Raw genomic sequence first — 225,728 nt, 5'->3', positions numbered from 1 at the left:
TGGACCGTGGACCTGTTCGGGGTGGCCGGCTGGCCGAGGACCCGGTACGCCGCGATGGTCGTGGGGCTCACCGCGCTGGCCGCCGCCGGGTACGCCCGGCTCAGCCGGCTGACCGTGCCGTGGTTCGCGGCGCTGCTGGCCGGGCAGCCGGTGCTGCCGATGCTCGCGATCGAGGCCCGGCCGTCGGCGGCCGGTTGGGCCGTGGTGTTCACCGGGGTGGCGCTGGGTGACCTCGCGGTGGTGGTCGCCCTGCGGAACCGGGGCGGGGTGGCCGGTGCGGGGCCGGCGGATCCCGCCCGGCCGATCGGGGGAGCGGCGGCCGGCGGGGGACCGGTCGCCGCGCCGGGGGTGTCCGCGGCGGTGGTCGCCGGGCGGGTGCTCGGCTGGGTCGGCCACGGGGTCGCGCTGGCGATCGCGGCCGGGTACGCGCTGGTGCCGCTGGCCCGGGGACGGGCGGCCGGTACGCCCCTGCTGGCCGGCGGCCCGCTGGTGCTGGTGGCGCTGGCGCTGCTGTGCGGCGCGCTGCTGGCCGGGGGCCGGACACATCGGATGGTCGCCGCCGGGTTGCTGGTGCCGGTGCTCGCCACCGCGCTGCTCCGGCCGGTCGCCGTGCTGCGTCCCGGGCTGCTGCTGGTGTCGGCCGGGTTGGTGGTGGCCGTCCTGGCCGGGGCGGTCCGGGCGCTGCCGGAGCGGCTGCGTACCGGGCCCCGGGTCGGGGCGCTGGTGGTCGCCGGGGGACTGGCCCAGTTCGTCACGGTGACCGTCGCCGTCCTCGCCGGCGCCGCGGTCGTCCGGTCGGTGCCGCCCTGGCAGGGCGCCCCGGCCGGCCCGACGCTGCACTGGGGCTGGCAACTGCCGGTCGCGGTGCTGCTGACCACCGGGGCGGTGGCGCTGCTGCTGCCCCGGCCCGCCTGGCCGGTCGTCGCCGTGGCGGGCGGCGCGCTGGCCGTCCTGGCCGCCCCGGCGATCGCGCCCACCGGATGGCCGGTGGTGGTGGCGGCGGATCTGCTGTCGGCGTCGGCGCTGCTGCTGGCCGCGGTGGTCCGACCGCATCGGCGGTACCCGGCGGTGCTGGCCCCGGCCGTCGCCGGGGCCGCCCTGCTCGGCCACGCGTTGCTGGTGGGGCTGGCCGATCCGGCCGGTGCGGGGGCGGCACTCGCCGTCGCGGCGGTCGTCGGTCTCGCCGTGGCGGCCCAGGGCCGGCGGGGCGTTGGCGTCCAGCCGGTCGTCGCCGGGGTGGCGTTGGTGGCGGCGCTGCTGGCCGTACCGGCCGGTGCGGCGGTCGGGCTGATCGCCGCCGGGTCGCCGCCGTGGTGGCAGGCCCGGGCCGCGTTCGCCGCCGCCGGGCTGCTGGCGGCCGGGTCGCTCGCCGTCCGTCGATACTGGCCGGACCTGCACGGGTACGCCTCGACCGGGCTCGCTGTCGCCCTCGCGCTGGTCGGCATCGGGCCGCTGGTCGTACCGGGCGCGGAGCCGGTGGCGCTCTACGCCGCGCTTGCCGCGCTGCTGGCGGTCCTGGCCGGCGGGAGAGTGCGGCCGGGCGTCGCGCTGCGGTGGGTCGCTGCCGGGCTGGTGGTGGTCGCCGTGTTCACCGCCGCGCCGGTCTCCCTCCGGGTGCTGGCCGGCCTGCCCGTCCGGCCCTGGTCCGGGATCCCCCCGGTCGAGCGGGTGCCGGGTGCCCTCCCCACCGGGTCGGCGCTGTTGGTGCTGGCAGTGGCCGCGACCGCGTACGCCGTGATGGCGCGCGGCGGGCGGGGGATGCTGCCTGTGCTGGCCGCGCTGCCGTTCGCCGCGGTCGCGCTGCCGGTGCTGCTGGTGGCGGCCGGCGCGCCCTGGCCGCTGGTGCCGGCCGCCGCCTTCGGCGCCGGGGTGGCCGCGCTGCTGGCCGCCGCGGTCGCCGCGTCGCGTTCGCCGCTGACGCCCGTCGCGGCGGCGGTGGGGCTGGTGCTGGCGGGACCGGGGCTGGGCGGCCTGGTCGCCACCCGGGCCGGGACGCTCGCCGGCCTGGGCGCGCTGGTGGTGGCCGGGGCGGTCGTCGGGGCGGCCGGGCGGGAATCCGGCACCCGGCTCGTCGGCTGGCTGGTGACGGTGCTGACGGCGGCCAGCTTCGCGGTGACCGCGTCGCTGGCCGGCGGGCTGCCGCTGCGGACCGCGGCCTTCGCGGTGTTGGCGGTGGGGGCGCTCGTCCTGTTCGCGGCGCCCGTGCTGGCCGCCCGCGAGCCTGCGGTCGGCGTGGCGATGGAGGCGGCGGCCCAGGCCGTGGCCCTGGTGGCGCTGCTGCTGACCGATGGCGCGCTGCGGCACGCGGCGGCGGTCTCCGTCCTTTGGGGTGCGGCCGTGGCGCTGCGGGTGCTGCGGCGGGGTGAGTCGACGTCCCGGCGGTGGGTCTTCGCCGGCATCGCGGGCGGCAGCGAACTGCTCGGCGCGTGGCTGCTGCTGGCCGCCGGCGGGGTGGTGCTGCTGGAGGCGTACACGGTGCCGGCGGCCGGCCTCGCCCTCGCCGCGGGCCTGGTCGCGCTGCGTACCCGGCCGGGCCTGAACAGCTGGCTGGCGTTCGGGCCGGGGCTCGGCGCGGCGCTGCTGCCCAGCCTGGTGTCGGTGCTGGTGGCACCGGACCCGCAGCCGTGGCGGCGGCTGGCGCTCGGCGTCGCCGCGCTCGTCGCGGTGCTTGTCGGCGCGGTCCGGCGCTGGCAGGCGCCGGTCCTGCTCGGCGCGGCCGCGCTGGTTCCGCTCGCGCTGCACGAGCTGGTCCGCGGCTGGGACCTGCTGCCCCGGTGGATCTTCCTCGCCCTCGGCGGACTGGCGCTGATCGGGCTGGCCGCCACCTACGAGCGGCGCCGGCGGGACCTGGCCCGACTGCGGGCCGCGGTCGGCCGGATGGGTTGACGCCGCGCCGCTGCGCCCCGTGCGGTGGCCGCTCTCTGGGCCCCCCCGCTGCTCAGGGACGTGGCGGACCGAGCCCCCGGGAGAGCGCACCGGTAGGGTCGTCGCATGGCAGACGTGCTCACCGCGGAGGCGGTGCGAGACGAGCTGGGCGGGCTGGCGGACTGGTCGGGCGATCCGGCCGGGATCAGCCGTACCGTCGAGCTGGGCAGCTTCCCGGACGCCATCGCGGTGGTCGACCGGGTCGCCGCGGCGGCCGAGGAACTCGACCACCATCCCGACATCGACATCCGGTGGCGGACCTTGACCTTCCGCTGCGTCACCCATTCGGCCGGTGGGGTCACCCACCGTGACCTGGAGCTGGCTCGGCGGATCGATGACATCGTCCGGAGCGCCCGATGAGATTCGAGATCAGCAAGGTGCTGGACGCGATCGAGGGCCGGGTCTGCACCGACCCCTCGCTGGCCCGGGCCGTCGTGGACCTGGCCGAGGTGATTCGTTGGCAGGATCTCGACGGCGGCCGCCCGGGCAGCCTCCTCCGGCTCGGCATGGTGATCGACGCCCTGTCGCGGCAGTTGGAGGAGGACAGCGTTCCGGTCTACGCGATCGTGCACCGGGCCCTGCTCTCCGACGCCGACCTGACCTCCAACGAGCGGATGGTGGTCCGCCGCTGGGCCGACGACGGCCTGGTGGAGGTGCTCGACAACCCCGGGGACCGGATGCTGGAGGTCGCGGACCTGCTCGGGCTGCCGGTGCTCAGCCGGGTCCGCTTCGACGGGCTGGGCGGCCGCTACCCGTGGCTCGGGCAGGCCGGCCGCGTCCTCGCCCCGGTGCCCGGCGCCGGTGGCCCGGTCTTCATCGCACATGTCGGCGGCGGGCAGAGCCCGACCATTGGTACGCGGTCACCGGTCGGCGCGAAGCTGCTCGCCCGGCAGTGGCGCTGCCCCGAACCGGGCTGCGCGCTCTTCGGCGGCGGTGGGGGCGGTGGGGCCTTCGCCGACCTGGCCCGGGCGGACCGAGCCCCGGCCGGGCAGCCGCCACCCAGTCTCCGGGGCGGCGTGCCGGTCTGTCCCCGGCACGGCACCCGGCTCGGCGACACCGGGCCGCGGCCGCGTACCGAGGTGCTGGCGGTGCGGATCGGCGGGCTGGTCCGGCGCCGGTTCGTGCTCACCGAGACCCAGCCGGTGCCGGTCGGACGGGCGCCGGAGCAGTCCGAGGGGATCATGCTCGGTCAGTGGCTCAACGACGAGGCCCGGCGCTGGATCAGCCGCAGCCACGTCCAGTTCGAGCTGCGGGTGGGCGAGGTCGTGGTGACCGACACGAGCACCAACGGCTCGGGCATCCGCCCCAGCGGCTCGATGGCGGAGCCGGACCGGGTCCCGCTCGCCCCGAAGCAGTCCCGGGTGCTGAGCGAGGGCGACATCGTCGAGCTCTACCCCGGGGTGCAGATCGGTCGCGCCGACGAACTCCCCAGCGGCGCCCCCTTCACCCCCACCTCGGTGATGGCCGAGGCCCCCACCATGACCATGCGCCTCCCCCGGCCCTGACGGCTCCCGGACGCCCGCCACGCGGCGGGGACGGCGAAGGGCGCCGGGACCGCGGGTCCCGGCGCCCTTCGGCCGTACGCAGAGATCAGCCGGCCAGCACGGCGGCGAGCTGGGCCAGGAGGTGGTCGATCTCCTCCTCGGTGATCACCAGCGGCGGGGCCAGCCGGATGGTCGAGCCGTGGGTGTCCTTGGCCAGGATCCCGTGCTCCATGAGCCGCTCGCAGGCCTGCCGGCCGGTCATCAGCGCCGGGTCGATGTCCAGGCCGGCCCAGAGGCCGCGGCCCCGGACGGCGACCAGGCCCTTGCCGACCAGCGACTGGAGGCCGCCGTGCAGCCGCTCGCCCAGTTCGGCCGAGCGCTGCTGGAACTCGCCGGTGGCCAGCAGCCGGACCACCTCGGTGGCCACCGCGCAGGCCAGCGGGTTGCCGCCGAAGGTGGAGCCGTGCTGGCCGGGCTTGAGCACGCCCAGCACGTCGGCGTCCGCGGCGACCGCGGAGACCGGCACGATGCCGCCGCCGAGCGCCTTGCCCAGCAGGTACATGTCCGGCGTGACGCCCGCCAGGTCGCAGGCGAAGGTCGCGCCGGTCCGGCCCAGGCCGGACTGGATCTCGTCGGCGATGAAGAGCACGTTGCGCTCGGTGCAGACCCGGCGGACGCCCGGCAGGTAGCCCTCCGGCGGCACCACGACGCCCTGCTCGCCCTGGATCGGCTCGAGCAGCACGGCGACCGTGTTCTCGTCGATCGCCGCGGTCAGCGCGTCCAGGTCACCGTAGGGGACCACGGTGAAGCCCGGAGTGTACGGCCCGAAGTCGGCGCGGGCGTCCTCGTCGGTGGAGAAGCTGACGATGGTGGTCGTCCGGCCGTGGAAGTTGCCCTCCGCCACCACGATGTTCGCCTGGCCGGGGGTCACGCCCTTGACCTGGTAGCCCCACTTGCGGGCCACCTTGATGCCGGTCTCGACCGCCTCGGCGCCGGTGTTCATCGGCAGGACCAGGTCTTTGCCGCAGAGCTTGGCGAGCTCGCGGCAGAAGTCGGCGAACTGGTCGTGGATGAACGCCCGGCTGGTCAGGGTGAGCCGGTCGAGCTGCGCGTGCGCCGCCTCGATCAGCTTCGGGTGCCGGTGGCCGAAGTTCAGCGCCGAGTAGCCGGCCAGGCAGTCCAGGTAGCGGCGGCCGTCCACGTCGGTCAGCCAGCAGCCCTCGGCGGAGGAGATCACCACGGGCAGCGGGTGGTAGTTGTGCGCCGTCCAGCGTTCAGCGTCCCGGACCGCCCCCGGCGTCCGCAGCATGTCGTCGACGATCACTTGCCTGCCTTTCCCTGACGGAGTCGCAACGTGCAGCACTTCGGTCCCCCGCCGGCCTTGCGCAGCTCGGACAGGTCGATCCCGATGGTCTCGTAGCCCCGGTCGCGCAGCTTGGCGGCCAGGTCGGTGGCCTGGGCGGGCAGCACCACGTGCTTGCCGTCGCTGACCGCGTTCAGCCCCAGCACCTCGGCGTCGGCCATGGTGGCGTGGATCGCATCCGGGAAGAGCCGGCGCAGCACCGCGCGGCTGCCGGGCGAGAACGCCTCCGGCAGGTACGCCACGGTCCGCTCGTCGAGCACGGTGAGCGCGGTGTCCAGGTGGTAGAAGCGCGGGTCCACGAGCTGCATGGTGATCACCGGGTAGCCGAAGACCTCCTGCAGCTGCGCGTGCGAGGCGTGCGCGGTGCGGAAGCCGGTGCCGGCCAGCAGGAAGTCACCGACCAGCAGGACGTCGCCCTCGCCCTCGTTGATGTGCTTCGGGTCGTACATCTCGAAGCCGGCGGCCTCGAACCAGGCGCGGTAGGCGGGGGCCTCGTCGGCGCGCTGCGGGTCGCGGAACTGCACCGCCATCGCCTTGCCGTCGATCACCGTGCCGCCGTTCGCGGCGAAGACCATGTCCGGCAGGCCGGGGACCGGGTCGATCAGCTCGACCTCGTGGCCGAGGTCGACGTACGTCTGGCGGAGCTGCTCCCACTGCCGGATCGCCAGGTCGGCGTCGACCGGCGCGGTCGGGTCCATCCACGGGTTGATCGCGTAGTCCACGGCGAAGTACGTCGGCCGGCACATCAGAAAGCGCTGGCTGCTGGCGTCCATCGTCATTGTCCTGCTCCCAGGGGTCGGGCGCGCCCGGCCACGGTCGGCCCACGGGCTGGCGCCGTTGTCCAACGGTATGCGGCGCGGGCCGACGACATCCACCGCCAGAAGTTGCGTCCGGCGTCGGATCGTTGCGTCTGATGCCGAACCTGCGGCGGATCGTTGCATTCCCGGCGGTCCGCGTGGTCGCGGCGTGGTGGGTGACCATGATCGCGCGGGCGGCCGGGTGCGGCGGGCAAGCAGGTGCGGTGGGCAGCCTTTGGAGCTGATGTCGTGACCGAATCAGGCGGGGGAAACCCCTTCGGGGGCGGCGAATCGCCGCCCCCGAAAGAGGATGTGCCCGGCTGGTGAACCACCAGAGCTGATCGGGCGTGCCGGCGCACCGCCGGCGGGCCGGACAGTGCCCGTCAGAGCAGGTTCGCAAACTGTGAGTCGAGCCACTCCCGGAACCGGCCCACCCAGTCCCCGTCGGTGGTCGGCCAGCCGAACTGCCCGGTGAGGGCGACCACGCCCAGCACCACGGCGCCGAGGCCGAGCAGGATGCCGAGCAGCGCGTCGGTCTTGCCGGCCACGTGCCGGCGGCGGGTGGCGATCAGGCCGAGCACGGCGAGGACCGCGCCGACCGCGCCGAGCCCGATGCCGTACCCGGCGAGGGTGCCGGTCAGCACGAAGAGCGCACCCGCGACGGAGGCGATCAGGCCGAGGGTGGCGAGCAGGCTGGCCCGCGGCCTCGGACCGACGGCCATCGGCTCGACCCGCCGGTCGACGTCGGCGCGCTCCCGGTCGACCGGCACCGGCTCCTCCACCGTGCCGTCCGTATTCAGGTCGACGGTCCGCTCCCGACTGGGATCCGGGTCGACCGTCCCGGTGCGCGGGCTGTCCGCGGCCCAGGGCCGGCCGGTGGCGGCGTACGCCGTCCCGGCCCCGTCGGCGGCCCGGCGCTCCGCGTGCCCTGCGCGGTCGCCGTCGGTCGCGGTGCTCTGGTACGTCGTCGGGTCCTCGTCGCGGCCGGTGACCACGGGCCGCCCGGCCGGGCGCTCGACGGGGCCCATCGTGGCGGTCCCGTCGCGCCCGTCGACGCGTCCGTCGCCGTTCACGTCCTGGGTCGGCACCGGTTGGCTTCGGCGCGACAGCGAAGGAATCTTCACTTCAACACACCTCCTTGTCGATGCGTGGAGGCCTCGGGAAGCGGCACTGGCAGCCACGCGGTAACACCCGGGAGGTACCCAGCCGAGGCGCCGCCGACACCCGACGGGCCCGCCGACGCCGGCCCGTCCCGTCGATGTCCGCCGGGCTCGGCGTCGTCGGTGGACCGTCCCCGGTCCGGCTACCGTTGCTGCCGTGCCAGAGGGACACACCATTCATCGCCTGGCGGCCCGGCACGCCGAGCTGTTCGTCGGCGACAAGGTGGACGCCGCCAGCCCGCAGGGCCGCTTCGCCGAGGGCGCCGCCCGGCTCACCGGCACCGTCCTGGACGGCACCGAGGCGTACGGCAAGCATCTGCTGCACCACTTCGCCGGTGAGCTCACCCTGCACGTGCACCTCGGGCTCTACGGGAAGTTCGCCGACGGGCCCGGCGAACCGCCGCCGCCGGTCGGCCAGGTGCGGCTGCGGCTGACCAGCGACCGTCACTGGCTCGACCTGCGCGGCCCCACCGCCTGTGAGCTGCTCACCCCGCCCGAGGTGGCGGCGCTGTGCGACCGGCTCGGCCCGGACCCGCTGCGCGCCGACGCCGACCCGGATCGGGCGTACGCCCGGATCTCCCGCAGCCCGACGCCGCTGGCGGCGCTGCTGCTGGACCAGTCCGTGGTGGCCGGTACGGGGTTGATCTTCGTGACCGAGGCGCTGTTCCGGGCCGGGCTGCCGCCGACCCTGCCGGGTCGGGAGCTGACCGCGGCCGCCTGGCGGGAGCTCTGGGCCGACCTGGTCGCGCTGATGACCCTCGCGGTCGAGCGGGGCCGGATCGACACCGTCCGCGACGCTCACCTGCCGGAGGCGATGGGCCGCGCGGCCCGCGTCGACCGGCACGGCGGCGAGGTGTACGTCTACCGCCGCCCCGGTGCGCCCTGCCATGTCTGCGGCGTCGAGGTCAGCCGCGGCGAGCTGGCCGGCCGCAACCTCTACTGGTGCCCCACCTGCCAGGCCGGCTGACCCACGCCGGCGCTCACTCCCCGCCGAGCAGCCAGCGGACCACCTCGACCTGGTTGGTGAAGACCTGGCACCACTGCTGCTCCCGGCTGAACGGACCGTCCGGCGCTGCATCCCGCGGCACCCGCACCGGCTGATTTCGGCGCACTTCGGGTGCGTTTCTTGTCGCCCGAGTGACAACAACTGCACCCGAAGCCGACAGGGCGCTCACCGACCGGCGCCGGTGAGGGCGTCGACGGCCTTGCGGGCGGCGATCAGGACCGGGTCCCAGACCGGCGCGTACGGCGGGGCGTAGCCGAGGTCCAGGGCGGTCATGTCGTCCACCGTCATGCCGTTCCAGAGCGCCACGGCCAGGGAGTCGATCCGCTTGGCCGCCTCGGACCAGCCGACGATCTGCGCCCCGAGCAGCCGGCCGCTGGGCCGCTCGGCGATCAGCTTCACCGTCATCGGCCGGGCGCCGGGGTAGTAGCCGGCCCGGTTGGTCGACTCAGCCACCACCGCGATGAACTCGAACCCGGCCGCGGTGGCGTCCCGCTCCCGCAGGCCGGTGCGGCCCACCTCCAGGTCGCAGACCTTGGTCACCGCCGTGCCGATCACGCCGGGGAAGGTGGCGTACCCGCCGCCGATGTTGATGCCGGCCACCCGGCCCTGCTTGTTGGCGTGGGTGCCGAGCGGCACGTGCACCGGCATCCCGCTGACCCGGTTCAGGGTCTCCACGCAGTCCCCGGCCGCCCACACCCCGGGCACCCCGGGCACCCGCATCCGGCGGTCCGTCCGGATCCCGCCGGTCGGCCCGATCGGCAGGCCGGCCGCCTCGGCGAGCGCGGTGTTGGGGCGTACGCCGAGGCCGAGCACCACGACGTCGGCCGGCAGCGGGCCCTCCGTCGTGACCACCGCGGAGATCCGGCCGTCGCGCTCCTCCAGGCCGGTCACCGACAGGCCGGTACGGATCTGGATGCCGATGCCGCGCATCGCGTCGGCAACCAGCTCGCCCATGTCCGGATCCACGGTGGACATCGGCTGGTCGGCCTGCTCGACCAGGTTGACCGAGAGCCCGCGCTGGATCAGCGACTCGGCCATCTCGACACCGATGTAGCCGCCGCCGATCACCACCGCCCGGCGGGGGCGCGGCTCGCTCTCCAGCCAGTCCAGCAGCGCCGCCCCGTCGTCGAGGGTCTGCATGCCGAAGACCCCGGCGATCCCGGTCCGCGCCCACGGCGGCTTCACCGGGACCGCGCCGGCCGCGTACACCAGCGTGTCGAAGCCCTCGCGGACCTCGCCGCCGCCGTCGAGATCCCGCGCGACCACCTCGCGCCGTTCCAGGTCGATGCCGGTCACCTCGTGCCGGACCCGGACGTCGACGTCGAACGACTCGCGGAAGGTGGCCGGGTCCCGGGCGATGAGCTGGTCCCGCTCGGGCACCAGACCGCTGACCCAGTACGGGATGCCGCAGGCCGAGAAGGAGGTGGAGTGGCCCCGCTCGAACGCCACAATCGCCAGGTCGTCCCGACCGCGGCGGCGTCGGGCCTGGGACGCCGCCGACATGCCGGCGGCGTCCCCGCCGACGACGATCAGCCGTTCCGCCACGCCGCCCATCCTGTCACGTGGAGATCGACCGCGGGGCCGCCGCGCGAACGCCACCGGTCAGCCACGGGTCTGTCGGGCCACGTCCGCCACCACGTCCACGATCCGACCGGTACGGGCGAAGACGGCCCGCTGCCGGGCGGCGCCGCTGCCGTGCCGGCGCAGCCCGCCCAGCAGATCGGTCACCTGGTCGAGGTCGCCGTGCTTCTCCAGCTCCGGCCGGACCCGGTCGACCAGTTGCTCCAGCAGCTCCCACGCCGGCCGGAGTTCCCCGTCGGTCAGGTCCACGCCCTCGCCCTCCAGTCCGTCGTGGGCGGCCCGCCAGTGCGCGGCGACGAGCAGGTGGTGGTCGGTCCGGATGGCCGGCCGACCCGCCGCGATGTCGGTCATCGCGGTCGCCACGAGGGCCCGGACCAGGGCGACGACCAGCACGGCGTCGTCCACCGACGGGCAGACGTCACCGATCCGGATCTCCACCGTCGGATACCTTGCCGACAGTCGGGCGTACCAGTAGAGCATCCCCTCGTCGAGCATCACGCCGCTGGCGATCAGCTGCCGGATCAGCCGCTCGTAGTGCTCGTGCGACGCCAGGAACGGGGTGGGTGCCACCGACGGCCAGCGTTCCCACTCCACCGACCGCCAGCTCGCGTAGCCGGTGTCCGCACCCTTGGCGAACGGCGAGTTGGCGGTCACCGCCTGCAGGGTGGGCAGCCAGGGACGGACGTGGTTGAGCACCTGCACCCCGGTCTCCGGGTCGGGGACGCCGACGTGCACGTGCATGCCGTTGTTACCCGGGCCGGGCACCAGCAGCCGGAACCGCTCGACCATCCGGTCGAAGCGGGGCTGGTCGACCACCGGCGGGACCGGGCCGTCCACCGGGCCGGTGCCGATGGCGAGCACCCGTACGCCGGCCCGCTCGGCGGCGTCGGCCAGCGCGGCGCGCAGCACCCCCAGCGAGTGGCGGATCGAGGAGAGCTCCAGCCCGGGCGGGCTGCCGATCTCGATCTGGCTGGTCTGGAACTCCCGTTCCACCTGGCCGCGCAACTCCGCCGGCACCTGCTCCATGACCAGGTCGACGGCCGGCACGGCGGCGCCGGTGTGCGGGTCGACGAGCAGGAACTCCTCCTCGACGCCGACGGTGCGCAGATCGGTGCCGCCGTCGGCGCCGTCCGGGGCACCGCTGCCGGCGCCGTTCTGGCCGGCGCTCCGGTCCCGCTCCGCCACTGACCCGCTTATCGCCCACCACCGTCGCTCGTACCGCCCGCGGTGCCGTGCCGCGTCGCCGACCGCCCACTACCCACCGTGTCGCTGCGCGGAAACGCCACCACGGCGTGTCGCCGGCGCGGCGGGCCGCCGCTCCGGTACCCGCTCTTTCAGCGAAAGAGTTGGCATCGACTTCAGCGAAAGAGTTGGCGTCGACGCGGAATGACGCCTCTTTCCGCGAAACTGCGCGCTGCCGTTCGGGTACCTGCTGGCCGGCATCGTGCTGGCGGCCTGGATGGGGGGTCTTCCGGCGGTCGGCGGGTGGGTGGCCTGGCTACGATTGGCCGGTTGACGCCTGCGGCGTTGCCGCTGGCAGCGAGGGAGGCCGCGTGACCCCGACCACCGTGTCGCGGACGGTGCGGGACGCCCGGCGGGCTGGCCGGGACTGGCGACGCCAGGTGCCCCGGGCCTTCGCCACCCTGCTCTGGGTGATCGCCGTGGTCTGCGCGCTGGCCGCGCTGAGCAGCGCGGTCCGCTCCGAATTCCAGCCGGTCCGGACCGCGATCGACACGCTGCTGCTGCCGGCGCCGGCAAACCTGGCGTACGCGGTCTTCATCGGCACCCTCGCCTCGGCGGTGCTGCGCCGCAAGCGGCTCGCGTACTGGGTGCTGGTCGCCTATTTCAGTCTCATCCTGGCCGTCGGCGTGCTCGCCGGGGTCCTGCTGCTGGTGATCGGCGCGAACCGGCTCAACGACGACGCCGGCCGGCGGCTGTTCAGCACCCTGGACACGGTCGGGGTGTGGGTTGGCATCGCCTTCGCCGCGGGGGCGCTGGCCCTGCTGATCGCCGCTCGGCGGGAGTTCTACGCCCGGGTCCGCAGCGGCAGCACGTGGCGGGCGCTGGGCGTGTTCTTCGGGCTGGCGGCGGTCTCGGTCGGGCTCGGCTACCTGCTGCTCCTCGTCGAGCCGGGCAGCCTGCGTACCTGGCCGGACCGGCTCGGCTACGCCGTCGAGAAGGTGTTCGGTGGCGCCATCACGCTGGACCTGACGCGGCAGGGCCAGGCGCCGGGTTGGGTCAACCTGCTGCTCGGCGGCTTCGGCGCGATCGCCTTCGTGGCCGGCCTGTTCACCCTGCTTCGCTCGCAGCGGGCCGCCGCGGTGCTGCACCCGGACGAGGAGGAGCGGATCCGGGAGCTGCTGGCGCGGCACGGTGGGCGGGACTCGCTCGGCTACTTCGCCACCCGCCGCGACAAGGCCGCGATCTTCTCGGCCAGCGGAAAGGCGGCGATCACCTATCGGGTGGTCAACGGGGTCAGCCTGGCCAGCGGGGATCCGATCGGTGACCCCGAGGCGTGGGGGCCGGCCATCGAGGCATGGCTCGGCCAGGCCCGCGAGTACGCCTGGACCCCGGCGGTGATGGGCGCCAGCGAGGCCGCGGCACGCGCGTATCACCGGCACGGGCTCAAGGTGCTGCACCTGGGCGACGAGGCGATCCTGCTGACCCGCGAGTTCGATCTGGACGGCCGGGACATGCGCCCGGTCCGCCAGGCGGTGCACCGGGTGGAGCGGGCTGGGTACACCGCCCGGGTGCGCCGGCACGCGGAGATTTCGCCGGCGGAGCTGTCCCGGCTGGCCGAGCTGGCCACCGCCTGGCGGGACACCGACCACGAGCGGGGCTTCTCGATGGCGCTGGGCCGCCTCGGCGATCCGGTCGACGGCGACTGCGTGCTGGTCGACGCCCGGGACGGCGCCGGTCGGGTGCGGGCGCTTCTCTCGCTGAGCCCCTGGGGCGCGGACGGGCTGTCGCTGGACCTGATGCGCCGGGACCGGACCGCCGACAACGGCGTCATGGAGTTCATGGTCGCCACCCTGCTGGGGGCCGGGCCCCGGCTCGGCGTCGAGCGGGTGTCGCTGAACTTCGCGGTGTTCCGGTCGGTCTTCGAGCAGGGTGCCCGGATCGGTGCCGGCCCGATCATCCGGCTCTGGCGGCACACCCTGCTCTTCTTCTCCCGCTGGTGGCAGCTGGAGTCGCTCTACCTCTCCAACGCCAAGTACCAGCCGCACTGGACCCCGCGTTACCTCTGCTTCGCGGAGCGCCGGGAGCTGGCCCGGGTCGGGATCGCGGCGGCGGTCGCCGAGGGCTTCGTCGCCCTGCCCGGCGGCCGGCCCACCCCGCTACGCGGCGTGCCGCCGGCCGGTGGCGGGGTCGGCTTCGTGCCGCCGGCCGCCGCGGCGGTCCGGGCCGTGCCGCCGGAGCCGGCCGGGGTGCACCGGACGGAGCAGAACCGGGTACGCCTGGCGAAGCTGGACCGGCTGCGCGCCGAGGGAGTCGACCCGTACCCGGTCGGCTATCCGCGTACCGAGAGCTGTGCCGCGGTGCGCGAACGGCACGCCGGGCTGGCGCCGGACACCGGGACCGGAGAGACCGTCTCGGTGGCCGGGCGCGTGCTGCTGGTCCGCGACCACGGCGGCGTCTGCTTCGCCACCGTCCGGGACGGCAGCGGAGACCTGCAACTCATGCTGGAGCACGACCTGGCCCGCTGGCGGGCCACCGTCGACATCGGCGACCACGTCGGCGCGACCGGCGAGGTGTACGCGACCCGGCACGGCGAGGTGTCGGTGCAGGTGGCCGACTGGCGGCTGACCGCCAAGTGCCTGCGCCCGCTGCCGGACAAGCACCACGGGCTGGCCGACCCGGAGGCCCGGGTCCGGCAGCGCTACCTCGACCTGGCCATCAGCACCGAGGCGCGCGAGCTGCTGCGGGCCCGCGGCGCCGCCCTGCACAGCCTGCGGCAGTCCCTGGTCGCCCGCGGTTTCCTCGAGGTGGAGACGCCGATCCTGCAACGGGTGCACGGCGGGGCGAACGCCCGCCCGTTCGTCACCCACAGCAACGAGTACGACCTGCGGCTGCACCTGCGCATCGCGCCCGAGCTCTACCTCAAGCGGCTGGCCGTGGGCGGGGTGGAGCGGGTGTACGAGCTGGGCCGGGCGTTCCGCAACGAGGGCGTCGACCACAGCCACAACCCGGAGTTCACCATGCTGGAGGCGTACCAGGCGTACGCGGACTACCACGACATGCGGGAGTTGGCCCGGGAACTCATCGTCGCGGCGGCCGTGGCGGTGCACGGCGCACCGGTGACCCGCTGGCCGGGCACCGGCGAAATCGTGGACATCGGCGGCGAGTGGCCGGTGCGGACGGTCAACGAGGCGATCTCCGCCGCGCTGGGCGAGGAGGTCACCGCCGACACCGAGGTGGCGACGCTGCGCAAGCTCTGCGACGCCGCCGGGGTGCCGTACGACCCGCATTGGGAGCGCGGCGCGGTGCTGTTGGAGCTCTACGAACGGCTGGTCGAGGCGCGGACCGACGGGCCGACGTTCTACCTGGACTTTCCCACCGACGTGTCGCCGCTGACCCGGCCGCACCGGGCCGACCCGCGGCTGGCCGAGCGGTGGGATCTGGTGGCGTTCGGGATGGAGCTGGGCACGGCGTACTCGGAGCTGGTCGACCCGACCGAGCAGCGGCGGCGGCTCACCGAGCAGTCGCTGAAGGCGGCCGGCGGCGACCCGGAGGCGATGGAGCTGGACGAGGAGTTCCTCACCGCGCTGGAGTACGCCATGCCGCCCACCGGCGGTCTGGGCCTCGGCGTGGACCGGCTGGTGATGCTGCTGACCGGCCGGTCGATCCGGGAGACGCTGCCCTTCCCGCTGGTCCGCGAGTCCTCGTGAGTCGGCTGGGGGCGGCCCGGGCACTGCCGGCGGTGGCGCTCGGGCTGGCCGCCGTCCTCTACGCGTCGTGGCTGCTCGGGCCGCTGCTCAACCCGTCGCTCGGCCTCCTCGACGGGTACGCCAGCGAGCTGGCCGCCCGGGACCAGCCGTACCACCTGGTCTTCCGCCTGGCCGACCTGGTCACCGGGGTGCTCGCCGCGGCGACCGGGGTGGCGCTGGCCCGGCGCGCCCGGGGCTGGTTACGGCGGGCCTGGTGGGGGCTGATCGCGTTCGGCGTGATGACCGGCCTGGACGGCACGGTGACCTCGCTGGACTGCGCCACCACGACCGACGTTCGCTGCGGGCGGCTGGAGGAGCTGGGCGAGCTGTCGCTGCGCCACGCGGCGCACAAGTTCACCTCGTCGCTCGCGATCGCCGGCGTCGTGCTCTCGCTGCTCGCCCTGCTGGCGGCCCTGCGTGGCGCGCGGTTCCGGTGGGGGCTGCTGGTGGCCGCGGTGCTCCTGGTCGGCACGGCCGGCACGATGGCCGAGGCGGTCCGTCCCGACGCGCTGCTCGGCGCCTGGCAGCGGGTCCAGCTGCTCGGCGTCTCCGGCTGGCTGCTCCTCGCCGCCGCCGTCGCCCGCCCGCCGCGATCCGGGACGGACCCGCCACCGGGTGCCGGCGTGACGACGGCCGCCGGGCGTGACACCGGGTCCTAGGCTGGCGCCGTGCCGGGGTTGTTGATGGCGGGGACGTGGGCGTACGCGCTCATCCAGCTCACCGTGGCGGCCGACCGCCCGGTCGAGCTGCTCGCCGGCGCGGCGGTCGCCGCCGCGTTGCTCCTCGCCACCCTGCTCCCGCTCGGGTCGCGGGCGACCCCCGGCGCGCCGGCAGCCGTGCCCCGTTCTTGTTGATCGGCGCCGCTGAGACGGAAGCCGGGCTCCCTCCTGATCGGCCCGGGCACAGGAGGGAGCCCGGCGGCGACCGTCGCGGTCAGCGGCCGGCGCTCACCGACTCCCGGTCGCGCCGCGCGCGGCGCCGGCGTACCTTCTTGGTCGCCCAGCTCACGATCATGATCCCGAAGACCAGGAAGATCGTGTAGTTGAACCAGCTGCTGTACCTGTCGACCTGCTGCCAGCGGCAACCCAGGGCGAAGCCGAGCCCGACGATCAGTGCGTTCCAGACTCCACTGCCGATCGTGGTGAGCAGCAGGAACTCGCCCAGCGGCATCCGGTTCGCGCCGGCCGGGACGGAGACCAGGCTGCGGACCACCGGCACCACGCGGCCGATCAGCACGGCCCACCTGCCGTGCCGCTCGAACCAGCGGTCCGCCTTCTCCAGGTCGTCCCGGTCCACCAGGGGGATGTGGTCCAGCCACCGCTTCAGCCGCTCCTCACCGAGCGCGGCGCCGAGCCAGTAGAGCACCAGCGCGCCGAGCAGGGAGCCGGCCGTGGCGGCGAGGACGATCAGCACCACGTGGAACCGGCCCTCGGCGGAGAGGTATCCGGCCATCGCCAGCACGATCTCGCTCGGGATGGGCGGGATGATGCTCTCCAGGGCGACCAGCAGGGCCACCCCGAGCGCGCCCATCGAGTCGATGACGCCGGCCACCCACCCGGTCAGCCCGCTGAACTGGTTCGGGTCGACGTTCTGGGCGAGAGCCATGGGGGTCCTTCCGCGAGCTGCCGGGGATCGGAGAGTGGTACCCGAGCGCTCCCGGGTCACACCTGCCGGTGGCCCGCCCCACTGATCACCGGATCACCCCGTCGGGTTCAAATCCGCCTCGTCCGGCCCGGGTTTGCCGAAATGGCGGATCGGAGAAGTAAACCGGGCATGGGTGACAGGTGGTACCAGGAGGCGGTCGTCTACTGCCTCGACATCGACACGTACGCGGACTCGGACGGCGACGGGGTGGGCGACATCCGCGGCCTGATCGGCCGGCTCGACTATCTCGCCCGGCTCGGCGTGACCTGCCTCTGGCTGCACCCGATCCACCCGTCCCCGGGCAGGGACGACGGCTATGACGCCACCGACTTCTACAACGTGAACCCCCGCCTGGGCACCCTTGGCGACTTCGCGGAGCTGTTGCACCAGGCCAAGAACCGGGGCATCCGGGTGATCATGGACCTGGTGGTCAACCACACCTCCGACGAGCACCCGTGGTTCCAGTCCGCCCGCTCGTCGCCCGACTCGCCGTACCGGGACTGCTACGTCTGGTCCGATGAGGAGCCGCCGGACCGCCACCAGGGCATGGTCTTTCCCGGCGAGCAGAACGAGACCTGGAGTTACGACCGGACCGCCAAGGCCTGGTACTACCACCGGTTCTACGACTTCCAGCCCGACCTCAACATGGCGAACCCGAAGGTCCGCGAAGAGGTCAAGAAGATCATGTCGTTCTGGCTCCAGCTCGGCGTCTCCGGCTTCCGGATGGACGCGGTGCCGTTCATCATCGAGCTGACCGAGCCGGGCAACTCGAACTCCCCGAAGGACATGGAGTTCCTCACCGAGCTGCGGCAGCACGTCCAGTGGCGCAAGGGGGACGCCATCCTGCTGGCCGAGGCGAACGTCGAGCCGGACCAGCTCCCGGTCTACTTCGGCGACAGCGGCGGGTCGGCGAACCGGATCCACATGCTCTTCGACTTCATGCTCAACGGGCGGCTGATGCTGGCCCTGGCGAGGCAGGACCCGGAACCGGTGATCGAGGCACTGCGGGACACCCCGGCACTGCCGCCGGGCGGGCAGTGGGCCACCTTCCTGCGCAACCACGACGAGATCGACCTGTCCCGGTTGACCGCCGAGCAGCGCAACCAGGTGTACGAGCAGTTCGGCCCCGACGAGGACATGCGCCTCTACGGGCGGGGCATCCGCCGCCGGCTCGCCTCCATGCTCGGCAACGACCGGCGGCGCATCGAGCTGGCGTACGCGCTGCAGTTCTCGCTGCGCGGCACGCCGGTGCTGCGGTACGGCGAGGAGATCGGCATGGGCGAAGACCTGTCGCTGCCCGGCCGGGAGGCGATCCGTACCCCGATGCAGTGGTCGTACAAGCCGAACGCCGGCTTCTCCACAGCGGACCCGGAGAAGCTGGTCCGCCCGGTGATCGACCGGGGTGAGTTCAGCTACGAGACGGTCAACGTGACCGCCCAGCGCCGCGACCCGAGGTCGCTGCTGGCCTGGTTCGAGCGGATGATCCGAACGCTGCGGGAGGCTCCGGAGGTCGGCTCCGGCTCGACCACCCACATCGACGTGCCGATGCCGCCCGGGGTGCTCGCGCACCGCGCCGACGGCCCGACCGGGACGATGGTCTTCCTGCACAACCTGGGGAACGAGGACGCCGAGGTCGACCTGAGCATGCTCCAGCCGGAGGCGGACCTGCCGATCGACGTCCTCTCCGACCGGGGCTACGGCGAGGTGGGCAAGCTGGACAGCCTGAAGCTGGCCGGCTACGGCTACCGCTGGATCCGCCTCTGCCGGGGGCAGGCCGTCTGACGCCGTACATCTGGTGGCGTTAAGCTCCTTCGATCGAGCCACAAGTTACCGGGAGGTAATCATGTCGGAGGAGCCCCGCGTCGCCATCGTGACCGGAGCCGCGCGCGGCATCGGCGCGGCCACCGCCCGCCGGCTGGCCGCCGACGGCATGGCCGTCGCCGTCGTCGACATCGAGGAGTCGGCCAGCAAGGAGACTGTGGACGCGATCGTCGCGGCGGGCGGCCGGGCACTCGGGGTCGGCGCCGACGTCTCCGACCGGGCCCAGGTGGAGGCGGCCGTCGAGCGGGTCGCCGCCGAGCTGGGCGCACCGACCGTGCTGGTCAACAACGCCGGCGTGCTCCGGGACAATCTGTTGTTCAAGATGACCGACGCGGACTGGGACACGGTGATGGGAGTGCACCTGCGCGGCGCGTTCCTGTTCAGCCAGGCCGCCCAGAAGCACATGGTCGAGCGGAAGTGGGGCCGGATCGTCAACCTCTCCAGCACCTCGGCGCTGGGCAACCGGGGCCAGGCGAACTACTCGGCCGCCAAGGCGGGGCTACAGGGCTTCACCAAGACCCTCGCCATCGAGCTGGGCCCGTTCGGGGTGACCGTCAACGCGGTCGCGCCGGGCTTCATCGTCACCGACATGACCGCGGCCACCGCCGCCCGGATGAAGGTCGACTTCGAGGCGCTGCAGCAGCATGCGGCCGCCGAGATCCCGGTCCGCCGGACCGGCCGGCCGGAGGACGTCGCGCACACCATCTCGTTCCTGGTCAGCGAGGGCGCGTCCTTCGTCTCCGGCCAGATCGTCTACGTCGCCGGCGGCCCCAAGGACTGACCGCTCGCCGCGTCCCGCCCGACACCGCGCGGGCGGGACGCGTCAGGGCGTGTCGTTGCGGGTGCGCCAGAGCCAGAACAGGCCGAGCACCGGAAGCACCAGCGGGATGTAGCCGTACCCGCTGCCGAACTCGGACCAGACCGTCTCGTCGGGGAAGAGCGCCTTGTCGGCCAGGCTGAGGATGCCGACCGTGACCACCCCGATCAGCTCCACCGAGCAGCAGACCAGGGCCACCCGCCGCCCGGCGTGACCGGCCCGGGCCAGCCCGACCGCCGCCACGATGTAGATCAGCGCCGCCACCGCGGAGAGCAGGTACGCCACCGGCGCCTCGGCGAACTTGGTGGCGATCTGCAGCCCGGCCCGCGAGGTCGCCGCGATCGCGAAGAGGATGTAGACCGCGATCAGCAGCCGTCCCGGGCCCCTGTTGGTGGCGCGTTCGGGCGCCCGCGTCTCAACCACCGAGGACCTCCCAGGTCTGCTGGAGCCGGACCACCACGACCGGCGTCACCAGGCACACCGCGCAGACGATCGCCGATCCCCACCGGGTCGGCTCCATCCGGGCCAGCACCCAGGCCAGCGGCGGCAGACAGACCAGTGTCACCAGGTAGCCGAAGAAGGCGCCGGGCTCGCCCGGCCGTTCGCCGCCACCGAGCGCGACCAGCGCCGCCACGGCCAGCGCGAGCAGCCCGACCTCCAGCACGGCCAGGCCGACGAACTGGATGCGGTCCGGCGGCCGGTGCCGCACCGCCGCCACGAGCGCCCACACCGCGAGTACGAGCGACAGCACGATCGATGCCGTCGCGAGGATCCCGTCCACCGGCGAGCCGGCTGAGGCTGCGCTGGTCATCGACGGCATCCGGTCGGAGTCTCGGTCACCGGCACAGCCTACTAACCGACGTAGTACTCACTGGCGCCCCGGTGGCCGCGCCGGCGTGGCCATGCGCGACCGGTCGGGTCGGGCGGCGGTGGCGGAGGGCTGGTCGGCCGCGTCGGCTGCACCGGGCGGGCGGGGAGACTAGCGTGGATCACGGCCACGGGTCGCCGTGGCGAAACGACGACAGCGGGAGTACCTCGTGCTGCGGTTCGGCTTGTTCGGCACCGGTCACTGGGCGGCGGAGACGCACGCGGCGGCCATCGACGCGCACCCGCGGGCCGAGCTGGCCGGGGTGTGGGGGCGCAGCCCGGAGAAGGTGGCCGAGCTGGCCGCCCGGCACGGGGTCCCAGCCTTCGACGACGTCGACGCGTTGATCGGCGCCTGCGACGCGATCGCGGTCGCGCTGCCGCCGGACATCCAGGCGGACATCGCCGTCCGGGCCGCCATGGCCGGCCGGCACCTGCTGCTGGACAAGCCGCTGGCGCTGAGCCTCGCCGACGCCGACCGGGTGGTCGCCGCCGCCGAGCGGTCCGGCGTCGCCTCGATCGTCTTCTTCACCGGCCGTTTCGAGTCGAACGTCGCGAGCCTTCTCGCCGCCACCGCCGCAGCCGGCGGATGGCACACCGCCAAGGCCGTGCGGTTCGCGTCGATCTTCCAACCCGGCAGCCCATACGGGGACTCGCCCTGGCGCCGCAAGCACGGCGCCCTCTGGGACATCGGCCCGCACGCTCTGTCGATCATCCTGCCGGTGCTCGGCCGGGTGACCCGGGTGGCCGCGATGGACGGCCCGCGCGGCCTCGTCCACCTGCTGCTGACCCACGACGGGGGTGCGACCAGCAGTGTCTCGCTCACCCTGGACGCGCCGCCCGAGGCCATGGCCCGCGAGTTCGTCTTCTACGGGGAGAACGGCATCGAGAGCGTGCCGCCCGGCGACGGCAGTGCGATCACCTCGTTCGGCGCCGCCATCGACCAGCTGCTGGAGGAGGTCGACGCCGGTACCCGGGACCACCGGTGCGACGTCCGCTTCGGCCGGGAGGTGGTCGCCGTGCTCGAGGCCGCCGAGACCGCCCGCGCCGAGGGCCGCACCGTCGACCTCTGAGCCCGCGGTCGGTGGAGCCGGCTGACCGTGCTGACCTGGCCGGAGTACGCCTGGCGGTTCGCCGGCCGGGTGCCCCGGACCGCGTTCCGCCCGGCGCCCCGGGTGGCCGCCGCCCTGCGCGCCACCCGCCTCACCGCCGGCACCCTCGCCGGCGAGGTCTGGCCCGAGCAGTGGGTCACCCTCTTCCGCCTCCTGCGGTGAGCAGGAGACCGCGTCCGGGTGCGGCGGCGACCGATGGCAGGAGGTGGCCGCACTGCTGATCAGGCGAGGCTGCTCAACGCCTCGCTCAGCTCGGCCGGGGAGTGGAACTCCTCCGCCGGCAGCGCCTTCAGCATCTGCAAAACGTCGGTGCTGACCCCGTTCTCCTGGCCCCAGCGGACCAGATCCTCCCGCGAGACCGGGTAGTCGAGCCCGGCCAGGTACTCCTGCAACTCCACACCGGTGATGGTCATGCCGGTCGGCTACCCGCTCAGCCGGCCCGCACACCCCGGTTTGCCCGCGCGGGTCCCGGGTAGCCGCGGGCATGCTGGCTCAGCGGCTCGGTGCGCCGAGCGACTTCGACCCGTTGCTGGAGCGCGTCCGGGACGCCCGGATCGTGATGATCGGCGAGGCGACGCACGGCAGCTACGACTACTACCGCCTGCGCGAGCAGCTCACCCGGCGGCTCATCGCCGAGCAGGGCTTCTCCTTCGTCGCGGTGGAGGGGGACTGGCCGGACTGCGATCGGGTGCACCGTTCGGTGACCGACGCCCCGGGCGGCCTTCCCGACCCCCAGACCGCGCTGGAACGCTTCGAACGCTGGCCCACCTGGATGTGGGCGAACGCCGAGGTGTCGCGCTTCTGCCGGTGGCTGCGCGCCTGGAACCTGGAGCGGCCCGAGGACCGCCGCGCCGGCTTCCACGGGCTGGACGTCTACAGCCTCTGGGAGTCGATGCAGGCGATCTTCGACTACCTGGGGGAGGAGGACCCGGCCTCGCTGGAGGCGGCGCAGGAGGCGTACCGCTGTTTCGAGCCGTACGGCAAGCGGGTCGAGGAGTACGCGATGGCCAGCCGGTTCGTCTCCGCCCGGTGCGAGGAGGAGGTGGTGCGCCTGTTGACGCGTACCCGGGAACAGGCCGCCGCCGACGGTCCGGACCGCTTCTCGGCCTGGCAGAACGCGGAGGTGGTGGCCGGCGCGGAGCGGTACTACCGGACGATGGTCCGGGGCGGCCCGGAGTCGTGGAACGTCCGGGACACCCACATGGCGGACACCCTGGACCGGCTGCTGGACTTCTACGGCCCGGACGCCCGCGGGATCGTCTGGGCGCACAACACGCACGTGGGGGACGCCGGGGCCACCGACATGGCCCGCGAGGGGATGATCAACATCGGCCAGCTGGGCCGGGAACGGCACGGCCGGGACGCGGTGGTGCTGGTCGGCTTCGGCAGCTACCGGGGGACGGTGATCGCCGCGCCGCGCTGGGGCTCGCCGGCCGAGGCGATGGTGGTGCCGCCGGGCCGGCCGGGCTCGGTGGAGCGGCGGCTGCACGAGCTGATGCCGGAGCGGGCCGTGCTGGTGTTCGGGGGGCCGGACGAGCCGGAGTGGGTCACCGAGACGTGCGACCACCGGGCGATCGGGGTGGTCTACGACCCGAGCTTCGAGTCCTGGGGCAACTACGTGCCGACCAGGCTGGGCGAGCGCTACGACGCCTTCATCTGGTGCGACGAGGCCACCGCCCTGCACCCCCTACCCGCCCTCACCACGCCCGGCGAGATGGAGACCTACCCGGCCGGCGTGTAACCGGCCGGGCAGGTCTGTCACGCGTTGGCGGGGGCCTTCTCGGCGAGGTGGGTGCGAAGGCCTTCGCCCTCGACGTCGACATTGGGCAGGACTCTGTCGAGCCAGCGAGGGAGCCACCAGGCGGCGGTGTTGAGCAGCGACATCACCGCCGGGACGATGGTCATCCGGACCACGAAGGCGTCGATGGCGACCCCGACGGCGAGGGCGAAGCCCATCGACTTGATCACCGGGTCGTCCAGGAAGACGAAGCCGCTGAAGACCGAGATCATGATCAGTGCGGCGGCGGTGACCACGCGGGCGCCGTGGCCCATGCCGTTGATGGTCGCCTGCCGGGCGGTGTCGCCGTGCACGAAGTCCTCCCGCATCCGCGAGACCAGGAAGACCTCGTAGTCCATCGCCAGGCCGAAGAGGATGCCGATGAGCAGGATCGGCAGGAAGCTGATCAGCGGACCCGGGGTGTCCAGCCCGACCAGGTCGGCCAGGTGCCCCTGCTGGAACACCGCGACGGTGATGCCGAAGGTGGCCGCCACGGTCAGCAGGAAGCCCAGCGCCGCCTTGACCGGCACCAGGATCGAGCGGAAGACGAGCATCAGCAGCAGGATCGACAGCCCGACGACCAGCAGCAGGTAGACCGGGAGCGCGTCGGAGAGCTTCTCCGACACGTCGATGCCGATCGCGGTCACGCCGGTGAGCAGCACGTCCGCACCGTTGATCCCGGCGACCTGGCTTCGGATGTCGTGCACCAGCGTCTCGGTGGCCGCGTCGGTCGGGCCGGTCTTCGGGATGACGCCGAGCAGGGCGGTGCGCCCGGTCGGGTCGGTCTGCGGCGGGGCCACCGCAAGGACGTTGTCGGTCCGCTGGATCAGCGCGGTGACCTGCGGGACGGCGGCCTGGGTAGCCTGCGGCGTGTCGGCGGTGACGACCACCGCGAGGCGGCCGGTGAAGCCGGGGCCGAAACCCTCGCGGATCAGGTCGTTGCTGACCCGGGCCGGGGTGCCCTCCGGCGCGGTGCCGGCGTCGGGCAGCGCGAGCCGCATGTCCTGGGCGGGAAGCGCGAGCAGCCCGAGGCCGAGCAGCCCGACCAGGATCACCGGCACCCGGAGCCGGGTCACCCAATGCGCCCAGCGGAAACCGAAGCCGGAGCGGTCCTCCGAGCCGGCGGTCTCGACCGGCTCGCGCCGGCGCAGCCTGCGCGGGAGCACTTTCCGGCCGGCGAAGCCGAGCAGGGCCGGCGCGAGGGTGATGGCGACCAGCACGGCGACGGTCACCGTGCCCGCGGCGGCCAGACCCATCACGGTCAGGAACGGGATGTCCACCACCGCCAGGCCGGCGAGGGCGATCACCACGGTGGCGCCGGCGAAGACCACGGCGGAGCCGGCCGTGCCGACCGCCCGGCCGACCGCCTCCTCCGGCGACAGCCCGGCGAGCAGGTTCTGTCGGTGCCGGGAGGTGATGAAGAGCGAGTAGTCGATGCCGACGGCCAGGCCGAGCATCAGGGCCAGGATCGGCGCGCTGCTGGTCAGCTCCACCGCGCCGCTGAGCGCGTACAGGCCGGCCATGCCGACGCCGACGCCGATCAGCGCGTTCAGCATGGTCATCCCGGCCGCGACCAGCGAGCCGAAGGTGACGATCAGGACGATCGCGGCGACCAGCACGCCGAGCGCCTCGGTGGAGCCGACCTCCGGCTCCGCGTTGAGCACCTCGCCGCCGGGGGCGATCTGCCAGCCCTGCGCCTCGGCCTGCGCGCCGACCTTCTCGTACGCGGCGCGCTGGTCGTCGGTCACCTCGTCGGCGCGTCCGGCGAACTGCACCTGGATCAGGGCGTACCGGCCGTTCGGGGAGAGGGCCTTGACCTGGTACGGGTCGACCGCCCCGACCACGCCGGGCAGGGTGGCCGCCTGCTGGGTCACCTGCCCGACCAACGCCTGCCCCTGCGGGGTGCGGAGTTGGCCGTCCCGCGGTGCCTTGACGGCGATCGTGCCGGTGGCTCCGCTGGCCGCCGGGAACCGCTCGGCGAGCAGGTCGAGCGCGCGCTGCGACTCGGTGCCGGGCATGGTGAAGTTGCTCGCCGTCGGACCCTTCAGGGTCGCCGCGGCGAAGCCGAGCCCGACGAGTACGACGAGCCAGATGGCGACGACGAGTCGCCGGCGGCGCAACGAGGCCCGGCCGAGCCGGTACAGCAGGGTCGCCATGAGGTTCCTGTCCTCTCCGCTGGTGGGAGTCAGTCGGTCGGTTCGAGGGCCCGGCGGGCGACGGCGAGCAGCGCGGGCCGCAGTTCCTCGTCGGGGACGTCGGCGAACTCCGCGCAGGCCTCGGCGATCCCGGCGAGGACGACCAGCGCGGCGATCCGCGCGGCGGGACGGTCGGAGTGGCCGGCGAACGCGGCGATCAGCCGCTCGGAGATCTGCTGGATGTGCGCGAAGGCGGGCTGCTGGAGCAGGTCGGCGAACTCGCCGCGAAGCAGCGCGATCTCCCGCCGGAAGCGGACCGCGAGGTCGACGAAGCCCTCGGCCGCGACCCGCTGGGCGTCCGGGCCGGTGTGCCCGGCCATTCGCTCGTCGAGCGCCTGGAACACCGCGATGGCCGGGGCCATCAACTCGGCGAGCAGGGTCTCCTTGTTGGCGAAGTGGTAGAGCACCGCGGCCTTGGAACAGCCCACCTCGCGGGCGATGTCCTGCAACGAGGTGCCCTTGTAGCCGGTGACGGCGAACCGCCGCGCCGCCGCGGCGAGGATCTCGCCGTGGGTCTCCGGTACCGCTCGTGCCATGCCCACCAGCATGCCTGACCGATCGGTCAGCACCTGACCGATCGGTCAAACGGATTGCGTGGCTTTCGCCACAGCCACGCTCACTCGGCCGGGGCGCCGTGCTCCCGGTCGTACGCGGCCCGAGCGTCGGTGATCGCCGTCCGGTGCCGTTCCGCCCAGGCGGTGAGCGCGACCAGCGACTCGTAGAGCTCCAGCGCCATCGGGGTGGCGGTGTACTCGACCTTGGGCGGCACGGTCGGGTAGACCCGCCGGTGCAGCAGGCCGTCGCGCTCCAGATTGCGCAGGGTCAGGGTGAGCATCCGCCGGCTGATCCCCTCGACCTGCCGTTCCAACTCGGTGAAGCGGACCGGGCCCTGGGAGGCGGCCACCAGGATGCCGATGCTCCACTTGCCGCCCACCCGGTCGAGCGCCTCGCGGACGGTGCACGCGCGGGCCTGCCCGGCCGCGACGGACACACAGCTGTTCCCCTGGGACATGAAAGTGCCTCCTTCCGCTCCGCCTCATGGTCACAGACGATGGCCTCAGTTACAAACCGTGCACCAAGGAGGCATTCGATGACGGGGACCAACCGCTGGCCGGCTCTGCTGGTGCTCTGCGCGGGCAGCCTGATGATCATTCTGGACGGCAGCATCGTCGCGGTGGCGCTGCCGGCGGTCCAGCGCGACCTCGGCTTCTCCGCCGCCGGCCTGGCCTGGGTGGTGAACGCGTACCTGGTCGCCTTCGGCGGCCTGCTCCTGCTGGCCGGTCGGCTCGGCGACCTGCTCGGCCGGCGGCGGGTCTTCCTCGCCGGGGTCGCCCTGTTCACCCTGGCCTCGCTGCTCTGCGCGGTGGCGGCCGGGCCGGCCACGCTGGTCGTGGCCCGCTTCGCCCAGGGCGTCGGCGGGGCGCTCGCCACCGCGGTCAGCCTCGGCATGATCGTCCGGCTCTTCCCCGAGCCGGCCGAACGGGCCCGGGCGATCGCCGTGTTCAGCTTCACCGGGGCGGCGGGCGCCTCGACCGGCCTGCTGGTCGGGGGAGTGCTCACCGACCTGGCCGGCTGGCGGGCGATCTTCCTGATCAACCTGCCGATCGGGGCGGTGATCGTGACCGCCGCCGTACGCCGGATCGCGCCGGACCCCGGCGTCGGCCTGCGGGCCGGTCTGGACCTGCCCGGCGCGGTGCTGGTCACCGCCGGTCTGATGGCCGCCGTGGTGGCCATCGTCGGCACCGGGGAGCACGGCTGGACCTCGGTCCGCACCCTCGGCGCGGCCGGGCTCGCCGTGCTGCTGCTCGCCGGCTTCGCGGCCCGGCAGCGCGCCGCCGCCACGCCGCTGCTGCCGCCCCGGGTACTTCGGGCGCCCGGCCTGGTCGCCGCCAACACCGTGCAGTTGCTCATGGTGGCCGCCTACTTCGGCTTCCAGTTCCTGCTCGCGCTGCACCTGCAGCTCGTCCTCGGCATGGACCCGGCGACCACCGGTTTCGCCTTCCTGCCCACCCCGCTGGTGATCGCGGCCGTGTCGCTCGGGCTGGTCGGGCGGCTGGTCGCCCGGTTCGGCGCCCGGGCCGTGCTGCTCAGCGGGCTGGCGCTCGCCGTGGCCGGTTTCCTGCTGCTGGCCCGGATGCCGGTCGACGCCGGCTACTCCACCGACCTGCTGCCGGCCATGCTGGTCTTCGGCGTCGCAGGTGGGCTGACCCTGCCCGCGGTGACCACCCTCGCCATGGCCGGCGCGCGGCCCGCCGACGCCGGGCTCGCCTCCGGGCTGGCGAACACCACCCAGCAGGTCGGCGGGGCGCTCGGGCTGGCCGCGCTCGCCACCCTGGCCGCCAGCCGCACCGACGCGCTGCGTGCCGCCGGCGCCGACCAGGTCGCCGCCCTCGCCGCCGGCTACCGGATCGCGTTCACGGTGGCCGCCGCGCTGGTCACCGCCGCCCTGCTGGTCGCCGCGGCGACGCTGCGCAGCCGGCCCGTTCGCCAGCCCGCGCCGGTCGGAGCGGCGGAGACCGCACGCGCCCGCTGACCCGTGCCGGCCGCCGGGCCGGAGACGGCCCGCGCCCGCTGACTCCGGGGGAATCCGTGCTGCCGCCCGGCACGGGCCGACGGCGCTCGTGGGTGCCACGCCGACGGGGACGGCGCTCGGGCGGGCGAGCGCGTCCGTCGGGCTTTCAAAGGCCCGCCGCACCCGGGCACGTGCCGCCGGGCGAGGACGCCGTCAGGGCCGGCGGCCGGCGGTACCCAGCACCCGGGCCAGGATGTCCAGGGCGACCGGGTACGTGTGCGACGGCGGCCGGCCGTACCCGACCACCAGGCCCGGCGGGTGCTCTCCCGGCCCGTGCCAGTGGCCGCCCAGCCCGCCCAGGGCGAGCCCCCGCGCGGCCGCCGCCGCCAGGATCTCCGCCTCGGTCGGCCCGTCCGGCGGGAGGCGGACGGTGGCGTGCAGGCCGGCGGAGACGCCGCCCAGCGTGAACCGCCCGCCCCGGCCCGGGTCCAGCCGGTCGAGCAGCAGGTCCCGCCGCTGCCGGTAGCGGCGCCGGACGGTGCGGATCTGCCGGTCGTAGGCATGGGTGGTGATCAGGTCGGCCAGGGCGAGCTGCCCGATGGCCTCGGTGTGCAGGTCGAGGTGGCGCTTGGCCTCCACCACCGGCTCGACCAGCCGGGCGGGCAGCACCAGCCAGGCCAACCGCAGCGCCGGGCCGAGCGTCTTGGCGGCCGTGCCGACGTAGGCCACCTGCTCCGGCGCGGTGCCCTGGACCGCGCCCACCGGCTGGCGGTCGTACCGGAACTCGCCGTCGTAGTCGTCCTCCACGACCAGCCCGTCCGTCGCCCGGGCCCAGTCGGTCAGCGCGTGGCGGCGCGCCGGGTGCAGGGTCACCCCGGTCGGGAACTGGTGGGCCGGGGTCACCACCGCCGCCGCAACCTCGGCGAGCTGCCCGGCACCGAGCAGGTCGGCCCGGGCGCCCCGGTCGTCGACCGGCAACGGCAGCACGGCCCCGCCGTGGCGGCGGACCACCTCCCGGTGGAAGGCGAGCCCCGGGTCCTCCATCGCGATCCTCGGCGTGCCGGCGTCCCGGAGCACGGTGGTGAGCAGGACCAGCGCCTGGACGTACCCGGTGGTGACCACGATCCGCTCCGGGTCGGCCAGCACGCCTCGGGCCCGACCGAGGTAGCCGGCGAGCGCGGCGCGCAGCTCGGGCCGCCCGCGCGGGTCGCCGTAGTCGTAGGCGCCGGCCGGTGCGGCGGCGAGCGCCCGCCGGGTGGCCCGCAGCCAGGCGGTGACCGGGAAGGCGCCGACGTCGGGGCTACCCGCCCGGAGGTCGTACCGGAGCGGGGTGGCGGCGGGCGGCGACGCGGCGGGCGGCGGGGCGGCCCGGCGCAGCGGGCTGACCTCGGTGCCGGCCCCGATCCGGGCCACCAGCCAGCCCTCGGCGACCAGTTGGTCGTAGGCGGCACTGACCGTGCCCCGGGAGAGGCCCAGCTCGGCGGCGAGCGTGCGGGTGGCGGGCAGCCGGGTCGACGGCGGCAGCCGGCCGTCCCGGATCGCGTCCCGCAGGGCCCGTTCCAGCCCGGCCCGCCGGCCACCGCTCGCGTCCAGCTCCAGGTGCAGGTCGACGCCGAAATCGGCCCAGTCCATCGGCACGGAATTGGAGCTTAGGGTGGGTCATCGACATCGGCAGAATCGGTCCATGACCGAACTGACCCTCGCCGACCGGGCCGCCGCGCTGCGGGCGCTGCACCGGCCCGGTGACCCGCTGATCCTGCCCAACGCCTGGGACGCCGGGTCCGCCCGGTCCGTCGCCACCGCCGGCTTCCCGGCCGTCGCCACCAGCAGCGGCGCCGTCGCCGAGGCGCTCGGCCACGCCGACGGCGAGGCCACGCCGGTGGGCGAGATGTTCGACGCGGTCACCCGGATCGCCGCCGCCGTCGCGGTCCCGGTCACCGCCGACCTGGAACGCGGGTACGGGCTGCGCCCGGCCGAACTGGTCGAGCGGCTGCTGGCCACCGGGGCGGTCGGCTGCAACATCGAGGACTCCGACCCGCGTACCGGTGAGCTGGTGGACGTCGAGGAGCAGGTCGACCTGCTCGCCGGGATCCGGGCCGCGGCCCGCGGCGCCGACCTGGTGCTCAACGCCCGGGTGGACGTCTTCCTGCGCGCCGCCGGCCCGCCCGAGGAGCGCCTCGCCGAGGCGGTACGCCGGGCGCGGCGCTACCTGGCGGCCGGCGCGGACTGCGTGTACCCGATCATGCTGGCCGACCCGGCGGCGATCCGCGCCCTGGTCACCGAGGTGGACGCCCCGGTCAACGTGCTGGCCCGCCCCGGCGCGCCGGGCCTGGCCGAGCTGGCCGGGCTCGGGGTGGCCCGGATCAGCTTCGGCTCGGGGCTGTACGCGGCCGCCCGGGCCCGTACCGTCGAGATGCTCGCCGCGATCCGGTCGGGTGACGAGGCGTTCGGAGAGGGGGCACGGTGACCTACCCACCGCCGCGCTATTCCGGGCAGCGGGGCGAGCCGACCGCCACCTACCGGCCGGCCGACCACCCACCGGAGCTGGTCTATCCCACCGGCGGTACGGCGCACTACCTGGCGACCGGCGCGTCGACCAACGGGCAGTTCGGGCTCTACCGGTGGGAGATGGGGCCCCAACCGAGCGGCCCGGAGCCGCACTTCCACCGGTCCATCTCGGAGTCGTTCTTCATCCTGGCCGGAACGGTGCGCATCTACGACGGCCGGCGGTGGATCGACACGGTGCCCGGCGACTTCGTGCACGTCCCGGAGGGCGGCGTCCACGCGTTCCGCAACGAGTCCGGCGAGCCGGCCTCGATGCTGCTGCACTTCGCCCCCGGGGCGCCGCGGGAGGGATACTTCGAGGGCCTGCTCGACCTGGCCGGGAAGGGCGAGGAGGAGCGGACCGAGTTCTTCCTGCGGCACGACACGTTCTGGGTCTGACCGCCTCGCGGCCGACGTGTCGGGTTGCCCCGGTCGCGGCCTGCCGGGAAGGTGAGCGGATGGGTAGCGCTGAGGAGACCCGGGACGGGGTGTCGCTGACCAACCTCGACCAACCGCTCTTCGACGGAGCCGGGGCGACCAAGCGGGACCTGGTCGACTACCTCGACGCCGTCCGCGAGCGGATCCTGCCGCAGCTGCGGGACCGGCCGCTCTCGGTGATCCGGGTGCTGCGCGGTCAAGACCCGTTCATGCAGAAGAACCTGCCGAGGTACACCCCCGAGTGGGTGCGCCGCACGTCGGTCTGGGCCGAGGCGTCGCACCGCCAGATCTCGTACGCGCTCTGCAACGACCGCCGGACCCTGCTCTGGTTCGCCAACCAGCGGGCGGTGGAGTACCACCCCACCTTGAGCACCGTCGACCGCCCGCAGCACCCGACTCACCTGGTGCTCGACCTGGATCCGCCGGAGGGCGACTCGTTCCGGATGGCCGTCCGGGCCGCGCTGCTGGTCCGGCAGGCGCTCGCCGACGTCGGGCTGACCGGGGCGGTGAAGACCAGCGGCGCGAAGGGGGTGCACGTGGTGGTGCCGGTCGACGCGGCGGCCACCGCCGAGGAGATGGCGGCCGCCACCCGGGCGCTGGCCGCCCGGGCGGAACGGCTCGACCCGGCGCTCGCCACCACCGCGTTCATCCGGGAGGACCGGGGCGGCCGGGTCTTCGTCGACTCCACCCGCGCGTACGGGGCGACCGTGGTGGCCGTGTACAGCCCGCGGGTGCGGCCGGGCACGCCGGTGTCGTACCCGGTGGGCTGGGACGACCTGGCGGCGGTGACGCCGGCCGACTTCACCGTGCGCAGCGTCCCGGCACTGGTCGCCGACCGGGACCCGTGGGTGGAGCTGCTGCCGGCGCCGCAGCACCTGCCGGCGGACCTGGTCGCCGAGGGGCGGACCATTCCCGTGGCCCGGGTGCAGGCCATGCACGAGGGCAAGCGCCGGGCCAGGGCGCGCCGCGAGGCGGGCTGACGGGGGCCCGTCGTGCGGCGGGGCCTTCTGTGCGCCGGGCTCGCGCCGACGGGGCCCCGGCGGCCCGGCTGGGGATGGGAAAAAGCCCGGGCCAGTGGCCCGGGCTCTCGGTCACCCGAGCCGTCACCACACCCACGCTCTCCCGCCGGAACAGGCACAACCCGAGCACGATCATTGCGGTGACCGCCCCGGTCAGCACCCGCCGCCGACCATCGGCATGCCCGGCCTCAGCCTGCGCCCGCCCGATCAGCTCCGGACCCACAAGCACCGGCCACAACCGGCCGGTCACCCGCTCATCCAGCACACCCAGCCCGGCCGGGCCGGCGATCACCGCCGCCCGCAACTCCTCCCGCTGATCAGCAGGCTGTTGCACCACGCTGGCAGACACCATGGCAGAATCCGCCACCGAAGCTCCTGGTTGGAACATGTTGATCTAGTCAATCCATGTCCTATCAGGAGCTTCCTCGCATCCCGCGCCCGACCCCCATCCCAGCCGAAAACGGAACCATTGATCACCAAACGGCCTTGAGTTTAGGTCATTGCCGCCTGGGTAGATCGACGGAGCGCTGAGTCGTAATCGCCGCATCGCAGTTCAACCAACACGAACAGGAGGGTAAATGTCCGAGTCCTATCCACTCGCCACTGAACCCGAAGGCGTCGTCGCGTCGCTGGTTGAGCGATTTAACTCCGGCAAGGTCAGCGCAATGATGGCCCAGTTCGAGCCGGGGGTCGTGTTCGTCGCGAGAGACGGGCGACCCGTCACTGATCCCACTGAGATCGCTGCCGAACTCGAGCGCGATATCAGTCTCGGTCTGCCGCTGGAGGCCAAGGCGCGCCATGTGTTCGTTGCCGGCGATATCGCCCAGATCGTAGTAGACTGGTCAATTGATGGCACAGGTCCCGACGGCGAGCACGTACACGTCGAAGGCTCGGCAAGTGATGTCGTGCGCCGCGGCGCGGATGGACGCTGGCGGTACCTGATCGACAATGCTCTTGGGACGGCGGTGCGACTGCGACAGCCCGCCTGACACGTGTGCGCCACGGCAGCTCCCGGCGATGGACCCACTCTTCAGCGTGGCGGCGACGGTCACCGCCACGTGGTGAGACTGCGCGTATCACGGAAGGTTAGGTTTCCACGCTCAAGCCTTCCGCATGTCTGACCACGAGCTTCGGTGACCGATTCTGCCATGGCGTCGGCTCGTGGGGGCGCAACAGCCCGCACGAGCCGGAGGTGCTGCGTGCGGCGGTGATCGCTGGTCCTGCCGGGTTCGGTGTGCTCGACGAGCAGGTGACCGGCCGATTGTGGTCGGTGGTGGCCGATTCGGAGGTGATCGGGCGGGCGCTGGCTGCGGCGGGGTATGCCGATGCGCGGCGGCGGGTGCTGACTGCAGCGGTCACGACCCTGATCGTGCTCGGGTTGTGCCTGTTGCGGCGGGTGACCGCGACGTTGTCCCGCCCGGATCCCGCGGACATGCGTCGAGGGCGCGGACCACGCTCGATTGAGTAAAGCGGAACACCCGTGACGTGGCTAGCCTCAGTCGCGCGGAAGTGCTGTGGCCGGTGCTGGACGGCCTCACCGTGCGACTCAACGGCGTGCGGGCCGCGCCGAGCGTCATCAGTCGCCGCCGGAAGATATTCAATACGGCGATCGAATACGCGGTAGAGAAGCGGTTGCTTCCGGCAAATCCGCTACCGCAGTTGAAGTGGAAGCCACCGAAAACCGTTACGACGATCGACAGGCGGTCGGTGGCTAACCCGGTGCAGGTGCGGCTCTGCTGGAAGGGGTGCGAGAGCAGGGGCGTATCGGTCCGCGCATGGTCGCTTTCTATGCCTGCCTGTACTACGCGGCTCTGCGCCCGGAGGAAGCCGTACGTGTCGCTAAGCCGAATCTGCACCTGCCGGAAAGGGGTGGGGGGAATTCACCCTTGACGGAGCGGACCCGCACGCGGGCCGCGAATGGACCGACAGCGGGAAGAACCGGGACAGTCGCCAACTCAAGCAGCGGGCACGGGGGGAGACGCGGACGGTTCCGTGTCCGCCCGAACTAACGGCGATCATCAACGCTCACGTCGAGCTGTTCGGCTACGGGCCGAATGACCGCCTGTTCGTGGCGGAGCGCAACAAGGAGGAGCTTCCCAAGGGGACGATCAACCGCGTGTGGCGGTGGGCACGATCGGCGACGTTCACGGCCGAGGTGCAAGCCTCGCCCGCTACGGGCTGCTGACGGCCGGATACAGCCGGACACATGATAAAGGCCCCTGACCGGGTTTTGCCTGGTCAGGGGCCTTCTCGTGCTGGTCAACTCTGGTGCCCCCGGCAGGATTCGAACCTGCGCCCCCGCCTCCGGAGGGCGGTGCTCTATCCCCTGAGCTACGGGGGCTCAGCGACCCGAGAAGAGTAGCAAACCCGGCTCCGGATCGCCCAATCGGTATCCCGCGCGCCACCCACCCGCCCCGCCACCGTTGATCATGAGGCTGGCGGCAGCGCTAGAGATCACCATCGCCGCCAACTCCATGATCAACGGGAAACGCGTCCCGGTCAGGCGGCGGCCACGGGGCGGCCGCAGCTGGGGAGCGGGTGCAGGACGATGCGCCGGGGCAGCCGGCGCGGCCACTCGTTGCGGGGCCAGGAGCCGTCGACGATCAGGTGCACGGTCCGCTCCTCGGCGCCACTGAGCCGCAGCAGGAAGTCGCGGGGCAGCGGCGGGTCGACCGCGTGTGTGGTGATCATGAAGCGCACCCGGCCACGGGACGACACCGCGGAGACCACGTCCGCCGCCGGCATGGTGCCGCGGAGGCGGATCCGGCCGATCCAGTAGACGTCCGCGAGGTGCTCCTGGGCGGCCCGGGTGATGGCCGGGTACTCGCTGCGTACCCAGCGCTCCACCGCGCCGACACACAGCCCGCAGGCCCGCTCCCGGGGCTCCCGCGGACCCAACCCCCAGGCCCGCAGGTACGCCCCGACCGTGCCGGCGTCCATCGTGAGGTCGAACCGGCGCTGGACGAGGGTGGTCAGGCTCTGTCGCGTCCAGAGCTCCTCGTCCAGGCCGAACTCGTCGGGGTGGACGCCCCGCAGCACGTCGATCAGTTCGAGTTCCTGTTCGCGGCTGAGCGTTCCCGACTCGCCCTGCCGCTGTCCGCGACGGACGGCTGCCACCGCCCCGTCACCGCCGATGGTGTGGCGCCGGCACCAGCTGGTGACCGAACGCCGCGCGTCTCTGAGTGCAACCCCCACGTCCTGCGCAACGAGCCCGAATCGCAACTGGTCACGATATGTGTGGAGAAAACTCACCAAGCAAAGCAATGGGTCGGACAGCCTGATACGGTCTAAAGTCTCATACCGGACAAAGAGGAGTCCGGATGCCGAGCGGCCCGCGTCGTGACGACGCGGGCCGCTCGGTCGGAGTGGAACGGGGGATCAGCCGCCCAGGCGCTTGAGCGCGTTCTGCAGGTTGGTCAGGTCCGTCTGCTGGGTGTTCTTCATGGTCTGTGCGACCTTCAGCACGTCGTCGTCGTGCCCCTGGTCGAGGATCCCCTGGATCATGTGGATCCCGCCGAGGTGGTGCCTGATCATCATCTGCAGGAAGAGCACGTCGAACTCGTGCCCCCTGGCCGCCCGCAGCTTGTCCATCTCCCCCGGGGTGGCCATGCCCGGCATCAGCCCGTTCTTCACCGCGCCGGCGCCGTCCGGCATCCAGGCCATCGGCGGCTGGTCGCCGGTGGGGTCCAGCCCCCAGGAGCGGAGCCAGGTCTGCATCGTGCCGATCTCGCCCTGCTGGCCGGTGGCGATGTCGCCACCGATCTGGCGTACCTCCGGGTCCTCGCCCTGCTGGAAGGCCATCAGCCCCATCTCCACCGCCTGGGCGTGGTGGGTGGTCATGTCCCGGGCGAAGCCCGCCTCGGCCGAGGTGTCACCCGGACGGGTGAGCGTCGGGGTCAGCAGGCCGCCCGCGTACCCGAGGAGGAGACCGACCACGACGGCGGCGGCCAGCGCGAGGACGCCGAACCGGCGCGCGGACCCCCGGCCACCGTCATCGGTGACCGGGGTCTCGTCCGGCGCGCTGTCCGTCATGGCGGGAGCAGTCATCGGGCGCCCTCTTACTGGGTGGGCATCTGGTTGCCGAGCTCACGCGGCGTGGTGCCGGTCGCCGTGATGCCCTGGCCGCAGTTGGCGTTCGGACCCTCGACGGAGGCGTTGACCCGCAGCGTCTTGATGAACTCGTCGATCCGGCTGTCGTCGGCGTTGTCGACCTTGAGCTGGTAGCCCCACGCCTGCAGCGAGATCGGCTTGTCCAGCCCGTCGAACGGGCTGAGCATCAGCTTCTCCTTGCCCTCGACCTTGCTCTTGAGCTTCGCCACCTGGTCCGCGGGCAGGTCCGGCCGGTAGGTGATCCAGACCGCGCCGTGCTCCAGGCTGTGCACCGCGTGCTCGCTGGCGATCGGCGCGTCGTAGACGTCGCCCATGCAGTTCTGCCAGGCCGGGTTGTGCGGGCCGGCGACCGGGGGGAGGACCGAGTACTTGATCGGGCCCTGCTGGTGCTGACCGCCCTGGACGAGCGACTTGTCCTTCTCCCGGTAGTTGACGATGCCGTCGATGCCGTTAGCCCGCTCCTCCCACGGCTTCGAGCCCTGGAAGGCGGCGTACGCGCCGTACCCGATGATCGCCGCGGCGAGCAGGCCGACGGCGACGAAGAGCGCGATGGGACCCCAGGACCGGCCCTGGCTCACCTTCACCGGCGCCACCGGCTTGCGTCCCTTGCCGCCCGAGGTCGGCCGCGGGGTGCCCTTGCCGGTGCCGGCCTTGGCGCCGGATGGCTTGCCGGCAGCGGCGGGGCGGCCGGCGGCGGGCTTCTTGCCGGTGCTGACCACGGTCGGACGGCGCTCCGGGCCGCCCGGGGTGCTGATGCTCATCGTGCCTCGTCAGGTCGCTCGGTCAGGGGATCTGGCGGGCCGGTCACATGCTGGGTCGCCGCCGCGGGGACCGAGTCTACCCCCGATAACATGGTTCGGTGACTCCCGCAGAACTCGCCGAGGCCGTCCTCGCCGCCGCCCACGCCGTCTTCGCCGAACGGGGGCTGGACCGCTCCGCGCTGCCCGCGCAGACCGCCGTCGAGCGACCCCGCAACCCCGAGCACGGGGACTACGCCTCGACGCTGGCGCTGCAGCTGAGCAAGAAGGTGGGCGTGCCCCCGCGGGAGCTGGCCGCGGCGCTGGCCGAGCAGCTCGGCCGGGCGGCGGGGGTCAAGTCGGTGGAGATCGCCGGCCCCGGCTTCCTGAACATCCGGCTCGACGCGGCCGCCGCCGGCCAGCTCGCCAAGGTGATCGTCGAGGCCGGCGCGGAGTACGGCCGCAGCGACCGACTCGCCGGCCAGAAGATCAACCTGGAGTTCGTCTCGGCCAACCCGACCGGCCCGGTGCACATCGGCGGGGTCCGCTGGGCGGCCGTCGGCGACGCGCTCAGCCGGCTGCTCCGCGCCACCGGCGCCGACGTCGGCACGGAGTACTACTTCAACGACGCCGGCTCGCAGATCGACCGGTTCGCCCGCTCGCTGCTCGCCGTCGCCAAGGGCGAGCCGACCCCGGAGGACGGCTACGGCGGCGCGTACCTCGCGGAGATCGCCACCGAGGTCCGCAACCGTCGGCCGGACGTATTGCAGCTGGACGACGCCGCCGCCCAGGAGGTGTTCCGGGTCGAGGGCGTCGCGCTGATGTTCGACGAGATCAGGTCGTCGCTGCACGAGTTCGGCGTCGAGTTCGACACCTACTTCAACGAGAAGGATCTGCACGACCGGGGCGAGCTGGATCTCGCCCTCAACCGGCTGCGGGAGCAGGGGCACGTCTTCGAGGCCGAGGGCGCGACCTGGCTGCGCACCACCGAGTTCGGCGACGACAAGGACCGGGTGCTGCGCAAGTCCAACGGCGAGTGGACCTACTTCGCCGCCGACTGCGCGTACTACCTCGACAAGCGCGAGCGCGGCTTCGAGCATGTGGTGATCATGCTGGGCGCGGACCACCACGGCTACATCGGCCGGATGAAGGCGATGGCCGCGTGCTTCGGTGACGACCCGGAGCGCAACCTGGAGATCCTGATCGGCCAGCTGGTCAACCTGGTCCGCGACGGCGCGCCGGTGCGGATGAGCAAGCGAGCCGGCACGGTGGTCACCCTGGAGGACCTGGTCGAGGCGATCGGGGTGGACGCCGCCCGCTACGCGCTGGCCCGCTACTCGGCCGACTCGCCGATCGACATCGACGTCGAGCTGTGGACCCGGGCCAAGAACGACAACCCGGTCTACTACGTGCAGTACGTCGGCGCGCGGACCGCCGGCGTCTCGCGGCAGGCCGCCGAGGTGGGGCTGACCCGGGGCGCGCCGGAGGACTTCCGCCCGGAGCTGCTCGCCCACGAGAAGGAGCACGAGCTGCTCAAGGCGCTCGCCGGGTTCCCGGCCGTGGTGGCCACCGCCGCCGAGCTGCGCCAGCCGCACCGGCTCGCGCACTACCTGGAACGGGACGTGGCGCCGGCGTTCCACCGGTTCTACGACCAGTGCCGGGTGACCCCGCAGGGTGACGAGGAGATCAACGACACCCACCGCGCCCGGCTCTGGCTGAACGACGCCACCCGCGTGGTCATCGCCAACGGCCTGCACCTGCTCGGCGTCTCCGCCCCAGAGAGGATGTAACCAGTCATGCGCGCGCACGAGGCCGGTGCCCTGCACGGCGACATCGGCAACCGGGGGCCGGCCTGGCTGCGTACCCCGGTCGACGTCAACTCCCTGGTGCCGGCGCTCTGGCCGCGCAACGTGGCCCGGGCCGCCGACGGCGCGCTCGCCGTCGCGGGCCTCAGCGTCCGCGACATCGCCGCCGAATTCGGCACCCCGGTATACGTCCTCGACGAGGACGACCTGCGGTCGCGCTGCCGGGAGTTCCGGGCGGCCTTCGCGGACACCGACGTCTACTACGCCGGCAAGGCGTTCCTCTGCCGCGCGGTGGTCCGGATGATCGCCGAGGAGGGGCTCTTCCTCGACGTCTGCACCGGCGGGGAGCTGGCCGTCGCGCTCTCGGCCGGGATGCCGCCGGAGCGGATCGGCTTCCACGGCAACAACAAGTCCGAGGCCGAGCTGGCCCGGGCGGTGGACGCCGGGGTGGGGCGGATCATCGTCGACTCGTTCGCCGAGATCGACCGGCTCACCGCGCTGGCCCGGGAGCGGGGCGTACGCCCCAGGGTGCTGGTCCGGGTCACCGTCGGCGTCGAGGCGCACACCCACGAGTTCATCGCCACCGCGCACGAGGACCAGAAGTTCGGCTTCTCGCTCGCGGGCGGGGCGGCTGCCGCGGCAGCCTTCAAGATCCTGGACGAGGGCGTGCTGGAGCTGCGCGGGCTGCACTCGCACATCGGCTCGCAGATCTTCGACGCCAGCGGCTTCGAGGTCTCCGCCCGGCGGGTGCTCGGCCTGCAGGCGCAGATCCGCGACGCGCGCGGGGTGGAGCTGCCCGAGCTGGACCTGGGCGGCGGCTTCGGCATCGCGTACACCACCCAGGACGATCCCGCTCCGCCTCAGGAGCTGGCCAAGCGGCTGCGCAAGATCGTCGAGGGGGAGTGCGACGCCGAGCGGCTGGCCGTGCCGCAGCTCTCCATCGAGCCGGGCCGGGCCATCGTCGGCCCCGCTGTCTTCACGCTGTACGAGGTCGGCACGGTCAAGCTCGTGCCGGTAGGCGCCGGTGGCGGTGGAGCGGACGGACATCGTGCTTACGTCAGCGTCGACGGCGGGATGAGCGACAACATCCGGACGGCGCTCTACGGCGCGTCGTACTCGGCGACCGTGGCGAACCGGCGTTCGTCCGCGGAGCCGCTGCTCGCCCGCGTGGTGGGAAAGCACTGTGAGTCCGGGGACATCGTGGTGAACGATGAATTCCTGCCCGCCGACGTGCAGCCCGGAGATCTTGTCGCGGTGCCCGGCACCGGCGCTTACTGCCGGAGCATGGCCAGCAACTACAACCACGTGCCCCGGCCCCCGGTGGTCGCGGTGCGCGACGGCCGCGCGCGTCTGATCGTCCGGCGGGAGACGGAAGAAGACCTGCTCGCATTGGATGTCGGATGACCTCACCTGTCCGCTTGGCGCTGCTCGGCTGCGGCACGGTCGGCAGCGACGTGGTGCGGCTGCTGCACGAGCAGTCGGCCGACCTCGCCGCCCGCATCGGCGCCCCGTTGGAGATCGCCGGGATCGCGGTCCGCCGGCTCGGCCGGGACCGCGGCGACCTGCCGGTCGACCCCGCCATCTTCACCACCGACCCGCTCGGGCTGATCAAGCGGGACGACGTCGACATCGTGGTGGAGGTCGTCGGCGGCATCGAGCCGGCCCGTGGTTGGCTCATCGAGGCGCTGCGGGCCGGCAAGAGCGTGGTCACCGCCAACAAGGCGCTGCTCGCCGAGGACGGCGCGGCGCTGCACGACGCGGCCGCCGAGGGCGGTGCCGACCTCTACTACGAGGCCTCCGTGGCGGGGGCGATCCCGCTGCTGCGGCCGCTGCGCGAGTCGCTGCACGGGGACCGGATCAACCGGGTCACCGGCATTGTCAACGGCACCACCAACTTCATCCTCTCCGCGATGGACGCCACCGGCGCCGGCTTTGCCGAGGCCCTGGAGGAGGCGACCGAGCTGGGGTACGCGGAGGCGGACCCGACGGCCGACGTGGAGGGCTTCGACGCGGCGGCGAAGGCGGCCATCCTCGCCTCGCTGGCGTTCCACACCCGGGTCCGCGCGGCCGACGTGCATCGCGAGGGCATCACCGACGTGACCGCCGCCGACGTGGCCAGCGCCAAGGCGATGGGCTGCACGATCAAGCTGCTCTGCATCGCGGCTCGGGGCACCGACGCGGCCGGCCGGGAGACCGTCAGCGTCCGGGTGCACCCCGCGATGATTCCGCTGACCCACCCGCTGGCCGGCGTCGGGGACGCGTTCAACGCGGTCTTCGTCGAGGCGGAGGCGGCCGGGCAGCTGATGTTCTACGGCCGAGGCGCCGGCGGCGCGCCGACCGCCAGCGCGGTCCTCGGCGACGTCGTGGCGGTGGCCCGCAACCGGCTCGCCGGCGTGCACGCGGCCAGCGAGTCGGCGTACGCGGACCTGTCGGTGCGGCCGATGGGGGAGGCGCTGACCCGCTACCACATCAGCCTCGACGTGGCCGACCGGCCGGGTGTGCTGGCCGCGGTGGCCAGCGTCTTCGCCCGGCACGACGTGTCCATCGCGACCGTGCGGCAGGGCCCGGCGGGCGGCGGATCGGCCGGCCGGGGCGAGGACGCCGACCTGGTCATCGTCACCCACGTCGCGCCGGACGCTTCGCTCGCGGCCACGGTGCGCGAACTGCGCGGGCTGGACATCGTCCGCTCGGTGGCGAGCGTGCTGCGGGTCGAGGGTGGCCTGTAGGCCAGTCGGGGTTCGCGTCTCGCCTGGTGGTTAAGGGCAGGTGCGCCGTGGACCGGTCGGGAGGGTTGGGCCAGTCTGGAGGTGCCCCCGGCTCGGCGGGGCGGTAGCGGCGAAGGAGGGCGACATGTGGCGGGGTCTGATCGAGACGTACCGCGACCGGCTGCCGGTCACCGACGCCACCCCGGTCGTCACCCTGCACGAGGGGAACACCCCGCTGCTGCCGGCGCCGGTGCTCTCCGCACGGGTGGGCGCCGACGTCCACCTGAAGGTCGAGGGGGCCAACCCGACCGGGTCGTTCAAGGACCGCGGCATGACGGTCGCCGTCTCCAAGGCGGTCGAGGCCGGTGACAAGGCGATCATCTGCGCCTCCACCGGCAACACCAGCGCCTCCGCCGCGGCGTACGCGGCGCGCGCCGGGATCACCTGCGCGGTGCTGGTGCCGCAGGGCAAGATCGCCCTGGGCAAGCTGGCCCAGGCGCTGGTGCACGGCGCGAAGCTGCTCCAGGTCCAGGGCAACTTCGACGACTGCCTGGCGCTGGCCGGCAAGCTCGCCCAGGACTACCCGGTGGCCCTGGTCAACTCGGTGAACGTCGATCGGCTGCACGGCCAGAAGACCGCCGCCTTCGAGATCGTCGAGGCGCTGGGCGACGCGCCGGACATCCACTGCCTGCCGGTCGGCAACGCCGGCAACATCTCCGCCTACTGGATGGGTTACTCCGAGGACGTACTGGCCGGCAACGCCACCCGCGCCCCGAAGATGTACGGCTTCCAGGCGGCCGGCGCCGCGCCGATCGTCACCGGCCAGGTGGTGCCGGAGCCGTCCACCATCGCCACCGCCATCCGGATCGGCAACCCGGCGAGCTGGACCAGGGCGATCGACGCCCGGGACGCCTCGGAGGGCCTGATCGCCGCGGTCACCGACCGGGAGATCCTGACGGCGTACCGGCTGCTGGCGCGGGAGGTCGGGGTCTTCGTCGAGCTGGGCAGCGCGGCCAGCGTGGCCGGCCTGCTCCAGCAGGCGGCGGCCGGCCGGGTCCCGGCCGGGTCCACAGTGGTCTGCACGGTCACCGGCCACGGCCTGAAGGACCCGGAGTGGGCGATCTCCACCGCCCCCGCCCCGGTGACCATCGCCAACGACGCCCTGGCCGCAGCGCGCTCCCTGGATCTCGTCTGAGCCGCCCGCACCGACGGTCGGGGCGGGCGGGGCAGCGGGGGGTTGACGGCGGCGGGGAAGATCGGGTCGGGCAGACTTCTCCCTACCTCGCAGACCTCCCCCGGAAGTGAGCCACGCCGATGTCGCTGCTCGCCAGATTCAGCCTCGCCAACCGGGGGCTGGTCGCCCTCATCGCGCTGGTGACCACGGCGTTCGGGGCGTACGCCGTGCCGTCGCTGAAGCAGCAGCTCCTGCCGTCGCTGGAGTACCCGGCCGCGTTCATCGTGGCGGCCTACCCGGGCGCCGCGCCGGAGATCGTCGAGTCCCAGGTCACCGAGCCGATCGAGAACAGCCTCCAGGGCATTCCGGGGCTGGAGAAGGTCACCTCCACCTCCCGCGAGGGCTCCACCACCGTTCTGGTCCAGTACAAGTTCGGCACCGACCTCGGCGACGTGGTCAACAAGATGCAGACCGCGCTGAACCGGATCGAGGCGCAGCTGCCGCAGGGGGTGGACCCGCAGGTCCTCGCCGGCAGCACCGACGACCTGCCCGCCGTGGTGGTCGCGGCGACCGGCGGCGCGGACGAGCGCGCCCTGGCCGAGAAGCTGCGGCAGACCGTCGTACCCGAGCTGGAGGGGCTGGAGGGGGTCCGCACGGTCGCGGTGACCGGCGCCCGCGACCAGGTCGTGGTGATCACCCCTGACCCGGCGAAGCTGGCCGCGGCCCGGCTCGCGCCCACCGCCATCGGGCAGGCGCTGCAGACCAACGGCGTCGCGGTGCCGGCCGGCGCGGTGGCCGACGGGAGCCGCTCGCTCCCGGTCCAGGTGGGCACCCCGATCCGGAATGTGGACGAGCTGCGCGGCATCGTCGTCTCCACCGCCCCCGCCGCCCCGGTCCGCCTCGGCGACGTCGCCCGGGTCGAGCAGCAGCTCGCCCCGGCCACCGCGATCACCCGGACCAACGGCCGGCCCAGCCTGGGCATCGCGGTCACCGCGAGCCCGGACGGCAACGCGGTGGAGATCTCGCACGAGATCCGGGACCGGCTGGACGAGCTGAAGGCCGCCTCCGGCGCCGAGCTGACCGTCGTCTTCGACCAGGCCCCGTTCGTCGAGAAGTCCATCGAGAGCCTCACCACCGAGGGTCTGCTCGGCCTGCTGATGGCGGTCGTGGTGATCCTGGTCTTCCTGCTCTCGATTCGCTCCACCGCGGTGACCGCGGTCTCCATCCCGCTGTCGGTGCTGGTCGCGCTGATCGCGCTCTGGGTCGGAGACTACTCGCTCAACCTGCTCACCCTCGGCGCGCTGACCATCGCCGTCGGCCGGGTGGTCGACGACTCCATCGTGGTGCTGGAGAACATCAAGCGACACCTGGAGTACGGCGAGCGGAAGCGGGACGCGATCCTCGGCGCGGTCCGTGAGGTGGCCGGCGCGGTGACCGCCTCGACCCTGACCACGGTCGCCGTCTTCGCGCCGATCGCGCTGGTCGGGGGCTTCGTCGGGCAGCTCTTCGCGCCCTTCGCGATCACCGTCACGGTCGCCCTGCTCGCCTCGCTGCTGGTCTCGCTGACCGTCATCCCGGTGCTCGCGTACTGGTTCCTCCGGCCCCGCCGGGCCGGCGGCGCCCACCAGGCCGCGAGCCGGCGGAGCGCGGAGGAGCGGGAGCTGCGCAGCCCGTTGCAGCGGGCGTACCTGCCGGCGATCGGGTTCGCCACCCGCTCCCGGAAGACCCGCTGGGCCACCGTCGGGCTGGGCCTGCTGGTGCTGCTCGGCACCTTCGGTCTCTCCCGCCAGCTGGAGACCAACTTCCTGGACGACTCCGGCCAGGACACGCTGAACATCACCCAGCAGCTGCCGGCGGGCACCGGCCTGGCCGGCACCGACGAGGCGGCCCGCAAGGTCGAGGAGGTGCTGGGGCGGACCGAGGGCGTGCGGACCTACCAGGTGACGGCGGGCGGCAACGACCGGCCCTGGGAGGGCGGCGGCGGCAACAACACCGCCACGTTCTCGGTCGCCCTCGACGGCGACACCGACGCGGCCGCGATGAAGCGCAAGCTGCGCCCGGAACTGGATGCGCTCGGGCCCGACGCGGGCGAGATCAGCTTCGGTGCGGGGCAGAGCGCCTCCGCCAACCGACTCGAGGTGGTCGTGCAGGCCACCGACCCGGAGGTGCTGGCCCGGGCCGCCGAGGCCGCCCGCGGGGCGATGGAAGGTACGCCGGACGTCGAGGACGTCTCCACCAGCCTGGCCGAGCGGGTGCCCCGGATCGAGGTCAGCGTCGACCGGGTCGCCGCGGCCCGGGCCGGGCTGACCGAGGCGGCGGTCGGGCAGCTGGTCGCGCAGGCGTACCGGGGCGCGCCGCTGGGCCAGGTCGCCCTCGACGGGGCCCAGCAGGACGTGGTGCTGAGCACCGGCGCCCGGCCGCCGCTGACCGTGGCCGAGCTGCGCGCCCTGCCGGTGGGCCGGGTCAAGCTGGACGACATCGCCGACGTGCACCAGGTGGAGGGGCCGCAGCAGGTCACCCGGATCGACGGCGAGCGCAGCGTCTCCGTCACCGGTACGGCCACCGGCTCCAACCTCGGCGCCACCACCCAGGAGCTGCAGAAGCGGCTGGATGCCCTGGACGTGCCGGGGGCGACGTTCGCCGTGGGCGGCGTGAGCGCCGACCAGAAGGAGGCCTTCGGCGACCTGGGGCTGGCCGTGCTCGCCGCGATCGCGATCGTCTTCCTGATCATGGTGGGCACGTTCCGCAGCCTGACCCAGGCGCTGATCCTGCTGGTGTCCATCCCGTTCGCGGCGACCGGCGCGATCGGACTGCTGCTGGCCACCGGCACCCCGCTGGGCGTGCCGGCGCTGATCGGCGTGCTGATGCTGGTCGGCATCGTGGTGACGAACGCGATCGTGCTGCTCGATCTGATCAACCAGTACCGGGCGCGGGGGATGGGCGTGACCGAGGCGGTGGTCGAGGGCGGCCGGCGCCGGCTGCGGCCGATCCTGATGACCGCGGTCGCCACCATCTTCGCGCTGCTGCCGATGGCCTTCGGGTTGACCGGCGAGGGCGGCTTCATCTCGCAGCCGCTGGCGGTCGTGGTGATCGGTGGTCTGCTCAGCTCGACGCTGCTGACGCTGATCCTGGTGCCGACGCTCTACACGATGGTGGAGCGCACCAAGGAGTCGCTGCGGGAGCGTCGCGCCCGCCGGACCGGTCGGCCCGCCCGGGCGGCCGGGGAGCCCGCGATGGCCGGGTCGGCGGACGCACCGGGGGTCGCCGCCGCCTCGCTCGCGCCGGCGGACGCCGCTCCGGCGCCCCGGCCGGAGCCCTCCGCCGCGCTCGTCGACGGGACCGACCAGTTCGAGGTGCTGCGGCTGCCGAAGAGCCGCCGTTCGCCGCTGCCGCCGACGGAGTAATCGCGAACGGGGACTCCCGGGCGGATGACCTGTCGGGGCGTCCCGGCCGGCGATCCGGTGTGAGGTGCGCATCGGGTCGGTCTGCGTCGGATGGGCGACGGCGTCCTCGAGTGAGCTGATACACGCTTTATGCGTCGGATCGCTCCGGTGGGGCGACCGCGCGGAGCGGAGCGGGGCCATGGCGGACGGGGTGCGCCGGTGGGCAAGGCGGTCCGTGCTGCGCCACACCGCCCTCCTGGTCGGCGGCGCCGGCTCGGTCCAGGCTGCGTTCCCGCGGCTACACCTTGTGACCGTCTCCCGGCTGCTCGGGCACGTCACCGAGGTCGGACCCGCCGGGTAGGGTGCGGGCGTGTCACCCACCCTCTCGGTCCTCGTCCGCAACCGCGACTTCCGCAACCTCTTCCTGGCCGAGCTGGTGGTATTCGGGGCCGACTGGTTTGTCATGGTGCCGCTGCTCGTGCTCCTGCCGGAGCTGACCGGCAGCGGCGTGTGGGGCGCGCTCGTGCTGGCCGTGGACACCGGGGTCGTGGCGCTGCTGCTGCCGTACACCGGCACCATCGCGGACCGGTTCGACCGCAAGAAGATCATGGTGACGGCGAACCTGGCCGCCCTGGCCGGGGCCCTGCTGCTGCTCGGGGTACGCGGCGCCGGCACGGCGTGGCTGGCGATGGTGGCGATCGGCGTGATCGCGGTGGCGAAGGCGTTCTACTCGCCGGCCGCCCAGGCCGCCCTGCCCAACGTCCTCGACCCCGACGAGCTGGCCGCCGGCAACGCGGTCGCCGGCTCGGCGTGGGGGACGATGACCATCGTCGGCGCCTCGCTCGGCGGTCTGCTCGCCACGGCCTCCGGGCCGTACGCCAGCTTCTGGGTGGCGGCGGTCGGACTGGCGCTGGCCGCGGGCCTGGCCGCGCTGATCCGCCGGCCCCTGCAGGCCCCGCGCGACGGCGCGCGGCCGACGCAGCGCACGTGGGTGGCGATCCGCGAGGCGCTGGGCCACATCGGGCACCGGCCGCGGGTGCTGGCGCTGGTCACCGTCAAGTCCGCGGTTGGCCTGGGAAACGGCGTGCTGACGGTCTTCCCGCTGCTCGCCAGCGTGTACGGCGTCGGCGGCGTCGGCACCGGCCTGCTCTTCGCGGTCCGCGGCGCGGGCGCGCTGGTCGGGCCGATCCTGATGCGCCGGGTGCTGACCAACCGGTCCTGGCTGCTGCCGGGCCTCGCGCTGTCGATGTCCCTGTACGGGCTGGCGTACCTCGGCACCTCGGTGGCTGGCTGGTTCCCGCTGGTGCTGCTGCTGGTCTTCGTCGCGCACGCCGCCGGCGGCAGCAACTGGGTGATGTCGAACTTCGCCCTCCAGGGCGAAGTGCCGGACGGACTGCGCGGGCGGATCTTCGCCACCGACATGATGCTGGCGACGCTGGCGGTATCGGTGAGCCAGCTCGTGGTGGCCTCGGTGGTCGACGTCGTCGACGAGCGGGTGGTGCTGGCCGGCTGCGGCCTGGTCACCCTCGTCTACGCGGTCGGCTGGCGGTTCGCCACCCGGCGGCTCTCGCTGACCGACCCGGCCGTCGAGCTGGACCCGGCGCCCACCCGCTGAGCGGCGGCCCCTGCCCTCGGGCGCGGGTCGCGTCCCACGCTCCGGGCGCTTCGCCGGAGTGCCGGTCCGCCGCCCTAGCATGAGCCGGTGCCGTTGACTTTCGAAACGGGTCCGGTCCGGGTCCGGGTTCCCGCCACCAGCGCCAATCTGGGGCCGGGTTTCGACTCGCTCGGGCTCGCCCTTGGGCTGTACGACGACGTCGCCGCCGAGGTCACGTCGGACGGCGGCGTTCGGGTGACGGTGACCGGTCAGGGCGCCGGGGAGTTGCCCGAAGACGACCGGCACCTGGTGGCCCGGGCCATGCGCGCCACCTTCGACGCGCTCGGCGGCCAGCCCCCCGGGTTGGCGGTGGAGTGTGTCAACCGGATCCCGCAGGCTCGCGGCCTCGGTTCCTCGTCCGCGGCGATCGTGGCCGGGGTGCAGCTGGCCCGGGCCCTGGTGGTCGACGGCGTGCGGCGGCTCGACGAGGCTGCCGCGCTCCGCCTGGCCGCCGAGCTCGAGGGCCACCCGGACAATGTGGCCCCCTGCCTGCTCGGCGGCTTCACCGTCGCCTGGACGGACCCGTCCGGCGCCCGGGCGGTGTCGCTGGCCGTCGCCGACGGCGTCCGCCCCACGGTCTTCGTGCCCGAGGAGCGCGGCCTGACCGCCGCGGCTCGCGCCGCGCTGCCGGCCACGGTGCCGCACGCCGACGCCGCGCTGACCGCCGGCCGGGCGGCGCTGCTGGTGCACGCGCTGACCGCCGAGCCGAGGCTGCTGCTGCCGGCCACGGTCGACCGGCTGCATCAGGACTATCGCGCAGCGGGCATGCCGGCCACGGCGGCCCTGGTCAGCGCCCTACGTGTGGCGGATGTGGCGGCTGTGGTCAGTGGGGCGGGCCCGACGGTTCTGGCGCTGACCGAGCCGCCGGAGGGCTTCGACCCGGGAAGAGATTGGCAGCTCTGGCGGTTGTCCATAGACGTCAGCGGTGCCCGGGTGACCCGGGGTAGACTTGGACACGCCGAGCGGGACCCTGTTGCCGCAGGTCGTAAGAGTTGATTACGCTCTAGACTCAGCACAGCCGCGAAGCATGGAATCTCCTGCGGGTCGGCGCACCCCCGAAGCTCTCGGCGGTCAGCCCGTCACCCCTGCCAAGGCCCACGCCGCACCGCAGTTTCCACAGGTCGCCGCAGACGGCGAGACCTGCTCACCGAGGTTGGTGAGTCGGGAAACCGACCGGCTGCTGTGTCACAAACTCCCGCGACGCGTCAATGCGAGGCGGGTGCACCGAGGCCGCCCGGCCACCTGATTTTCGACTCCGGGCAGTCCCGGCCTATCGAGGGAAGGAATCCATTGAGCGACACCACCGACGTGACGTCGGATGTTTCCAACGTCGCTGGCGAAGCCACCACCGCCGCCCCCACGCGCCGTCGGCGCAGCGGTACCGGCCTGTCGGCGATGCTGCTGCCAGAGCTCCAGAGCCTGGCCGCGTCGCTCGGTATCTCCGGCACGGCTCGCATGCGCAAGGGCGAGCTGATCAGCGCGATCACCGAGCGGCAGGGCGGCGCCGCCGCCGGGACCCCTCGACCACGGGCCGAGGTCGCGGCCGCGGCCGCTCCGGCCCGGGAGGAGGTGCACGCCGAAGTGCGTGAGGAACGAGCCGACACCGAGCGGCGCGCCGAGCAGGCCCCGGCGGCACCGGCCGCCGAGGTGACCGAGGGCCGCACCCGGACCCGACGCGGCCGGGCCGCGACGGCCGAGGAGCGGCCGACCGAGGCGCGTACCGAGGAGGCCACCGCCGAGACCGGCGAGCGGGCCGAGCGCGGCGAGGGCCGCGGCGGTCGCGAGCGCGTCGAGCGGGGTGACCGCGGCGAGCGCGGCGAGCGTGCCGAGCGCGGCGAGCGTGCCGAGCGCGGCGAGCGTGCCGAGCGTGCCGAGCGCGGCGAGCGCGGCGAGCGTGCCGAGCGCGGCGAGCGTGCCGAGCGCGGCGAGCGTGCCGAGCGCGGCGACCGCGGCGACCGCAACGACCGTGGTCAGCGCGCCGAGCGGGACAACGACGGTGACGAGGACGGCGAGGGCGGCGGCCGGCGCGGCCGGCGCAGCCGGTTCCGGGACCGGCGACGCGGCCGGGGCGACCGGGCCGAGGGCGGCGAGGGCCGCGAGCCGCAGGTTGGCGAGGACGAGGTGCTCGTGCCGGTGGCCGGCATCATCGACGTACTCGACAACTACGCCTTCGTCCGGACCACCGGCTACCTGGCCGGCCCGAACGACGTCTACGTCTCGATGTCCCAGATCAAGAAGTACGGCCTGCGCCGCGGTGACGCCATCACCGGCGCCGTGCGGACCGCCCGGGAGGGCGAGCAGCGGCGCGACAAGTACAACCCGCTGGTCCGGCTGGACACCATCAATGGGATGGAGCCGGAGGAGGCGAAGCGTCGGCCGGAGTTCTACAAGCTCACTCCGCTGTACCCGCAGGAGCGGCTGCGGCTGGAGACCGAGCCGCACATCCTGACCACTCGGGTGATCGATCTGGTCATGCCGATCGGTAAGGGGCAGCGGGCGCTGATCGTCTCGCCGCCGAAGGCCGGTAAGACCATGGTGCTGCAGGCGATCGCGAACGCGATCACCCGTAACAACCCGGAGTGCCACCTGATGGTGGTGCTGGTGGACGAGCGGCCGGAAGAGGTCACCGACATGCAGCGGTCGGTGAAGGGCGAGGTCGTCGCGGCCACGTTCGACCGTCCGCCGCAGGACCACACGACGGTGGCGGAGCTGGCGATCGAGCGGGCGAAGCGGCTGGTCGAGCTGGGGCACGACGTGGTCGTGCTGCTCGACTCCGTGACCCGGCTCGGTCGGTCGTACAACCTGGCGGCGCCGGCCAGCGGCCGGATCATGTCGGGTGGTATCGACTCCACCGCGCTCTACCCGCCGAAGCGGTTCCTCGGCGCGGCCCGCAACATCGAGAACGGCGGCTCCCTGACCATCCTCGCCACCGCCCTGGTGGAGACCGGGTCCATGGCGGACACGGTCATCTTCGAGGAGTTCAAGGGCACCGGCAACGCGGAGCTGAAGCTGGACCGGAAGATCGCCGACAAGCGGGTCTTCCCTGCGATCGACATCAACCCGTCCGGCACGCGGAAGGAAGAGGTTCTGCTCGCGCCGGAGGAGCTGGCGATCGTCCACAAGCTCCGGAAGGTGCTGCACTCGCTGGACTCGCAGGCGGCGCTCGACCTCCTGCTGGACCGGCTCAAGCAGACCCGCACCAACATCGAGTTCCTGATGCAGATCGCGAAGTCGACGCCGGGGGAGTAATCCGGTAGCAGCGACGACGAAGGGCACGGCCGATCGGGCCGTGCCCTTCGTCGTCTTCCGAGCCCGCAGGCGCGTGAAGTTTTTCTTCGGTTCAGTAAAGAGATATTGAAACTTCTGTTCATCCTCGGGTTGACTGTCGTCCATGCGTACCCGCAGTCGATCCGCCCGCCTCGTCGGCGTCCTGCTGCTGACGCCGCTGCTGACCCTTACCGGACCGGCTCCGGCCGGCCTCGCGGCGCCCGCCGGGGACGCCGACACCGCCGCCGAGGACGCCCCCGTCGCCTCGTCATATCCCGCTTCGACGGTGACGCTGGCCGGAGAGGCCGGTGCCGCCGCCAGCACCGCGACCGGCGTCGAGCCGGCCGGCGGCCTGGAGACCGCCAAGACCATCCGTCCGGTCGCGCCCGGGCTCGACCTGACCTCCTTCGACCGGTACGACGCCAACGGCTGGCTGCGTGCCGACGCGCTCACCGCCGACCTCTCCGGCGGCGTCACCGTCGACTACGTCAACTCCGGAGAGGTGACCCGGGACGAGCCGCTGCGCGCCGCGGTGGACCGCTCGAGGGCGGTCGCCGCCGTCAACGGCGACTTCTTCGACATCAACAACTCGGGCGCGGCACAGGGGATCGGCATCCGCTCCGACGAGCTGATCCAGTCGCCGGTCGCCGGGCACACCAACGCCGCCGCGATCAGCGCCGAGGGGCTGGGCCGGATCATCCAGGCCGGCTTCGAGGGCAGCGCGGCGCTGCCCGCCGGTCCGGTCGCGCTGACCCAGTTCAACAACATGGTCCAGCCGGACGGCGTCGGCGTCTTCACCCCGCTCTGGGGGTCGTACCCTCGACAGCGGGCGGTGAGCGGCGCGGCCCGGGTGGTCGAGGTCGCGGTGACCGGCGGCCGGGTCTCGGCCGTGGCCACCGTTCCCGGCGACGGGCCGATCCCGGCCGGTACCACCGTCCTGCTCGGCCGGGAGGCCGGGGCGGACGCGCTCGCCGCGCTGCGCCCCGGCGACCCGGTCGACGTCGCCTGGCGGCCCAAGGCGTCCGACGGCGGCGGCCTGCGCGCGGCGGTCGGTGGCGGCAACGTGCTGGTCCGCGACGGCGTGGTGCAGAACATCGCCGACCAGAGCCTGGCACCACGAACGTCGGTCGGCTTCTCCGCCGACGGACGCCGCATGATCATGCTGACCGTGGACGGCCGGCAGGTGGACAGCCGCGGCGTCACCCAGACCGAGATGGGGCGGCTGATGGTCGAGCTCGGCGCGTACACCGCGCTGAACCTCGACGGCGGCGGCTCCTCCACCCTGCTGGCCCGGGAACCGGGCGCGGCGGCGGTGCAGGTGGAGAACAGCCCGTCCGACGGCAGCGAGCGGCCCGTGCCGAACGGGCTGGCCATCTACGCGCCCCAGGGGAGCGGCCGGCTGACCGGGTACTGGCTGGAGACCGCCAGCGACCCGACCGCCGCGCCCGGGGTCGCCCCGATCCGCGGCGGCCGGCCCGACCGCGTCTTCCCCGGGCTCACCCGGCGGCTCACCGCCGCCGGCTACGACGAGACGTACGGCCCGGCGGCCGGGGCGCCGCAGTGGCGGGGCAATCCGGCCGCGCAGGGGAAGGTGGACGATGCCGGCGTCTTCCGGGCCGGAGCGCCGGGCCACAGCACCGTCACCGCGTGGCGGGAGGAGGCCAGCGGCACACTCGATCTCACCGTGCTCGGGCCGCTGGACCGGCTCGACGCCACGGTGGACCGGGTCGGGCTGACCCGGCAGGGCGACACGGGTCTGGTCGGCGTGGTCGGCTACGACGCCGAGGGGAACACCGCGCCGATCGAGCCGGCCGACCTGACGCTGGAGTACGACGAGAAGCTGCTCGCCGTCACCCCGACCGCCGACGGCAACCTCTCCGTCAAGGCGCTGGGCGACGCGGGTTCCGCCCTGATCACCGTCGGAGTCGGAGACCACACCACCGTGCTCCCGGTAACCGTCGGTCTGACCGACGTCCCGGTCGCCACCTTCGACGACGCCGCGTCGTGGCGGTTCAGCCAGGCCCGGGCCAGCGGCTCGGTCGCCCCGGCCCCCGGCCACACCGGCACCGGCCTCAAGCTGTCGTACGACTTCAGCCAGTCCACCGGCACCCGGGCCGCGTACGCCGACCCGCCCGCCTGGATCAGCGTGCCCGGCCAGCCGCAGGCGTTCGGCATGTGGATATACGGCAACGGCAAGGGGGAGTGGCCCAGCCTGCACCTGCACGACGCCCAGGACACCCAGCAGGTGCTCCGCGGCCCGTACATCACCTGGACCGGCTGGAAGTACGTCGAGTTCGCCGTCCCGGCCGGGGTGCAGTACCCGGTGCGGATCCGCCGGTTCTACGTGGCGGAGACCAACCCCGCCGCGCAGTACACCAGCCAGATCGTCATCGACGACCTGGTGGCGAAGGTGCCCCCGGCGATCCAGGCGCCGGCCGAGGCGCCGCGCACCGACCGGGTGGTGCTCCGCGACGGCACCGTGGACGGCGCGCCCTGGCGGTTCGCGGTGCTCTCCGATGCCCAGTTCGTCGCGGCCGACCCGGACAGCGACCTGGTCGCCCAGGCCCGCCGTACGCTCCGCGAGGTCAAGGCCGCGAAGCCGGACTTCCTCGTCATCGACGGGGACTTTGTGGACACCGCGTACCCGGCCGACTTTGCGCTGGCAAAGCGGATCCTCGACGAGGAGCTGGGCGGCGAGTTGCCGTACTACTACGTCCCGGGCAACCACGAGATCATGGGCGCGCCGATCGGCAACTTCAAGGCCGTCTTCGGCGACACCTCCCGGGTCTTCGACCACAACGGCACCCGGTTCGTCACGCTGAACAGCTCCACCGGCTCGCTGCGCGGCGGCGGCTTCGACCAGGTGAAGCTGCTCCGGGAGGCGCTCGACTCCGCCGCCGCCGACCCGGCGATCGGCTCCGTGGTGGTGCTGCACCACCACCCGCCGCGCGACCCCACCCCGGCCAAGGCCAGCCAGCTCGGCGACCGCAAGGAGGCGGCGCTGCTGGAGCAGTGGCTGGCCGACTTCCAGCACCGTACGGGCAAGGGCGCGCTCTTCGTCGGCGGCCACGTCGGCACCTTCCACGCCGACCGGGTGGACGGAGTGCCGTACGTGATCAACGGCAACTCGGGCAAGAACCCGTCGACCCCGCCCCACCTCGGCGGCTTCACCGGCTGGACCGAGTTCGGGGTCGACCCGGTCACCCCGGAGGAGGCCGAGCGGGCCCGGCGCGACCGGCTCGCCGAGGGGCCGCGCTGGGTCGACGCCGAGTTCCACGCCCACGTCGACCGGCTCGCGCTGACCGGGGCGGCGAGCGTGGCGGTCGGCGATGCGGCGGCCGTCACCGCGACGCTGACCCAGCCCGGTGGCCGTACCGTGCCGGTGGCGGCCCCGGTCAGCGCCGACTGGTCCGGCTCGCCGAACCTCCACATCGGATCGGCGGACGGGGTGAAGCCGTGGCACGTGGCCCGCTTCGATCCGGCCACCGGGGAGCTGACCGCGCTCCGGCCCGGCGCGCAGGTGGTGCTCGCGGTGACCGTCAACGGCGTACGCGCCGAGGCCACGGTCGCCCTCACCCCGGCGGAGGCAGCGGTGGAGGTGCCCGCCGCCTGACACGGTCGGCCGCGGCGTCGCTGACCGGGCCCCGCGCGCGGGGCAGCTCAGAAGTCGCCCTCGGCCACCTGGAAGACGGTCAGGCCGAGCGACCGCCACATCCGGACCACCTGCATCCGGTCGTCGAAGACCCCCACCACCCGGTAGCGGTCCCGGATCTCCTGTTCGTAGATCTCCTGCTTGACCACCGAGTCCTTGCGGCGGTCGCCGACCGCCCGCATGTGCAGCGCCAGGTAGGGGACCTTCACGTGCCGGTCCAGCCAGGCCTCGGTGTCGGCCCGCGCCGAGGCGTCCCGGCCCGAGCAGAAGACCACCCCGTGCCCGGCCGCGTGCATCGCCCGCACCGCCGCGATCACCGCTTCGTTGGGCGCGTCCTCGCCGACCCGGGTCATGTCGTAGGGGCTGCGGGAGACGTTCAGCGCCACCGTGCCGTCGATGTCCACCAGCACGATCGCCGGCGGCTCGGGGTGGGGCGGGTGGACCGCGGCCGGCGTGCCCGTACGGGCCGTCGGCAGCGGCAGCGGTAACGGGCGGTTGGCCAGGTAGCGGTCGTGCAGCCGGCGGATCGCCGCCTCGCCGACCCGGTCGTGCTCCGGCCGTGCGGCGTCCCGGCGCAGGCACTCCTCCAGCGGCACGTCGGTGAAGTCGTGCACCTCGAACGCGGCGCCGTACCGCTCGGCCAGTTCCGCCCAGTCCCGCAGGGTCCGGGAGCGGAGGTTGGTGTCGTCCACGCAGACGCTCACCCGGGCCGCCAGCAGCGCCTCGACCTGGGCCCGCTGCGCCCGGGTGACCTGCCCCTCGGCCCACTGGGTGAAGAGCCGCTCGCCGTGCATCATCCGGCGCAGGTCGTCCCGATTGACCCGGACCACGCCGGGCTGGAGCCGGCGCGCGAACGTCGTCTTGCCGGAGGCCGGCAACCCCCGGGTCGCGATCAGGCGGAACATCCCCGCTCACCCCCGTTCGTCCCGGTCCCGGTCCTCCGGCGGGCCGGGCCGCCGCGTCCCGGTCCCGCCGGTACGCGGTGACGAATGCCCGCGAGCCGGGCGGGAATGCGTACCGGGAGGTGAGCGTTGAGCCTGCCGAAACCGGTGTGTGGCCCGCTTGCCGGGTTGGCTCGCGCCCGTGGCACACTGGTCAATCGGCCAACGGTTCCGGTTCACGCCCGAACCCGTCGCGTTCGACGGGACGACCGACGGCGACCCGGCGACCACCCACGAAAGGACCGAGGCGACATGAGGCAGAACATCCACCCGGAGTACGTGACCACCGAGGTCACCTGCTCCTGCGGCAACACCTTCACGACCCGCAGCACCGCCAAGGGCGGCGCCATCCACGTCGAGACCTGCAGCGCCTGCCACCCGTTCTACACCGGTAAGCAGCGCGTCCTCGACACCGCCGGCCGGGTCGCGAAGTTCCAGCAGAAGTACGCCAAGGTTCAGTCCAAGAAGGCCAAGTAACTCTTCCGACGACGCCCGTGTCCGGCTCCGTGCCGGACGCGGGCGTTCGTCCGTTTCCACACGTTTCACCCGTTCTTGTCACTCGTCGTCGAAGGAGTATCCGCAGCATGAGCAGTGAGCGCCTGGCCGCCCTCCTCGACGAGTACGCCGAGCTGGAGAAGCGGCTGGCCGACCCGGCCATTCACGCCGACCAGGGCACCGCCCGGCGGGTCGGGCGTCGTTACGCCGAGCTGGTCCCGCTGCACAAGGCGGCCGCCGAGCTGGAGCAGGTCCGTGCCGACCTGGCCGCCGCCCGCGAGCTGGCCGCCGAGGATCCGGCGTTCGCCGCCGAGGCCGAGTCGATCGCGGCGTCCCTGCCGGCGCTCGAGGAGCGGCTGGCGGAGCTGCTGATCCCGCGAGACCCGCACGACGCCAAGGACGTGATCGTCGAGATCAAGGCCGGCGAGGGTGGCGAGGAGTCCGCACTCTTCGCCGCCGACCTGCTGCGCATGTACACCCGGTACGCCGAGCGGCACGGCTGGGTGACCGAGGTGATCGACGCCCAGGAGTCCGACCTGGGCGGGGTGAAGGACGTGTCGCTGGCGATCAAGACCAAGGGTGTGCCCGAGGGTGGCAACGGCGTCTGGTCCCGGCTCAAGTGGGAGGGCGGCGTGCACCGGGTGCAGCGCGTCCCGGTCACCGAGTCGCAGGGCCGGATCCACACCAGCGCGGCCGGCGTGCTGGTGCTGCCGGAGGCCGAGGACGTCGACGTGACCATCGACCCGAACGACCTGCGGATCGACGTGTTCCGCTCGTCCGGGCCGGGCGGCCAGTCGGTCAACACCACCGACTCCGCGGTCCGGATCACCCACGTGCCCACCGCGATCGTGGTCTCCTGCCAGAACGAGAAGTCCCAGCTCCAGAACCGGGAGCAGGCGATGCGGATTCTGCGCGCCCGGCTGCTCGCGGCGGCCCAGGAGCAGGCCGACGCGGCCGCCTCGGACGCCCGCAAGGCCCAGGTCCGCACGGTGGACCGCTCGGAGCGGATCCGCACCTACAACTTCCCGCAGAACCGGATCACCGATCACCGGATCGGCTACACCGCGTACAACCTCGACCTGGCCCTCGCCGGGGAGCTGGACGGCGTCCTGGACGCCCTGGCCGAGGCCGACCGCGCCGCCCGACTCGCCGGCGAGACCGAGCTCACCCGCCGCTGACCCCAGATCCGGTCAGCAGGCACGGAGGCGGGCCTTGGCGCGGAGCATCTCGCGGTCGGCCAGTTCGAAGGCGGCGCCGAGCGCCTCCCGCAGGCTCGCACCGGAGCCGCTCACCTCGGCGAAGCCGATGCTGACCCCGACCGGCGTGCCGGGCACCAGCGACTCCCAGTCCTCCGTTCGGACCGCCGCGTCGATCCGGCGGGCGACCTCGGCGGCCTCGGACATCCCGGCCCCGGGCAGCACCACCACGAACTCGTCCCCGCCGTAGCGGGCGACGAAGTCGCCGCGCCGCATCACCCGGTTGATCACGCCGGCGATCCGCTGGAGCACCAGGTCGCCGGAATGGTGGCCGTGCCGGGTGTTGACCGCCTTGAAGCCGTCCAGGTCGCAGACGCCGATCACCACCCGCTCGCCCCGGGCCACCACCGCCCCGATGTACCGCTCCAGCCGGCGCCGGTTGGGCAGCCCGGTCAGCGGGTCGGTGAGCGCCTCGCCCTCGTACCGCGCCGCCTCCCGGCGCATCTCCTCGTGATCGATCCGGGCGGCGATGCCGTCGATGTAGACGTCCCGCAACCGGTCGTTGCGCTGCGCGGCGAGCCGGAACGCGTGCCGGTCGGCCCGGTGCGCCCCGGCGTGGTCGCCGGCCCCGGCCAGGGCGATGCTGCGCAGCCGGGCCGGCTCGGCATCGCCGAGCGTCTCGGCGGAGACCCGGGCGCTCTCCAGCCGGGTCATCGCCTCGATCGGTCGGCCGTCGGCGATGGCCAGGCAGACCTGCCCGAGCTGACGCATGTCCCGGACCCGGGCGCTGTCCCCGCCCTGCCCGAGCAGCCGGACCGGGTCGGCATCCGTGCCGGACTCCACCAGGTCGCCGAGGGCGGCCCGGCGGGCGGCGGCATAGCCGTACGCGGCCCGGCTGCTCGGCCGGATGTTGCCGGCCCGCCCGGCGTGCAGGAAGCGGCTCAGGTCCCCGGAGACGTCCCGGAGCACCCGCAGGCAGCCGTCGCTGTCCCCGTTGTGGTCCAGCGCGACGGCGTTGCGCAGCCGGATGCCGGGCGCGGCGAAGGTCTCCTCCGGGATGTCGGCGGCCAACCCGACCTGGCGGGCGCGCTCGATCGCGCCGAGGGCGTGGCCGTGGAAGCTGAGGTAGGAGTAGGCCATGGCCAGGTCGTGCCAGCCCCAGGCGGTGTCCCGATCCGGGTCGTCGACCGCGGTCAGCCAGCGGGAGGCCTTGACCAGGTGGGTGACGCAGCGGTCCAGCGCGCCCTGGTGGTGCGCGGCCAGCGCGGCGAGCGCGTTGAGGTGCCCGTGCAGATAGGGCTCGGCCAGGTCGCGGACGGCCCGGGAGGCCTCCTCGATGGCCCGGGTGAACTCCGCCGTCCGACCGAGATTGATCAGCGCGGAGAGGCGCTGAACCAGGGCGTCGGCCCGGGCGCAGGGGTCGGTCGTGGTGCGGATGACCCGGTCCAGGACGACGCACGCCTCGGCCGAGCGGCTCGCCTCCTGCAGGCCCCTGGCATGCCTGAGGGTGTCAACCTGGTCCTCGACCCGGTCGAGCCAGCCCACTCGCGACCTCCCTGTGTGTGCGTCCGGCCGCACCCGCTCGTGATGTGACCCGCGACGCTTCATGATTATCTCGTGACCTCCCTGCCGCAACACCCGTCCGAAGGGACAGAACGGCCCCGCCCGTCGCTCGTGGTCGCCCGGGCGGCCTGGGCCCTCGCCGAGGCGGGGATCGAGGCCCCCCGGGCGGAGGCGGAGTTGCTCGCCGCGTATGTGCTGGACGTGCCGCGGGGCCGGCTGGCCCTGGCCGACGGGTTCACCGCCGCTCAGCTCGACCGCTTCCACACGCTGCTGGACCGGCGGATCGCCCGGGAGCCGCTGCAGCACCTCACCGGCACCGCCGGCTTCCGGCGCCTGGAGCTCTCGGTCGGCCCGGGCGTCTTCGTGCCCCGGCCGGAGACCGAGCTGCTCGCCGGCTGGGGCGTCGAGCAGGGGCGGCGGCGCAGCCACCCCCTGGTGGTCGACCTGTGCAGCGGCTCCGGCGCGATCGCCCTCTCGGTGGCCCAGGAGCTGCCGGGCGCCCGGGTGGTCGCGGTGGAGCGATCCCCGGCGGCGCTGGACTGGCTGCGCCGCAACGCCGCGGACCGGGCCGCGGCCGGGGACACCCCGATCGAGGTGGTGGCCGCCGACGTGACCGACCCGGAGCTGCTGGCGGAGCTGGTCGGCCGGGTCGACGTGCTGCTCTGCAATCCGCCGTACGTGCCGCGGTCGGTGGTGGTATCCCCGGACGTGGCCGGGCACGACCCGGACGAGGCGGTCTTCGGCGGGGTGGACGGGCTGGCGGTGATCCGGCCGGTGATCGCCCGGGCGGCGGAGCTGCTCCGCCCGGGCGGGCTGCTCGGCATCGAGCACGACGACACGCACGGCACGGCGGTGCCCGGGCTGCTCAGCGCGGACGGCCGGTTCGAGGCGGTCGAGGATCACCCGGACCTGACCGACCGGCCCCGGTTCGCCACCGCGTCCCACCGCGCGGACGGCCAGCGCCCCGCTGCCGGCACGGCGTGGCAGACTGGCTCCTCGTGATGCTCTACGACTGTCGGTCGCCCGCCGACCGGGACCGCGGCATCGCCGCTGCCATCGAGGCGGTCAAGAACGGGGAACTGGTCGTCCTGCCCACGGACACGGTCTACGGGATCGGCGCCGACGCCTTCACCCCGTACGCGGTGAAGGCGCTCGGGGACGCCAAGGGCGGCTCCCGGGCGGCGCCGCCGGTGCTGATCGGTTCCCGGCACACCCTTGACGGCCTGGTCTTCTCGTTGCCCCGCGCGGCGCGTGACCTGGTCGAGGCGTTCTGGCCGGGCGCGCTGACCATCGTGGTGGAGCACTCGCCCAGCCTCCAGTGGGACCTGGGCGACTCCAGCGGCACGGTGGCGGTGCGGATGCCGCTGCACCCGGTGGCGCTGGAGGTGCTGCGGGAGACCGGGCCGATGGCGGTGGCCTCGGCCAACAAGGTCGGCCAGCCGGCCGCGGTCACCGCCGAGGAGGCCCGGGACCAGCTCGGCTACTCGGTCCGCGCCTACCTGGAAGCCGGACCGGCCCCGGACCCGGTGCCGAGCACGATCGTCGACCTGACCGGCGAGGTGCCCCGGTTGCTACGCCAGGGGGCCGTCCCGCTGGAGAAACTGCGTGACGTGGTGCCGGACATCCTCGAGGCGCAGGGAGTCTGAGTGCCGCCGTTCACCGTCCTGCACGTCTGCATGGGCAACATCTGCCGGTCCCCGATGGCCGAGCGGCTGCTGGTGCTCGCCGTGCGGGAGCGGCTGGGCCGGCTGGGGGTCGACCCGATCCGCTCGGACGAACTGCTGCACAGCCACAGCGCCGGCACCGGCGGTTGGCACGCCGGCGAGGAGATGAACCCGCCGGCGGCCCGGCAGGTGGTGTCGCGCGGCGGGGACGTGGACGGCTTCGCCGCCCGCAAGCTCCGTTCCGATCTCATCGACGCCGCCGACCTGGTCCTCACCGCCACCGCCGACCAGCAGGAGTACGTGGTGGCGCTGCGCCCGGACGCGGCGGCCCGCACGTTCGTGCTGGGCGAGTTCGGCCGGCTGCTGGGCGCCGTGGACGCCGCCGCGCTGCCTCCGGTCGAGGCCACCCCGGACGCCGTGTACGCGCGCGGGGTGGCCCTGGTCGCCGCCGCCGACGCGGCCCGGCAGGGCGCCTCCCCGCTGCCCACCGACGACCTCGACGACCCGTGGGGCCGGGGCGACCAGTGCTTCAGCCGGGTCGCCGACGAGATCGAGGAGACCGTCCACCCGCTCGCCGCCGCGCTGCTGCCCTGAGCACCCTAGGCCCGCTCGCTGGGCTTTCTGTAGCTTTCATCCTTCCCCGCGAAATTCCTGCGCGTTTCGGCGAAGATGGCAGCAAAAGCGGCGATTCCGGTCATTCTGAACGGGTCCGACCATGGCCGGCTCCTGCGGGGAGAGCTGATGAACCGGGCCCATCTCGACAAGTTGCTCACCGTCCTGTTCGCCGGCGTGTTCGCCGGGCTCGTCCTGGCCGCGGCCGCGCTGCCGGCGGCCCTGGTATTCGGGCTCGGCTTCAAGACGCTCGCGCCCTACGCGCAGCTACCCGAAGCCCTGCGTGCGCCGCAGCCGACCCAGCGGTCCAACCTCTACGCCAACGACGGCCGCACCCTGATCACGTCGTTCTACGTGGAGGACCGGGTGGACGTGCCACTGAGCGCGGTGGCGCCAGTGATGCGGCAGGCCATCCTGGCCGCCGAGGACGTGCGGTTCTACGAGCACCACGGGGTGGACCTGCGTGGTGTCGCCCGGGCCCTCACGGCCAACGGGGGTGACGGCCGGAGCCGGCAGGGTGCCTCCACGCTGACCATGCAGTACGTCCGGAATGCGCTGGCCAGTGATCCCCGGCTGACCGAGGAGCAGCGGGCCCGGGCCACCGAGATCAGCGTCGGCCGCAAGATCCGGGAGATGCGCTACGCGCTGACCCTGGAGCGGGGGCTGGGCAAGGACCAGATCCTCACCCGCTACCTCAATATCGTGTACTTCGGTGCCGGGGCGTACGGGATCGCGGCGGCCAGCAAGCGCTACTTCTCCACCACGCCGGCCGACCTCACGCTGGCCCAGGCGGCGCTGCTCGCCGGGCTGGTCCGGTCGCCCGCCACCGACGACCCCATCAACGGGGACGCGGACGCGGCGCTGAGCCGCCGGGCGTACGTGCTGGACCGGATGGTGGAGACGGGCCAGGTCGCGGCCGCGGACGCCGCCCGGGCCAAGGCCGAGCAGCTCGAGCTGAGGCCCAGCGAGACGCCGAACGACTGCGCCGCGGTGCCGGAGGAGCACAACGACTGGGGCTTCTTCTGCGACTGGTTCACCCAGTGGTGGAACGCTCAGAAGGCCTTCGGTGCCTCGTCAGCCGAGCGGCAGCGGACGCTGCGCCGCGGCGGCTTCTCGATCGTCTCCTCGCTCGACCCCGACGTGCAGCGGAAGACCACCGAACAGGTGCTGCGGATCTACGACCTGGTCAACCGGCGGGCCGCGCCGACCGCCGTGGTCCAGCCCGGCACCGGCCGGGTGCTGGCGATGGCGGTGAACCGGTACTACGGCGTGGCGGGCAACCCGCCCGGGCAGAAGAACTACCCGAACACGGTCAACCAGCTCGTCGCCGGCGGCGGAGGCATCGTCGGCTACCAGGCCGGCTCGACGTTCAAGCTCTTCACGATGCTGGCCGCGCTGGAGTCGGGGCTGCCGCTGAACACCACCTTCAAAGCGCCGTCCCGGATCGTCACCCATTACCCCGCCGGCGGCGGTCCGGCCAGCTGCGGCGGTTACTGGTGCCCGGCCAACGCCAGCCCGGTGTGGATGGACGGCGAGAACACGATGTGGAGCGCCTTCGGCCGCTCGGTGAACACCTACTTCGCCTGGTTGATCGAGAAGGTCGGGGCGGACCGGGTGGTGGAGATGGCCGAGCGGCTCGGCATCGTGCTGCGGGCGCCGGAGGACGCCCGGCTGGCCCGGTACAGCGCGAGGAGCTGGGGAGCGTTCACCCTCGGCGTGGCCGCCACCACCCCACTGGACCTGGCCAACGCGTACGCCACCGTGGCGGCCGAGGGGTTGTGGTGCGCCCCGACGCCGGTCACCTCGATCACCGACAGCGCCGGTCGGAAGGTGACCGCCGGGCAGCCGGACTGCCGGCAGGTGCTGGACACGGACGTGGCCCGGGCGGCGGCGGACGCGGCCCGCTGCCCGGTCGGCGACCAGTCGATGTACCGGCGCTGTGACGGCGGCACCGCCGAGAAGCTCCAGCCCGGGCTGAGCCGGCCGGTGGCCGGCAAGACCGGCAGCTCGGAGCGGAACGAGACGGAGACGGTGGTCGCCTTCACTCCGCAGCTCTCGATCGCCACCATCGCCGCGAATCCGGACGATCCCCGGGACGCGGTCGGCGGCGGGGTGCAGGAGCGGCAGATCCCGGCGGTGGCCGAGGTGCTCGCCTTCGCCCTGCGCGGCCAGCCGGTGGTCGACTTCGTCCCGCCCAGCCAGACGATCACCTTCCAGGTCACCGGCCCGCGCGCCGGCAACTGACCGGCGTGCGCCGCCCGCCAAGGTGACCCGTGGCTCCGGTGCCGAGGCATCTCCGGGATTCCCGTCTGCCGACCCATAGACTCCTTCGCTGTGGAGAACGCGACGAGCACCTTCTGGGGGCCGGACTTCGAGCAGCTCAGCGCCACCGACCCGGAGATCGCCGGGGTGGTGCTCGGCGAGCTGGAGCGGCTGCGCGGTGGCCTGCAACTGATCGCCAGCGAGAACCTCACCTCACCGGCGGTGCTCGCCGCGCTCGGCTCGACGCTGACCAACAAATACGCCGAGGGCTACCCCGGCCGGCGCTACTACGGCGGCTGCGCCGAGGTGGACCGGGCCGAGGAGATCGGCATCGCCCGGGCGAAGGAGCTCTTCGGGGCCGAGCACGCCAATCTCCAGCCGCACTCCGGCGCCAGCGCCAACCTGGCCGCGTACGCCGCGCTGCTGCAGCCGGGGGACACGGTGCTGGCGATGGACCTGCCGCACGGCGGGCACCTCACCCACGGCAGCCGGGTGAACTTCTCCGGCAAGTGGTTCGCCACGGTCGGCTACACGGTCCGCCGGGACACGGAGCTGATCGACTACGACGAGGTACGCGACCTGGCGCTGGCCCACCGCCCAAAGATGATCATCTGCGGCGCCACCGCCTATCCGCGGCTGATCGACTTCGCCCGGTTCCGGGAGATCGCCGACGAGGTGGACGCCTACCTGATGGTCGACGCCGCGCACTTCATCGGGCTGGTCGCCGGGAAGGCCGTTCCCTCTCCGGTGCCGTACGCCGACGTCGTCTGCTTCACCACCCACAAGGTGCTGCGTGGCCCGCGCGGCGGCATGATCCTCTGCCGGGAGTCGCTGGCGTCCCGGATCGACAAGGCGGTCTTCCCGTTCACCCAGGGCGGCCCGCTGATGCACGCCGTCGCGGCCAAGGCGGTGGCGCTGCGCGAGGCCGCGCAGCCCGAGTTCCGCGCGTACGCCTCCCAGGTGGTCAGCAACGCGCAGGCGCTCGCGGTCGGGCTGGAAGCCGAGGGGATGCGCCCAGTCTCCGGCGGCACCGACACCCACCTCGCTCTGATCGACCTGCGGGAGGTCGGGGTGACCGGCGCGGACGCCGAGGCCCGCTGCGACGCCGCCGCCATCACGCTCAACAAGAACGCGATTCCGTACGACCCGCAGAAGCCGATGGTCGCCTCCGGCGTCCGGGTCGGCACCCCGAGCGTCACCACCCAGGGCATGCGCGAGGGGGAGATGCGTCGGGTGGCCGCCCTGATCGCCCGCGCGGTGCGGACGGATCCGGCCGCCCCCGGGGGCGCGGACAAGCTGACCCGGATCGCCGCCGACGTGGCCGAGCTGGTCGCCGACTTCCCGGCGTACCCCCGTGGCTGAGCCCGGGGCGCGCGCGGCGCAGGCGGCCGCGGACCGGGGCTGGCGGCTGCGGCACCTGCCGGTGCTGCTGATCGCCTCGGCGCTGATGGCCGCGGTGGCCGCGGTGGTCGGCGGGGTGACCGGGGGCGCTGACGCGGCGCTCGGGGCGGCGGCCGGGGTTGCGGTCACGGCGATCAGCTACACGCTCACCACGGTGGTGCTGGCCTGGGCCGACGCCCGCGACCCGCAGCTGGTGCTGCCGTTCGGCGTCGGCCTCTACGTCGCCAAGTTCACCCTGCTGATTGCGGTGATGATCGGGGTGGCGTCGACCGGCTGGCCGGGTCTGATCCCGTTCTGCCTGGGCATCGCCGCCGGCGTGGCGGTGTGGACCGGCGTGCACATCTGGTGGCTGACCACCGTCCACGCCCGACGGGCGCACCGCTGAGCTGTCCCACCACTTGGACGGCACGCCGACGTGTCGGCGATCGGTCATTTTCTCGCTGGCGGAAGGGGAGTAGCGTGCCTCCAGACGACTTCGCCCACCAGACGCCCACACAACGACGGTTGTGCGGGGGGTGAGGCACAGCCTCGTCTTCCCGGCTGATATCGTTCGCCTCGTCATGGCTGATGACCGAACCCCCCAATCCCATGGCGGCCCGGACGATGTTCCGCCCGGTGCCGGCCAGGGTTGGACCGCGCTCAGCTACCTGATCGCGGGCATGGGGGTGTGGGGCTTCATCGGTTGGCTGGTGGACCGGTGGCTCGAAACCGGCGGCGTCGCCACGGGGATCGGGATCGTGCTCGGCATGGCCGGGGGAGTCGTCCTGGTCATCCGCAAGCTCGGCACGCCTACTTAGGAAGGGACGCGGTGTTCGGACAGGCGAACGTCCTGGCACAGGGCGAGGCAGCATTCCCACCCAGCGTGGAGGACTTCTACCTGCCCAGTATCCTGCCCTGGGGTGCGGAGAACTCCTACTGGTTCACCAAGATCACCGCCATGGTCTGGATCGCCGTCGGCGTCCTGATCATCTTCTTCCTGGCGAGCTACCGGAACCCGCAGCTGGTGCCGACGAAGAAGCAGTGGTTCGCCGAGTCGATCTACGGCTTCGTGCGGAACAACATCGCGGTCGACATGATCGGGCACGCGGGTGTGCGGTTCGCGCCGTACTTCACCACGCTCTTCTGCTTTGTCCTGCTGACCAACCTCTTCGCCATCCTGCCGTTCTTCCAGGTCTCGCCGAACTCGCACATCGCGTTCCCGGCCTTCCTCGCCGTGATCAGCTACGTGCTGTTCAATTACATCGGCATCCGGCACCACGGTTTCGTGAAGTACTTCAAGGCCGCGCTGATCCCGCCGGCGCCCTGGTACATCCTGCCGCTGCTGATTCCGATCGAGGCGTTCTCGACCTTCATCATCCGGCCGTTCTCGCTCGCCGTCCGTCTCTTCGCGAACATGTTCGCCGGGCACATGCTGCTGCTGGTCTTCACGCTCGGTGGCTTCGCGATGCTGAGCGCCAATTCCCTGCTGGCGCCGGTCTCGGTGCTGTCCTGGGTGATGACCGTGGCGCTGACCCTCCTCGAGGCGCTGGTCATCGTCCTGCAGGCCTACGTCTTCACCGTGCTGAGCGCCAGCTACATCCAGGGCGCGCTCGCCGAAGAGCACTGATCCATCGCACCAACCGTTGTCGTCCCGCGTGATCGTCACGCGTGATAACCAGGAGGAACCACTAATGGAGCTTCTCGCCGCGGTAGAGGGCAGCACCGCCGCCATCGGCTACGGCCTCGCCGCCATCGGCCCGGGTATCGGCGTCGGCCTGGTCTTCGCCGCCTACATCCAGTCGACCGCCCGCCAGCCGGAGTCGTCCCGGATGACCCTGCCGTACGTCTGGATCGGCTTCGCCGTCATCGAGGCGCTCGCGCTGTTCGGCATCGCCTTCGGCTTCATCTGGGCCGGCTGACCCCCGCCCTACGACCGGGAGGTTTCCCATGTTCCTGCTCGCCGCAGAGGGCGGTGAGGCGGCCCACAACCCGATCCTGCCGATCTGGCAGGAGATCGTGGTCGGTGGCATCGCCTTCATCGTGCTCTGCTTCGTGCTGATGAAGTTCGTCTTCCCGCGCATGGAGCAGACGTTCCAGGCCCGGGTCGACGCGATCGAGGGCGGCATCAAGCGCGCCGAGGCCGCCCAGGCCGAGGCCAACCAGCTGCTCGAGCAGTACCGCGCGCAGCTCGCCGAGGCCCGCACCGACGCCGCCAAGATCCGGGACGACGCCCGCGCCGACGCCGAGGGCATCCGCCAGGACATCCTCGCCAAGGCGCGGGAGGAGTCCGACCGGATCATCGCGGCCGGCAAGGAGCAGCTCGCCGCCGAGCGGGCCACCATCGTGCGCGAGCTCCGCGCCGAGGTCGGCACCATCGCGGTGGACCTGGCCAGCAAGATCGTCGGTGAGTCGCTCGCCGACGAGGCGCGTCGCAAGGGCACCGTGGACCGGTTCCTGAGCGGTCTCGAGAGCGCGGGGGCCCGCTGATGCAGGCCGCCAGCCGGGAGTCGTACAAGGTCGCGGCCGAGCGCCTCGACGCGTACGTCCGCGGCGCGGAGCCGTCGGCGGTGGCCTCCACCGCCGACGACATCCTCTCCGTCGCCGATCTGCTGCGGCGCGAGCCGCGGCTGCGCCGGGCGCTCTCCGACCCGGCCCGCTCCGGCGAGGACCGGGTCGGTCTGCTGACCGGGATCCTCGGCGGCAACGTCGGCGCGGACGCGCTCGACCTGCTGGCCGCGCTGGTCTCCGGCCGGTGGTCGGCGCCGTCGGAGTTGCTCGACGGCACCGAGCGGCTGGGCGTGGAGGCGCTGCTGGCCAGCGCCGACAAGGCGGGCGAGCTGGGCGAGGTCGAGGACGAGCTGTTCCGCTTCGGGCAGGTCGTCGCCGGCCAGCCGGGGCTCTCCAACACGCTCTCCGATCCGATCGCCCCGGCCGAGCGGCGGGCCGGCCTGGCCCGCGAGCTGCTCGCCGGCAAGGCCCGCCCGGCCACCATCCGCCTCGTCGAGGTGGCGCTGCGCGGCTTCGGGGGACGCTCCTTCACCGGGGCGCTCACCCGGCTGGTCGAGCTGGCCGCCGACCGGCGGGACCGTCAGGTCGCGTACGTGACCGTGGCGGCCCCGTTGAGTGACGAGGAGGAGCGACGCCTGGGTGCCCGCCTCTCCGCGATGTACGGTCGAGAGGTTTCCGTCAAGCAGACGGTGGACCCCGAGGTGCTCGGCGGAGTGAGCGTGCGGGTCGGCTCCGACCTGTACGACGGCACCGTCCTGCGCCGCCTCAACGAGACCCGCAACGCACTCGCGAAGCGCTGACCGGCACCCGCTGGCACAGCCGCAAAGCGCCTGAATGACAGACGCCATTCGGACCGGTCGGTACTAGGTATCCCGGGCCCCTGATACTTAAGGAAGCAGAGGATGGCCGAGCTGACCATCTCGACGGAGGAGATCCGCGGCGCCCTGGAGCGCTACGTCTCCTCCTACACGGCCGACGTCTCCCGCGAGGAGGTCGGCACCGTCGCCGACGCCGGCGACGGCATCGCCCACGTCGAGGGTCTCCCCTCGACCATGACCAACGAGCTCCTGGAGTTCGAGGACGGCACGCTCGGCGTGGCCCTGAACCTCGACATCCGGGAGATCGGTGTCGTCGTCCTCGGCGACTACGGCGGCATCGAAGAGGGCCAGCGCGTCAAGCGCACGGGCCGCGTCCTCTCCGTGCCGGTCGGCGACGCCTTCCTCGGCCGCGTGGTCAACGCGCTCGGCCAGCCGATCGACGGCCTCGGCGACATCTCGAACGAGGGCTACCGCGAGCTGGAGCTGCAGGCCCCGAACGTGATGGCCCGGCAGTCCGTCTTCGAGCCGCTGCAGACCGGCATCAAGGCGATCGACGCGATGACCCCGATCGGCCGGGGCCAGCGCCAGCTGATCATCGGCGACCGGAAGACCGGTAAGACCACGATCGCCCTGGACGCCATCCTCAACCAGCGGGACAACTGGCGCTCCGGCGACCCGAAGAAGCAGGTCCGCTGCATCTACGTCGCCATCGGCCAGAAGGCCTCCACGATCGCCTCGATCAAGGGCCTCCTGGAGGAGCAGGGCGCGATGGAGTACACCACCATCGTCGCGTCCCCGGCCTCCGACCCGGCGGGCTTCAAGTACCTCGCCCCGTACACCGGCTCGGCCATCGGCCAGCACTGGATGTACGGCGGCAAGCACGTGCTGATCGTCTTCGACGACCTGAGCAAGCAGGCCGAGGCGTACCGGGCCGTGTCGCTGCTGCTGCGCCGCCCGCCGGGCCGCGAGGCGTACCCGGGTGACGTCTTCTACCTGCACTCCCGGCTGCTGGAGCGCTGCGCCAAGCTCTCGGACGAGATGGGCGGCGGCTCGATGACCGGTCTGCCGGTCATCGAGACGAAGGGCAACGACATCTCGGCCTTCATCCCGACCAACGTCATCTCGATCACCGACGGCCAGATCTTCCTCGAGACCGACCTGTTCAACCAGGGCGTCCGGCCGGCCATCAACGTCGGCACCTCGGTCTCCCGGGTCGGTGGTTCGGCTCAGGTGAAGCCGATGAAGAAGGTCGCCGGTTCGCTCCGGCTCAACCTGGCCCAGTACCGCGAGCTGGAGGCGTTCGCCGCCTTCGCCTCCGACCTGGACAAGGCCTCCCGGGCCCAGCTGGACCGCGGTGGCCGCCTGGTCGAGCTGCTCAAGCAGCCGAACTACTCGCCGTACCCGGTGCAGGAGCAGGTCGTCTCCGTCTGGGCCGGCACCGAGGGCAAGCTGGACGACATTCCGGTGGGCGAGGTCCGGCGCTTCGAGTCGGAGTTCCTCCAGTACCTGCGCCACAAGCACGAGGGTGTCCTGGCCGCCATCGCCGACGGCAAGTGGGACGACGAGATCATCGGCTCGCTCGACTCGGCGATCACCGAGTTCAAGCAGCTCTTCCTCGGCAAGGAGGAGGAGACCCGGATCAACGAGCCCGCCGCCAAGCCGCTGGAGGGCGAGGAGACCCGCGAGACGGTGACCCGGTTCCGCGAGGGCACGACCGACCGCCCGGCTGAGAGCTGACCGATGGCCGCCCAGGTACGCGTTCTTCGTCAACGGATCCGCTCGGCGAAGTCGATGAAGAAGATCACCAAGGCGATGGAGCTCGTGGCGACGAGCCGGATCGCCAAGGCCCAGGCCCGGGTGGAGGCGTCCCTGCCGTACGCCCAGGCCATCACCGGCGTGCTCACGGCGCTGGCGTCCAACTCGCGGATCGACCACCCGCTGCTCACCCCGCGCGAGCGGGTGCGGCGGGCGGGCGTCCTGCTGGTCACCAGCGACCGGGGCCTGGCCGGTGGCTACAGCTCGAACGCGATCAGGACGGCCGAGTCGCTGATCGCCCGGCTCCGCGCCGACGGCAAGGAGCCGGTGCTCTACGTCATCGGCCGCAAGGGCGTCACGTTCTACCGCTTCCGTAACCGGGACATCGCGGCGAGCTGGACGGGCTTCTCCGAGCAGCCGTCCTTCGCCGACGCCCGTGAGGTGGGCGAGACGCTGATCAAGGCGTTCTCGGCCGGTGCGGACGACGTGGAGGGCAAGGCCGGGGCGGACGGGGTGCTCGGCATCGACGAGCTGCACATCGTCTACACCGAGTTCAAGTCCCTGATGACCCAGACGCCGGTCGCGAGGATCATCGGCCCGATGGAGGTCGAGGACCGTCCGCGGGCCGAGGGTCTGCTCCCGGCGTACGAGTTCGAGCCGGAGGCGGAGGCGCTGCTCGACGCGCTGCTGCCGAAGTACATCAACACGCGGATCTACGCGGCGTTGATCGAGTCGGCGGCCAGCGAGTCGGCGGCCCGGCGGCGGGCCATGAAGGCCGCCACCGACAACGCCGAAGAGATGATCGAAAAGTACACGCGTGAGATGAACTCGGCCCGCCAGGCCAATATCACTCAGGAGATCAGCGAGATCGTCGGCGGCGCGAACGCGCTGGCCGCGTCGGGAAGTGAAGTGTGATGACTGCCCCAGTAGAGACCAAGACGGCCACGGGTCGCGTGGTCCGGGTCATCGGCCCGGTCGTCGACGCCGAGTTCCCGCGCGACGCCATGCCGGACCTGTTCAACGCCCTGCACGTGGACGTGACGCTCTCCGGCGGAACCAAGACGCTGACCCTGGAGGTCGCCCAGCACCTGGGTGACAACCTGGTCCGCGCCATCTCGATGCAGCCGACCGACGGCCTGGTCCGTGGCTCCGAGGTGCAGGACACCGGCTCGCCGATCAGCGTGCCGGTGGGCGACGCGGTCAAGGGCCACGTGTTCAACGCGATCGGCGAGGTCCTCAACCTCAAGGAAGGCGAGACGCTCAACCCGGACGACCACTGGCAGATCCACCGCAAGGCCCCGGCCTTCGCGGACCTGGAGCCGAAGACCGAGATGCTGGAGACCGGCATCAAGGTCATCGACCTGCTGGCCCCCTACGTCAAGGGCGGCAAGATCGGCCTGTTCGGCGGCGCCGGCGTGGGCAAGACGGTGCTCATCCAGGAGATGATCACCCGGGTCGCCCGTAACTTCGGTGGTACCTCGGTCTTCGCCGGCGTGGGCGAGCGCACCCGCGAGGGCAACGACCTCATCGCCGAGATGACCGAGTCCGGCGTCATCGACAAGACCGCGCTGGTCTACGGCCAGATGGACGAGCCGCCGGGCACCCGGCTGCGGGTCGCCCTCTCCGCGCTGACCATGGCGGAGTACTTCCGCGACGTGAAGAAGCAGGAGGTGCTGCTCTTCATCGACAACATCTTCCGCTTCACCCAGGCCGGTTCCGAGGTCTCCACCCTGCTCGGCCGGATGCCGAGCGCGGTGGGTTACCAGCCGACCCTGGCCGACGAGATGGGCGAGCTCCAGGAGCGGATCACCTCCGTCCGGGGCCAGGCCATCACCTCGATGCAGGCGATCTACGTGCCCGCCGACGACTACACCGACCCGGCGCCGGCCACCACGTTCGCCCACCTGGACGCGACCACCAACCTGGAGCGGTCGATCTCCGACAAGGGCATCTACCCGGCCGTGGACCCGCTGGCGTCCTCGTCCCGGATCCTCGCCCCCGAGTTCGTCGGCCAGGAGCACTTCCAGGTGGCCAGCGAGGTGAAGCGGATCCTGCAGCGCTACAAGGACCTGCAGGACATCATCGCCATCCTCGGCATCGAGGAGCTCTCCGAGGAGGACAAGGTCACGGTGGGCCGGGCCCGCCGGATCGAGCGCTTCCTGTCGCAGAACACCTACGCCGCCGAGCAGTTCACCGGCGTGCCGGGCTCGACGGTCCCGATCAAGGAGACCATCGAGGCGTTCAAGAAGATCAGCGAGGGCGAGTACGACCACTTCCCCGAGCAGGCCTTCTTCATGTGCGGCGGTCTGGAGGACCTGGAGCGCAAGGCCAAGGAGCTGATGGAGGGCTAGACCTCCGTCACACCCACGGAGGCCACCCCGGCGGATGCCGGGGTGGCCTCCGCCCATTCGGGGCCGGTCCTAGCAGATGTCCGGTTCTCCGGCAAGCGGTTCCGCAGAGCCCGGGGTACCGTTCGGGACACGACGCTCACGGCTGAGCGTGAATCTCTGCAACGAATCGGTCGCTCCCGCCCGTCTTCCTGTCATGGGCGCGACGAATGGAGATGCTCGTGGCTAAGGCCGGCACGGACGGCGGCAAGCGATCCTTCTGGCGCGGGGTCCCCCGGTGGGCCCGGGTCTGCACCGTCTTCGGTGTGGTCCTCATGGTGCTCAGCGGCGCCGTGCTGGTCGGCTACAAGGCGCTGCTGGCCCGCTACGAGGGCTCGGTCGGCCAGGGCGACCTCTTCGGTGATCAGGCGGCCGGCGCGCAGCAGCGCAAGAGCGACATCAAGGGGCCGCTCAACATCCTGCTGGTCGGCATCGACCCCCGCAACCCGAGGACGCCGCCGCTGGCCGACTCGATCATGATCCTGCACGTGCCGGCCGGGATGGACCGCGGCTACCTCTTCTCGCTCCCGCGCGACCTTCGGGTGGAGATCCCCGAGTTCCCGAAGGCGAACTACGCGGGCGGCACCGGCAGGCTGAACGCCGCGATGTCGTACGGCAGCCGGGTGCCCGGGCAGAACCCGGACGCCGCCCGCGGCTTCGAGCTGCTCGCCATGGCCGTGCAGCAGGTCACCGGGATCCAGCGCTTCGACGCCGGCGCGATCATCAACTTCACCGGCTTCAAGAAGATCGTCGACGCGATGGGCGGCGTCGACATGTACATCGAGCGGGACGTGAAGTCCGAGCACCTCAGGCCGGACGGCAGCCCCCGACAGCTCAAGCCGGGCGGCGGGGGCTACCTCGGCCCGCAGGCGCAGTACAGGAAGGGCCAGGCGCACCTCAACGGCTGGCAGGCGCTGGACTACGTCCGGCAGCGCTACCCGCACAACGGCGTGCCGGACGCCGACTACGGCCGGCAGCGGCACCAGCAGCAGTTCATCAAGGCGATGGTCGACCAGGCGTTCAGCGCCGACGTGGTGACCAACCCGGTCAAGCTGGACAGGGTGATCCGCGCCGGCGGCCAGTCGCTGATCTTCAACGGCCGGGGCAACAGCGTGGTCGACTTCGCGCTGGCCCTCAAGAACATCCGGTCGGAGTCGATCGAGACCATCAAGCTGCCCGCGGGTGGCATCGGCACCGGCTCGGCGTACAAGGGGGAGAAGCTGCTGCCGCCGGCGGAGGACTTCTTCGCCGCGCTGCGCAACGAGCAGGTGGACGCCTTCATGCTGGAGCACCCGGAATTCAAGCAGAAGAACACCTGACTTGACCGCCAGCGGGCCCCGTACCGAGCGGGGCCCGCTGGTGTGTACGCGGCTCGCCGCGACTCGTGGCGCAGCTCTCGCCACCCGCGTTGGGTGCCCTGCGGGAGCGCGACTAGACTTTCGGCAATCCGCCGCCGCAGCAAGGAGACAGCGTGGCACAGCAGCTTCACGTCGAGCTCGTAGCCGTCGAGGAGAAGGTGTGGTCCGGGGAGGCCGAGATGGTCGTGGCCCGGACGACCGAGGGTGAGCTGGGTGTGCTCCCGGGCCACGCGCCCCTGCTCGGCCAGCTGGCCGAGCCCAGCCAGGTGCGCATCAAGCAGGCCGGCGGCCAGCAGCTCGCCTACGACGTCGCGGGCGGCTTCCTGTCGGTGACCGGCGAGGGCGTCACCGTCCTCGCCGAGAGCGCCACCCCGGCCACCCCGGCGCGCTGAGCCGACCCGCCGATGGAGATCGTGGAGGGGATCGGAATCGGCGTAGCGGTGGTGCTCGCCTCGCTTCTGATCCTCTTCATCCGGCGGGCCCTGTTCACCCGCAGCGGAGGCATCATCCGGCTCAGCGTGCGGGTCTCCACGATCCTCGACGGCCGCGGCTGGTCGCCCGGCTTCGGCCGGTTCGTCGGCGACGAGCTCCGGTGGTACCGGATGTTCAGCTTCGCCCTGCGTCCCAAGCGGGTGCTCTCCCGTAAGGGGCTGGCCGTGGAGCGCCGGCGACTGCCCGAGGGGCAGGAGCGCTTCTCCATGCCGGCCGACTGGGTGATCCTCCGCTGCACGAGTCGCCACGCGCCGGTGGAGATCGCCATGGCACGGTCCACGGTCACCGGCTTCCTCTCCTGGCTCGAGGCCGCCCCACCCGGGGCGGCCTCGCCGCGTCTGGCCTCCCAGGACTGGCCCGCCGCCTGATCTCTGGTGCGCCAGCGGCGCCATTCGCGCCCGGCGCCCGCGCCACGCCGGTCAGTCGACGTCGGCGACCAGCTCGACCTCGTACCCCTGCCCATCGGTGAGGTAGGCGGCGTACGTCCCCGGACCGCCCGCGTGCGGGTGCCGGTCGGGGAAGAGCAGGGTCCATCCGTGGTCCGGCGCCGCCGCGACCAGCCGGTCCACCGCGGCCGGCGGGCCGGCGTGGAAGGCCAGGTGGTTGAGCCCCGGTGCGAGCCGGTCGTGCACCCGCCCGGAGAGCGCGGGGGACGCCTCCATCACCAGGTACGTCGGGCCGAGCCGCCAGGACCGGCCGGCCGGCCAGTCCTGGAACGGCGTCCAGCCCAGCTCGCCGAGGAGCCAGCCCCAGCTCTGCCGGGCCGCGTCGAGGTCCGGCACCCAAACCTCGACGTGGTGCAGCGCCCCGACGGTCAGCGCTTCCCGCCCGGGACCCATAGCACATCTCCGTCCGGATTTGCCGTTCTTGCCAGAATAAAGAGCAGATCGGAGAGCCGGTTGAGATACTTCGCTGGGAGGGGGCTGGTCCGATCGGGGTCGTGCGCGACCAGTGCCCACGCCGCACGCTCGGCGCGCCGGGCGATCGTCCGTGCCACGTGCAGCAGCGCCGCGCCAGCGGTGCCGCCGGGGAGGATGAAGGAGTCGAGCTTGCTCAGGCGCGCGTTGTACTCGTCGCACCAGCCCTCGAGGCGCTCCACGTACTCCTCGGTCACCCGCAGCGGCGGGTACGCCGGATCCGGCTCGACCGGGGTGGCAAGGTCCGCGCCGACGTCGAACATGTCGTTCTGGATCGACTCCAGCACCGCCCGCAGCTCGTCGTCGAGCTGCCCCATCGCGAGCGCGACGCCGATCGCCGCGTTGCACTCGTCGACATCCGCGTACGCCGCGATCCGTGGATCGGTCTTCGGCACCTGCTCGTTGTTGCTCAGCCTGGTCATGCCGGCGTCGCCGGCCTTGGTGTAGATGCGCGTGAGGTGGACGGCCATGACGCACAGCCTACGGATACCGGACCTGACCATCCCGGCGCGGCCGGGCCCGACCAGCTGGCCGGGCGGGGTTGGCCCGGGTGACGCCGGCGACCCGGCCGTCAACGACGTAGACGTCATCCGGGTGAACGGTGACGCGCGGCTGTCCGGCACGGTGCACGTGGTCGGTGCGAAGAACTCGGCCCTCAAGCTGATGGCCGCGGCGCTCCTCGCGCCCGGGCGCAGCGTCATCACCAACGTCCCCCGGATCACCGACATCGCCATCATGGGGGAGGTGCTACGCCGGCTCGGCTGCGGCGTGCAGTTCGCCGCCGACGACCCGGTCGACCCGATGGTGGCCCGGGGCGGGGTCGAGCGGTCCCGCTCGGTGGTCATCGACGTGCCCGAGCAGCCCGGCGCCGAGGCCGACTACGACCTGGTCCGCCGGCTGCGCGCGTCGATCTGCGTGCTCGGCCCGCTGCTGGCCCGCCGCGGTTACGTGCGGGTGGCCCACCCCGGCGGGGACGCGATCGGCTCCCGCGGCCTGGACATGCACATCGCGGGGCTGACCCGGATGGGCGCGGACATCTCCGGCGAGCACGGCTTCGTCATCGCCGCCGCGCCGGACGGGCTGCGCGGCGCGGACATCGTGCTGGACTTTCCCAGCGTCGGCGCCACGGAGAACCTGGTGATGGCGGCGGTGCTGGCCCGGGGCACCACGGCGATCGACAACGCCGCCCGCGAACCGGAGATCGTCGACATCTGCACCATGCTCAACCGGATGGGTGCCCGGATCGAGGGGGCCGGCACCTCGACCCTGCACATCGTCGGGGTGCCCGAGCTGCGTCCGGTGCGGCACGCCACCGTGGGAGACCGGATCGTCGCCGGGACCTGGGCGTTCGCCGCCGCGATGACCCGCGGCGACATCACCGTGACCGGCATCGACCCGGCCCTTCTTGAGGTGGCGCTCGACAAGCTGGTCTCGGCCGGCGGCCTGGTGGAGACCCGGGGCGACGCCTTCCGGGTACGGATGGACGACCGGCCGACCGCGGTGGACGTGGTCACCCTGCCCTACCCCGGCTTCGCCACCGACCTGCTGCCCATGGCGATCGGGCTGGCCGCTCTCAGCGACGGGGCGTCGCTGATCACCGAGAACATCTTCGACGGCCGGTTCATGTTCGCCAACGAGATGATGCGGCTGGGCGCGGACATCAAGACCGACGGCCACCACGCCGTGGTACGCGGCCGGGACCGGCTCTCCGGCGCCCCGGTACGCGCCACCGACATCCGGGCCGGCGCCGGGCTGATCATCGCCGGGCTCTGCGCCGACGGGGTCACCGAGGTCTCCCACGTGCACCACGTCGACCGCGGCTACCCGGACTTCGTCGCCGACCTGCGGGCGCTCGGTGTGGAGGTCGAGCGCGGCACCGTACCGGGGGAACCGGCCCTGGAGATCTGACCGGGACACGGCTTAGCCCTCGTTCAGGCTCGCCCACTAGGGTGCTGGCAGACACTCAATCAGGCGAGGGAGAAGCAGATGGCGGGTCGACTCGCGGTCGTCGGGGCCGGGCTGATGGGCTCGGGGATCGCCCAGGTGGCGGCGCAGGCGGGCTGGCAGGTGACGCTGCGGGACCTGGACGACGCGGCCACCGATCGTGGCCTGGCCAGCATCCGGAAGTCGCTGGAGAAGTTCGCGGCCAAGGGCGTCATCGACACCTCCGAGGTCGAGGCGTCGCTCGGCCGGATCACCCCGACCACCGACCTGGAGGCGGTCGCCGACGCGGACATCGTGGTCGAGGCGGTCTTCGAGCGGCTGGAGATCAAGCACGAGGTGTTCCGCGCGCTGGACAAGATCTGCAAGGCGGACGCCGTGCTGGCCACCAACACCTCGGCGATCCCGGTCACCCAGATCGCGGCGGTGACCGAGCGGCCGGAGGCGGTCGTCGGCACCCACTTCTTCTCTCCGGTGCCGATGATGAAGCTCTGCGAGCTGGTCCGCGGCTACAAGACCAGCGACGAGACCCTCGCGACCGCGAAGGCGTTCGCCGAGGGGATCGGCAAGACGGTCGTCGTGGTCAACCGGGACATCGCCGGCTTCGTCACCACCCGGCTGATCGCCGCGCTGGTCGTCGAGGCGGTCAAGCTGGTCGAGTCCGGCGTGGTGTCGGCGGAGGACCTGGACATCGCCTGCCGGCTCGGCTTCGGCCACGCCATGGGCCCGCTGGCCACCACCGATCTGACCGGCGTGGACGTACTGCTGCACGCCGCGAAGAACATCTACACCGACACCGCCGACGAGAAGTTCTTCCCGCCGGAGCTGCTCCAGCGCATGGTCACCGCCGGCGACCTGGGCCGCAAGACCGGCAAGGGCTTCTACACGTACTGACCGGGGGACGCGGCGGGTGCCGGGACGGCGCCCGCCCGAGCCTCAGCCGTCGCGCTTGGTGGTCCAGCGGAAGGTGCCCAGGCAGAGCACCAGGCCGATCACGCACCACAGGGCGAGCACCAGGGCGACCCGACCCAGCTCGAACGAGCCGCCCGGCTCCTGCGCGCCGAAGCTGTCCGGCAGGAAGACCGAGCGCAGCCCCTGGCACATCCACTTCAGCGGGAAGAGCGCCGCGATCTGCTGCATCCAGCCGGGCAGCTGGGTGAAGACGATGAACACGCCGGAGATGAACTGCAGCACCAGCGCCACCGGCGTGACCACCGCGGAGCCGCTCCGCGAGGTGCGGGCCAGCGAGGAGATGGCGATGCCGCAGAGCGTGCAGGCGGTCAGGCCCAGCACGAAGATCCACCCGAAGGTGAGCCACTTACCGACCGTGGTGGGCAGTGTCAGATCGAAGAAGACGGCCGAGACGGCGAGCAGCAGCACGGTCTCGGCGAGCCCGATCACCACCACCATGATCACCTTGCCGGCGAAGTAGACCCACTTCGGCATCGGCGTGCCGCGGTACCGCTTGAGCACCCCGCGGTCCCGCTCGATCGGGATCCAGATGCCGAGGTTCTGGAAGCTCACCGTCATCAGGCCGGTCGCGATCATGCCGGTGACGAAGTACTGGGTGAACCGGACCCCGTCCGTGAGCTCCCAGGTGAAGATCGACGCGAAAATCGCGATCATCACGACCGGGAAGAGCATGGTGAAGACCACGGACTCCCGGCTGCGCAGGAACTGCGTGATCTCCAACCGGCCCTGGCGCAGGGCGAGGGCGCCCGGCCCGACCCGCCGGGCCGGGGCGGCGGCGACCGGCGTGGCCGGCTTCGTCGTGGTGGTCATCAGTGTCCGATCATCCTCAGGTAGACGTCTTCCAGGGTCGGCCGGGTCACCGTGAGGCCGGGGACCTCGCCGCCGAAGCGCGCGGCCAGCTCCGCCACCAGCGCCGTCGGCGTCGCGCTCGCCGCGGTCTCCAGCGTCCCGTCCGGGGTACGCCAGGAGACCGTGGCCAAAGCCTCCTGCCGGTTGCCGAGCCGGCTCGGCGGGGCAACCTCGACGAGCCGGCCCCCGGCGATCACGCCGACCCGGTCGGCGAGCGCCTCCGCCTCGTCCAGGTAGTGCGTGGTGAGCACGATGGTGGTGCCGGCGGCGGCCAGGTCGCGGATCAGCTCCCAGAACTCGCGCCGCGCCTCCGGGTCGAAGCCGGTGGTCGGCTCGTCGAGGAAGAGCAGCTCGGGCCGGCCGATGATGCCCAGCGCCACGTCGAGCCGGCGCTTCTGCCCGCCGGAGAGGGTGTGGGTACGCGCGGCGGCCTTGTCGGCCAGCCCGACCCGCTCGATCACCTTGTCCGGGTCGTCGGCGTCCGGGTAGAAGCCGGCGAAGTGCCGGACCACCTCGGCGACGGTCAGCTCGTCGAACTCGCCGGTGCCCTGCAGCACGATGCCGAGCCGGGAGCGCCAGTCCGGGTCCGGGCGGGCCGGGTCGCTGCCCAGCACGGACACCTCGCCGGCGTCGCGCTGCCGGTAGCCTTCCAGGATCTCCACCGTGGTGGTCTTGCCCGCGCCGTTCGGGCCCAGCAGGGCGAACACCTCGCCCCGACGCACGTCGAGGTCCACGTCCGCCACCGCGACGTTGTCGCCGTACGCCTTGCGAAGTCCCCGCACGGAGATCGCGAGCTCGTCATCCATGACGTCAAGTGTGCGACTCGGCCGCCAGCTGCGACGGTCCGGGGTGTGGTGGTGTCGGCCATGTCGCGCCCCGCGTACCCGGTGGTCCGCTCTATGGACCTGTGTAATTTTCCACAGCCCGTTTTACTGAACGGTAACTTAGACTCCGGCCATGGATGAGAAGGCCCTCCCCGGCCGGTTGCCGGAGCGCGACCGGCCCTGGGTGATGCGCACCTACGCCGGGCACTCCTCGGCCGCCGCGACCAACGCGCTCTTCCGGCGCAACCTCGCGAAGGGGCAGACCGGCCTCTCGGTCGCCTTCGATCTGCCCACCCAGACCGGCTACGACCCGGACCACGAGCTGGCCGCCGGCGAGGTCGGCCGGGTCGGGGTGCCGGTGGCCCACCTCGGCGACATGCGGGCCCTCTTCGACGGCATCCCGCTCGCCGAGATGAACACCTCGATGACCATCAACGCGCCGGCGATGTGGCTGCTCGCCCTCTACGGCACGGTCGGCATGGAGCAGGGCGCCGAGCTGTCCCGGTGCGCCGGCACCACGCAGAACGACATCATCAAGGAGTACCTGTCCCGGGGGACGTACATCTTCCCGCCGGCGGCGTCGCTTCGGCTCACCGCCGACGTCATCGCGTACACGCTGCGGGAGATGCCGCGCTGGAACCCGGTGAACATCTGCTCGTACCACCTGCAGGAGGCCGGCGCGACGCCGGTGCAGGAGGTCGGCTTCGCGCTGGCCACCGCGGTCGCCGTGCTCGACGCGGTCCGCGACTCCGGCCAGGTGCCGGCCGAGCGGATGGGCGACGTGGTGCAACGGATCTCCTTCTTCGTCAACGCGGGGGTTCGCCTCGTCGAGGAGATCGCCAAGATGCGCGCCTTCGGCGCGCTCTGGGACGAGATCACCCGCGAGCGCTACGGCGTCTCCGACCCGAAGCAACGCCGCTTCCGGTACGGGGTGCAGGTCAACTCGCTCGGCCTGACCGAGGCTCAGCCGGAGAACAACGTCCAACGCATAGTGCTGGAGATGCTCGGCGTGACGCTCTCCCGGGACGCGCGGGCCCGGGCGGTGCAGCTCCCCGCCTGGAACGAGGCGCTCGGCCTGCCCCGCCCCTGGGACCAGCAGTGGTCGCTGCGGATGCAGCAGGTGCTCGCGTACGAGTCGGACCTGCTCGAATACCCCGACCTCTTCGAGGGCTCGCACGTGATGACCGCGCTGGTCGACGACATCGTCACCGGGGCCCGGGTCGAACTGGAGAAGGTGCTGGAGATGGGCGGTGTGGTGACCGCCGTGGAGACGGGCTACCTCAAGAGCGCCCTGGTCGCCTCGCTGGCCGAGCGGCGGCGCCGGATGGAGGCCGGCACCGACGTGGTGGTCGGCGTCAACCGGTTCACCGAGACCGAGCCGTCCCCGCTGACCGCGGCCGGCGCCGAGGCCGTCGAACAGGTCGACCCGGCGGTGGAGGCCGCCGCCGCGGCCTCCGTACGCGAATGGCGGGCCGGACGGGACGGCGCGGCGGTCGACGCGGCGCTGGCCCGGCTCCGGGCGGACGCCGCGACCACGACCAACCTGATGCCAGCGACGCTGGAGTGCGTTCGCGCCGGGGTGACCACCGGCGAGTGGGCCGGCGCGCTGCGCCAGGTCTTTGGCGAGTACCGGGCGCCGACCGGGCTGACCGGTGCGGCCGGCGGGGGCGGGGACGCCACCCTGACCGCGGTCCGCAAGCGGGTGGCCGCCACAGCGCGGGAGCTGGGCAGCGGCCGGCTGCGGCTGCTGGTCGGCAAGCCGGGCCTGGACGGGCACTCCAACGGCGCCGAGCAGATCGCGGTACGCGCCCGCGACGCCGGCTTCGAGGTGGTCTACCAGGGGATCCGGCTCACCGCCGGGCAGATCGTCGCCGCCGCCGTCGAGGAGGACGTCGACCTGGTCGGCCTCTCGGTGCTCTCCGGCTCGCACCTGGCGGCCGTGCCGGCGGTGCTGGAGGGGTTGCACGCCGCCGGCCGGGGTGACCTGCCGGTGGTGGTCGGCGGCATCATTCCGGCAGGCGACGCGGAGGCGCTGCGGGCCGCCGGGGTGGCCCGGGTCTTCACGCCGAAGGACTTCGCGCTGACCGGCATCATCGATGAACTGGTCACCGTCATCCGCGAGGCCAACGGCCTGTCGTGACGGGTAAGGGCCCGCCCGGCCTCCGGCGGGCCCTCCGGTCAGCGGCTCTGGTAGGTCATGCAGTCGGCCAGGTCGTTGTCCGGGCCGACGGTGATCGCCGGGGCGTGGCACTCCAGGTTGGAGTTGTGCTGGCAGTCGGACCGCTGGCAGGCGCCCACCTGCGCGATGAGCTGCTCGATCCCGCCGCGGACCGGCATCTGGACAAAGGTGTGGCAGTGGGCGTGGTCGGGGCTGCCGATCGTGATGGCGAAGGCGTGGCAGTCATTGGTGTGGTTGTAGGCGCAGGACACGACGGCGCATTCCTGAACCCGCGGCATCTCCATCGCAGCGGTCATCGGTGACCCTCCTTTGGCTCCTGGCCCGATTTTAGGCTTTTGACGGATTTGGTTTCCCGGGATCGCGGCGTCTCCCGGTGGTGCGCCGGCCTCGCGGGGTTTCTCCGCGGCCGCCTCGCCTGGTTTATCGGTGGCGGGCTACGTGATGCTCCCCGTCTGCGGGTGAACGCGACGTCCGGATGAATCGGCGTGCGGGCTCCGCTGCGGGGTTCGTGCGCCCAGTCCCGCCGAGAAGGCCCGCGCAGTCCGGGCGCGCGGTTTGCGCCCGGCGTCCGGTATGCGCCCGGTCGGCGCGGCTGCGGCGGTCAGGCCCGATGGCCTTCCGGTGTCCCGCGACGCGGCGGCATCGGGGTGGGCCAGGTGCCCGAAAGCCGCCGTTGCGGTGTCGCCTGTCCGGTCCCCGGGGTGTGACCGGCGGCATTGTGGGGTCGGAATCGTGGCCGGGGCGGGGTCGTTATACCTGGCGTACGACCGGAGAAGCGCCCCGCTCGGCGGGGCCGGATGGGCCCGGGCCGGAATGACGGTGGGCCGCCGGTCGTTACACATGGTCCCGGCGCCGCGAGGCACTCCCGCCCGGCGGCCGGGTCTTTCCCCCGAAGACTTTTTGAGCGCCCGTCCGTGGTGCGTGCGCATCTACCCGGCCCCCTATCGGGTGGGTGTGCCTGACCCCCGAATTGGAGCTTTGATCATGAACACGATGCTGCGTAAGAGCGTGCTCGGTATCGCTGGTCTGGCCTTCACCGGTGGCGTGTTCGCCGGCCCGGCCACCGCCCACGCCGCCGCCCCGGTGGACGCCAAGCCCGTCGCCGTCGTGCAGGCCGACAAGTCGGACACCGGCAAGCTGATCCCGCATGGTGTGCAGGGCACCCAGTCCCACATCAAGCTGAACAAGGAGCAGATCGGCAACGTCAAGGCGATCATCGCCGCGACGAAGAAGTCCGGCATGGACGAGCGGGCCGCCGTGGTCTCGATCGCGACCAGCCTGCAGGAGTCGAAGCTGGAGAACCTGGGTCACCTGGGGGACCGCAACGACCACGACTCGCTGGGCCTGTTCCAGCAGCGTCCGTCCTCGGGTTGGGGCACCCCGGAGCAGATCACCGACCCGCAGTACTCGACCATGGCGTTCCTCAAGGGCCTCAAGCAGGTCGACGGCTGGCACGACATGCCGCTGACCGAGGCCGCCCAGACGGTGCAGGTGTCGGCCTACCCGCACGCCTACGCCCAGTGGGAACAGCAGGCCGCCGACCTGGTCGCCCAGCACTGGAACAACTGACACAGAGCACCAAGCCGCTGGCCGGCACCCGAAACACGGGTGCCGGCCAGCGGCGTCTTCATCGCTCGGACAGGCCGTACCCGGTCAGACCCGGAAGCCGGCGGCGCGGGCGGCCTGGCGCTCGCGGCGGCGGTCCTTGCGGCGACGCAGGACCCAGAAGAGGAACGCGACCAGGCCGAGCAGGAACGCCAGCACCAGCACCGGCAGGATGATTGCCACCACGGACATTACGGCGCTGGTGGCGTCCTCGGCGGTGCTGGCCACCGGGGCGCCGAAGCCGGCGGTCGTCGCGTTGATGACCGGCCGGGCGGCGGACTTGAGCAGGTGTACGCCGAGCGCGATCAGCACGCCGATCACCACGGGCACCCACTGGTGCGAGGAGAAGAAGGCGTCGGGGTTGCTGACCGTGACGGTCTCGGAGCTGGAGCCGGCGCCGAAGGCCAGGCCGCCGGCGGTCGGCCGGACCACCGTCTGCACCACGTCGTTGACGTGGTCGACCACCGGGACCTTGTCGGCGACCACCTCGATGGCGAGCAGCACGGCGAGGATCAGGACCACCCAGCCGTTGCTGAGCCATTGCCAGCCGCTGGGCAGGTCGACCAGGTTGGTGTAGCGCGCCAGCAGACCCATGAGAAGCAGCGGGATGTAGGCGTTCAGGCCGGCCGAGGCGGCGAGACCGGAACCGGTGAGGACTTCGAGCACCATCTCAGCATCGCACCGGCACGCCAGTGGCGCTCGGTGGCGATGGCCGGGGGCTCCGCTACTCTCGGCGGGTGCGGTTGGTGATTGCGAAGTGCTCGGTGGACTACGTCGGACGGCTCTCGGCCCACCTGCCGCCGGCCACCCGGCTGCTGATGGTGAAGGCGGACGGCTCGGTGTCGATCCACGCGGACGACCGGGCGTACAAGCCGTTGAACTGGATGAGCCCGCCCTGTCGGCTGGAGGAGGCCCCGGGCGTCTGGCGGGTGGTCAACAAGGCCGGCGAGGAGCTGCGGATCACCCTGGAGGAGATCTTCCAGGACACCTCGTACGAGCTGGGCGTCGACCCGGGCCTGCGCAAGGACGGTGTCGAGGCGCACCTGCAGGAGCTGCTCGCCGCCAACCCGACCACCCTCGGCGAGGGATACACGCTCATCCGCCGCGAGTACATGACCGCGATCGGGCCGGTCGACCTGCTCTGCCGGGACGCCGAGCAGGGGACGGTCGCGGTGGAGGTGAAGCGGCGGGGCGAGATCGACGGGGTTGAGCAGCTCACCCGCTATCTCGAGCTGCTCAACCGGGACCCGTTGCTGGCTCCGGTCGCCGGCGTCTTCGCCGCGCAGGAGATCAAGCCGCAGGCCCGGGTGCTCGCCACGGATCGGGGCATCCGCTGCGTGGTGGTCGACTACGACAGGCTGCGCGGCATCGAGCGGGACGAGCTGACCCTCTTCTGAGCCGCCACCCGCTCAGCGGCGGCCGTACATCAGCTTGGCGGCCTTGACCAGGCGGGCGACGTCCGCGGGCGTCCGCTCGAAGGTCATCGACGGCAGCAGCGAGCGGGCTCGACGGCGGGTGATCGCCTTGGCCCGGCCGAACTCCCGCAGCCCGTCCTCGCCGTGGATCCGCCCGAAGCCCGAGTCGCCGACGCCGCCGAACGGCAGCGTGGACATCCCGGCGAAGGTCAGGGTGGAGTTCACCGAGGCCATCCCGGAGCGGAGCCGCCGCGCGATCGCCACCGCCCGCTTGCGGCCGAAGACCGAGCCGCCCAGGCCGTACGGCAGCGCGTTGGCCCGCTCCACCGCCTCGTCGACGTCCCGGACCCGGTTGACCGTCAGCGTCGGGCCGAAGGTCTCCTCCCGTACGGCGGCCGAGTCCTCGGGGACGTCCACCAGCACGGTCGGGTGCACGTACGGCGGCCGCACCGCGTCCGGGCCGCCGAGCACCGCGCGGCCGCCCCGCTCGACGGCATCGTCGATGTGCCGGCGGATCACGTCGAGCTGGGCCGGCATGGTGATCGGGCCGATGTCGGCGCCGTCCGGGCCCACGGTCAGCCGGCCGGCCCGGGCGACCACCTTGTCGACGAAGGCGTCGAAGACCTGGTCGACCGCGTAGACCCGCTCGATGCCGATGCAGGTCTGGCCCGCGTTGGTCAGCGCGCCCCAGACGCAGGCCTCGGCGGCGGCGTCCAGGTCGGCGTCCGCATCCACGATCATCGCGTCCTTGCCGCCCGCCTCCAGCAGCACCGGGGTGAGCGACTCGGCGCAGGCGGCCATCACCTTCTTCGCGGTGGCGGTGGAGCCGGTGAAGGCGAGCTTGCCCACCCCGGAACGGCACAGCGCCGCGCCCACATCGCCCAGGCCGTGCACGGCACTGAGGACCGGCTGCTCCGGCACCACCTCGGCGAACCGGTCGACCAGCCACTGCCCGACGGCCGGGGTGTACTCGCTCGGCTTGAACACCACGGCGTTGCCGGCCGCGAGGGCGTACGCGATGGAGCCGATCGGGGTGAAGACCGGGTAGTTCCACGGGCCGATCACACCGATCACGCCGTACGGCTGGTATTCCAGGTGGCCGGTGAACTCGGCGAGGATCAGCCGGGAGCGGACCCGCCGGGGCCCCAGCACCCGTCGGGCATTGCGGGCCGCCCAGTCGACGTGCTCGATCGCGGTGAGGATCTCGACGACGGCGTCGCCGACCGGCTTCCCGCCCTCGGTGTGCACCAGCTCGGCCAGCTCCTCGATCCGGCGGGCGAGCAGGCCGCGCCAGCGCAACAGCCGCTCCCGGCGACCGGTGAAGCCGAGCCCCGCCCACCACTCGCCGGCGGCGCGGGCCCGGGCGACCGCACGGTCGACGTCCGCGGCGGCCGCCACCGGAAACCGTCCCGCCTCGGCGCCCGTCGCGGGGCTCGTCGACACCAGTCGACCGTCCTCGATGACCGGGGCCCCCGGGACATGCACAGCCGTCATGGCGGAAGTCTAGACCCGAGGATTACTCGCCGGTAGTCGACGGACCTGACGGCGTTGAATCGGCACGCCCCCGAATCGGCGAACAGGAGTTGACCAGCCGGGGTCGTGGAGTTGACCACCCGGTGGTGGGCGCGGTTGCGGTGGCATGGCAGGCTGACGCCTCGGGGCGACGGTGGGTGGAGGCGACTGTCGATGGAGGATCATCCGGAACTGATGCCGCTTTTGACGGTGGCCGGTGGACCGATGCGGGGGTTCAGATTCCGGGTCGGTCGCGAGCCGCTGGTGATCGGCAGGGCGCCGACCGCTGACGTCGTGGTCGAGGATCCGCATCTGAGCCGCCGGCACGCCGCGGTACGGCGCACCGACGAGGGGGTGTCGTTGGTGGACCTCGGCTCGACCAACGGTACCTGGCTGAACGACCGCCGGATCACCGGTGCGGAGCAGCTCGCCGACGGTGACGTCATCCGCATCGGCCGCACCGAACTGCGGTTCTTCGATCCCGGCCTGGCCCAGACCGATCTCCTCGGGCTGCGCTTCGCCGCGCCGCGCCAGGACCACCACCGGCCCACCCTGCCGCTGCCCATCGGCACCCCGCAGCGGCAGCCGGTGGAGAATTGGGACGACGAGGTGGGGGATCCGCCCGTAGCCGCACACACCGCCGGCTGACCAGTCATGGCGGGCCGGCACATGGACGCCGGCCACCGCCGGGTGGCAGCATGCGGCGGGTGGAGAGCGTGCAGCACACCGTGTCGGCGAACGGCATCAACCAGGCGGTCCGGGTGGCCGGGCCGCCGGACGGCGCACCGGTGCTGCTGATCCACGGCAACGTCTCATCGTCCGCCTTCTGGGAGCCGTTGATCCGCCGACTGCCGGCGACGCTCCGGGTGGTCGCGCCGGACCTGCGCGGGTACGGCGACACGGAGACCGCCCCGGTGGACGGGACCCGCGGGCTGGCCGACTTCGCCGACGACGTGGCCGCCCTGCTCGACGCCCCGGGGCTCTTCGCCCCCGGCGCGCGACCGGTGGTGGTCGGGCACTCGCTCGGCGGCGGCGTGGTGATGCGGCTGCTGGTCGAGCACCCCGACCGGGTGGCGGCCGCGCTGTTGGAGGCGCCGGTCTCCCCGTACGGCTTCGGCGGCACCCGGGACCTCGACGGCACCCCGACCACACCGGACTTCGCCGGCACCGGGGGCGGCACGGCGAATCCCGACTTCGTGGCCCGGCTCGCCGCCGCCGACCGGGGCGCGGAGGCTCAGACCAGCCCCCGCAACGTGCTGCGGGCGACCTACGTGGCCGATCCCGCGTCGCTCGGCGCGGACGAGGACCTGCTCGTGGAGAGCCTGCTCTCCACCGTCACCGGGGACGACAACTACCCGGGCACCGCGGTCGCCTCGCCGCACTGGCCGGGGACCGCGCCGGGGGAGCGCGGCGTGCTCAACGCGCTCGCGCCGGCCTACTTCCGGATCGCCGACGAGCTGGTCGCCGTCGCGGTCAAGCCGCCGATCACCTGGGTACGCGGCGACGCCGACGTGATCGTCTCGGACACCTCCCTGTTCGACCTGGCGTACCTCGGGTCGCTCGGGGCGGTGCCGGGGTGGCCGGGTGCGGCGGAGTGCCCGCCGCAGCCGATGATCGGGCAGACCCGGACGGTGCTGGCGCGGTACGCGGCGGCCGGCGGGACGTACCGGGAGGTGGTACTGCCCGGCTGCGGGCACAGCCCGCACCTGGAGCGGCCGGCGCAGTTCCTCGCCGAGCTGCTTGCCCTGGTGGGTGCCCCGGCCGAGGTCTGACCGGTCCGGTCGGGCGGCCGGTCGAGGGTCGTGAAATATCCCACGGCGTCTCGACAACCGAACGTCACGTGGCAGACTCGCGCGCATAACCTTAGGGGCCGTTCAATCGCGCCGGCGGACCGTCCGCCGGGGCGGGCAGCGGCCGTGCGGAGCATTGGGGAGGCCGGTCGTGGCGCGCGAGTTCACCAGCGTGGGCGTAGTGGGTCTGGGCACCATGGGTGCCGGCATCGTCGAGGTCTTCGCGCGGAACGGCATCGACGTGGTGGCCGTGGAGATCTCGGAGGCCGCCCTGGAGCGCGGCCGGGCCACCCTCACCGGCTCGACGGACCGGGCGGTCGCCAGGGGCAAGCTCGCCGAGGCCGACCGGGACGCGCTGCTGTCCCGGGTGCACTTCGCGGTCGGGCTGGACGCGTTGCACTCGGTGGACCTGGTGGTGGAGGCCGTCCCCGAGCACCTCGACCTCAAGCAGCGGATCTTCGCCGAGCTGGACCGGGTCTGCAAGCCCGAGGCGATCCTGGCCACCAACACCTCGTCGCTGAGCGTCACCGAGATCTCGGTCGCCACCACCCGGCCCAACCAGGTCATCGGCATCCACTTCTTCAACCCGGCTCCGATCATGAAGCTGGTCGAGGTGGTCCGCACGGTCGTCACCTCCGCCGATGTCGTCGCCGACGTGGAGGCGCTCTGCAAGCGGCTCGGCAAGGTCGACGTCACCATCAACGACCGGGCCGGCTTCATCGCCAACGCCCTGCTCTTCGGCTATCTCAACCACGCCGTCGGCATGTTCGAGGCGCACTACGCCACCCGCGAGGACATCGACGCCGCGATGAAGCTCGGCTGCGGCCTGCCGATGGGGCCCCTCGCCCTGATGGACCTGATCGGTCTGGACACCGCGTACGAGATCCTGGACACCATGTACCGGCGCGGCGGCCGGGACCGCCGGCACGCCCCGGTGCCGCTGATCAAGCAGATGGTCACCGCCGGGCTGCTCGGCCGGAAGTCCGGCCGGGGCTTCTACACGTACGAGCGGCCGGGCTCCCCGGTGGTCGTACCGGACGAGCAGACGCCGGTGGCGACGGAGCTGACGCTGGCCGACGGCGCGCGCGCCATCTCGAAGGTCGGCGTGGTCGGCTCCGGGACGATGGCCACCGGCATCATCGAGATCTTCGCCAAGGCCGGCTACGAGGTCGTCTCGGTCACCCGGGGCGCGGAGAAGTCCGCGAAGGTCTGCGAGGCGGTCAAGACCTCGCTCAACAAGGGCGTGGTGCGGGGCAAGCTCAGCGAGGCCGACCGGGACGCCGCGCTGGGCCGGATCAGCTGGTCCGCCACCCTGGACCACCTCGCCGACGTCGACCTGGTGGTCGAGGCCGTGGTCGAGGAGCTGAGCGTCAAGAAGGCGCTCTTCGCCAGCCTCGACGAGATCTGCAAGCCGGACGTCGTGCTCGCCACCACCACCTCGTCGCTGCCGGTGATCGACGTGGCGATGGCCACCCAGCGCCCGGCCGACGTGGTTGGGCTGCACTTTTTCAACCCGGCGCCGATCATGCCGCTGGTCGAGATCGTGCAGACCATCCGCACCTCGGCGGAGGCCACCGCCACCGCCCGCGCGGTCTGCGCGGCGCTCGGCAAGACCGGTGTGGTCTGCGGCGACCGGTCCGGCTTCATCGTCAACGCGCTGCTGTTCCCGTACCTGAACGACGCGGTGAAGATGCTCGAGGCGAGCTACTCGACCGCCGACGACATCGATTACGCGATGAAGCTCGGCTGCGGCTACCCGATGGGCCCGTTCGACCTGCTCGACGTGGTCGGGCTGGACGTGTCGCTGGCTATCCAGCGGGAGCTCTACCTGGAGCTGCGCGAGCCCGGCTTCGCCCCGGCGCCGCTGCTGGAGCACCTGGTCACCGCCGGGTACCTGGGTCGCAAGACCGGCCGGGGCTTCCGGGACCACACCAACCGCTGACCCGGGTCAACACCCGACGCCGGCCAGGCGGTGCCGGGCCGGGCTGGTCCCGCCGCTGGCCCGTACGCTTGGTGACCGTGAGCCCCCGTCGCAACCGCCCCCGCAGAGACGAGACCGCCCGCCTGGACTCCGAGCGCGTCCGGCAGGGCGTCCCGTCGGTGCAGCAGTGGCGCGACGGCGACTGGCAGGTACGCGGGATCAGCGGTGGGGCGTCCGTCAAGACGTACCGCTGCCCGGGCTGCGACCAGGAGATCCGCCCCGGGGTGCCGCACGTGGTCGCCTGGCCCGCGGACGACCGGGGCGACCTCACCGACCGGCGGCACTGGCACAGCGGCTGCTGGCGCGCCCGGGACCGGCGCGGCCCGGTGATCCAGCGCGGCCGCAGCGCCCCCCGCCACGGCTGAGCGATCTGGATCACGCTGTTTGCGCCCGGACAAGCGGCAGGCGGCACTTCGCGCCAGACTTGAGCGGTGAGCACACCGATCCGCGCGTCGTCGATCCTGCCCGCTCGCCGGGAGGACATCGAGCTGCACACCGCCGACGGTCTGCGCCTGGTCGGCGAGCTGGCCCGGCCGCTGGACCGGGAGCCGGCGGGCACCCTGATCTGCCTGCACCCGCTGCCCACCCACGGCGGGATGATGGACAGCCACGTGTTCCGCAAGGCGGCCTGGCGGCTGCCCGCGCTGGCCGACCTGGCCGTGCTCCGGTTCAACACCCGGGGCGCCAGCAGCGTCCGCGGCACCAGCGAGGGCACGTTCGACGCCGCGGTCGGCGAGCGCTTCGACGTGGCCGCCGCCATCGAGTACGCGGAGTTCGCCGAGCTGCCGAACATCTGGCTGGTCGGCTGGTCGTTCGGCACGGACCTGGCGCTCAAGTACGGCTGCGACCCGGCGGTGGCCGGGGCGATCCTGCTCTCCCCGCCGCTGCGCTTCTCCACCCCCGACGACCTGACCCAGTGGGCCGAGAGCGGCAAGCCGGTCATCGCCCTCGTCCCGGAGTTCGACGACTACCTGCGCCCGGCGGAGGCCCGGGAACGGTTCGCGGCGGTGCCGCAGGCCGAGGTGGTCGGGGTCCCGGGAGCCAAGCACCTCTGGGTGGGCGACGCGGAGACCGTGCTCGACGAGATCGTTGGCCGGGTCAACCCGTCGGTGACCCTGCCCCTGCCGACCACCTGGGACGGCCCGATGGAGACCGGCGACGCCAGCGCGTACGCCGACCGGACCGTGGCCTCCTTCGCCGACACCCCGGTCCCGGGCCCGCGCCCGGGCCAGGCCGGCTGACCGGGCCGACGCTCAGCGGGACTCCTGCCGGGGGAGGACCACCTCGCGGAGGATCAGCTGGAGGGCGGCGACCGTCGGGATCGCGATCAACGCCCCGACGACGCCGATCAGCGACACCCCGAGCAGGGCGGCGAGCAGCGCGGCCACCTCGTTGACCTCGACCGACCGCCGCATGATCTTGGGATAGATCAGGTAGTTCTCCACCTGCTGGTAGACCAGGAAGAAGATCAGGCTGGCGATGCCGAGCGGCGGGTCGGTGGCGAAGCCGACCAGGGTCACGATCACCGCCCCCAGGGTGGCCCCGATCTGCGGGATCAGGTCGGTCACCGCGACCACCACGGCCAGCGCGAACGGGTACGGCAGCCCGACGACCAGGGCGAAGACGAAGGTGCTCGCCCCGGCCAGCACCGCGATCGTCAGCGCCCCCACCATGTACGCGCCGACCTTGGTCAGGATCTCGTCCCCGATCAGTTGCACCCGCTCCCGGCGCGACCGCGGCACCAGCGCGTAGCCGAGGGCCCGCAGCTTGTCGAAGTAGGCCAGGAAGTAGATCGTCAGCACCAGCACGGTGAGCGTCCGGAGGATCGTGCCGAAGATCAGCTGTGCGCCGCCCAGCACGCCACCGAGGGCCCGGCTGAGGTTCTCCGCGGTCACGGCCGAGCGGACCCGCTCGATGACGTCGTACCGTTCGACCAGGTCGTTGACGGTGGGATTGCGGCGCAGCGCCTCGACGTAGTTCGGCAGCTGTTCGACGAACTGCCCGGACTGGGTCACCACCGGCGGCACCAGCGCCAGCACGCCCGCGACGATCAGCAGCAGCACGGTCAGCGCGACCACGGCCACGGCCAGCCCGTGCGGCAGGCCCCAGCCGCGCAGCCGGACCACCGCCGGGTGGAGGCCGACGGCGAGGAAGAGCGCGATGACCACCAGCACGAGGATGCCGGCGGCGTTGCGCAGGCCCAGGAAGACGGCGTACGCCAGGAACACCCCGAGCGCCCCGGTGAAGCCGACCAGGAAGCTGCTGCGCCGCAGGGGCCGTCCGGGGATGCCGAACCGCCCGCTCGGCTCGCTCACCTCGAACTCGGTCGGCTCAGTTCGCTCGGCTCGCGCGGGTGTCCTTCCCGGGTCCGTCGTGGACGCTCCCGCCGCCTCGAAGCCGGTCGGATCCCCCACCCCGGATGCAGGCCCGGACGGGCGGGGGCCGGCCGGATCGTCCTCGGGGCGGAGCGCGGCCAGCGGGTCGTCGTCCTCCGGTCGGGCGCTGCCCGACGGCCCTTGCTGCGACACCGGACCTCCCCGCTGGCTGACGCGGCCAGAGAAGCATCGCCGGCCGGCTCCGAGCCCGGCCGGCGGCCGCTGCCGGCGCGGCCCCTGCCCGGAGGTTATCGCCCGGCGGGTGCCCGGGCCAGCCCGGTCAGTCGGATTCGACCTTGACGGCGCTCGGCTTGGCGCTGCGCTCGTCGGTGGTCGGCTTCGTGGGCCGCTTACCGCCCTCACCGGTGCTGGTGATCTTCGTTGGGGTGGCGCCCCGCCCGCCCTCGCCGGGCACCGCGGCCACGGTCGGCTCACCGTCCACCCCGGCGCTCGCGGCCTCGCCGTCCACCGTGGTCACCGGCTCCGCGACCGGACGGGCCTTCGCCTCACCGGCGTCGGCCGCGGGCGCGGAACCGGCCGGCTCCTTCGTACCGGCCAGTTTCTCCGCCCCGGACGGCTCCTTGCCGTTCGGGGATATCGGTGCCGTGCCCTTGGCGGACGCCGGCGCGGTGGCGGGCGTGGCGCCGCCGGAGTCCCTGCCTTTGCCGGCCGGGGTGTCGGCCAGCTTGCCCGGGTCCACCGGGGTCGCCGCGAGGCCGACCCGCCCCTCGACCCGCAGCCCCCCGCCGGCCGCCTGCATCTTGAGCTCACCCAACTGCCGCTGGAGCTCGTCGGACTCCTGCCGGGACTTCCAGGTCTCCTGCCGCAGGTCGGCCAGCTGCTGCTGGGCCTGCGCGATCTCCAGCATCACCTGGGCGAGTTGCTGCCGGCCGGCGGCCACCTCCTGCTGAGTGGCGGCGAGGTGCTGCTGCGTGGTGGCCAGGTGCTGCTGGGTGGTGGCCGCGTACTCCTCGAACTGGCGCCGGGAGGTGGCGACGTGCTCGTCGGCCTTGCGGCGCTTGTCGGCGGCCTCCGTCTCGGCCCAGCGGAGCATCTCGGCGGCCTCCGCCCCGGCCCGGCGGCGGACCTCGGCGGCGCCGTGCTCGACCTCGTCGCGCCGCGCCTTGTACGCCTGCTCCAGCTCAGTTTGACGGGTCTTGTGCGCCGTCTCCAGCTCGACCTGGCGAGTCTTGTGCTGCTTGTCCAGCGTGTCGCGGCGCTTGGCGTACTCCTGCTCGATGGCGGCGCGGCGCTTGGCCAGCTCCCGGGCGGCCGCCTCCCGCCGGGAGTTGACCTCCTTCTCCACCCCGGCGCGCCAGGCGCCCAGCTCCTGCTGGGTCTGCGCCCGGGCGTGCTGGACGTACGCCTCGGTCTCGCTCCGCATCCGCTGGACGTACGCCTCGACCTCGGCACGGTTGCGCTTGCCGGCGTCGGCTGCCTCGGTGGTCAGCCGGTTGGCCTCCTGCCGGGCCCGGTTACGGGTCGCCTTCGCGGCCTCCTCGGCGTCGTCGACGATCTGCTTGGCCTGCTGCAGCGCCTTGGCGTGGGTGGACCGGCTCGCCTCGGTGGCGGCCTCCGTGAGGCGCTTGGTCTCCTGCTGGGCGCGGGTGTGGATCTCCTTGGCCGCGTCGCGGAGCTGGGTTGCCTCCTGTCGTGCCTTCGCCAACGCCTCCCTGGCCGCCTCTCGCAGTCGGGTGGCTTCCTGCTGGGCGCGGGTGTGGATCTCCTTGGCGGTGTCCCGGAGCTGGGTGGCCTCCTGCTGCGCCCTGGCCAGCGCCTCCTGGGCGGTCTTGCGCAGCGTCGCGACCTCGTCCTTGGCGTCCTTACGGAGCTTGTCTGCCTCGTCCTTGGCGTCCTTACGGAGCTTGCCGACCTCCTCCTTGGCATCCCTGCGGAGCTTGCCGGCTTCCTCCTTGGCCGCCTTGAGCGCGGCGTCCGCCTCGGCCCGCCGGGCGACGATGTGCCGCTCCTCCTCGGCCCGCCGTGCGGCGAGGGCGATCTCGAAGTCCTTGATGGCCTGGGCGGACTGCTGGCGCGCCTCCTCGATGATGTGGTCGGCGGCCGCGCGTCGGGCCTCGATCTCCTCGTTGGCGGCGACCAGGATGTCCTCCGCCTGCTCCTCGGCGAGGGAGAGGATCTGCTCGACCCGGGGACCGAGGTGGCGGAACGAGGCCCGGTCCACCAGACCCACCTGCTTGCGCACCTGGGCCAGGTCGCGTTGCAGCACTTCGACCTGGCCGGCCAGCTTGTGGATCTGGGTGTACGCCTGCTCCCGCTCGCTCGTGAGCGTCGCGATCTCGTGCTCTGCACGAGCGACGTACCGGTCGACCTGTCGTTTCTCGTACCCCCGCAGAGCGGACTCGAAGCTGGGCTCCGTGGTCACGTCCCCACCGAGAGCAAACAGTTCCTCGCCGTGCGACATGCTCACATCCTCACACGCATCCGGCTCTCCTGGGGCGATACGGACGCCCCTGATGTGACCTAGTTCAGGTGTCGTAACGGGCGGAAAACGCAGGACGGCGCGGGGCGACACCGGTCACCCGGTGCCACCCCGCGCCGTGGATCATGCCCCGTTGCGGGTGGTGCTCAACTCGCCGGCTCGGCCGAGACCCGCTCGTCGGAACCGTCCGCCTTGGCCCCCGCGGGCTTGGCCGCCGCGGCCGGCACGCCCGGCACGATGCCGGCGAGACCGGAGAGCATCTGACCAAGCTGGGAGGTGACGGCGTCCTTCTGCCGGGTGAGGTCCTCGACCTCGCGGCGGGCCGCCTGGGTGGTCAGCTCCGCCTCCGTGCGGGCCTCGTTGAGCTGGCGCTGCGCCTCGGCCCTGGCCTCGCCCAGCGTCTTCTCGGCCAGCGCTCTGGCCTTCTCCACCGTCTCGTTGGCGGTGCGCTCGGACTCGATCCGGCGGGCCTCGGCCCGCTGCTCGATCTCCTTGGCCCGCTCCTGCGCGGCCCGGGCCCGCTGCTCGGCCTCGCTGACCAGCTTCTGGGTCTGCGCGACCTGGGCGGCGTGCCGCGCCGACTCCTCGCGCTCGGCCTTCTCCCGCCGCTCGGCGAGCTGGAGCTCGAGGGCCTGGAGGTCCTTCTCGCGCTTGTCCCGCGCGTCGGTGAGCAGCTTGGTCGCCTCGGCGCGCTTCTCCTCGGCCTCCCGCGCGGCCTTCGCCCGCTGCTGGGTGATCTCCCGCTCGGCGGTGGCCCGCAGGGTGGCGACCTCGCGCTCGACCGTGGACTTCAGCTCCGCCACCTCGTGCGCGGTGACCGTGCGCAGCTGCTTGGTCTCCCGCTCGGCGTCGGCGCGGAGCGTGTCCGCCTCGCGGCGGGCCTGCACCCGGACCTCGGCGGCCTCCCGCTCGGCGGCGGTGCGGACGGCGCCGGCCTCCCGCTCCGCGGTGGCCTTCATCGCGGCCGCCTCGGCGCGCGCCTTGTCGGTGATCTCGCGGGCCTCGAGGCGGGCGGCGGAGAGGATGCCCTCCGACTCGCGCTTGGCCTCGTTGCGGTGGTCGTTGGCCTGCTCCTCGGCCAGCCGCAGGATCTGCTCGACGCGGGTGCCGAGACCGGACAGGGTCGGCCGGCTGTTCTCCTCGAGCTGCTTGTTGATGTCGGTGAGCTTCTGCTCCAGGGCGCTCTGGCGCTGCTCGGCCTGGCGGAGCCGGCGCTGGGCGTCGTTCATCCGCTGCTCGGCCTCGGCGCGGGCCTGCTCGGACTGGGTCAGCGCGGCGGTCAGCCGGCCGATGAAGTCATCGACCTGACCGGTGTTGTATCCGCGCAGGCCAACGGTGAAATCGGGCTGCGAGTTCGCGTTATCGAAGAACGCAAGGGGGGAGGACTGCTGCTGGGGCATTGGGACATACTCGCAGACGCCCCAGGGTGCTTCGCAAGAGTGGTCGGCAGCTTTCGTGTCCTCTTTACATGGTCAACTTCAGCGCGCCGATGCGACCGGACCAAACGGCGATCTTGGCAGGTCCCGGGCGGGTCGGGCGGCACCCGAGGTGAGCGGAAAAGGGGCCGCGGGACGATGCCCGCGGCTCCTTTGTCGGCCACCCCGGTATCACTCGAATGATGGTCCGGTGTGGAAAAGGCAATCGCCGGTCGACGCAATGGTCATGCCGGCATCGCCCGGACGGCTCACTGGCCGCGGAACCGGTTGATCGCCGTTTCGTGCCGGGCCCGCAGCTCGCGGTTGCGGACGCCGAGACCCTCGCTCGGTGCGAGGCAGCGGACCCCGACCTTGCCCTGGTGCGCGTTGCGGTGCACCTCGTACGCGGCCTGGCCGGTCTGCTCCAGCGGATAGGTCTTCGACACGGTCGGATGGACCTGGCCGAGCGCCACGAGACGGTTGGCCTGCCAGGCCTCGTGGTAGTTGGCGAAGTGGCTGCCGACGATCCGCTTGAGGTGCATCCAGAGGTAGCGGTTGTCGTACTGGTGCTGGTAGCCGCTGGTGGAGGCGCAGGTGACGATCGTGCCGCCGCGCTTGGCCACGTAGACGCTGGCGCCGAAGGTCTCCCGGCCCGGGTGCTCGAAGACGATGTCCGGGTCCTCGCCGCCGGTGAGCTCGCGGATCCGCTCGCCGAAGCGCCGCCATTCGTCCGGGTCCTGGGTCTCCTCGTCACGCCAGAACTGGTACCCCTCGCCGGTGGCCTTCGACCGGTCGATGACCAGCTCGGCCCCCATCTTGCGGCAGAGCTCGGCCTTCTCGGGCGAGGAGACCACGCAGACCGGGATCGCGCCGCCGTTTAGCGCCATCTGGGTGGCGTAGCCGCCCAGGCCGCCGGAGGCGCCCCAGATCAGCACCACGTCGCCCTGCCTCATGTTGGCCCCGTGGTGCGACACCAGCTGCCGGTACGCGGTGGAGTTGACCAGGCCCGGGCTGGCCGCCTCCTCCCAGCTCAGGTGGCGCGGCTTGGGCATCAGCTGGTTGGCCTTGACCACGGCCAGCTCGGCCAGGCCCCCGAAGTTGGTCTCGAAGCCCCAGATCCGCTGCTGCGGGTCGAGCATGGTGTCGTCGTGGCCGGCGGCGTCCTCCAGCTCCACCGACAGGCAGTGCGCGACCACCTCGTCGCCGGCCTTCCACCGGGTCACGCCGGGGCCGGTCCGCAGGACCACCCCGGCCGCGTCCGACCCCACCACGTGGTACGGCAGGTCATGCCGACGGGTCAGCTCGGAGAGCCGGCCGTAGCGCTGGAGGAACTTGAAGGTCGGCAGCGGCTCGAAGATGCTGGTCCAGACCGTGTTGTAGTTGATCGCGCTGGCCATCACGGCGACCAGCGCCTCGCCCGGACCGAGCTCCGGGGTGGGCACCTCCTGCAGGTGCAGGGCCTTGCGGGGGTCCTTGTCCCGGGTGGCCATCCCGTCGAACATCCGGGTCTCGTCGGCGCGGACCACCACGCCCCGGTAGCTCTCCGGTACCGGCAGGCCGGCGAGGCCGGCGAGTTCCCGCTCCGGCTGCGCGGAGCCCTCCGCCGCCATGATCGCTTCGAGGATGTCCTGCACGGTGACCTCCCGTTCGTCCGCACCCGCGCACGGGGCCTGGGTGCTGCCATCGTCGGCGCCGGTGCGACCGACCGCCATGTCGGTAATCGCCACATCCGGCACCGGTCGCGCTCCTGTGAGGCCGGACGTTACTGAACGGTAGCTAGGGTCGGAAGTCCTGTGTGAAAAACCGCATCGGCCGATGCGTGGAGGTGTCCGGGGAGGCGGCGTACCGCGCAGCGGCACGCTCGTTCGGGCGTCGGCGGGGCCCCGCCCGGGGGCCCCGCCACCGGCTCAGTGCCCCGCGGCGGGCTCGACCAGCTCGACCAGGACGCCGCCGGCGTCCTTCGGGTGGACGAAGTTGATCCGGGAGTCGGCGGTGCCCCGCTTCGGGGCCTCGTAGAGCAGCCGGACGCCCCGCTCGCGCAGCGCCGCGCAGGCCGCGTCGATGTCCGTCACCGTGTACGCGACCTGCTGCAGGCCCGGGCCGCTACGGTCCAGGAACTTGGCGATCGTCGAGTCGGGCGACAGCGGGGCGAGCAGCTGGACGCAGCCGCCCTCGGTGGTCGGGCCGACGGACAGCATCGCCTCGCGTACGCCCTGCTCGGCGTTGGTCTCGATGTGCACGCAGCGCATCCCGAACGTGCGCTGGTAGAAGTCGATCGCGGCGTCCAGGTCGGCCACGGCGATCCCGACGTGGTCGATGCGGCGCAGCCCGATGTCTGTGACATAGTCCGCAGTGGGCTCGACGGGGGAGTTCTCTGCCATGGCGCTAGTCTGACCGAACAATCGTTAAGGCGTACAGGTCGGCACCCCCCCTCGGAGGCAGGCATGGCTTCGGTGATCGTCAGCGGCGCGCGGACCCCCATGGGTCGCCTGCTGGGCAACCTCAAGGACCTCCCGGCGACGAAGCTCGGCGGCGCGGCGATCAAGGCCGCCCTGGAGCGGGCGGGCGTCGCCCCCGAGCAGGTGCAGTACGTGATCATGGGCCAGGTGCTCCAGGCCGGGGCCGGGCAGATCCCGGCCCGTCAGGCGGCGGTCGAGGCCGGCATCCCGATGTCCGTGCCGGCGCTGACCATCAACAAGGTCTGCCTCTCCGGCCTGGACGCGATCGCCCTGGCCGACCAGCTCATCCGGGCCGGCGAGTTCGACATCGTGGTGGCCGGCGGCATGGAGTCGATGACCAACGCCCCGCACCTGCTGCTCGGGCAGCGCACCGGCTACAAGTACGGCGACGCCACGATCAAGGACCACATGGCGCTGGACGGGCTGACCGACCCCTGGGACTGCTGCTCGATGGGGGAGTCGACCGAGCGGCACGGTGTCAAGCACGGCATCACCCGCGAGGAGCAGGACGCCTTCGCCGCCGCCAGCCACCAGCGGGCCGCCGCGGCGCAGAAGAACGGCCACTTCGCCGACGAGATCACCCCGGTGATCATCCCGCAGCGCAAGGGCGACCCGCTGGTGATCAACGAGGACGAGGGCATCCGCCCGGACACCACCGTCGAGTCGCTGGCCAAGCTCCGCCCGGCGTTCACCAAGGATGGCACGATCACCGCCGGCAGCTCCTCGCCGATCTCCGACGGCGCCGCCGCGGTGGTCGTGATGAGCAAGGCCAAGGCCAAGGAGCTGGGACTGACCTGGCTGGCCGAGATCGGCGCGCACGGCAACGTCGCCGGGCCGGACAACTCCCTGCACTCGCAGCCGTCGAACGCCATCAACCACGCCCTCAAGAAGGCCGGCCTGAGCGTCTCCGACCTCGACCTGATCGAGATCAACGAGGCGTTCGCCGCGGTCGGCATCCAGTCCACCCGCGACCTGGGGATCAGCCCGGACAAGGTCAACGTCAACGGCGGCGCGATCGCGCTGGGCCACCCGATCGGCATGTCCGGCGCCCGGCTGGTGCTGGCCCTGGCGCTCGAGCTGAAGCGGCGGGGCGGCGGCACCGGCGCGGCCGCACTCTGCGGTGGCGGCGGCCAGGGCGACGCCCTGATCATCCACGTCCCCTCTGGCGGCGCCGAGCAGTGAGCGCGAGGAGTGAGTCGGGCTTGCGAGCCTCGCAGTCGCGAACGAAGGCGGCACAGTGAGCGACGCCGTCGACCACGCCCCGGCCGCGGCCACCAGCTCGGTGCGCCGCAGCAGGGACGTACCGATGCTGGTCGAGCGGGCCCGCGCGGGCGACCCCCGCGCGGTGGCCCGCCTGATCACCCTGGTCGAGTCCGGCGACGAGGTGCTGCCGCAGGTGGCGGCGGCGCTCGCGCCGTACGCCGGTCAGGCCCAGGTGGTGGGCCTGACCGGGTCCCCGGGCGTGGGCAAGTCGACCACCACCAACGAGCTGGTCCGGGCGCTGCGGGCGCGCGGGCACCGGGTCGGGGTGCTGGCCGTCGACCCGTCCAGCCCGTTCACCGGTGGGGCGATCCTGGGCGACCGGGTCCGGATGCAGGACCACGCGACCGACCCGGGCGTCTACATCCGCTCGATGTCCAGCCGGGGTCACCTCGGCGGCCTCTCCGCGGCGACGCCCCAGGCGGTGCGGGTGCTCGAGGGCGCCGGTTGCGACGTGGTGCTGGTGGAGACCGTGGGCGTCGGGCAGGCCGAGGTGGAGGTGGCCTCGCTGGCCGACACCACGCTGGTGCTGCTGGCCCCCGGCATGGGCGACGCGATCCAGGCGGTCAAGGCCGGCATTCTGGAGATCGCCGACATCTTCGTGGTCAACAAGGCCGACCGGGACGGTGCCGACGCCACCGTCCGCGACATCCAGGGCATGATCGCCCTGGGCGAGCGCGGGCCGGGGGAGTGGCGCCCCCAGGTGGTGCGGGCCATCGCCGCCCGCGGCGAGGGGATCGAGGACATCGCCGCCGCGATCGACAAGCACCGCGGCTGGCTGGAGCAGCACGGCGAGCTGCGCCGTCGCCGGGAGGCGCGGGCCGCCGCCGAGATCGAGGCGATCGCGCTCGGCGTCCTCCGCGCCCGGATCGGTTCGCTCCGCGACGGTACGGAGCTGCCGACACTCGCCGCCAAGGTGGCCGACGGTGCGATCGACCCGTACGCGGCCGCCGACGAGCTGCTGTCCCAGCTCGGCTCCTGACCCGTCCACTCCGGACCCCGGTCGACTAGTACGCTCGCACCGCCTCACGGACCCGTGGGGCGGTGCGACGTTTGGTGGGGAGAGCATGGGCGACGAGGCGACGCAGGAGCTGTCGGTGACGGCGGACGCGGTGGCGGGCGGCACGACGCACGTCTCCGACGAGGTGGTGGAGAAGATCGCGGTGGCCGCCGCCCGGTCCGTGCCCGGGGTGGCCGAGCTCGGTGGCGACGTGGCCCGGTTCTTCAACTCTGTGCTGGACAAGGTCGGGCTGGACCAGGTCGGCGACGCCCGGCGGGGCTGCTCGGCCCACGTCACCAACGGCGCGGCCGTGGTCAACCTGGTGCTGGTGATCGAGGGCGGCCGGCCGGTGCCCGAGGTGACCGACGCGGTCCGGGTCCGGGTGACCGAGGCGGTCGAGGCGTACGGGCTGCGGGTCGACGAGATCAACATCCGGGTCGACGACGTCGCCCTGGGGGGTCCGGCGGTGCCCTCGGCCTGAGCCAGGTTACCGGCCGGTACGAACATCCTTAGCGATCGTTCAGGCACCCGTTCTACACTCGGTCTTCAGTCGAGGACTCGAGGAGGAGCTCCGCGGATGAACGCCGACGAGATCGCCGCCGGACGGGCGCGCTGGCAGGCCCGCTACGACGCCGCGCGCAAGCGGGACGCGGACTTCACCACGCTCTCCGGCATGACCGTGGACCCGGTGTACGGCCCGCCGGAGGGCACCGCGTACCCGGGCTTCGAGCGGATCGGCTGGCCGGGCGAGTTCCCGTACACCCGGGGGCTCTACCCGACCGGCTACCGCGGGCGGACCTGGACCATCCGGCAGTTCGCCGGGTTCGGCAACGCCCAGCAGACCAACGAGCGCTACAAGATGATCCTGGGCGCCGGCGGCGGCGGGCTCTCCGTCGCGTTCGACATGCCCACGCTGATGGGTCGCGACTCCGACGACCCGCAGTCGCTCGGCGAGGTCGGCCACTGCGGTGTGGCCATCGACTCCGCGGCCGACATGGAGGTGCTCTTCGACGGCATCGACCTGGCCGGGGTGACCACCTCGATGACCATCTCCGGCCCGGCCGTCCCCGTCTTCTGCATGTACCTGATCGCTGCCGAGCGGCAGGGCGCCGACCTGTCCACCCTGGACGGGACCCTGCAGACGGACATCTTCAAGGAGTACATCGCCCAGAAGGAGTGGCTCTTCGACCCGGAGCCGCACCTGCGCCTGATCGGCGACCTGATGGAGTACTGCGCCCGGGAGATCCCGCGGTACAAGCCGCTCTCGGTCTCCGGCTACCACATCCGGGAGGCCGGCTCGACGGCCGCGCAGGAGCTGGCTTACACCCTGGCCGACGGGTTCGGCTACGTCGAACTGGGGCTGTCGCGCGGGCTGGACGTCAACGTCTTCGCCCCGGGCCTGAGCTTCTTCTTCGACTCCCACGTGGACTTCTTCGAGGAGATCGCCAAGTTCCGCGCCGCCCGCCGGATCTGGGCCCGCTGGCTGCGTGACGTCTACGGTGCCACCAGCGAGAAGGCGCTGTGGCTGAGGTTCCACACGCAGACCGCTGGCGTGTCGCTGACCGCCCAGCAGCCGGTCAACAACGTGGTGCGCACCGCCGTCGAGGCACTCGCCGCGGTGCTCGGCGGGACCAACTCGCTGCACACCAACGCCCTGGACGAGACCCTGGCCCTGCCCACCGACGAGTCCGCCGAGATCGCCCTGCGTACCCAGCAGGTGCTGATGGAGGAGACCGGGGTGACCAACGTGGCCGACCCGCTCGGCGGCTCCTGGTACGTCGAGGCGCTCACCGACAAGATCGAGGCCGAGGCGGAGGAGATCTTCGCCCGGATCAGGCAGCTTGGCGGCGACGGCCCGCACCAGATCGGCCCGATGACCTCAGGCATCCTGCGCGGCATCGAGGACGGCTGGTTCACCGGCCACATCGCCGAGGCGGCCTTCGCCTACCAGCAGGCGCTGGAGAAGCGCGAGAAGAAGATCGTCGGGGTCAACTGCCACACCGGCACGGTCGCCAAGGACCTGGAGATCCTGCGCATCTCGCACGAGGTGGAGCTGGAGCAGCGCCGGTTGCTCGCCGAGCGCAAGGCCGCCCGCGACGACGCGGCCGTGAAGGCCGCCATCGACCGGATGGTGGCGGCGAGCCGTACCGGCGAGAACATGATCCCCGCCATGCTGGACGCGGTCCGCGCCGAGGCCACCCTCGGCGAGATCTGCGATGCCCTCCGCACCGAATGGGGCACCTACCGCGAGCCCGCCCGCTTCTAACCCGCCGACCCCCCCGCGATCTTGCACTTTCGGTTGCCCCGAAGCACCACGAAAGGCGCAAAAGGTCAACCAGAAGTGCAAGATCGCGGGGGCGGGGGTGGGACGGGCGGGGAGTGGCGGTGGGAGTTGCGACTGTCGGGGTCGCGGTTGATCTGAGTTCAGCGGGACACGTGCGAGACTAGGTAACCATGAGCGACCCACGGATGACCTCGTCGATCTTCACCCGCGGCGCGGTTGACCTCAGTGCACTGCGCAGCACCGCACCCACCTCTCCCCCGGCCAAGGCCGGTCCCCCCGCCGGGGCGCCCGGCGGCGCGGTCGGCGGGGTCAGCGTCATCGACGTGACCGAGGCGACCTTCCAGTCCGAGGTCCTCGAACGCTCGCTGACCACCCCGGTGATCGTGGACTTCTGGGCCGAGTGGTGCGAGCCGTGCAAGCAGCTCTCCCCGGTGCTGGAGCGGCTGGCGGTGGAGGGTGGCGGCGCGTGGGTGCTCGCCAAGGTGGATGTGGACGCCAACCCGCGGATCGCCCAGATGTTCCGGGTGCAGGGCATCCCGATGGTCTACGCGATCGTGGGCGGGCAGCCGATCGACGCCTTCTCCGGGGTGGTGCCGGAGGCCCAGCTGCGCCAGTGGATCCAGGCCGTGCTGAAGGCCGGCGGCGTCACCGTGGCCGAGCCGGAGGACCCCCGCCTCGCCGAGGCCGACGACGCCCTGATGAGCGGCGACCTGGACGCGGCGGAGCGGGCCTACCGGAAGATTCTCGCGGAGTCCCCGGCGGATGCGGCGGCGGAGGCGGGTCTGGCCCAGGTCGGGCTGGCCCGCCGGGTGGCCGGGGCCGACCCGCAGGCGGCGGTCGCGGCCGCGGCGGCGAACCCCGACGACGTCGACGCCCAGCTGCTGGCCGCGGACATCGAGATGCTCAGCGGCATGGCCGAGCGGGCCTACAAGCGCCTGGTCGAGCTGGTTCGGCGCACCGCCGGTGACGACCGGGAGAAGGTACGCCAGCATCTCGTCGGCCTCTTCACCATCGCCGGCCCGGACGACCCCGCGGTCGCCTCGGCCCGCCGGGCCCTGGCCAGCGCCTTGTTCTAAGTCACTAGCACGCCAGCGCGGGCCGGCGTTCCGGCCGGCCCGCCCGAACACCGAGGACGGGAGCCCATGACGCGCCGAATCGCCGTCCTCGACGCGCCGACCAACCTGGGGCTGCGCCCGCCCACGTCCACCTCGGTTCCCGGCTGCGGCAAGGCGCCCGGCGCGCTCCGTGACCACGACCTGCTCGCCCGGCTGCGCGCCCGGGACGCCGGCTGCCTCACCCCGCCCCGGTACGACCCGGGCGACTGGCGCCCCGGCGACGGCGTCTGCCACGCCCGGGAGATCTCCGGCTACTCGGTGGCGCTGGCCGATCGGATCGGCGCGATCATCGACCGGGGCGAGTTCCCGCTGGTGCTCGGCGGGGACTGCTCGGTGCTGCTCGGCTCGGGGCTGGCCATGCACCGGCTCGGCGAGGCGGTCGGCGGCCGGATCGGGCTGGTCTTCGTCGACGGCCACTCCGACTTCCGACACCCCGGCAACGCCTCCTACGTGGGCGCGGCGGCGGGGGAGGACCTCGCTCTGGTCTCCGGCCGGGGGCAGGCCGACCTGGCCGCCATCGAGGGGCGGCGCCCCTACTTCCGCGACATCGACGTGGTGGTTCTCGGCATCCGCGCCCAGGACGAGTACCGCCTCGACCTCCAGGCTGCCGGGATCATCACCCGGCCGGTCCCGGCGTTGCGTGCCGAGGGCGCGGCCCGGAGCGCCCAGTGGGCGCACGAGCAGCTCGCGGACTGCGCCGGCTACTGGGTGCACATCGACGTGGACGTGCTCGACCCGGCGGTGATGCCGGCGGTGGATGCGCCGGACCCGGGCGGGATCGCCTTCGCCGAGCTGGAGATCCTGCTCGCCGGGCTGGTCGACACCCCGCACTGCCTCGGCGTCGAGCTGACCGTCTTCGACCCCGACTACGACCCGGACGGGCTGTACGCCGCCGAGATCGTCAACACCGTAGTGGCCGGGCTGGCCCCGGTCTCCGCGCCGGCCGCGGCGCCGCCCCGGCTGCTGCCGGCCGCGTCGGAGCCGCCGTCCCCGCGGCGGGGGAATGGGCGTCCGACCGAGCCGGGTCTCCTGGCCGCCCCGGCGCCGACCGTGACGCCGGCTCCCGCCATCGCGGTCGAACCGGCCGGTCCCGTCGGTCCCGGCCTGATCGGCTCGGGTCCGCTCGATTCGGGGCGGCAAGGAGTCGGCGGGCCGGAGGAGCCGATCGGGGGGTCCCGCTCGGCGGGCCCTCGCCTGCTGCGCACCCTTCCCTGGCCGGAGGAGGAGACGGCCGGCGGACCGGAGCCGGACGCCCCGCAGTCCAGCCCCGGGATCGCCTGATCCTGCACGGTCATGCGCGATCCTGCATCCAACGTCTCCCCAGCAGGCTGAGGCCACGACCGCCAGGATCGAGGGCGATCCTGGCGGAGGTCAGCGGGCGGCGAGAGCGCGGAGGAAGCGTTCGGCGATCGGGACGGCGCTGGCCGTGCTCGATCCGCCCTGCTCGACGAAGACCGCGAGCGCCACGTCGCCCTGCCAGCCGACGAACCAGGCGTGGGTGTGCGCCGGGTTGTTGTCGCACTCCGCGGTGCCGGTCTTGCCGTACACCGGCTGCCCGGGGACGTCGCGCAGCGCGCTGCCGGTGCCGGCGGTCACGACCTCGCGCATCATCGCCTTCAGCGCCTCGACCGACTCCTGCTTGAGCCCGGGGCCGGCCTTGGCGGGCTGCTGCGGGGCCGGGTCGAGCACCAGCTTCGGCTGCTCCCAGTGCCCCCGCGCCACGGCGGCGGTGGCGCCGGCCATGGCGAGCGGGCTCACCACGGTGGTGCCCTGGCCGATCGCTGCGGCGGCCTGCTCGGTGCCGGAGCCGCCGGTGGAGACCTTGCCGGTGAAGACGTCGGACCCGAGGTCCCAGGTGGCCTCCAGGCCGAGCGTACGACCGGTCGTGGCCAGCCCGTCCGGGCCGAGCTTCGGGGCCAGCGAGGCGAAGGCCGTGTTGCAGGACTTCGCGAAGTCGGTCCGGAACGGCACGGACCCGAGCACGAAGTTGTCGGAGTTCTTGAACGGCCGGCCATCCACGGTGAAGGTCTTCGGGCAGGCGACCGCGGCGTCCAGGCTGACCGCGCCGCGGTCCAGCAGGCCGAGTGCGCTCACCATCTTGAACGTCGAGCCGGGCGGCACCTGGGCGGTGAAGGCCAGGTTCTCCCCCGCCGGGCCGGGGCCGTTGGCGGCGGCGAGCACGGCGCCGTCGCTGATCCGGAGCGCCACCAGGGCGGAGCGGCGCTTCTCCCCGCGCAGCGCCGCGTCGGCGGCGTTCTGGGTGGCCACGTCGAGGGTGGTCTTCAGCGGCTGGCCGGCCTTCGGCTCGCTGCGGAACACCTCGGTGCCGGTCGGCTTCGTCGTGCCGTCCGGCTCCCGGTGTTCGGTGATGACGGTGAGGCCGGGGGCCCCGCGCAGCCGCTCGTCGTACCGGCCCTGGAGGCCACCGTGGCCGACCAGGTCGCCCTCGACGTACCGGTCCGGGTGTGCCTTCAGGTCGTCGGCCTGCGCGGGGTCGACCGAGCCGAGCAGCGCGCGGGCGAACTCCCGGGTGGGGGCCAGGTCGAGCTTGTCGGTGACGAACTTGGTGCCGGACAGGTCGTAGATTCGGGGCTTGATCTGCCGGTACGCCTCGTCGCGCAGCGTCACGACCTCGACGAACGCGCCCGGATCGGCGTCGGCGAGGCGCTTGGGCAGGTCCGACAGGTCGACCGGCGGGGTGAGCACCGGCCGGATCGCCTTGAACGCGGTGTCGAGTTGCCGGACCAGCGCCTTGACGTCGGCGACCTCGCTCGGCTGCACCCCGACCCGGACCACCGGGCGGGGCGCGACGATGGGGGCGCCGGCGGCGTCCAGCACCCCGGCCCGGGGCGCGGGGTCGCGGCGCAACGCGAGCTGGTCGCCCTTGCCCAGCTTCTCCTGCACGACCTGCGGTGCCCAGATCACCTGCCACTGGTCGTCACCGCCGCGCTTGAGCCGCACCGGCCGGTCGTACGCCCAGCGGGTCCGTCCCGGCAGCGTCCAGGCGACCTCGACCTGCACCGTCGCGGTGTCCGCGGTGATCTTCGCGTCGCCCTTGCGCTTCAGCGCCGGCGGGGTGGCGGCCAGCTCCCCGGAGAGCTCCCTGATCTCCTTCGCCACCTCGGCCGCCGGGATCCGGGCGCCGGTCGGGTCGACGAAGCCCACCGCCTGCAGGTTGCCTGAGCGCCAGCCGGTCAGGAAGGCGTCCACGCTGCGCTCCGGCCCGTCCTCGGCCGAGCACCCGACCAGCGCGCCGGCGGCCAGCACGGTGGCGGCCAGCGCCGCGAGGGCCGGCCGGGCGGGTGAGCGGCGGCGACGAACGGGGTACGACACGGGCATGCGGCTGTCCCTCCGGTGGAAAACTGCCCTGCACGCTAGTACGGCCCGGGCCTCCCCACCGGCCCGGAACGGCCCCGACGTGCGGAAAGAGGGCCTGCGGCGGTGTGATGAAAATCGCGTGTCGGGGTACTCCGGCACCAGCCAACCTCGTACCCGCAACGGGTGAAAGGACAGAGTCCCGATCCGGACGTCCGGCCGGTGGTCCGCCTGCAAAGGGGCAGAGTGGCAGGGCCTAGGCTGGGCGGGAGAGTGACCCACAACGCGGTGGGTCGAGGGGAGTGGCACCGATGGACCGGCGTCCGGCGATCAAACCGGGACCCGACCTGCGGCCGGCTGACACCGGCCGGGACGACAGCTTCGATTCGGCGACCGACGGGGATGGTTTCGGCCGCGTCGACACAGGAACGACCGGGATGACCGGTTCGAGCATCGACACGGTGTACGAGCTGGGTGTGCCCGCGCAGGCGCTGACCGAGGGCGAGGACACCGAACTCGACGAGCCGGTACCCAACGCCGAGCGCCTGGTGGCCCAGGCGGTCGCCCTGGCCGGGGACGACCACGACGCGGCGACCCTGGTCGGCCGCTTCTGGCGGTTCGCGCCGGACGAGGAGCTCATCGGCTTCACCCCGGAGGAGATGCTCGCCGCGGCCCGCGCGCACCGGGACCTCGCCCAGCAGCGTGTGCCCGGCGAGCTTAAGCTGCGCATCCACGAGCCGGACGCCGACCAGCACCACACCGTCGTCGAGATCGTCACCGACGACATGCCGTTCCTGGTCGACTCGGTGACCGCCCTGCTCAACACCCACCACCTCGACGTGCACCTGCTGGTCCATCCCCTGGTGGTGGTCCGCCGCGAGCCGCTGGGCCGGCTGACCGAGGTCGCCGCCGACGTCGAGCCGGACGACGCGATCGCCGGTGACCTGGTCGAGAGCTGGATGCGGATCGAGATCGACCCGGTCCGCGACCCTGCGGAGCGGGAGAAGCTCCGCCGGGAGCTGCAGCGGGTGCTCACCGACGTGCGCGAGGCCGTCGAGGACTGGCCGAAGATGCGCCAGCGGGCCCTGGCGCTCGCCGACGAGCTGGCCGCCGCGCGGACCTCGGACAACCGGCCGCCGGTGCCCGAGAAGGACATCACCGACTCGGTCGAGCTGCTGCGTTGGCTGGCCCACGACCACTTCACCTTCCTCGGCTACCGGGAGTACCGGCTGATCGACCGCCCGGAGGGCGGTCAGGCACTGGAGGCCGTGCTGGGGACCGGGCTGGGCATCCTCCGCTCGGACTCGCCGGAGGCCCGGGCGCTCTCCACGATGACGCCCGAGGCGCACGAGAAGGTGCGGGAGAAGCGGCTGCTGATCATCACCAAGGCCAACTCCCGGGCGACCGTGCACCGGTCGGCCTACCTCGACTACATCGGCTTCAAGATCTTCGACGATGCCGGCGAGGTGGTCGGGGAGCGGCGCTTCCTGGGCCTGTTCTCCACCGCCGCCTACCGGACCAGCGTCCGGGAGCTGCCGGTGGTCCGCCGCAAGGTGGCCGAGGTACTGGAGCGCTCCGGCCTGAGCCAGCGCAGCCACTCCGGGAAGGACCTGCTCCAGATCCTGGAGACCTACCCCCGCGACGAGCTGTTCCAGATCAAGACCGACGACCTCTACCACGCGGCGGTCGGCGTGCTGCGGATGGCGGGCCGCCGGCAGCTGCGGGTCTTCCTGCGCCGGGACGCGTACGGGCGGTTCATCTCCTGCCTGATCTACCTGCCCCGGGACCGGTTCACCACCCAGAACCGGTTGCGCATGCAGGACATCCTGCTCCGCGAGCTGAACGGGGTGGGGGTCGACTACACCACCCGGGTCACCGAATCGATGCTGGCCCGGGTGCACTTCATCGTCCGGACCGACCCGACCAACCCACCCGGCGACATCGACGCGGACCTGCTCGCCGAGGAGCTGGCCGACGCCACCCGGCTGTGGGACGACGACTACCGGCTGGTGCTCGAGCGCAAGCTCGGCGACGAGCAGGCCAAGCACCTGTTCAGCCGGTACGCCGACGCGTTCCCGGAGGGCTACAAGGACGGGCACACGCCGTACGAGGCGATGAAGGACCTCGCCAAGCTGGAGCTCCTGGAGGAGCCCGGCCAGCTCGAGATGCACCTGTTCCGCAAGCAGCTCGCGCCCCGGCCCGGTGAGCGTGGCGCGGACGTCGACGAGACGATGGACGTCCGGTTCAAGGTCTACCGGTACGGCGAACCGATGATGCTCTCCGCCGTGCTGCCGGTGCTGCACTCGCTCGGCGTCCGGGTGGTCGACGAGCACCCGTACGAGGTGGACCGGATCGACGGTCGGGTCTTCCTCTACGACTTCGGGCTGCGGCTGCCCGAGGCGCACCAGGAGCTGGCCGACGTGCGCCCGCACGTGGAGAACGCCTTCGCGGCGGCGTGGCGTGGCGAGGCCGAGGTCGACGGCTTCAACGAGCTGGTGCTGCGCGCCGGGCTCACCTGGCGGCAGGTGGTGGTGCTGCGGGCGTACGCGAAGTACCTGCGGCAGGCCGGGACCGTCTTCTCCCAGGACTACATGGAGCAGACCTTCATCGCGTACCCGAAGATCGCGGCGCTGCTGGTGGAGCTCTTCGAGGCGCGGTTCGCCCCCGGCACGATCAGCATGGACGAGCGCCGGCAACGCAGCGGCGAGCTGGTCACCGCGATCGGCGAGGCGCTGGACGACGTGGTCAGCCTCGACCAGGACCGGATCCTGCGGTCCTACCTGACGCTGATCCAGGCCACCCTGCGGACCAGCTTCTACCAGAAGCCGGTCGGCGGGCGGCCCAAGTCGTACGTGGCGTTCAAGCTGGACCCGCAGGCGGTCCCGGAGCTGCCGGCCCCCCGGCCGAGGTTCGAGATCTTCGTCTACTCGCCCCGGTTCGAGGGTGTGCACCTGCGGTTCGGGCCGGTGGCCCGGGGCGGGCTGCGCTGGTCCGACCGGCGGGAGGACTTCCGCACCGAGGTGCTCGGCCTGGTCAAGGCGCAGATGGTGAAGAACGCCGTGATCGTGCCGGTGGGCGCCAAGGGCGGCTTCGTGCTCAAGCAGAAGCCGGGCGACCGGGACGAAGCGGTGGTCTGCTACAAGGAGTTCGTCTCCGCGCTGCTGGACGTCACCGACAACATCGTCGCCGGTGAGATCGTCCCGCCCGAGGACGTGGTCCGGCACGACGCGGACGACCCGTACCTGGTGGTGGCGGCGGACAAGGGCACCGCCAGCTTCTCCGACATCGCCAACGAGATCTCCGCCGGGCACAACTTCTGGCTGGGCGACGCCTTCGCCTCCGGCGGCTCCGCCGGCTACGACCACAAGAAGATGGGCATCACCGCCCGGGGTGCCTGGGAGTCGGTCAAGCGGCACTTCCGGGAGCTGGGACACGACACCCAGACCCAGGACTTCACCGTGGTCGGCGTCGGCGACATGTCCGGCGACGTGTTCGGCAACGGGATGCTGCTCTCGGAGCACATCCGGCTGGTGGCCGCCTTCGACCACCGGCACATCTTCCTCGACCCGGAACCGGACGTCGCCACCTCGTACGCCGAGCGGAAGCGGCTGTTCGACCTGCCCCGGTCGTCCTGGGAGGACTACAACCGGGAGCTGATCTCGGCCGGCGGCGGGGTGTATCCGCGTACCGCCAAGTCGATCCCGATCAGTCCGCAGGTGCGGAAGGCGATCGGGCTGGGCGAGGACGTCGAGCAGCTCTCGCCGCAGGAGCTGATGAAGACGATCCTCACCGCGCCGGTCGATCTGTTCTGGAACGGCGGCATCGGCACCTACGTCAAGGCGTCCAGCCAGACCAACGCCGAGGTCGGGGACAAGTCCAACGACGCCATCCGGGTGGACGGCAAGAGCCTGCGCTGCCGGGTGGCCGGCGAGGGCGGCAACCTGGGCTGGACCCAGCTCGGCCGGATCGAGTACGCGCAGAACGGCGGCCGGATCTACACCGACTTCATCGACAACGCGGCCGGGGTGGACTGCTCCGACCACGAGGTGAACATCAAGATCCTGCTCAACACGGCCGTCGCCGACGGTGAGCTGGACATGCCGGAGCGGGACGAGCTGCTGGCCCAGATGACCGACGAGGTCGCCGAGCTGGTGCTGCGGGACAACTACGACCAGGCCCGGGCGATCAACAACGCCCAGGCGCAGGCCGCCTCGTTGCTCCCGGTGCACCGGCGCATGATCAACGAGTTGGAGCGGGCCGGCCAGCTCGACCGCGCGCTGGAGGCGCTCCCCTCGGACGAGGAGCTGGCGGTCCGGACCGAGACGGGGCTGACCGCGCCGGAGTTCGCGGTGCTGCTGGCGTACGTGAAGATCGTGCTGGAACGCGAGATCGTGGCCGAGGGGCTGGCCGACGAGGAGTGGACGACCGACGTCCTGGTCAACTACTTCCCGACGCCGCTGCGGGAGCGGTTCGCGGACCGGATGGGCCGGCACCGGCTGCGCCGGGACATCGTCACCACGGTGCTGGTGAACGAGGCGATCAACCGGGGCGGCATCTCGTTCGTCTTCCGCGTCATGGAGGAGACGGCCGCGTCGGCGGCGGACGTGCTGCGGGCGTACGTGGTGGTCCGCGAGGTGTTCGGGCTGCGCGAGCTCTGGGACGCCATCGAGGCGCTGGACGACAAGGTCTCGCCCGAGCTGCAGACCAGCGTCTACCTGGACACCCGGCGGCTGCTCGACCGGGCGGTGCGCTGGCTGGTCACGAACCGGCGGTCGCCGATCGACGTGCCGGCGGAGATCGCCCGGCTGCGGGACGGGATCGCCCGACTCCTGCCCGGCCTGGAGAACCTCTTCTACGGCAGCGAGCGGGAGGCGATCGCCGCCCACATCGACTCGATGACCGAGAAGGGGCTCCCGCGCGAACTGGCCGAGCGGGCCACCCGGCTGATGTACAGCTTCGGTCTGCTCGACGTGGTGGAGACCGCCCAGTCCACCGGCCGCGATGTGGGCGAGGTGGCCGCGGTCTACTTCGTCCTCTCCGACCGGTTCCGGGTGGACGCCCTGCTGTCGAAGATCTCCCTGCTGCCGCGGGAGGACCGCTGGCAGACGCTGGCCCGGATGGCGCTGCGCTACGACCTGTACGCCGCGCTGGCCGCGCTCACCACGGAGGTACTCGGCTCCACCCCGGAGAGCCTGCCGCCGCACGAGCGGGTGCAGGAGTGGGAGCAGTCGAACGCCACCTCGATCCACCGGGCGCAGCGGGCGATGGGGGAGTTCGACGAGTCCCGAGCCGACCTGGCCGCCCTGTCGGTGCTGCTGCGGCAGATCCGCACCCTGGTACGGACCTCGGCCGCGGCCTGATCCGGACGCGCGCCGGCGCGGTCCGGTCGGTCATCCGACCGCCGGACCGCGCCGCAGCGTCCGCGTCACGCCGTCATCGTGGCGAACGCGATGATGTTGTCCAGGTAGCTGCCGGCGCTCTGGTCGAACACCCCGCCGCAGGTGACTACCCGCAGGCTCGGCCTGTCGCTGGGTCCGTAGACCAGCTCCGTCGGGAACGACGTCTTCGGGTACGACGTCACCGACTCGACGATGAAGGTGGCCTTCGAGCCGTCCTCCCGGACCACCGAGATGGCGTCACCCGGCTTCAGCGAGCCGAGGTTGAAGAAGACGGCCGGTCCGACTTCGGCCGAGTCGACGTGGCCGACGATGACCGCGTTGCCGACCTCGCCGGGGCTCGCGCCCGGGGAGTACCAGCCGGCCCGCTGGGCCTGGTCCAGCGGGGGGACCTGGACCGTCCCGTCCGGGTGGGTGCCGAGCGTCATGATCTCGGCGTTCACCCCGATCCGGGGGATCGAGATGGTGGTCGGGGTCGACCGGGGCAGACCGGCGGGGGCGATGACCGGGTCCACGGTGTCGGTGGACGGCTGGTCGGCGGTCTCGGGCCCCGCGCCGGCCGGCCCGGCCTGGGCCGTCGGTTGCGGCGGGCGGGGCGGGGGCACGGTCCGTACCGACGCGCCGATCATGCCGGTGCCCACCATGGCGAGCAGGACGACGACGGCCGCGCCGGCGGCGCGCCACGGTCTCCCGCGGCGGCCGCCGGCCGGTGGCGCCGTCGGGTCAGACGAGGCCATCGGCCCGACGCCGACGCATCAGCACGATGCCACCCACGGCGGCCGCGCCGATCAGGCTCGCGCCGCCGGTGGCCAGGCCACTGTCGATGCTGGTGGTGGTCATGCCACCGTCACCGCCGTCGACCGAGCCGGTCGGGAGGACCGTCAGCTTGCCCTCGCCGCACGAGCCCTTGAGGTGATAGGTGCCCGGCTCGGTCCCCTTGGGGACCCAGGCCTCGCCGAGGGAGACGAAGTCGCGCTCGTGCTCCCAGCGGTCCTCGCCAGGGTCCTTGTCGCCCTTCCAGTCGCCGTCCCTGGACTCCTCGCCCTGGTCGTGCTCCTCGTGGCCCCTCCAGTCGCGGCCGTCGGACGCCTCCTTGCCGTGCTCCTCGTGGCCCTGTCCGTCCCCGTCGGCCTTCGCGTCGTCGGACATGCCGCCCCAGCCGCCCGTCGGGGGCTTCGGGTACTCCCCGTTGCCGTTGCCGTCGCGGCGGTGCTCGTCCTTGCCGTCCCAGTCCTCGTGGTCCCGGTCCTTGCCGGCCTTGTCGGTGTCGTTCCGGTCCTTGTGGTCCCGGTCCTTGTCCTTGTCGTCCCGAGCTGGCTCGAGCGCGGTCTTGCCGGTGACCTTCGACCAGACGAAGGGGTCGTCCTGCGGCTCGTCGCAGATCTCGACCAGCTTGACCTTGTCGCCCGCCTTCACGGCATGCGGCTTGGCGAGCACCTTGCCGTCGCGGTCCTCACCGTCGTGATGATCGTCGGCGGACGCAAATCCCGGCGCGAACACCAGCAGGGACGCGCCGCCGAGGGCGGCACCCGCAACGACCTTCCCGAGCGTCTTCATAGCCATGACGGCGTCACTCCATCCCCGGTTTGTCCTGACCTCGACCAAAGCCGAGCTACGGCTGACGTTAGACGGTTTCATGAGCTATCAGGGGAAAGACTCATGTTTCGGAGTTTTATGGCTATAGCGGAGATAGGAGAGCAAACGACCTATGCCGGTTTTAGGACAATTCGGCAGGGTGGGACGATGCCTGTGCCCGATTGCGCCGGGCCCCTGGTCCGACCGTCCACCGGTCGGGCCAGGGGCCCTCGTCGTCGGCGACCGCCTCGGTCGCGGTCGCGACCGTCAGGGGACGGTCCGCTCGATCGCCGCCCGGCCCAGCTCGGCCAGGTCCCGGCGGGCCCGCTCGAGGTTCTCCGGCGTCAGATCCTGACCCCGCGCCACCACCAGGTCCTCCGGGTCCCACGGCTGCTCCGCGCCGGTGCGGATGTTGGGCCGGCCGGCCCCGGTGCCGGTCCCGGTCGCCCCGGTCCCGGCCGCGTACGGGTCGCCGATCAGGTCCTCCGTCGGGCCGCCACGCGTTGCCCGCCCGCGGGGCTCGGTGAAGGACGGAGTGTCCCGGTCGGGGCCCCCGCCGGTCATCAGCTGCGGCACGGTGGTCTCGTCGTCCACCGCCGCGGCCACCTCGGGGCTCTCCTCCAGCGGCCGTTCGCCGCCACGGTCACGATCCGTCATGCTGCTGCCCTCCTGTCCCGATCGCTGATCCCCCTGACGTACCCCGCAGAGTCGGCGCCATTCCGACGGCCGGTCAGCGCTTCTCGTCGCGGCGAAGGGGCGGTGGGTGGGGCGGTTGAACCGCAGCCGGAGGTATTCCGGCACGCTGCGGACCCGTGAGCCGTAGTAGAAGGGCACAGCGAGCGCCCGGGTAGAGCGCCAGGATCGCGTGGTCCAACGCGTTCATGTCAGCCGCAGGCCGTCGCTCATCCCGTCACCCCCTCGGTCCGCGCTGGTAGTGCGTCCGCTCTACCCCTGATGCGGACCTTCATGCCTGGGCGTCCGATGGCGCGACCACGCCAGAGCCCCGGCCGGTGTCGGCCGGGGCTCCGACGGCACTGCTCAACGACCGATGACCCGGTCCAGGAAGTCCCGGTAGGCGCGGACGGCCACCCGAAGCTGCTCGGTGTCCGCGGCGCCGGACTCCTGCCAGCCGCCCAGCTTCGTCTTCTGGTCGCGCAGCGCGGCGGAGAGCGCCTCCATGGCCTCGTCGACCAGCGCCTGCGCCTCGCCGACCGCGGCCCGCGGGTCGTCCACGAAGCGGAGCTGAATGTCGCGCCAACGGTCCCGGAAGCCCTGCGCCGTCTCCGGCTCGAAGAGCGTGGCGGCCTCCGCCGCCACCGCCCCCGGGGTTGGCCGGGCTGCCCCGGCCAGGCCCGCGCCGGCAACCGCCGGGCTGGTGTCCGGGTCGACCATCGCCGGCTCGGCGCTGCCGTAGCCCCTCGCGCCGTCGGCCGGCGCGCTGGTGTCCCGGACGGCGGTGTGCTCGGCTTCCCACCGCTCGGCGCTGTGCAGCCGGTCCCCGGCCGTCGGGTCGGCCCGCTCGTCGTCGAACGCGTCGGTCCGGCCCGGCGCCCCGTCGCCCGGCCGGGCGGTGTCCTCGCCCCGCGGGTCGCGCTCGTCCTCTGCCCGGCCGCTGGCCATCGCGGAGGCGGCCACCGCGTCGCCGACCGTGGTCGCGCCGAAGACGGTCGGCAGCGGCGCGGGATATTCGAACTCGGGCCGGCCGGGCCGGTCGGGGTCGGCCGCCTCCGCTTCCGCGTCCCGGGCCTCCCCCAGATCGTACGGGCGCGTCTCGTCCAGGTCCGCGTCGTCCCGCCGGCCTTCGTCCCGCTGGTCGTCGGCGCGGTCGCGGACCACGACCGGGTCGTCGAAGGTGCCCCGGTCGTCCAGTGCATCCTCGGGTACGTCGGTCCGGTCGGCCCGGTCCTGTCCGGCCCCGTCGCCGTTGGCGCGGTCGCCGGGCGTTGGCACCCGCACCGGCGCGGACCGGATGGTCTCCGGGTGCTCGTTTGTGACCTGTTGCTCTTCCTGGCGCATGACGGCGGCCTCCTCAACGATTCGTAACGCCGTGCGGGTGGTCGGGGTGACGCTGCTCGGGCGGCTGGTGCCCGACCGGGTCCCCGCCGAGCAGGTCGGCGAAGAGGGCCCGGTAGTGGACGAGCGCCTGCCGGAGCTCCTCGGTGCTGGTCTCGCCGCGCTCGTTGCGCAGCCGGATGTCGTGGGCGTCCCGGTAGTGGGTCAGGGTGCGGGCGTGCTCGACGGAGAGGTGGGCGACCTGGTCGGAGAAGTCCCCGGTGGGGTACCCGCGCTCGGCGATCAGCCGGCTCACCAGCTCGTCGGCCTCGCCGACGGTCTCGGCGGGGGAGTCGACGAAGCGAACCTGAAGCTCCTCCCAGGCGGCGGCGTACCGGGCCCGGGACTCGGGGGTGAGCGGGTTGATCTCGAGGGCGGCGTGCCGGCGTTCCCGCTCCCGCAGCTCACGCTCGGCCGCGCTGCGGCTGTCCTGCTCGGCGACCACCCGGTCGTACTCCGGCCCGAAGCGCTGCTTGAGCGAGCGGCGGCGGCTCGCCACCACGGCGACCGCGACCAGCGCCGCGAGCACCAACACGACGATGACTGTGACGATTACCTGCGTGGGCGACATGGCTCCTCCTTCGCCCGCTGCTATTCCCTCCGCCCACTGATCAGCAATCCCGATCCGCGGGTCTTTCCTGGTCGATTCCACACCCGAAGCCCGGGCGGGCATCGCGCGACACACACACCTGGTCTGCCGGGAGTGCGGTCCGATCACCGACACCGTCCTCGGACCGGGACCGGCCGCGGGAGGACGTGGCGGCCAGCACCAACCAGGGCGGCCGCCAGATGCCGTACGGAGTGGACAACCGGGGCGCCAACCTGCACATCAACTTCGAGCCGTCCTCGGTGGTCGGTCTGCGGGAGGCGGACGACTCCTACCGGGAGTACCCCCGTTCGTGTCGGGCCGCCGGGTCGCCCGAGGGATTTGGCATCTCGGTCAACGCCCGGTCCACACCCGACACGAGCGCCCCGCGGTCCTTTCCGGCGGGACGCTCGCGTCCAACGGTGTCCACAGCGAGCATCCCGGACGGTAGTGATCGGCGAGACGGCCGGTAGTGCATCCGGCCGGGATTACGTATCCTGCCCAAGGTGCCGCGAGCCGGAGCCCGGCGCCGCGGCCGGGAAGCTGTCCGGCCGGTGCCGGCGTCACCCCTGCGACACCTTCCGGGCGAGGTTTGATGAACACCCGTGACTGGCCGATTCGCGCCAAGCTGACCGCGCTGGTCATCGGCCCGGTGACCGCGCTGCTGGCGCTCTGGATCTTCGCCACCACGCTCACCTTCGGTCCCGCGCTCGACCTGCTCGCCGCGCGGACCCTGCTCTACGACCTCGGCCGCCCCGGCCAGACGGTCGTCACCGAGCTGCAGCGGGAACGCCGCCTCTCGGTGATCCAGCTCGCCGGCGACACCGAGCTGCCGGCGCTGGCCGAGCAGCGGCTGCGGACCGACCGGGCGGTCGCCGAGCTGCGTCGCCGGGTCGGCGGGGATGACCTGCGCGACGCCGCCACCGACCTGCTCGACACCCGGCTCGACCAGCTGGTCACCGCGCTGGACGCGCTGCCCGCCGGCCGCGGCTTCATCGACCGGAGGCAGGTGGACCGGGCCGGGGCGCTCGGCCTCTACAGCGGGATGATCTCCTCGGCCTTCCAGGCCTTCTCCGCCATGGCCATGCTGCCCGACGAGGACCTCAACCGGGAGGCGCGCGCGCTCACCGCGCTCGGCCGGTCCCGCGAGCTGCTCGGCCAGACCGACGCGCTGCTCACCGGCGCGCTGACCGCCGGCCGGTTCGCCGAGGGCGAGCACGCCCAGCTCGTACAGACCATCAACAATCAGCGTTTCCTGGTCGAGTCCGCGGTGGCCGAACTGCCCGCCGCGGACCGCACCGCGTACCAGCAGCTGACCGAGGGAGAGTCCTTTGTGCGGCTGCGCGCCCTGCAGGAGACCCTGATCCGCGCCGACGGCCTGCCGCCCGGGCTCGACGTGCGTGCCTGGGAGACCAGCCAGGCCGACGTGCAGCAGAGCCTGCGGGACTTCGAGCTGAAGCAGGCCGACGGACTGGCCGAACGCTCGGTGCCGATGGCGGTCGGCATCCTGGTCCGACTCGCCGCCGCCGGGCTGTTCGGCCTGCTCGCCATCGTGGTCTGCGTCCTGGTGGCGCTGCGGGTCGGCCGTTCGCTGTCCGGGCGGTTGACCGGCGTCCGCACCGCCGCGCAGGAGATGGCCGAGCACCGGTTGCCCGACGTGGTCGCCCGGCTGCGCCGGGGCGAGGACGTCGACGTCGCCCGGGAGGCGCCCGAGCTGGACCACGGCGGCGACGAGATCGGCCAGGTGGGGCGGGCCTTCAACGAGGTACGGCGGACGGCGGTCCAGGCCGCGGTGGACGAGGTCGTCCTGCGCCGCGGCCTCAACGAGGTCTTCCTCAACATCGCCCGGCGCAGCCAGGGCCTGGTGCACCGGCAGTTGGCGCTGCTCGACCGGCTGGAGCGACGGACCGAGGACCCGGACGAGCTGGGCGGCCTCTTCCAGGTCGACCACCTGGCCACCCGGCTCCGGCGGCACGCCGAGGACCTGGTCATCCTCGCCGGTGCCGCGCCCGGTCGGGGCTGGCGGAACCCGGTCGCCGCGGTCGACGTGATCCGCGGCGCGATCTCCGAGGTGGAGTCGTACGACCGGGTCGACATCGGCGCCGTCCAGCCGGCCGGCGTGCTCGGCCGGGCCGTCGGCGACGTGATCCACCTGCTGGCCGAGCTGATCGAGAACGCCACCGTCTTCTCCGCGCCCGGCACCCGGGTCGAGGTGGCCGGGCAGGCCGTGCCGAACGGCTACGCGGTCGAGATCACCGACCGGGGGCTGGGCATGCCGCCGCAGGCCATCGAGGAGGCCAACGGCAAGCTGGCCCGGTCGCCGGAGTTCGACCCGGCCGACAGCGCCCGGCTCGGGCACTTCGTGGTGGCCCGGCTCGCCGCGCGGCACGGCGTACGGGTCCAGCTCCGGTCGGCCAACCCCGGTGGGATCACGGCGGTGGTGCTCATCCCCGCCGACCTGATCACGGACGAGCCGGCCGTCGGGGCGGCCCGCCCGGACGCCGGGGCGGCGTCGACAACGGACGACCGGCGGATGGCCAGGGTGACCCGGCTCGGCACGCTGCCCCGGCCGCGGACCACCCGACCCACCCGGGAGCGCCCCGAATCGGCCACCCCGCCGGCGCCGTTCGCCGCCGGCCGCGGCTCGTCCGTCGAGGCGGCCCCGGACGGCGACGGACTGCCCCGCCGGGTCCGTCGGCGCGGACCCGCGGCGCGTCCCCGGCCACCGGTCGCCGACGCTCCAGCGCACCGGCCGCCCGAGGAGGTGCGCCGGACGATGTCCGCGCTCCAGGCGGGGACCGCCCGCGGCCGCCGGGATGGTGCCGGGGCGGCGGCCACCCCGACCGCCCCCGCCGCCCCGGAGCCGGCCACCGAACCCACCCCGTCGGAGCCGGCGGTGACTCCCGAACCCCGGACCGGAACTGAGAGGGACGCCTAGTGGTGCACACGACGAGGCAGAACGCCGATCTCGACTGGTTGCTCGACGAGCTGGTTGAGCAGGTGCCGGCCGCGCGCCAGGCGGTGATGCTGTCGGCGGACGGGCTCCTGCTCGGGGCCTCCGCCGAGCTGAGCCGCAGCGACGCGGAGCACCTCTGCGCGCTGGCCTCCGGCTTCTCGAGCCTGGCCAAGGGGGCCACCCGACACCTCGCGGCCGGCCCGGTCCGGCAGACCGTGGTGGAGATGGAGTCCGCGTACCTCTTCGTCACCGCCGCCGGGCAGGGCGCCTGCCTGGCGGTGGTGAGCGACGCGGACGCGGACATCGGCCTGGTGGCGTACGAGATGGCGATGCTGGTGATCCGGGTCGGTGAGAACCTGACCGCCCCGGCCCGGACGGCGTCGGGTGCCGCCGATGCGGGCTGAGTCGCCCGGGCCGCAGCACGAGTGGCTGGACGCCGCCGCCGGCCCGGTCGTCCGTCCGTACACCCTCACCGGCGGTCGGGTCCGGCCCGCGGTCGAGGGCTTCGACGTGGTCGCGTTCGTGCTGGCCGAGCCGGCGGCCGACCCCACCGGCCAGCCCGGGCTGCAGCCGGAGCACCGGCGCCTGGTCGAGCTGGCCCGGCGGCCGGTCGCGGTCGCCGACCTCGCCGCGGATCTGGATCTCGCGGTCGGCGTGGTCCACGTGCTGCTCGGCGACCTCCTCGCCCGGCGGCTCGTCGCGGTGCACGAGCCACCGGCCGCCGCACATCTGCCCGCCGACAACATCCTCAAGGCGGTGGTCAGTGGACTCCGTGCGCTATGACCGGGAGGGGTCCGGTCACCGGATCCCGCTGGCCCTGAAGATCCTGATCGCCGGAGGGTTCGGGGCCGGCAAGACGACGCTGGTGGGCGCGTTGAGCGAGGTCCGGCCGCTGCAGACCGAGGAGGTCCTGACCGGGGCCGGGATCGGCACGGACGACCTTGCCGGCGTGGAGCAGAAGTCGACCACCACCGTGGCGATGGACTTCGGCCGGATCACCATCAACGAGGATCTTCAGGTCTACCTCTTCGGCACCCCCGGCCAGGACCGGTTCTGGTTCCTCTGGGACGAGCTGGCCTTCGGCGCCCTCGGCGCGGTGGTGCTCGCCGACACCCGCCGACTGGCCGACTGCTTCCCCTCGATCGACTACTTCGAGCAGCGCGGCATCCCGTTCGTGGTCGGGGTGAACTGCTTCGACGGGGCCCGCCGGTTCAGCCTGGAGTCGGTCCGCGACGCGCTCGACCTGGACCCGGACGTGCCGATGATGCTCTGCGACGTCCGGGAGCGGCAGTCCGGGAAGCTGCTGCTGATCTCGCTGGTCGAGCACGTCGCCCGGCAGCGGGGCCAGCCGGTGCCGGTCGCCTGATCCTCGGGTCGGCGGAGCAGGTGGGCGGCCGTCCGCCCGTCCGGCCGGTCTCCGAATTGGTCCCGGGAAACATGGCTAAGCCGCGGGCTTCCCGGGAAGCCTCTGGTTGGATCAACGGAGGAGTCGGCGGAAGGTGGGTCCGGTGACCGGTCAGGGCGCGATCGTCCACATCGGCGGCTACACGGCGGAGAGCGGCGGGCGGGCCGAAGGGATCGTCGTGGCCCGCCGGGATCCGGCGTCCGGGGAGCTGACCCCGCTGGGCACGGCGGCGGTGACCGCGTCGCCGTCGTTCCTGGTCCGGCATCCGGTGCTGCCGGTGCTGTACGCCGTCAACGAGCTGGCTGAGGGCGAGGTCACTGCGTTCCGGGTGGCCCCGGACGGTGACCTGAGCCCGCTCGGTGTCCGCCCGACCGGTGACGCCGAGCCCTGTCACCTGGCGGTCGCCCCGGACGGGCGGCACCTCTTCGTGGCGAACTACGGCGGGGGGAGCGTCGCGGTCTTTCCGCTCGACCCCGACGGCGTGCCGGGGGAGCGCAGCGACCTGGTCCGGCACGAGGGTCACGGCGCGGACCCGGAGCGCCAGGAGGCACCGCACTGCCACATGGTCTCGCCCGACCCGGACGGCGGGCCGCTCCTCGCCGTCGACCTGGGCACCGACTCGGTCTACCGGTACGACCTCGATGCCGCCTCCGGTCGGCTGGTGTCCCGGGCCCCGCGGCTGCGTACGCCGGCCGGGACCGGGCCCCGGCACCTGGCCCGCCACCCGGACGGACGACGCTGCTGGCTGGTCGGCGAGCTGGACGCCACCGTCACCGCGTACGACCTGACCGCCGACGGCGCGCTGCACCAGCGGGGCCGGGTGGATGCCAGCGAGCGGTCCGGGCACGTGCAGCCCGCCGAGATCGCCGTGGGGCCGGACGACCGGTTCCTCTACGTCGGGAACCGGGGCGTCGGCACGATCGCCGTCTTCTCGGTGGCGGACGGGTTGCCGGAGCTGGTGGCCGAAGTCGACACCGGCGGGGAGTGGCCCCGGCACTTCGCGCTGGCCGGGGAGCACCTCTACGTCGCCGACGAGCGCGCGGACATGATCAGGACGTTCCGGGTGGACCCGGCCACGGGGGTGCCGGAGGCGGTGGGGGAGCCGGTGCCGTCGGCCAGCCCGACCTGCGTCCGGCCGTAGCGGGGGCGACCCTGAGCGGTCGGCGCGCCACCGTCCGGAGTGGACCGGCAGCACGCCGGATCACTGACCGTTCACTCAGCGTTACGGTTTGGTGATCAACTGTTTCTCCTGCGTAACTTTCGTCCGAACGGTTGTGGCAGTAACCCCACGAGATACGCAAGATGGTCACCGTGTCTGGCCGCCATCGCATGCGTTCACGTCTCCGCGGGGCAGGTGCCGCCGCGGCGGTCATCGCGCTCGCCCTCGTCGTCGCCGGTTCCTGGTTCGGTTACCAGCAGCTGGCGGGGCCGTCCTGCTCTGGGCAGATCCAGCTGTCCCTGGCGGCCGCCCCGGAGATCGCCCCGGCGGTGAAGGCGGCGGCCGACCAGTGGGTCTCGGACGGGGCGGCGGTCGGCCCCACCTGCATCGCGGTGAACGTCGCCTCCGCCGAGTCGTCCGACGTGGCCGCCGCCGTGGCCAGCAAGCACGGCGCCACCCTGGCCGGCATCGGTCAGCCGAGCCGCACCGCGGTCACCCCGGACGTCTGGGTGCCGGACTCCTCCACCTGGCTGCTGCGGCTCAAGAACGGCGGGGCCACCGCGTTCGCCCCGGCGAACGGCGCCTCGATCGCCCGCAGCCCGGTGGTGGTCGCGGTCCCCGAGCCGGTTGCCTCCGCCAAGCTCGGCTGGCCGGAGAAAAAGCTGACCTGGACCGACCTGCTGCGGCAGGTGATCACCAGCAAGCCGCCGCTGCGCGCCGGCATCGTGGAGCCGACGCAGGACGCGGCCGGCCTCTCCGGGCTGCTCGCGCTGAGCGCCGCCGCCAGCTCCGTCGGCGGCACCGACCCCGTCAAGGCCCAGGAGGCGATGACCGGGGCGCTGCGGGCCCTGGCGACCAACCGTTCCTCGCTGCGCCAGGACCTGCTGGCGCGCTTCCCGCGTTCGAAGGACCCGACGGCCATCGCGAACGGGCTGGGCGCCGCCGCGCTCTCCGAAGAGGACGTGATGGCGTACAACGCGACCGAGCCGCCGGTCGAGCTGGCCGCGCTCTACCTCGACGGCGCCATGCCGCTGGACTACCCGTTCGCGGTGCTGCCGGGCATCGAGCCGGCAAAGGCCTCGGCCGCGAAGGTGCTCTTCGAGGTGCTCACCACCCCGGGCTTCCGCAATCGGCTGGCAGCGCAGTCACTGCGCGCGCCGGATGGCAACTGGGGTGCGGGGTTCAAGGCGCCGCAGGGCGCGCCGAGCCCGGCCGGCGGGGCGAGCGTGCCGCCGACCGGTCAGGGCGGCACGGCTGGGCTGGACCCGAGCGCGATAGAGAGGGCCACGACCACCTGGGCGGTCGCCACCCAGTCCGGTCGCATGCTCGCCGTCGTCGACGTCTCCGGCTCGATGAAGCAGCCGGTGCCGACCGCCCGCGGCGCCAGCCGCGAGCAGGTCACGGTGGCGGCCGCCACTCGGGGCCTGGACCTCTTCGACGACAGCTGGTCGATCGGGCTGTGGGTCTTCTCCACCAACCTGAGGGGCTCCCAGGACTGGAAGCCGGTGATCCCGATAGACCGCCTGTCGAACAACCGGAGTGAGCTGCGGCAGGGGCTCGGGTCGATCAAGCCGTCGGCCGGCAACACCGGCCTCTACGACACGGTGCTGGCGGCCTACAAGGAGGTCCAGAAGGGGTGGGAGGCGGACCGGGTCAACTCGGTGGTGCTCTTCACCGACGGCAAGAACGAGGACGACAACGGCATCTCCCGGGCCGAACTGCTCCAGCAGCTGAAGAAGCTCAAGGACCCGGAGCAACCGGTGCGGGTGATCATCATCGGTATCGGTCCCGACGTCAGCAAGACGGAGCTCGAAACGATCGCGAAGCAGGCCGATGGCGGTGCCTTCATCGCCACGGACCCGACCAAGATCGGTGAGATCTTCCTGCAGGCGATCGCGCTACGCCCGGCCGCGCCGCGCTGATTCGTCGCCGAGTGGCGAAGTGATCCGCCGTACCGGGCCGGTACGGCGGATCACTTCCCGCCGTCCATCGCGCAAGAAGATTGACGGCAATGCGTCCGAAGCAATCGGCGTCCATAATTACCGAGGCAAGATGTCGGAGTGCTCCGGCGCCGCCGGTGTTCAACCGAGGTCGGTCGCCGTCCGGGGCCGTCCTGAGCGAAGTGGAGACGGTCGGTGACCTCGGCTACCCTGTTGACCCCCGCCAGGGCGCCGCGACCGGGAGGCGACCCCCCCGGACCGGCGACGCGCGCCGACGAGCGGGCGTACGTCCGGCTTTTGGCGGTGCTGGACACCGCCGTCCTGGTGGTGGCCATCCTCGTCGGGTACGTCGCCCGCTTCGGTGACGACGAGCCGACCGGTTCGGAAATTCCGTACGTGGTGGTGGCCCCCGGCCTGCTGCTCACCTGGCTGATCTCGCTGAAGGCGCTGCGCTGCTACGACGACCGGGTGCTCGGTTACGGCGCCGACGAGTACCGGCGGGTCAGCCAGGCGAGCCTGCGGCTGGCCGGTGGCATCGCGATCGTCGGCTACATCGCCGACGTCGGCGTTTCCCGGGGCTTCCTGGCCATCTCGTTCGCGGTCGGCACGGTCGGGCTCGAGCTGGCCCGGTTCGCCGCTCGCAAGCGGCTGCACCATGCCCGGTCCCGGGGCGCCGGCTGGTCCCGCAAGGTGCTGGTGGTCGGCGACGCCGCGCACGTCCTGGAGTTGGTGCACACCCTGCGCCGGGAGCCGTACGCCGGCTACCACGTGGTCGGGGCCTGCATCCCCGACGCGCTGCTGGCCCCGGTGCCACAACGGCTGGGCGACGTCCCGGTGGTGGGCTCGTTCCGCGGCATCCCCGAGGCGGCCACCGCCATCGGCGCGGACACCGTGGCGGTCACCGCCTCCGGCGAGCTGACCGCCGCCCGGCTGCGCCGGCTCGGTTGGCAGCTCGAGGGGACCGGGGTGGACCTGGTGGTCGCCCCCGCGCTGACCGACGTCGCCGGTCCCCGCATCCACACCCGGCCGGTGGCCGGCCTGCCGTTGATCCACGTGGAGGCGCCCGAGTTCCGGGGGGCCCGGAAGCTGGTCAAGGGCCTGGTCGACCGCTCCGTCTCGTTCCTGGCGCTGGCCCTGCTGCTGCCGGTGCTGGTGGTGATCGCGCTCGCCATCAAGCTGGACAGCCGGGGACCGGTGCTGTTCCGTCAGGTCCGGGTCGGCCAGGGCGGCAAGGAGTTCGGCGTCTTCAAGTTCCGCACCATGGTGGTCAACGCCGACGCCCTGCTGGCGGAGCTGGCCGCGCGCAACGAGACCGACGGCCTGATGTTCAAGATGCGCGACGACCCTCGGGTCACCCGGATCGGCCGGTTGCTGCGCAGGTGGTCCCTGGACGAGCTGCCCCAGCTGGCCAACGTGCTCCTCGGCCAGATGAGCCTGGTCGGTCCCCGTCCGCCGATCCCCTCCGAGGTGGCCCGGTACGACGGCGACGTGGCCCGGCGCCTGCTGGTGAAGCCCGGCATGACGGGCCTCTGGCAGGTCAGCGGCCGGTCCGACCTGAGCTGGGAGGACGGCATCCGGCTGGACCTCTACTACGTGGAGAACTGGTCCCTCGCCGCCGACCTGACCATCCTCTGGAAGACCTTCGGCGCGGTGATCAACAGCCGCGGCGCGTACTGAGTCGATCGGCGCGGCCCGGTCCCGGCACGGGGGCGCGCCGGGGCCGGCGCGCCGGTCAGGGTTGCGGCCCCCGCCAGTCCAGGCAGACCGCCACCGCGTCGTCCACCAGGTCAGCGGCGACGAAGGCGCGCAGGTCGCCGATCAACGACCGGACCGCGTCCAGCGGTGCCATCGGCCCGGTACGGCGGAGGAAGCGGTCCAGCGCCGTCTCGCCGTACCGGACGTTCTGCCCGGTCGCGTCGATGACCCCGTCGCTGACCACGAAGAGCCGGTCCCCGCGCCGCAGATGGAAGTGCTGCTCCCGGTAGTCCGTCCCCTCGAACATGCCGAGCGGGAACTGCTTCTCCAGGACCTGCTCGCTGACCTCGCCGTCGCGCAGCAGCACCAGGCGCGGCGAGCCCGCGTCGACCACGGTCATCGCCCCGGAGGCCAGGTCCAACTCCAGCAGCAGGGCGGAGAGATGCTGCTCGCCCCGGTGCAGGGCGTAGATCGCCTGGTCGGCCAGGGCGGCCTGGTCGGCCAGGGCCAGCTCGGCCCGGCGGGCGTTGCGCAGCGCGTGGATGGCCAGCGAGGTGAGCATGGAGGCGGCCACCCCCTCGCCCGAGCCGTTGATCGTGGCGAGCCGCAGCCGGCGGCCGTCGTCGGACCAGTCGAAGCTGTCACCTCGCACTGCGTACGCCGGCTCGAGCTGCCCGGCCAGGCTGAACGACGGGCGGATCCGGCTGCGGCCGGGGAGCAGCTCCCACTGTATCTCCGCGGCGAGCGTCAGCCGGCGGTCGCGCCGGGCGATGATGTAGACGTCGGTGCTGGGGGTCACGGCGGCCAGCTCGTGGCCGAGCGCGGTGGCGATCGCGGCGAGCTCACCGACGGCGGCCGGGTCGTCCGGGACCGGCGACAGCCGCAGCACCCCGCGCCGCTCGCCGCGCATGCCGACCGGGAACCAGCCGGCCCCGTCGGCGACGATCGGCTCCTGATGGTCGAAGCACCGCCAGGCGGGGTGGCCGGGCTTGGTGATCGGGTCACCGTCGGTGAACGGAAGGAGCACCGCCAGCCGGTAGTCGACCTGGAACAGCTCGACCCCGGTGACCTGGTACGACCGCGCCAGCTCGGCGGCGAGGCGGTCGAGCAGGAGGTCCGCCGGGGCCTCGGTGAGGGTCCGGCGCGCCCGATCCTCCGGTCCGCTCATCTTTGCTCCTTTGCACAGGTCGGCGGCCGGGTGGGCGGGGTAGTCTCGGGCCCACCATGGCCGAGGAACACGGTCCGTACGGACCAGAAGCGAGTATGGCCGCCGCGTTGGACGAGGCGGCGGGCACCCTGCTGGCCGTCTGGGAGGCGGCCCGCGAGAGCACCACCAGCCGGCTCTCCGGCGCCCAGTTGCGTGCCGTCATGGTCGTCGAGCAGTACGACGGGATCAACCTCCGCCGGCTCGCCACGCTCATGGACATGCTGCTCTCCTCGGCCAGTCGGCTCTGCGACCGGCTGGTCGCCGCCGGAATGCTCGAGCGTGAGCCGGGTCGCTTCGACCGGCGAGAGATCTCCCTGCACCTGACGCCGGAGGCGAGCCGCCTCCTGGCCGAGCTGCGGGCCGACCGCCGGCGGCGACTGGCCCGGGTGCTCGCCGGGATGACCCCGGAGGGGCGCCAGGCGCTGCTGCGCGGGATGAGCGAGTTCGACGAGAGCGCCCGCCGCCGGGAGAGTCTGGAGGCCGGCTGGCCGGTGCTGCAGGCCTCGGCGGAGCGGCCGGAGGAGCCGGTGGCGGAGCGGCCCGAGGCCGCCTCGGCCGGGGATCCGCCCGTCGCGCAATCCGCCTGACGACCCTGACCGCCCGATCTCGGCACTCACCATCATCCGAAGCGGGTCAGCCAACCCACCGGCCGGTCGACGATCCGGCGGACCACCGACGCCGCCCCGCCCACGGCCGCGGACTGGGCGCCGAGCGCCGCCGGCCGCACCGTCACCGGTGACCAGGCCGCGGTGAGCACCCGGCGGGAGATCTCCGCGACGACCGGCGGCCGCAGCCAGGGCGCGAGCGGCGCGTATCCGCCGCCGAGCACCACGGTGTCCAGATCCAGCAGGTTCACCACCCCGGCGACGGCCACCCCGAGCGCGGTCCCGGCGTCGGCCAGCGCGGCGAGGGTGGCCGGGTCGCCGGCCCGGGCGAGGTCGGCCAGCCGGGTCGCGGCGGTGTCCGCGGGCAGCTCGGCGCCGGCCAGCCCGGCCGCGGCCAGGATCGCCTCCTGGCCCGCGTACCGCTCCAGGCAGCCCCGGCCCCCGCAGCGGCAGGGCCGTCCCTCGGGGTGCACCGGGACGTGGCCGATCTCCCCGCTCCAGCCCCGCACGCCGCGGAAGAGCACGCCGTCGAGCACGATCCCGGCGCCGATGCCGACCTCGCCGGAGATGTGCAGGAAGCTGGCCGCGCCGGGCGGCCCGGCGTGCAGCTCGCCGAGCGCGGCCAGGTTGGCCTCGTTGTCGACCACCAGCGGCGGCACCCCGTCGACCGGCTCGGCCAGCCGGTGTCCGGCGAGCAGTCCGGGAACATCCACGTCCCGCCAGCCGAGGTTGGGGGCGAGTCGCACCAGGCCGCCGTCGCCGACCAGGCCCGGCACCGCCAGCGTCGCGCCGGCCAGGGTCAACCCCTGGCGTACGGCGACCGCACGCGCGTCGGCGGCCAGCGCGGCGAGCCGGGCCAGCGTGTCGGCGGGGGAGACCGGGCGCAGGTCGACGCGGTGCACCACGTGGTGCCGGACCGTCCCGGCCAGGTCGACCACGCAGGCGCCCAGGTAGTCGACGTTGACCTCCAGGCCGAGCCCGGCCGGGCCGTGGTCGGCCAGCACCAGGCCTCGGGCGGGCCGGCCGGCTCCGGTACGTGGCGCGGGGTCGGCCTCGGTCACCAGCCGGCCGGCGATCAGGTCGTCGACGACGGCCGAGACGGTGGCCCGGGTCAGGCCGGTGTCGGTGGCGAGCTCCGCCCGGGAGGGCGGTCGCTCGGCGGCGGCGATCCGCCCGAGCACCACCGCGAGGTTGAGCTCGCGGAGACTGCCCTGCCGGACCGCTCCGGCGGTGCTTGCGCTGGTCACCTCTTGACACTGCCACACGTCGGTCATTTAATTCAACCACTGAACAAATTGCGGACGACACCACCGGAGGTCTGCCATGGCACCCCGTCCCACCCCCGCCGACAAGTTCTCCTTCGGTCTCTGGACGGTGGGTTGGCAGGCCCGTGACCCGTTCGGCGACGCCACCCGGCCCGAGCTGGACGCGGTCGAGGCGGTGCACCGGCTCGCCGAGCTCGGCGCGTACGGGATCACCTTCCACGACGACGACCTGGTCCCCTTCGGCGCGGACGCCGCCACCCGCGACGCCCGGCTGACCCGGTTCCGCAAGGCCCTCGACGAGACCGGCCTGGTCGTCCCGATGGTCACCACCAACCTCTTCACCCACCCGGTCTTCAAGGACGGCGGCTTCACCAGCAACGACCGCGACGTCCGCCGGTACGCGCTGCGCAAGGTGCTGCGCAACGTCGACCTCGCCGCCCAGCTCGGCGCCCGCACCTTCGTGATGTGGGGCGGCCGGGAGGGCGCCGAGTACGACCTGGCCAAGGACGTCCGCTCGGCGCTGGACCGCTACCGGGAGGCGGTCGACCTGCTCTGCCAGTACGTCGTCGACTCCGGGTACGACCTGCGCTTCGCGATCGAGCCGAAGCCGAACGAGCCGCGCGGCGACATCCTGCTGCCCACCGTCGGGCACGCGCTGGCCTTCATCTCCACCCTGGCCCACCCCGAGCTGGTCGGGCTCAACCCGGAGGTCGGGCACGAGCAGATGGCCGGGCTGAACTTCGCCCACGGCATCGCCCAGGCGCTCTGGCAGGGCAAGCTGTTCCACATCGACCTCAACGGCCAGCGCGGCATCAAGTACGACCAGGACCTGGTCTTCGGCCACGGCGACCTGCTCAACGCGTTCGCCCTGGTGGACCTCCTCGAGCACGGCGGGCCGGGCGGCGGGCGCGCGTACGACGGCCCCCGGCACTTCGACTACAAGCCCTCCCGCACGGAGGACATGACCGGGGTGTGGGCCTCGGCCGAGGCGAACATGCGCACGTACCTGCTGCTCAAGGAGCGGGCGGCGGCGTTCCGGGCCGACCCCGAGGTGGCCGAGGCGCTGGCCGCCAGCAAGGTCACCGACCTGGCCACGCCGACGCTGAACCCGGGGGAGAGCTACGCCGACCTGCTCGCCGACCGGTCCGCGTTCGAGGAGTTCGACCCGGACGCGGCCGGCGCGAAGGGCTTCGGCTTCGTCCGGCTCAACCAGCTCGCCGTCGAGCACCTGCTCGGCGCGCGCTGAGGCGGGCCGCCATGCCGCTCGTCGCGGGGGTCGACTCGTCCACCCAGTCCTGCAAGGTCGTGATCCGGGACGCGGAGACCGGCGCGCTGGTCCGGCAGGGCCGGGCCCCGCACCCGGACGGCACCGAGGTCGACCCGCAGGCCTGGTGGGACGCCCTGCTGGCGGCCGTCGACGCGGCCGGCGGGCTGGCCGACGTCGCGGCCGTCTCGGTCGCCGGCCAGCAGCACGGCATGGTCTGCCTGGACGAGGCGGGCCGGGTGGTCCGACCGGCGCTGCTGTGGAACGACACTCGCTCGGCCAGGGCCGCCCAGGACCTGATCGCGGAGGCGGGCGGCGGCGAGGCCGGCCGGCGGTTCTGGGCCGAGGCGGCGGGCAGCGTGCCGGTGGCCAGCTTCACCGCCACGAAGCTGCGCTGGCTGGCCCGGCACGAGCCGGCGAACGCCGACCGGGTGGCCGCGGTCTGCCTGCCGCACGACTGGCTGACCTGGCGGCTGGCCGGCGCGCCGGGGCTGGACGCGCTGCGAACGGACCGGGGCGACGCCAGCGGCACCGGCTACTGGTCGCCACGGACCGGCGAGTACCGCCTGGACCTGCTGGAACGGGCGTTCGGCCGGACGCCGCGGCTGCCCACCGTGCTCGGCCCCGCCGAGCCGGCGGGGCCGCTCGATCCCGGTGTGCTCGGTGGGGCCCTGGCGGAGGTCGGCTCCGGCGGCTCGTCGCCCGGCCTCCGGCACCGGCCGGGTGGCACGGCGTCGGCCCACGCGCAGTCCGGCGGGGTGCTGCTCGGCCCCGGGACCGGGGACAACGCCGCGGCCGCGCTGGGTGTCGGAGCCGGTCCCGGCGACGTGGTCGTCTCGATCGGGACCTCGGGGACGGTCTTCGCCGTGGCGGACGCGCCGGCCGCCGACGCGACGGGCATGGTCGCCGGGTTCGCCGACGCCACCGGCCGGTTCCTGCCGCTGGTCTGCACGCTCAACGCGGCCCGGGTCCTCGACGCCGCCGCGGCGATGCTCCGGGTCGGCCTCGACGAGCTGAGCGACCTGGCGCTGGCCGCCCCGCCCGGTGCGGACGGGCTGGTCATGGTGCCGTACCTGGAGGGGGAGCGGACCCCGGACCGGCCGGACGCCACCGGCGCCGTGCACGGGCTCACCCTGCGTACCGCCACCCCGGCCCATCTGGCCCGGGCCGCGGTCGAGGGGATGCTCTGCGCGCTCGCCGACGGTCTCGACGCGCTGATCGCGCAGGGCGCGACAGTCGACCGCGTGATCCTGGTCGGCGGCGGGGCCCGCTCGGCGGCGGTGCGGCGGATCGCCCCGCGGGTCTTCGGCCGGCCGGTGGTCGTGCCGCCGCCGGGGGAGTATGTCGCCGACGGCGCGGCCCGCCAGGCCGCGTGGGTCGCCCTGGGCGGCGCGGCGCCACCCGCGTGGACGGTGGCCGACACCGAGGAGTACGCGACCGAGCCCGTCCCCGCCATCCGGGAGCGGTACGCGCGGGCCCGCGACCACACCGTGGACCGGGTCGGCGCGGCGCGGGAGTGAACGGCGGAGCGGCCGCTCGGCCGGGTTCGTCATCCGGTCGTGATCTTCTCCTGGTTGGCTGCCGGGCATGACCAGCACCAGGATCTCCCGGCGCGGGAACGCGGCGCACCGGTTCTACAGCGTCGTGGTGTTCGTGGTGCTCGCCTCGCTGGACAACGTGGCGATCGGCCTGGTCCCGCCGCTGTACGGGCCGATCTCCGGGGCGCTGGGCGTGTCGCAGCGGCTGCTCGGCCTGGTCACCGCGGTGAGCTTCCTGGCCAGCGCGGTGGCGGCGGTGGCCTGGGCGTACGTGGGCGACCGGGCCGACCGCAAGCCGCTGCTCATGATCGGCACCCTGATCTGGGCGGCCGGCACCGGCGGCAGCGCGCTCGCCCAGCACTACCCGGCCTTCCTGGCCGCCCAACTGCTCGCCGCGATCGGGCTGGGGGCGGTCGGGTCGGTCGGCTTCTCCGTGGTCACCGACCTGATCTCCCCCCGCCGCCGAGGCCTGGTGATGAGCTTCTGGGGGCTGTCCCAGGGTGTCGGCACCCTCGCCGGCACGCTGACCGGCGGGATCCTCGGCAACACCGACTGGCGACGCCCGTTCGTGGTGCTCACCGTGGTCGGGCTGGTCGCCACGGTGGCCTACCTCTTCACGTACAACATCCGGCGCGGGCAGAGCGAGCCCGAGCTGGCCGGGGCGCTCGACGCCGGCGCCGAGTACGACTACCGGATCAGCCGAGCCGACCTGCCGCGGATCCTGGCCCGGCGGACCAACCGGTGGCTGATCCTTCAGGGCCTGACCGCGCAGGCGGCCTTCGGATCGCTGGTGTGGCTGCCGGTGCTCTTCGCCCAGCGGGCCGAGGCGCAGGGCTACTCGGCGGCGACCGCCGTGGTGGTGGGCAGCGTCTTCGCCACCCTGTTCCAGCTCGGCGGGGTGCTCTCCATCGTCGGCGGCCTGGTCGGGGACGCGCTGCAACGGCGTACGCTCCGGGGCCGGGCCCTGGTCGCGGCGGTGGGCATCCTCGCGGCCGTGCCGTTCTACCTGGTCCTGTTCTTCGTGCCGATCCGCATCGACGTCCCGGACGGCGGGAGCCGGTGGGCGGTGGTCCGCGCGGTGCTGGCCAGCGTGGTCACCGAGCCGACGGTCGGGCTGAGCCTGCTGACCGCCGTGGTCGCGCTGGCACTCACCTCGGCCAACTCGCCGAACTGGTTCGCGCTGATCGCGGACGTCAACCCGCCCGAGCACCGCGGCACCGTCTACAGCCTGGGCAACCTGGTCAACGGGGTCGGCCGGGCGGCCGGCAACGGCCTGGTCGGGGTGGCCTTCCACGGGCTGCGGGCGGCGTTCCCGCCGCCGCTGAACTACGCCGTCGGGCTGGCCGCCTTCCAGTTCTTCTTCATCCCCACCGGCGTCATGTACTGGCTCGCCGCCCGGACCTCCCCGGGCGACATCGAGGCCGTGCACGACCTCCTGCACGCCCGCGCCGACCGGCTGTAAGGAAAAGGGCCCCCGTCAACGCCTCGCGTTGTACAGGGGGCCCTCTCAACCCGTCAGGAGCGGAACCAGACCGTCACGTCGGTCGGGACCCGGCCATCCTCGTCGAGCGGGGTGCTCGCCGCCAGCAGCTCCGCGCCGGCCGGCACCGGCACCGGCACCTCGCCGAAGTTGGTCAGCACGGTGACGCCGCCGTTGGTGAAGGTGAGCACCTCGTCGCCGGAGGAGAGCCAGCGCAGCGTGCCCCGGCCCAGCCCGTGCTCGTGGCGCAGCCGCAGCGCGGTCCGGTACAGCTCGTACGTCGACCCGGGCACCCCGCGCTGCCGGTCCAGCGCGTACTCGGCCCAGAGCGGGGGCTGCGGCAGCCAGCTCGCGTCGGTCGGCCCGAAGCCGTACGACGGGGCGTCGGCCTCCCACGGGATCGGCACCCGGCAGCCGTCCCGGCCCCGCTCGGTGTGCCCGCTGCGCTCCCAGGTCGGGTCCTGCCGCGCCTCGTCCGGGAGCGTGGTGTGCTCCGGCAGCCCCAGCTCCTCGCCCTGGTAGAGGTAAGCGGATCCGGGCAGGGCGAGCATCAGCAGGGTGGCCGCCCGGGCCCGGCGCAGGCCGAGCGCGGCGTCCGGCTGCGGGTCGCCGATGCCGATGCCGTTCGGTCGGGGCGTGCCGATCGGCAGGCCGAGCCGGGAGGCGTGCCGCACGACGTCGTGGTTGGAGAGCACCCAGGTGGTGGGGGCGCCGACCGCGTCGGTGGACTCCAGCGAGCGGGTGATGACCGCGTACTGGGCCGGGGCGGTCCAGGCGGCGAGCAGGTACTCGAAGTTGAACGCCTGGTGCATCTCGTCGGGCCGGACGTAGCGGGCCAGCCGCTCGGCGGGCTCCACCCAGGCCTCGGCGACCAGGATCCGCTCGCCGTCGTACGAGTCGAGCAGCCGCCGCCACTCCCGGTAGATCTCGTGCACCCCGTCCTGGTCCCACATCGGGGGTCGGGGCTTGTCCACCTCAGGGCCGGAGAGGATCTCCTGCGGCTCCTGCCAGTCGGCCAGGTCGGCCTGCTTGATCAGCCCGTGCGCCACGTCGACCCGGAAGCCGTCCACGCCCCGGTCCAGCCAGAACCGGAGGATGTCCAGGAACTCGGCGCGGACCTCGGGGTTGCCCCAGTTCAGGTCGGGCTGGCCGGTGTCGAAGAGGTGCAGGTACCACTGCCCGTCGGGCACCCGGGTCCAGGCCGGGCCACCGAAGACGCTCTGCCAGTCGTTCGGCGGCTCGGCGCCCTGCGGTCCGCGCCCGTCGCGGAAGATGTACCGCTGCCGCTCCGGGCTGCCCGGCCCGGCGGCCTGCGCGTCCTGGAACCAGGGGTGGGCGGACGAGGTGTGGTTCGGGACCAGGTCGACGATGACGCGCAGCCCCCGCGCCTTCGCCTCGGCGATCATCTTGTCCGCGTCGGCGAGCTGGCCGAAGAGCGGGTCGACGTCCCGGTAGTCGGCCACGTCGTACCCGGCGTCGGCCTGCGGCGACGGATAGAACGGCGACAGCCAGACCGCGTCGACGCCCAGCTCGGCCAGGTGACCGAGACGGGCGGTGATGCCGGGGAGGTCGCCGATGCCGTCGCCGTCCGAGTCGGCGAAGGAGCGCGGGTAGACCTGGTAGATGACGGCCTCGGTCCACCACCCGGTGGCGGGGCCAGCGGACGGTTCCTGGTGCGTCGCGTTGATGTTCAGGGCCTTCTCCCGTGTGTCGAGCCGTGCGATGCGGTGATTGTGCCCAGGCTGCGGCAGATGATTCCGCTCAGGATGCCCGGAGTGGGGCGGTCGATTCGCGGACGACCAGCCGAGTGGGCGGGATCACCGGCGGTTCGGCAGGGTGGGTGCTGGCATCGGGTCCGGCGGCGCGGCGGTGAACCGGTGAGGTCACCGCCGCGCCGCCGGCTGCCGACTACTTCACCCCGCCGGCGGTGAGGCCCTCCACGATGCGGCGCTGGAACAGCAGCACCATGATCACGAGCGGGACGGTGACCACCACGCCGGCGGCCATCTGGGTGCCGAACGGCTGGTCGAACTGGTACTGCCCGGTGAACTGGGAGACGATCACGTTCGCCGTCTTCCGGTCGTTGTCGTTGACCACGCTGACCGCGATGATGAACTCGTTCCAGGCGGCGATGAAGGCGAGGATCGCCGTGGTGAACACGCCAGGGGCGGCGAGCGGCAGGATCACCCTGCGGAACGCCTGGGCCGGGGTGGCCCCGTCGATCTGCGCCGCCTCCTCCAGCTCGAACGGCATCTGGCGGAAGAACACGGTGAGGTTCCAGACCGCCAGCGGCAGCGCGAAGCTGAGGCTGGGGAGGACCATCGCCTGGTAGGTGTTGATCCAGTCGATGTTCACGAACAGCTGCAGCAGCGGCACCACGACCAGGATGCCGGGGAACATCGAGGTCGCCACGATCAGGCTGAGGATCAGCGTCTTGCCGCGGAACTCCAGCCGGGCCAGCGCGTATGCCGTGAAGGTGCCGATGATCAGCGTCAGCACTGTGGTGCAACCGGCCACGATGAGGCTGTTGATCAAAGCCCGGGTGAACCCGTTGGCCGGCGAGAAGGCCGCCTGGAGGTTGTCCAGCGACGGCGGGAAGGGCAGCGGATCGTTGGAGAACTGGTCCGCCGGCCGGCGCAGCGCCGAGACCACCATCCAGTAGAAGGGCGCCAGGCAGTACACCACAATCAGGGTGATGCCCAGGTAGTACCAGAAGCCAGGACCGCGACGCCGGGCGCGAGCCTTCGGCCGCCGCGGCCCGCCCCCCTCGGCCACGGTTTCGGCCAGTACCGCACCGCTCGTGGTGCTCATCGTCGACCTCCCGTCCCCCGGCCGAACAGGTCGGCGCCCAGAACTCGCACGAACACGAACGCGACGACCGCCACGTAGAGGAACAGCACCATGGCGTACGCCGCGGCGGTGCCGAATCTGAGGTTGTTCACCTCGTACCACGACAGCATCGACAGCGTCTCGACCGACTGCTTGTGCGGACCGATCAGCACGAACGGCAGGTCGAACATCCGCAGTACGTCGAGCATGCGGAAGAGCACGGCGACCACCAGGGCGGGACGCACCAGCGGCAGGGTGATCTTCCAGAAGGTCTTCCATGCGTCGGCGCCGTCGACCCGGGCCGCCTCGTACGTCTCCGCCGGGATGATCTGCAGCCCGGCGAGCACGAGCAGCCCGATGAACGGCGCGGTCTTCCAGGTGTCCGCGATGACCACGGCCACCCACGACTGGAAGCCCTCGGTGGTCCAGAGAATGTTGGCGTTGAGGAGCTGGTTGGCCACGCCGTCGGCCTGGAAGATCCACCGCCAGAGGAGGCCGGAGATGGCCGTGGGAATGGCCCACGGCACCAGGATGCTGGCCCGGACCAGTCCGCGGCCCCGGAAGGCCCGGTTCATCACCAGGGCCATGGCGACACCGATCAGCATCTCGATGATCACCGAGGCGATAGTGAAGGTGGTGGTGTTCCAGAACGAGTTCCAGAACAGCTTGCCGGTGTCACCGGAGAAGATGCCCGTGTAGTTGTCCAGCCCGAGGCGGCTGGTCCGCTCAATGACCCCGGTCTCCGGGTTGATTCCTTCGGAACTCACCTGGAGTGACAGCCGCAACGCGGAGACGATCGGGTAGCCGATGACGAGGCCGAGTACGAGAAGCGTGGGCGAGAGCAGCAGGGCGGCCAGCCGCCCCACGCCGGCGCGTCGCCCCGTCCCGGCCTGGCCCTGAGCGGGTCGACCAGTGGCTGGTGCGGTGATGGTGGTAGCCACTCGACCTCCTTACCGAAAGGGCCGCCGGGCCGGCATGCGCCGGCCCGGCGGGCTGATCACTTCTGGGCGATGAGCTGGTCGAGCTTGCTCTGCAGGTCGCTGAGCGCCTGCTCGCTGGTCTGCTTGCCGGTCAGAGCGGCGTACGCCGACTCCTGGATCGCCGCGGTGGCGTCGCCGTAGCGGACGATGGCCGGCCGGGGCTCAGCGTTCATGATCGACTGCTTGAGCGTCGGCAGGTACGGGAACTGCTTCTGCAGCGCCGGGTCGTCGTAGAGGTTGGTGTAGACCGGCGCGAGCGACGCGACCGTGAGGTTGGTCTTGGCGTTCTCCTGGTTGGTGAACCACTTGACGAAGTCCAGGGCGGTCGCCTTGTTCTTGCTGAACTTGCTGATCGAGAGGTTGTGGCCACCCAGGGTGGACTTGCCCGGACCGGTCAGGCCGGGCAGCGGGGCTACCGCGAACTTGCCGACCACCTTGCTCGACCCGTCGTTCTTGCTGGCGAGCGCGTACTGGTACGGCCACTGCCGGTGGAAGATGAGCTTGCCGTCCTGGAACGCCCGGCGGCCCTCCTCCTCCTTCCAGGTGATGGCCTCACGCGGCATCACGCCGGACTTGAAGCCGTCGACCAGGAAGTCGAGACCCTTCTTGGCCTCCGGGGTGTTGACGTTCGCCTTGCCGTCCTCCTTGACGACCTCGCCACCCGCGGAGTTCACGGCCTCGCTGAAGTTGACGGTCAGGCCCTCGTACTTCTCGTACTGCCCGCCGTAGCACCCCAGGCCCTTGCCCTGCGGGGTCGCCTGGATCTTCTGGCAGGCCTGCTTCATCTCGTCCCAGGTCTTGGGCGCCTCGGCGATGCCGGCGGCCTTGAGCAGGTCGGTGCGGTAGTAGAGCATGCCGCCGTCGGAGGCGTACGGCACGCCGTAGAGCTTCTTGAAGTACTTGTTCGTCTCGACCGCCGGCTGCAGCATCTGGTCGAGCGGGAACTGGTCCTCGGGAAGGGCCTCCACCCAGCCGTTCGCGGCGAACTCGGCGGTCCACACCACGTCGAGGAAGACCACGTCGTACGCGTCCGACTTGGTCTGCGCGTTCTGGATGAACTGCTGCCGCTGGGCGTCCGCGCTCTCCGGCAGCTCGATGAGCTTGACCTGCTCGTTCGGGTGGTCCGCGTTCCACTTGGCCAACTGCTGGGCGTACACCCCGGAGGTGTCCTTGCCCGACACGAACGAGATGGGGCCCCGACCCTCGAACTGGCTACCAGTCTTGGAGGATCCCCCGCTGCTGTCGTCGCCGCCGGAGCCGCAGGCACCCATGGTCGCTGTGACGACCATGGCCACCCCGAGGGCCGCCAGCCTGTTTCGTAGCCGCATTTCCACTACCTTCCGTTTTGGGTTGTACCAGCTGGCAGCAGACCACAGCGGCGCCGCCATGCTGACGGAATTGTCGTCCGTCCGAGATCACGCAGCAAGGAAAGATGCCCAACAGTGACGTCGAACGGCGGCGATCCCCGTCACAGGCAACGGATTCGGTGAATCTTCCCAGCTCGCGCGACGTTTCGGGAGCCGACGGGAGGGGCCCCGGGCGACCGCCGGCGGTGCGTACCGTGAGCCGGGTCTCGACCCCCGTCGGGGTCCGGGGGCCGGGATGAGGTGCTGGCAAGCGATGGAGTCCGGCTCCCGTCCCGCTGCCGCCCCGCTGATCAAGAAAGCCGCGAAGTCGGACGGTCGGGAGATCGCACGGACAAGCGTCGGACAGCACGGCGCCGGGGTCGTCGGGTCCGGGCTCTCCGGTCTGGGAGGACTGAGATACCGGCTCGACGACCCCGGCGGGTCAGGGATTCGGAATTGGCGTCAGGTGAAGATGCTGACGCCGCCCGGGCCGACCAGCAGCCCGACGATGATGAGGACGATGCCCCACAGGATCTGCCGGCGGAACAGCGCAAGGATGCCGGCGACCACCAGTACGACTGCAAGAATCCAGAGAATCAGCTCCATGCCCGCTGAGTACCCGCCCTCCCGATCCCGGAAACCTGGTCCTCAGCCGAGATGATCTCCCAGGTGGAAGATGCTGTACGCCTGCTTGATCACCGGGTGGGCGACGTTGCGGACCCGTACCCCGCCCGGGGTGGTGCCCCGTTCGGTGCCGTGGTGCGCGTGCCCGTGCAGGGCCAGCGCGGTCGGCGCCGAGTCGATCGCCTGGCCCAGCTGGTAACACCCGAGGAACGGGTAGATCTCCAGCGGCTCGCCGGCGAGCGTGTCCGGCACGGGGGAGTAGTGGGTGAGCGAGACCAGCAGGTCGCAGTCCAGCCCGCGCAGCGCCTTCCCCAACGCCTCCGCGCTCTCGTTGGTGGTCCGGACGAACGACTTCATCTCCGGCTCGCCGAAGTCGCTGGCGCACCGCCCGGCGAAGCCTCCGCCGAAACCCTTCACCCCGGCCACGCCGAGTCGCCCGCCGGCGCACTCCAGCACCGTCCCGGTCCCCTCCAGCACGGTGATCCCGACGTCCTCCAGCACCTTGACCACCTGCGGCACCTGGTCGCACTGGTGCTCGTGGTTGCCGAGCACGGTGATCACCGGCACCCCCAGGCCGCCGAACTCCCGCGCCACGCAGCGCGCCTCGGACTCGGTGCCGTGCCGGGTCAGGTCGCCGGCCAGCAGCAGCACGTCGGCACAGTCGGGCAGTTCCTCGAGGGCCGGCCGGAACCGGCCGACCACGTCCTCGTCCATGTGCACGTCGCCGACGGCGGCGATGCGGATCACGGTCAAACCTCCCTCACGGCAGCTCCTCGACCTGGCTGGGCGGCTGCGTTCGGATCACCCCGATGTCGCTGGTGACCGGCACGTCGGGAAAGCGCTCGGCCACCAGGCGCAGGATCTCCTCGCGCCGGTGTGGGCTCTCCACCTCGCCGTAGAGGACCAGGCCCCGCTCGCGGCGGACCACGGTGATGCCCTGTTCGGCGACGTCGGGGTCCTCGGCCAGCAGCCGCTGGATCTCCGCCTCGACGTACTCGTCGGGCGGTGCGGCGCCGCCGTGCTGCTCGGTCACGGTGTCTCCCTTCCTTCGGTGGCGCCGCTCTCCGGCAGCACGTCCAGCCGGTCGAGCAGCACGAGGAACGCCTCCGCGTAGGGCGAGTGCTGCGTCTCCTTCCGTACCCGTTCCCAGTCGATCTGTTCCCGCAGCGAGCGGGCCAGCGGCAGGGCGCGGGCGAAGTCGCAGTAGTGCTGGGAGAAGCTGAGCAGCTTGTGCACCATGAGCCGGGTGGCCGAGAGCACCGGCATGTGGATCGCGTCGACCGGCCGAACGATGGTGTCGGCGAAGGTCTCCTCGGTCACCGGGGTCTCGATCGGCCGGTGGATCAGGTCCACCATCCGCCCCTCGTCGTAGACCTTGACCAGCCAGTCCTCGGGCGGGCGATCGGCGGTGAAGCCGGCCTCGACCAGGGCCTCCAGCGCCGGTTCCACGTCCTGCTCCCGGATCAGGAAGTCCACGTCGTGGTCGCTGGAGTGGCCGCCGTGCGCGTAGACGGCGAAGCTGCCGCCGAGGGCGAACGGGATCTCGGACTGCTTGAGCACGGCGGCGACCTTCTTGAGGGTGTGCACCAGGGTCTCGTCCCCGCGCTCGGCCATCTGGGTCTCCCGTCGGTCGAAAGGTGGACAGGCGGTCGCAATGAATTTGCGTACCCGGCATTCCGGTCGGCCACACCTGGCGGTGTCGCGGGTGGGCGCCAACTGGGAGCGAAAGGGACAAATCGCCAGGCGGGGAGCGCCCGTCGGATAGCCTGTGCAGGGTGGCTGGATCACTGCGTACGCGGCGTGGCAGGGCGCGGTTGCGCGCGGTCGCCCTGATCGGCATCGATGGATCGGGCAAGACCACCCAGGCCCATCGGCTCGCCGAGGCGCTCACCGCGGCCGGCCGCCCGGCCACCTATCACCGCAACGCGGGCGGTCGGCGCTGGCTCGGCCGCCTCGCGCAGCGCCTGGGGCGACCGGACGCGCAGCGGCTCGTCGGGCGGAACGGGACGCTCGCGGTCGAGTCGGTGCTGCGCTGGCTCGCCATCGCCGCCGCGCTGCTGAGCTGCCTGATCACCGGGCGGACCGCGGTGATGGACCGCTACTCCGCCTGCCAGTACGCGAGCATCCGGGCGCACGGGGGCCAACGCTGGGAGCGGCTGGCCCGGGCCGGCTACCGGCTCTTCCCCAATCCGCAGGTCACCTTCCTGCTCACCGTCGACCCGGCCGAGGCGTACCGACGGATCGAGCGGCGGGGGACGGACCACGAGAGCATGCGCTGGCTCACCGCCGCCGACACCGCGTACCGGACGCTGCCCGAGTACCCGACCTTCGTGGTGATCGACGCGGGGGGCCCGCCGGACGAGGTGTCCCACCGGATCCGCGCCCACCTCACCGGGTGGCTGCCGGCCGACGAGGCCGACCCCCCGGCGTCGCGCGGGACCTCGCCCCGGGACACCGGTCCGCCGCGGATCGACGGGGCCTGGCCACGCTCGGGCGACCCGCTGCCCGCTCAGGCCCGCCCGTAGACCGGGATGCTGGCGCCGCTGGTCGGCGCCGAGTCCTCGGAGGCCAGGAAGCGGATCACCGCGGCGATCTCGGCCGGGGCGACCCAGCGTCGGTGGTCGGCGTCGGGCTGGGCGGCTCGGTTGGCCGGAGTGTCGATCACGCTGGGCAGCACCGTGTTGCACCGCACGCCGCGCTGCCGGTACTCCACCGCGACCGCGTTGGCGAAGGCGAGCACCGCCGCCTTGGCCGTGGCGTAGCCGGCCGCGCCGGGGAACGGCGCCACCGCGGCCCGCGCGGAGACGCAGACCACCGATCCGCCGCCGGCCGCCATCAGGTGCGGCAGGGCGGCCTGGGTGACCAGGTAGGTCGGGCGCAGGTTGATCCGGAGCATCCGGTCGAACTCCTCGACCGGCGTCTCGTGCACCAGCCCGCCGCTCGCGTACCCGCCGACGAGGTTGACCACCGCGCGCAGCGGCGCGGCCGGGTCGGCCGCGGCCACCTCGACCGCACGGGCGGCCCCGGCCGGTTCCAGCAGGTCCGCGGTGAGCCGGACCGGTCCGGAGCCCGCCGGCTGCGTCCCCGAGCCCTCCCGCTCCGGTACGACCACCCGCCAGCCCGCCTTGAGGAAGGCGGCGGTGACCGCCCCGCCCAGCCCGCCCGTGCCCCCGGTGACCAGCACACTGCGTTCCGCCATGGGCACACGCTAACGGCTCAGGCCCGCCCGCTGCGTCGGGGCCCGGACGCCGGGCGGTGCTCCGACCCGGCCGTCCGTCCATCCCGCCGGGCCGTCCGGCTGGCGCGGCGTGGACGACGGCCGCCCAGCCGGCCGGCCGGCACGGTGCACTCGACCGGAGCGGAGGAGGCGGCCCGGGCTGCGGTGATGCACCCTTGCCGGGGCGGCCGCGCGCGGAAGAGGGTACTTTTCCGGATACGGGCGGTCATGGTTGACGGTCACGCCGCATGAAAGTAAGTTTCATCCGTGGCGAAGAGTTCGAAGATTTCTGCGAGTCACGAGCCCGGTGGACTGATCGTCCACATCAGTGGCCTGCTCCCGTCGCTGTCACCGGCCGAGCAGCGGGTCGCCCGGCTGGTCGTCGCCGACCCGGCGGACGCCGCCCGGCGCACCATCACCGACCTCGCCACCGCCGCCGAGACCTCGGAGGCGACCGTCATCCGGTTCTGCCGGTCGGTCGGCATGGACGGCTACCCGCAGCTGCGGATCCGGCTCGCCGCCGAGGCGGCCCGTCGGATCGAGCCGCCGGACGCCCGGGTGGTCGGCGGCGACATCCCGCCCGGCGCCGACCTGGCCCAGATCATCGCGACCATCGCCTTCAACGACGCGCGGGCCGTCGAGGAGACGGCCGAGCAGCTTGACCCGGCCGTCTGCGAGCAGGTCGTCGAGGCGATCGCCGGGGCCGGCCGGATCGACGTCTACGGCGCCGGCGCCAGCGGCTTCGTCGCCTCCGACTTCCAGCAGAAGCTGCATCGCATCGGCCGGACCGCCTTCTACTTCCCGGACGTGCACACCGCGCTGACCTCGGCCGCTCTGCTCGGGCGGGGCGACGTCGCGGTCGGCATCTCGCACACCGGCACGACCTTGGACGTGATCGAGGTGCTCGAGCAGGCCCGCGCCCGCGGCGCCGCCACCGTGGCCCTGACCAACTTCCCCCGCTCCCCGATCACCGAGGTGGCTGACTTCGTGCTCACCACCGCCGCCCGGGAGACCACCTACCGCTCCGGTGCGATGGCCAGCCGGCTGGCCCAGCTCACCGTCGTCGACTGCCTCTTCGTCGGGGTGGCCGCGCGCAGCCGGGCCAAGGCCAAGAAGGCCCTGGAGGCGACCGCCGAGGCGGTCCAGTCGCACCGGGTGGGCTCCGGGCGGAGGCGGGGATGACCGCCGGCCGGGTGGAACGGGACGAGGCGGCTCCCGCGGTGCCGGTCCGACCCGCGGTGCGGGTCGGCTCGCCAACCGAGCGGCGCAACCCGCTCAGCCTGGACCTCGACCTGATGTCGACCCGGGAAATGCTCACCGTCATCAACGAGGCGGATCGGCGGGTGCCGGCCGCGGTGGCCGGCGTCCTCGACGAGATCGCGGAGACCGTCGACCTGGCGGCCGCGGCGCTGCGCGCCGGGCAGCGGGTGCACTACTTCGGCGCCGGCACCTCGGGTCGGCTCGGCGTCCTCGACGCCGCCGAGCTCGCCCCCACCTTCAACTCGCCCGGGCACTGGTTCTGCGCGCACCTGGCCGGCGGTCCCGAGGCCATGTGGCGCGCCGTGGAAGACGCCGAGGACGACGACCGGGCCGGTGCGGCCGAGGCCGCCGAGTGCGTACGCCCCGGCGACCTGGTCGTCGGGTTGGCCGCCAGCGGGCGCACCCCGTACGTCCTCGGGGCGCTCGCCGCGTCCCGGGCCCAGGGGGCCGCGACGGTGCTGCTCTGCGCGAATCCGGAGGCCGAGGCCGCGTCGTCGGTCGACGTCTTCATCGGGGTGGACACCGGACCCGAGGTCGTCACCGGGTCGACCCGGATGAAGGCGGGCACGGCGCAGAAGTTGGTGCTCAACACGTTCTCCACGGCCGTGATGGTGCGGCTCGGCCGGGTCTACTCCAATCTCATGATCGACATGGTGGCCACCAACGCCAAGCTGCGCGGCCGGATGATCTCGATCCTGATGGAGGCCACCGGCTGCGCGGAGGAGGTCTGCCGGCAGGCCCTGCACGAGGCCGACGGCGACCTCAAGACCGCCCTGGTCGCCCTGGTCTCCGGCGCCGAGGTCTCCGCCGCCCGGGCCGCCCTGGCCCGCGCTGCCGACCAGGTCCGCAGCGCGCTGGCCCTGCTCGCCTCCTGACCCCCGCGCCCCGTCGCTGGCCACCGGCGAGGCGCCCGCCCGGTCCCGCATCGCCCGGGCGCCACCCGCCGAGACGCACGTCACGCCCCGAACGGGACGTTCAGCGCGCTGCGGATTGTTCACCGAGGGGTGGGGTAATCCTCACCCGTGGCTGAACCGACCGGTCCACCGGCGCGTATCTCGCAGTGACCAGGATCGCAATGAGGCGGTGACGCGGATCGCTGCGTTCATGGATTTCGCAATGATGCGATTCCGTGGGCGGGCGATGATTCCGCTGATCCGCCGGCCCGTTTGTGGCGCCCGGAGGCGCCTCACCCGGCAGGGTCCTGACAGCAAACATGGACCGGGCTCTCAGCTACTACTCAGGCATTCGTGACACTTTCGACCCACGACATGGAATCCCCGACGCGTCTCATCTGTTGTGTAGGTGTCAGCACGGGTGGACACAGCGGAAGTTACGGGGGGGCTGATGGACGTGGGGATGGCAAGGAACCGGGCAACCGGCGCGAGCGAGGGGACCGTGGGAATCGTGGACAAGAACATTGGCATGCGAACCGACGAGGTTGCCGAGGAGCGCGACCTGGTCGGCGTCTACCTGCACGAGATCTCCCGGACGCCGCTGCTGGACGCCGCCAAGGAGGTCGACCTCTCCAAGGCGATCGAGGCCGGCCTCTACGCTGAGCACCTGCTCAGCGAGGACCGCGTCCCCGCAGGCGTCGAGCGGGAGGACCTGGAGCTGCTGGTCGCCGAGGGCGGGCGGGCGAAGGACCTCTTCATCCGCGCCAACCTGCGACTCGTCGTGTCGATCGCCCGACGCTACGTGCGCTCCGGCATGCCCATGCTGGATCTGATCCAGGAGGGCAACACCGGCCTGGTCCGGGCGGTCGAGAAGTTCGACTACGAGCGTGGCTACAAGTTCTCCACCTACGCCACCTGGTGGATCCGCCAGGCGATCAGCCGGGCGATCGCGCAGCAGGAGCGCACGGTGCGGCTGCCCGTGCACCTGGTGGAGGACGTCAACCGGATGCGCAACGTGGCCCGTCAGCTCACCCGTGAGCTGGGCAGCGACCCGGAGCCGGAGCAGATCGCGGCGGCCCTCGGCGTCACCGTCGAGCGGGTCAACGAGCTGGTCCGCTGGTCGCAGGACACCGTCTCGCTGGACACCCCGGTGGGCGACGACGGCGACACCAACCTGGGTGACCTGGTTGCCGACAGCGACGCTCCGTCGCCGGAGGACATCGTCCTCACCGGCCTGGAGCGGCAGCGGATCGAGGGCCTGCTCAACCACCTCGACGACCGCTCGGCCGGCATCATGCGGGCCCGGTACGGCCTGGAGGACGGCCGGGAGCACTCGCTGACCGAGGTCGCGTCGCGCTTCTCGCTCTCTCGGGAGCGGATCCGCCAGCTGGAGATCCAGGCCCTCGGCCGGCTCCGCGAGCTGGCCCGGGCCGAGGGGCTGCAGGCGGCCTGAGCCGGTAGTAATTAGCTAGACGAATGGCCGGCGTCCGATAGGGGGACGCCGGCCATTCGCTGTCTCGGGAGTCAGTCCGCGGCGTCAGCGGACCCGGCCGTAGCCGGCGATCGTCATGATGTCCATGTCCCGCTTGCTGACGTTGCGGCCCGCGCTCGGCGCGTCGATCACCTGACCGCTGCCGACGTACAGGGAGACGTGACCCAGACCCTCGTAGAAGACCAGGTCGCCGGGTTGCAGGGAGCTGCGGCTGATGCGTGCGGTGGCGTCCCACTGCATCGCCGCGTTGTGCGGCAGCGACTTTCCGGCCGCCCGCCACGACGCCAGGGTCAGCCCGGAGCAGTCGTACCCGTCGGGCCCGTCGGCCCCCCAGACGTATGGCTTGCCGATCGCCCCGTACGCGTACCGGACCGCCACCCCGGCGGAGCCGGAGATGGCCGGGGGGCTGCCGGCCGAGCTGGCGGTGCCCGGCGCCTCGGTGGCCCGTCCGTACGCCTGCCGGCGCAGCTCGTAGAGCCGGGCCAGATCCGCCTCGATCTTCTTCTTGCCGGCGGCGAGCTGCTTCGCCTGGGCGGCCTCCCGGGCCAGCGTCGCGTCCAGCCGGGTCTTCTCGTCGATCAGCTTCCGCTGGTCGGTGGTGAAGCTCGCGATGGTTGCCTGACGCTGCCGGGTCAGCTGGTCCAGCGTGCCCAGCCGGTCCACCAGCGAGTTGGACCCGCCCTGCTCGAGCAGGGCCTGGGCGGTCGGCAGGCCGCCGGTCTTGTACGCGGTGACGGCGAGCACGCCGACGTCGGCGCGGCTCCGCTCGGCCTGCGCCTGCAACGGGCCGATCCGGGCCTGCAACGCGGCCGCCGTGGCCTTGTTGGCCTTGATCTCCTCCTTGAGCTTGTTGTAGGACTCGACGATTCGCTCCAGCTCAGTCGAGGACTTCTCGATCTGCTTCGTCAGCTCGGCGGGGGTGGGCTCGGCCCGAGCCACCGACGCCGGGGCGATCAGCGCGGCCGAGAGGGCGGCGACCGCCAGCGAGCGCAGCAGGATTCGTAAGGACGACAAGAGCGGAAGGCTCCTCTCCCACGGTCGCCGGGGCCTATTGCTGCCGCGGCGACACCGGCCGGGGCCATCCGGGTGGATGGCGGTGGACCGGTCCGGCTCGCCCAACCTAACCCGTGGCGGAAGTCAACCGCAGTTGAAGTTGGGGCGAATGTTGGCAAAGCGCCGGGAAGTGCCACTGGGGACAGTGACGCTTCGTGACCGCCTCCCCCGCTGGCGGTGGCGGTCCGGGCGTGGCATGGGCGGATCGAGCGACTGGCCCGATTCGTCGTTCCCGGCGGATGTCGCCAGGCAACGCGACGCAAAATACCGACAAAGACTGATATGAATCTGTTTTGTCGGCGGGGAGCGGCCCGATATCCGCGCCTCAGCACCCGAAAAACGGCGGATCCGGCTGGCGCCACGGCAACACAATGAAGCGCGCAGCCGGGAATCCCGCCCGAGGGCATCGGCACAGCTCAGCGGCGGCGCAGGCAACCCGGCGCGCCGGCCTGGGAGGACGCCGTGCAGACCGATGGCTCCGCCACCCAACCGCCCCGGTCGCCGAAGGCGAGCGGGGCCACCCCGACCCTGCTCTACGCGCGGCCCGGCATCGTCGTCACCGCCGAGCGCTTCACCGTCGGCCGGAACAGCTGGGCGGTCGCGGAGCTGACCCAGCTCTGGACCACCCGGGGCCCGCACGACCGGCTCGCCCTCCGCGCGGTCGCCGTCACCGCCGCGATGATCGGCGGGGTCGGGGTGCTGCTCGGCTTCACCGGCGGACTGCAGCGGCTCACCGCCGGGGCGTACCTGACGCTGGGGGCGGTCGGCCTGCTGCCCCTGGTGTTCGCGCTGGTGGGAGACCGCTGGCGGCCGCCGGCGTACGAGTTGTGGGGGCGGTATCGGGGCGCCGAGGTGCTGCTCTTCAGCAGCGACGACGAGCGGCAGTTCGGCCAGGTCACCCGGGCCCTGCGGCGGGCGCGCGAGGGCGCCCGCTACGGCGGCTGGAAGGAACCGCTCGCCTCCGCTGACCCGTGGCGGCCGAAGCGCTGACGCCCGCCGGGCGGCCTGCCCGCGCCGGCTGGTCAGCCGGCGACCGGCTCCGGCGTACGGGGCTGCTCGGGGGCGAGCCAGCGGCTGACCCGGCGCTCGGCGTAGAACGACACGAACGGCACCGTACCGGCGAGCATCACGAGCAGCATCCGCTTCAGCGACCAGTCGGCCCGGCGGGACAGGTCGAAGGTGGCGGCCAGGTAGATCATGAAGAGCCAGCCGTGCGCGGTGCCGACGACCGCCACCACCGTCGAGTTGTCGAAGCCGTACTTCAGCGGCATGCCGATCAGGACCAGCACGGCCAGCGCCACGCCCACGATCCAGGCGATCACGCGGTACCGGGTAAGGGCTCCGCCCACCTTCGTCCGTCCTTCCGAACCGGCCTCAGCCGGGATAGTCACCGGGCCGGGCGCCCGGGTTGGCGTTCAACCATGACAGGTAGCGGTTGTACTCGGCGAGGTCGCCGTCCTCCGCCCCCGTGGCGGGCAGCGGGGTGCGGTTGACCCGCACCGGTCGGCGTACCCCCGGGGTGGCGGCGGCCGGCTCGGGGCCGGCGGCCGCAGACGGCGCCGCGCCGGGCCGGGGCTCCGGCGCGCCGCGCAGCGTGTGCCGCACCTCACGCCACCAGACGAAGACCACGAAGCCGGCGAAGACCGGCCACTCCACGGCGTACGCCCAGCTCAGCGAGTTTCCCGAGGCGGCTCGGCTGATCTGCCACCAGCCCAGGCCGAGGAATCCGACGACCAGCACGACCATGGCCACGTGGCGGGCGATCCACGCCGGTGTCCAGAGCCGCTTCATGCCTTAAGAGGGTACCGGGGCCGCCGGCCGTCTCCGACGCGGTGTCGTAGTCGACGCGCCGTCGCGGGGTTTGGTGACATGCGGCGTGGGCATTCGTCTAGACGCCAGCCCGAACGAGATGAGGGGGCGAGGATGACCGAATCAGTACGCCGGACCGGTGACGCCAGCCCGGAGCAGCGGTTGCCCGAGTGGGACGGCGAGCAGTTGCACGACGGCGTCGGTGTCGGCGAGGTCGACGGCGAGTTGCTCGGGGTGGATCCCGTCGAGTTGGCCGACGAGGACCTGATCCGGGAGATGCACAGCCTGCACCGCACCCGGCTGGACACCCTGCGGCACGCGACCGACTCCGCGCTCGCCCACCACCTGCGCCGCACAGCGGAGCTGGAGACGGAGTACCTCGCCCGGCACCCGGGGCGCGAGGTCGACCCGAGCCGGCTGCGGGGCGCCTGATGGCGGCGCACGCCGAGCGGGGGATGTCCGAGCCGCCCGAGGTGGTCTTCAACACGGCGATCGACCCGGACCGTGCGGCCGCGTGGCTGCCCGAGCCGCTACGGCAGGACGGCCACCGCCGCCCGGAGGTGATCAGCATCGAACAGATGCGGGCCACCTGGTACAGCGACTCCGCGCCCGGCTGGTCGGCGGAGATCCAGGTGGAGCCGGTCGACGCCGGCGGCGCCCGGGTCCGGCTCGACCTGGCCGGCGGGGACTCCGACGGGTTGGCCGATCAGACCCTGGCCAACCTGGCCCGCGAGGTGGCCGACAACCTGACCGCCGGCTGAGCCGGCTTCACGTGCCGTGACAAACCGAGGAGACCGGGTGACCGAGAGTGGCCTGAAGAAGAAGGCGGCGCGGCTGCGCCGGGCGTACGCGCCGCACGAGCACCGGCCGCTGGGCGGCTACCTGGCGGCGATGGGTACCTATACCACCGTGACCGCGGCCCTGGCCGGGCTGGTCAGGGCGACCGGGCGGCCGGTGCCGGAGCGACCCGCGACGGCCGACGTGGTGCTGCTCTCCATCGCGACCCACAAGGTGAGCCGGCTGCTGGCCAAGGACGCCATCACCAGCCCGCTGCGGGCCCCGTTCACCCGCTACGACCGCCCCATCGGAACGGGCGAGGTGATGGAGAAGGTCCGCGACTCCGGCAACCCGACCCGGCACGCCATCGGCGAGCTGTTGAGCTGCCCGTTCTGCCTGGCGGTCTGGGTGGCCACCGGCCTCACCGGCGGACTGGTGCTGGCACCCCGGCTGACCCGGCTGGTCGCCACCGCGCTGACCGCCGTGGCCGCCTCCGACTTCCTCCAGTTGGGGTACGCGGTCGCCCAGCGGGCGGCCCAGGGCGGCCAGCAGGGCAAGTGACCGCACGGTGAAAGGGCCGGCCTTCGCGCCGGCCCTTTCGCCGGATGACCGCCCGGCGCCCGCGCCGGCCGGCTCGGGGTTCGCCCGTCAGGTCGGGGTGGTGCCGTGGTTCTCGCCGGCCCAACCGCGTGGCGCCTCCGGCTCGCGGTTGTCCTCGTCCTCGCCGGTGATGATGTCGTCATCCACCGCCGTCTCCTGGTATTCGCCGGAGAAGTCGGGATCGGCGTTCGGGTCCGGACCTTTCGGCGGTTGGCCGAGCGCCTCGATGTGCTCGTGCTCCTCTTTGCGGTCGCTCACCTGGCTGTCCTCTCCTCTGCCCGCACTCAGGGCACCGAACGGCCCAGCAGGTCGGCCACCTCGTCGACCGCGTACTCGCCCTGCGGGATGGCGGCGATCCGGGAGAGCAGCTCCGCCGGGAGTTCCGCGGCGACGGCCCGGCGGTAGATGGCCGCCTGTGTCATCCGCTCCTGACCGTGGTAGATGTCGTCGAGCAGATCGTCGAGCCGCTGGATGTCCGGCTCGTCCGTCACGGGTGCGTCGTCGGTCACCTCGATCAGCTACCCGGGCCCGAAACGGTCAAACGTCCCCGGGCCGGCGGCGGGCGGCGTGACGGCGGTCACCGGGCGGGCCGGAACACCGGGGGCCCCCGCCTCGTTGTGCAGAGCGTCGGTGTGTCCAGTGTCCCCGGGCCTCACCTAAATTGCCTTCGCGGAATACCGTTCGGCTGGAGCCGCGTCGTGCCACTCGCCGAGAGGCGACCTGCACACCGACACCCAGCGCCGCCCCGGCTCTCTGCCGGGGCGGCGCTGTGCGTCTGGGGGTCACGCCGGGGTGGGGAGGGTGGCGCGGCGGGCCCGGACGGCCGCGGCCAGGTCCGTGAGGACCCCGGCGGTGGTGTCCCAGCCGATGCAGGCGTCGGTGATGGAACGGCCGTACTCCAGCTCGCGGGTGGGATCGAGGTCCTGCCGGCCGGGCTGGAGGAAGCTCTCCAGCATGATGCCGACGATCCCGCGCTCACCGGCGGCGAGCTGCCCGGCCACGTCGGCGGCGACCAGCGGCTGGCGCCGGTGGTCCTTGCCGCTGTTGGCGTGGCTGGCGTCGATCACCACCCGCTCCGGCAGCCCGGCCGCGCGGAGCAGGTCCAGCGCCCCCGCCACCGACTCGGCGTCGTAGTTCGGCCGGCCACCGCCACCGCGGAGCACCAGGTGGCCGTCGGCGTTGCCCCGGGTGTGCATGATCGCCGGGGTGCCCGAGAAGTCGATGCCGGGGAAGACGTGCGGCACGCCGGCCGCCCGCATCGCGTCCACCGCGGTGGAGATGCTGCCGTCGGGGCGGTTCTTCATGCCGATCGGCATGGACAGACCGGAGGCGAGCTGCCGGTGCACCTGGCTCTCCACCGTCCGCGCCCCGATCGCGCCCCAGGCGACGGTGTCGGCGATGTACTGCGGGGTGATCGGGTCCAGGAACTCGCAGCCGACCGGCAGGCCGAGGCGCAGCACGTCGAGCAGGAGCGCCCGGGCGGTCCGCAGGCCGGTGTTGACGTCGCCCGAGCCGTCCAGCCCCGGGTCGTTGATCAGGCCCTTCCAGCCCACCGTCGATCGCGGCTTCTCGAAGTAGACCCGCATCACCACCAGCAGGTCGTCGGCGAGCCGGTCGGCGACCTCGCGCAGCCGGCCCGCGTAATCCAGGGCGGCGGCCGGGTCGTGCACGGAGCACGGGCCGACCACGACCAGCAGGCGGTCGTCGGCGCGGTCCAGCACCCGGCCGACCGCGCGCCGACCGGCCAGCACGGCCTCGGCGAGCGTTGCGTCCAGGGGCAGGTGGTGGTGGAGCAGGGCCGGGGTGGTCAGCGGCACGACACGGTCAATCCGCTGATCACTGACCCGGTCGGTGTCCGGGGTCGTCACGGTGGGGTTCCTTCCGCCGACCGTGCCCCGGTGCCGGCGCCCGGGGACGAGCCGGCTGCTCGTACGCGAGAGGGCAGGGAACCATCCCTGCCCAGCCGGCTCGAAGAGGAGTGACGTCAGATCATGGTGAAGTCACCGGCTCCTCCAGCCGGCTGCCTAAACCATCGATACGACCGCGTCACGTCCGCCAGCCTACCCGACGGGACGGGGAAGGCTAACTCCGTTCCGCACTGCGGTACACGGGGTATGGGGGTCGGCATGAGTCACGAGCAGAGCGACCAGGAACGGGTGGAGTCGCGGGCCCACCTGCTGCCCGAGGAGGCGGCGGCGGGCAGCGAGAACGCGGGGGCCCAGGCCGACGCCATCCTCACCGAGTCGGACGTCCGGGAGGACTCAAACGTCGCCGAGGACACCACCCTGGAGCACCGGACGTCGGATCAGACGGTGACCCCGAGCGAGCCGCCGGACTGAGCGGACGCGCCGCGGGCCCGGCGGGGCGGGGGCGGACATGTTCCGCGTGTACCCCCGGCGCGGGCGGTCGATGCTCCCCGCTCGTCACCTTTCCGCCGGCGAGATCGGATAGCGTCGTGCCATGCCCGAGAGCGGTTACCCCTGGCCGATCGAGACGACCCGACTGGACAACGGCCTGCGCGTGGTGGTGAGCGAGGACCGCACCGCCCCCGCGGTCGCGGTGAACCTCTGGTACGACGTGGGTTCCCGACACGAGCCGGAGGGGCAGACGGGCTTCGCCCACCTCTTCGAGCACCTGATGTTCGAGGGCTCGGCGAACGTGGCCAAGACCGAGCACATGAAGCTCATCCAGGGCGCCGGCGGCTCGCTCAACGCCACCACGAATCCGGACCGGACGAACTACTTCGAGACCGTCCCGGCGGAGCACCTGGAGCTGGCGCTCTGGCTGGAGGCCGACCGGATGGGCGGCCTGGTGCCGGCGCTGACCCAGGAGACGCTGGACAACCAGCGCGACGTGGTCAAGAACGAGCGCCGCCAGCGCTACGAGAACGTCCCGTACGGCGACGCCTGGCTGCGGCTCCTCCCGCTGCTCTACCCGCCGCGCCACCCGTACCACCACGCCACGATCGGCTCGATGGCCGACCTGAACGCCGCCGCCCTGGAAACCTTCCAGACCTTCCACACCACCTACTACGCGCCGAACAACGCGGTGCTCACGGTGGTCGGGGACGCGGCCCCGGCCGAGGTCTTCGCGCTGGCCGACAAGTACTTCGGCGCCATCCCCGCCCGCGACGACATCCCGGCCGCGCCGCAGGGGCGGGTCGTCCCGGCGACCGGGCGGCCGGCGGTGGAGACCGTCACCGCCGACGTGCCTGCGCCGCGCGTGTACGTCGCGCACCGCACCCACCCGTTCGGCACGCCCGGGTACGACGTGACCACCGTCCTCGCCACCATCCTCGGCACCGGCCGGGGCAGCCGGCTCTACCAGCGCCTCGCCGACGGGGAACGGATCGCCCAGCCGGACCTGGTCGGGGCGTACGGAGTGGACCTGGCGCACGCACCGGCCCCGCTGATCGCCACCGCCACCGCCCGCCCCGGGGTGAGCGCCCAGCGGCTGACCGCCGGGGTCGCCGAGGTGGTCGACGAGCTGACCACCGTGCCGGTGACCGCCGCCGAGCTGGACCGGGCCAAGGCGCTGCTGAGCACCATGTGGTGGCGGCAGATGTCCACCGTGGACGGCCGGGCCGACATGCTCGGCCGGTACGCCACGCAGTTCGGCGATCCGGCGAAGGCCGCCGAGCGGCTGCCGGCCTGGCTCGCGGTCACCGCCGAGCAGATCGCCGAACAGGCCAACGAGCTGCTCGGCCCCGACGACCGGGTGACCCTGACCTACCTGCCCGAGGAGACCCTATGACGCTGATCGCCGAACGTCCCGGCCCGGGCGCCGCCCGCCCGTACCGGTTCCCGCCGGTGGTCCGCCGCGCCGTGGCCGGCGGCCAGGTCGTCGCCGCCCACCTGCCCGGACAGAACCTCGCCGTCGCGCTGCTGCTGCTCGACGCCGGCGCCGGCCGCGAGCCGGTCGGCAAGGAGGGGCTGGGCGGGGTGCTGGCGAAGGCCCTGGAGGAGGGGACCGCGCAGCGGGACGCGACCGCGTACGCGCTGGCGATCGAGGCGCTCGGCACCGAGCTGGTGACCGGGCTGGACTGGGACTCCTTCCAGGTCAGCGTGCAGGTGCCGGTGGAGCGGCTGAGCGCCGCCGTCGAGCTGCTCGCCGAGGCGGTCCGTACGCCCCGACTCGATCCGGCCGACGTGCGGCGGGTCCGCGACGACGAGGCGACCGCGCTGCGGATCGACTGGGCCAACCCGGGCCCCCGGGCGGACGCGGTGCTGCGCGCCGACCTGTTCGGCGTGGAGAACCGCTGGGGCCGGCCGCTGTACGGCGACCCCGACACGGTGGCCGGGCTGGACGTCGAAGACGTGACGGTCTTCCACTCCGAGTGGTTCATCCGCCCCGGCACGCTGATCGTCGTCGGCGACCTGGATCGGATCGACCTGGACGCGCTCGGCGCGACGGCGTTCGCCGGGACCGGCGGCGGGCCGGTCGAGAAGGGGGGACCGATCGAGGTTCCGCTGCACGGCCGGCGGCGGATCCTCCTGGTCGACCGGCCCGGCTCGGTGCAGTCCACGCTGCGGCTCGGGCACCCGTCCCCGCACCGCGCCCACCCGGACTACGTGCCGATGACGCTCGCCGGGACGGTGCTCGGCGGGGCGTTCACCTCCCGCCTCAACCACCTGCTCCGCGAGGTGCACGGCTACACGTACGGCGTCCGGGCCGACTTCGCCTCGTCCCGCCGGTTCGGCCGCTTCGCGGTCGGCTCCGGGGTGCAGAACGCGGTGACCGCGCCGGCACTGGTGGAGGCGACCGGCGAGATCTCCCGTACCCAGCTGACCGGGGTGACCGAGGACGAGTTGGCGGTGGCCCGGTCCTGGCGGGCCGGTCAGCTCTCGGTCGAGCTGCAGAGCCCCCGGGCCATCGCCTCCGCGCTGACCACTCTCGTCGTGCACGACCTGCCGGACGACTACCACGCCCGGCTGCGCGAGTCGCTGCTTTCCGCCGACGTGGAGCAGGTCTCCGCGGCGGCGGCGGCCCACCTGCACCCGGAGTCGCTGACCCTCGTGGTGGAGGGCGACGCGGCGGTGATCCGCGACGAACTGGTCGCCACCGGCCTCGGCGAGGTGGTCGACCACGCCCCCTGACGGCCGGCGAAGGTGTGATGCGGATCGCGCCGCCGGGCTGGCGGGGTCCGGGCGGTGGGAAAGCGTTCCCCGCCCGGCCGGTGACCTGGGTAGCCTCGCGGGCATGAGGATCGGCATTGTGGGGGCCACCGGCCAGGTCGGTGGCGTGATGCGGCGGGTGCTGGCGGAGCGCGACTTCCCGGCGGAGCAGGTGCGGCTGTTCGCCTCCGCGCGGTCGGCCGGGCGCGCGCTGCCCTGGCGGGACGGCGAGGTCACCGTCGAGGACGCGGCCACCGCGGACTACCGCGGGCTGGACATCGTGCTCTTCTCGGCGGGCAAGGGGACCGCGAAAGAGCTCGCCCCCCGGGTCGCCGAGGCCGGTGCGGTCGTCATCGACAACTCCTCGGCCTTCCGGATGGACCCCGAGGTGCCGCTGGTGGTCGCCGAGGTCAACCCGCACGCTCTGGCGAACCGCCCCAAGGGCATCATCGCCAACCCGAACTGCACCACCATGGCGGCCATGCCGGTGCTGCGCCCGCTGCATCAGGAGGCGGAGCTGGTCAGCCTGGTCGTCTCGACGTACCAGGCGGTCTCCGGCGCCGGGCTGGCCGGGGTGGCCGAGCTGGACGAGCAGGTCCGCAAGGTGGCCGAGCAGGCCAGCGGGCTCACCTTCGACGGCTCGGCCGTGGAGTTCCCGGCGCCGCGCTCCTTCGCCCGGCCGGTCGCCTTCAACGTGCTCCCGCTCGCCGGTTCGATCGTCGACGACGGCTCCTTTGAGACCGACGAGGAGCAGAAGCTGCGCAACGAGAGCCGCAAGATCCTGGAGATCCCGGGGCTGAAGGTCTCGGGCACCTGCGTCCGGGTGCCGGTCTTCACCGGCCACTCGCTCCAGATCAACGCGCGCTTCGCCGGCCCGATCACCCCGGCCCGCGCCCGCGAACTGCTCGACGAGGCGCCGGGCGTCGCGCTCTCCGACGTGCCGACTCCGCTGCAGGCCGCCGGCCAGGACCCGACGTACGTGGGGCGGATCCGGGCCGACGAGACCGTCGACCACGGCCTGGCCCTGTTCTGCTCCAACGACAACCTGCGCAAGGGCGCCGCGCTCAACGCCGTGCAGCTCGCCGAGCTGGTTGCCGCCGAGCGGCGCTGAGCCCGGCCGCGCTGCCCGTCGCCTGCCTCGGCGGTGGGATGGAATCCGCAACCACCACTCGACCGCGGAGGACGCCATGGCGGATGAGAAGACCGAGCAGGCCCTGACCGACCTGATCGCCGGCCGGTGGCTCGGTGTGCTGGCCACCATCAAGCGGGACGGCCGGCCGCAGCTGTCCAATGTGGTCTACTCCTTTGACCGGGAGCGGAGCCTGATCCGGGTGTCGGTCACCGACGGGCGGGCGAAGACGGCCAACCTGCGCCGCGATCCCCGCGCCAGCTTCCAGGTCAGCAGCAAGGACGGCTGGGCGTACGCGGTGGCGGAGGCGCGGGCCGAACTGACCCCGGTGGCCGAGCGGCCGGACGACGCGACCGTCGAGGAGTTGGTCGGGCTCTACCGTGCGGTGCAGGGTGAACACCCGGACTGGGACGACTTCCGGCGCGCCATGGTCGCCGAGCGGCGGCTGGTGCTGCGGTTGCACGTCGAGCGCGTCTACGGCATGGCCCCGCGCGGCTGACCTGGTCCGAGCCCATCGGTGGATGCGGTTGCCGAGGTCGGCGTACCGGTGGACGTCGGCGACCCGGGCGGCGTTACCCCTCGGGGCCGTGCGGGTAGACGGCCGGTGCCGACACCGAGAGGGGAGCACCATGACAACGGTCGGAGAGTTCATGACGACCCGGTTGGTGACGATGGACGGCAACGACACGCTCACCGCCGCAGCGCAGGAGATGCGCGACAGCGCCATCGGCGACGTGGTGGTGACCGACGGCGACAAGGTGGCCGGCATCGTCACGGACCGGGACATCACGGTCCGGGGCGTCGCCGAGGCCAAGGACCCGAAGTCCACCAAGCTCAACGAGATCACCAGCAAGCGGGTGGTCACCGTGAGCCAGTACGACGACGCGGTGGCTGCCGCCGACCTGATGCGGACGTACGCCGTACGCCGGTTGCCGGTGGTGGACGACGGCCGCCTGGTCGGGCTGGTCTCGCTCGGCGACCTCGCCGTTGAACGGGAACCCCAGTCGGTGCTCGCGGACATCAGTGCCGACGAACCGAACGTCTGACGTGTCCGCCGCGGTGACGCCGGCTCCCCGTGCGGGGCCGGCGTCGTTTCCGCTCAGGCTGTCTCGATCAGCACTCGCACCTCGGATCCGCCTCGCGCCGCGCGGACCAGGTCCGCCTCGGCGTCGATCTCGCGGCTGACCCGCTTGGGCAGGGTGGCGAACGGGGTGATCGTCAGGTCCAGCCGTAGCGCGTCGAGCCGATCCTCCGCCACCCAGGCCGATCGGCCGTCCACCCGGACCTCGGCCAGCCCGGCCGGCCAGACCCGGCGCAGCTCGCTGGCGGTGGTGCCGAGGAAGCCGGCCGCGTCGGCCGCCCCGGCCGGGCCGTGCAGCCGCAGGTAGGCCAGGATCAGCGCGTCGGTGCCGGTCGCTCGGCCAGCCCCAGCTTGGCCCCGTCCCGGATCTGCCCGGGGAGCCGGCGGGCGGCGTCGGCGTCGCTCAACGGCCAGAGGGCGGCGGCCAGCGCCGGCAACTCGGCGCGGCGGTGCAGGTGTGGCGCTCCACGGATGGACCAGACCAGCTCCAACCGGTCGTCGTCGAGCCCGGCAGCGGCCGGCACGCGGGCGGCCAGCGCCAGCCGGGCCGAACCGTAGGGCGTGTCCTGGACGCCCAGATCCAGCACGTCGAGGTCGGCGGGGCGCAGCCCGGGGCGGTCCAGCTGGTGCGCCGCGACCCGGTGGCCGAGCACCCGCTCCCGGGTGACCTCCGGTGCCCCCTGCGCCATCATCGCCTCCACCGCCGGTGCCGTCCCGCAGGCTATCGCCCGGGTACGACCCCGCGGGCGGGCGACTCACCCGATCCGGGCGAGGTTGACGTCGTACCCGATGGGGACCCCTTCTCGGACGTCGAATGCCACGCATCGCGGGAGGAGTGGACCGGATGGCGGAGCCGACCACGAAATTCTTCGAGGACCTGGACCGGCGGGGATTCGACCCCCGGTTGGAGAAGACCTCCGGAACCCTGCGCTTTGATCTGCACGAAGGGCCGCAGACGACCCACTGGCTGCTGCGGATCGACCGGGGCAAGCTCGAGGTGAGGCAGGAGGACCTGAGCGCCGACACGATCGTGGGGACCGCGCCGAGGCTCTTCGACGAGCTGGTCACGGGTGAGGAGAACGCGATCGCCGCGATGCTGCGGGGTGACATGACCGTCTCGGGCAACCTGCGCCTGGTGCTGCAGTTCGAACGGGTCTTTCCCGGTCCGCCGGAATCCCGAGGTCCGCGGCGCGTGTTCCAGAGGGAGGTCCGCTGATGCCTCGGAGCAACATCCGGATCCTGGACGGCAACACCTTCGTGGTCTCCGAGGACACCGGCGACCTCGAGGCCACCCCGAGCGAGCCGACCGGGCTCTTCTCCCTCGACACCCGATTCCTGTCCAAGTGGGTGCTGACGGTCAACGGTGAGCGGCTCAACGCGCTCTCCTACGACGACCTGCAGTACTACGAGGCGCGGTTCTTCCTGGTGCCGGGGATGGCCACGCACTACGTCGACGCGAAGCTGTCGATCATCCGGGAGCGGGCGGTGGGCGGCAGCTTCCGGGAGAAGCTGATCATTCTCAACCACGACGAGAAGCCGGTCGATCTGGAGATCCGGATGGACGCCGGCTCCGACTTCGCCGACCTGTTCCAGGTCAAGGACGAGATCGTGAACAAGAAGGGGGAAATCTACGCCGAGGCAGAGACGGACCGGCTCCGGCTGGGGTACCGGCGGGGCAACTTCAGGCGAGAAACGGTCGTCACCTCGTCAGCGACCGCCCGGTACGACAAGAACGGCTTCGCCTACAGCGTCCACCTGGAACCGAACGAGCAGTGGGCCACCGACATCGAGGTGCAGACCATCGCGGTCGGGCCGGGTGGCCGGGACCTGCGGATGGGACTGACGGGGCACGGCCCCGAGCGGCAGGCCCTGCAGCACGACCTGGAGCAGTGGGTCAAGAACGCGCCGAAGGTGAACACCGAACACCCCTGGCTGGGATCCACGTACCGGCGCAGCCTGATCGACCTGGCCGCGCTCCGCTACTCGCCGCTGTCGCTGGGCGGCCAGACGCTGCCGGCGGCCGGCCTGCCCTGGTTTATGACCATGTTCGGCCGGGACAGCATCCTCACCTCCCTTCAGGTGCTGCCCTTCGCGCCAAGTCTGTCCAAGACGACGCTGCGGATCCTGGCCGCGTTGCAGGGCACCCGGTTCGACGACTTCCGGGACGAGGACCCGGGCCGGATCCTGCACGAGTTTCGCTACGGCGAGACGGCCGCCTTCGAGGAGCAGCCGCACTCGCCGTACTACGGCACGGCGGACGCCACCCCGCTGTTCGTGATCCTGCTGGACGAGTACGAGAAATGGAGCGGCGACGTCGCGCTGGTCAAGGAGTTGGAGCGGGAGTGCCGGGCCGCGCTGAGGTGGGTGGACGATTACGCCGACCTGGTCGGCAACGGCTACATCTGGTACGAGCGGCGTAACACCGACACCGGCCTGGAGAACCAGTGCTGGAAGGACTCCTGGGATTCCCTCCACTACCGGGACGGTCGGCTGCCCGGCTTTCCCCGGGCCACCTGCGAGCTGCAGGGGTACGCCTACGACGCGAAGATGCGGGCGGCCCGGATGGCTCGGGAGTTCTGGGGCGACCCGGCCTTCGCCGACCAGCTGGAGCGGGAGGCGGCGCAGCTCAAGGAGCGGTTCAACCGGGACTGGTGGGTGGCGGACGGGGAGTACTACGCCCTGGCCCTGGACGCGGAGGGCCGGCAGCTGGCCGTGCTCAGCTCGAACATCGGTCACCTGCTGTGGAGCGGCATCGTGGAGCACGACCGGGCGGCGAAGATCGCCGAGCATCTGGTCGGGCCCCGACTCTTCTCCGGGTGGGGCGTGCGCACGTTGGCCGAGGGGGAGGTCCGCTACAACCCGATCGGCTACCACAACGGCACGATCTGGCCGTTCGACAACTCGTTCATCGCCTGGGGCCTGCGGCGGTACGGCTTCGCCGAGGAGGCGGCCACCATCGCCAACGGCATCCTGGACGCCGCCAGGTTCTTCGACGGGCGGTTGCCGGAGGCGTTCGGCGGCTACGACCGGGAGCTGACCAGGTTCCCGGTGGAGTATCCGACCGCGTGCAGCCCCCAGGCCTGGTCCACCGGCACCCCGCTGCTGCTGATCCGGACGATGCTCGGCCTGGAGCCCCACGAGGGGCACCTCTCGGTCGACCCGCGGCTGCCGATCGGCATGGGCCGGATCGAGGTGCTGGATATCCCGGGCCGGTGGGGGCGGGTGGACGCCTTCGCCCGGGGACGGCTGGACATGCACCAGCTGACCGCCTGACCCGACGAGCAGGCGCCGCCCTCGACCATCCCGTCGGGGACGGCGCCTCGCGTCAGTGCCCGGGGACCGGCGGCCCGTGCACCTCGGCGGCGGGGAGCAGGCAGAACTCGTTGCCCTCGGGATCGGCCAGCACGGTCCATCGGGGAAGCTCGCGGACCACCGTCGCCCCGGCCTCCAGCACGGCGGCTCGCTCCTCGGCGTCGCCGACCAGGTCCAGGTGGATCCGGCCGGGGAGCGGGAGGTCGATCGCCGGGCTGATCCAGAGGTCCGGCCGGTGGCCCGACGGGTCGCGCAGCAGCACCGCCTCTGCCGGCCCGAGCGACCGCTCGGCGAGCTTCACCTGATCCTCCTCGACAATCGGCAGCCCGGTGACCGCGCTCCAGAAGGGCGCGAGCAGGTAGGGGTCGCGGCAGTGGATGACGATCGCGGCGAGGTCGGGCATGCCCTGACGGTAGCCGGGTCAGCCGGGCGGCAGGACGGTGTCCAGGAACGCGGCGGTCACGGCCCGGATGTCCGGGCGGTCCAGGTCGAGGGCGTGCCCGCCGTGGGTGATCCAGGCGTGCACCGGGTGCCCGGCGGCGAGCAGCGCGCCGGCCAGGGCGATCGACTGGCTCGCCGGCACTGACCGGTCCTCGCGGCCGTGCACCAGCAGCACCGGCACCCCGCTGCCGAGGTGTGCGGCGACCGTCGCATCGACGGTGGCCAGGTCGCCGGCGGCCGGCGGGTGCCCGAGCAGATCGGCCCACGGGTCGTCGTCGGCCCGCAGCCGCCGCCAGTCCGCGTCGAGCGGGTCCACCGGCGCCCAGTACGCCAGCCCGGCGGCCACGTCGCCCGGCCGGTCCACGCCGCGCAGGGCGAGCTGCAGGGCGAGCGTGCCACCGGCCGAGTCACCGCCGACCAGCAGCGGCAATCCGCCCGCCGCCTCCCGGGCCGCCCGCGCCGCCGCCCGTACGTCGTCGAGCTGGGCCGGCCAGTGCGCCTCGTCGACGAAGCGGTAGGTGGCGGGCACCACCCGAAGCCCGAGCGGGGCCAGCGCGGCGCCGTCCTCGTGGTGGCGGCCCCGCCAACCGCCGCCGTGGACCCAGAGCAGCACGCCGCGTTCCGTCATCCGGCCATCCTGTCCGCTCCCCCGGTCGGCCGCGAGCCCCCTCTGCCACGGGCAGAACGTCGGCTCCGGCGGGCAACCGGCAACGCTCGCCCCTACGGTTCCGTAACCTACGCGGGGTAAAGTTGCCGGATGCCGGAGCTCGTGTACCCGCCCGTGATCGCCGCCGCCAAGACGATGTTCCGGGTCCTCGACCTGCGCCTGACCGTCGAGGGCAGCCACCACGTGCCGCGCACGGGCGGCGCGGTGATGGCCAGCAACCACGTCAGCTACCTCGACTTCATCTTCTGCGGCTACAGCGCGCTCGAGTCCCGGCGGCTGGTCCGCTTCATGGCCAAGGACGAGGTCTTCGCGCACAAGGTCTCCGGCCCGCTGATGCGCGGGATGAAGCACATCCCGGTCAACCGCCGGGCTGGCGCGGCGTCGTACAACAGCGCGGTGGGCGCGCTCAAGCGGGGTGAGGTGGTCGGCGTCTTCCCCGAGGCGACGATCAGCCGCTCGTTCACGGTCAAGGAGCTCAAGAACGGCGCCGCCCGGATGGCGCAGGAGGCCGGCGTGCCGCTGCTTCCGGTCGCCCTGTGGGGCACCCAGCGGCTGTGGACCAAGGGCCGGCCACGCACCCTGACCCGCCGACACACGCCGATCACGATCCTGGTCGGCGAGCCGATGGACCCGGCCGCCTACCCGGACGCCACCACCATGACCGCCGAGCTGAAGATCCGGCTGAGCGCGCTGGTGGACCGGGCGCAGCGGGAGTACCCGGAGCGGCCGGCCGGCCCCGACGACGCCTGGTGGCAGCCGACGCACCTCGGCGGCACGGCCCCCACTCCCGAGGAGGCCGCCGAGCTGGACGGGCGCGGCCGCCGCGCCTCCGCCGCGTGACCGTTCCGACCGGTCGCCGCGGGCGGCCAGGGTGACTACGCCCGCCGCCGTCACGTGCCCGAGGGCGGACCGCCGTAGGCCGGTGCGGTGACCGGATCGTTCCGCATCCGGGCATGATGGTGTCTGCCGCCCCGGCGCCCGCCCGGCCAGGATCGATCACATGAACAGAGCAGCACTCGTCGTCATCGACGTCCAGGAGTCCTTCCGTCAGCGCCCGATCTGGGCGTACGCCTCGCAGCCGGACATCGTCGGCCAGGTCAACCGGCTGGTCGACGCCGCCCGGCGCCGCGGCGACCTGGTCGTCTGGGTCCTGCACGCCGAGGCCGGCACCGGCGGCCTCTTCGACCCGGCCCGTGGCCACGTCCGGCTGATCGAGGGCCTGGCACCCGTCGAGGGCGAGCCGACACTCGTCAAGACGTCGCACAACGCCTTCACCACCACCAACCTGCAGCAGCTGCTCACCCTGGCCGGGATTCGCGAGGTCGCGGTGTGCGGGATCCGCACCGAGCAGTGCGTGGAGACCACCACCCGGGTGGGCTGCGACCTCGGCTACGAGATGACCTTCGTGACCGACGCCACCGTCACCTTCCCCATCCCGCACCGGGACGTGCCGGCGGACGCCTCGCTGGAGGAGATCCTCGCCGACCCGCGCACGCTGTCGAACGAGGAGATGATCGCCCGGACCGAGTACGCCCTGTCCGGCCGGTTCGCCACCATCCGTACCGTCGCCGAGGTGACCAACGCCGTCCCGGCCGGGGTCTGAGCCGATGCCCCGGGTCGTCTTCCTGCTGGTCCCGCAGGTGCACCTGCTGGACCTCGCCGGGCCGGCCCAGGTCTTCTCCACCGCCGCCGACATCGGGTACGACTACCGGCTGCACTACGTCGCCGAGGCCGACGAGGTGCCGACCGTGCAGGGAGTGTCCCTCCGGGCCGACACCGAGTGGCCGGAACTGGACCGCGGCGACCTGGTGGTCGTACCCGGATGGCGGCCCAGCGCGCACGGCCCGGCGGGGCCGGTCGGCCCGGACGACCTGCGGCGGCTGGCCGACCATCACGCGGCCGGCGGCACCGTGGCGAGCGTCTGCGCGGGCGCCTTCGCGCTCGGCCGCGCCGGCCTGCTGGACGGGCGGCGCTGCACCACCCATCACGAGGTGCAGGACGAGCTGGCCCGGCGGCACCGGGCGGCGCGGGTGGTCCGGGACGTGCTCTACGTGGTCGACGACCGGGTGGTCACCTCCGCCGGCATCGCCAGCGGCATCGACGTGGCGCTGCACCTGGTGGCCACCCGGCACGGCCCGTCGGCGGCCGCCCGGATCGCTCGCACCCTGGTCGTGTACGCCCGGCGCAACGGCCACGAGCAGCAGGCCAGCGCGATGATGCGGCACCGCTCGCACCTCTCCGACGCGGTGCACCGCGCGCAGGACCTCATCGACGCGCGCTACTCGGAGCCGCTGCCGCTGGCCGACCTGGCCGCCGCCTGCGGGGTGGCCGAGCGGACCCTGACCCGGCTGTTCCGGCAGGCCACCGGGCTGACCCCGCTCGGCTACCAGCAGCTGCTCCGGGTGGAACGGGCCGAGCACCTGATCGGGCACGGCGCCACCGTGGCGGCGGCCGCCCGCGCAGTCGGGTTCACCGACGCCCGGATGCTGCGTCGTCTCCGCGCCCGCACCCGCCCCGGTGACACCCTGAGTCTGGCCAGCTGACCGGGTGTCAGCAGGCGGAGCCGGGGTGGTCCCGGGCGCTCGGGCGGGCCGGGAATGCCGGGCGGGGGCCTGCCGGGTCGGCCTTCGGGCGGTAGTAGTCGTCGCGGGAGAGGAACTCGACCGGCAGGTAGCCGGGCAGGGTGACCCGGCCCGGCTCTGGGAAGGGCGCCGAGCCGACCCGGGTGGCCAGCTCGTCCCGCTCGGGCGGAGAGAGGTCCACCAGCTCCGGGTGCACCAGCCGGAACGCGGCCACCGCCCGGCGTACCTGCCGGGCCAGCTCGGTGACCAGCCCGGCCGGGCCACCGAGGGCGAGCGCCGGTTGCCGGATGGTCCGCAGTGCGTCGCAGACGATCAGCAGCTCCGCGGCGTCGGCCGATGCGGCGGGCGGCAGCTCGAGACGGGATGGCCACTGCCAGCGGATCTGCCCGCTGACCAGGCGGGACGGCCGGACCGGGCGCCGGTGCCGGGCGTCGGTCGGGCCGTCCCGCCCGGAGACCAGAGCCAGCTCGGACCCGGCGCAGACGTAGGCGATCCGCCGGTCGGTGACGGTGACAGTCGCCGGCGCGGGGAGGGTCCAGCTGCGAGCGGTCTCGGTGGGGCCGAGCAGGTGACCGGCCACCCGGAGCCGGTGCTGGCCCAGCACCCGCTCGCCGGGCTCCGGGACCAGCGCGTACCGCCGGTCGAGCGCCGGACGGTTACGGTCGTCGTCCGCGTCGAATCGGTGCGGCCCGATGAAAAAGGGCGAGGCGTCCTCCTGCATGTCACGACCTCCCGGGAAACCTTGGGCGGTACGTCGAGCCTGGCCGAGACCGCAGCCCGTGTCATGACAGCCGTTAGGGGGTCGGCCGGTCGGCCGACGCCTGTGACCGGTAGATGCCGATCTCTTCCGGCCGGACGAGTCCGTCCTCGATCGCCCGGGCGAGCAGCGCCGCCTTGGTGGCCGCCGGTCGACCCGCCCGGGTGTACTTGATCCGCGCCCGATCCACGTACTGCTTCACGGTGTGCTCGCTGATCCGCATCCGGCGCGCCACCGACGCCTTCGACATCGACTGGAACCAGAGCAGCAGCGCCTCGCGCTCCTTGTCGGACAGGGCCGGCCGGTCCGGCCGCGGGTCGCCCACCATCGCGCCGGCCAGCGCCGGCGGCACGTACGGGCGGTCGCTGGCCGCGGCGAGCACGGTGGCCACGCAGTGCTCGCGCCCCTCGTGCTTGGCGAGGAACGCCACCGCCCCCGCGTCCAGCGCGGCGAGCATGATCTCCGGGTCGGTGTGCTCGGAGTAGACCACCACCCGCCGGCCTGCGCGGCTCAGCTCGGCCAGCTTGTCGATCACCATCCGCCCGTGCAGCCGCAGGTCGAGCAGGACCACCTCGGCCTCCGGGGCGGCGCGGAGCACCACGTCCGGATCGTCCCCGGTGGCCAGTACGCGCAGCCGCGGCTCGGCGGCCAGCCAGGCACGCACCCCGTCGATCACCACCGGGTGGTCGTCCACAATCGCCACGCCGACCGGCGGTGCGCCGGTCACGTCCTCCGCCACCGGGTCTGCGTCCATCTGATCTCCCCGTCTCGCTCGTGCACGTGCTCCACCGGACCGTCCTTGGCGACGGTGACCGGTGGACCGGTCGCCTCCGGTCCCTCGTGATCCGGGGTGACCAGGCTGATCACCACCTCGTCCGGGGCGGCGACCACGGTCAGCCGGGCCCGGCCGCGGGCGTCGGCGAGGGCCGCGGTGAGCGGGTCGGCCAGCCGCCGCCGTACCTCCACCGCCAGCTCCGGCGGCACGCCGATGGCGACCAGCTCGATCGGCAGGCCCTTGCGTTCCGCCAGGTCGGCCGCGGCGCGTAGCTCGTGCAGCAGCGGATCGGGCACGTCGTCCGACTCGGCGATCAGCCGCCGCAGCCGGGCCGCCGCCAGCATGCACCGCCGCCGCACCTCCGGGTCGGCCGGGTCGGCCCGGCCCGCCGCGAGCGCGGCCAGCATCTCCTCGGCGCTGCCGCTGACCAGGGCCAGCCGGGCCCGTCGCTCTTCCCGGGCCCGTTCCGCCGCCACGCGTTCCACCTCCACCGCGAGGGCGGCCGCGGCGGCGGCGGCGCGGTGCCGGGCGAGATCGGCGATCGCGGCGGCGCCGGCGAAGACCGCCACGGGCAGCGACGACGTGCCGTAGACGTACATCTCGTAGCGGGTGAGGTCGGCGGGGGCGGTCGCGCCGTGAGCGAGCACCGCGGTCAGCGCGATCGCCGCGTGCGCGCCGAGCAGCGCGAGCAGCCAGCCGACCGGCCGCCGCCAGAGCACCAGCAGGAAGAACCAGGCGAGCCCGCTCCACACCCAGTTGGCCGTGCTGAACAGGAACCGCTCCCCGGCGGCGGCGAAGACCGCCGCGTCGACCGCCAGCAGCATCGCCGCCAGCCGCCGGGCGGGCAGCGTCGCGCCGCGCAGCAGGCGTACGCCGGCCAGCACGCCGACTCCGGTTGCCACCAACCAGCCCGCGCCGACCACCACGGGCGCGGCGAGGTCGGGCCAGGCGCCGAGCACCGCCGGCAGCCCGATCGCGACGTGCCAGGCGAGAGCGATGGCCACCGCCACGACCCGTGCGCCCCGGTCGGACGCGCTGGCCACGGCGCTCGCCGCAGCGCCCTCGGCCGCGTGGCCGCTCGCCGTCCCGGAACCATCCCGGGCCGTCGACTCGGTCCCGGGCCGGGTCCGGCGGATGCCGAAGGCGTGCGCGGCCCGAGCGATGACCGCCCCGGCGGGGCCGTGCGCCTCGTCGTCGGCCGGTCTCACCTCGGCCGGGCCGACGGTCTGTGCCACGTCGGACGCCCCCGCCCGGCCGGCCACCGCGTCGGCGAACCGTGGGCCGGGGATCCGCCGGGCCTCGTCCGTCGCCGTGCCGACCACGGCGCCCAGGTCAGCCGACATCGGGCCATTCCAGCCGGACCCGGGTGCCGGCGCCCGGGGCGGACGCCACCTCGGCCCGCCCGCCGGCGGTGGTCATCCGGCCGCGGATCGACTCCCGCAGGCCGTACCGGTGCGCGGGCACCGTGGCCGGGTCGAAGCCCGGGCCGTCGTCGGCGACCTCGACCACGACGGCGTCGGCGACCCGGGCCAGGCGCAGCGTGACGTTCGTGCCCGGCGCGTGCCGGACCACGTTGGACAATGCGGCGGCGACGCTCTCGGCGAGCGCCTCGGCGACCTCTGCCGGCACCGTGCACGGCTGCAACGCCGCGGTCACCGGCAGCTCGGGCAGCCGCGCGAGGACCGTCCGCAACCGGTCGTCCAGCGCGACCGGACCGGCGGGTGGCGCCGACCGGGCGTCGGCCGGGGCGGTGAGCGTACGCAGGTCGGCCGTGCAACGGTCACGCAGGGCGGGCGAGGGGCCGGGCACCGCGCCGAGCCCGATCATGGTCAGCGTGGCGAGCACGGTGTCGTGCAGGTCCCGGTTCTGCCGCCGCTCGGCCTCCCGGGCGGTACGCGCCACCACCGCCTCGCGGTCCAACCGCTGATAGTCCGCGAAGGCCCGGTCGGCACGATCGATCCGGCGTCGCATCACCGCGGTCATCATCGCCGCGCAGCCGGTCTGCACCAGCAGCGTCGCGGCGTGCGTCCGCGCCTCGACCGGGTTGCCGGCGTCGGCCGCGCCGACCGCGTACGCGGCGGTGACCAGCAGCCCCGCCGGGACGGACCAGCGAGCCGGGGCGGTGGCCTGGGCGTTGATCACGGTGGTGCTGGCCAGCACGGCGAGCCAACTGCCCTCGCCGGGCAGCACCTCGGGCGCCACCAGCCACGGCAGCAGGAGGCAGGCCGAGGTGGTGAGCGCGACGTCACCGACGACCAGCGGCCCCCCCACCCCGCGGCGCAGCGCCCGGACCGCGTACCAGACGGACCAGGCGGTCAGCGCGATGACCACCGGCACCAGCAGCGCCACCCGCACCGGCGGCGTACGCACGGCCAGGGCAACCACCGCGCCGACCAGTCCGCAGGTCACCCGGAGCAGCGCCGGGATGGCGGTGAAGATGAGGGTGAACGCGCCGCCCGCCGGCCGGTCCAGCGGGGTCGGCGGCGAGGTCGTGGCGGCAACGACCGGCATCGGGAGAGGTTTCCTTCCGGCAGCGACCCGGTCGGGTCCGCACGGCCTGGATCGACGCCGGAGAATAACATGTCAGACCGCAACTGTCACCCTCGGTGCGCGCCGCGTCGCTGCCGAGTGTGGACAATCGTGGACGATCGGCCGGACCCCGTCGCCCCATTTCGCTGCTGCCGGCTGCTTGCGCGGCGCTCCTACCCTCCGGGGCATGACGTACGAGCCCATCATGGTGCCGCCGAGGAACTCGCGTACGACGCGGACGGTGCTCATCGTCGTCGGTGTCGTGCTCTCCTTCTGCTGCGTCGGCGGCGTCGTCGGCGGCTTCGCGCTCTGGAACGTGGTGCAGCACGCCACCGGGCCGGCGCAGGACAGTGTGGACAGGTACGCCGCGGCGATGGTCGCCCGGGACTTCCCGACGGCCTACGGGCAGCTCTGCGGCCAGGTGCGGAATCGGCTGAGCCAGTACGAGTTCGCCCGTCAGCAGTCCGCGCAACCGTCGGTGCGAAGCTACGAGATCGTCAGCGTGAACGTCCTCAACACCAACGGCCGCGTGCACGGGGAGGCCCAGGTGCGCTTCGTCCAGTCCGGCGGCGCCCGGACCACGCAGGTCTTCCCGCTGGTCAAGGAGGACGGCGAGTGGCGGATCTGCGAGTGACGGCGGCCCCGGCCGCCCGGCGACCCGGGCGACCGGGGGAAGCCGTCAGGCCTGGCAGTTCTGGTACGCCGCGACCCGCCACTCGCCGTCCTGCCGGGACAGCGTCCAGGTCGCCCGGCGGCGGCGTTCGGCGGGGAGCGTCTTCTCGCCGGGGAGCAGGAAACCGCTCCGGCTGACCACCACCGCCGTGTCGTCTCCGATGATCCGGACGCTCTCCGGCTCGTCAACCGAGGTCGAGCCCTTCAGCGGGCCGGCGAAGGCGCCGGCCAGGTACCGGCGGACCTCCTCCCGGCCCTGGTGGAACACCCCGCCGGGCAGCACCACCGTCGCGTCGTCGGTGTAGCGCGCGGCGAAGGCGTCCGCGTCGTTGTCCGCCCAGGCAGCGACGAGAGCGCGCAGCACGTCGCGTACCGCCTGGTCGGTACGGCTGGTTTCGGTGTCGATCATGGTCATCCTCTCTGGGGTGGCTTCGCCGGTACCTACTCGACGGCGCGCCGGGACTCATCGGCCTGCCGACGATGAATTCCGGTGGCCGGGCCGGTAGGTATGGGAAAGGCGCTTCGGAGGGGACGGACCAGTGACGGTGAGCAGCGAGGACTTCGACCGGCGGACCACCCCGTACCGGCGGGAGCTGCTGGCGCACTGCTACCGGATGCTGGGCTCGGTGCACGAGGCGGAGGACCTGGTGCAGGAGACCCTGCTGCGGGCCTGGCGCGCCTTCGACCGGTACGACCCGGAGCGGGCCTCGTTGCGGACCTGGCTGCACCGGATCGCCACCAACGTCTGCCTGACCGCGCTGCGGACCCGGAGGCGGCGATCCCTGCCGTCGGACGTCGTCGGCTCGAATCCGGACCCCGACGCCCCGATGGTGGTGGGGGAGGTGCCCTGGTTGCAGCCGTTCCCCGACGCGCTGCTCGACCCGGCCACCGTCGTCGCCGCCCGGGGCAGCCTGCGGCTCGCGCTGGTCGCCGCCATGCAGCTCCTGCCGCCTCGGCAGCGGGCCATCCTGATCCTGCGGGACGTGCTCGACTGGTCGGCTGCGGAGGTCGCCCAGACCCTGGCCACCACGCCGGCAGCGGTGAACAGCGGCCTGCAACGGGCCCGCGCTCGGCTGGGCGCCCTGGCCGTACGCGAGGAGCAGGTCGCCGAGCCGGCCGACCCCGACCGCCGGGCGCTGGTCGACCGGTACGTGGCGGCCTTCGAGCGGGCCGACGTGGCCGCGCTGACCCGGCTGCTCGCCGAGGACGCGGTGCTGGAGATGCCGCCGGTGCTCAACTGGTACGTCGGCCGGGAGCGCTACGGCCGGTTCATGGCCCGCGTCTTCGCCATGCGCGGCAGCGACTGGCGGATCCTGCCGACCGCCGCCAACGGGCAGCCGGCGCTGGCGGCGTACGTGCGCGACGGGGACGGGTACGTGCCGCACACCGTGCAGGTCCTCACCGTCACCGGCTCGCGCATCAGCCGGAACGTGGTCTTTCAGGACCGGGAGGTGTTCGCCGCGTTCGGGCTGACCCCGCTGCCGGCCACCGCGTCGGTCACCTGATCGGCAGCGCCCTCGTCCCGCCGCCCTTGATCGACCGGGTCACCTTCTCCCCGCCCGACCAGTAGAAGCAGCGCACACCCCGGTCGCCCCGGGTCCACGCCTCCTCCGACGGCAGCCGGTACGCCGTACCGGTGCGGTAGCGCAGCTTGCCGTCGACCGGCACCTTGGCGTACCGGGCAACCATGGTCCGGCACCGGGCGTGGACGTTGTCCTCGTCCCGGTCGGCGTCCGCGTACCGGCCGTCCGGCGCGGTCCACGCCCCGACGTACTCGTACTCGTGTCCGTTGCCGCAGCTGGCCTGCTGGAGGCTGCCCCACTCGTCCTCCGTCAGGCACCCGTAGGCCAGGCGGGACTGGCCCTTGAGCGCGTCGCGGAGGCTGGCGCTGCGCTGGATCGCGTGGTCGTTGGGGTGGTCCCGGTAGGTGCCCCCATCCACCGTGTCCAGCTCGTACATGTCGCAGCGGAACCAACGGCTGCCGCCCGCCCACCCGGCCGGCGACGGCGGCACCACCTGGATGGTGAGCCGAGCGCCTCGCCAGTCGCCGCCGACGAACGCCGTCGCCTTGACGTCGCACTCGGCGAACGCGGGCCGGATCGCGGCCGACCCGATCGGCGGCGGGGTCGGCCGTTCGGCGAGCGCGCCCGTGAAGGTGCCCAGGTGGATCGTCTCGACCAGGTGCGTCTTTGTGCAGTCGACCGGCTGGTAGCTGGTCAGATAGCTGGTCGAGTCGGCGATGACATGGCAGTCGCCCACCTTCGGGGCGAACTGTTCGGCCTTGCCGACCGGCCGCCAGTCGTCGGTCAGGTCGCCGTCCGTGCCTGGCGGGGTGCTGCCGCAACCCGCCAGCGCCACCGTGATCAGGGCGGCCACCGCCGCCAGGAACCGCCCCCGTCGCATGCCACGCTCCCCTGGACGCCCGTGCGAATGCGCGCAGCATACGTGGGCCCGTCAACCGCCCCGGGTCGCCGTCTCGCCGCGCGTCCGGCGACGTCCCGTTTCCGTCGCTGGCCCGTTGACGCTCCGTGTTGTTTGGTGGCCGATGTGACATCTGGCGGGGAGCCGGCGCTGAGGGGCACGAGATGAACGCACAGACCTTGCGACCAGCGCACCTGCGGCGTCGCCGATTGATCACTCAGCGGCGTCCCCGTCGGTCCGTGACCGGAGTCGGCCATCACTGTCCGAATCCCCTTGGCACCGTGCGCGCGTCCCACCCCCCGGCCGCCGGGCCGGGGATGCTGCTCCGGAGGCACGCCGGGTGGCACGTCCGAATTCCAACCCCCCAAACGGAGCTGTTCAATGCTTAACACCGCCCTCGCGAAACTCCTCACCCTCAAGGCCGGCGCCACGGTGCTCGCCGTCGCCGCCACCGGTGGGGTTGCGCTCGCCGCCGCGAACGGCACCCTGCCCAACCCGCTCAGCGAGCCGAGCGCGAAGCCGTCGGCGCACGCCACCGGCAAGCCGTCGGACGCGGGCGACAAGGGCAACGGGCCGGCCGGCGCCAAGGGCACCCCGTCGCCGAACCTGGTCGGCCTCTGCCGGGCGTACCGGGCCGGCGTCGCTGACAGCCAGGGCAAGGCGCTGGAGAACCCGGCGTTCACCGTCCTGATCACCACCGCTGGCGGCAAGGACAAGGTCGCGGCCTACTGCGACAAGCTGCTGGCGAACGAGAAGGGCAAGCCCAGCAAGGAGGCCGGAGCCACGGCCACCCCGAGCCACCCGGCCGGCAAGCCGGCGACCCGCCCGACTCCCGCCGAGACGCCGGGCACCGAGGCGCCCGGCGGCCACAAGCCGACCGCCCTGCCCACCAACTGACCTCCGACGCCGGGCGGGCACACCCTCACCCCCCTCCGCCCGCCCGGTGTCGGCACCGCGGCGCCGCTCGGATGACCTGCCCCCCGGTCATCCGTGCGGCGTCGCGATCCGCGCCACCACCGGCGCGGCGAGGCGGCGGCCGAGGTCCCGCGGCCGCCGCCTCACCCACTCCCACCGAGCGCCCGCTGGTCCGTGCTCTAGCTCCGGTCGGAACCTGGGGCTTCGTCGGCGCGTCGGCGGAACCATGCCAACGCCGCCTCGCCGTGGCGCAGCACCGAGATGTGCCCGTCGTCGGGGTACCGCCGCAGTTCCGCCCCGGGGCAGCGGCCCGCCAGCCACTCGCCGTGCGAGCTGGGGACGATCCCGTCCCGGTCGCCATGCAGCAGGAGAACCGGCGCCGAGATCCGCGCCGGGTCGAATCCCCAGGGGGACACGTAGGCGAGGTCGTCGTCGATCAGCCCGCCCGGGCCGGCCTGGGCCGCCGGGCCGACGACGCTGCCGAACCAGGACCACTCACCGTTGAGGGCGGCCAGGTCGGCCGGGGTGAACTCGGGGTCGTACTCGACGCCCGAGACCGTACTGTTCTTGTCCCCGCTGCTGCACGCCCACCGGCGCGCAGTCGGGTCGGTAGGTGTCGAACCTCAGTGGCAGCACTGGTGCTCGCTGCCGGCGGGCCCGGAGGCGCCGAGGTCATCGTTACGGCCGGCGGCGAGGCGCGACCACTGCGATGTGGGCCGGCCGTCGAGCCGGAACTGGTCGCCGTCGGTCCGGAAGCGCTGCGGCCAGCCTTCCGGCGAGTCCTCCCAGTCCTCCTGGCGACCGTAGACGGTCATGTCGAGCAGGCCGTACGACGGCGCCATCGCCTCGACGCCCCGCCCGGTGGTCCAGTAGGTCTCGAACACCCGGTCGCCCTGGCGCAGGTAGCACGCCTTCATCCCGAACGCGCGCCCGGCGACGAGGGAGTCGAGCGACTCCGCGGGCACCGAGTACCAGGGCGCCTCCCAGCCCATGAAGTCGCGGTAGCGCGAGGTCTCCTCGAACGGCCCCTGGCAGAAGACCGCGAACGTGACGTCGCGCGAATGCAGGTAGGACAGCTCGAGCACCTGGCCGGTGAAGAACGTGCAGCCCTCGCACTGGTCGGCGGCCGGCCTGCCCGGGTGCCACATGTGGTACGACGCGAACAGCTGGGTCCTCCCCTCGAAGACGTCGAGCAGGGGCACCGGGCCGTCGGCACCGACCAGACGGGTGGTTGCGTCGACCTCGACCATCGGCAACCGCCGGCGGGCGGCGGCGATGGCGTCGCCCTCCCGGGTGTGCGCCTTCTCACGGAGCCGCAGCTCGTCGAGCTGCTTCTGCCAGGTCTCGCGATCGGTGAGCGGGGGGCCGGTGGCGTGGGCATGGAGTTCCTCCTCGTTCAGATGCTATGACGCTAATACCAACTGCTATGATCGAGCAAGTACAAGGGGAGGTGTTCCGGTGCCGGTCCAGCGGGGTTATCGGCAGGCGTGCGGCGTCGCGCGTGGCCTCGACATCGTGGGGGAGCGGTGGTCGCTGCTCGTGGTGCGCGAGCTGCTGCTCGGGCCGAAACGGTTCACCGACCTCCAGCAGGCGCTCCCGACCGCCAGTCCGAACGCACTGTCCGACCGGCTGCGCGAGCTGGCCGACGCGGGCGTCGTACGCCGTCGGCAGCTGCTTCCGCCGGGCAATGTGCGGGTCTACGAGCTGACGGCGTGGGGTCGCGGCCTCGAGCCGATCGTGGTCGCGCTTGGTACCTGGGCGCTGGCCGCCCCGCCGACCGTGGAACAGGTCTTCGTGAGCGTGGACAGCGCCATGCTGAGCATCCGCACCTTCTTCGTGCCGGGGCCGGAGCGGCCCGAGGCGATGCTCCGGATCGAACTGCGCGACCACGGTCCTGCCGGCGTCTTCGGCGTCCGCCTCACGTCGACCGGCGCCGAGGTCGCCCACGAGCCGCCCGAGGAGCCGGACGCCGTCCTGGTCACCACGACGGATGCCCTCCTCGCCGCCTTCGGCAGCGACGACCTGGCCGGGCTCGTAGCGGCCCGCGCCGTCATCATCGGTGATCCCGAGGTCGTCCGCCATCTCGTCGCGGGCGTGCGAGTCCCGGGCGCCACAGATCAAAGCTCAAAGGCACCTCCGGCCAAGGCAAACCGGGGGTAGCGGCCAAGATCCGCATTCCGTACCCGATCGCTCGCGCTGATCCGGGCTAATCGTCGGCAGCAAGCCGCGGACCGTCTGGCGGCGTGGGATCGGTGGCAGGATCACGGGCTGGTCTTCCCGTCCAAGGTGGGAACTCCGAGGGATCCAGATCACATCGACCGGACCTGGCACAAGGTCCGGGCCGCGGCTGGCCTGGACTGGCTGCGGCTACATGACCTGCGGCACGCCTGCGCGACCTTTCTGCTCGTCTTCGGGGCGTCGCCGCGCACGGTGATGAAGGTGCTCGGGCACATCCAGATCGGATTGACGATGAATACCTATGCCCACGTCCTGCCGGAGGTCGAGCGGCCGGCCGTGGATGAGGCCGCGAAGCAGCTCTTCGGCCGACTTCGCTGTACGGAGGCCGTGGTGATCGACTCATGGGGGAGCGACAAGCGGCCGACCTGGGGTGACGGTGGTGCGCCCGGCAGGATTCGAACCTGCGGCCTTGCGATTAGCAGAAGATCGGAGCGGGCTGGTAGGGGAGCCGTTCTCCTGCTCAGCCCGTCCGTCACTGTCGGATGTCGTCGGCGTTGGCTGGCGGTCTGGGCTGTACGGATGGCTGTACGACACGCAGCTGCTGACCATCTGATCCGTAGATTCCCAAGACCATGTCTAAGCCGTCCGATGCCGTCCGCCTGGTCCTGGTCCTCAAGCGCTCGGCAACTCGATCGGTCCCGTCCCGTCCGGTCCAGCCCGCCCCGGTGGCTCCCAAGCGTGGCTCCCAGACTGTCAGCTTGGGAATCGGACAAGATCGGTTCGGGATACCGGGTCCCGCCTGGTTGACATGACCTCAGGCCGCCTGGAGTGCCATCCGTTGACACCGGCTTATGGCCCGTGAATGGCCCAGGCCCAACCGCCAAGGTAAGACGCGGACCGAGGCCACCCGTAGAGTTGGCGGCCCCGGCACCGGTAATTCAGTTGAGTCGATCGGTCCAGGCAGTATCGAGGATTACCTGGTAGGCGTTCATTCGTATCGGCGAGAGGGTTAGCCGCTCGTGGGCGAGCAGATCGCCGGTGTTGGGGTCGAAGATCAGGAGGGACTGCTGGTTGTGCTCGCGGTCGTCGAAGGTGATGGCTAGGCCCTTCCGGCCCACCCGATCGGTCACCTGTCCCCGCCACAGGAACCCAGGCACGTCAGCAAGGACCCGCAGGATCTCAGCGCGCGTCTGACGCGGAACGACATACCGCCCGTACACCGTGCTGACTTCCTTGCTGACGGCGCCAGCGCCGAACCTGACCTTGAGCATTTCGTTCAGCTGTGCCCGACTCGACGGCAGCGGCGCGAGGTCCATCGGTGGCAGGGGCATGTTGTCGGGAGCGGGGGTGGCGGAGGCGGCAGCCTTGGGCTTGAGGTTGCGCTGCCAGTAGTCCCGGGACTCCTGGTCTGGATACTGCGGCTCAAGTTGAGTCGTGACCTGCTTACCGGTCCCGTCGGCCGCCTGCCAGACCTTGGTCTCGTCCGCGAAAGCGACGTGGTGGCGACCGTCGGGGGACGTCATCACTGGGTCGCCCCACGTCTTCGTGTGGTGGTACATGTACCGGCCGGTGCGGTTGTCGTACTCCGAGTCGATGAGCCTGCTCGCCAACGCGCGCAGCTGGCTCCCAGCATCACGGGCGCCAGCGCCGTACGCAACCGGCACGAGCACCACCCCCGGATCCGCCCCGGGTGGACTGACGATCTCCGAGGTGTCCGGGTTGGACGGGCCGAAGGTTTGGGCGATTGCTGCGGCGCCGACCGCTACGGCCAGCGTCCCGGCCGTCAGAACCAGCCTGCGGGTCGGGCGTGCCTGACGGCGATGGGCGATGGGCTCCGCGACAACTTCAGCCCGGTTGATCAAGTCGCGTGCCGACAGCCTGGGCGGTGCGATGGTGCTGTGCCGGGCCGGGTCAATCGGCTTGAGGAGGGTGCGGGTTCGCTCTTCTCCGAACATCACATAACCTTTCGAGGACTAGCCAGCACCGGCTGCTGCGCCGGCGATCCAGGTCGGTACGACATCGCGTCGTTGAGGCGTCTACGGGCGCGGTGCAGGCGCACTGCGGCGGTGGTACGGGTACAGCCAAGGACTTGGGCGGCCTCGGCAACCGTCAGCTCCTCCCAACCGACCAACCGGAGGATTTCCTGATCAAGGTCGGTGAGGGTCGCTAGGGCGGCCTGAAGATCGGCCACGCCCACGGTCGCGTCGGCGCCAGACGAGCCCGGTTTCTGCAGAAGGCCAGCGTCGGTAATCGGTAGTACATTCGGCGCAGCTCTCCGAGCTCGCCATTCGTTCGCAAGCAGGCGCCGAGCCACCCCGTACAGCCAGGGCAGGCTGCGGTCCGGAACCTCGCGGCGACGCCGCCAGGCGATGACGAACACCTCCTGAGCAAGTTCAGCCGCCGCTTCCATGTCGGCAAGCCGGCGCTGGCCGTACTTCACAACCTGTCCGTAATCGGCCGCGTAGACCCTGGTGAACCAATCCTCATCGCGTTTCCCCGGTGGACCCATCCAAGACTCCCGCCTCGTTGACGAACTCTCACCGTGGCTTGTGTCATCTCCGGCCCGATGATTACCGGCAACCACCTATTAGAGCCTCACGCCGCGGCAAGCTGCCTCCGGGTACAACAGCTCCGCCAGGTGGGACCCGCCGACGACCGTCCGGCACATTCACGGCCTGATCCGGAACTCTCTCGCTGACGCGGAGCGGGAGGAGCTGGTGCACCGCAACGCCGCCAAGTCGGTCCGGCCGCCGGCCATGCGTCAGATCGAGCGGCGCGCCCTGACCGTGAACGAGGCCAAGCGGCTGCTCGACGTGCTGCGGGGTCACCGCCTGGAGGCGCTGTATGTCTACGCATCGACGGTCGGACTCCGTCGCGGGGAACTGCTCGGGCTCGCCTGGTCGGATATCGACTTCGACGCCGGCACCCTGACCGTTCGGCAAACCGTCCAGCGCGCCGGGGGGCGGCTGCAGCTCCTCGCACCGAAGACGGAGCGGTCCCGGCGGACAGTGCCGGTGCCGGCCCAGACGCTCGCGCTGATCCGGGCTCATCGTCGGCAGCAAGCCGCAGACCGTCTGGCGGCGGGGGAGCGGTGGCAGGATCACGGGCTGGTCTTCCCGTCCAGGGTGGGAACGCCCAGGGACCCGGACCACATCGACCGGACCTGGCACAACATCCGGGCGGCGGCCGGCCTCGACTGGCTGCGTCTGCACGACCTGCGGCACGCCTGCGCGACCTTTCTGCTCGTCTTCGGGGCGTCACCGCGCACGGTCATGAAGGTCCTCGGGCACAGCCAGATCGGATTGACGATGAACACCTACGCGCACGTCCTGCCGGAGGTGGAGCGGGCGGCCGTCGATGAGGCCGCAAAGCAACTCTTCGGCTGACTTGGCTGTACGAATGGCTGTACGGAGGCCGTGGTGATCGATTCCACGGGAAGCGACAAGCCGCTGACCTGGGGTGACGGTGGTGCGCCCGGCAGGATTCGAACCTGCGGCCTTGGGATTAGAAGTCCCCTGCTCTATCCGCTGAGCTACGGGCGCGCGTCGTGGGTGTCGCGCCAAGAGGGTACCGCCGCCCCCGGGGTGAGCGGGGGAACGGGTGGTCGCGGCCACGCCGCCGATCAGGCTTCCACGCACCACCCGTCACGGGCACCCGGATTTGCGGCCATCGTTAGCAGCCCAAGTGCCACGGCCAGGGCCCCCGGGTCCGTACCCTCGGCATCGTGCTGCTCGACCCGGATACCGAGAACGACGTCGCCTACGAGCTCTGCCAGCTCCTCGGCCGCGCCATTCTGCCCGTCAGCCAACTCGACCGGCCCGGCGGCAGTAAGGATTTCGGCACGGCCTTCTTCTTCACGGAGCAAGCCGGCGCCGGTGACCTGGTTCAAGAGTATCTGCTGACCGCGGACGCCATCACTCACGCGCCGTGCGGGGAGATCGGTCTGCGGCCGAGCCTGACGGAGCCGGCGGGTGAGGCGTCCGAGGCCATTCTGCTGCCGGACTTCGCCGGGCGGTGGATCCACTTTCCAGAGGTCGGCCTGGCCGCCATGCCGACCGGCGGCCTGCACGAGCGCGCGAGGGCCGAGGGCTGGCGGTGGCGGACGCAGCAGGTGACCGACAGCATTGCCGCGCGGCCCGAAGCGGTCGCCCGGATCGGCGCCGCGCCGAGCTCGGCGTTCGTGCTCGCGCTCGGCGTCGCGGACGACGGGTCAAGGCCGCTCGAGGCGGCGATCGAGCGGCTGGTCCGGGACGGCTATGACGTCCGGATCCCCACCGAGCTGCCCCGCGGCTACGTCGGCGCCCCCGTGTTCGGCGTCCAGGCCACCGCGGACGGCGACATCGCGCTGAGCTGCGTCGGCCTGGTGCTTCCCGGTGGCGGTGGCGGCCACCCGGTCGCCACCTTCGACCGCATCCGGGCCGCCATCGCGGCGGCGCCGGACGCCTGAGTCCGGGAGGTCAGCCCTCGGCGGTCGCGCCGGCCCGGTCCTCGACCGGCCGCCGCGCCGCCGGCGGGCCGTCCGGGGCCGCCTCCGGCTCCGTGGGGCCGGCGCCGAGGAACGCCTCCGCCCACCGCCCGACCTCGGTGAAGACCTTTTCCCGTACGGCGGGGCTGGAGAGCGTCAGGTCGTGCAGCCCGCCGTCGAAGCGGGCCAGGGTGACGTGCCGCCCGAGCCGGGGCGCCCAGCGGACCATGTGCTCCACGTCGAGCACGGCGTCGGCGAGGGTCGCCGACTCATGCCATTTCGTGCCCCGGAAGCTCCGGGTCGAGCAGGCCAACAGCACCGGCACCGGTATCTCCAGGCCGGCCCGCAGTTGCCGCTGGCCGGTGCGGATCGCGTTGATCCAGCCGGCCCGGACCGGGAACCCGGCGAGCGGCTTCCAGGCCAGGTCGTAGCGCCACTCGCCCCGGTGGTCGGCGTGCAGGCTCTCGCCGTACACGGTGCCGAGCCCGAACGGGAGGATGCGCTGCGGCGCCCTGCGGCCCAGTCGGGAGACGGCGGCCGCGAGCGGTCGACGGATCAGCCAGGGTGCGTTGAGGTCGAAGAACGGACTGTTGAGGAAGAGTCCGTCGACCACCCCGGCGTCGCGGCGGGCGTGCGCCCACAGCGAGATGATCAGCCCGCCGGTGGAGTGACCCATGGCGAGCAGGGTCTCGTGCCCGTCGTCCTCGCGGATGATCTTCGCGGCGGCGTCCAGTTCCGGGAAGTAATCGCTCAGGTCGTGGCAGAAGTTCGGCGTCTGGTGCGGCAGCAGGCTGCGACCGTATTTCCGCAGGTCGAGGGCGTAGAAGTCCCAGCCTCGCTCGGCGAAGAAGTCGGCGACGTGGGTCTGGAAGAAGTAGTCGACGAAGCCGTGCACGTAGAGCACCGCCCGGCCGGTCGGGCGCTCGGCCCGCCGGCGGACCAGGGTCGCGACGATTTGTCCCTCGTCGTCGGTGCCCAGGTCGATCGTCTGCCGCTCGTACGGCGGCCCCAGCACGTCCAGTTCCACGACCGCGACGGTACGCCGCGAAGCTACCCGGCGGTAGCCCCCGCCCCCGAAGATCATGCTGCGCCGCAGGTCGGTGCCCCACTGCCGAATGGCCGTAGCAGACAGAAGCTTGATCAGGGCGTTGTCCACAGCCCGGTCCGCTGTCCACAGCCGGGCCGTTGCCGGTGGTGGCGGGGACCCGTGGTCGCCGAAGCTCGGGATCGAGTCGACTCGCCACGGCAAGCCCCGGATCTCCCCTGGAGGGACGATGTTCGATACGTACGTCACCATTGTCGGCAACGTGCTGACCGCGCCCGAGTGGCGCCGCACCACCCAGAGCAACACCCTGGTCGCCAACTTCAAGGTCGCCTCGACGGCCCGTCGCCTGGACCGGGACAGCGGCCGCTGGGTCGACGGAAACAGCCTTCGAGTTCGCGTCAATTGCTGGCGGAAGCTGGCCGAGGGGGTGGCCGCCTCGGTGATGGTCGGTGACCCGGTGATCGTCGCCGGCCGGCTCTACACCCGCGACTGGACCGACGACGCCGGCAACCACCGCACCCTCTACGAGCTGGAGGCGGTCGCGGTCGGGCACGACCTGTCCCGCGGCCGGGGCCGGTTCCTGCGCAACCGGCCCAGCATGACGACCAGCACCGTCGAGGACGCCGACGCGGGGAGCCGGGTGCACGGCGAGGCCACGGAGCCGGTGCCGCCCGCGCAGGCCCCCGCCTCGCTCGACGACCGGCCGTTCGAGGACGAGTTCGAGCTGCCCGAGTTCACCGGCCCCCGGGCCGGCCACGGGCTGCCCGGCGGCGGCTCCGACTTCGACGGCCCGTCGGGGAGCGGCCTCGGCGAGCCGGCCGACCCGTTCGACGAGCGGGCCGAGGCCGGCGGTGACGACGAGGAAGACGCCGACGACCTTTCACCCGTGCCCGGTGAGGCGGAGACGCCCGGCGAGCTCGACCCGGGGGTGGACGATGACGCCACCGGCGTCACCCCGGCCGGTCGCGGTCGGCGGGGCCGGGGACGGACGCCGGTACCCGCCTGAGCGCGACCGGATCGTGCACGGGGGAGCGGGGTGGCGACGCGACGGTGGTCACCCCGCCGTACGGCTAGGCTGGCCGGCCGGAGGTGGTGAGGGTTGCGGCAGGCGACCACCGTGGCTAACGCGGCAGGACTGGTGGCGGGCTACGCCCTGGACACGCTCCTCGGCGACCCCCGCCGATGGCACCCGGTGGCCGGCTTCGGCCGCGCGGCCGGCGCGCTGGAGCGGCGGCTCTACCGACCGGACCGGGCGGCCGGCGCGGCCTTCACCTCGCTCGCGGTGGGTGCGCCGGTGCTGCTCGGCGTCGCGGCCACCCTGGCCACCCGGCGGCGGCCGGTGGCGCGCGCGGTGCTGGTGGCCGCCGGCACCTGGACGGTGCTGGGCGGTCGCACCCTGCGGCACGAGGCCACCGTGATGGGCCGCGCGCTGCGCGACGACGATCTGCCCGCGGCCCGGCGCCGGCTCAGTCACCTCTGCGGCCGGGATCCGTCGACGCTGGACGAGCCCGAGCTGGCCCGGGCGACCGTCGAGTCGCTCGCCGAGAACACCTCCGACGCGGTCGTCGCGCCGCTGCTCTGGGGCGGGGTCGCCGGGCTGGCCGGCCTGCTCGGCTACCGCGCGGCCAACACGCTCGACGCTATGGTGGGTCACCGCTCACCCCGCTACGCCCGGTTCGGTACGCCGGCCGCGCGCCTGGACGACCTGCTCAACCTGGTGCCGGCCCGGCTGACCGGGCTGCTCACCATCGCGGTCGCGCCCATCGCGCACGGCGACCGGGACCGGGCCTGGCGGGTCTGGCGGCGGGACCGCAACGACCACCCCAGCCCCAACGCCGGCCAGTGCGAGGCGGCCATGGCCGGCGCGCTCGGCGTACGGCTGGGCGGGCGCAACGTCTACTTCGGCCGGTCCGAGGTGCGGCCGTTCCTCGGTGACGGTCCTCACCCCGAGGCGCGTCACCTCAAGCGGGCGGCTCGCATCTCCGGCGCGGTCGGCCTCGCCGCCCTGGGACTGGCCGCGGCGTACCCGTTGACCGTCGGGCGGCTGGTCAACGCTGCCGGCCGGCGCGGGGTGGCGGCCCTGCTGGGCGGGAGCGCGCGGCGGAGGTGGCGGCCGTGAGCGGCGGGCTGCTGGTCGCCGGCACGACCTCGGATGCCGGCAAGAGCGTGCTCACCGCCGGCATCTGCCGGTGGCTGCACCGTCGGGGCGTGAAGGTGGCGCCGTTCAAGGCGCAGAACATGTCCAACAACTCGGCGGTGGTGGTCGGGCCCGACGGGCGCGGCGGCGAGATCGGTCGGGCGCAGGCGATGCAGGCGGCCGCCTGCGGGCTCGCTCCGGACCTGCGGTTCAACCCGGTGCTGCTGAAGCCGGGCAGCGACCACGCGAGCCAGGTGGTGCTGCTCGGCGAGGCCGTCGAGACCCTCACCGCCGGCAACTACCGCTCGTTGCGGCCCCGGCTCACCGAGACCGCGTTCGCCGCGCTCGCCGAACTGCGAGCGGCGTACGACGTGGTGATCTGTGAGGGCGCCGGCAGCCCGGCGGAGATCAACCTGCGGGCCGGCGACTACGTCAACATGGGGCTGGCCCGGCACGCCGGACTGCCCACGATCGTGGTCGGCGACATCGACCGCGGCGGCGTCTTCGCCTCGATGTTCGGCACGGTCGCCCTGCTCAACCCGGCCGACCAGGCGCTGATCGCCGGCTTCGTGATCAACAAGTTCCGCGGCGACCTCGGGCTGCTCCAGCCGGGGCTGGACATGTTGCACCGGGTGACCGGCCGCCCGACGTACGGGGTGCTGCCCTGGGAGCTGGACCTCTGGCTGGACGCCGAGGACTCGCTCGCCTACGGCCGGGTGCTCGGTCGACCGGCCGCCCCGCACGGCACGGACTGGCTGGACGTCGCCGTGGTCCGGCTGCCCAGGATCAGCAACGCCACGGACGTCGAGGCGCTCGCCACCGAGCCCGGCGTCCGGGTCCGGCTGACCGTCGAGCCCGCCGAACTGGCCGCCGCCGACCTGGTGGTGCTTCCCGGCTCCAGGTCGACCGTGGCCGACCTGGCCTGGCTCCGCGAGACCGGACTCGCCGACGCCGTGGTCGCGCACGCCGCCGCCGGCAAGCCGATGCTCGGCATCTGCGGCGGCTTCCAGATGCTCGCCCGGGCCATCCACGATCCGGTGGAGAGCCGCCAGGGGAGCGTCCCCGGGCTGGGACTGCTACCCATCGAGATCACCTTCGACCCGCGCAAGACCGTCCGCCAGTCCACCGGCACGGCCGCCGGCGATGTCCCGGTGCGCGGCTACGAGATCCACCACGGCTACGTCTCCGCCGCCGACCCGACCCTGCCGCCACTGCTCAGCTACGCCGACGGCGGCGGCGAGGGTGCCCGGCTCGGCGCGGTGCACGGCACCCACTGGCACGGGGCCTTCGAGTCGGACGGGTTCCGCCGCCGGTTCCTCACCGAGGTGGCCCGGCTTGCCGGACGGACCGGCTTCCGGGTCGCCCCGGACACCGCGTTCGCCGCCGCCCGCGAGCGGACCCTGGACCTGCTCGGCGATCTCGTCGAGGAACACCTGGACACCGACGCCCTCTGGCGCCTGATCGAGTCCGGGCCGCCCGTCGGCCTGCCCTTCATCCCACCCGGCGCCCCACCGGCCTGACCACCCCCGGCCGATTCAGCCGGCAGCGCCGGCGGAACCGTCAGTAGCGGACGTCGGCGGGGCGGTTGGACATCGGCATTCCCGCCTCCCGCCAGGCGTATACGCCGCCGATCATGTCGGTGGCCCGGCGCAGCCCGAGCGCCTGGAGGCCCGCCGCGGCAAGGCTGGAGCTGTATCCCTCCCGGCACACGACCACGATCTCCCGGTCGTACCCGGTCGCCTCGGGGATCCGCCAGGCGCTGGCCGGGTCCAGCCGCCACTCCAGCACGGTCCGGTCGATGACGATGGCGCCGGGCAGTTCGCCCTGCTCGCGGCGCTGCGCCTCGGTACGCGTGTCGACCAGCAGCGCGCCCGCGCGGACCGCCTCGACCGTCTCGTGCGGCGTCAGCCGGCGGAGACCGGCCCGGGCCTGTTCCAGCAGGGCGTCCACGCCCGGGCTCATCACGTCATGCGGCACCTCCCGATCGTCTCGCCGGCAACGGCGGCCCGCCCGGTGAAGCGGGCAGAACCAAACCGACGGGGGACCCGACCCGGGAGAGCCGCCACTCCTGCCCGACCGGAGCGTCCCCGCACGAGCCGGGGAGGTCGTCAGGCGGGTACCGGCTGGTCGGCGAGGGCGGCGGCCGTCGCGCGGGCGAACTCGACCGGCGCGTCCAGCATGACGTTGTGCCCGGCGCCGGGGATCGTCACCACCCGTACCCCGGAGGCCTCGAGGCCGACCTGGTCCGCGACCGGGCCGGTCAACCCGCCCTGCAGGAAGGTCCGGGGCATCGGCAGCCGCTCCAGCATCCGGCGCATCGTCGGCCGGGTCCCGGCGACCAGGCCGACCGCAGTGCGATACAGGCCCACCGGGTCGGCGAGCCGCATGGTGGCGGCCCAGTGCGGCCCGACCCGGCGAAGCGTCTCCTCGAAGCCGCCGGAGAGGAATTCCGACTCGGTGTAGCGGGCGACGCCGCTGCTGCCGGCGGTCGGCGCCGGGTTCGGGTCGAGGTTCGCCTCGATCAGCACCAGCCGCCCGACCAGATCGGGCCGGTGGTGGGCGAGCGCGATCGCGACCGCGCCGCCCATGCTGTGCGCGACCACGTGCGCCGCCCGCACCCCGGCCGCGTCCAGCGTCGTGGCCAGCTTTTCCGCGTGTCCGGTCAGCGTGTAGTCGAAGCCGGCGGGCCGGTCGCTCAGCCCGAAGCCGAGCAGGTCGACGAAGAGGGACCGGTGGCCCGTGAGCTCGGGGCGGCTCGCCGCCGCGACGAAGTACGGCGGAGCCGTCGCCCCCAGTCCGTGCACGTACACCCGAGCCGGCTCGATCCCCGGCATCTCCACCCAGCGCATCCGGGCCCCGTCGGGGCCCACCGTCGTCGCGAACATGGCGAGACAATACCTCGGCATCTAGGTATCTCGCCACGGGGGCATACTGGTGAAGTGCTCGAACTCGCGATCCTCGGCTTCCTCGCCGAGCGACCCCTGCACGGCTACGACCTCAAGCGCCGGGTGGCCCACCTGACCGGGCACGTGCGACCGATCGCCGACGGCACGCTCTATCCCGCGATCAAGCGCCTGGAGCGGGCGGGCCTGCTGACCCGGCGCCCGGAGCCCGGGGCGGGCGCGGCCCCCCGGCAGACGCTGGTGCTGACCGACGCGGGCCGGGCCGAGCTGGACCGCCGACTGCGTGAGCCGGACGAGTTGGAGATCAGCGACGAGAACCGCTGGTTCACCCTGCTCGCCTTCCTGCGGCACCTCGACGATCCGGCCGCCCGGGAGCGGGTGCTCCGCCGGCGGCTGGCTTTCCTCCGTACGCCGAGCAGCTTCTTCTACGACGGCGACCGGCCCGTGCGCGCCGAGGCGCTGGACGATCCGTACCGGCGCGGGCTGTTGACCATCGCACGCGCCACCAGCCGGGCGGAGCTGCGCTGGTTGGCCGAGATGCTGGGCGAACCGGTCGAGCCGGCGTGAGTCCAGTGGCAGTGGTCGAGGCGTACGCCGGGCTGGCCCGGTGGGTGCTGGCCGGGCCGGCGCGGTTGGGGCGTACCCGGCTGGTGGCGGTCGACGGGCCGAGCGGCGCGGGGAAGAGCGTCTTCGCGACGCGGCTCGCGGACGCCCTCGCCGCCCTGCCCGGCGGCGCGCGGCCCCCGATCATGTGCACCGACGACCTGCTCGACGGCTGGGACGACCAGCTCACCTTCTGGCCGCGGCTGGAGGAGTGGGTGCTGTCGCCGGTGCGGGCCGGCCGGCCGGGGGCGTACCGCCGGTACAGCTGGGTGCGGCGGTGCTTCCTGGACCGGGAGGTGCCGGTGCCGGTCGCGCCGGTGCTGATCGTCGAGGGGGTGAGCGCGGCGCGGGCGGCGATCCGCCCGGAGCTGACCCTGTCGGTCTTCGTCACCGCGCCGGCGGAGCTGCGGCTGTCCCGGGCGCTCACCCGGGACGGGCCGGAGATCCTGCCCGAGCTGCGCCGCTGGCATGCCGGGGAACGCGCGCACTTCGCCGCCGACGGCACGGAAAACGCGGCGGACCTGGTGGTCGACGGCGCCCCCACCCTGCCGCACGACGCAGCCCACTACTACGTGCACCGCACCGCCGCCCCGGGCCTCGACCGGTCCAACACGGTGTTGGAGCCGGGGCCGCCGAGGCCACGCCTGCTCGGAAACTGCGCGGATCCTGAGGGGCGGGACGGGCTCGGGAGGTGCGTCGGGTAAGGCCGGGCATACGATGCCGGTCATGACCACACCGATCATGTCCGAGTCCGAGGTGCGGGCCGCCGTCGAGCGTGAGCTGCCCGGAGTCCGTGCCGACCTCGAACGCCTCGTCCGCATCCCGGGCATTGCCTTCGATGGCTTCGACCACTCGCACGTGGAGCGTTCCGCCGAGGCGGTGGCCGAGCTCCTGCGCGGCTGCGACCTCGACGTCAAGATCGTGCGTCGCGGCGGTCAGCCGGCGGTGATCGGGAAGAAGGTGGCCCCGCCCGGCGCGCCCACCGTGCTGCTCTACGCCCACCACGACGTCCAGCCGGTCGGCGACCGCTCGCTGTGGGAATCCGACCCGTTCGAGCCGGTCGAGCGGGACGGCCGCCTCTACGGTCGCGGCGCCGCCGACGACAAGGCCGGCATCATGGCGCACGTCGCGGCGCTGCGCGCGTTCGGCGACCGGCTCCCGGTCGGCGTGGTCCTCTTCATCGAGGGCGAGGAGGAGTTCGGCTCCGACTCGCTGGAGCAGCTGCTGGAGGAGCACCGCGAGGAAATCGCCTCGGATGTCATCGTGATCGCCGACTCCGGCAACTGGGACATCGGCGTGCCGGCGCTGACCACCTCGCTGCGCGGCATCGTCAACTGCTTCGTCGAGGTCCGCACCCTCGACCACGCGGTGCACAGCGGCATGTTCGGCGGGGCCGTGCCGGATGCCCTCACCACGCTGGCGAAGCTGCTCGCCACCCTGCACGACGATGCCGGGAACGTGGCCGTCGAGGGCCTGGTCGGTCGGGAGGGCGCCAGCGTCGACTACCCGGAGGACCGGTTCCGCGCCGAGGCCGGACTCGGCACCGGGGTCGAGTTCATCGGCACCGGCCGGATCACCGACCGGCTCTGGACCAAGCCGGCCCTCGCGGTGCTCGGCATCGACGCGCCAGCCACCGGGGAGGCGCCGAACGCGCTGGTCCCGGCCGCCAAGGCCAAGCTGAGCGTACGGCTGGCGCCCGGCGACGACCCGAAGAAGGCGTACGCGGCGCTGACCGCCCACCTGGAGCAGCACGCGCCGTGGGGCGCCCAGGTGGCGGTCACCTTCGAGCACGACGGCGACCCCTGCGTCATCGACGCCACCGGGCCGATGTTCGACGCGGCGCGCTCGGCGTTCCGGACCGCGTGGGACGGCACCGACCCGATCGACATGGGCGTCGGCGGTTCGATCCCGTTCATCGCCACCTTCCAGGAGATGTTCCCGCGGGCGGCGATCCTGGTGACCGGCGTGGAGGATCCGTACTCCCGGGCGCATGGGCCGAACGAAAGCCTGCACCTGGGCGAGTTCGCCCGGGTCTGCCTGGCCGAGGCGCTGCTGCTGGCCAAGGTCGCCGCGGCGGGCGCGAACCGGAGTTAGGCCGGAGCCGTAACTTCCGGGCTGATGTCGAAGTTTGCGGTGTGTCGGGCGCAGGGGTGTTATAGCCTTTCGAACATGCGTACGAACGATGAGATGGCCCGGCTCCAGGCCGCCGTCACTGCTCTGGGGGACCTCGACGTCTCCGCGTGGCCCGAGGACACGCTCAAGGACCAGCTCGGCGAGCTTTCCGCCGCACTGGTCGCGCTCGACACGCAGCTCACCCGGATCGCCGACGAGGTCCGCGCCCGGGGGCTGCGGGTCGAGGAGCCGGTCTCGGCCTGACCGGGACCAGCTCGCCGGCGGCGGCCCGACCACCGGCGGCGCGCGCCGCGGCGGTGATCCACTCCGGTTGCGGCAGGTGGTCGGGTCCGGCGGGCCGGATGCCGCGGTTTGCCGCAGCTGGAGTGGATCACCGGCGCAGCTGGAGTGGAACACCGGCGCAGCTGGAGTGGAACACCGGCCGGATCCCACCGCGGTGTCGGGGGTGGCTGGCAGGATGAGGTTCGTGCGGTTCCTCGACCTGGCGGCCACCTCCGCCGCGGTGGGCGCCACCAGTGGCCGGCGGGCCAAGGTGGAGCTGCTCGCCGCCGCGCTCCGGGCGCTCGACCCCGCCGAGGTGCCGGCGGGCTCCGGCTATCTCGCCGGTGAGCTGCGCCAACGGCAGACCGGCGTGGGCTACGCCAGCCTGCGTGACCTGCCCGCGCCGGCCGCCGAGCCGACGCTGACCGTGGCCGCGGTCGACGCGGCGATCGACGAGATCGCGGCGGTGCGCGGCGCCGGTTCCCAGGCCCGCCGCCGGGAGCTGCTAGGCCGGCTCTTCGCCGCGGCCACCGCCGAGGAGCAACGGCTGCTGGTCGGCCTGTTCAGCGGCGAGCTGCGGCAGGGCGCCCAGGCCGGCCTGCTCGCCGACGCGGTGGCCCGGGCGGCCGAGGTGCCGGTGGCGGCCGTCCGCCGGGCCCTGCTGCTCGCCGGTGACCTCCGCGCGGTGGCGGTCGCCGCGCTCTCCGGCGGCGCCGACGCGCTGGCCGGGTTCGGGCTCCAGGTCGGCCGTCCGCTCGCCCCGATGCTGGCGCAGAGCGCCCCGTCGGTGGACGAGGCGCTCGCCGCGACCGGCACGCCGGCGGTGGTCGACGTCAAGCTCGACGGCATCCGCATCCAGGTCCACCGCTCCGGCGACGACATCGCGGTCTACACCCGCAGCCTGGACGAGATCACCGCCCGGCTGCCCGAGGTGGTCGCCGCCGTGCGCGCGCTGCCCGCCCGGGAGCTGGTGCTCGACGGCGAGGCGATCGGGCTGGACGAGACCGGCCGCCCGCTGCCGTTTCAGCAGACCTCCAGCCGGGCCGCCCGGCGCACCACCCCGAGCACCACCGGCGGCACCCCGGTGGCCCCGGCCGTGCTGGCCGCCGCCGAGACCACCGGCGAGACCGTGCTGACGCCGTACTTCTTCGATCTGCTGCACCTCGACGGCGAGGATCTGATCGACCTGCCCGGCCGGGAGCGGTGGACGGCGCTCGCCGGCGCGGTCGACCCGACGCTGCTGGTGGGGCGGATGGAGGTGGACGGGCCCGAGCAGGCCGGGGCGGCCTTCGCCGCCGCGGTCGACGCCGGCCAGGAGGGGGTGGTGGTCAAGAACCCGGACGCCCCCTACGACGCCGGCCGGCGCGGAGCGGCCTGGGTCAAGGTCAAGCCGCGGCACACCCTCGACCTGGTGGTGCTGGCGGTGGAGTGGGGCAGCGGCCGGCGCCAGGGCTGGCTCTCCAACCTGCACCTCGGCGCCCGCGACCCGCGCACCGGCGAGTTCGTCATGCTCGGCAAGACGTTCAAGGGCCTCACCGACGACATGCTGCGCTGGCAGACCGAGCGGTTCCTCGACCTGGCCGTGGAGAGGGGCGACTGGGTGGTCCGGGTCCGCCCCGAGCAGGTCGTCGAGATCGCATTCGACGGGGTGCAGAGCAGCAGCCGCTATCCGGGCGGGATGGCGCTGCGCTTCGCCCGGGTGGTGCGCTACCGCGACGACAAGTCCGCCGCCGAGGCCGACAGCATCGACGCGGTCGGGGCCATCCACGCCGGCCGGCCCACCGGCTGACCGGCCCAGGCGACCGCGGCGAGCGCGGGCGTCCCCGGCCGTCGCCGTGCCCGCGTGGCGGTCAGGCGGAGGCGCTGGGGGCCGGTTCGGCGGCCCGGTCGACGGGCGGCCGCGGCTTGTCCAGGCCGGCCAACCGACGCGCCTCCTTACGGGCCCCCCAGCCGTAACCGACCAGTGTCATGGCGGCGAAGATCCACCACTGCACCACGTAGCCGAAGTTCTGCCAGTTGTTGGTGTGCCCGATCGGCACCGCCTGGAAGGCCGGGTCGGCGGCCGGGGTCTGCTCGTCGAGCAGCAGGTAGCCGCCGTACACCGGGTAGGGCAGCTCCCGGGCGAGCCGCGGGACGCCGATCCGCCGGGCCTCCAGCTTGCCGTCGCGCCGGTCCACCGGGCCGGCGCCGCTCTCGCTGGCCATCACCCGGCCGGCGACGGTCACCTCACCGGCGGGGGCGGCGGGCACCTGCGGCTGGACGGTGGCGCCCTCCGGGGCCGGCGGGATCCAGCCCCGGTCCACCAGCACGGCGGTGCCGTCGGCGAGGACCAGCGGCGTCAGCACCTCGAAGCCGACCTGGCTGTCGACCGTACGGTTGCGCACCAGGATCAGATTGGCGGTGTCGTACCGGCCGGTGGCGGTCACCGGGGTATAGGTCGCCTGCTCGGCGGGGGCCGGGCCGGCGGTGCCCGGGCCGCCGGTCGGGGCGGGCACCGCGTCCCGCAGCGGGGCGGGGGCCATGGTCGCGCCGGCGTCGATCCGCTCGTTGATCGCCGTCCGGCCCCGGTAGCGATCCAGCTGCCAGTTGCCGAGGAAGACCATCAGCGCGGCGGCGACCAGGGCCAGCGCCAGGATGCCCAGCCAGCGCGGGGTCAGGAGGAACCGGTACACAGCACGAGGCTACCCGTATGAGCGGGGCCACTGACCTGCGCGGGCCCGATCGGGCCGCTCGGCGGCCGCCGCCTGTCGGCGGGGACGGGTATGGTCACGCGAGCGGATCGCTCGGCCGGGTCCGCCGCCGCGCACCACCCCACCGCGAACGTCCGTCGCCTGCGAGGAGTCGATTGATGACCGTCGTGCCGCGCGTCGTGTTGAGCGCGCCGTCCTCGGGGCACGGCACCGGGGCCCTCGCCATCGGCCTGCTCGCCGCCCTCGCCGGCCGGGGGCTCGACGTGGCCGGTTTCAAGGTGGGTCCGGACCAGGTGGACTCGGCGTACCTCGGGCTGGCGTCCGGCCGCCCGGGGCGCAACCTGGACCCGCGGCTGGTCGGCCCGGAGCGGGTCGCCCCGCTCTTCGCGCACGGCGCGGCCGGGGCCGGGATCGCCGTCGTGCAGGGCACCATGGGCCTCTACGACTCGGTCGCCGGTCGCCCGGAGACCGAGTCCACCGCCGCGGTCGCCACCGCGCTGCGCAGCCCGGTCGTGCTGATGGTGGACGTGGCCGCGATGGGTCAGTCGGTGGCCGCCCTGGTGCACGGCTTCCGGGCGTACGACGAGCAGCTCTGGCTCGGCGGGGTGATCCTCAACCGGGTGGCGTCGCCCCGGCACGAGGCGATGCTGCGGGAGGCCCTGGACGACATCGGCGTGCCGGTCTACGGCGCGCTGCGCCGGCACGAGCTGCCCCCGGTGCTGCCCGCGCGGCGGCACGGCATGGTGCCCGTGGTTGCCGGGGACGGCGAGGCCGCCGGGGCGGTGCGCCGGCTGGGCGAGGCGGTGGCTGCCACGGTCGACCTGGACCGGCTGCTGGTGCTGGCCCGGTCGGCGCCGGCGCTGACCGTGGACGCCTGGTCGCCGGAGCCGGTCGACGGCGCGTCCAGCGGCGGGCGCCCGGTGGTCGCGCTCGCCGGCGGCCCGGGCGGCGGCTACAGCCATCCGGAGACCGCCGAGCTGCTCCGCGCCGCCGGCGCCGAGGTGGTCATGGTCGACCCGCTGGGCGACGAGACCCTGCCGGCCGGCACCCGCGCGCTGGTCGTCGGCGGCGGGCTCCCCGAGTCGTACGCGGACCAGCTCTCCGCCAACCGCCGGCTCTGCATCGCCGTTGCCGAGCTGGCCCGCGCCGGTCGGCCGGTGGTCGCCGAGGGTGCCGGCCTGCTCTGGCTGGCCCGGGAGCTGGACGGGCTGCCGATGTGTGGGGTGCTCGACGCGGTCGGCGCCAGCCGGGACGGCATGGTGATCGGCTACCGGGAGGCGACCGCTCGCACCGACAGCGTGGTCGCCCCGGCCGGCACGATGCTGGTCGGGCACAAGCAGCACGCCGCGGTGCTCACCCCGCGGGCCGGGGAGCGGCCGGCCTGGAGCTGGGACGGCGGCGCCCCGGAGGGCTTCGTCTGGCGCGGGGTGCACGCCTCGCAGCTCGTCCCGCACTGGGCCGGGTACCCGGAGATCGCCGCGCGGCTGGTCGCCGCGGCGGCGATGGAGCCGGCGACCGCGGAGGCCCCGGCGTGATCGGGCAGGTGGCCGTGCGCCGCTTCCCGGAGCTGACCGTCTCCACGCCGCGCACCGAGGTCCGGCCGCTCGCGGCGGCCGACGCCGCGGCGGTCGACGAGGTCTTCGCGGACCGGCAGACCCAGCGCTGGCTGCCGCTGGCCGATGACTCCGGCCAGATCGACGGGCGGGCCTGGTGCACCGAGCTGGCCCGGCAGCGCCGGGACAGCGGCGAGGGAGACCACTACGGGGTGCTCCGCCGGGAGGACCAGCGGGTGGTCGGCTGCCTCTGGACCCGGCGCACCGACTGGGGTGCCCGGCTGACCGAGATCTCCTACGCGATCGCTCCGCACGCCCGGGGCTACGGGCTGGCCGCCGAGGCGGTGGACGCGGTCGCCATCGCGCTGATCCTGGAGCACGGTTTTCAGCGGGTCGAGCTGCGGGTCGCGCCCGGGAACGTGGCGTCCCGGCGGGTCGCCGAGAAGGCCGGCTTCAGCTACGAGGGCCTGCTGCGCAACGCCGGCTTCGTCCGCGGCGCCCGCGTCGACCTCGAACTCTGGTCCTTCGTGGCCGCCGACCTCCGCTGACCCCAGGCCCGGGCCCCACCCCGACCGAAGAGCCGATCAAGAGGTTTGCGTCGGGAATCGCGCAGACTCTGGACGCAAACCTCTTGATCAACTAACCCGGGCGCACCCCCGGGCGGTCCAGGCGGTCAGCCGACGATCTGATCGGAGGGTGGGGTGAACTGGCGGACGGGCTTGTCCTTGAGGGCGTCGCGCAGGGTCTCGGCCACCGCGCCGATCGGGACCTGGGACAGGCCGTCGCCCACCGCGTTGAACGGGTTGTCCGGGTCGGCGATGAAGCTCGCCGCCGCCAGCTCCGGCGTGTAGCCGACGAACCAGGCGGACCGGGTGCTGTCCGTGGTACCCGTCTTTCCGGCCACCGGGCGCCCGACCGTACCCCGGACGCTGTCGGCGGTCGACCAGCCGCCGCAGCCTCCCTTCGCCGGGGTGTCGCCGGTCGGGCAGCGGGCCGCGTCGGTGGCCGCCCGGGCCGCGTCCGCGCTGACCACCTGCCGGCAGCGCGGCTTGGCTACCTCCCGCGTGACCCCGCCGCGGGTGGTGTACGTGGTCGGCGTGCCGTCCCGGTTGAAGATCGACATGACCGGGATCGCCTCGCAGTACCGGCCCTCCGCGGCGACCGTGGCGTAGGCGTTCGCCATTTCCAGCGGGGTGGCGTCGGAGACGCCCAGGGTGAACGCACCCCACTTGGGCGCGCGGTCCGGCGCGGCGTGCTGTCGGTCGACGTCGGTCCGCCAGCGCAGCCCGAGCTGCTCGGCGAGACGGACGCCCTTCTCCGCGCCGATCTGCTCCTCCATCCACACCCAGTAGGTGTTCACCGACTTGCCGAAAGCGGACCACATGGTCTGCTGACCGCTCATCGCGCCGCTGGCGTTCGTCGGCTGCCAGTCGTCGTAAATACGCGACCTGTACCGGTAGGGGGCGTTGAACTCGGTGGACAGCTTCTTGCCCGAGTTGAGCGCGGCCAGCAGGGGGAACATCTTGAACGTCGATCCGGCCTGGTAGCCCGGGAGCGTGCCACCGCCGAGCAGCGGCGCGACCGTGTTCGGGTAGTTCGCCTTGACGTTTCGTCCGGCCTCTGGGTTGGAGCTGGGTGGGTTCTCGCTGAGATCCAGCGAGTACTTCCGGTTCACCGCCATCGCCTTGATCCGGCCGGTGCCCGGCTCGGCGACCACGATCCCGTTCGCGAACGGGCTGCCGCTGCCGTCCTTGGCGCCGACGTTCTTCTCGGCCGCCTCCTGGGTCTTCGGATCGAGGGCCAACACGATCCGGTAGCCGCCCCGGCGCAGCTTGTCCATCCGCTCCAGCCGGTTCTCGCCGAACGCGGGCTGGGAACTCCACCAGTTCTTGAGGTAGTCACAGTAGAAACCCCAGGTGCGGTACTTCTCCTCGACCGAGGCGCAGTCGTTGGGCGGACTGGTCAGCCGGAGCTGGATCGGCTCGCTCTTCGCCGCCGCAGCCGCGTCCGGGGAGAGGTAGCCGAGCTGGGCCATCCGGTCCAGCACGTAGTTGCGCCGTCCGGTGGCGTCCTTCTGGTCGGAGGTGATCGGGTCGTACTCGGAGGGGGACTTGACCAGCCCGGCGAGGGTGGCCGCCTCGGCGGGAGTCAGGTCCGCCGGGGTCTTGGAGAAGAAGATCTGCGCGGCCGCGTAGATCCCGTACGCCCGGTGGCCGAAGTAGGCCGAGTTGAGGTAGCGCTCCAGGATCTGCTCCTTGCTCAGCTCCTTCTCGACGTCCAGCGCCATCCGCATTTCCTTGATCTTGCGCAGGCTGGTCTGCTGGGTGGCCTCCTGGACTTCCTTCGGCGTCTTGGCGCTGTCCCGCAGGGCCATCCGGACGTACTGCATGGTCAGGGTCGAGGCGCCCTGGGAGACGCCGTTCGAGCGGGCGTTCGCCACGAAGGCGCGGGCCACGCCCTTCGGGTCGACGCCGTGGTGCTGGTAGAACCGGTTGTCCTCGGCGGCCACGATCGCCTGCTGCACGTTCGGCGATATCTCCGACAGCTTCGTGTACTTCCGGTACTCCTCGTAGAACATCGTCAGCAGGGTCTTGCCGTCCGGCGCGTACAGGTACGAGGTCTCGGCGGGCAGGGCGGTACGCAGGATGCCCGTCTTGTGCTCCACCGCGTGGGCGGTGGCCTTGGCGCCGATGCCGGTGAGGGCCGCCAACGGATAGGCCGCGGCGGCGATCACGATGCCGGCGATCAGCCCGGCGCGGAGGAGGGGAACGGCACGACCAGCGGAGGCAAGGGGTCGATTGCTCACATGGTCAAGCTATGACATTTCCGATTAGGAAATGAGAAGAATTCATAAACGGGCGACAGGTCCATCAGTGGTGACGAGTCCCACGCCGGGATCCGCTGTCCCGGGCGGCGGCTTCCCGGCAGGATCGCGGACATGCGTGGTCAGCTGATCGGGACACCGCCCGACGCCGGGGACGAGCCGGACCTCGGGCACCACGGCGACGCCGAGGTCGCCCCCGGCCTGATCGACCTCGCGGTCAACGTCCGGCGGGACCCGATGCCGGACTGGCTGGCCGACCCGCTCGTCGCCGCGCTGGGCCAGCTCGCCGCGTACCCGGATCCCGCACCCGCCCGGGCCGCGGTGGCCGCCCGGCACGGCCGTCCCCCGGAAGAGGTACTGCTCACCGCCGGCGCGGCCGAGGGCTTCGTGCTGATCGCCCGGGCGCTGTCGGGGGCCCGCCGGCCGGTGGTGGTGCACCCGCAGTTCACCGAGCCGGAGGCCGCGCTGCTGGCCGCCGGGCACACCGTGGAACGGGTGCAGCTCGACCCGGCCGACGACTTCCGGCTCGACCCGGCCCGGGTGCCCGCCGACGCCGACCTGGTCATGGTCGGCAACCCGACCAACCCCACCTCCGTGCTGCACCCGGCCGCAGCGCTGGCCGAGCTGGCCCGCCCCGGCCGGGTCCTGGTGGTCGACGAGGCGTTCGCCGATACCACGGCCGCGCCCGGTGCGCCGGGCGAGCCGGAGTCGCTGGCCGGCCGCCGCGACCTGCCCGGCCTGGTCGTGGTGCGCAGCCTGACCAAGACCTGGGGGCTGGCCGGGCTGCGGGTCGGCTACCTGCTCGGCGAGTCCGCGCTGCTCACCCGGTTCGCCGCCGCGCAGCCGCTCTGGGCGGTCTCCACCCCGGCGCTCGCCGCCGCCACCGCCTGCGCGAGCCCGACCGCGGTCGCGGCCGAGCGCGCCATCGCCGCGCGGCTCGCCGCCGACCGCGACCACCTGGTCGCGCGCCTGTCCGGCCTGCCCGGCGTACGCGTCGCGGGCCGCCCGGCGAGCGCCTTCGTGCTGGTCCACCTGCCCGGCGCAGCCGAGGTACGCCAGCGGCTACGCGACCGCGGCTGGGCGGTACGCCGTGGCGACACGTTCCCCGGGCTCGGCCCGGACTGGCTGCGGATCGCGGTCCGCGATCCCGCGACGACCGACGCTTTCACCGGCGTGCTGGCGGAGATCCTGGAGGCATGATGTTGGAGTCCACCGTTGCGGCGATCGGGCCGCTCGACGAGCCGGCGATGGCGGCCGCCCGCGACCTCCAGGGCCGGCTGACCAAGCCGGCTGGTTCCCTCGGCGCGCTCGAACCGCTCTCCGTGCGCCTCGCCGGGCTGGCCGGGAGCTGCCCGCCGCCGCTGCCCGAGCCGGCCGCCGTGGCGATCTTCGCCGGCGACCACGGGGTGCACGCGCAGGGGGTGACCCCCTGGCCGCAGGAGGTCACCGCCCAGATGATCGGCAACTTCCTGGCCGGTGGCGCGGTGGTCAACGCGTTCGCCCGGCAGGCCGGCGCCTCGGTCACGGTGGTCGACGTCGGCGTGGCGACCCCGCTGCCCGTCGACCCGTCGGACGCCGGCTCCGCGGCGGACGGCGGTGCCCCGGCGGGCGACGGCGGTGCCCTGGCGGGCGACGGCGGTGCGCCGGTGCCCGGCGGTGCGCCGGCGGGCCTGCGGCTGGTCGCCGCGAACGTCCGGGCGGGCACCCGGGACATGACCGTCACCGCCGCGCTCACCCGGGACGAGGCGCGGGCGGCGGTGGAGACCGGCATCCGGGTGGCCGGCGAGCTGATCGACGCGGGCGCCGGCATCCTGCTCACCGGGGACATGGGGATCGGCAACACCACCCCGGCCGCGGCCCTGATCGCGGCGTTCGCCGGCGTCGACCCGGCCGAGGCGACCGGGCGCGGGACCGGGGTGGACGACGAGACGTACCGGCGGAAGCTCGGCGTGGTGCGGGCCGCGCTGGACCGGCACGCGCCCGACCCGGCCGACCCGCTGGGCGTGCTGGCCGCGGTCGGCGGGCTGGAGCACGCCGCGCTGGCCGGCCTGATCCTGGGCGCCGCGGCCCGCCGGGTCCCGGTGCTGCTGGACGGCGTGATCGCGGTGAGCGCCGCGCTCGCCGCCGCCGCGTTCGCCCCGGACGCGGTCGGCGCGATGGTCGCCGGGCACCGCTCCGCCGAGCCGGGTGCCACGGCCGCGCTGCGTCACCTGGGTCTCGACCCGCTGATCGACCTCGGGCTGCGCCTCGGTGAGGGGACCGGCGCGCTGCTCGCGCTGCCGGTCGTCACCGGCGCGGTCCGGGTGCTGCACGAGGTCGCCACCTTCGACTCGGCCGGGGTGGCCGAGAAGTGACCGCGAACCCGTACCCCCTCGGCCTGCGGCTCGCCGGCCGACGGGTGGTCGTGGTGGGTGGGGGAGCGGTGGCCACCCGGCGGGTGCCGGCGCTGCTGGACGCCGGCGCGGACGTCCTGCTGGTCTCGCCGGAGCTGACCCCCGCGCTGCGCGCGCATGTGGACGCCGGCCGGCTGCACTGGGAGCCGCGCCGGTTCATCCCGACCGACCTCGACGGCGCGTGGCTGGTCCAGGTCGCCGTCGACGACCGGGCCGCTGCGGCGGCCGTCAGCGCCGCCGCCGCTGAGCGCCGGATCTTCTGCGTACGCGCCGACGACCGGGCGGCGGCCACCGCGTGGACCCCGGCGGTGACCCGGCACGGCCCGGTCACCGTCGCAGTGCTCGGCGGCGGCGACCCCCGCCGTGCGATGACGGTGCGCGACGCCATCCGCGATCTGCTGGCGGCACGCCCGCCGGCGCCGCCGACCGGCCCGGGCTACCCGGGCGCCGCGGCTCCGGCCGGGGGCGGTGGAGACGCCCGGGGCGTGGCGGCGGCCGGCGCCGGGAGGGTGGCGCTGGTGGGCGCGGGTCCCGGCGACCCCGAGCTGATCACTGTGAAGGGATGGCGGCTGCTCACCGGGGCGGACGTGGTGGTCGCCGACCGGCTGGTGCCCGGGCTGCTCCTCGACGAGCTGCGCCCCGATGTCGAGCTGGTCGACGCCTCGAAGATCCCGTACGGCCCGTCCCGCGCCCAGGAGGAGATCAACCGGATCCTGGTCGACCGTGCCCTGGCCGGGAAGTTCGTGGTCCGGCTCAAGGGCGGCGACCCGTACGTCTTCGGCCGCGGCGGGGAGGAACTGCTGGCCTGCGCCGAGGCCGGCGTGCCGGTGACGGTGGTGCCGGGGGTGACCAGTGCCATCGCGGTGCCGGCGGTGGCCGGCATCCCGGTCACCCACCGCGCGGTCGCCCACGAGTTCACCGTCGTCTCCGGCCACGTCGCCCCGGACTCGCCGGGCTCGCTGGTGCGCTGGGACGCCCTCGCGCGGCTGCGCGGCACGCTGGTCATCCTGATGGGGCTGAAGAACCTGGCCGCCATCACCGCCACCCTGATCGCGCACGGCCGGGCGCCGTCCGCGCCGGTAGCCGTGGTGCAGGAGGGCACGACGGGCTCCCAGCGGGTGCTGCGCTCGACGCTGGGTGCGGTGGCCGAGGAGGTGGTCGCCGCCGGGATGCGGCCGCCGGCCGTGGTGGTCGTTGGCGACGTGGTAGACGCCCTGGCTTCCGCCGGGGCGGCGGAGGCTGTTCGGGGCGCTCACCCTGCTCCGGGCGCACAGGCCTGATCTCGGCCGGACCGGGGGCGCGCTGTTGCACCGCCTCGCCGCCTGTTCCCTGTCGGGCCGTTCGGCGCAGGCGGATGGGAGCGGGCCGCGGCCGGCCGGGACCGCCAACGGGCCGACGGCCTGACGGCCGATAACCCGACGGCGGCGGGAGACCCGTCTCCCGCCGCCGTCGTCGCTGGTCAGGTCACTGCTTGAGCATGTTGTCCAGCAGGAGGGCGCAGCGGATCAGGCCGAGGTGGCTGTACGCCTGCGGGTGGTTGCCCAGGCCGCGCTCGGCGAGCGGGTCGTACTGCTCGGGGAGCAGTCCGGTCGGCCCGGCCGTGTCGACCATCAGGGTGAACAGCTCCTCGGCGTCGGTGCGGCGACCGGTGCGCAGGTACGCCTCGATCAGCCACGCCGTGCAGATGTGGAAGCCGCCCTCCCGGCCGGGCAGGCCGTCGTCCCAGTGGTACCGGTAGACGACCGGCCCGCTGCGCAGGTCCGCCTCGATCTTGAGCACGGTCGACAGGAAGCGCGGGTCGTCGCCGGGGAGCAGCCCGGACAGGCCGATCCAGAGCGACGACGCGTCCATGTCCTCGTGCCCGTACGCGACGCTGTACGCCTGGGCCTCCTCGTGCCAGCCGTAGTCCAGCACGTTGGCGCCGATCCGGTCGCGCAGCTCCACCCACTCGGGCCGGTCCTCGCCGCCGTGCTGCCGCACCACGTGCAGCGCCCGATCGACCGTCATCCAGCACATCACCTTGGAGAAGATGTGGTGCCGCGGCGGGAGGCGGGCCTCCCAGATGCCGTGGTCGGGCTCGTGCCAGCGGCGGCGGACCGCCTCGACCATGTTCTCCAGCACCCGCCACTCTTCGCCGCGTACCGAGCCGCGCGCGTCGGCCACGGCCGCGATGAGGTCGGCGACCGGGCCGAAGACGTCCAGCTGGAGCTGGTGGTTGGCCAGGTTGCCGACCCGGACCGGCCGGGAGCCCGCGTATCCGGGCAGGGTGTCGATCACCGCCTCGGCGCCCAGCTCGTACCCGTCCACCGTGTAGAGCGGGTGCAGCCGCTCCGGGTGCCCGCCGGTGCGCTCCACCACGCCGTCGATCCAGCGCAGCAGCCCTTCGGCCTCCTCGGTCGAGCCGAGGTCGACCAGCGCGCGGGCGGTAAGCGCGGCGTCCCGCAGCCAGCAGTATCGGTAGTCCCAGTTGCGGACGCCGCCGAGCTCCTCCGGGAGCGAGGTGGTCGCGGCGGCCAGGATCGAGCCGGTGGCCTCGTGGCAGAGCCCGCGCAGGGTGAGCGCGCTGCGGGCGACCAGCTCCCGGGCGGTGGTGGGTAGCCGCAGCCCGGCCACCCAGTCCTTCCAGGGCTGCTCGGCGGCGGCCTGCCGCTCGTGAACCGGCTGCCGGTGGTGCTCCAGGCTCTGCGTGCCGAAGCGCAGCTCCAGCACCACCTGCCCGCCCGTGGCGGAGAGATCCACCGTCGCCGTCGCGGCCTCGTTCACTCCGTCGCTGGTGACCTCCCACTCCACGCCGGGGGAGTAGAGCGCCATCGGGTCGTTGGAGCCGAGCACCAGCAGACCGTCGCCGAGCGGTTGCAGCTGCACCGCCACCTGGCCGAACTCGGGCCGGGGCGCGAACTCCAGGCGCGCCCGGCCCCTGCCGGTGAGCAGCCGGACCAGCGTCGAGTCGCCGGAGACGATCGCCGGGCCCTCCGGCACGGCGTCGCTGGACGGCCGGTCGAGCCAGTCCGTGACGGTCAGCCCCGACCAGCGGGTCTCCACCGTCATCGTGCCGGAGCGGTAGCGCTGCCCGAGCGGGATGCCGCCGCGCTCCGGGGTGATGCTGAAGTGGCCGGCGGGGCTGCCGCCGACCAGGTCGGCGAAGATCGCCGCCGAGTCCGGCTTGGGGTGGCAGAGCCAGCTGACCTTGGCGTCCGGGGTCAGCAGCGCGACCGTCCGGCCGTTGGCCAGCATCGAGTGCCGCTCGATCGGCACCGCCCGCTCGCCGAAGAGCCAGTTCCGCCGGGTCTCCAGCAGCAGGCCGAGCGCTCGGGCGGCCTCGATCGGCTCGGCGACGCGCCAGCCCGCCTTCGTCTCGCCAGGACCGATCTTGATGCCGACGTCGGGGCCGTGCAGGTTGCCGAACGCGTTCTCGTCCGTGACGTCGTCGCCGATGAAGAGCACCGCGCTGGCGGACAGCTGCGTACGGAGCTGGTCGAGCGCGGTGCCCTTGTGGGTAGCCACCACCGACAGCTCGATGACCTCCTTGCCCTGGGTGACCGTGACCTCGTCCCAGGTGGCGGGGCCGCTGCGGACCGCCTCGATCGCCGCGGCGGCGACCTCCGGGTCCAACCCGCGGGTGTGCACCGCGACGCTGGCCGGCTTGCGCTCCAGCCGTACCCCGGGGTGGTCGGCGGCGATCTGGCGCAGCGCGTCGCGCAGCCGGGTCCGCACGGCGATCAGCTCGGGCGAGAGCCGCTCGACGAAGCCGATGTCGAACTCGGAGCCGTGGCTGCCGACCAGGTGCACCTCGCTGGGCAGCCGGGAGAGCGTGGCCAGGTCGCGCAGCGCCCGGCCGGAGACCACCGCGACGTTGGTCTGTGGCAGCGCGGCCAGCGCACGCACCGCGGCCACCGATTCGGGCAGCGGTACGGCCTTGGTCGGGTCCTCGACGATCGGCGCGAGGGTGCCGTCGTAGTCGCAGGCGACCAGGAGCTGGGGGGCCCGGGCGATCCGGCCGATCGCGGCGCGCAGCTCGGGGTCCAGCACGCCGTCGCGTCGGGTGGTGGGGGCGGTCACGCGGCCTCCGCTTCGGGCACGCCGAGTTCGGTCAGGAAGGACTTGGCCCAGTGCCCCACGTCGTGGCTGCGCAAGTGGCGCTGCATTATTCGCATCCGGCGGCGGGCCTCGGGTTTCTCCACGTGCACGGCGCGCAACAGCGCCTCCTTGACCGCGTCGGGGTCGTGCGGGTTGCACAGGAAGGCCTGACGCAGCTCCGTCGCGGCGCCGGCGAATTCACTGAGCACGAGGGCGCCGCCCTGGTCGGCGCGCGATGCGACGTACTCCTTGGCCACCAGATTCATTCCGTCTCGCAGGGGGGTCACCATCATCACGTCGGCCGCGGCGTACATCGCGGCCAGTTCGGAGCGACTGTACGACTGATGCAGATAATGCACTGCGGGCACCCCGACCCGTCCGAATTCGCCATTAATCCGACCAACTTCCCGTTCCACCTTGACGCGAAGCGCCTGGTAGTGCTCCACCCGCTCGCGGCTCGGGGTGGCGACCTGCACCATAACCGCGTCCGGGACTGTCAACTTTCCGTCAGCCAGGAGCTCGCGGAAGGCCTTGAGCCGGAGTTCGATGCCCTTGGTGTAGTCGAGCCGGTCGACGCCCAGGATGATCGTCCTCGGATTGCCCAGCTCCTCGCGGATCTGCTTGGCCCGGGCCTGGATCGTCGGATCGGCCGCCATCCGCTCCATCTCCTTGGTGTCGATGGAGATGGGGAAGGCGCCGGCCTTCACCTGACGGCCGTCTACCTGGATCATCTGCCCCTGGTACCGCAGGCCGAGCAGGTGCCGCGCCAGCCGGACGAAGTTCTGCGCGGCGAGCCGCTGCTGGAAGCCGACCAGGTCGGCGCCGAGCAGGCCGCGCAGGATCTCGGTGCGGAACGGCATCTGCATGAACAGCTCGATCGGCGGGAACGGGATGTGCAGGAAGAAGCCGATCCGCAGGTCCGGCCGGAGCTCCCGGAGCATCGCCGGGACCAGTTGGAGCTGGTAGTCCTGTACCCAGACCGTCGCCCCCTCTGCCGCGACGTCCGCCGCGGCCTCCGCGAACCGGGCGTTGACCAGCCGGTACGCCTCGCGCCAGCGGCGCTTGTAGGCGGGGGTCTCCACCGCGTCGTGGTAGAGCGGCCAGATGGTGGCGTTGGACTGACCCTCGTAGTAGCGCTCAAGCTCCTCGGCGCTCAGCGGCACCGGGTGCAGCCGGATCCCTTCAAGATCGAACGGCTCGGGTGCGGCGCCGGTGCCGCCCGCCCAGCCGACCCAGGTGCCCTGGTGCTCGGCGAGGACGGGGTGCAGCGCGGTGACCAGCCCGCCGGGGCTCCGCCGCCACTGCCGTCCTTCGGGTGTGCTCACCTCGTCGACCGGCAGTCGGTTCGCCACTACGACAAAGGAGCTACGGACGGTCACGATCGGCCACCTCCGAATGCTGACGAGTCCACCGCAATGAGCGTACTGAGCGTAGCTGCGGCGTCTGCGGCCCCGTGACGGAGTTACCTACCCGTCCCACGCCCGCCGAACCCGGGGTGTGATCTTGTCGATAAACCCTGGTGGCTGGTCCCGCTCGGCGGGGTGATGTGGGCGGAGCGCGGCGTACCTGTCAGGATTGACGCTGGCGTGCGCGGCCGGCCCCGGCCGGCGGCGGTGGTCGGAAGCCGGAGTCCGCGCCCGTACGCCCCCAGTCGCAACCTACGGAGGTAGCCCGCACCGTGGCCCAGTTCATCTACGTCCTGGAAAAGGCGCGCAAGGCGCACGGCGACAAGGTCGTGCTCGACAATGTGACGCTGAACTTCCTGCCGGGGGCCAAGATCGGTGTGGTCGGTCCGAACGGCGCCGGTAAGTCCAGCCTCCTCAAGATCATGGCAGGCTGGGACCAGCCGAGCAACGGCGAGGCCCGGCTCATGCCCGGCTACACCGTCGGCATGCTGGCCCAGGAGCCGGCGCTCAACGACGCCAAGACCGTCCTCGGCAACATCGAGGAGGCGGTCGCGGAGACGAAGGCGAAGCTGGAGCGGTTCAACAAGATCGCCGAGCAGATGGCGACCGACTACTCCGACGAGCTGATGGAGGAGATGGGCCGGCTCCAGGAGGAGCTGGACCACGCCGACGCCTGGGACATCGACTCCAAGCTCGAGCTCGCCATGGACGCGCTGCGCTGCCCGCCGCCGGACGCCGACGTCACCCAGCTCTCCGGTGGTGAGCGTCGCCGGGTCGCGCTCTGCAAGCTGCTGCTGGAGACGCCGGACCTGCTGCTGCTCGACGAGCCCACCAACCACCTGGACGCCGAGAGCGTGCAGTGGCTGGAGCAGCACCTGGCCAAGTACGCCGGCACCGTGATTGCCATCACCCACGACCGGTACTTCCTGGACAACGTGGCCAACTGGATCCTGGAGCTGGACCGCGGCCGGGCCTACCCCTACGAGGGCAACTACTCGACGTACCTCGAGAAGAAGGCCGCCCGGATGGCGGTCGAGGGGCGCCGCGACGCCAAGATGAAGAAGCGCCTCTCCGAGGAGCTGGAGTGGGTCCGCTCCAACGCCAAGGCGCGGCAGACCAAGTCCAAGGCCCGCCTCGACCGGTACGAGGAGATGGCGAACGAGGCGGAGAAGACCCGGAAGCTGGACTTCGAGGAGATCCAGATCCCGCCGGGCCCGCGCCTGGGCAGCACCGTGATCGAGGTGCAGCACCTGACCAAGGCCTTCGGCGACCGGGTGCTGATCGACGACCTCGGCTTCTCGCTGCCCCGCAACGGCATCGTCGGCGTGATCGGCCCGAACGGTGTGGGCAAGACCACGCTGTTCAAGACCATCGTCGGGCTGGAGGAGCCCACCGACGGCTCGGTCCGGGTCGGTGAGACGGTCTCGCTGTCGTACGTCGACCAGAGCCGGGCCGGCCTGGCCGGGGACAAGACGGTCTGGGAGACGGTCTCCGACGGGCTGGACCACCTGATGGTGGGCAGGGTGGAGATGCCGTCCCGGGCGTACATCGCCGCGTTCGGCTTCAAGGGGCCGGACCAGCAGAAGCCGACCAAGGTCCTCTCCGGCGGCGAGCGGAACCGACTCAACCTGGCGCTGACCCTGAAGATCGGCGGCAACGTGATCCTGCTCGACGAGCCGACCAACGACCTCGACGTGGAGACCCTCGGCAGCCTGGAGAACGCGCTGCTGGAGTTCCCCGGCTGCGCCGTGGTCATCTCCCACGACCGGATGTTCCTCGACCGGGTCGCCACGCACATCCTGGCCTGGGAGGGCGACGACCAGAACCCGGCGAGGTGGTTCTGGTTCGAGGGCAACTTCGAGGCGTACGAGAAGAACAAGATCGACCGGCTCGGCGCCGAGGCCGCCCGCCCGCACCGGGTGACCTACCGCAAGCTGACCCGCGACTGACCGGTGCTGATCCGTGTCTGACCGGTTCGTCTACCACTGCACGCTGCGCTGGTCCGACCTGGACGCGTACGGCCACGTCAACAACTCGCGCTTCCTCACCCTGTACGAGGAGGCGCGGGTGGCGTTGATGTTCGCCGGCGGCCGGGCGTGGGGCGTTGGCTCGTTCGCCGACGGGGTGGTCATTCGTCGGCACGAGGTCGACTACCTGCGCCCGGTCGACTACGCGCTCGGCCGGGCCACCGCGGAGACGGCCCCGACCGTCCGCATCGAGCTCTGGGTGGAGGAGATCCGGGCCGCCTCGTTCACCGTCGCCTACGAGCTGTACGACGGCGAGGTGCTGGCCAGCCGGGCCCGCTCGGTGCTCGTTCCGTTCGACCTCACCCGGCAGACGCCCCGGCGGATCAGCCCGGAGGAGCGGAACTTCCTGCTCCAGTACGCCCCCGGAGGGGCTTCGATATGAGCGGGGCCGTGGACGCCCGGGCCGACGGGCACGGGCTGGACGGGGTGGCCGACGCGGGCGCCTTCCTGGCCCGGCTGGTCCGGCTCGACCCCGCCACGGTGGTCCGGCTCCGTCCGGAGCCTGGCCCGGGCCGTACGGCGCTCTGGGCCCGGCTGCCCTGGGACGTGCTCGTGGTCCGCACGGTTCCCGGGGTCGCCCCCGGCGACGTGACCGTCGGGGCGGCCGAGCTCCTCGCCGAGCTCGAGGAGGGTGGGCTGCCGCCCCGGCGGGACGACCGGTGGCGCTGGCCGCTCCCGCCGATCGCGAGCCGCCTGGTGGAGACGCTGCCGGCCGACGAGCTGCGCCGGATCGCCAGGGCGGCGGCCGGCACCCTGCGCGAGGCGGCCACCCGCGGCGTGGGGGGGCGCGCGGTGGGCCAGCGGGCGCTGCGGGACGCCCTGCTCGACCACGTCGCCGTGGTGGTCACCCCGGACGACTCGCCGGACACCCCGGTCGAGGTGCCGCAGCGGTTGGTGCAGGGGCTGGTCCGGATGGGCTTCCTCGGCCCCGGCCACGTCCAGGTGCGCGTCGCGGGCCGATGGGTCGGCCTGGTCGGGCCGTACGGAGCCGCATGGTCGCGGAAGGTCCAGGAGTTCTCCCTCAAGCCCGGCACCGGTCGTCCGAACGGATGACCCTGGATCATTCTTCCGGGCTGGGGCGGCCGTTGGGGGGATGCTTCAATCCGGCTGTCCGGGTACCGTCCATCCTCGGATCCAACGCACCGTAGGCGATTGGATCCGCTGGGGAGTGAGGTGCGCGAGCGATGCCGTGGTGGTCATGGCGCCCAGGTGCCGCCGGTGGCGGCGATCCGGAATGTCGAAGCGGGATCACAGTGGATGGCACCGTCCGGGTCGGACCACCGGCCCCCCGCCAGCCGGGGGACGACGATGCGCCGGCCGCCGAGCGGCCCGTGATCGCGGAAATGCCGGTCACCGTCGCCCCGGTCACCCTCCGCCGGGTCTGCGACGCCCTCGATCTGCTCGACGTGCGTTACCTGGCTGACGGCGACGGCAACCTGCTGGCCATGTGGGAGCGGCACGCGGTGCTGGTCACCCTCGAGGGGCCGGAGGACGAGATCCTGGTGATGCGGGCCCGTCCACATGCCACCGTCCCGCCGGACTGGGCCGACCGGGCCTACCGGGTGGTCAATGAGTGGAACCACACCCGGCGGTTCTGCAAGGCCTACATCGGCGACCCGACCGAGCGCGGCCAGCTGCCGATCTACGCCGAGCTGCAGGTGCCGCTCGGCGCCGGCACGCACGACGCGCTGCTGGTCGAGATGCTCGACTGCGGCGCGGCGGTCGCCACCAGCTTCGTGGACTGGTTGCACGATGAGGGCGCGCTGCTCTGAACTGCGTCGACCGGGTCGCAGGTCCCGGCCGCGCGGCGCGGCCGCGGCCGTCAGGCGCCGGCGGCCGGGTCCTCCACGACGTTGACCATGAAGTACGCCGCCCGCTCCAGGTAGTTCCAGAGCGCCGTGGCGATCTCCGGCGGCAGGTCGAGCCGGTCGACCGCGCGCCGCATGTGGTGCAGCCAGGCGTCCCGCTCGGCGGCGCCGATCCGGAAGGGCGCGTGCCGGATCCGCAGCCGGGGATGGCCGCGCTGCGCCGAGTAGGTGTTCGGGCCGCCCCAGTACTGCATCAGAAAGAGGGTCAACCGGTCCGCAGCGGGGCCGAGGTCCTCCTCCGGGTACATCGGTCGCAGCAGCGGGTCGGTGGCGACGCCGGCGTAGAACTCGTCCACCAGCTTGCGGAAGGTGGGTTCGCCGCCGACCGCCTCGAAGAGGGTCACCGGCCGGTCGGAGTCACCTGGGGAAGTCACCGTTCCATCCTGCCAGGTGCGGCCGCGGGACGGCCGGGGCCCACCGCCGGATGAACTGGCGATCAGGTCACAGCGTGGCTGGGACGGCCCCGATCCCCGGGCCGCTCGTCCACCGCGGCCGGCCTGGCCGGCTGGACCGACGTACGGGGCCGGCGGCCGCCCGGCGCGGCCTCGGCGGTCGCGTTGGCCCGCTCGGCGGCCTCGATGGCGGCGTCCACCGTCTCCCTGCTCGGCCAGCTCAGGGCCGCCGCCGTCATCAGCACGACGCCGGCGGCGCTCCACGCCCCCACCACCAGCGGGATGGAGAACCGCTGGGCGAGCACCCCGGTGACCAGCACCGCGAGGCCCTGGATGATCTGCATCCCGCTGGCCATCACGCCGAACGCCCGAGCGCGGTAGCCGTCGGGCAGGGCGCGGACGAAGAGGCCGTTGGCCACCGGCAGCAGCCCGGCGACGGCGAAGCCGCAGGCGGCGGCGAGCACCGCCACCACCAGCGGCGGCGGGTCGAGCAGCGCGGGGACCAGCACCGCCGGGGCGGCGACCGCCAGCGGCCGCATCAGCGCCAGCCGGCGGGCGGGAGCGACCGCCCGGCCGACCAGCAGCCCGCCGAGAATGAAGCCGACCGGGTTGGCGGCCATGATGACGGCCTGCGCGACGCCCGTGTCCATGCCGTCCCCGGCCCGCTTGGCGGCCCAGGCGGCGGCGAGTCCCTCCGGCACGATGGAGAAGAGCATCGCACTGAACACCAGCACGGCGATGGCCCGCAGGACCGGCCGGCAGAAGACGATCTGAAATCCCTGCCCGGTCTCCCGTAGCAGGTGGCTGCGGTGCGCGGCGGTCATCGCGGGCGGCCGGTCCCGGACGCCCAGCCGGACCAGGAGGGCCGAAGCGGCGAAGGTGGCCGCGTTGATCAGCAGCGCGGCGGTGGGGTTGACCGCGGCGATCGCCGCGCCCAGCAGGTAGCCGACCACCTGGGCGGCCTGGCCGGTGCTGGCGTTGAGCGAGAGGCCGACCACCACGCGGTCGCCGGGGAGGATGAGCGGCATCAGCGCGGACCGGGCGGCCTGGCTCGGCGGGTTGGCCAGCGTGCTGGCGAAGAGCAGGGCGAGGATCACCCAGGGCGGATTGCCGGGAATGGCGACCAGCATCATCAGCGCCATCCGGACCAGGTCGCAGGTCACCATGACCTGCCGGTACCGGTGCCGTTCCGCTAGGGTGGCGAGCAGCGGGCCGCCGACCAGCCAGGGCAGGTAGCTGACCGCGAACGCGGCGGCGGAGAGCGCTACCGACTTGGTCTGCTGGTAGACCAGGACGGTGACCGCGGCCTTGGCGAGGTAGTCGCCGATCCAGGACAAGGCGCTGGCGGTGAAGACGGCGCGATATTCGACCTGGGCGAACACTTCACGGAAGGTGGCTGGCCCCTCCCGGCCGGGTCGCTCGTCGGACACCGTCGCCTCCATCGTCCCCAGGGCGGCCACTCGTGACGACCTGCCCGGGAACCGTCGTCAGATCTACGGATCAGCGAGGACACGAGCACGCTCCCAGGGGAGCGTGCTTCACCGGATTCTGCCCGATCGTCCGACAACTGGCTAGGGTGAACGTATTGATCGTCGCATCTCCGACTGAACGAACGGACGATACCCGAGGGGCCGCGCGGCGCGCGACCCCCGAAATCGTCCGTCCTGACGCGACCGGTCTCCCACGCTCAGGTGGCGCCGCCGGCGCCGGTCTCGCCGGGAGCCGGAGCCCGGGTCGGCGCCGCGTAGAGCCGGGCGGCCGCGATCCGGGCGGTGATGCCCGAGTTCTCCAGCGCCTCGGCGAGCCGGCGGCGCAGTTCCCGGCCGACGGCGAACTGCCCGTCGGCGGTCGTCTTGACCACCGTCCGGATCACCGCGCCGTCCACGGTCATCTGTTCAACGCCGAGCACCTCGGGCTCCTCGACGATCTGCGGAGCCAGTTCCGGGTCCAGCGTCACCGAGGCCGCCGCCGTTCGCAGCACCGCGGTCGCCTCCTCCGTGCCGGCGAACCCGATCGGCAGGTCGACCACGACGAGCGCCCAACCCTGGCTCTTGTTGCCGACCCGGACGATCTCGCCATTGCGGATGTACCAGAGCACCCCCCGCCCGTCCCGGACGGTGGTGACCCGCAGGCCGACCGACTCCACCACGCCGGTCGCCTCGCCCAGGTCGACGGTGTCACCGACCCCGTACTGGTCCTCGATCAGCATGAACAGGCCGGCGATCAGGTCCTTGACCAGGCTCTGCGCGCCGAAGCCGAGCGCCACGCCGGCGATGCCGGCGCTGGCCAGCAGCGGGGCCAGGTCGAAGCTGAACTCCTTCAGCATCATCAGCAGCGCGATGCCGAAGACGAAGGCGGTGACCAGGCTGCGCAGCACCGACCCGATCGCCTCGGCCCGCTGCCGCCGGCGCTCCGGCACGAACTGCTCCGGGTCGAGCGTGGCGCTGGGGATCCGTTCGCGCAGCGGCCGGAGCATGGTCGGCACCGCGCCCTCGGTGGTGGTGCGGACCAGCCGGTTGATCGTCCGGTGCAAGGCCCACCGGGCGGCCATGGCGAGCAGCAGGATCAGCACGATCCGCAGCGGCTTCAGCACGATCCAGTAGCTGCCCTCGGCGAACCAGACCGAGTTGGTCAGCTCGAAGACGTTCTTGCACCAGGCATCCGTCCGGCAGTCGGCGGACGGTGCCGGGCTCGGATCGGCTGCGGCGGGCAGGGCGAGGAACATCAGGTCGGCAGCGGCACTCACCCTGCTTTCGTACCGCACGGCGCGCGGCGGACGACCGCCGACCCACCAGGCCGTCCGAGCACCGGGCGGTGATCAATCCGACGGAACCGGTCATCTTGGCATGGGCGGCTAAAGCTTCCGGACTCTGACCCCGGACCGGATTAGTACGTGCAATCCGACGTCCGATCAGGGACGATTGGCGCAACGGACGTCGGTGATCCGGCCGGCGTCGGTGTGGTTCCCCGCTGCCCGCGGGGTGCGCGCCGATGCGACCGCGGCGGGAGCGGCTGGACCGGGAGGGTGAGCGCGATGCCTGACATACGACCCACGGTGGGCTCCGGCGCGTTGGTCCTCAACGCCACCTACGAGCCGCTGTGTGTCGTGTCGGTGCGTCGAGCCGCGATCCTCGTGTTGTCGGCCAAGGCCGTCTGCGTCACCGACGGCGACGGCATCCTGCACAGCGCGCGCAACGCGCTCCCGGTGCCCTCGGTGGTCCGGTTGACCCGGTACGTCCGGGTGCCCTATCGCGCCCACGTGGGGCTCTCCCGCCGGGCGGTCTTCGCCCGGGACGGCTGGCGGTGTGCGTACTGTCGGGGCCCGGCGGAGACCATCGACCACGTCTTCCCGCGCAGCCGGGGCGGCCGGCACGCCTGGGAGAACGTGGTCGCGGCGTGCGCCCGGTGCAACCACACAAAGGGCGACAAGACTCCGGCCGAGCTCGGCTGGCGGCTGCACAGCCTGCCGGCGGCCCCGAAGGGGACGGCCTGGCGGGTGCTGGGCCACCGGGCGCCGGACCCGCGCTGGGTGGACTGGCTGGACCTGCGCGAGCCCGAGGCGGCCTGAAGCGCCCGTCACGGGCCGCGCACCGTGACCAGGGACCCGTAGACCACCACGTTGTCGGCGTACCCGGTCTCGCCGCCCACCCACCGGCCGCCGCACGTGATCAGGCGCAGATTCGGCCGGCTGAAGTCGCCGAAGACCTCGTCCACCGGCAGCCGGTCCTTGTCGTACCGCTCCACCGAGTTGACCTCGAAGACCACCACCGAGTGGTCCTGCCGGGTCACCTCGACCCGGTCGCCTTCGTCCAGGTTCTTCAGGCCGTGGAAGACGGCCGGTCCGGTGGTCGTGTCGACGTGCCCGACGATCACCGCCGGGCCGTACTGCCCGGGGGTCGGCCCCTGGTCGTACCAGCCGGCCTCCCCGGCCCGGCCGACGTCCGGCACGGCGATGGTGCCGTCCGGGGCGATGCCGACCTGGTGCACGGGCGCCCGCAGGCCGATCTTCCCGATCGCGATGTCGGTCGGCGGGCTGGCCGGGAGCACCGGGAACTTCTTCGGTGGCGGGCGCAGCCCGGGGGTCAGCCGGTCCGGCAGCACGCTGACCCCGGTGACCCGCTCGACCCCGAGCATCGCCACGATCAGCACCATCAGCGCCGCGATCACCAGCACCGGTGCCCCGGGCCCCTGCTGTCTGAGCGACCGCCACCGGCCGGCCGCGGTTCCCGGCCGGGGCGCGGGCACCGGGCGGGCGTCGGGATCGGTCGTGGTCACGCTGGCCGAGAACGCGTGCCCGGCGACCCGGGTGAACCGGCGGGACGCCCGGGACAGCAGCCGCACCCCGGCTCCGGCGGCGTTCCGGATTTGCGTCCCCCGACCGGCGTCCCCGATCCGCCTGACCCAGTCGGCCTCCGGGCGCCGGGCGTCCCGGTTCCGCACCGGCAGGCCGGCGTTCCGGCTCTGCGTCACCCGGGCGGCGTTCCAGCTCCGCCCCGGCTGGCCGGCTCGGATACGTGAGCGGGCCATGGCCGCACCTCGTCAGTAGCGGGAACCGGCCCTGCGACGGTTGCCGAAGGCGCCGAAACCGGCCGCGACCGCCACCGCGGCGAGCCCGCCGACCAGCAGCAGCGAGCCAGCCCCCCGCCCGCTGGCGGTGCCACCGCCACCGGTCGCCGGGCCCTTGCTGGGCTGGGCCATGTTCAGCACGGTGAGGACGGTGGAGGCGGTGATGTTGCTGTCGCACCGCAGGTCGACCGGGAAGTCGCCGGCTTGCTTGTTACCCGGGATGGTGACGGCGCCGGTCAGGAAGCCGTTGTCCGGGCGGAGCATCACCCGGCCGAAGGCGTCCGAGTTCACCTGGGCCTGGCGATTGTTGTTGCTGTCGCAACTCGCCCGGATGCTCACCCGGGTGCCGGCCTGCGCCGGGTTCGGTGTGACCTCGACGAAGGCGTTCTCGCCGGCCCGCGCCGGTGTGACGGTCATCAGGACGAACGCCCCGACCAGGCCGAGCACGGTCAGCATGGCCGACAGGGCGCGATGAGAAACGAGCCCTCGCATGATTCCCCCCTCCCGGTGCGGCGCACCGGAATCCTGCTGACGGGCAGCGGGGGATGCATTCCCGCTGAACCCGGGGCAAACCCGGGGTCAGCGGCGGCGGGTGGGCGGGGGCGTGCCAGCGGGACGCGGCGGGAGCGGGGTGACCGGGTGCCAGTCCAGCGGGGTGGAGAGGACCATCGTGCTCGACGGCTGGCCGTACGGGGCGAGGCGGTCGATGACCCGCTCGAACTCGTCGATCGACCCGGCCGCCACCTTGAGCATGCTGCACGCGTCCCCGGTGATGCGGTGGATCTCCAGGATCTCCGGCCAGCCCGCCACCTCCGGGTCGTGCAGGATGCAGCGCGAGCCGTAGCAGGACATCCGGATCAGCGCGACCACCGGGCGGCCGGCCCGGGTCAGGTCGATGTGCGCGTGGTACCCGCTGATCACGCCCGACTCCTCCAGCCGGCGGACCCGCTCGGCGACCGCCGGCGGCGAGAGGTGTACCCGCCGGGACAGCTCGCTGAAGGAGAGCCGGGCGTCGGCCTGGAGCTCGCGCAGCAGCGCCCAGTCCATGTCGTCCATGCGGGGACCTTTCCTTCGTGAACTCCGGCGGGCCTGGGCTTTCGTCATGACAGGTCTACCCGCCAGACCGCCGTTGATCAGGCATTCCATCCGCCGATCGACCGCGCCATCATGACGCTACCTGGCGTACGGAGGGAGATGACAGGTGGAGCAGACGGACCTGCGGGCACCGACGGTGACCGCGGCGGTGCGTCCGGTCACTCCGCAGCAGCGGGCGGCCCGGGCGGCGCGCAACGGCGGCGCACCGACGTTGGAGTTCGCCGAGCGGGTGCCCTACGACGCGTACGTGCGGGCGAGCACGCTGCACCAGTTGCAGCAGCCGCTCAGCGACGACCCGGGCGAGATGTCCTTCCTGATGGTCAGCCAGATCATGGAGCTCTACTTCGGGCTGACCTGCCACGAGCTGCGCCAGGCCCAGCGGGAGCTGCGGGCGAACCGGATCTGGGACGCGTTGCCCCCACTGCGCCGCGCAGCGCTGCACATCGAGGGGCTCAACGCGGCATGGCAGGGGCTGCGGTGGATGACCCCGGCGGACTTCAACCGGTTCCGCAACCTGCTCGGCGAGGGCTCCGGTTTCCAGTCCGCGATGTACCGGCACCTGGAGTTCCTGCTCGGCCTCCGGGACCCGGCCCTGATCCGCCCGTTCCGCCGGCAGACCGAGGTGTACGCGGAGCTGACCGCCACCCTCGCCGCGCCGAGCCTCTGGGACGACGTGGTCGCCCTGCTCGCCCGGCGCGGCTTCGATCTCCCCGCCGAACTGCTCGACCGGGACGTGGCGGTGGAGCACGAGCCGCACCCCGCCGTCGAGGCGGCCTGGGTGCGGATCTACGCCGACGGCGGCCCGGACAACCACCTGCGGCTGCTCGGCGAGGCGCTGACCGAGGTGGCCGAGCGATTCGGCGACTGGCGGTGGCACCACATCAAGGCGGTGCAACGCACAATGGGCGCCAAGGTCGGCAGCGGCGGTTCCGCCGGTCTGGCCTGGTTGCAGCGGAGCATGGCCCGGGTGGTCTTCCCCGAGTTGTGGTCGGCCCGGACCGCGATGTGAGCGGAGAGCGAGACATGAACACGGCCATGAGCGAAGCCGAAGCACAGCGCCTCGACGCCGCCGACCCCGGACACCGTCACCTGTTCCACGTGCCGCCAGCCGAGGGCGGCCGCTATCCCGAGGTCGCCTACCTGGCCGGCAACTCCCTCGGTCTGCAGCCCCGGGCCACCCACGACGAACTCCTGGCCGACCTGGCGGCGTGGCGCCGGCTCGGCGTGGAGGGGCACCTGGAGGCAAAGCGGCCGTGGCTGCCGTACCACGAGCTGTTGACGGCGCCGGCCGCGCGACTGGTCGGCGCCCTGCCCGCGGAGACCGTGGTGATGAACTCCCTGACGGTCAACCTGCACCTGCTGATGGTGAGCTTCTACCGGCCGGCGGGGGAGCGGACCCGGATCGTCATCGAGGACAGCGCCTTCCCCTCGGACAGCTACGCGGTCCGCAGCCAGGCCCGCTTCCACGGCCTCGACCCGGACGCCACCGTGGTCCGGCTGAAGCCGCGCGCGGGCGAGGACACGCTGCGGACGTCCGACGTGTGCGACTACCTGGCCGCCGAGGGCGACCGGGTGGCGCTGGTGCTGCTCGGCGGGGTCAACTACCTGACCGGCGAGCTGATGGACATCCCGGCGATCACCGCCGCCGGCCGAGCCGCGGGCGCGGTGGTCGGTTGGGACCTGGCGCACGCGGTCGGGAACGTGCCGCTGGCGCTGCACGACTGGGACGTCGACTTCGCCGCCTGGTGCTCGTACAAGTACCTCAACTCCGGGCCGGGCGCGCTGGCCGGCGTCTTCGTCCACGAACGCCACCTCGGCGACCCGGACGTGCCGCGGTTCGAGGGCTGGTGGAGCACCGAGGCGGCAACCCGGTTCGAGATGACCCCGGTCTCCCGGCCGCCGGCCACCGTCGAGGCGTGGCAGATCTCCAACCCGCCGATCTTCGCGATGGGGCCGGTACGCACGTCCCTGGAGGTCTTCGACTCCGTCGGCATGCCGGCGCTGCGGGAGCGCAGTGTCCGGCTCACCGGCTACCTGGAGCGGCTGCTCGACGAGGTGACCGCCGAGCGACCGCTGACCGTGGTCACCCCGCGCGATCCCGAGCGTCGGGGCTGCCAGCTCTCGGTGCGGATCGGGGTGGGCAGCGCGAACGAGCTGACCAAGCGGCTGCGGCACGAGCACGGCGTGATCGCCGACGCCCGGGAGCCGGACATCGTCCGATTCGCCCCGGTGCCGCTCTACTCGACGTACCACGACTGCTGGCGGGTCGCCGACGCGCTGGCCGCGACCGTGGAGACCCGGTGAGCGCGAGGAGTGAGCCGGGGTTGCGAGCCCCGCAGTCGCGAACGAAAGGCAGGCACTGCTGATGACCGAACGGGACGAGATCGCGGTCGTCGGGGCCGGCCTGGCCGGCTGCCTGCTGGCCTGCTTCCTGGCCCGGCGCGGCTATCCGGTGGCGCTCTACGAGCGGCGACCCGATCCGCGTACCGGAAAGGTCGAGCGGGGGCGGTCCATCAACCTGGCGCTGTCGGAGCGCGGCCTCGACGCGCTGCGCCGGATCGGGCTGGACGGGCAGGTGATGGCGGACGCGCTGCCGATGCGCGGCCGGATGCTCCACCCGGTGGAGGGGGAGCAGCAGTTCCAGTCGTACAGCGTCTCCGGGGACCGGGCGATCAACTCGATCAGCCGGGGTGCGCTGAACAACGCCCTGCTCGACGCCGCCTCCGCGCTGCCCGGGGTGCGGATCGCCTTCGAGCATCGGCTGGTCGGGCTGGATCCCATCACCGGCGACATGACCTTCGAGACCCCGCAGGGCAAGGTCGCGGCCACCGCGTCGGTCGTCCTCGGCGCCGACGGCGCCGGCTCCGCGGTGCGCGGGCAGCTTCTCGGGTACGGCGTGCTGACCGAGAGCGTGGACTTCCTCGACTACGGCTACAAGGAATTGACCATCCCGCCGCTCGGCGGCGACTTCGCCCTCGACCCGGGAGCGCTGCACATCTGGCCGCGCGGCACCTCGATGATGATCGCGCTGCCCAACCCGGACCGCTCCTTCACCTGCACGCTCTTCTGGCCCACCCACGGCACCGCCAGCTTCGCCTCGCTGGGCAGCCCGGCGGCGATCGAGCAGCACTTCGCCACCCACTACCCGGACCTCATCCCGCTGGCGCCGAACCTGGTCGACGACTACCAGCACAACCCGGTCGGGGTGCTCGGCACGGTCCGCTGCACCCCGTGGCAGGTGAACGGGAAGGTCGGGCTGCTCGGCGACGCGGCGCACGCGATCGTGCCGTTCTACGGTCAGGGCGCGAACTGCGCCTTCGAGGACGTGGTGGAGCTGGATCGCTGCCTGGACGAGTGCGACGACGACTGGGCGGCGGCGCTGCCGCTGTTCCAGCACCGCCGGCAGGAGAACGCGGAGGCGATCGCCCAGATGGCGCTGGCCAACTTCGTGGAGATGCGGGACAAGGTCGCGTCGCCGCTGTTCCAGGCCGGCAAGCGGGTGGAACACGCACTGGAACGCGCGCTGCCCGGCCGGTACGTTTCCCGGTACGAGCTGGTGTCCTTCTCCACCACCCCGTACGCAGAGGTGCGCCGCCGGGTCCGCCGGCAGCACCGGGTGCTCGGCGCGGTGGCCGTCGGCGCGGCGGCGCTGCTGGCCGGCGCGGTCGGGGCCGTGATCAGCAGAGGGAGGCGCGGATGACGCTCTGGGATCCCCGGCTGATGGCCGGGCGCGCGCCGGACGGGCCGGGGCTGCTGCGCAATTTCGTCGGCGGCGGCTTCGTCGACGCGGGGCGGCGGTTCACCAAGCGCAGTCCGGTGACCGGCGAGCCGGTCTTCGAGGTGGTCGAGGCCTCTTCGTCCCTCGTGGACGATGCGGTCGCCGCTGCCAGGGCCGCGCTGCGCGGGCCGTGGGGCCGGATGGGGGAGCGGGAGCGCGCCGAGGTGCTTCGCCGGGTCGCCGACGAGCTGGAACGCCGCTTCGACGACCTGGTCGCGGCCGAGGTCGCCGACACCGGCAAGGCCATCTCCCAGGCCCGCACCCTGGACATCCCGCGCGGGGCGGCCAACTTCCGCGCCTTCGCCGAGATCGTGGCGACCGCGCCGACCGAGTCGTTCACCACGGTCACCCCGACCGGCGGCCGGGCGCTCAACTACGCGGTCCGCAAGCCGGTCGGCGTGGTCGCCGTCATCGTGCCGTGGAACCTGCCGCTGCTGCTCCTCACCTGGAAGGTCGCCCCGGCCCTGGCCTGCGGCAACGCCGTGGTGGTCAAGCCCAGCGAGGAGACCCCGGCCTCGGCGACCCTGCTCGCCGAGGTGATGGCCGCCGCCGGCGTGCCCGACGGGGTGTTCAACCTGGTGCACGGCTTCGGGCCGGACTCGGCCGGCGAGTTCCTCACCCGCCACCCCGGCGTCGACGCGATCACCTTCACCGGGGAGTCGGCCACCGGCAGCGCGATCATGCGGGCCGCCGCGGACGGGGTGAAGGCGGTGAGCTTCGAGCTGGGTGGCAAGAACGCCGGACTGGTCTTCGCCGACGCGGACCTGGACGCGGCGGTCGCCGGTTCGGTCCGGTCGTGCTTCACCAACGGCGGTCAGGTCTGCCTCTGCACTGAGCGGATCTACGTGCAGCGGCCGGTCTTCGAGGAGTTCACCGCCCGGCTGGCGAAGCGCGCCGACGAGCTGGCGTACGGCTGGCCGGCCGACGAGGCCACGGTGAACATGCCGCTGATCTCGCACACCCACCGGGACAAGGTGCTCGGCCACTACGACCTGGCCCGCGCGGAGGGCGCCGAGGTGCTGGCCGGGGGCGGGTTGCCCAGCTTCGGCGACGCCCGCGACGGCGGGGCGTACGTCCAGCCGACCGTGCTCACCGGGCTCGGCCCGGACGCCCGGACCAACCGGGAGGAGATCTTCGGCCCGGTGGTGCACGTCGCCCCCTTCGACGACGAGGACGAGGCGTACGCCCTCGCGAACGGCACCGAGTACGGCCTGGCGGCGACGGTCTGGACGCGGGACGTCGGGCGGGCGCACCGGGCCGGGTCGAGGCTGGACGCCGGCATCGTCTGGGTCAACACCTGGTTCCTCCGCGACCTGCGCACCGCGTTCGGGGGCGTCAAGGCCTCCGGCATCGGTCGGGAAGGCGGGGTGCACTCACTCGACTTCTACTCCGAACTCACCAACGTCTGCGTGGACCTCACATGATCGACATTGATGCCGCGGCCCGGGAGCTGACCGAGGCCCGGGAGAGCGGAAAGCCCTGCCCGCCGCTGCGTGGGCGGCTGCTGCCGGAGGGGGACGTCGAGTCGGCGTACCGGGTGCAGCAGCTTCAGGCGCGGGCCTGGCGGGACCGGGGCGAGCGCCGGGTGGGCGCGAAGATCGGGTTGACCTCCCGGGCGGTCCAGGAGAGCTTCGGCGTCTTCCAGCCGGACTTCGGGGTGCTGACCGACGTCATGGCGGTCGGCGACGGCGTCGAGGTGGTGATCGACCGGCTGCTCCAGCCCCGGGTCGAGGCGGAGATCGCCTTCGTGCTCGGCGCCGACCTGACCGAGGAGCGGGTCACCACCGTCGACCTGATCCGCGCGGTCGACCACGTGCTGCCGGCGATCGAGATCGTCGACTCCCGGATCGCCGGGTGGGACATCTCCATCGTGGACACCGTCGCGGACAACGCCTCCAGCGGTCTCTTCGTGCTCGGCACCACCCCTCGCCGGCTCGCCGACGTCGACCTGCGGCTGTGCGGGATGGTGCTGGAGCACGCCGGGGAGCCGGTCTCGGTCGGCGCCGGCGCGGCCTGCCTGGGCAATCCGCTGCACGCGCTGGAGTGGCTGGCCGGGACTCTGGTCCGCGCCGGCGACCCGCTGCGCGCCGGCGACGTGGTGCTCTCCGGGGCGCTCGGCCCGATGGTGCCGGTGACGCCGGGCGCGGCGTACGAGGCGCGGATCTCCGGCCTCGGCTCGGTCCGGACCTGCTTCTCAAAGGACGGTGGCCAGTGACGGTCGGGGTGGCGGTGATCGGGTCCGGCAACATCGGGACCGATCTGATGATCAAGGTGCTCCGGCTGAGTGACCGGCTGCGGATGGTGGCCATGGCCGGCATCGACCCGGACTCCGACGGACTGGCCCGGGCCCGCCGGCTCGGCGTGGCAACCACCGCCGACGGCGTGGACGGTCTGGTGGCGATGCCCGAGTTCGCCGACGTGGAGCTGGTTTTCGACGCCACCTCGGCCGGCGCGCACCGGCACAACGACGCGGTGCTCCGCGCGCACGGCCGGACCGTGGTCGACCTGACCCCGGCCGCGATCGGCCCGTACGTGGTGCCGCCGGTCAACCTCGACGAGCACCTGCACCAGACGAACGTGAACATGGTGACCTGCGGCGGGCAGGCGACCGTGCCGATCGTCGCCGCGGTCGGCCGGGTCACCCCGGTCGCGTACGGGGAGATCGTCGCCTCGATCGCCTCGAAGTCGGCCGGACCCGGCACCCGGGCCAACATCGACGAGTTCACCGAGACCACGGCGCGGGCCATCGAGGTGGTCGGTGGCGCCGAACGCGGCAAGGCGATCATCGTGCTGAACCCGGCCGACCCGCCGCTGCTGATGCGGGACACGGTCTACTGCCTCTGCCCGGACGTCGACGCCGACCGCGCCGCCATCACCGCCTCGGTGGCCGACATGGTGGCCACCGTGCAGGAGTACGTCCCCGGCTACCGGCTCAAGCAGGACGTGCAGTTCGACCGGGTCGACACGTACGTGCCGTCGCTGGGCCGGCACCTCACCGGGCTCCAGGTCTCGGTCTTCCTGGAGGTCTCCGGGGCCGGGCACTACCTGCCCGCGTACGCCGGGAACCTGGACATCATGACCTCGGCCGCGCTGCGCACCGCGGAGCGACTGGTCGCCCTGCGGCGGCCTACCACGACGCAGGTTGCCGTGAGCGCGAGGAGGGCAGCGGAGCGGAGCCCCGCAGTCGCGAACAACGAGGTGATTGCCCGATGACCGACCTGTACATCCAGGACGTGACGCTGCGGGACGGGATGCACGCCATCGCCCACCGCTACACCGTCGACCAGGTGCGCACCATCGCCGCCGCCCTGGACGCGGCCGGGGTGGCCGCGATCGAGGTGGCGCACGGCGACGGGCTGGCCGGGTCCAGCGTCAACTACGGCCACGGCGCGGCGAGCGACGCCGACTGGATCTCGGCGGCGGCCGAGGTGATGACGAACGCGAGGCTGACCACCCTGCTGCTGCCCGGCATCGGCACCATCGCCGACCTCAAGGCGGCGAAGGCGCTCGGGGTGACCAGCGTCCGGATCGCCACCCACTGCACCGAGGCGGACATCTCCGCCCAGCACATCTCCTGGGCGCGGGAAAACGGCATGGACGTCTCCGGGTTCCTGATGATGTCCCACATGAACGACCCGGCCGGGCTGGCCGCTCAGGCCAAGCTGATGGAGTCGTACGGGGCGCACTGCGTCTACGTCACCGACTCCGGTGGGCGGCTGCTCATGTCCGACGTGGCCGAGCGGATCGACGCGTACCGGCAGGTGCTGGAGCCGGAGACACAGCTCGGCATCCACGCGCACCACAACCTGTCGCTCGGGGTGGCGAACAGCGTGGTCGCCGTCGAGCACGGCCGGATCCTCGGCGCCGGACCGGCGGGCACCGACGCGCCGTACGGCCGGACGGTGCGGGTGGACGCGTCGCTGGCCGGACAGGGCGCCGGCGCCGGCAACGCGCCGCTGGAGGTCTTCGTCGCGGTCGCCGAGCTGCACGGCTGGAAGCACGGCTGCGACGTCTTCGCCCTGATGGACGCGGCCGACGACATTGTCCGCCCGCTACAGGACCGGCCGGTTCAGGTCGACCGGGAGACGCTCTCCCTCGGGTACGCGGGCGTCTACTCCAGCTTCCTCCGGCACGCCGAACGCGCCTCCGCGAAGTACGGGGTGGACGTCCGCTCGATCCTGGTCGAGCTGGGCCGGCGCCGGATGGTCGGCGGCCAGGAGGACATGATCGTGGACGTGGCGCTGGACCTGGCCGGCCGGCGCGAGGAGGGGACCTCATGATCGGCGTGGACACGGCGGGCATCGCGGAGCAGCTTGGCAACGCGGCCGACACCGCCACCGCCATCCCGCAGCTCGCCGCGGAGACCGGCCTCGACGTGGACGGGGCGTACGCCGTGCAGACCGCGCTGCTCGAGCGGCGGCTGGACCGGGGCGAGCGGCTGGTCGGGCTGAAGATGGGGCTGACCAGCAAGGCGAAGATGGCCCAGGTCGGGGTGGACGAGGTGATCTGGGGCCGGCTCACCGACGTGATGCGGGTGCCCGACGGCGGCACGGTGACCGTCGCCGACTACATCCACCCCCGGGTCGAGCCGGAGGTGGCCTTCCTGCTGGACCGGCTCCCCGAGCCGGGCGAGGCGCTCGACTCCTTCGGCGACGCGGTCCGCGCGGTGGCCCCGGCGATCGAGCTGATCGACTCCCGGTACGCGAACTTCACCTTCTCCCTGCCCGACGTGATCGCCGACAACACCTCGGCGGCGGCGTTCGTCGTCGGGCCGTGGTCGCCGGTGCCGGACGGCCTGGAGAACCTCGGCGTGCTGTTGGAGATCGACGGGCGGGTGGCGCAGGTCGGTTCGACCGCGGCGATCCTGGGCGACCCCCGCCGGGCCCTCGACGAGGGCATCCGGTTGGCGGGGCGGCACGGGGTGCGTCTGCGGGAGGGCTGGGTCTTCCTGGCCGGTGCCGCCACCGCCGCCGTCCCGCTTCGTCCCGGCGCCCATGTCCGTGCCGTGGTCGAGAAGCTCGGCACCACGTCGCTGCGGGCCGCGTCGTGAGCGGCGAGGTGCGGGTCGTCGCGGGAAAGGCCACCCCGCGCGGGGCCTTCCCGCACGTCAAGGTCGCGGGCGGCTTCGTCTTCGTCTCGGGTACGTCGTCGCGGCGGCCGGACAACACCTTCGCGGGCGCCTCGGCCGACGAGTTCGGAACGGTCTCCCTGGACATCCGGGTGCAGACGCGGGCGGTGATCGAGAACATCCGCGATCTGCTGCGGTCGGTCGGGGCGGATCTCTCCGACCTGGTCCAGGTCACCAGTTACCTGGTCAACATGAATGACTTCGGTGGCTACAACGAGGTGTGGGCGGAGTTCTTCGACGTCACCGGCCCCACTCGGACCACCGTCGCGGTGCACCAGTTGCCGCATCCCCATCTGCTGATCGAGATCCAAGCCGTCGCCCTGCTCCCACCAGGAGGTCCGTCGTGAGTGAGATCGCCGAGCCGTTCAGCTTCCCCGGCTGGATCGCGGAGAACCAGCACCTGCTCAAGCCGCCGGTCGGCAACAAGGAGATGTTGCCGGGCAGCGACGACTTCATCGTCATGGTGGTGGGTGGGCCGAACCAGCGCACCGACTTCCACGTCGACCCGTACGAGGAGTTCTTCTACCAGGTCAAGGGCAACATGCACGTCAACCTGATGACCCCGGACGGGCCGCGGACCGTGCACATCCGTGAAGGTCAGATGTGGATGCTGCCCCGCAACACTCCGCACTCCCCGCAGCGGCCGGAGGCCGGCTCGATCGGCATGGTGATCGAGCGGGTACGCGAGGAGGGCACCCTGGAGAAGTTCCAGTGGTACTGCCCGAAGTGCAGCAACAAGGTGCACGAGGTCGAGTTGCAGGTCCGCGACATCGCCGCCGACCTGCCCCCGGTCTTCCAGGCCTTCTACGCCGACGAGAAGGCGCGCACCTGCGACAACTGCGGCGCGCTGCACCCGGGCAAGGGCTGATGACCCGTCCTGCCCGGGGCCTGCCGGCGCAGTCGCGGTCCCCGCTGGTGGACGTGCACACGCACGTCGTACCGAAGGGATGGCCGGACCTTGCCGCGGCGTGCGGCGGGTCCGGCTGGCCCTGGCTGCGGGTCGATTCGGAGCGCGCCGCCATGATCATGGTGGGGGAGACGGAGTTCCGGCCGGTCGGCGCGGAGTGCTGGGACGCGCCGACCCGGCTGGCCGACATGGCCGCCGACGGCGTGGACGTGCAGGTCGTCTCCCCGACACCGGTCTTCTTCAGCTACGACCGTCCCGCCGACCAGGCGGTGAAGGTGGCCCGGATCTTCAACGACCTGACCCTCGGGGTCACCGCCGCCGGGGGCGAGCGGCTGGTGCCGTTCTGCCAGGTGCCGTTGCAGGACCCGGACGCCGCCTGCGCCGAACTGGACCGCTGCCTGGCGGCGGGCCACGTCGGGGTGGAGATCGGCAACCACGTCGGTGACCGGGACCTGGACGACGACGGCATCGTGGATTTCCTGACCCACTGCGCCGAGGTCGACGCGCCGGTCTTCGTGCACCCGTGGGACATGCCGGGCGGGCCCCGGCTGGACCGGTGGATGGCCCGCTGGCTCACCGGCATGCCGGCCGAGACGCACCTGTCGGTGCTGGCGATGATCCTCGGCGGGGTCTTCGACCGGGTGCCGGAGACGCTGCGGATCTGCTTCGCGCACGGCGGCGGCAGCTTCCCGTTCTGGCTGGGCCGCGCCGACAACGCCTGGCACCGCCGTGGCGACCTGGTACGCGGCGCCTCCAGCGCGGCGCCGAGCTCCTACGTGGACCGGTTCTGCGTCGACTCGGTGGTCTTCGAGCCGGCCGCGCTGCGGCTGCTGGTGGACACCATGGGTGAGGACCGGGTGCTGGTCGGCAGCGACTACCCGTACCCGCTGGGCGAGCGGCCGGTCGGCGAGGTGGTCCGCAAGGCCGACTTCCTCACCGCCGACCAGCGCGACAAGCTGCTCTCCCGCAACGCGCTGCGCTTCCTGCACGGCTGACGGCCGGCGTCGGCGCAACGGTGGCGTCCTCGTCGCCTCGGTGCCCGGTGCCCGGCGCCGGCCGCGCACTGCTGCCCCTGCGCTCGCTGCTGGCCGCGCACTGCTGCCGCTGCGCCCGACAGACTGGCCTGCGGCCCAAAGCGTGTCGACCAGCCCCTCACCGCTCGGCGGCCGGGCGGAGTCATGGCCCCGGTGCGGCGCGTGAGAAGTGCGTCCGGAGGACCGTGCGGGCAGGATGGCGGCATGGCCGAGCCGCACGACCTGACCGCGCTGGAGCAGGCCGCCGCGATCGCCCGGGGCGAGCTGTCCAGCGTGGAGCTGGTCGAGCACCAGCTGACCCGGGTCGACGCGCTCGGCGACACCGTCGGCGCGTTCGTCACGGTGACCCCGGAGCTGGCCCGGGAGGCCGCCCGGGCCGCCGACGCGGTGCCGGTCGACGAGCGCGGCCCGCTGCACGGCGTACCGACCGCGGTCAAGGACCTCACCTTGACCGCCGGGGTGCGGACCACCTTCGGCTCGGCGGCCTTCGCCGACTTCGTGCCGCCGGTCGACGCCGACGTGGTCCGGTTCATGAAGGCCGCCGGGCTGGTGAGCCTCGGCAAGACCACCACCTCGGAGCTGGGCTGCTCGCTCTACTCCGAGGGGCTGGTCGCGCCGCCGGCCCGCAACCCGTGGCACCTGGCGTACACCGCGGGTGGATCCAGCGGTGGCGCGGCGGCGGCGGTGGCGGCCGGGCTGGTGCCGGTGGCGCAGGGCTCCGACGGCGGGGGCTCGCTGCGCATCCCGGCGTCGTTCTGCGGTCTGGTCGGTTACAAGCCCAGCCGCGGGCTGGTCTCCGGCGGGCCGCTCGGCTTCGGCGCGTTCGGGCTGCCGAGCAGCGGCCCGATCGGGCGTACGGTCGCCGACGTGGCCGCGCTGCTCGACGTGCTGGCGGAGCCGGTGCCCGGCGAGCCCTACCTGCCGCCCGCCGCGCCCGCCGGCGGATATCTGGCGGCGGCCCGCGAGGCCGCTCCCGGGCGGCTGCGGGTCGGCCGGTTCACCACCCCGATGCTCGCGGACGAGCCGGTCCACCCCGAGTGCGTCGCCGCCGTCGACCGGGCCGCCGCGCTGCTCACCGCCGCCGGCCACGAGGTGATCGAGGTCCCCGCGCCGCTCGGCCCCGCGGCGTGGCCGCTATTCGAGACCGTCTGGTACGTCCTCGCGCTCTCCCCGGTCCCGCCCGAGCAGGAGAGCGAACTGCTGCCGCTGACCCGGTACCTGCGCTCGCGGGGCGCGGCGGTCGGCGCCGGCGCACTGATGGTGACCCTCGGCGAACTCCAGGCCCAGGTACGCCTCGGCGTCCGCCGCACGGCC

At 72.9% G+C, this 225,728-nt stretch carries 206 protein-coding genes, 2 tRNA genes and 7 pseudogenes (2 of these 215 running past the window's edge); 131 read left to right on the top strand and 84 right to left on the bottom strand.

All coding sequences use genetic code 11. The features are described 5' to 3' along the window. The 3 genes from GA0070624_RS32670 to GA0070624_RS32665 all read left to right on the top strand — a co-directional run. Window positions 1-2,886, top strand: the 3' portion of a protein-coding gene (locus GA0070624_RS32670; RefSeq protein ID WP_091347395.1) for an SCO7613 C-terminal domain-containing membrane protein. Its footprint begins 579 nt before the window's first position; only the last 2,886 of its 3,465 coding nucleotides appear in the window; its start codon lies beyond the left edge, outside the window; the stop codon is at window positions 2,884-2,886. 105 nt (window positions 2,887-2,991) lie between these two features. After that, the gene (locus tag GA0070624_RS35150) at window positions 2,992-3,285 is read left to right on the top strand and encodes a 4a-hydroxytetrahydrobiopterin dehydratase (protein WP_176731956.1); all 294 of its coding nucleotides are present in this window, start codon (window positions 2,992-2,994) and stop codon (window positions 3,283-3,285) included. Then, window positions 3,282-4,430 carry an FHA domain-containing protein gene (locus GA0070624_RS32665; RefSeq protein ID WP_176731955.1) on the top strand — a complete coding sequence of 383 codons (1,149 nt, stop codon included), beginning with the start codon at window positions 3,282-3,284 and terminating at the stop codon, window positions 4,428-4,430. The genes GA0070624_RS35150 and GA0070624_RS32665 overlap by 4 nt, the downstream gene beginning before the upstream one ends. 85 nt (window positions 4,431-4,515) lie before the next feature. Here the strand turns inward: GA0070624_RS32665 and rocD are convergent, their stop codons facing one another. The 3 genes from rocD to GA0070624_RS32650 all read right to left on the bottom strand — a co-directional run bounded on the left by rocD (window position 4,516) and on the right by GA0070624_RS32650 (window position 7,693). Beyond that, a complete protein-coding gene (gene rocD, locus GA0070624_RS32660) occupies window positions 4,516-5,730 on the bottom strand; it encodes an ornithine--oxo-acid transaminase (RefSeq protein ID WP_176732085.1) in 1,215 nt (404 codons plus the stop codon). Further along, window positions 5,730-6,545 carry a dimethylargininase gene (gene ddaH, locus GA0070624_RS32655; protein ID WP_176732084.1) on the bottom strand — a complete coding sequence of 272 codons (816 nt, stop codon included), beginning with the start codon at window positions 6,543-6,545 and terminating at the stop codon, window positions 5,730-5,732. Before ddaH ends, rocD begins: the two co-directional genes overlap by 1 nt. Before the next feature lie 407 nt (window positions 6,546-6,952). Beyond that, a complete protein-coding gene (locus GA0070624_RS32650) occupies window positions 6,953-7,693 on the bottom strand; it encodes a thrombospondin (RefSeq protein WP_245719093.1) in 741 nt (246 codons plus the stop codon). A gap of 193 nt (window positions 7,694-7,886) precedes the next feature. Here GA0070624_RS32650 and GA0070624_RS32645 point away from each other — a divergent pair, with 193 nt between their 5' ends. After that, window positions 7,887-8,696, top strand: coding sequence for an Fpg/Nei family DNA glycosylase (locus GA0070624_RS32645; protein WP_091347392.1), 810 nt, complete (start codon window positions 7,887-7,889; stop codon window positions 8,694-8,696). Between the two features lie 204 nt (window positions 8,697-8,900). Here the strand turns inward: GA0070624_RS32645 and GA0070624_RS32640 are convergent, their stop codons facing one another. After that, on the bottom strand, window positions 8,901-10,280 hold the full coding sequence (locus tag GA0070624_RS32640) for an FAD-dependent oxidoreductase (RefSeq protein WP_091347391.1): 1,380 nt from the start codon (window positions 10,278-10,280) through the stop codon (window positions 8,901-8,903). A 57-nt stretch (window positions 10,281-10,337) separates the two neighbouring features. After that, window positions 10,338-11,501, bottom strand: coding sequence for a carboxylate-amine ligase (locus GA0070624_RS32635; RefSeq protein ID WP_245719092.1), 1,164 nt, complete (start codon window positions 11,499-11,501; stop codon window positions 10,338-10,340). Between the two features lie 47 nt (window positions 11,502-11,548). Between GA0070624_RS32635 and lysX the strand changes: the two genes are divergently transcribed. Genes lysX through GA0070624_RS32620 form a run of 3 tightly spaced genes read left to right on the top strand, consistent with a single transcriptional unit; the run spans window position 11,549 to window position 16,098 of the window. Then, complete coding sequence (gene lysX, locus GA0070624_RS32630) at window positions 11,549-15,205, top strand: bifunctional lysylphosphatidylglycerol synthetase/lysine--tRNA ligase LysX (RefSeq protein WP_425413531.1); 3,657 nt, start codon at window positions 11,549-11,551, stop codon at window positions 15,203-15,205. Further along, window positions 15,202-15,903 carry a DUF998 domain-containing protein gene (locus GA0070624_RS32625; protein WP_091347387.1) on the top strand — a complete coding sequence of 234 codons (702 nt, stop codon included), beginning with the start codon at window positions 15,202-15,204 and terminating at the stop codon, window positions 15,901-15,903. Before lysX ends, GA0070624_RS32625 begins: the two co-directional genes overlap by 4 nt. A gap of 9 nt (window positions 15,904-15,912) precedes the next feature. After that, window positions 15,913-16,098, top strand: a complete 186-nt coding sequence (locus GA0070624_RS32620; RefSeq protein WP_091347385.1) for a hypothetical protein — start codon at window positions 15,913-15,915, stop codon at window positions 16,096-16,098. 79 nt (window positions 16,099-16,177) lie between these two features. Here the strand turns inward: GA0070624_RS32620 and GA0070624_RS32615 are convergent, their stop codons facing one another. Further along, a complete protein-coding gene (locus GA0070624_RS32615) occupies window positions 16,178-16,849 on the bottom strand; it encodes a DedA family protein (protein ID WP_091347384.1) in 672 nt (223 codons plus the stop codon). A gap of 168 nt (window positions 16,850-17,017) precedes the next feature. On the opposite strand from GA0070624_RS32615, the gene GA0070624_RS32610 reads away from it, so the two are divergent. Continuing rightward, window positions 17,018-18,670: an alpha-amylase family protein gene (locus GA0070624_RS32610; protein ID WP_091347382.1), complete on the top strand. Its 1,653-nt coding sequence runs from the start codon at window positions 17,018-17,020 to the stop codon at window positions 18,668-18,670. Between the two features lie 61 nt (window positions 18,671-18,731). Further along, a complete protein-coding gene (gene fabG, locus GA0070624_RS32605; RefSeq protein ID WP_091347380.1) occupies window positions 18,732-19,490 on the top strand; it encodes a 3-oxoacyl-ACP reductase FabG in 759 nt (252 codons plus the stop codon). On the opposite strand, the pseudogene GA0070624_RS32600 reads toward fabG, so the two are convergent. Together GA0070624_RS32600 and GA0070624_RS32595 are read right to left on the bottom strand one after the other, a co-directional pair. Beyond that, a pseudogene (locus tag GA0070624_RS32600) lies at window positions 19,463-19,949 on the bottom strand (hypothetical protein). The gene fabG and the pseudogene GA0070624_RS32600 overlap by 28 nt on opposite strands. Beyond that, window positions 19,942-20,337 carry a hypothetical protein gene (locus GA0070624_RS32595; protein WP_425413530.1) on the bottom strand — a complete coding sequence of 132 codons (396 nt, stop codon included), beginning with the start codon at window positions 20,335-20,337 and terminating at the stop codon, window positions 19,942-19,944. The pseudogene GA0070624_RS32600 and the gene GA0070624_RS32595 overlap by 8 nt, the downstream one beginning before the upstream one ends. A 226-nt stretch (window positions 20,338-20,563) precedes the next feature. On the opposite strand from GA0070624_RS32595, the gene GA0070624_RS32590 reads away from it, so the two are divergent. Beyond that, the gene (locus GA0070624_RS32590; protein WP_176732082.1) at window positions 20,564-21,463 is read left to right on the top strand and encodes a Gfo/Idh/MocA family protein; all 900 of its coding nucleotides are present in this window, start codon (window positions 20,564-20,566) and stop codon (window positions 21,461-21,463) included. Window positions 21,464-21,469: 6 nt separating this feature from the next. Then, window positions 21,470-21,664, top strand: a pseudogene (locus GA0070624_RS32585) (ErmE/ErmH/ErmO/ErmR family 23S rRNA (adenine(2058)-N(6))-methyltransferase); the annotation flags it as partial. 59 nt (window positions 21,665-21,723) lie between these two features. Here the strand turns inward: GA0070624_RS32585 and GA0070624_RS32580 are convergent. After that, window positions 21,724-21,915 (bottom strand): DUF2795 domain-containing protein, encoded by a 192-nt coding sequence (locus GA0070624_RS32580; protein WP_091347374.1) that lies wholly within the window; start codon window positions 21,913-21,915, stop codon window positions 21,724-21,726. A gap of 71 nt (window positions 21,916-21,986) precedes the next feature. Between GA0070624_RS32580 and GA0070624_RS32575 the strand changes: the two genes are divergently transcribed. Further along, on the top strand, window positions 21,987-23,243 hold the full coding sequence (locus GA0070624_RS32575) for an erythromycin esterase family protein (protein WP_091347372.1): 1,257 nt from the start codon (window positions 21,987-21,989) through the stop codon (window positions 23,241-23,243). Between the two features lie 17 nt (window positions 23,244-23,260). Here GA0070624_RS32575 and GA0070624_RS32570 read toward each other — a convergent pair whose 3' ends face one another. The 3 genes from GA0070624_RS32570 to GA0070624_RS32560 form a co-directional block, all read right to left on the bottom strand. Then, window positions 23,261-25,435, bottom strand: coding sequence for an MMPL family transporter (locus GA0070624_RS32570; protein WP_091347370.1), 2,175 nt, complete (start codon window positions 25,433-25,435; stop codon window positions 23,261-23,263). Window positions 25,436-25,464: 29 nt separating this feature from the next. Next, a complete protein-coding gene (locus GA0070624_RS32565; protein WP_091350314.1) occupies window positions 25,465-26,010 on the bottom strand; it encodes a TetR/AcrR family transcriptional regulator in 546 nt (181 codons plus the stop codon). Between the two features lie 80 nt (window positions 26,011-26,090). Further along, complete coding sequence (locus GA0070624_RS32560) at window positions 26,091-26,486, bottom strand: winged helix-turn-helix transcriptional regulator (protein ID WP_091347368.1); 396 nt, start codon at window positions 26,484-26,486, stop codon at window positions 26,091-26,093. A gap of 78 nt (window positions 26,487-26,564) precedes the next feature. Between GA0070624_RS32560 and GA0070624_RS32555 the strand changes: the two genes are divergently transcribed. Next, window positions 26,565-28,007, top strand: coding sequence for an MFS transporter (locus tag GA0070624_RS32555; RefSeq protein ID WP_091347366.1), 1,443 nt, complete (start codon window positions 26,565-26,567; stop codon window positions 28,005-28,007). Window positions 28,008-28,199: 192 nt separating this feature from the next. Here the strand turns inward: GA0070624_RS32555 and pdxR are convergent, their stop codons facing one another. Then, window positions 28,200-29,618: a MocR-like pyridoxine biosynthesis transcription factor PdxR gene (pdxR, locus tag GA0070624_RS32550; protein WP_091347364.1), complete on the bottom strand. Its 1,419-nt coding sequence runs from the start codon at window positions 29,616-29,618 to the stop codon at window positions 28,200-28,202. Between the two features lie 52 nt (window positions 29,619-29,670). On the opposite strand from pdxR, the gene GA0070624_RS32545 reads away from it, so the two are divergent. Genes GA0070624_RS32545 through ligD form a run of 3 tightly spaced genes read left to right on the top strand, consistent with a single transcriptional unit; the run spans window position 29,671 to window position 31,948 of the window. Further along, the gene (locus GA0070624_RS32545; RefSeq protein ID WP_091347361.1) at window positions 29,671-30,453 is read left to right on the top strand and encodes an isocitrate lyase/PEP mutase family protein; all 783 of its coding nucleotides are present in this window, start codon (window positions 29,671-29,673) and stop codon (window positions 30,451-30,453) included. Next, window positions 30,450-30,929: a cupin domain-containing protein gene (locus tag GA0070624_RS32540; protein WP_091347359.1), complete on the top strand. Its 480-nt coding sequence runs from the start codon at window positions 30,450-30,452 to the stop codon at window positions 30,927-30,929. Before GA0070624_RS32545 ends, GA0070624_RS32540 begins: the two co-directional genes overlap by 4 nt. 59 nt (window positions 30,930-30,988) lie before the next feature. Continuing rightward, a complete protein-coding gene (gene ligD, locus GA0070624_RS32535) occupies window positions 30,989-31,948 on the top strand; it encodes a non-homologous end-joining DNA ligase (protein WP_091347357.1) in 960 nt (319 codons plus the stop codon). Window positions 31,949-32,018: 70 nt separating this feature from the next. On the opposite strand, the pseudogene GA0070624_RS37070 reads toward ligD, so the two are convergent. Further along, window positions 32,019-32,339 (bottom strand): annotated as a pseudogene (locus tag GA0070624_RS37070) (transposase domain-containing protein); the annotation flags it as partial. Window positions 32,340-32,565: 226 nt separating this feature from the next. Here GA0070624_RS37070 and GA0070624_RS32525 point away from each other — a divergent pair. Beyond that, on the top strand, window positions 32,566-32,976 hold the full coding sequence (locus tag GA0070624_RS32525; RefSeq protein ID WP_091347352.1) for a YybH family protein: 411 nt from the start codon (window positions 32,566-32,568) through the stop codon (window positions 32,974-32,976). Window positions 32,977-33,179: 203 nt separating this feature from the next. Beyond that, window positions 33,180-33,455, top strand: a complete 276-nt coding sequence (locus tag GA0070624_RS34485; RefSeq protein ID WP_176731954.1) for a transposase domain-containing protein — start codon at window positions 33,180-33,182, stop codon at window positions 33,453-33,455. Window positions 33,456-34,253: 798 nt separating this feature from the next. Here the strand turns inward: GA0070624_RS34485 and GA0070624_RS32515 are convergent. The 4 genes from GA0070624_RS32515 to GA0070624_RS32500 all read right to left on the bottom strand — a co-directional run bounded on the left by GA0070624_RS32515 (window position 34,254) and on the right by GA0070624_RS32500 (window position 36,858). After that, window positions 34,254-34,328 (bottom strand) — tRNA-Arg (locus tag GA0070624_RS32515). A 158-nt stretch (window positions 34,329-34,486) separates the two neighbouring features. Further along, entirely contained in the window at window positions 34,487-35,182 is a 696-nt protein-coding gene (locus GA0070624_RS32510) for a winged helix-turn-helix domain-containing protein (protein WP_091347350.1), read from the bottom strand. A gap of 183 nt (window positions 35,183-35,365) precedes the next feature. Further along, complete coding sequence (locus GA0070624_RS32505) at window positions 35,366-36,034, bottom strand: DUF305 domain-containing protein (RefSeq protein WP_091347348.1); 669 nt, start codon at window positions 36,032-36,034, stop codon at window positions 35,366-35,368. Window positions 36,035-36,045: 11 nt separating this feature from the next. Beyond that, a complete protein-coding gene (locus tag GA0070624_RS32500) occupies window positions 36,046-36,858 on the bottom strand; it encodes a thioredoxin-like domain-containing protein (RefSeq protein ID WP_091347346.1) in 813 nt (270 codons plus the stop codon). 98 nt (window positions 36,859-36,956) lie between these two features. On the opposite strand from GA0070624_RS32500, the gene argS reads away from it, so the two are divergent. From argS to GA0070624_RS32455, 10 genes are all read left to right on the top strand, one after another. After that, the gene (argS, locus tag GA0070624_RS32495) at window positions 36,957-38,624 is read left to right on the top strand and encodes an arginine--tRNA ligase (protein WP_091347344.1); all 1,668 of its coding nucleotides are present in this window, start codon (window positions 36,957-36,959) and stop codon (window positions 38,622-38,624) included. A gap of 6 nt (window positions 38,625-38,630) precedes the next feature. Next, window positions 38,631-40,043, top strand: coding sequence for a diaminopimelate decarboxylase (lysA, locus tag GA0070624_RS32490; RefSeq protein ID WP_091347342.1), 1,413 nt, complete (start codon window positions 38,631-38,633; stop codon window positions 40,041-40,043). Continuing rightward, window positions 40,040-41,365: a homoserine dehydrogenase gene (locus tag GA0070624_RS32485; RefSeq protein ID WP_091347340.1), complete on the top strand. Its 1,326-nt coding sequence runs from the start codon at window positions 40,040-40,042 to the stop codon at window positions 41,363-41,365. Before lysA ends, GA0070624_RS32485 begins: the two co-directional genes overlap by 4 nt. A gap of 124 nt (window positions 41,366-41,489) precedes the next feature. Continuing rightward, window positions 41,490-42,539, top strand: a complete 1,050-nt coding sequence (gene thrC / locus GA0070624_RS32480) for a threonine synthase (protein WP_091347338.1) — start codon at window positions 41,490-41,492, stop codon at window positions 42,537-42,539. A 119-nt stretch (window positions 42,540-42,658) separates the two neighbouring features. Then, complete coding sequence (locus GA0070624_RS32475; protein WP_091347336.1) at window positions 42,659-45,922, top strand: efflux RND transporter permease subunit; 3,264 nt, start codon at window positions 42,659-42,661, stop codon at window positions 45,920-45,922. 178 nt (window positions 45,923-46,100) lie between these two features. Next, a complete protein-coding gene (locus GA0070624_RS35145; RefSeq protein WP_176731953.1) occupies window positions 46,101-46,262 on the top strand; it encodes a hypothetical protein in 162 nt (53 codons plus the stop codon). 9 nt (window positions 46,263-46,271) lie between these two features. Continuing rightward, window positions 46,272-47,516, top strand: coding sequence for an MFS transporter (locus GA0070624_RS32470; protein WP_091347334.1), 1,245 nt, complete (start codon window positions 46,272-46,274; stop codon window positions 47,514-47,516). A gap of 87 nt (window positions 47,517-47,603) precedes the next feature. Next, a complete protein-coding gene (gene thrB / locus GA0070624_RS32465) occupies window positions 47,604-48,551 on the top strand; it encodes a homoserine kinase (protein WP_091347333.1) in 948 nt (315 codons plus the stop codon). 294 nt (window positions 48,552-48,845) lie between these two features. Beyond that, window positions 48,846-50,804 carry a transcription termination factor Rho gene (gene rho / locus GA0070624_RS32460; protein ID WP_091347330.1) on the top strand — a complete coding sequence of 653 codons (1,959 nt, stop codon included), beginning with the start codon at window positions 48,846-48,848 and terminating at the stop codon, window positions 50,802-50,804. A gap of 142 nt (window positions 50,805-50,946) precedes the next feature. After that, window positions 50,947-54,435, top strand: a complete 3,489-nt coding sequence (locus GA0070624_RS32455) for a phosphodiester glycosidase family protein (RefSeq protein ID WP_091347328.1) — start codon at window positions 50,947-50,949, stop codon at window positions 54,433-54,435. Between the two features lie 47 nt (window positions 54,436-54,482). Here GA0070624_RS32455 and GA0070624_RS32450 read toward each other — a convergent pair whose 3' ends face one another. Then, window positions 54,483-55,379, bottom strand: a complete 897-nt coding sequence (locus GA0070624_RS32450; protein WP_091347326.1) for a phosphatase domain-containing protein — start codon at window positions 55,377-55,379, stop codon at window positions 54,483-54,485. Window positions 55,380-55,667: 288 nt separating this feature from the next. On the opposite strand from GA0070624_RS32450, the gene rpmE reads away from it, so the two are divergent. Together rpmE and prfA are read left to right on the top strand one after the other, a co-directional pair. Continuing rightward, on the top strand, window positions 55,668-55,892 hold the full coding sequence (gene rpmE / locus GA0070624_RS32445; RefSeq protein ID WP_091347322.1) for a 50S ribosomal protein L31: 225 nt from the start codon (window positions 55,668-55,670) through the stop codon (window positions 55,890-55,892). A gap of 107 nt (window positions 55,893-55,999) precedes the next feature. After that, window positions 56,000-57,088, top strand: coding sequence for a peptide chain release factor 1 (gene prfA / locus GA0070624_RS32440; protein WP_091347320.1), 1,089 nt, complete (start codon window positions 56,000-56,002; stop codon window positions 57,086-57,088). 12 nt (window positions 57,089-57,100) lie between these two features. On the opposite strand, the gene GA0070624_RS32435 is transcribed toward prfA, so the two are convergent. Beyond that, window positions 57,101-58,651, bottom strand: coding sequence for a GGDEF domain-containing protein (locus GA0070624_RS32435; RefSeq protein ID WP_091347318.1), 1,551 nt, complete (start codon window positions 58,649-58,651; stop codon window positions 57,101-57,103). Between the two features lie 72 nt (window positions 58,652-58,723). On the opposite strand from GA0070624_RS32435, the gene prmC reads away from it, so the two are divergent. The 17 genes from prmC (at window position 58,724) to GA0070624_RS32350 (ending at window position 74,273) form a co-directional block, all read left to right on the top strand. Beyond that, window positions 58,724-59,671 carry a peptide chain release factor N(5)-glutamine methyltransferase gene (gene prmC, locus GA0070624_RS32430; RefSeq protein ID WP_176731952.1) on the top strand — a complete coding sequence of 316 codons (948 nt, stop codon included), beginning with the start codon at window positions 58,724-58,726 and terminating at the stop codon, window positions 59,669-59,671. Further along, complete coding sequence (locus tag GA0070624_RS32425; RefSeq protein ID WP_091350310.1) at window positions 59,671-60,315, top strand: L-threonylcarbamoyladenylate synthase; 645 nt, start codon at window positions 59,671-59,673, stop codon at window positions 60,313-60,315. Before prmC ends, GA0070624_RS32425 begins: the two co-directional genes overlap by 1 nt. Continuing rightward, window positions 60,316-60,927 (top strand): arsenate reductase/protein-tyrosine-phosphatase family protein, encoded by a 612-nt coding sequence (locus tag GA0070624_RS32420; RefSeq protein ID WP_091347314.1) that lies wholly within the window; start codon window positions 60,316-60,318, stop codon window positions 60,925-60,927. A gap of 147 nt (window positions 60,928-61,074) precedes the next feature. Next, window positions 61,075-63,189, top strand: a complete 2,115-nt coding sequence (locus GA0070624_RS32415; RefSeq protein WP_091347312.1) for a transglycosylase domain-containing protein — start codon at window positions 61,075-61,077, stop codon at window positions 63,187-63,189. Window positions 63,190-63,279: 90 nt separating this feature from the next. Next, window positions 63,280-64,569 carry a serine hydroxymethyltransferase gene (locus tag GA0070624_RS32410; protein ID WP_091347310.1) on the top strand — a complete coding sequence of 430 codons (1,290 nt, stop codon included), beginning with the start codon at window positions 63,280-63,282 and terminating at the stop codon, window positions 64,567-64,569. After that, window positions 64,562-64,993, top strand: coding sequence for a hypothetical protein (locus GA0070624_RS32405; protein ID WP_091347308.1), 432 nt, complete (start codon window positions 64,562-64,564; stop codon window positions 64,991-64,993). The genes GA0070624_RS32410 and GA0070624_RS32405 overlap by 8 nt, the downstream gene beginning before the upstream one ends. A gap of 175 nt (window positions 64,994-65,168) precedes the next feature. Continuing rightward, window positions 65,169-65,405: an AtpZ/AtpI family protein gene (locus tag GA0070624_RS32400; RefSeq protein ID WP_091350307.1), complete on the top strand. Its 237-nt coding sequence runs from the start codon at window positions 65,169-65,171 to the stop codon at window positions 65,403-65,405. An 11-nt stretch (window positions 65,406-65,416) separates the two neighbouring features. Beyond that, window positions 65,417-66,214, top strand: a complete 798-nt coding sequence (gene atpB, locus GA0070624_RS32395) for a F0F1 ATP synthase subunit A (RefSeq protein WP_091347306.1) — start codon at window positions 65,417-65,419, stop codon at window positions 66,212-66,214. A gap of 64 nt (window positions 66,215-66,278) precedes the next feature. Continuing rightward, on the top strand, window positions 66,279-66,506 hold the full coding sequence (locus GA0070624_RS32390; RefSeq protein WP_091347304.1) for an ATP synthase F0 subunit C: 228 nt from the start codon (window positions 66,279-66,281) through the stop codon (window positions 66,504-66,506). A gap of 28 nt (window positions 66,507-66,534) precedes the next feature. Further along, on the top strand, window positions 66,535-67,074 hold the full coding sequence (locus GA0070624_RS32385; protein ID WP_091347302.1) for a F0F1 ATP synthase subunit B: 540 nt from the start codon (window positions 66,535-66,537) through the stop codon (window positions 67,072-67,074). Further along, window positions 67,074-67,895 (top strand): F0F1 ATP synthase subunit delta, encoded by an 822-nt coding sequence (locus GA0070624_RS32380; protein WP_091347300.1) that lies wholly within the window; start codon window positions 67,074-67,076, stop codon window positions 67,893-67,895. The genes GA0070624_RS32385 and GA0070624_RS32380 overlap by 1 nt, the downstream gene beginning before the upstream one ends. Window positions 67,896-67,997: 102 nt before the next feature. Then, complete coding sequence (gene atpA, locus GA0070624_RS32375; protein ID WP_091347298.1) at window positions 67,998-69,650, top strand: F0F1 ATP synthase subunit alpha; 1,653 nt, start codon at window positions 67,998-68,000, stop codon at window positions 69,648-69,650. Window positions 69,651-69,653: 3 nt separating this feature from the next. Further along, complete coding sequence (locus tag GA0070624_RS32370; RefSeq protein ID WP_091347296.1) at window positions 69,654-70,583, top strand: F0F1 ATP synthase subunit gamma; 930 nt, start codon at window positions 69,654-69,656, stop codon at window positions 70,581-70,583. Further along, window positions 70,583-72,019, top strand: a complete 1,437-nt coding sequence (gene atpD / locus GA0070624_RS32365; protein WP_091347293.1) for a F0F1 ATP synthase subunit beta — start codon at window positions 70,583-70,585, stop codon at window positions 72,017-72,019. The genes GA0070624_RS32370 and atpD overlap by 1 nt, the downstream gene beginning before the upstream one ends. 212 nt (window positions 72,020-72,231) lie before the next feature. After that, entirely contained in the window at window positions 72,232-73,374 is a 1,143-nt protein-coding gene (locus GA0070624_RS32360) for an LCP family protein (protein WP_091347291.1), read from the top strand. Between the two features lie 152 nt (window positions 73,375-73,526). Continuing rightward, window positions 73,527-73,805, top strand: a complete 279-nt coding sequence (locus GA0070624_RS32355; protein ID WP_091347289.1) for a F0F1 ATP synthase subunit epsilon — start codon at window positions 73,527-73,529, stop codon at window positions 73,803-73,805. Window positions 73,806-73,817: 12 nt separating this feature from the next. Next, complete coding sequence (locus GA0070624_RS32350) at window positions 73,818-74,273, top strand: DUF2550 domain-containing protein (RefSeq protein WP_091347287.1); 456 nt, start codon at window positions 73,818-73,820, stop codon at window positions 74,271-74,273. A gap of 51 nt (window positions 74,274-74,324) precedes the next feature. On the opposite strand, the gene GA0070624_RS32345 is transcribed toward GA0070624_RS32350, so the two are convergent. Together GA0070624_RS32345 and GA0070624_RS32340 are read right to left on the bottom strand one after the other, a co-directional pair. Next, window positions 74,325-74,744: a VOC family protein gene (locus tag GA0070624_RS32345; RefSeq protein ID WP_091347285.1), complete on the bottom strand. Its 420-nt coding sequence runs from the start codon at window positions 74,742-74,744 to the stop codon at window positions 74,325-74,327. Further along, window positions 74,720-75,292 (bottom strand): cob(I)yrinic acid a,c-diamide adenosyltransferase, encoded by a 573-nt coding sequence (locus GA0070624_RS32340; protein ID WP_091347283.1) that lies wholly within the window; start codon window positions 75,290-75,292, stop codon window positions 74,720-74,722. Before GA0070624_RS32340 ends, GA0070624_RS32345 begins: the two co-directional genes overlap by 25 nt. Between GA0070624_RS32340 and murA the strand changes: the two genes are divergently transcribed. Further along, on the top strand, window positions 75,291-76,730 hold the full coding sequence (murA, locus tag GA0070624_RS32335) for a UDP-N-acetylglucosamine 1-carboxyvinyltransferase (RefSeq protein WP_091347281.1): 1,440 nt from the start codon (window positions 75,291-75,293) through the stop codon (window positions 76,728-76,730). The genes GA0070624_RS32340 and murA overlap by 2 nt on opposite strands. 78 nt (window positions 76,731-76,808) lie before the next feature. Beyond that, the gene (locus tag GA0070624_RS32330) at window positions 76,809-77,657 is read left to right on the top strand and encodes a 3-hydroxyacyl-CoA dehydrogenase family protein (RefSeq protein ID WP_091347279.1); all 849 of its coding nucleotides are present in this window, start codon (window positions 76,809-76,811) and stop codon (window positions 77,655-77,657) included. A 42-nt stretch (window positions 77,658-77,699) separates the two neighbouring features. Here the strand turns inward: GA0070624_RS32330 and GA0070624_RS32325 are convergent, their stop codons facing one another. Both GA0070624_RS32325 and GA0070624_RS32320 read right to left on the bottom strand, forming a co-directional pair. Then, window positions 77,700-78,545 carry an ABC transporter permease gene (locus tag GA0070624_RS32325; RefSeq protein ID WP_091347277.1) on the bottom strand — a complete coding sequence of 282 codons (846 nt, stop codon included), beginning with the start codon at window positions 78,543-78,545 and terminating at the stop codon, window positions 77,700-77,702. Next, the gene (locus GA0070624_RS32320) at window positions 78,545-79,390 is read right to left on the bottom strand and encodes an ABC transporter ATP-binding protein (protein WP_091347275.1); all 846 of its coding nucleotides are present in this window, start codon (window positions 79,388-79,390) and stop codon (window positions 78,545-78,547) included. Before GA0070624_RS32320 ends, GA0070624_RS32325 begins: the two co-directional genes overlap by 1 nt. A gap of 151 nt (window positions 79,391-79,541) precedes the next feature. Here GA0070624_RS32320 and GA0070624_RS32315 point away from each other — a divergent pair, with 151 nt between their 5' ends. Then, a complete protein-coding gene (locus GA0070624_RS32315) occupies window positions 79,542-81,548 on the top strand; it encodes a protein meaA (protein ID WP_091347272.1) in 2,007 nt (668 codons plus the stop codon). A 38-nt stretch (window positions 81,549-81,586) separates the two neighbouring features. Here GA0070624_RS32315 and GA0070624_RS32310 read toward each other — a convergent pair whose 3' ends face one another. Beyond that, on the bottom strand, window positions 81,587-81,883 hold the full coding sequence (locus tag GA0070624_RS32310) for a DUF1540 domain-containing protein (protein ID WP_091347270.1): 297 nt from the start codon (window positions 81,881-81,883) through the stop codon (window positions 81,587-81,589). A 688-nt stretch (window positions 81,884-82,571) separates the two neighbouring features. On the opposite strand from GA0070624_RS32310, the gene GA0070624_RS32305 reads away from it, so the two are divergent. Beyond that, the gene (locus GA0070624_RS32305; protein ID WP_091347268.1) at window positions 82,572-83,156 is read left to right on the top strand and encodes a hypothetical protein; all 585 of its coding nucleotides are present in this window, start codon (window positions 82,572-82,574) and stop codon (window positions 83,154-83,156) included. 84 nt (window positions 83,157-83,240) lie between these two features. Here the strand turns inward: GA0070624_RS32305 and GA0070624_RS32300 are convergent, their stop codons facing one another. Beyond that, a complete protein-coding gene (locus GA0070624_RS32300; protein WP_091350302.1) occupies window positions 83,241-83,858 on the bottom strand; it encodes a DUF4126 domain-containing protein in 618 nt (205 codons plus the stop codon). Window positions 83,859-83,929: 71 nt separating this feature from the next. On the opposite strand from GA0070624_RS32300, the gene nucS reads away from it, so the two are divergent. Beyond that, window positions 83,930-84,589, top strand: a complete 660-nt coding sequence (nucS, locus tag GA0070624_RS32295) for an endonuclease NucS (protein WP_091347266.1) — start codon at window positions 83,930-83,932, stop codon at window positions 84,587-84,589. A 12-nt stretch (window positions 84,590-84,601) separates the two neighbouring features. On the opposite strand, the gene GA0070624_RS32290 is transcribed toward nucS, so the two are convergent. Next, window positions 84,602-86,101, bottom strand: a complete 1,500-nt coding sequence (locus GA0070624_RS32290; protein WP_091347264.1) for an aldehyde dehydrogenase family protein — start codon at window positions 86,099-86,101, stop codon at window positions 84,602-84,604. A 243-nt stretch (window positions 86,102-86,344) separates the two neighbouring features. Here GA0070624_RS32290 and GA0070624_RS32285 point away from each other — a divergent pair, with 243 nt between their 5' ends. From GA0070624_RS32285 to GA0070624_RS32265, 5 genes are all read left to right on the top strand, one after another. Further along, window positions 86,345-86,767 (top strand): FHA domain-containing protein, encoded by a 423-nt coding sequence (locus GA0070624_RS32285; RefSeq protein WP_245719090.1) that lies wholly within the window; start codon window positions 86,345-86,347, stop codon window positions 86,765-86,767. Between the two features lie 50 nt (window positions 86,768-86,817). Beyond that, window positions 86,818-87,891 carry an alpha/beta hydrolase gene (locus tag GA0070624_RS32280; protein WP_176731951.1) on the top strand — a complete coding sequence of 358 codons (1,074 nt, stop codon included), beginning with the start codon at window positions 86,818-86,820 and terminating at the stop codon, window positions 87,889-87,891. Window positions 87,892-88,060: 169 nt separating this feature from the next. Next, window positions 88,061-89,851, top strand: a complete 1,791-nt coding sequence (locus GA0070624_RS32275) for a 3-hydroxyacyl-CoA dehydrogenase family protein (RefSeq protein WP_091347260.1) — start codon at window positions 88,061-88,063, stop codon at window positions 89,849-89,851. A gap of 77 nt (window positions 89,852-89,928) precedes the next feature. Then, the gene (locus tag GA0070624_RS32270; RefSeq protein WP_176731950.1) at window positions 89,929-90,255 is read left to right on the top strand and encodes a hypothetical protein; all 327 of its coding nucleotides are present in this window, start codon (window positions 89,929-89,931) and stop codon (window positions 90,253-90,255) included. A 66-nt stretch (window positions 90,256-90,321) separates the two neighbouring features. Then, on the top strand, window positions 90,322-91,131 hold the full coding sequence (locus GA0070624_RS32265) for an alpha/beta hydrolase (protein WP_091347258.1): 810 nt from the start codon (window positions 90,322-90,324) through the stop codon (window positions 91,129-91,131). Window positions 91,132-91,143: 12 nt separating this feature from the next. Here the strand turns inward: GA0070624_RS32265 and GA0070624_RS32260 are convergent, their stop codons facing one another. The 5 genes from GA0070624_RS32260 to mce form a co-directional block, all read right to left on the bottom strand. Further along, entirely contained in the window at window positions 91,144-92,205 is a 1,062-nt protein-coding gene (locus tag GA0070624_RS32260; protein ID WP_245719218.1) for an AI-2E family transporter, read from the bottom strand. A 340-nt stretch (window positions 92,206-92,545) separates the two neighbouring features. Beyond that, window positions 92,546-94,687: a coiled-coil domain-containing protein gene (locus GA0070624_RS32255; protein WP_091347256.1), complete on the bottom strand. Its 2,142-nt coding sequence runs from the start codon at window positions 94,685-94,687 to the stop codon at window positions 92,546-92,548. Between the two features lie 164 nt (window positions 94,688-94,851). Continuing rightward, window positions 94,852-96,105: a DivIVA domain-containing protein gene (locus GA0070624_RS32250; protein WP_091347254.1), complete on the bottom strand. Its 1,254-nt coding sequence runs from the start codon at window positions 96,103-96,105 to the stop codon at window positions 94,852-94,854. 284 nt (window positions 96,106-96,389) lie between these two features. Next, on the bottom strand, window positions 96,390-97,754 hold the full coding sequence (gene ccrA, locus GA0070624_RS32245; RefSeq protein ID WP_091350293.1) for a crotonyl-CoA carboxylase/reductase: 1,365 nt from the start codon (window positions 97,752-97,754) through the stop codon (window positions 96,390-96,392). A gap of 273 nt (window positions 97,755-98,027) precedes the next feature. Then, window positions 98,028-98,501, bottom strand: coding sequence for a methylmalonyl-CoA epimerase (mce, locus tag GA0070624_RS32240; RefSeq protein WP_091347252.1), 474 nt, complete (start codon window positions 98,499-98,501; stop codon window positions 98,028-98,030). A 63-nt stretch (window positions 98,502-98,564) separates the two neighbouring features. Between mce and GA0070624_RS32235 the strand changes: the two genes are divergently transcribed. The 6 genes from GA0070624_RS32235 to GA0070624_RS32210 all read left to right on the top strand — a co-directional run bounded on the left by GA0070624_RS32235 (window position 98,565) and on the right by GA0070624_RS32210 (window position 105,519). Beyond that, complete coding sequence (locus GA0070624_RS32235) at window positions 98,565-99,761, top strand: acetyl-CoA C-acetyltransferase (protein WP_091347249.1); 1,197 nt, start codon at window positions 98,565-98,567, stop codon at window positions 99,759-99,761. A gap of 55 nt (window positions 99,762-99,816) precedes the next feature. Beyond that, window positions 99,817-100,821: a methylmalonyl Co-A mutase-associated GTPase MeaB gene (gene meaB / locus GA0070624_RS32230; protein ID WP_091347247.1), complete on the top strand. Its 1,005-nt coding sequence runs from the start codon at window positions 99,817-99,819 to the stop codon at window positions 100,819-100,821. An 85-nt stretch (window positions 100,822-100,906) separates the two neighbouring features. Next, window positions 100,907-101,320: an Asp23/Gls24 family envelope stress response protein gene (locus GA0070624_RS32225; protein WP_091347244.1), complete on the top strand. Its 414-nt coding sequence runs from the start codon at window positions 100,907-100,909 to the stop codon at window positions 101,318-101,320. A gap of 96 nt (window positions 101,321-101,416) precedes the next feature. Further along, window positions 101,417-103,105: a coenzyme B12-dependent isobutyryl-CoA mutase large subunit gene (icmA, locus tag GA0070624_RS32220; RefSeq protein ID WP_091347242.1), complete on the top strand. Its 1,689-nt coding sequence runs from the start codon at window positions 101,417-101,419 to the stop codon at window positions 103,103-103,105. Between the two features lie 188 nt (window positions 103,106-103,293). Beyond that, a complete protein-coding gene (locus GA0070624_RS32215) occupies window positions 103,294-104,199 on the top strand; it encodes a tetratricopeptide repeat protein (RefSeq protein ID WP_091347240.1) in 906 nt (301 codons plus the stop codon). Between the two features lie 66 nt (window positions 104,200-104,265). Beyond that, complete coding sequence (locus tag GA0070624_RS32210) at window positions 104,266-105,519, top strand: arginase family protein (RefSeq protein WP_425413529.1); 1,254 nt, start codon at window positions 104,266-104,268, stop codon at window positions 105,517-105,519. Between the two features lie 90 nt (window positions 105,520-105,609). On the opposite strand, the gene GA0070624_RS32205 is transcribed toward GA0070624_RS32210, so the two are convergent. Beyond that, the gene (locus tag GA0070624_RS32205) at window positions 105,610-107,577 is read right to left on the bottom strand and encodes a penicillin-binding transpeptidase domain-containing protein (RefSeq protein ID WP_091347238.1); all 1,968 of its coding nucleotides are present in this window, start codon (window positions 107,575-107,577) and stop codon (window positions 105,610-105,612) included. A 287-nt stretch (window positions 107,578-107,864) separates the two neighbouring features. Here GA0070624_RS32205 and GA0070624_RS32200 point away from each other — a divergent pair, with 287 nt between their 5' ends. Continuing rightward, complete coding sequence (locus GA0070624_RS32200; RefSeq protein ID WP_091347236.1) at window positions 107,865-112,913, top strand: NAD-glutamate dehydrogenase; 5,049 nt, start codon at window positions 107,865-107,867, stop codon at window positions 112,911-112,913. A 65-nt stretch (window positions 112,914-112,978) separates the two neighbouring features. On the opposite strand, the gene GA0070624_RS32195 is transcribed toward GA0070624_RS32200, so the two are convergent. The 5 genes from GA0070624_RS32195 to GA0070624_RS32175 all read right to left on the bottom strand — a co-directional run bounded on the left by GA0070624_RS32195 (window position 112,979) and on the right by GA0070624_RS32175 (window position 117,147). Then, window positions 112,979-113,686, bottom strand: coding sequence for a class F sortase (locus GA0070624_RS32195; protein ID WP_091347234.1), 708 nt, complete (start codon window positions 113,684-113,686; stop codon window positions 112,979-112,981). Then, window positions 113,673-114,512, bottom strand: coding sequence for a hypothetical protein (locus tag GA0070624_RS32190; RefSeq protein WP_091347232.1), 840 nt, complete (start codon window positions 114,510-114,512; stop codon window positions 113,673-113,675). Before GA0070624_RS32190 ends, GA0070624_RS32195 begins: the two co-directional genes overlap by 14 nt. A gap of 279 nt (window positions 114,513-114,791) precedes the next feature. Then, window positions 114,792-115,181: a hypothetical protein gene (locus tag GA0070624_RS32185; RefSeq protein WP_091347230.1), complete on the bottom strand. Its 390-nt coding sequence runs from the start codon at window positions 115,179-115,181 to the stop codon at window positions 114,792-114,794. Between the two features lie 381 nt (window positions 115,182-115,562). After that, the gene (locus GA0070624_RS32180) at window positions 115,563-116,540 is read right to left on the bottom strand and encodes a hypothetical protein (protein WP_091347228.1); all 978 of its coding nucleotides are present in this window, start codon (window positions 116,538-116,540) and stop codon (window positions 115,563-115,565) included. Window positions 116,541-116,553: 13 nt separating this feature from the next. Continuing rightward, window positions 116,554-117,147, bottom strand: coding sequence for a hypothetical protein (locus GA0070624_RS32175; RefSeq protein WP_091347226.1), 594 nt, complete (start codon window positions 117,145-117,147; stop codon window positions 116,554-116,556). 610 nt (window positions 117,148-117,757) lie between these two features. Here GA0070624_RS32175 and GA0070624_RS32165 point away from each other — a divergent pair. The 7 genes from GA0070624_RS32165 (at window position 117,758) to GA0070624_RS32135 (ending at window position 126,299) form a co-directional block, all read left to right on the top strand. Continuing rightward, window positions 117,758-120,100, top strand: a complete 2,343-nt coding sequence (locus tag GA0070624_RS32165) for a sensor histidine kinase (protein ID WP_091347222.1) — start codon at window positions 117,758-117,760, stop codon at window positions 120,098-120,100. Further along, window positions 120,100-120,522 (top strand): roadblock/LC7 domain-containing protein, encoded by a 423-nt coding sequence (locus GA0070624_RS32160; RefSeq protein ID WP_091347221.1) that lies wholly within the window; start codon window positions 120,100-120,102, stop codon window positions 120,520-120,522. The genes GA0070624_RS32165 and GA0070624_RS32160 overlap by 1 nt, the downstream gene beginning before the upstream one ends. Further along, a complete protein-coding gene (locus GA0070624_RS32155) occupies window positions 120,512-120,901 on the top strand; it encodes a DUF742 domain-containing protein (protein WP_091350290.1) in 390 nt (129 codons plus the stop codon). The genes GA0070624_RS32160 and GA0070624_RS32155 overlap by 11 nt, the downstream gene beginning before the upstream one ends. Then, a complete protein-coding gene (locus GA0070624_RS32150) occupies window positions 120,882-121,484 on the top strand; it encodes a GTP-binding protein (protein WP_091347219.1) in 603 nt (200 codons plus the stop codon). The genes GA0070624_RS32155 and GA0070624_RS32150 overlap by 20 nt, the downstream gene beginning before the upstream one ends. A gap of 142 nt (window positions 121,485-121,626) precedes the next feature. After that, window positions 121,627-122,664 (top strand): lactonase family protein, encoded by a 1,038-nt coding sequence (locus GA0070624_RS32145; RefSeq protein WP_176731949.1) that lies wholly within the window; start codon window positions 121,627-121,629, stop codon window positions 122,662-122,664. A 188-nt stretch (window positions 122,665-122,852) separates the two neighbouring features. Further along, window positions 122,853-124,604 carry a VWA domain-containing protein gene (locus GA0070624_RS32140; protein WP_091350287.1) on the top strand — a complete coding sequence of 584 codons (1,752 nt, stop codon included), beginning with the start codon at window positions 122,853-122,855 and terminating at the stop codon, window positions 124,602-124,604. Window positions 124,605-124,817: 213 nt separating this feature from the next. Continuing rightward, the gene (locus tag GA0070624_RS32135; protein ID WP_091347215.1) at window positions 124,818-126,299 is read left to right on the top strand and encodes a sugar transferase; all 1,482 of its coding nucleotides are present in this window, start codon (window positions 124,818-124,820) and stop codon (window positions 126,297-126,299) included. Window positions 126,300-126,354: 55 nt separating this feature from the next. Here GA0070624_RS32135 and GA0070624_RS32130 read toward each other — a convergent pair whose 3' ends face one another. Continuing rightward, window positions 126,355-127,485 (bottom strand): PP2C family protein-serine/threonine phosphatase, encoded by a 1,131-nt coding sequence (locus GA0070624_RS32130; RefSeq protein ID WP_091347213.1) that lies wholly within the window; start codon window positions 127,483-127,485, stop codon window positions 126,355-126,357. Window positions 127,486-127,580: 95 nt separating this feature from the next. Here GA0070624_RS32130 and GA0070624_RS32125 point away from each other — a divergent pair, with 95 nt between their 5' ends. Next, window positions 127,581-128,111 (top strand): MarR family winged helix-turn-helix transcriptional regulator, encoded by a 531-nt coding sequence (locus GA0070624_RS32125; RefSeq protein WP_091347212.1) that lies wholly within the window; start codon window positions 127,581-127,583, stop codon window positions 128,109-128,111. A 32-nt stretch (window positions 128,112-128,143) separates the two neighbouring features. Here the strand turns inward: GA0070624_RS32125 and GA0070624_RS32120 are convergent, their stop codons facing one another. Continuing rightward, on the bottom strand, window positions 128,144-129,403 hold the full coding sequence (locus GA0070624_RS32120) for an ROK family protein (protein WP_091347210.1): 1,260 nt from the start codon (window positions 129,401-129,403) through the stop codon (window positions 128,144-128,146). Window positions 129,404-129,452: 49 nt separating this feature from the next. Here GA0070624_RS32120 and xylA point away from each other — a divergent pair, with 49 nt between their 5' ends. The 3 genes from xylA to GA0070624_RS32105 all read left to right on the top strand — a co-directional run bounded on the left by xylA (window position 129,453) and on the right by GA0070624_RS32105 (window position 133,658). Then, window positions 129,453-130,640, top strand: a complete 1,188-nt coding sequence (xylA, locus tag GA0070624_RS32115; RefSeq protein WP_091347208.1) for a xylose isomerase — start codon at window positions 129,453-129,455, stop codon at window positions 130,638-130,640. A gap of 11 nt (window positions 130,641-130,651) precedes the next feature. Next, window positions 130,652-132,178 (top strand): xylulokinase, encoded by a 1,527-nt coding sequence (locus tag GA0070624_RS32110; protein ID WP_091347205.1) that lies wholly within the window; start codon window positions 130,652-130,654, stop codon window positions 132,176-132,178. Between the two features lie 67 nt (window positions 132,179-132,245). Then, the gene (locus GA0070624_RS32105) at window positions 132,246-133,658 is read left to right on the top strand and encodes an MFS transporter (RefSeq protein WP_091347202.1); all 1,413 of its coding nucleotides are present in this window, start codon (window positions 132,246-132,248) and stop codon (window positions 133,656-133,658) included. A 53-nt stretch (window positions 133,659-133,711) separates the two neighbouring features. Here the strand turns inward: GA0070624_RS32105 and GA0070624_RS32100 are convergent, their stop codons facing one another. The 8 genes and pseudogenes from GA0070624_RS32100 to GA0070624_RS32070 form a co-directional block, all read right to left on the bottom strand. Continuing rightward, window positions 133,712-135,370 carry a glycoside hydrolase family 13 protein gene (locus GA0070624_RS32100; RefSeq protein ID WP_091347200.1) on the bottom strand — a complete coding sequence of 553 codons (1,659 nt, stop codon included), beginning with the start codon at window positions 135,368-135,370 and terminating at the stop codon, window positions 133,712-133,714. A gap of 214 nt (window positions 135,371-135,584) precedes the next feature. Continuing rightward, on the bottom strand, window positions 135,585-136,487 hold the full coding sequence (locus tag GA0070624_RS32095) for a carbohydrate ABC transporter permease (protein ID WP_091347198.1): 903 nt from the start codon (window positions 136,485-136,487) through the stop codon (window positions 135,585-135,587). After that, complete coding sequence (locus GA0070624_RS32090) at window positions 136,484-137,446, bottom strand: carbohydrate ABC transporter permease (protein WP_091347196.1); 963 nt, start codon at window positions 137,444-137,446, stop codon at window positions 136,484-136,486. The genes GA0070624_RS32095 and GA0070624_RS32090 overlap by 4 nt, the downstream gene beginning before the upstream one ends. A 56-nt stretch (window positions 137,447-137,502) precedes the next feature. After that, complete coding sequence (locus tag GA0070624_RS32085; protein ID WP_091347194.1) at window positions 137,503-138,813, bottom strand: ABC transporter substrate-binding protein; 1,311 nt, start codon at window positions 138,811-138,813, stop codon at window positions 137,503-137,505. A gap of 480 nt (window positions 138,814-139,293) precedes the next feature. Then, window positions 139,294-139,437, bottom strand: a complete 144-nt coding sequence (locus GA0070624_RS35140) for a GPGG-motif small membrane protein (protein ID WP_165823086.1) — start codon at window positions 139,435-139,437, stop codon at window positions 139,294-139,296. Then, window positions 139,428-140,169 (bottom strand): annotated as a pseudogene (locus GA0070624_RS32080) (metallophosphoesterase family protein). The gene GA0070624_RS35140 and the pseudogene GA0070624_RS32080 overlap by 10 nt, the downstream one beginning before the upstream one ends. Window positions 140,170-140,215: 46 nt before the next feature. After that, complete coding sequence (locus GA0070624_RS32075; RefSeq protein WP_091347192.1) at window positions 140,216-140,488, bottom strand: hypothetical protein; 273 nt, start codon at window positions 140,486-140,488, stop codon at window positions 140,216-140,218. Further along, window positions 140,485-141,069: a nucleotidyltransferase gene (locus GA0070624_RS32070; RefSeq protein WP_091347190.1), complete on the bottom strand. Its 585-nt coding sequence runs from the start codon at window positions 141,067-141,069 to the stop codon at window positions 140,485-140,487. The genes GA0070624_RS32075 and GA0070624_RS32070 overlap by 4 nt, the downstream gene beginning before the upstream one ends. A 161-nt stretch (window positions 141,070-141,230) precedes the next feature. On the opposite strand from GA0070624_RS32070, the gene GA0070624_RS32065 reads away from it, so the two are divergent. Continuing rightward, window positions 141,231-141,980, top strand: coding sequence for a dTMP kinase (locus GA0070624_RS32065; RefSeq protein ID WP_091347188.1), 750 nt, complete (start codon window positions 141,231-141,233; stop codon window positions 141,978-141,980). On the opposite strand, the gene GA0070624_RS32060 is transcribed toward GA0070624_RS32065, so the two are convergent. After that, entirely contained in the window at window positions 141,965-142,654 is a 690-nt protein-coding gene (locus GA0070624_RS32060; protein ID WP_091347185.1) for an SDR family NAD(P)-dependent oxidoreductase, read from the bottom strand. The genes GA0070624_RS32065 and GA0070624_RS32060 overlap by 16 nt on opposite strands. 285 nt (window positions 142,655-142,939) lie before the next feature. On the opposite strand from GA0070624_RS32060, the gene GA0070624_RS32055 reads away from it, so the two are divergent. From GA0070624_RS32055 to GA0070624_RS32045, 3 genes are all read left to right on the top strand, one after another. Continuing rightward, complete coding sequence (locus tag GA0070624_RS32055) at window positions 142,940-143,854, top strand: MurR/RpiR family transcriptional regulator (protein ID WP_091347183.1); 915 nt, start codon at window positions 142,940-142,942, stop codon at window positions 143,852-143,854. Beyond that, window positions 143,851-144,807 (top strand): N-acetylmuramic acid 6-phosphate etherase, encoded by a 957-nt coding sequence (gene murQ / locus GA0070624_RS32050; RefSeq protein ID WP_091347181.1) that lies wholly within the window; start codon window positions 143,851-143,853, stop codon window positions 144,805-144,807. Before GA0070624_RS32055 ends, murQ begins: the two co-directional genes overlap by 4 nt. 481 nt (window positions 144,808-145,288) lie before the next feature. Continuing rightward, window positions 145,289-146,278: a sigma-70 family RNA polymerase sigma factor gene (locus GA0070624_RS32045; protein WP_176731948.1), complete on the top strand. Its 990-nt coding sequence runs from the start codon at window positions 145,289-145,291 to the stop codon at window positions 146,276-146,278. A gap of 84 nt (window positions 146,279-146,362) precedes the next feature. Here GA0070624_RS32045 and GA0070624_RS32040 read toward each other — a convergent pair whose 3' ends face one another. Further along, a complete protein-coding gene (locus GA0070624_RS32040; RefSeq protein WP_091347177.1) occupies window positions 146,363-147,331 on the bottom strand; it encodes a C40 family peptidase in 969 nt (322 codons plus the stop codon). A gap of 501 nt (window positions 147,332-147,832) precedes the next feature. Between GA0070624_RS32040 and GA0070624_RS32035 the strand changes: the two genes are divergently transcribed. After that, the gene (locus GA0070624_RS32035) at window positions 147,833-148,360 is read left to right on the top strand and encodes a DUF6232 family protein (protein WP_091347175.1); all 528 of its coding nucleotides are present in this window, start codon (window positions 147,833-147,835) and stop codon (window positions 148,358-148,360) included. 32 nt (window positions 148,361-148,392) lie between these two features. On the opposite strand, the gene GA0070624_RS32030 is transcribed toward GA0070624_RS32035, so the two are convergent. Then, window positions 148,393-148,719: a DUF3817 domain-containing protein gene (locus tag GA0070624_RS32030; RefSeq protein ID WP_091347172.1), complete on the bottom strand. Its 327-nt coding sequence runs from the start codon at window positions 148,717-148,719 to the stop codon at window positions 148,393-148,395. 25 nt (window positions 148,720-148,744) lie between these two features. Beyond that, window positions 148,745-149,161, bottom strand: a complete 417-nt coding sequence (locus GA0070624_RS32025; protein ID WP_091347170.1) for a hypothetical protein — start codon at window positions 149,159-149,161, stop codon at window positions 148,745-148,747. Between the two features lie 132 nt (window positions 149,162-149,293). Between GA0070624_RS32025 and GA0070624_RS32020 the strand changes: the two genes are divergently transcribed. Genes GA0070624_RS32020 through GA0070624_RS32010 form a run of 3 tightly spaced genes read left to right on the top strand, consistent with a single transcriptional unit; the run spans window position 149,294 to window position 150,517 of the window. Then, window positions 149,294-149,611 carry a DUF6158 family protein gene (locus GA0070624_RS32020; protein WP_091347168.1) on the top strand — a complete coding sequence of 106 codons (318 nt, stop codon included), beginning with the start codon at window positions 149,294-149,296 and terminating at the stop codon, window positions 149,609-149,611. Beyond that, complete coding sequence (locus tag GA0070624_RS32015; RefSeq protein ID WP_091347166.1) at window positions 149,611-149,940, top strand: hypothetical protein; 330 nt, start codon at window positions 149,611-149,613, stop codon at window positions 149,938-149,940. The genes GA0070624_RS32020 and GA0070624_RS32015 overlap by 1 nt, the downstream gene beginning before the upstream one ends. A 37-nt stretch (window positions 149,941-149,977) precedes the next feature. Continuing rightward, a complete protein-coding gene (locus GA0070624_RS32010; RefSeq protein WP_091347164.1) occupies window positions 149,978-150,517 on the top strand; it encodes a DUF1360 domain-containing protein in 540 nt (179 codons plus the stop codon). An 87-nt stretch (window positions 150,518-150,604) separates the two neighbouring features. Here GA0070624_RS32010 and GA0070624_RS32005 read toward each other — a convergent pair whose 3' ends face one another. The 3 genes from GA0070624_RS32005 to GA0070624_RS31995 all read right to left on the bottom strand — a co-directional run bounded on the left by GA0070624_RS32005 (window position 150,605) and on the right by GA0070624_RS31995 (window position 152,424). After that, window positions 150,605-150,814, bottom strand: coding sequence for a hypothetical protein (locus GA0070624_RS32005; RefSeq protein WP_091347162.1), 210 nt, complete (start codon window positions 150,812-150,814; stop codon window positions 150,605-150,607). A 26-nt stretch (window positions 150,815-150,840) separates the two neighbouring features. Beyond that, window positions 150,841-151,065 (bottom strand): hypothetical protein, encoded by a 225-nt coding sequence (locus tag GA0070624_RS32000; protein WP_091347160.1) that lies wholly within the window; start codon window positions 151,063-151,065, stop codon window positions 150,841-150,843. Window positions 151,066-151,338: 273 nt separating this feature from the next. Further along, the gene (locus tag GA0070624_RS31995; RefSeq protein WP_091347158.1) at window positions 151,339-152,424 is read right to left on the bottom strand and encodes a 3-deoxy-7-phosphoheptulonate synthase; all 1,086 of its coding nucleotides are present in this window, start codon (window positions 152,422-152,424) and stop codon (window positions 151,339-151,341) included. 258 nt (window positions 152,425-152,682) lie between these two features. On the opposite strand from GA0070624_RS31995, the gene GA0070624_RS31990 reads away from it, so the two are divergent. From GA0070624_RS31990 to GA0070624_RS31965, 6 genes are all read left to right on the top strand, one after another. Continuing rightward, window positions 152,683-152,895, top strand: coding sequence for a hypothetical protein (locus GA0070624_RS31990; protein ID WP_176731947.1), 213 nt, complete (start codon window positions 152,683-152,685; stop codon window positions 152,893-152,895). Window positions 152,896-153,016: 121 nt separating this feature from the next. Continuing rightward, window positions 153,017-154,309, top strand: a complete 1,293-nt coding sequence (locus GA0070624_RS31985) for a M16 family metallopeptidase (RefSeq protein WP_091347154.1) — start codon at window positions 153,017-153,019, stop codon at window positions 154,307-154,309. Continuing rightward, the gene (locus GA0070624_RS31980; protein ID WP_091347152.1) at window positions 154,306-155,652 is read left to right on the top strand and encodes a M16 family metallopeptidase; all 1,347 of its coding nucleotides are present in this window, start codon (window positions 154,306-154,308) and stop codon (window positions 155,650-155,652) included. The genes GA0070624_RS31985 and GA0070624_RS31980 overlap by 4 nt, the downstream gene beginning before the upstream one ends. Before the next feature lie 103 nt (window positions 155,653-155,755). Beyond that, a complete protein-coding gene (locus GA0070624_RS31975; protein ID WP_091347150.1) occupies window positions 155,756-156,781 on the top strand; it encodes an aspartate-semialdehyde dehydrogenase in 1,026 nt (341 codons plus the stop codon). Between the two features lie 76 nt (window positions 156,782-156,857). After that, window positions 156,858-157,298, top strand: coding sequence for a PPOX class F420-dependent oxidoreductase (locus GA0070624_RS31970; protein WP_091347148.1), 441 nt, complete (start codon window positions 156,858-156,860; stop codon window positions 157,296-157,298). 130 nt (window positions 157,299-157,428) lie between these two features. Then, window positions 157,429-157,845: a CBS domain-containing protein gene (locus GA0070624_RS31965; protein WP_091347146.1), complete on the top strand. Its 417-nt coding sequence runs from the start codon at window positions 157,429-157,431 to the stop codon at window positions 157,843-157,845. A gap of 53 nt (window positions 157,846-157,898) precedes the next feature. Here the strand turns inward: GA0070624_RS31965 and GA0070624_RS36235 are convergent, their stop codons facing one another. The 3 genes and pseudogenes from GA0070624_RS36235 to GA0070624_RS36230 form a co-directional block, all read right to left on the bottom strand. Next, window positions 157,899-158,078, bottom strand: a complete 180-nt coding sequence (locus tag GA0070624_RS36235) for a hypothetical protein (RefSeq protein WP_245719089.1) — start codon at window positions 158,076-158,078, stop codon at window positions 157,899-157,901. Between the two features lie 9 nt (window positions 158,079-158,087). Further along, a pseudogene (locus tag GA0070624_RS37065) lies at window positions 158,088-158,294 on the bottom strand (DNA glycosylase AlkZ-like family protein); the annotation flags it as partial. Beyond that, entirely contained in the window at window positions 158,195-158,569 is a 375-nt protein-coding gene (locus GA0070624_RS36230; RefSeq protein WP_245719088.1) for a DNA glycosylase AlkZ-like family protein, read from the bottom strand. The pseudogene GA0070624_RS37065 and the gene GA0070624_RS36230, both read right to left, overlap by 100 nt. Before the next feature lie 155 nt (window positions 158,570-158,724). Here GA0070624_RS36230 and GA0070624_RS31955 point away from each other — a divergent pair, with 155 nt between their 5' ends. Both GA0070624_RS31955 and GA0070624_RS31950 read left to right on the top strand, forming a co-directional pair. Beyond that, window positions 158,725-159,096 carry an SCP2 sterol-binding domain-containing protein gene (locus GA0070624_RS31955; RefSeq protein ID WP_091347144.1) on the top strand — a complete coding sequence of 124 codons (372 nt, stop codon included), beginning with the start codon at window positions 158,725-158,727 and terminating at the stop codon, window positions 159,094-159,096. Then, window positions 159,096-161,153, top strand: a complete 2,058-nt coding sequence (locus GA0070624_RS31950; RefSeq protein WP_091347142.1) for an amylo-alpha-1,6-glucosidase — start codon at window positions 159,096-159,098, stop codon at window positions 161,151-161,153. The genes GA0070624_RS31955 and GA0070624_RS31950 overlap by 1 nt, the downstream gene beginning before the upstream one ends. 52 nt (window positions 161,154-161,205) lie before the next feature. Here the strand turns inward: GA0070624_RS31950 and GA0070624_RS31945 are convergent, their stop codons facing one another. Both GA0070624_RS31945 and GA0070624_RS31940 read right to left on the bottom strand, forming a co-directional pair. After that, a complete protein-coding gene (locus GA0070624_RS31945; protein WP_091347140.1) occupies window positions 161,206-161,595 on the bottom strand; it encodes a VOC family protein in 390 nt (129 codons plus the stop codon). 18 nt (window positions 161,596-161,613) lie between these two features. Next, window positions 161,614-162,261: an alpha/beta hydrolase fold domain-containing protein gene (locus GA0070624_RS31940; RefSeq protein WP_091347138.1), complete on the bottom strand. Its 648-nt coding sequence runs from the start codon at window positions 162,259-162,261 to the stop codon at window positions 161,614-161,616. A gap of 129 nt (window positions 162,262-162,390) precedes the next feature. Between GA0070624_RS31940 and GA0070624_RS31935 the strand changes: the two genes are divergently transcribed. The 3 genes from GA0070624_RS31935 (at window position 162,391) to GA0070624_RS31925 (ending at window position 164,843) form a co-directional block, all read left to right on the top strand. Then, complete coding sequence (locus GA0070624_RS31935) at window positions 162,391-163,140, top strand: lysophospholipid acyltransferase family protein (RefSeq protein WP_091347136.1); 750 nt, start codon at window positions 162,391-162,393, stop codon at window positions 163,138-163,140. A gap of 160 nt (window positions 163,141-163,300) precedes the next feature. After that, window positions 163,301-163,903, top strand: a complete 603-nt coding sequence (locus tag GA0070624_RS31930) for an isochorismatase family protein (protein ID WP_091347134.1) — start codon at window positions 163,301-163,303, stop codon at window positions 163,901-163,903. 4 nt (window positions 163,904-163,907) lie between these two features. Next, on the top strand, window positions 163,908-164,843 hold the full coding sequence (locus tag GA0070624_RS31925; protein WP_091347132.1) for a GlxA family transcriptional regulator: 936 nt from the start codon (window positions 163,908-163,910) through the stop codon (window positions 164,841-164,843). Window positions 164,844-164,850: 7 nt separating this feature from the next. Here GA0070624_RS31925 and GA0070624_RS31920 read toward each other — a convergent pair whose 3' ends face one another. The 4 genes from GA0070624_RS31920 to GA0070624_RS31905 form a co-directional block, all read right to left on the bottom strand. Then, entirely contained in the window at window positions 164,851-165,603 is a 753-nt protein-coding gene (locus GA0070624_RS31920; protein WP_091347129.1) for a hypothetical protein, read from the bottom strand. Window positions 165,604-165,676: 73 nt separating this feature from the next. Beyond that, on the bottom strand, window positions 165,677-166,393 hold the full coding sequence (locus tag GA0070624_RS31915; RefSeq protein WP_091347128.1) for a response regulator transcription factor: 717 nt from the start codon (window positions 166,391-166,393) through the stop codon (window positions 165,677-165,679). Beyond that, entirely contained in the window at window positions 166,363-167,757 is a 1,395-nt protein-coding gene (locus tag GA0070624_RS31910; RefSeq protein WP_245719087.1) for a hypothetical protein, read from the bottom strand. Before GA0070624_RS31910 ends, GA0070624_RS31915 begins: the two co-directional genes overlap by 31 nt. Further along, window positions 167,747-168,925, bottom strand: coding sequence for a sensor histidine kinase (locus GA0070624_RS31905; RefSeq protein ID WP_091347126.1), 1,179 nt, complete (start codon window positions 168,923-168,925; stop codon window positions 167,747-167,749). Before GA0070624_RS31905 ends, GA0070624_RS31910 begins: the two co-directional genes overlap by 11 nt. 205 nt (window positions 168,926-169,130) lie before the next feature. On the opposite strand from GA0070624_RS31905, the gene GA0070624_RS31900 reads away from it, so the two are divergent. After that, window positions 169,131-169,577, top strand: a complete 447-nt coding sequence (locus GA0070624_RS31900) for a nuclear transport factor 2 family protein (RefSeq protein WP_091347124.1) — start codon at window positions 169,131-169,133, stop codon at window positions 169,575-169,577. A 45-nt stretch (window positions 169,578-169,622) separates the two neighbouring features. Here GA0070624_RS31900 and GA0070624_RS31895 read toward each other — a convergent pair whose 3' ends face one another. After that, on the bottom strand, window positions 169,623-170,024 hold the full coding sequence (locus tag GA0070624_RS31895; RefSeq protein ID WP_218105351.1) for an SgcJ/EcaC family oxidoreductase: 402 nt from the start codon (window positions 170,022-170,024) through the stop codon (window positions 169,623-169,625). Between the two features lie 130 nt (window positions 170,025-170,154). On the opposite strand from GA0070624_RS31895, the gene GA0070624_RS31890 reads away from it, so the two are divergent. Continuing rightward, complete coding sequence (locus tag GA0070624_RS31890; RefSeq protein ID WP_091347120.1) at window positions 170,155-171,120, top strand: sigma-70 family RNA polymerase sigma factor; 966 nt, start codon at window positions 170,155-170,157, stop codon at window positions 171,118-171,120. Here the strand turns inward: GA0070624_RS31890 and GA0070624_RS31885 are convergent. Next, on the bottom strand, window positions 171,113-172,018 hold the full coding sequence (locus GA0070624_RS31885) for a septum formation family protein (RefSeq protein ID WP_091347118.1): 906 nt from the start codon (window positions 172,016-172,018) through the stop codon (window positions 171,113-171,115). The genes GA0070624_RS31890 and GA0070624_RS31885 overlap by 8 nt on opposite strands. A gap of 399 nt (window positions 172,019-172,417) precedes the next feature. On the opposite strand from GA0070624_RS31885, the gene GA0070624_RS31880 reads away from it, so the two are divergent. Next, a complete protein-coding gene (locus GA0070624_RS31880; RefSeq protein WP_091347116.1) occupies window positions 172,418-172,933 on the top strand; it encodes a hypothetical protein in 516 nt (171 codons plus the stop codon). Between the two features lie 197 nt (window positions 172,934-173,130). On the opposite strand, the pseudogene GA0070624_RS31875 reads toward GA0070624_RS31880, so the two are convergent. Together GA0070624_RS31875 and GA0070624_RS31870 are read right to left on the bottom strand one after the other, a co-directional pair. Further along, window positions 173,131-173,523: pseudogene (locus GA0070624_RS31875) on the bottom strand (alpha/beta fold hydrolase); the annotation flags it as partial. A gap of 51 nt (window positions 173,524-173,574) precedes the next feature. Continuing rightward, on the bottom strand, window positions 173,575-174,351 hold the full coding sequence (locus GA0070624_RS31870; protein WP_091347115.1) for a DUF899 family protein: 777 nt from the start codon (window positions 174,349-174,351) through the stop codon (window positions 173,575-173,577). A gap of 58 nt (window positions 174,352-174,409) precedes the next feature. Here GA0070624_RS31870 and GA0070624_RS35135 point away from each other — a divergent pair, with 58 nt between their 5' ends. Together GA0070624_RS35135 and GA0070624_RS37060 are read left to right on the top strand one after the other, a co-directional pair. Further along, entirely contained in the window at window positions 174,410-175,111 is a 702-nt protein-coding gene (locus tag GA0070624_RS35135; protein WP_176731536.1) for a winged helix-turn-helix transcriptional regulator, read from the top strand. Between the two features lie 36 nt (window positions 175,112-175,147). After that, complete coding sequence (locus GA0070624_RS37060) at window positions 175,148-175,936, top strand: tyrosine-type recombinase/integrase (RefSeq protein ID WP_091347110.1); 789 nt, start codon at window positions 175,148-175,150, stop codon at window positions 175,934-175,936. Window positions 175,937-176,067: 131 nt separating this feature from the next. Here the strand turns inward: GA0070624_RS37060 and GA0070624_RS31855 are convergent, their stop codons facing one another. Both GA0070624_RS31855 and GA0070624_RS31850 read right to left on the bottom strand, forming a co-directional pair. After that, the gene (locus tag GA0070624_RS31855; RefSeq protein ID WP_091347108.1) at window positions 176,068-177,084 is read right to left on the bottom strand and encodes a CU044_5270 family protein; all 1,017 of its coding nucleotides are present in this window, start codon (window positions 177,082-177,084) and stop codon (window positions 176,068-176,070) included. After that, entirely contained in the window at window positions 177,084-177,638 is a 555-nt protein-coding gene (locus tag GA0070624_RS31850) for an RNA polymerase sigma factor (RefSeq protein WP_091347106.1), read from the bottom strand. Before GA0070624_RS31850 ends, GA0070624_RS31855 begins: the two co-directional genes overlap by 1 nt. Before the next feature lie 208 nt (window positions 177,639-177,846). Here GA0070624_RS31850 and GA0070624_RS31845 point away from each other — a divergent pair, with 208 nt between their 5' ends. After that, the gene (locus GA0070624_RS31845) at window positions 177,847-178,515 is read left to right on the top strand and encodes a tyrosine-type recombinase/integrase (protein WP_091347104.1); all 669 of its coding nucleotides are present in this window, start codon (window positions 177,847-177,849) and stop codon (window positions 178,513-178,515) included. A gap of 80 nt (window positions 178,516-178,595) precedes the next feature. Here GA0070624_RS31845 and GA0070624_RS31840 read toward each other — a convergent pair. After that, a tRNA-Arg gene (locus GA0070624_RS31840) sits at window positions 178,596-178,671 on the bottom strand. Window positions 178,672-178,853: 182 nt separating this feature from the next. Between GA0070624_RS31840 and GA0070624_RS31835 the strand changes: the two genes are divergently transcribed. After that, window positions 178,854-179,576 carry a hypothetical protein gene (locus GA0070624_RS31835; protein WP_091347101.1) on the top strand — a complete coding sequence of 241 codons (723 nt, stop codon included), beginning with the start codon at window positions 178,854-178,856 and terminating at the stop codon, window positions 179,574-179,576. Between the two features lie 10 nt (window positions 179,577-179,586). Here GA0070624_RS31835 and GA0070624_RS31830 read toward each other — a convergent pair whose 3' ends face one another. Next, on the bottom strand, window positions 179,587-180,621 hold the full coding sequence (locus GA0070624_RS31830; protein ID WP_176732080.1) for an alpha/beta hydrolase: 1,035 nt from the start codon (window positions 180,619-180,621) through the stop codon (window positions 179,587-179,589). A gap of 247 nt (window positions 180,622-180,868) precedes the next feature. Between GA0070624_RS31830 and ssb the strand changes: the two genes are divergently transcribed. The 3 genes from ssb (at window position 180,869) to GA0070624_RS31815 (ending at window position 184,296) form a co-directional block, all read left to right on the top strand. Further along, window positions 180,869-181,645 (top strand): single-stranded DNA-binding protein, encoded by a 777-nt coding sequence (gene ssb, locus GA0070624_RS35130; RefSeq protein WP_176731945.1) that lies wholly within the window; start codon window positions 180,869-180,871, stop codon window positions 181,643-181,645. A gap of 93 nt (window positions 181,646-181,738) precedes the next feature. Further along, window positions 181,739-182,758, top strand: coding sequence for a cobalamin biosynthesis protein (locus tag GA0070624_RS31820; RefSeq protein WP_091347100.1), 1,020 nt, complete (start codon window positions 181,739-181,741; stop codon window positions 182,756-182,758). Beyond that, window positions 182,755-184,296: a cobyric acid synthase gene (locus GA0070624_RS31815; RefSeq protein ID WP_091350272.1), complete on the top strand. Its 1,542-nt coding sequence runs from the start codon at window positions 182,755-182,757 to the stop codon at window positions 184,294-184,296. The genes GA0070624_RS31820 and GA0070624_RS31815 overlap by 4 nt, the downstream gene beginning before the upstream one ends. Before the next feature lie 40 nt (window positions 184,297-184,336). Here GA0070624_RS31815 and GA0070624_RS31810 read toward each other — a convergent pair whose 3' ends face one another. Both GA0070624_RS31810 and GA0070624_RS31805 read right to left on the bottom strand, forming a co-directional pair. Then, window positions 184,337-184,738 (bottom strand): rhodanese-like domain-containing protein, encoded by a 402-nt coding sequence (locus GA0070624_RS31810; protein WP_091350276.1) that lies wholly within the window; start codon window positions 184,736-184,738, stop codon window positions 184,337-184,339. Between the two features lie 146 nt (window positions 184,739-184,884). Continuing rightward, window positions 184,885-185,661, bottom strand: a complete 777-nt coding sequence (locus tag GA0070624_RS31805) for an alpha/beta fold hydrolase (protein ID WP_091347098.1) — start codon at window positions 185,659-185,661, stop codon at window positions 184,885-184,887. Between the two features lie 54 nt (window positions 185,662-185,715). Between GA0070624_RS31805 and GA0070624_RS31800 the strand changes: the two genes are divergently transcribed. The 5 genes from GA0070624_RS31800 (at window position 185,716) to GA0070624_RS31780 (ending at window position 190,465) form a co-directional block, all read left to right on the top strand. After that, the gene (locus GA0070624_RS31800) at window positions 185,716-186,246 is read left to right on the top strand and encodes a PadR family transcriptional regulator (protein ID WP_091347096.1); all 531 of its coding nucleotides are present in this window, start codon (window positions 185,716-185,718) and stop codon (window positions 186,244-186,246) included. Continuing rightward, entirely contained in the window at window positions 186,243-186,986 is a 744-nt protein-coding gene (locus tag GA0070624_RS31795) for a uridine kinase family protein (protein WP_245719086.1), read from the top strand. Before GA0070624_RS31800 ends, GA0070624_RS31795 begins: the two co-directional genes overlap by 4 nt. A gap of 37 nt (window positions 186,987-187,023) precedes the next feature. Beyond that, window positions 187,024-188,376: a dipeptidase gene (locus GA0070624_RS31790; RefSeq protein WP_218105439.1), complete on the top strand. Its 1,353-nt coding sequence runs from the start codon at window positions 187,024-187,026 to the stop codon at window positions 188,374-188,376. Between the two features lie 75 nt (window positions 188,377-188,451). After that, window positions 188,452-188,658, top strand: coding sequence for a hypothetical protein (locus tag GA0070624_RS31785; protein ID WP_091347094.1), 207 nt, complete (start codon window positions 188,452-188,454; stop codon window positions 188,656-188,658). Window positions 188,659-188,872: 214 nt separating this feature from the next. After that, on the top strand, window positions 188,873-190,465 hold the full coding sequence (locus tag GA0070624_RS31780) for an ATP-dependent DNA ligase (protein ID WP_176731943.1): 1,593 nt from the start codon (window positions 188,873-188,875) through the stop codon (window positions 190,463-190,465). Between the two features lie 61 nt (window positions 190,466-190,526). On the opposite strand, the gene GA0070624_RS31775 is transcribed toward GA0070624_RS31780, so the two are convergent. Then, the gene (locus tag GA0070624_RS31775; protein ID WP_091347089.1) at window positions 190,527-191,348 is read right to left on the bottom strand and encodes an SURF1 family cytochrome oxidase biogenesis protein; all 822 of its coding nucleotides are present in this window, start codon (window positions 191,346-191,348) and stop codon (window positions 190,527-190,529) included. Between the two features lie 176 nt (window positions 191,349-191,524). Here GA0070624_RS31775 and GA0070624_RS31770 point away from each other — a divergent pair, with 176 nt between their 5' ends. Beyond that, window positions 191,525-192,901, top strand: a complete 1,377-nt coding sequence (locus tag GA0070624_RS31770) for a cobyrinic acid a,c-diamide synthase CobB (protein WP_091347087.1) — start codon at window positions 191,525-191,527, stop codon at window positions 192,899-192,901. Further along, window positions 192,898-193,467 (top strand): GNAT family N-acetyltransferase, encoded by a 570-nt coding sequence (locus GA0070624_RS31765; RefSeq protein ID WP_091347085.1) that lies wholly within the window; start codon window positions 192,898-192,900, stop codon window positions 193,465-193,467. Before GA0070624_RS31770 ends, GA0070624_RS31765 begins: the two co-directional genes overlap by 4 nt. A gap of 125 nt (window positions 193,468-193,592) precedes the next feature. On the opposite strand, the gene GA0070624_RS31760 is transcribed toward GA0070624_RS31765, so the two are convergent. Then, window positions 193,593-195,725 carry a transglycosylase domain-containing protein gene (locus GA0070624_RS31760; RefSeq protein WP_091347084.1) on the bottom strand — a complete coding sequence of 711 codons (2,133 nt, stop codon included), beginning with the start codon at window positions 195,723-195,725 and terminating at the stop codon, window positions 193,593-193,595. Window positions 195,726-195,857: 132 nt separating this feature from the next. Here GA0070624_RS31760 and cobC point away from each other — a divergent pair, with 132 nt between their 5' ends. From cobC to cobA, 3 genes are read left to right on the top strand one after another with little or no spacing between them, the layout of a single operon-like run. After that, window positions 195,858-196,943, top strand: coding sequence for an Rv2231c family histidinol phosphate aminotransferase CobC (gene cobC, locus GA0070624_RS31755; protein WP_091347081.1), 1,086 nt, complete (start codon window positions 195,858-195,860; stop codon window positions 196,941-196,943). Beyond that, entirely contained in the window at window positions 196,943-198,097 is a 1,155-nt protein-coding gene (locus tag GA0070624_RS31750) for a nicotinate-nucleotide--dimethylbenzimidazole phosphoribosyltransferase (protein ID WP_091347079.1), read from the top strand. The genes cobC and GA0070624_RS31750 overlap by 1 nt, the downstream gene beginning before the upstream one ends. Next, the gene (gene cobA / locus GA0070624_RS31745; RefSeq protein ID WP_091347077.1) at window positions 198,094-199,416 is read left to right on the top strand and encodes a uroporphyrinogen-III C-methyltransferase; all 1,323 of its coding nucleotides are present in this window, start codon (window positions 198,094-198,096) and stop codon (window positions 199,414-199,416) included. The genes GA0070624_RS31750 and cobA overlap by 4 nt, the downstream gene beginning before the upstream one ends. A gap of 184 nt (window positions 199,417-199,600) precedes the next feature. On the opposite strand, the gene otsB is transcribed toward cobA, so the two are convergent. Next, window positions 199,601-202,195 carry a trehalose-phosphatase gene (otsB, locus tag GA0070624_RS31740; protein WP_091347075.1) on the bottom strand — a complete coding sequence of 865 codons (2,595 nt, stop codon included), beginning with the start codon at window positions 202,193-202,195 and terminating at the stop codon, window positions 199,601-199,603. Further along, complete coding sequence (locus tag GA0070624_RS31735; RefSeq protein WP_091347073.1) at window positions 202,192-203,592, bottom strand: alpha,alpha-trehalose-phosphate synthase (UDP-forming); 1,401 nt, start codon at window positions 203,590-203,592, stop codon at window positions 202,192-202,194. The genes otsB and GA0070624_RS31735 overlap by 4 nt, the downstream gene beginning before the upstream one ends. Before the next feature lie 299 nt (window positions 203,593-203,891). Here GA0070624_RS31735 and ettA point away from each other — a divergent pair, with 299 nt between their 5' ends. The 4 genes from ettA to GA0070624_RS31715 all read left to right on the top strand — a co-directional run bounded on the left by ettA (window position 203,892) and on the right by GA0070624_RS31715 (window position 207,418). Then, window positions 203,892-205,568 carry an energy-dependent translational throttle protein EttA gene (ettA, locus tag GA0070624_RS31730; protein WP_091347071.1) on the top strand — a complete coding sequence of 559 codons (1,677 nt, stop codon included), beginning with the start codon at window positions 203,892-203,894 and terminating at the stop codon, window positions 205,566-205,568. Window positions 205,569-205,581: 13 nt separating this feature from the next. Continuing rightward, window positions 205,582-206,028, top strand: coding sequence for an acyl-CoA thioesterase (locus GA0070624_RS31725; RefSeq protein ID WP_091347069.1), 447 nt, complete (start codon window positions 205,582-205,584; stop codon window positions 206,026-206,028). Next, the gene (locus GA0070624_RS31720) at window positions 206,025-206,699 is read left to right on the top strand and encodes a DUF8185 domain-containing protein (protein ID WP_091347068.1); all 675 of its coding nucleotides are present in this window, start codon (window positions 206,025-206,027) and stop codon (window positions 206,697-206,699) included. The genes GA0070624_RS31725 and GA0070624_RS31720 overlap by 4 nt, the downstream gene beginning before the upstream one ends. Before the next feature lie 131 nt (window positions 206,700-206,830). Then, window positions 206,831-207,418 (top strand): type III secretion system chaperone family protein, encoded by a 588-nt coding sequence (locus tag GA0070624_RS31715; RefSeq protein ID WP_091347066.1) that lies wholly within the window; start codon window positions 206,831-206,833, stop codon window positions 207,416-207,418. A 50-nt stretch (window positions 207,419-207,468) separates the two neighbouring features. Here GA0070624_RS31715 and GA0070624_RS31710 read toward each other — a convergent pair whose 3' ends face one another. From GA0070624_RS31710 to GA0070624_RS31700, 3 genes are all read right to left on the bottom strand, one after another. Then, a complete protein-coding gene (locus tag GA0070624_RS31710; RefSeq protein ID WP_091347064.1) occupies window positions 207,469-207,888 on the bottom strand; it encodes a globin in 420 nt (139 codons plus the stop codon). 62 nt (window positions 207,889-207,950) lie between these two features. Beyond that, a complete protein-coding gene (locus tag GA0070624_RS31705; RefSeq protein ID WP_091350267.1) occupies window positions 207,951-209,348 on the bottom strand; it encodes an MFS transporter in 1,398 nt (465 codons plus the stop codon). Between the two features lie 245 nt (window positions 209,349-209,593). After that, window positions 209,594-210,631: a mechanosensitive ion channel family protein gene (locus tag GA0070624_RS31700; protein ID WP_176732079.1), complete on the bottom strand. Its 1,038-nt coding sequence runs from the start codon at window positions 210,629-210,631 to the stop codon at window positions 209,594-209,596. A 309-nt stretch (window positions 210,632-210,940) separates the two neighbouring features. On the opposite strand from GA0070624_RS31700, the gene GA0070624_RS31695 reads away from it, so the two are divergent. After that, complete coding sequence (locus GA0070624_RS31695; RefSeq protein ID WP_091350265.1) at window positions 210,941-211,474, top strand: HNH endonuclease; 534 nt, start codon at window positions 210,941-210,943, stop codon at window positions 211,472-211,474. Window positions 211,475-211,482: 8 nt separating this feature from the next. Here GA0070624_RS31695 and GA0070624_RS31690 read toward each other — a convergent pair whose 3' ends face one another. The 3 genes from GA0070624_RS31690 to GA0070624_RS31680 form a co-directional block, all read right to left on the bottom strand. Then, a complete protein-coding gene (locus GA0070624_RS31690) occupies window positions 211,483-212,433 on the bottom strand; it encodes a class F sortase (RefSeq protein WP_091347060.1) in 951 nt (316 codons plus the stop codon). A 12-nt stretch (window positions 212,434-212,445) separates the two neighbouring features. Then, a complete protein-coding gene (locus GA0070624_RS31685; protein WP_091347058.1) occupies window positions 212,446-212,964 on the bottom strand; it encodes a hypothetical protein in 519 nt (172 codons plus the stop codon). 87 nt (window positions 212,965-213,051) lie between these two features. Continuing rightward, window positions 213,052-213,528 (bottom strand): Lrp/AsnC family transcriptional regulator, encoded by a 477-nt coding sequence (locus GA0070624_RS31680; RefSeq protein WP_091347056.1) that lies wholly within the window; start codon window positions 213,526-213,528, stop codon window positions 213,052-213,054. A 145-nt stretch (window positions 213,529-213,673) separates the two neighbouring features. On the opposite strand from GA0070624_RS31680, the gene GA0070624_RS31675 reads away from it, so the two are divergent. The 12 genes and pseudogenes from GA0070624_RS31675 to GA0070624_RS31620 form a co-directional block, all read left to right on the top strand. Next, window positions 213,674-214,576, top strand: coding sequence for a tryptophan 2,3-dioxygenase (locus GA0070624_RS31675; protein ID WP_091347054.1), 903 nt, complete (start codon window positions 213,674-213,676; stop codon window positions 214,574-214,576). A 26-nt stretch (window positions 214,577-214,602) separates the two neighbouring features. Then, window positions 214,603-215,871, top strand: a complete 1,269-nt coding sequence (gene kynU / locus GA0070624_RS31670; RefSeq protein WP_425413528.1) for a kynureninase — start codon at window positions 214,603-214,605, stop codon at window positions 215,869-215,871. 58 nt (window positions 215,872-215,929) lie between these two features. Further along, complete coding sequence (locus GA0070624_RS31665; RefSeq protein ID WP_245719214.1) at window positions 215,930-217,267, top strand: FAD-dependent oxidoreductase; 1,338 nt, start codon at window positions 215,930-215,932, stop codon at window positions 217,265-217,267. Window positions 217,268-217,287: 20 nt separating this feature from the next. Continuing rightward, window positions 217,288-218,769: a 2-hydroxymuconic semialdehyde dehydrogenase gene (locus GA0070624_RS31660; protein ID WP_091350261.1), complete on the top strand. Its 1,482-nt coding sequence runs from the start codon at window positions 217,288-217,290 to the stop codon at window positions 218,767-218,769. After that, a complete protein-coding gene (locus GA0070624_RS31655) occupies window positions 218,766-219,560 on the top strand; it encodes a 2-keto-4-pentenoate hydratase (protein ID WP_091347047.1) in 795 nt (264 codons plus the stop codon). The genes GA0070624_RS31660 and GA0070624_RS31655 overlap by 4 nt, the downstream gene beginning before the upstream one ends. Then, window positions 219,557-220,477: pseudogene (locus GA0070624_RS31650) on the top strand (acetaldehyde dehydrogenase (acetylating)); the annotation flags it as partial. The gene GA0070624_RS31655 and the pseudogene GA0070624_RS31650, both read left to right, overlap by 4 nt. 77 nt (window positions 220,478-220,554) lie before the next feature. Continuing rightward, window positions 220,555-221,625, top strand: a complete 1,071-nt coding sequence (gene dmpG / locus GA0070624_RS31645) for a 4-hydroxy-2-oxovalerate aldolase (RefSeq protein WP_091347044.1) — start codon at window positions 220,555-220,557, stop codon at window positions 221,623-221,625. After that, window positions 221,622-222,395: a 2-keto-4-pentenoate hydratase gene (locus GA0070624_RS31640; RefSeq protein WP_091347042.1), complete on the top strand. Its 774-nt coding sequence runs from the start codon at window positions 221,622-221,624 to the stop codon at window positions 222,393-222,395. The genes dmpG and GA0070624_RS31640 overlap by 4 nt, the downstream gene beginning before the upstream one ends. Continuing rightward, the gene (locus GA0070624_RS31635; RefSeq protein ID WP_091347040.1) at window positions 222,392-222,820 is read left to right on the top strand and encodes a RidA family protein; all 429 of its coding nucleotides are present in this window, start codon (window positions 222,392-222,394) and stop codon (window positions 222,818-222,820) included. The genes GA0070624_RS31640 and GA0070624_RS31635 overlap by 4 nt, the downstream gene beginning before the upstream one ends. Then, the gene (locus tag GA0070624_RS31630; protein WP_091347037.1) at window positions 222,817-223,341 is read left to right on the top strand and encodes a 3-hydroxyanthranilate 3,4-dioxygenase; all 525 of its coding nucleotides are present in this window, start codon (window positions 222,817-222,819) and stop codon (window positions 223,339-223,341) included. The genes GA0070624_RS31635 and GA0070624_RS31630 overlap by 4 nt, the downstream gene beginning before the upstream one ends. Next, window positions 223,341-224,375 carry an amidohydrolase family protein gene (locus tag GA0070624_RS31625; protein ID WP_091347034.1) on the top strand — a complete coding sequence of 345 codons (1,035 nt, stop codon included), beginning with the start codon at window positions 223,341-223,343 and terminating at the stop codon, window positions 224,373-224,375. The genes GA0070624_RS31630 and GA0070624_RS31625 overlap by 1 nt, the downstream gene beginning before the upstream one ends. A 243-nt stretch (window positions 224,376-224,618) precedes the next feature. Further along, a protein-coding gene (locus tag GA0070624_RS31620) for an amidase (RefSeq protein WP_091347033.1) crosses the window boundary here: on the top strand, window positions 224,619-225,728 show its 5' portion. Its footprint extends 354 nt past the window's final position; only the first 1,110 of its 1,464 coding nucleotides appear in the window; it begins with the start codon at window positions 224,619-224,621; its stop codon lies off the right edge, out of view.

Origin of the sequence: Micromonospora rhizosphaerae, assembly GCF_900091465.1 — a bacterium.
GTDB lineage: Bacteria > Actinomycetota > Actinomycetes > Mycobacteriales > Micromonosporaceae > Micromonospora > Micromonospora rhizosphaerae.
Note: the sequence above shows the minus strand (reverse complement) of the source record. Positions and strands in the feature narration are given on the sequence as shown.

Excerpts from the sequence above, each read along its gene's own strand:
- GA0070624_RS35150 (WP_176731956.1), top strand. The coding sequence starts at position 2,992 with ATGGCAGACGTGCTCACCGCGGAGGCGGTGCGAGACGAGCTGGGCGGG.
- GA0070624_RS32665 (WP_176731955.1), top strand. The coding sequence starts at position 3,282 with ATGAGATTCGAGATCAGCAAGGTGCTGGACGCGATCGAGGGCCGGGTC.
- ddaH (WP_176732084.1), bottom strand. The coding sequence starts at position 6,545 with ATGGACGCCAGCAGCCAGCGCTTTCTGATGTGCCGGCCGACGTACTTC.
- GA0070624_RS32615 (WP_091347384.1), bottom strand. The coding sequence starts at position 16,849 with ATGGCTCTCGCCCAGAACGTCGACCCGAACCAGTTCAGCGGGCTGACC.
- GA0070624_RS32610 (WP_091347382.1), top strand. The coding sequence starts at position 17,018 with ATGGGTGACAGGTGGTACCAGGAGGCGGTCGTCTACTGCCTCGACATC.
- fabG (WP_091347380.1), top strand. The coding sequence starts at position 18,732 with ATGTCGGAGGAGCCCCGCGTCGCCATCGTGACCGGAGCCGCGCGCGGC.
- GA0070624_RS32595 (WP_425413530.1), bottom strand. The coding sequence starts at position 20,337 with ATGACCAGCGCAGCCTCAGCCGGCTCGCCGGTGGACGGGATCCTCGCG.
- GA0070624_RS32580 (WP_091347374.1), bottom strand. The coding sequence starts at position 21,915 with ATGACCATCACCGGTGTGGAGTTGCAGGAGTACCTGGCCGGGCTCGAC.
- GA0070624_RS32575 (WP_091347372.1), top strand. The coding sequence starts at position 21,987 with ATGCTGGCTCAGCGGCTCGGTGCGCCGAGCGACTTCGACCCGTTGCTG.
- GA0070624_RS32570 (WP_091347370.1), bottom strand. The coding sequence starts at position 25,435 with ATGGCGACCCTGCTGTACCGGCTCGGCCGGGCCTCGTTGCGCCGCCGG.
- GA0070624_RS32565 (WP_091350314.1), bottom strand. The coding sequence starts at position 26,010 with ATGGCACGAGCGGTACCGGAGACCCACGGCGAGATCCTCGCCGCGGCG.
- GA0070624_RS32560 (WP_091347368.1), bottom strand. The coding sequence starts at position 26,486 with ATGTCCCAGGGGAACAGCTGTGTGTCCGTCGCGGCCGGGCAGGCCCGC.
- GA0070624_RS32555 (WP_091347366.1), top strand. The coding sequence starts at position 26,565 with ATGACGGGGACCAACCGCTGGCCGGCTCTGCTGGTGCTCTGCGCGGGC.
- pdxR (WP_091347364.1), bottom strand. The coding sequence starts at position 29,618 with ATGGACTGGGCCGATTTCGGCGTCGACCTGCACCTGGAGCTGGACGCG.
- GA0070624_RS32545 (WP_091347361.1), top strand. The coding sequence starts at position 29,671 with ATGACCGAACTGACCCTCGCCGACCGGGCCGCCGCGCTGCGGGCGCTG.
- ligD (WP_091347357.1), top strand. The coding sequence starts at position 30,989 with ATGGGTAGCGCTGAGGAGACCCGGGACGGGGTGTCGCTGACCAACCTC.
- GA0070624_RS32525 (WP_091347352.1), top strand. The coding sequence starts at position 32,566 with ATGTCCGAGTCCTATCCACTCGCCACTGAACCCGAAGGCGTCGTCGCG.
- GA0070624_RS32505 (WP_091347348.1), bottom strand. The coding sequence starts at position 36,034 with ATGACTGCTCCCGCCATGACGGACAGCGCGCCGGACGAGACCCCGGTC.
- GA0070624_RS32500 (WP_091347346.1), bottom strand. The coding sequence starts at position 36,858 with ATGAGCATCAGCACCCCGGGCGGCCCGGAGCGCCGTCCGACCGTGGTC.
- lysA (WP_091347342.1), top strand. The coding sequence starts at position 38,631 with ATGCGCGCGCACGAGGCCGGTGCCCTGCACGGCGACATCGGCAACCGG.
- GA0070624_RS32485 (WP_091347340.1), top strand. The coding sequence starts at position 40,040 with ATGACCTCACCTGTCCGCTTGGCGCTGCTCGGCTGCGGCACGGTCGGC.
- thrC (WP_091347338.1), top strand. The coding sequence starts at position 41,490 with ATGTGGCGGGGTCTGATCGAGACGTACCGCGACCGGCTGCCGGTCACC.
- GA0070624_RS32475 (WP_091347336.1), top strand. The coding sequence starts at position 42,659 with ATGTCGCTGCTCGCCAGATTCAGCCTCGCCAACCGGGGGCTGGTCGCC.
- GA0070624_RS35145 (WP_176731953.1), top strand. The coding sequence starts at position 46,101 with ATGGCGGACGGGGTGCGCCGGTGGGCAAGGCGGTCCGTGCTGCGCCAC.
- GA0070624_RS32455 (WP_091347328.1), top strand. The coding sequence starts at position 50,947 with ATGCGTACCCGCAGTCGATCCGCCCGCCTCGTCGGCGTCCTGCTGCTG.
- GA0070624_RS32450 (WP_091347326.1), bottom strand. The coding sequence starts at position 55,379 with ATGTTCCGCCTGATCGCGACCCGGGGGTTGCCGGCCTCCGGCAAGACG.
- rpmE (WP_091347322.1), top strand. The coding sequence starts at position 55,668 with ATGAGGCAGAACATCCACCCGGAGTACGTGACCACCGAGGTCACCTGC.
- prfA (WP_091347320.1), top strand. The coding sequence starts at position 56,000 with ATGAGCAGTGAGCGCCTGGCCGCCCTCCTCGACGAGTACGCCGAGCTG.
- GA0070624_RS32425 (WP_091350310.1), top strand. The coding sequence starts at position 59,671 with ATGCTCTACGACTGTCGGTCGCCCGCCGACCGGGACCGCGGCATCGCC.
- GA0070624_RS32415 (WP_091347312.1), top strand. The coding sequence starts at position 61,075 with ATGAACCGGGCCCATCTCGACAAGTTGCTCACCGTCCTGTTCGCCGGC.
- GA0070624_RS32400 (WP_091350307.1), top strand. The coding sequence starts at position 65,169 with ATGGCTGATGACCGAACCCCCCAATCCCATGGCGGCCCGGACGATGTT.
- GA0070624_RS32390 (WP_091347304.1), top strand. The coding sequence starts at position 66,279 with ATGGAGCTTCTCGCCGCGGTAGAGGGCAGCACCGCCGCCATCGGCTAC.
- GA0070624_RS32385 (WP_091347302.1), top strand. The coding sequence starts at position 66,535 with ATGTTCCTGCTCGCCGCAGAGGGCGGTGAGGCGGCCCACAACCCGATC.
- GA0070624_RS32380 (WP_091347300.1), top strand. The coding sequence starts at position 67,074 with ATGCAGGCCGCCAGCCGGGAGTCGTACAAGGTCGCGGCCGAGCGCCTC.
- atpA (WP_091347298.1), top strand. The coding sequence starts at position 67,998 with ATGGCCGAGCTGACCATCTCGACGGAGGAGATCCGCGGCGCCCTGGAG.
- GA0070624_RS32370 (WP_091347296.1), top strand. The coding sequence starts at position 69,654 with ATGGCCGCCCAGGTACGCGTTCTTCGTCAACGGATCCGCTCGGCGAAG.
- atpD (WP_091347293.1), top strand. The coding sequence starts at position 70,583 with ATGACTGCCCCAGTAGAGACCAAGACGGCCACGGGTCGCGTGGTCCGG.
- GA0070624_RS32360 (WP_091347291.1), top strand. The coding sequence starts at position 72,232 with ATGCTCGTGGCTAAGGCCGGCACGGACGGCGGCAAGCGATCCTTCTGG.
- GA0070624_RS32350 (WP_091347287.1), top strand. The coding sequence starts at position 73,818 with ATGGAGATCGTGGAGGGGATCGGAATCGGCGTAGCGGTGGTGCTCGCC.
- GA0070624_RS32345 (WP_091347285.1), bottom strand. The coding sequence starts at position 74,744 with ATGGGTCCCGGGCGGGAAGCGCTGACCGTCGGGGCGCTGCACCACGTC.
- murA (WP_091347281.1), top strand. The coding sequence starts at position 75,291 with ATGACGCACAGCCTACGGATACCGGACCTGACCATCCCGGCGCGGCCG.
- GA0070624_RS32340 (WP_091347283.1), bottom strand. The coding sequence starts at position 75,292 with ATGGCCGTCCACCTCACGCGCATCTACACCAAGGCCGGCGACGCCGGC.
- GA0070624_RS32330 (WP_091347279.1), top strand. The coding sequence starts at position 76,809 with ATGGCGGGTCGACTCGCGGTCGTCGGGGCCGGGCTGATGGGCTCGGGG.
- GA0070624_RS32325 (WP_091347277.1), bottom strand. The coding sequence starts at position 78,545 with ATGACCACCACGACGAAGCCGGCCACGCCGGTCGCCGCCGCCCCGGCC.
- GA0070624_RS32320 (WP_091347275.1), bottom strand. The coding sequence starts at position 79,390 with ATGGATGACGAGCTCGCGATCTCCGTGCGGGGACTTCGCAAGGCGTAC.
- GA0070624_RS32315 (WP_091347272.1), top strand. The coding sequence starts at position 79,542 with ATGGATGAGAAGGCCCTCCCCGGCCGGTTGCCGGAGCGCGACCGGCCC.
- GA0070624_RS32310 (WP_091347270.1), bottom strand. The coding sequence starts at position 81,883 with ATGACCGCTGCGATGGAGATGCCGCGGGTTCAGGAATGCGCCGTCGTG.
- GA0070624_RS32305 (WP_091347268.1), top strand. The coding sequence starts at position 82,572 with ATGAACACGATGCTGCGTAAGAGCGTGCTCGGTATCGCTGGTCTGGCC.
- GA0070624_RS32290 (WP_091347264.1), bottom strand. The coding sequence starts at position 86,101 with ATGACGGCTGTGCATGTCCCGGGGGCCCCGGTCATCGAGGACGGTCGA.
- GA0070624_RS32285 (WP_245719090.1), top strand. The coding sequence starts at position 86,345 with ATGCGGGGGTTCAGATTCCGGGTCGGTCGCGAGCCGCTGGTGATCGGC.
- GA0070624_RS32280 (WP_176731951.1), top strand. The coding sequence starts at position 86,818 with ATGCGGCGGGTGGAGAGCGTGCAGCACACCGTGTCGGCGAACGGCATC.
- GA0070624_RS32255 (WP_091347256.1), bottom strand. The coding sequence starts at position 94,687 with ATGTCGCACGGCGAGGAACTGTTTGCTCTCGGTGGGGACGTGACCACG.
- GA0070624_RS32250 (WP_091347254.1), bottom strand. The coding sequence starts at position 96,105 with ATGCCCCAGCAGCAGTCCTCCCCCCTTGCGTTCTTCGATAACGCGAAC.
- mce (WP_091347252.1), bottom strand. The coding sequence starts at position 98,501 with ATGGCAGAGAACTCCCCCGTCGAGCCCACTGCGGACTATGTCACAGAC.
- GA0070624_RS32235 (WP_091347249.1), top strand. The coding sequence starts at position 98,565 with ATGGCTTCGGTGATCGTCAGCGGCGCGCGGACCCCCATGGGTCGCCTG.
- GA0070624_RS32225 (WP_091347244.1), top strand. The coding sequence starts at position 100,907 with ATGGGCGACGAGGCGACGCAGGAGCTGTCGGTGACGGCGGACGCGGTG.
- icmA (WP_091347242.1), top strand. The coding sequence starts at position 101,417 with ATGAACGCCGACGAGATCGCCGCCGGACGGGCGCGCTGGCAGGCCCGC.
- GA0070624_RS32215 (WP_091347240.1), top strand. The coding sequence starts at position 103,294 with ATGAGCGACCCACGGATGACCTCGTCGATCTTCACCCGCGGCGCGGTT.
- GA0070624_RS32210 (WP_425413529.1), top strand. The coding sequence starts at position 104,266 with ATGACGCGCCGAATCGCCGTCCTCGACGCGCCGACCAACCTGGGGCTG.
- GA0070624_RS32205 (WP_091347238.1), bottom strand. The coding sequence starts at position 107,577 with ATGCCCGTGTCGTACCCCGTTCGTCGCCGCCGCTCACCCGCCCGGCCG.
- GA0070624_RS32200 (WP_091347236.1), top strand. The coding sequence starts at position 107,865 with ATGGACCGGCGTCCGGCGATCAAACCGGGACCCGACCTGCGGCCGGCT.
- GA0070624_RS32195 (WP_091347234.1), bottom strand. The coding sequence starts at position 113,686 with ATGGCCTCGTCTGACCCGACGGCGCCACCGGCCGGCGGCCGCCGCGGG.
- GA0070624_RS32190 (WP_091347232.1), bottom strand. The coding sequence starts at position 114,512 with ATGGCTATGAAGACGCTCGGGAAGGTCGTTGCGGGTGCCGCCCTCGGC.
- GA0070624_RS32185 (WP_091347230.1), bottom strand. The coding sequence starts at position 115,181 with ATGACGGATCGTGACCGTGGCGGCGAACGGCCGCTGGAGGAGAGCCCC.
- GA0070624_RS32180 (WP_091347228.1), bottom strand. The coding sequence starts at position 116,540 with ATGCGCCAGGAAGAGCAACAGGTCACAAACGAGCACCCGGAGACCATC.
- GA0070624_RS32175 (WP_091347226.1), bottom strand. The coding sequence starts at position 117,147 with ATGTCGCCCACGCAGGTAATCGTCACAGTCATCGTCGTGTTGGTGCTC.
- GA0070624_RS32165 (WP_091347222.1), top strand. The coding sequence starts at position 117,758 with ATGAACACCCGTGACTGGCCGATTCGCGCCAAGCTGACCGCGCTGGTC.
- GA0070624_RS32155 (WP_091350290.1), top strand. The coding sequence starts at position 120,512 with ATGCGGGCTGAGTCGCCCGGGCCGCAGCACGAGTGGCTGGACGCCGCC.
- GA0070624_RS32140 (WP_091350287.1), top strand. The coding sequence starts at position 122,853 with ATGCGTTCACGTCTCCGCGGGGCAGGTGCCGCCGCGGCGGTCATCGCG.
- GA0070624_RS32130 (WP_091347213.1), bottom strand. The coding sequence starts at position 127,485 with ATGAGCGGACCGGAGGATCGGGCGCGCCGGACCCTCACCGAGGCCCCG.
- GA0070624_RS32125 (WP_091347212.1), top strand. The coding sequence starts at position 127,581 with ATGGCCGCCGCGTTGGACGAGGCGGCGGGCACCCTGCTGGCCGTCTGG.
- GA0070624_RS32120 (WP_091347210.1), bottom strand. The coding sequence starts at position 129,403 with ATGACCGACGTGTGGCAGTGTCAAGAGGTGACCAGCGCAAGCACCGCC.
- xylA (WP_091347208.1), top strand. The coding sequence starts at position 129,453 with ATGGCACCCCGTCCCACCCCCGCCGACAAGTTCTCCTTCGGTCTCTGG.
- GA0070624_RS32110 (WP_091347205.1), top strand. The coding sequence starts at position 130,652 with ATGCCGCTCGTCGCGGGGGTCGACTCGTCCACCCAGTCCTGCAAGGTC.
- GA0070624_RS32105 (WP_091347202.1), top strand. The coding sequence starts at position 132,246 with ATGACCAGCACCAGGATCTCCCGGCGCGGGAACGCGGCGCACCGGTTC.
- GA0070624_RS32095 (WP_091347198.1), bottom strand. The coding sequence starts at position 136,487 with ATGAGCACCACGAGCGGTGCGGTACTGGCCGAAACCGTGGCCGAGGGG.
- GA0070624_RS32085 (WP_091347194.1), bottom strand. The coding sequence starts at position 138,813 with ATGCGGCTACGAAACAGGCTGGCGGCCCTCGGGGTGGCCATGGTCGTC.
- GA0070624_RS35140 (WP_165823086.1), bottom strand. The coding sequence starts at position 139,437 with ATGGAGCTGATTCTCTGGATTCTTGCAGTCGTACTGGTGGTCGCCGGC.
- GA0070624_RS32070 (WP_091347190.1), bottom strand. The coding sequence starts at position 141,069 with ATGGCCGAGCGCGGGGACGAGACCCTGGTGCACACCCTCAAGAAGGTC.
- GA0070624_RS32060 (WP_091347185.1), bottom strand. The coding sequence starts at position 142,654 with ATGGCGGAACGCAGTGTGCTGGTCACCGGGGGCACGGGCGGGCTGGGC.
- murQ (WP_091347181.1), top strand. The coding sequence starts at position 143,851 with ATGACCGCCGGCCGGGTGGAACGGGACGAGGCGGCTCCCGCGGTGCCG.
- GA0070624_RS32045 (WP_176731948.1), top strand. The coding sequence starts at position 145,289 with ATGGCAAGGAACCGGGCAACCGGCGCGAGCGAGGGGACCGTGGGAATC.
- GA0070624_RS32025 (WP_091347170.1), bottom strand. The coding sequence starts at position 149,161 with ATGAAGCGGCTCTGGACACCGGCGTGGATCGCCCGCCACGTGGCCATG.
- GA0070624_RS32020 (WP_091347168.1), top strand. The coding sequence starts at position 149,294 with ATGACCGAATCAGTACGCCGGACCGGTGACGCCAGCCCGGAGCAGCGG.
- GA0070624_RS32015 (WP_091347166.1), top strand. The coding sequence starts at position 149,611 with ATGGCGGCGCACGCCGAGCGGGGGATGTCCGAGCCGCCCGAGGTGGTC.
- GA0070624_RS31990 (WP_176731947.1), top strand. The coding sequence starts at position 152,683 with ATGAGTCACGAGCAGAGCGACCAGGAACGGGTGGAGTCGCGGGCCCAC.
- GA0070624_RS31985 (WP_091347154.1), top strand. The coding sequence starts at position 153,017 with ATGCCCGAGAGCGGTTACCCCTGGCCGATCGAGACGACCCGACTGGAC.
- GA0070624_RS31980 (WP_091347152.1), top strand. The coding sequence starts at position 154,306 with ATGACGCTGATCGCCGAACGTCCCGGCCCGGGCGCCGCCCGCCCGTAC.
- GA0070624_RS31975 (WP_091347150.1), top strand. The coding sequence starts at position 155,756 with ATGAGGATCGGCATTGTGGGGGCCACCGGCCAGGTCGGTGGCGTGATG.
- GA0070624_RS31970 (WP_091347148.1), top strand. The coding sequence starts at position 156,858 with ATGGCGGATGAGAAGACCGAGCAGGCCCTGACCGACCTGATCGCCGGC.
- GA0070624_RS31965 (WP_091347146.1), top strand. The coding sequence starts at position 157,429 with ATGACAACGGTCGGAGAGTTCATGACGACCCGGTTGGTGACGATGGAC.
- GA0070624_RS36230 (WP_245719088.1), bottom strand. The coding sequence starts at position 158,569 with ATGGCGCAGGGGGCACCGGAGGTCACCCGGGAGCGGGTGCTCGGCCAC.
- GA0070624_RS31955 (WP_091347144.1), top strand. The coding sequence starts at position 158,725 with ATGGCGGAGCCGACCACGAAATTCTTCGAGGACCTGGACCGGCGGGGA.
- GA0070624_RS31950 (WP_091347142.1), top strand. The coding sequence starts at position 159,096 with ATGCCTCGGAGCAACATCCGGATCCTGGACGGCAACACCTTCGTGGTC.
- GA0070624_RS31945 (WP_091347140.1), bottom strand. The coding sequence starts at position 161,595 with ATGCCCGACCTCGCCGCGATCGTCATCCACTGCCGCGACCCCTACCTG.
- GA0070624_RS31940 (WP_091347138.1), bottom strand. The coding sequence starts at position 162,261 with ATGACGGAACGCGGCGTGCTGCTCTGGGTCCACGGCGGCGGTTGGCGG.
- GA0070624_RS31935 (WP_091347136.1), top strand. The coding sequence starts at position 162,391 with ATGCCGGAGCTCGTGTACCCGCCCGTGATCGCCGCCGCCAAGACGATG.
- GA0070624_RS31930 (WP_091347134.1), top strand. The coding sequence starts at position 163,301 with ATGAACAGAGCAGCACTCGTCGTCATCGACGTCCAGGAGTCCTTCCGT.
- GA0070624_RS31925 (WP_091347132.1), top strand. The coding sequence starts at position 163,908 with ATGCCCCGGGTCGTCTTCCTGCTGGTCCCGCAGGTGCACCTGCTGGAC.
- GA0070624_RS31920 (WP_091347129.1), bottom strand. The coding sequence starts at position 165,603 with ATGCAGGAGGACGCCTCGCCCTTTTTCATCGGGCCGCACCGATTCGAC.
- GA0070624_RS31915 (WP_091347128.1), bottom strand. The coding sequence starts at position 166,393 with ATGGACGCAGACCCGGTGGCGGAGGACGTGACCGGCGCACCGCCGGTC.
- GA0070624_RS31910 (WP_245719087.1), bottom strand. The coding sequence starts at position 167,757 with ATGTCGGCTGACCTGGGCGCCGTGGTCGGCACGGCGACGGACGAGGCC.
- GA0070624_RS31905 (WP_091347126.1), bottom strand. The coding sequence starts at position 168,925 with ATGCCGGTCGTTGCCGCCACGACCTCGCCGCCGACCCCGCTGGACCGG.
- GA0070624_RS31900 (WP_091347124.1), top strand. The coding sequence starts at position 169,131 with ATGACGTACGAGCCCATCATGGTGCCGCCGAGGAACTCGCGTACGACG.
- GA0070624_RS31895 (WP_218105351.1), bottom strand. The coding sequence starts at position 170,024 with ATGATCGACACCGAAACCAGCCGTACCGACCAGGCGGTACGCGACGTG.
- GA0070624_RS31885 (WP_091347118.1), bottom strand. The coding sequence starts at position 172,018 with ATGCGACGGGGGCGGTTCCTGGCGGCGGTGGCCGCCCTGATCACGGTG.
- GA0070624_RS31880 (WP_091347116.1), top strand. The coding sequence starts at position 172,418 with ATGCTTAACACCGCCCTCGCGAAACTCCTCACCCTCAAGGCCGGCGCC.
- GA0070624_RS31855 (WP_091347108.1), bottom strand. The coding sequence starts at position 177,084 with ATGTTCGGAGAAGAGCGAACCCGCACCCTCCTCAAGCCGATTGACCCG.
- GA0070624_RS31850 (WP_091347106.1), bottom strand. The coding sequence starts at position 177,638 with ATGGGTCCACCGGGGAAACGCGATGAGGATTGGTTCACCAGGGTCTAC.
- ssb (WP_176731945.1), top strand. The coding sequence starts at position 180,869 with ATGTTCGATACGTACGTCACCATTGTCGGCAACGTGCTGACCGCGCCC.
- GA0070624_RS31810 (WP_091350276.1), bottom strand. The coding sequence starts at position 184,738 with ATGAGCCCGGGCGTGGACGCCCTGCTGGAACAGGCCCGGGCCGGTCTC.
- GA0070624_RS31805 (WP_091347098.1), bottom strand. The coding sequence starts at position 185,661 with ATGTTCGCGACGACGGTGGGCCCCGACGGGGCCCGGATGCGCTGGGTG.
- GA0070624_RS31790 (WP_218105439.1), top strand. The coding sequence starts at position 187,024 with ATGTCCGAGTCCGAGGTGCGGGCCGCCGTCGAGCGTGAGCTGCCCGGA.
- GA0070624_RS31785 (WP_091347094.1), top strand. The coding sequence starts at position 188,452 with ATGCGTACGAACGATGAGATGGCCCGGCTCCAGGCCGCCGTCACTGCT.
- GA0070624_RS31780 (WP_176731943.1), top strand. The coding sequence starts at position 188,873 with ATGAGGTTCGTGCGGTTCCTCGACCTGGCGGCCACCTCCGCCGCGGTG.
- GA0070624_RS31770 (WP_091347087.1), top strand. The coding sequence starts at position 191,525 with ATGACCGTCGTGCCGCGCGTCGTGTTGAGCGCGCCGTCCTCGGGGCAC.
- cobC (WP_091347081.1), top strand. The coding sequence starts at position 195,858 with ATGCGTGGTCAGCTGATCGGGACACCGCCCGACGCCGGGGACGAGCCG.
- GA0070624_RS31750 (WP_091347079.1), top strand. The coding sequence starts at position 196,943 with ATGTTGGAGTCCACCGTTGCGGCGATCGGGCCGCTCGACGAGCCGGCG.
- GA0070624_RS31720 (WP_091347068.1), top strand. The coding sequence starts at position 206,025 with ATGAGCGGGGCCGTGGACGCCCGGGCCGACGGGCACGGGCTGGACGGG.
- GA0070624_RS31715 (WP_091347066.1), top strand. The coding sequence starts at position 206,831 with ATGCCGTGGTGGTCATGGCGCCCAGGTGCCGCCGGTGGCGGCGATCCG.
- GA0070624_RS31705 (WP_091350267.1), bottom strand. The coding sequence starts at position 209,348 with ATGGAGGCGACGGTGTCCGACGAGCGACCCGGCCGGGAGGGGCCAGCC.
- GA0070624_RS31700 (WP_176732079.1), bottom strand. The coding sequence starts at position 210,631 with ATGTTCCTCGCCCTGCCCGCCGCAGCCGATCCGAGCCCGGCACCGTCC.
- GA0070624_RS31695 (WP_091350265.1), top strand. The coding sequence starts at position 210,941 with ATGCCTGACATACGACCCACGGTGGGCTCCGGCGCGTTGGTCCTCAAC.
- GA0070624_RS31690 (WP_091347060.1), bottom strand. The coding sequence starts at position 212,433 with ATGGCCCGCTCACGTATCCGAGCCGGCCAGCCGGGGCGGAGCTGGAAC.
- GA0070624_RS31685 (WP_091347058.1), bottom strand. The coding sequence starts at position 212,964 with ATGCGAGGGCTCGTTTCTCATCGCGCCCTGTCGGCCATGCTGACCGTG.
- GA0070624_RS31680 (WP_091347056.1), bottom strand. The coding sequence starts at position 213,528 with ATGGACGACATGGACTGGGCGCTGCTGCGCGAGCTCCAGGCCGACGCC.
- kynU (WP_425413528.1), top strand. The coding sequence starts at position 214,603 with ATGAGCGAAGCCGAAGCACAGCGCCTCGACGCCGCCGACCCCGGACAC.
- GA0070624_RS31660 (WP_091350261.1), top strand. The coding sequence starts at position 217,288 with ATGGCCGGGCGCGCGCCGGACGGGCCGGGGCTGCTGCGCAATTTCGTC.
- GA0070624_RS31655 (WP_091347047.1), top strand. The coding sequence starts at position 218,766 with ATGATCGACATTGATGCCGCGGCCCGGGAGCTGACCGAGGCCCGGGAG.
- dmpG (WP_091347044.1), top strand. The coding sequence starts at position 220,555 with ATGACCGACCTGTACATCCAGGACGTGACGCTGCGGGACGGGATGCAC.
- GA0070624_RS31640 (WP_091347042.1), top strand. The coding sequence starts at position 221,622 with ATGATCGGCGTGGACACGGCGGGCATCGCGGAGCAGCTTGGCAACGCG.
- GA0070624_RS31625 (WP_091347034.1), top strand. The coding sequence starts at position 223,341 with ATGACCCGTCCTGCCCGGGGCCTGCCGGCGCAGTCGCGGTCCCCGCTG.